Below are 162,930 nucleotides of genomic sequence, written 5' to 3'. Positions count from 1 at the left end.
CGTCGAGCTTGAATACGGCCACGGCRTTGACCAGTTCGCCRGCCTGGGCGTTCAGCGCGCTGGCGGCCGCGGCCATTTCTTCCACCAGGGCGGCGTTTTGCTGGGTGGCCTGGTCCATCTGGGTGACGGCTTCTCCCACTTGGCCTACGCCTGCGCTTTGTTCGCTGCTGGCGGCGCTGATCTCTCCCATGATGTCGGTCACGCGGCGGATGGCGCTGACGACTTCGGTCATGGTGGCTCCTGCCTTGTCCACCAGGGCGGTGCCTTGTTCCACGCGTTCCACGCTGGCGGTGATGAGGGCTTTGATTTCCTTGGCGGCTTCTGCGCTGCGCCCTGCCAGGTTGCGCACTTCTCCGGCCACCACGGCAAAGCCCCGTCCTTGTTCGCCTGCACGGGCGGCTTCCACGGCGGCGTTGAGCGCCAAAATGTTGGTCTGGAAGGCGATGCCGTCGATGACGCTGATGATGTCTGCAATCTTGTTGCTGCTGGCGTTGATGCCTTTCATGGTCTCGACGACTTCGGCTACGACGTCTCCGCCTTGTACGGCTACGGTGCTGGCGCTCACGGCCAGCTGGTTGGCGGCCCGGGCGTTGTCGGCGTTCTGGCGCACGGTGGAGCCCAGTTCTTCCATCGACGCTGCCGTTTCTTCCAGCGCGCTGGCCTGCTGTTCTGTGCGCGCGCTCAGGTCGTTGTTCCCCGAGGCGATCTGCGCACTGGCGGACGCTACCCCTTCGGCGTTGCTGCGCACCAGCGCGCTGGCCTGCTGTTCTGTGCGCGCGCTCAGGTCGTTGTTCCCCGAGGCGATCTGCGCACTGGCGGACGCTACCCCTTCGGCGTTGCTGCGCACGCCTGACACCACACGCGCCAGGTTGGCCCGCATGTCGCCCAGTGCATTCAGCAGCTGGCCCATTTCATCCTTGCCGCCCGAAGGCACCTCAGTCGCCAGGTCACCATCGGCAATCGCGAGGGCGGCCAGCACCGCATGGTGGGCGGGGCGCGTGACGGCGCGGGTGATGGCCACGCCCAGTACCGCAGCCAGGGCCACGCACAGGGCCAGCGTGCCCAGCACCCAGATACGCGCCCCGGTGAACACCCGCTGCGCCTCATCGTTGGCCCGCAGGGCGGCTTCCGAATTGATCTTTTGCAGCTCGCCCAGGGTTTCGGCAACAGCCACAAAGGCCGACTCCGATTCGCCCGAATACAGCATGCCCAACGCATCGGCGGTGAGCTCCATGGTCTCGGCGGTGCTGAAGTCCACGCCTTTGGCAATGTCCGCCAGCTTGTCCTGCAAGACCACATAGGCCGCCTTGCGCGTCTTGTAGGCCTGAAAAACCTCGCGCTCCTTGGGCATGTCGATGAGCGGCTCGTAGATCGCTTCCACACGGGTCAGGTCCTTGTGGCGCTGTGCCACCTGCTCGCCAAAGGCCTTGACCTCGGCCGCACTGCGCGCCGTGACCATGCCCGCCTCGGCACGGCGCATGCGATTGAGGAGCACACGCAATTCGCCCGTTTGCGTGACGCTGGGCAGCAGGTTGGTGGCGATCTCCTCGGCGTTGGCGTGGATGCGGGACATTTGTACCAGCGCAATGGCGCCGAGCAAGGCGGTCAGCAATACCACCACCAGGAAACCCGCCGCCAGCTTCACACCGATGCGCAGATCAGAAATTTTCATGAATCACCTCAAAATACCTCGAAACACCGGGACAGCCGCAGCCGTGTAACCAAATGCAGTCTATCAGCGCCCTCCACCCGGACTCGCCTGGCCTGCCTCACCCCGCACGGGTTCCAACTGCAAAAAAAAGCACGCCATCCATGGCGGATGGCGTGCTTTTAATTTAATAGCAACCGGTGCATGAAGCACCGGCGCCAGAGGCCTATCAGGCTTGCGACTTCTTGTAGCTCTCGATGCCGTCGGTGACTTCCTTCTTGGCGGCGTCGATGCCTTCCCAGCCCAGCACCTTGACCCACTTGCCCTTTTCCAGGTCCTTGTAGTGCTCGAAGAAGTGGGCGATGGCGTTGCGGCGCATGGCGTTCACGTCGTCGATGTTCTTCCAGTGGTCGTACATGGGCAGGATCTTGGAGGTGGGCACGGCAATCACCTTGCCATCCACGCCAGCCTCGTCTTCCATCATCAGAATGCCCAGAGGGCGGCAGGGCACGACCACACCGGGGAACAGCGGGTAAGGCGTGATCACCAGCACATCGACCGGGTCGCCGTCACCCGACAGCGTCTGCGGCACATACCCGTAGTTGGTGGGGTAGTGCATGGCCGTGGTCATGAAACGGTCCACAAAAATGGCGCCCGATTCCTTGTCCACCTCGTACTTGATCGGGTCGGCGTTCATCGGGATCTCGATGACGACGTTGAAGCTGTCAGGGACGTTCTTGCCTGGGGGGACGTTGTTGAGGGACATGTCTTTGGATAGTGGTTTGTTGACGATAACCCGCGAGGCCTTCGGCGCTGATGCAGCGCAACGAAGCGTCGGGATTAACCCTGATTTTAGGCGCACGCCCCTTTCTGCCCGCTTGCAAACCGGCGTTTGCCTGTAAATTGGGCCTGTTGGCCAATCGGCTCCTGCGCGAAACGCATGGGTAGCACGAGGAAGCAACGCAGCGGGGAAGCCACCGATGCGTTGGTCCCCCTCCGTGCAACACACCAAGGAGAATTGAATGGCTGCAGGTTCAGCACTGACATCCCCTCTCATCCTCGCACTCGTTTGCGGGCTCATCGCGGTGGCCTACGGCGTCTGGGCCCGGGGCTGGATTCTTTCCAAAGACCCGGGCAATGCCCGCATGCAGGAGATTGCCGCCGCCATCCAGGCGGGCGCCGCCGCCTACCTGGCCCGCCAGTACAAGACCATTGCCATCGTGGGCGTGGTGCTGGCGGTGCTCATCGGCGTGTTTCTGGACGGCACCACGGCGGTGGGCTTTGTGGTGGGCGCCGTGCTCTCGGGCGCGTGCGGCTTCATCGGTATGAATGTGTCGGTACGCGCCAACGTGCGCACCGCGCAGGCGGCCACCCACGGCATTGGCCCGGCGCTGGATGTGGCGTTTCGGGGCGGTGCCATCACCGGCATGCTGGTGGTGGGGCTGGGCCTGCTGGGTGTCACGGGCTTTTACTGGTTTCTGGCGGGGAACGGCAATCTCACGCCCACCGCCCACCTGGCCACACTGCTCAACCCGCTGATCGGCTTTGCGTTCGGCTCGTCGCTGATCTCGATCTTTGCGCGCCTGGGCGGCGGCATCTTCACCAAGGGTGCAGACGTGGGTGCCGACCTGGTGGGCAAGGTAGAGGCCGGCATCCCGGAAGACGACCCGCGCAACCCGGCCGTGATTGCCGACAACGTGGGCGACAACGTGGGCGACTGCGCGGGCATGGCGGCCGACCTGTTCGAGACCTATGCCGTAACGCTGATCGCCACCATGGTGCTGGGCGCCCTGATGGTAGCCACCGCCCAGGTCAATGCGGTGGTGTACCCGCTGGCGCTGGGGGCCGTGTCCATCGTGGCATCCATCATCGGCTGCTTCTTTGTGAAGGCCTCGCCCGGCATGAAGAACGTGATGCCCGCGCTGTACAAGGGCCTGGCGATTGCCGGGGCGCTGTCGCTGGTGGCGTTCTACTTCGTCACGCTGTGGATCATGCCGGACAACGCCATCACGGCCACGGGCTCCCAGTTGCGGCTGTTTGGTGCCTGCGCCACTGGCCTGGTGCTGACGGCCGCACTGGTCTGGATCACCGAGTTCTACACCGGCACGCAATACGCCCCCGTGCAGCACATTGCCCAGGCATCCACCACCGGCCACGGCACCAACATCATTGCGGGCCTGGGGGTGTCGATGCGCTCCACGGCCTGGCCCGTGGTGTTTGTGTGCACCGCCATCATCGTGGCCTACGGTCTGGCCGGTCTGTATGGCATTGCGGTGGCGGCCACGTCCATGCTGAGCATGGCCGGCATCGTGGTGGCGCTGGATGCGTATGGCCCCATCACCGACAACGCGGGCGGCATTGCCGAAATGGCCGAACTGCCCAGCAGCGTGCGCGACATCACCGACCCGCTGGACGCCGTGGGCAACACCACCAAGGCCGTCACCAAGGGCTACGCCATCGGCTCCGCCGGCCTGGCCGCACTGGTGCTGTTTGCCGACTACACCCACAAGCTCGAAACCTATGGCCGGGCCGTGAGCTTTGATCTGTCGGACCCGATGGTCATCGTGGGCCTGTTCATCGGCGGGCTGATCCCGTACCTGTTCGGCGCCATGGCCATGGAGGCGGTGGGCCGCGCCGCAGGCGCCGTGGTGGTGGAGGTGCGCCGCCAGTTCAGCACCATCAAGGGCATCATGGACGGCACGGGCAAGCCCGAATACGGCAAGGCCGTGGACATGCTCACCACCGCCGCCATCAAGGAAATGGTGATCCCCAGCCTGCTGCCCGTGGTGGTGCCGATTGGGGTGGGCCTGCTGCTGGGCCCCAAGGCACTGGGCGGCCTGCTGATGGGCACCATCGTCACGGGCCTGTTTGTGGCCATCAGCATGTGCACCGGCGGCGGCGCGTGGGACAACGCCAAGAAGTACATCGAAGACGGCCACCACGGCGGCAAGGGCTCCGAGGCGCACAAGGCAGCCGTGACCGGCGACACCGTGGGCGACCCCTACAAGGACACGGCCGGTCCGGCCATCAACCCGCTGATCAAGATCATCAACATCGTGGCGCTGCTCATCGTGCCGCTGGTGGTCAAGTTTCATGGCGGGTAAAGCCTCCGCACCACCGTCAAAAAGGGGCCTTGGGCCCCTTTTTGACGCGTAATATTGCATCCACTACAGCAGCCACCGGTACCCAGTCCCACTGAAGATGGCCTTGACACCCACCGCCCCGACCGGCAGCCCCGCTGCACCCCAGCAGCGCATCGTCCAGATCGCGCTCACCCAGGCCCGGCCTGTGGTGGAGCGCGTCATCGAGACCACGCGCATGTCCCTGCAGTCGCGCCTGGACAGTGCCCGCACCCCCGGCGAGCACCACGCGATGCAGGAGGCACGCCAGCAGTTGATGCGGCTGGCATCGGTGATGGCAGAGCGCTACCCCGACGCACTGCGCAAGTCCCTGGACCAGGACACCGCACAGGGCGACGACAAGCCCACGCGCTCCCTGTTCACCGTGCACTTTGACGACCTCGAACTGATGGACGAGGCGCAGATCAACGACAGTGTGGAGCGCGCCCGCGCGCGGCAGGTGCTGATCTCTGCGGTGGAGGGGCCGTTGGCCGACCTGGACGCACTGGTGTGCGCCGCCCAAGGCCTGCCCAGGGTGCAGCCCGAGCACAACCCGCTGCGGCCCGACGTCTTTTTGCAGGCCCTGCAGTCCGTGGTGTCGCAGATGCAGGTCACGCCCCAAGTGCGCCACGACTGGATGGGGCTGATGGCCCAGGCACTGGGCGCCGAGCTGCGCAGCCTGTACCTGGCGCAAATCGACCAGCTCAAGCAAAGCGGCGTGAAGCCAGTGGGCTATGCCATGCGGCAGGCCACGGGCGAGGTGGTCTATGTGGCTCCCGCCGATGGAGGGGTGTCACCCGGTTTCGCGGCCGACAACGACCTGTCTTCTGCGTCAACCAGCACGAGCGACCCGCTGCTGACGCTGGATCGCCTGCGCCGTCTGCTGCTGGGCGAGTTCAACGAGGCACCCGCGCCTGCCGATGTGCATGCAGTCACCGGCGATAGCCAGGAATCGTTTGCTGACCGGTTTGCGCGCGAGTTCGAGCACGCGGCGGAAGGCCTGCCACCCATCGACCCACCGGCCACGGATTTTGCGATGACGGTGCCTGCAGCGTTTGAGGCGCTGCAAGAGATGAACCAGGTCGGCCAGATGATGGAACGCCTGGGCACACCGCGCGCGTCCGCTGGCAGCGGTGCAGACGGCAACCCTGCAGCCGCGCAGCGGCAGCAGGTACAGGGCCTGGGCCAGGCCTTGAGCATGGAGGTGGTGGCGCTGATGGTGGACAACATCGCACGCGACACCCGGCTGCTGTGGCCGGTGCAGCAGTTCATCCGCGCGCTGGAGCCTGCGCTGATGCAACTGGCGCTGGTCGACCCCCGCTTTTTCAGCCACAAGGAGCATGCCGCGCGCTGCCTGCTGCAGGACATCACCGACCGCAGCCTGGCCTTCAACAGCCCCGAAGCCCCGGGTTTCCAGAGCTTCATGCGGTCGCTCATGCACATTGCCGGCCCGCTGGCCACCGCCACCATCGACAGCGCCGACGACTTTGAGCAAGTGCTGCAGCAGCTGCACGCCAAATGGGCCGAGAAAGACCAGGCGCTCAAGCAGGAGCGCCAGCGCGCGATCGAAGCCCTGCAGCATGCAGAGCAGCGCCATCTGCTGGCCGCGCAGATATCGCGCGAGATCTGGCTGCTGCCAGACATCGGCAAAGTGCCCGACGCCATCTCGCGCTTTCTGCTGGGCCCCTGGGCCCAGGTCATGGCGGAGGCCCGTCTGTCCGTCAAGCCGGGCACGACCGACCCGGGCCGGTACCAGGAACTGGTGGATGCACTGATCTGGAGTGTGCAGCCCGGGCTGACACGTGCGAACACCGGCCAGCTCGCCCGCCTGCTGCCCAAACTGCTGCCCAAACTGCGCGAAGGCCTGGCGTCCATCGACTACCCAGCCGACCGCACGGAGGCGGTGTTTGAGCTGCTGATGCAACTGCACCAGCAGGCCTTCACACCCGGGCCGCGAGTGGCCGCGCCGTCCCCATCACCTGCGGCAGCTCTTGCGGCACCCGGCGCGGAGCCACCACAACCGGCCCCCCTGGACGAGGACGACCCCTGGGTGGCGCCCTCGGAAGCGAGGGAGTCAGGCTACATGGACGTCTCGCAGGCGCCCGAATCCGAAGAGGGCGATGCCGGCGCCGAGGCGGAGCCCAGCGTCGCAGCAGCCCTGTCTTTGCCCCCCGCCACCATCACCGTGGGTACCTGGGTCAACCTGCAGGTCGCCGGCCAGTGGGAGCGCACCCAGCTGTCCTGGATCGGCTCGCATGGCAACCTGTTCCTGTTCACCAGCGCCTCCGGCCGAACGCAGTCCATGACCCTGCGGCTGCTGGACCGGCTGCTGCAGCAAGGTGCCGTCCAGGTACTGGCCGAGCAGACCGTGGTGGACAACGCCCTGGACGCCGTGGCCCAGACGGCCATGCACAACAGCGTGGAAAGCAGGCACTGACGGCAACGTGCCGGATTTCACACACCGACACCTTGGAACTTGTACTTACCGCCTGCACAACAGGAGTGGTCAAACACCGCAGACGGTGATAACCTGTTTCCATCACTCCAAGGCTTTGCAGAATTCAGGGGAATTTGTCAGGGCCTTAGCCCGCTTTGGCGGGCTTTTTTCTGTGCGTCCCGCTTTGGCGGGTTTGGTTGCGGCTGTCCTGCGCCAACAGAAGCGGCAGCAGCGGTTCAGCGAGAAGTCGCCGCAGGCAGCCAGAGCGTCGCACGCATACCGCCCAATCCCGCAGGCTCCAGATCCAGCCGCCCCCCATACAGTGCCGCCAGCTCCTGCACGATGGCCAGGCCCAGCCCTGTACCAGGCACGGTTTCGTCCAGGCGCACGCCGCGTTCCAGCGCTTGCGCGCGTTGTGCGGGATCAATGCCGGGGCCGTCGTCCTCCACCGTGATCACCAGCTGGCGCTGCGCGGCATCCACGCCGAGGGGCAACGCCTGCGCTTGCAGCCGTACCGCAGACCGAGCCCATTTGCAGGCGTTGTCCAGCAAGTTGCCCAGCATTTCCTGCAGGTCCTGCGCCTCACCCGCGAAGAACAGCGGCGCCGGGGACGGATCGGCACTGATGTCCAGCCCCCGGTCTGCATGCACCTTGTTCATGACGCGTACCAGGCCTTCTACCACCGGCTGCAGCGCAGTGCGCTGCCCGGGCAGGTGTGCAGACGCGGCCACCCGCGACCGGGCCAGATGCCAGTCAATGTGCCGACGTGACACCAGCACCTGCTCACGCACCAGAGCCGCCAGCGCCGCACCATCAGCGGGTGGTTGCGCACGGGCCGCGTTCTCCAGCACCGTGAGGGGCGTTTTGAGCGCATGTGCCAGATTGCCCGCCTGCGTGCGCGCGCGCTCCACCACCTCGCCATGGCGGCGCAGCACGGCATTGAAGTCATCGACCAGTGGCTGCACTTCGGCAGGGAAGCTGCCTTGCAATTGCGAAGCCCGAGCCTCTTGCACGTCTTGCACCGCACGCTGCAGCGCCTGCAGGGGTTTGAGCCCTACGGCCACCTGCGCCCAGGCGGCCGCCGCCAGCAACACCAACAGCGCCGCGAGTGACAGCGCCAGCACCCCGGTAAACCGGGCCGTGGCCGCCTGCGTGGCCTGCAGGTCGGCGGCCACAATGAGGCGCCAACGGGCTTCATGCGTGCCTTCGGCGCGCACAGTGCGCTCCAGCACCAGCAAAGGCGCGCCCTGCGGGCCTGCCATCTCATGCACATGCACGGCGCCATCGCCCAACGCATCCACCTGCAGCGCCAGGCTGGTGTCCCACAACGAGCGCGAGCGCAGCACTCCGGCCCGCCCCTGCCCATCGGGTGCCATGGCGTCCACCTGCCAATACAGGCCCGAATAGGGCTTGAGCCAGCGCGGGTCCGACAGCGCCTCGGCGGCAATCACTGGCTGCCCCTGCGCATCAAACTCCAGGCGGGCCGTGAGCTGGTCCAGTTGCAGCTGCAGCGCGGCTTGAAACTGCTGCTGGACATGCTCGCGAAACAACCCGCTCAGCACCAGCCCAGCCAGCACCATGGCCACGGCCACCCCCGCCAGCGTGACGGCCAGCAGCCGCACCCGCAACGACCGGAGCCAGTGCACGGGCGGCGCAGGTAGCGTACCTGGCGCACTCATGGCGGCACCAGGCGGTAGCCCATGCCACGCACGGTTTCGATGCGGGCCGAAGCCTCTGGGGTAGCCGACGAACCTGCAGAGGGCGACATCTTTTTGCGCAAGCGCCCCACAAACACCTCGATGGTGTTCGAGTCCCGGTCAAAGTCCTGCGCGTAGATGTGTTCGGTCAGCTCCGCACGCGAGACCAGCACGCCGGGCCGGTGCATGAGGTAGTCGAGCACCTTGTACTCATGGGCCGTCAGCGTCACCGGCTGGCCCGCGCAGGTCACACGGCCGCTGCGGGTGTCCAGCGACCAGTCTCCGCACTGCAGCACGGCCGATGCCTGCCCGCTGGCGCGGCGGATCAGTGCACGAAGGCGCGCCAGCAGTTCTTCGAGGTGAAAGGGCTTGGTCAGGTAATCATCGGCACCGGCGTCGATACCCGCGACTTTTTCGTGCCAGTTGTCGCGCGCAGTGAGGATCAGCACCGGCATGTTGCGCCCGTCGGCCCGCCAGCGCTTGAGCACCGTGAGCCCGTCCACCACGGGCAGACCCAGGTCCAGCACCACAGCATCCACCGCCTCGGTCTCACCCAGAAACTGCGCATCGCGGCCGTTATCGGCCTCGTCCACGGTGTAGCCCGCGTCTTGCAGCGCGGTGCGCAGCTGCGCGCGCAGTTGCGTGTCGTCTTCTACCAGCAGGATGCGCATGGGGGTGTTGTGGTCGGAGGGGTGTCAGCGATTGTCCCGGCTTCGTGGCTGATCTTCGCGCGATTCTCGAGAACGCACGCCCAGCACCTCGGCGGTGCGCGCATCGAGCTTGACCTTGGTCAACTGTCCGGCAGGCGTCAGCAGCTTGATCTCGTAAATCCAGCGATCGCGCTCCTGCTCCAGCTCCACTTCCAGCACCTGTCCCGGCACCTCGCGCTGCAGGCGCTCCAGCACTGTGGGCAGCGGTAGCACCTGGCCCGCCTGCACAGCCTGCCGCGCCCGATCATGGTCATCCTTGCCGCTGGCCCAGGCAGACGGCACGGCCAGCACAGCAGCGCACAGCACACAGGCCGCCAGGCGCGAGCGCCGGGCAAAGCGGCCTGCAGAAGCGGGGTGAAGGGAGAAAAACATGGCTGCATTGTCCCGCGCGAAATCTGAACGACCGATGAACAGGCCTTTCACGCGCCGTTCAGGCAGGGATTTCAACAATGGCCCCACAAGACACAACCCACAAGGACCCTGGCATGACCTCCCTTCGCACACTGACCTTGGCCGCGCTCTGCGCACTGGCAGCTGCTGGCACGAGCCAAGCCGCCGACACCACAGCCACCCAACAGCTTGCCCACTGGAGCGCGCAGGCCGGCAGCCCCGGCAACGCCGACAAGGGCAAAGTGTTCTTCACCACCCGCCATGGCAGCGAGTGGTCTTGCGCGTCTTGCCACGGCACACCGCCCACCGCGCAGGGCAAACACGCCAGCACCGGCAAGCCGATCGCGCCCCTGGCACCAGCCTTCAACCCCAAGACCCTTACCGACACCGCCAAGGTGGACAAGTGGTTCCGCCGCAACTGCAACGACGTGCTGCGCCGTGAATGCACGGCGGTGGAAAAGGCCGATGTGCTGGCCTACCTCAACGCCCTCAAGCCCTGAGACCGACACCATGAAAAAACCTGCCCCCCTGCGACCTGCAGCCCTGGCCGCCGCTGCTTGCGCGCTGACCCTGCTGTCCCTCACCAGCGCCCACGCAGACAGCGGGCGAGCCATGCCCCGCAATGTGCCCAACGCCTACACGCAGGAATGCGCCTCCTGCCACACCGCCTACCCGCCCGGCCTGCTGCCCGCAGCGTCGTGGAACCGCGTGATGGCGGGCCTCGACAAGCACTACGGCACCGACGCATCGCTGGACGCGGCCACCGTGCGCCAGCTCAACCAGTGGTTGCAGGCCCACGCCGGCACCTACAAGCGCGTGAACGAAGAGCCGCCCGAGGACCGCATGACCCGCTCGGCCTGGTTTGAGCGCAAACACCGAAAGATCGAACCCGCCACCTGGAAGCTCGCCAGCGTGAAAAGCGCCGCCAACTGCGCGGCCTGCCACACGGGCGCAGACCAGGGGCAGTTTGACGAACACAACCTGCGCATGCCGGTAGGGCTGGATGCCCGTTCCCGCCGCGCCTGGAACGACTGAGAGCGGTGAACAGAACTCTTCTGGCGTCGTTGCTGTGTCTTGTCGTACTGACCGTACTGCCTGCGACACAGCGCCTCGCCAGAACCGCTTCGCTGAGCCCTGTTCGCCGCTCTCGATCTGCATTGAATCTGACCTGTATCCGATCAAGGAAAACACGATGAACAACACACCCACCCTCCATCCCGCCGATGCCTCGGCGCAACAGGCCCCCGCCAAGGCTCCCAGCCGCCGGGTGACCGATGCGCCCACGCGCATGTTCCACTGGCTGTTTGCACTGTGCTTTGCGGGTGCCTACGCCACGGCCGATGGCGAACACTGGCGGCTGCTGCACGTCACGCTGGGCTACACCATGGCGGGGCTGCTGGGCTTTCGCTTGCTGTACGGCATCGTCGGGCCGCGCACCTCGGGCCTGGGCCTGCTGTGGCGCAAGCTGGCAGGGGCACCCGCATGGCTGCGAGCCCTGCCCCAGGCCCCATCAGTCACGCAGATCAACTGGCGCCAGGGCCAGAACCTGCTGATGGCGCTGGCCATCGTGTTGCTGCTAGCGCTGGTGGTGCCCCTCACGCTCAGTGGCTACGCTACGTACAACGACTGGGGCGCTGCGCTCGGTGGTAACTGGATGGGCGAAGCGATGGAAGAAGTGCACGAGTTCTTCGGCAACGCCCTGCTGTTTGTGGTGTTGGCCCATATTGCGCTGATTGCTGGCTTGAGCGTGCTGCGCCGCAAGAACCAGGCCCTGCCCATGCTCACCGGCCGGGTGGAGGGCAAGGGCCCAGACCTGGTCCCGAAGAACCGCACCTGGCTCGCCGCCCTGCTGCTGATCGCAACACTGGCCTTTGGCGCCTGGCAGTGGCAGCAGTCGCCCAGCGGCTGGGTGGCCAACGGCACATCCACCGAACGCCAGCGGCACCACGATGACGACTGACGCCCAGCCCCACACCGAAGGAGCCACCCCATGAAAATCTACATGTGTGCCGTTTGCGGCTGGATCTACTACGAGGCCTCCGGCCTGCCCGACCATGGGATCGCGCCCAGCACACTCTGGGCCCATGTGCCCGACGACTGGCGCTGCCCCGAATGCAATGTTGGCAAGGCGGACTTTGTGATGTGCGAAGTGTGACGAAAGAACGCTGGCCGCAGGCCGCTGCGCCGCGTCAGGGCTGCAGACATCGGTGCGCGGTATAACCGTTACACCATTGCATCCTCTGTGCAACGCAGCCTCACGCCCAACATGCCACCTACCGACTCCCCCACCGGCCTCGACCCGGCCCTGGCCGCGCAGCGCCTGCGCGACGAGGGCCCCAATGAACTGGGCATCAGCCAGCGCCGCACTCTGCGCGACATGGCCTGGGACGTGGTCACCGAGCCCATGTTCCTGCTGTTGCTGGGCGCAGGCGCCATTTACCTCGCCATGGGCGATGCGCACGAGGCGCTGATCCTGCTGGGCTTTGTGGTCATCATCATGGCGATCACGGTGCTGCAGGAGCGCCGCACCGACAACGCGCTGAACGCCCTGCGCGACCTCTCCAGCCCCCGCGCGCTGGCATTGCGCGGCGGCACCCTGGTGCGCATTGCAGGCCGCGACGTGGTGCGCGAAGACCTGCTGATGATTGCCGAGGGCGACCGCATCCCGGCCGACGGCACGCTGCTGCAAGCCCACGAGCTGGCCGCCAACGAGTCGATGCTGACCGGCGAGTCCGAGCCCGTGGCCAAACAACCCGCCGACAAGGTGTTTGCGGGCACGCTGGTGGTCAGCGGCCAGGGCCTGTTGCAGGTCACCGCCGTGGGCCGCCACACCGAGCTGGGCCGCATTGGTCAGTCGCTAGACACCATTGCCCTGCAGGCCTCGCCGTTGCGCGAAGAGATGGCGCGGCTCACGCGCAAGCTGGTGGTCATCGGCCTGTCGCTGTGCGCGCTACTGGTGGCCCTGTTCTGGGCGTTGCGGGGCGACTGGCTGCAGGCGGTGCTGGCGGGCATCACGCTGGCCATGGGCGTATTGCCGCAAGAGTTGCCGGTGATCATGATCATCTTCCTGGCCCTGGCCGCGCGGCGGCTGGCGGCGCAGCAGGTGCTGACGCGGCGGCTCAACGCCATCGAGACGCTGGGCCAGACCACCGTGCTGTGCGTGGACAAGACAGGCACCCTCACCCAAAACCGCATGGCGGTGGCAGCGCTCTGCATTGCGGGCAAGGAGCTGGATGTGCAAAACCTGCCGGCTGCGGCGGATGGCAGCGCGCTGCCCGATGCCTTCCACGAACTGCTCGAATACGCTGTTCTGGCCAGCGAGATCGAACCGCACGACCCCATGGAGCAGGCCTTTCACCGCATGGCGGCGGACCATCTGGTGGACACCGAGCACCTGCACCCCGCATGGTCGCTGGCGCGCGAATACGAGCTGTCGCCGCAGCTGCTGGCCATGAGCCACCTGTGGCGCGACGGCATCTCGGCACACGACACGGTGGCCACCAAGGGCGCGCCCGAAGCCGTGGCCGACCTTTGCCACTTGCCCGACGCCGAGCGCGCCGCCGTCAGCGCCCAGGCCGCGCGTCTGGCCGACCGGGGCCTGCGGGTGCTGGGTGTGGCCAAGGCCAGGCACCGCACGCAAGACACCTGGCCCGACGCCCAGCACGACTTTGACTTTGAATGGCTGGGCCTGGTAGCCCTGGCCGACCCGCTGCGCCCCGAGGTACCCCAGGCCGTTGCACAGTGCCGCCAGGCGGGCATTCGCGTGGTGATGATCACCGGCGACCACCCCCGCACCGCACGCGCCATTGCAGCCCAGGCGGGCATCGCCAACGACCGTGTGATTACCGGCGACGAGCTGGCCCACATGCCGCCGCAGGTGCTGGCCGACCAGGTCCGGCAGGTCAGCGTGTTTGCACGCATCAAGCCGCACCAGAAGCTGGCACTGGTCGAAGCCCTCAAGGCCCAGGGCGAGGTGGTGGCCATGACCGGTGACGGCGTGAACGACGCCCCCGCCCTCAAGGCCGCCCACATCGGCATCGCCATGGGCCAGCGCGGCACCGATGTGGCGCGCGAGGCCGCGGCCCTGGTGCTCCTGCACGACGACTTCGCGGCCATCGTGCTGGCGATTCACCGGGGGCGGCAGACCTTTGCCAACCTGCGCCAGGCCATGGTCTACACACTGGCGGTGCACGTGCCCATCATCGGGCTGGCGCTGCTGCCGGTGCTGTTCGGGCTGCCGCTGGTGCTGGCGCCGCTGCACATCGCGTTTCTGGAGCTGGTCATCGACCCCGCCTGCTCCATCGTGTTCGAGGCCGAAAAAGGCGCTGCCGACCTCATGCAGCAGCCGCCCCGCGCGGCCGACGAGCCACTGCTGTCCGCCCGCCACATCCTGCTGAGTGTGCTGCAAGGCAGCGTGGTGACGGCCGCCGTGGTGGGCCTGTACGCCTGGCTGTTGAGCCAGCCCGCACATGCCGCCACCGCCAGCACGGCCGCGTTTGTGGTGCTGGTGGCCGCCAATGCCGCACTCATCCTGCCCAGCCGCAGCAGCAAGACGGGCTGGCGCAGCCTGTGGACAGGCCTCACCCCGGTCAGCCTGTGGGTAGCGGGCGGCACGCTGGCCGCGCTGGCGGCCATCAGCACCGTGCCGTGGCTGGCCAATGCTTTCCGGTTTGTGCCGCTGTCGCCCCTGCACTGGTTCATGGCCTTGCTGGCCGGGCTGCTGCTCACGGTGGTGTTTGCTGCCAACAAGCGGTGGCTGCAGCCCGCGGCACCGGCGCTCCATCCTTCACCCGCCTGACTCTGCCCCACACCATGCCCATCGTCCTGGATTCACTCGACCATGTCGTCCTCACCGTCGCCAGCATCGACAAAACCATTGCGTTTTATGAGCGTGTGCTGGGCATGACCGCGCGGGAGTTCAAGCCCCAGCGGTACGCGCTGCACTTCGGCGCGCAAAAGATCAACCTGCACGAAGTGGGCACGGTGGTGGACCCCAATGTGCGCCACGCGACGGCGGGCTCGGGCGACCTGTGCTTTCTCACCCGGATGCCGCTCGAAGACGTCATCGCCCACCTGCAGGCCGAAGGCATCGCCATCGTGCAAGGCCCGGTGGGCGCAACGGGCGCACGCCATCGGCTGCGCTCGGTCTATATCTACGACCCGGACGACAACCTGATCGAGATTGCCAACGAGGTGTGAGGCGCTCGCTGCGCGGGCAGCAGTAAGCACTACCCCAACAGATTCAAAACTCCGCAGAGATCGCCGCCCGCAACAACGTGGAAGCGGGCTCCACCAGCTCTTGCAGCTGCCCGGCCCGGTCCTGCTCGATGGAGTGCAGCACCATCTCGTTGATGCCCCCCACCACGGCCATGGCCATCATGGGTTGCAGCGGGGCCTTGCGTTTGCGCTCGCCCGGGCGGTTGTTCACCACGTCCAGCATCAGGTCAGCCAGTTGCTGGTTGGCGCGGCGGCGCGCGGCCAGGCCCGTGGGGCCCAGGCCCAGGATGTCGATGAACAAGGTGCGCAGCAGCACGGGGTTGCGCGCCAGCACCCAAAAGTAGGCCGCCATGGCCTGCTCCACCTGGGCCTCCCAGTCACTGTGCGGATCAATGGCAGCGCGCAGCACCGCAATGGCGTTGCCGCTGGCCGCCTCGTACAGTGCGGTCAGGCATTCGGCCTTGTCGGCAAAGTTTTCATAAAAAGTGCGGCGCGACACGCTGGCTTCGCGCACGATGTCGGCAATGGTGGTGTCGGCATAGCCCTTGGCGGCCACGGCGCGCGCCATGCCTTCCAGCAGGCGGGCGCGGTGTTCGGTGCCTGCAGCGGGTGCAGCGGGTGCAGCAGTTGGGGCGGTGACTTCACTCATGGAGGCAGATCGCAAGGCAGAAAATTCAACGAGGTACTTGACAGTACCACAGTGGAGCTGCATCATACAAATCCAATCGGTACTACCAAGTACCAAACCTGTGCACCACCGTGCGCCCCCCCTTGCGCTAGGAGCCTTCTTCATGACCGAACTCGTTGTCCGCCGCCTGCTGATCGACCTGGAGACGCCGTTTGCGCGCCACTGGTGTGGTGGCGACGCGTTTCGCTCGGCGCTGTTCAATGCGCTGTCGATGAGCTTTCCGGTGGGCGAGCAGTTCTTTATCGACGCCGTGCGTGACGGCCACAAGGCCCTGCCCCCTGACCAACAGGCGCAGTTTGCCGACGAGGTGCGCGGCTTTATCGGGCAAGAGGCCACGCACCGCCGCATCCACGCGCTGTTCAACGGCCACCTCGACCAGCAGGGCCTCGCCAACGAATGGGCCCCGCGTGCGCAAGAGCGCATGAAGCTGTTTGCAGGCGCCGGCCCGCGCCATCCGCTGGCCGTGACCGCTGCCAACGAGCACTTCACCGCGCTGCTGGCCGAATGGCTGCTGGCCCACCCCGAGGTGCTGCAGGGCGCCGAGCCACGCCTGGCCACCATGTGGCAATGGCACTGCGCCGAAGAGTCCGAGCACAAGAACACCGCCTTCGACCTCTACCAGGCGCTGGGCGGCAACCATGAGTGGCGCATCACCTGGTTCCGCCGCATCACGGTGGTCTTCCTCGGCGATGTGCTGCGCCAGACGGTACTGAACCTGCGCCGCGATGGCTCGCTGTGGAAATGGAGCACCTGGACCAGCGCCGCACGCACGCTGTTCGGCAAGGGCGGCCTGGTGCGTGAGACCTGGCGCCCCTGGCGCGAATACCTGCGCCCCGACTTTCACCCCAGCCAGCACGGCACCGACCTGTCGGCACGCTGGCTGGCAGAGCACAGCAACGCCTACACCCCCGTGGGTGCGCGCTGACAACCACGACCTGACACCATGACCCATCCCACCACGCCCCGGCACACAAGCCGGGCAGGCGCGGCTTTGCTCTGCCTGTTTGCATCGACCGCCTTGGCCCCCTTGACCCTGCTGCCCCTGCAGGCCCACGCTGGTCCCCTGGCATTTGATGCCGCTCTGCAGCAGCTGCAGCAGCGCTCAGACCAGCTGGCCGCATCGCGCAACGCCGTCGAAAGCGCCGAGCTGCGCCGCGACGCCATGCAGCGCCTGGGCGGCCCGGTGGTCAACCTGAGCGGCGCCGCCTACACCTACAACGCCAACCTGGACGTGGACCTGAACCCACTGAACCGCGCCCTGCCCGGCGTGCTGTCGCAGCTGCCGCCCCAGCTGGCGGGCTCACTGGCCCAGTTGCCCCACCTGCCGTCCAGCTACACGCTCAACCGCAGCAAGAGCGACACCACGGCCTCGGTCTCCGCCATCTGGCCCATCTACATGGGCGGCGCCAGCAATGCCGCTCGGGGCCTGCTGGATGCCCAGGCGCAAGAGGCCCAGGCCGACGCCACCAAAACCAGCCACGAGGCCACCACCTTGCTGGTGCAGCGTTACTTTGGCGCCCAGCTGGCGCAGCGCGCTGCCGTACTGCGCGAATCGGCCCTGGCGACCATCGAACAGCACGACGCTGCCGCGCAGAAGATGCTGGACGCTGGCGTGATTGCACGCGTCGAACGCCTGCAGGCCCGCTCCGCGCTGGAAGAGGCTCGCCGCAATGCCCGCAAGGCCCGCGACGATGCCGAGCTGGCCGCCACGGCGCTGACCCGCACGCTCAAGGCGTCCGACCCCGTCACGCCCACCAGCCCTCTGTTTGTACTGAGCCAGCCGGTCGAGCCCCTGCCCCACTTCATCGACACCGCTTTGGCCCACCACCCGGGCTTGGACAAGGTGGCCGCCAAGAAAGAACAAGCCACGCAACTGCACGCCGCCCAGGAGGCACTGCGCAAGCCCCAGGTGTTCGCGTTTGGCCAGCGCCAGCTCAAGACCGGCCGCGACGCCGACTGGGTGGCCGGGGTGGGCGTGCGCTGGACGCTGTGGGACTCCATCGACCGCAACGCGCTGGCCGAATCGTCCAACCGCCAGATCGAGCAGGCGGAGCGCACTGGCGCACAGGCGCAGAACGACATTGCCCTGCTGGTGGAAAAGCGCTGGCTGGCCCTGGAGCAGGCGCGCCGCGCCTACTTTGCGCTGCAGCCAGGGCTGGAGCTGGCCGACGAAGTGCTGCGCCTGCGCATCTCGGGCCTGAAGGCGGGCACCAGCACCACGCTGGATTTGATCGACGCGCAGGTCAACCAGGCCAAGGCCCAGACCGAACGCGCCCAGGCCGCCCACGACTACGTGAAGGCGCTGGCCGACCTGCTGGAGGCCTGCGGCCTGTCGGAAGACTTTGGCAAATACATGGCGCGCGCTGATGTGGTGCGGGTGGAATGAGTAAAGGTGGAACGAACATGAGCAAGAACAACAGCAAAAAGACAGCCGTGATCGGCACCGTGGCCTTTGTGGCCGTGGCAGGCTTTGTGGGCTTTGGCCTGTGGAAGGCCTCGCAGCCTGCGCCCGAAGTCTTTCAGGGCCAGATCGAAGCGCAAGAGGCCGACATCGCCCCCAAGGTCACCGCGCGCATCGCGCAGATCCTGGTGAAGGAAGGCGACCAGATCGCCGTGGGCGCACCCCTGATCCGCATGGACAGCCCCGAGGTGAAGGCCAAGCTGGCACAAGCCACCGCCGCCCAGGAGGCCGCCCAGGCCGTGGCTGCCAAGGCCGAAAGCGGCGCCCGCCCGCAAGAGGTGGAGATGGCCCGCCTGAACTGGCAACGCGCTGTGGCCGCTGCCGACCTGGCCGAGTCCTCCTTCAAACGCGTGGACGGCTTGGCCCGCGAGGGCCTGGTGGCGGCGCAAAAACGCGACGAGGCCGAGGCCAACTTCAAGGCCTCGCGCGACCAGGCGCTGGCCGCCAAGGCCCAGTACGACCTGGCCCGCGCCGGTGCGCGCAGCGAAGACCGATCCGCCGCCAGCGCCCAGGCGCGCCAGGTGGCGGGCGTGGTAGCCGAGGTGCAAGCGGCCCAGGCCGAGACGGAGCTCAAGAGCCCCGTCGCCGGCGAAGTAGCCAAAGTACTGGCCCGCACCGGCGAGCTGTCGCCCCAGGGCGTGGCCGTGGTCACGGTGGTGGACCTGAAGGACCAGTGGGTGGTGCTGAACGTGCGCGAAGACCGCCTGCAGCGCTTTGCCATCGGCAACGAGTTCGACGCCACCCTGCCCGCGCTGGGCGGAAAAACCGTGAAGTTCAAGGTCTACCACACGGCCGCGCTGCCGGACTTTGCCACCTGGCGCGCCACGCGCGCAGGCCAGGGCTTTGACGCCCGCACGTTTGAAGTGCGCGCGCGCCCGGCGGCCCCCATCGAAGGCGCACGCCCCGGTATGACGGTGCTGGTGCAGTGACATGCGCCTGATGCACAGAGATTTCACCAAAAAGTGCCGGTAGCGCTAGTGCAATATGCGCAAACAGCTATGAATTCAATAGCAAACAGCTTCCACCGCGAGGCCCGCCGCCTGGCGGCCGACCCGTGGGACCTCGCCATGGTCACCTGGGTGCCGCTGCTGGGCGTGGCGCTCTTGTGGTGGATCTTCTCGGCCGGCCTGCCGCGCCACCTGGCGGTGGGCGTGGTGGACGACGACCACTCCAGCCTGTCGCGCCAGCTGGTGCGCATGCTGGACGCCACGCCGGGCGTGCAGATCACCCAGCACTTCACCAACGCGGCCGAGGCCGAACGCGCGCTGCGGGCGGTGGACGTGTACGCCGTGGTCTCCATCCCGCGCGACTTTGCGCGCACCGTGAAGGAAGGCCGCGCCGTGCAGGTCACGCTGCTGCACAACGCGCAGATGTCCACCCACTCGGGCCTGCTACAGCGCGATGTGCGCACGGCCGTGGGCACCTTGTCGGCGGGTATCGAAATGGCCGCACGCAACAAGCGCGGCGAAAGCGCCCAGGCCGTGCACGTGAGCATGGAACCCATCCACACGCAGATGGTGGCGCTGTTCAATGTGTCCAGCAATTACGAGCAGTTTCTGGGTGCTGCGCTGATCCCCGCCCTGCTGCACATCCTGGCCATGACGGCTGGCGCCTGGACGGTGGGCCGCGAACTGCGCGACCGCACGCTGGGCGAATGGCTGGGCGCAGGGGGCTGGGTGCGCACTGCGGGCGCGCTGGCCGGCAAGCTCGCCCTGCCCTGGGTGTCTCTCACGCTGGTGGGCCTGCTGGCGCTGGTGGGCATCACCTGGGGCCGGGGCTGGCACCCGCCGGGCAACCTGTGGTGGGTGGCTGCGGCGCTGGCACTGCTGATGGCGGTGTCGATCGCCGCAGGCGCTGCGCTGGCGGGCATCACGCGGTCGCTGCGCACTGCGCTGTCGGGTGCGGGTTTTTTTGCAGCACCGGCGTTTGCGTTCAGCGGCGTGGCCTTCCCACTCGCGGGCATGCCCAGCAGCGCCCGCGCCTGGGCCGAGGCCATGCCGTTCACACACTACATCCGTCTGCAGATCGAGCAGCTGCAAATGGGAGCGCCCGTGGCCACCAGCGTATCGACCGTCGTGGCGCTGATCCTCGCCACTGCCGTGCTGTGGCTGCTGGGCGCCACCGCACTCACGCTGGCGCACCAGCGCCCCGACACGTGGGGAGGCCGCTGATGAACACGACAACACAACCCGAGCCCGTGGCAACTCCCTCGCAGCGAGGCCTGCTGGGCGCCTGGCTGCACGCGCTGGCCACCATGGTGCGCGACAAGGGCGTGCTGCTGCTGTTGGTGGGCGCGCCTGTGCTCTACGGCTTTTTCTACCCCTGGTTCTATGCCGACGAGGTGCTGACCCGAGTCCCCGTGGCTGTCGTGGACTTGGACCACACCAGCCTGTCGCGCCAGATCACCCGCTTTGCCGACGCCGACCCGCGCATCGAGGTGCATCTGGTCACCGGTAGCGAGCGCGAGGCGCAGGAGGCCCTGTGGCGCGGCGAGATCGAGGGCTATGCGGTGATCCCAGCCGGGCTCAAGCGCAACGTGGTGCGCGGCGAAAACGCCGTGGTCAGCATCGAGGCCAACGGCGCCTACGCGCTGCTGAACAAGGCGGTGCAATACGGCTTTGCGGAAGCCGTCGGCACGGTGTCTGCCGGGGTCGAGATCCGCAAGCTGCAGGCCAGCGGCCAGAGCGCCCCGCAGGCCCGCGCCAGCCGCGCGCCGGTGCAGCTGCAGATGGTGGCGCTGTTCAACCCTACCGAAGGCTACGGCAGCTTTGTGGTGCCCGCCGTGGCGCTGCTCATCCTGCAGCAAACCCTGCTGATGGGCGCTGCGATGCTCACCGGCACCTGGGTCGAAAGCGGCCAGCACCGCGCAAGCGCCACCACCTGGCTGGGCCGACTGCTGGCGCTGTGCACACTGGGCTGGGCCAGTGGCCTCTTCTACTTCGGGTGGATCTTTGTGCTGCACGACTACCCGCGCGGTGGCAACCCGCTGGGCGCGCTGGCGCTGCTGGCCTGCTACATCCCGGCCATCGCGGCACTGGGTGCGCTGCTGGGCCTGTGGTTTGGCAACCGCGAACGCGCGCTGCAGATGCTGCTGTTCACCACACTGCCCATCGCGTTCGTCGCAGGCTTCTCGTGGCCGGTGGAGGCCCTGCCCGAGCCGCTGCAGTGGCTGCGCTGGCTGCTGCCCAGCACCTCGGGCGTGCAGGCGTCGCTGCGGCTCAACCAGTTGGGGGCACCGCTGTCTGCCGCGTTGCCCTACCTGTGTGCGCTGGTGGCGTTAGGGGCAGCGTGCGCAGGGGCTGTGCTGGCCCTTGCGAGGCCTTCAAGTCCCGATGCGCGGCAGTGAACGAGCAGAGCGCAAAAGCAGCGCTTACTGAGGATGGGCGGCAGCCTGTTGCCCGGTACGCAGGCGCACCGGGCCGCTGCGCTCCTCCACCGCCGCCTGCACTTCCTTGCGCAGGCCCAGGGCAAACGCCCATTCGGCCACCACAAACAGGGGGCCCACGATGAGGCCCACAAGGTCATCCACAAAAGCGGGCTTGCGGCCTTCGTAGTAGTGGCCCACGAACTGGATCACCCAGCCCACGGCAAACAGGCCGATGCCCGTGGCCAGCCACACGCCCAGGGTCTGGGCGGCCACCCATTGCCCGCCCACCAGCATGGCCGCCAGCAGCGCGGCCATGGCCAGGCCAAAGCGCATATCAAGGCGGAAGTAGAAGACGCTGGCCGCCAGCGCAGCCAGCAGGGCCGGGCTCACTGGCACCGCGCCCACCATCCAGGTCGGGCGCGACAGCAGGATGGCGACCGCAAACATGATCATGGGCACGCCCACAAAATGGGTGTGGATGTTGCGCGGGTCGCGGTGGTAGTCGGCGTATTGGGAGAGGTGGTCGATCAGGGTTTTCATGGGTGTCTCCGGCATGTGTTTTGCGCAGCATCAATACTCGCTCTGGGGCCGCGCCAGCGTCTGTCGTGCAGACGACAAAACCCCCGCTGCCCTCCAGCCCCGTTCACTCGCATTCCCATGTCCACCGCTTCTGCCTATTTACCCGTCCTCCAGACTGGCCGCTGGTTTGCCCACCTGCCGCCCGACTTTGCCCAGCCGCTGATTGCCATGGCGCAGTTGCGCCATCTGGCAACGGGCGAGGTGCTGTTCCGGCGTGGTGATGCGCCCTGTGGCCTGTATGCGGTGGTGCGCGGCGCGGTCAGCATCTCGGGCACCCGGGGGCGGGCCGATGAGGCGCGTGCGGCACTGCTGATCCGCCTGGAGCCGCCGCACTGGTTTGGCGAGATCTCGGTGTTTGACAACTCGGCCCGCACGCACGATGCGCAGGCCACCGAGCCCACGACCCTGGTGCACATCCCGCACGAACGGCTCCAGCACTGGCTGCAGGCCCACCCGCAGCACTGGCATGCGCTGGCCTTGCTGATGACCGACAAGCTGCGCTCGGCCTTCGTGGCGATGGAAGAGCTGGCGCTGTTGCCCGCCCCGCAGCGCCTGGCACGGCGCCTGGTGATGATGGCAGAGGGCTACGGGCAGTGGACGGCCGAAGGACAGTCGCGGCGGGTGATCGAGATATCGCAGGAGCAGCTGTCGCTGATGCTGGCGATCTCGCGCCAGACCACCAACCAGATCCTCAAGGACCTGGAGTCGCGCCAGCTGGTGCGCGTGCAGCGCGGCGAGGTGGAGATTCTGGACCTGGCCGGCCTGCGGGGCGCTTGCGCCTGATTACTATCAAATCAGTAGCAAACAAGGCATGTTGCACTAGCGCATCGGCGTGTTTCTACACAAATACTAAGCACACATTCCATTTCCGGGCAAAATGACGGCCATGCAACTGAACTACATCGCCAACGCCTCGGTGCCCTCGTCTTCGGGCCGCACGATCCCCGTGATCGACCCGTCCGACGGCCAGCCCTTCGACGAGATCCAGCGCAGCAACGCCGACGACATCGACGCGGCGGTGCATGCAGCCCGCCAGTGCTACAACGCGGTGTGGCAGAAGTTGGCCCCGGTGGAGCGCGGCCGCCTGCTGCAAAAGCTCTCGGCCAAGATCCTGGAGCATGCAGACGAGCTGACGGCGCTGGAGCAGCGCGACTGCGGCAAGCCCACCAAGCAGGCGCGCGCCGACGCCATTGCGCTGGCACGCTACTTCGAGTTCTACGCCGGTGCGTGCGACAAGTTCCACGGCGAGACCATTCCCTACCCCGACGGCTACAGCGTGCTGACCTGGCGCGAGCCCCACGGCGTTACGGGCCATGTGATCCCCTGGAACTATCCTATGCAGATCTTTGGCCGCAGCGTGGGCGGCGCCCTGGCGGCGGGCAATGTGTGCGTGGTCAAGCCGGCCGAAGACGCTTGCCTGTCGCTGATCCGTGTGGCGCAGCTGGCAGCCGAGGTGGGGTTCCCCGCCGGGGCACTCAACATCGTCACCGGCTACGGCCATGAAGTGGGCGACGCGCTGGCGCGCCACCCCGGCATCGACCACATCAGCTTCACCGGCAGCCCCAAGATCGGCACGCTGATCCAGCAGGTGGCGGCCGAGCGCCACTGCCCCGTGACGCTGGAGCTGGGCGGCAAAAGCCCGCAGATCATCTTTGCAGACGCTGACCTGGACGCCGCCATCCCCGTGGTCATCAACGCCATCGTGCAGAACGCCGGGCAGACCTGCTCGGCCGGCTCGCGCGTGCTGATCGACTCGCTGATCTACGAACCGCTGCTGGAGCGCCTGGGCAAGGCGTTTGAAAAGCTGCGCGTGGGCCCCGCTGCCATGGACCTGGACGTGGGCCCGCTGATCCGCCAGACGCAGCAGCAGCGCGTGTGGGACTTCCTGTCGGACGCGCAGGTTGCAGGCATCCCCATGGTGGCCCAGGGCGTGGTGGTGGACGAAGCGCCCGAGACCGGCTACTACCAAGCCCCCACCTTGCTGCGCGATGTGCCCGTGGGCCACCGCTTGGCGCAGGAAGAAGTCTTCGGTCCGGTGCTGTCAGCCATGGCTTTCCAGGACGAAGACCACGCGGTGGAGCTGGCCAACGCCACGCAGTTCGGCCTCGTCGCAGGCATCTGGACACGCGACGGCGCGCGCCAGTTCCGCATGGCCAAGCGGGTGCACAGCGGCCAGGTGTTCATCAACAACTATGGCGCCGCAGGCGGCGTGGAGCTGCCGTTTGGCGGCGTCAAGTCCAGCGGCTATGGGCGCGAAAAGGGCTTTGAGGCGCTGTACGGCTTCACCACTCTGAAGACCGTTGCCATCAAGTACGGTTGAAGAAGCATTGCAGGGTGTCTCGCCCGCGCGCGACGGCGCGGGCTGCCCCCGCTAACCTTGGCTGCTTCTGCACGACGATTTTTTCTCCTCCATGCCCCTGAGTCCCCCCGCCCCCCGCACCCTGAAGCATGTCCGCCGGGTCAACTACCAGGGCTTTGAACGCGACGATGGCCTGTGGGACATCGAAGGCGAGCTGCATGACAGCAAGGCCTACGACGCCACCTCCTTTCGCGACCCCACCAAGCAGCGCCTGGCGGGCGAGGCCATCCACCACATGTGGCTGCGCGTGACCGTGAACCGCCAGCTGGTGGTGCAGGCCATCGACGTGGCCATGGACTCGCACCCGCTCAAGGGCTGCACCGAGGCCCAGGCCGCGCTGCAGCGCATGGTGGGCTGCAGCATGGCGCGCGGCTGGCGCCAGGCCATCCAGAAGCACCTGGGCGGGGTGGCCAGTTGCACCCATTTGCGCGAGCTGCTGTTCAACCTGGCGACAGCGGCCTTCCAGTCGGTGCCTGCAGTGTTTTCGTCTGCCAACCCGGACGAGCCGCCGCGCCACCTGGGCCACTGCACGGGCTGGGACTTCAACGGCAACGGCGTGAAGGAATACTTTCCGCAGTTTTATGGCCGGGAGCCCAAAGCACCCGCGCCACCACCGGCGGCCGCTGCTGAAAATTCAGCCCCATTGGGCTCTGGCGCCTGATAGACAAGCGCTAGTAGCTATCATTTTGACAAATCTCACCCCCCAACCTATCGGAGACCCCTCATGCGCGTGCAGAACAAATCCATCATCGTCACCGGCGCAGGCAACGGCATCGGCGAAGGCATTGCCAAGCGCCTGGCGGCCGAGGGCGGCCAGGTCATCGTGAACGACATCAACGAGGCCGGTGGCCAGCGCGTGGTGGCCGAGATCACCGCCGCTGGCGGCAAAGCCGCCTTCTTCAAGGCCGATGTGACGAATTCCGCCCAGGTAAAGGCGATGGTGGATGAGGCCGTGCGCCTGTACGGCCGCCTGGACGTGGTGGTGAACAACGCGGGCTGGACGCACCGCAACCGCCCCATGCTCGAAGTGAGCGAGGAAGAGTTCGACAAGGTCTATGCCATCAACATGAAGAGCATCTACCTGAGCGCCATCCACGCCGTGCCCGCGCTGCGCCAGGCGGGTGGCGGCAGCATCATCAACATCGCCTCCACCGCCGGGCTGCGCCCCCGCCCGGGCCTGACCTGGTACAACGGCTCCAAGGGCGCCGTCATCATCACCAGCAAGTCCATGGCGGCCGAGCTGGGCCCCGACAACATCCGCGTGAACTGCATCAACCCCGTGTTCAACCCCGACACGGGCCTGGCTGCCGAGTTTGCAGGCGGCCCGGTGGACGAGGCGCGCCGCGCCAAGTTTTTGGCCACCATTCCGCTGGGCCGCTTCTCCACCGCGCTCGATGTGGCCAATGCCGCGCTGTACCTGGCCAGCGACGAAGCGTCGTTCATCAGCGGCGTGTGCATTGAGGTGGATGGCGGGCGCTGCGTGTAAGCAAGCAAGCGCCCCGGGGCGCTGGCAAGCCACCGCCACATCGCGTTGCGCCCCAATCCGCACCAGGGCAGTGCGAATTGATTTGACGGCCTGGGAGCCGCTGCCTATAGTGCCTCCGATGTTTGCGAGCCACGCCCCCGCCACAGCTGCCAGCGCCACCGCGCCGCTGCGCCGTTGCGCGCGCTCGCAGGCCACGCTCCAGGCCGGTGACCGCGCTCTCTGCACCCTTGCTGCAGATTCCTGAGCCCGGCGACACCCCTCCCCTCCGCATTCTTTTCGCGCACCTCCTGTCGCCGGGCCCCACGCCCAGCGCCAGCTTGCGCCTTGGCCACGGCCGGGGCGCGGACGTCAGGAGTGTCCATGCCCCCGTTCCCTTCGGGCGAGATTTCGCTCGCCCCGTGCGCGCCCGCGCACCCACTTGCTGCCCCTGCGCTCCCGCGCGAGGGTTCTGTCGATCAGGCCATCACCCACGCAGCCGCCACCGCCGACATCACCCGCCAGTTCATCCGTGCAAAGCAGCCCTGCGCCGACGGCTACCGCTGGTACCTGCGCCGCCAGGAAGGCGCCAGCAACTACCAGGCGCTGCTGGACGACCTAGTGCGCGAGGGCCGCGTCGAAGACGCTTGCTGGATGCTGGACCAGTTCGGCCCCACCAACGATGTACTGGAGGTGGACCACCTGGAGGCCGACGCGCTGGTGTTTGCCGGCAGCGTGCGCTGCCGGGGCCATGCGGACGTGGAGGGTGTGCTGCGCACCGGCCGCAGCCTGAGCGTGCTGGGCGGCCTGCGGGTGGGCGGTGCACTGCGCGTGGGCGAAGACCTGCGCGTGGCGGGCGCGGTGCGCTGCGAGGGCAGCGCACGGCTGCTGGGCGACGCCCGCGTGGGCTGGTCGCTGACCGTGGCGCAGCGGCTGCAATGCACGGGCAGCCTGCGCGTGGGCGGAGAGCTGGACTGCGGCGCCGCTGCCCACATCGGCGGCCACTGCAGGGTGGCCCGGGATCTGCGGGTGGTGGGCGACCTGGACTGCAGCGGCGGCATCAAGGTGGGTGGCCACCTGCAAGCCAATGCCGCTGTGCAGGCCGCCCGAGGCATGTGGGTAATGGGCGATGTGGACTGCAAGGGCCACCTGCAGGTGGGCTGGGGGGTGCGGGCCGGTGGGCACATTCACGCCGGTGGCGCCATCCGCGCCGGTGAGAGCCTGTGGGCAGGCGAGACCATTGCAGCGGGCGAGGCTTATGGGGTGTATGCAGGCCTGGTCGTGCCACTGCCCGACTGGCCCCACAGCGCCAGGGTGTGCGCCCGCGAACAGCCATCGCGCCTGATCAGCGGCTGCTGGTCTGATGAACAGGGAATCACACCATGACAGACGCCCCCCGCGCTTGCCCACTGCCGAGCAATCGACTGCGCACCGCGCCTTGCATCCCAACCCGGCAAGGTAGCTATGCAGCCCCAGAAGTATTGCGAACAGGCTCTGCGCTGTACCAGCCTTTGGTTGGCCAGCCCAGGCTTCAGCCCAGCACTTCGCGCAGGGCGGCTTCGTACAGGCCGGTGAGCTTGTCCATCACGCTCAGCAAACGCTCGCTGGTGGTCGCCACCGCGTTCAGCCCTGCGTCATCGGCGGGGCGGCGCAGGGCCGATTCAAAGAACAGCCACTGCGAGTCGGCCAACTCCAGCTCGTTGCGGATGGCGGTGGTGGACACCGGCGCCGCCTTCAGCGTCTGCAGCGCCTGGCGGAAATCGGCCGCGTCGGACGCCAGCTGGGCCTGCACCACCTTGGACTCCACCTTGGCTGCATGCAGAAAATAGTTCTTGGCCAGGCGCTGCGACAGCATGCGCTGGCGGCCCGCAAGGTTGACCAGGCGGGCACTGGGGGCCGGGGCCATTTTCTCGATGGACTCGGTCACGGCCTGTGCAATCAGCAGCGTGCGGTCGGCCTGCTCGGAAGCCGCCACCACCAACGCAGTCTGGGTTGCTGGCGCAGCAGTCAGCTGGTTGAGCAATGCAAACTGCTTTTGCACCTCGGCCAGCTGGCGCCCCACATCGGCCGGCCACTGCCCCGACTGCGTGCCCTTGGCCAGCTCGCTGCTGCCCGACAGGGCCATCTTGCGCGCCAGTCCCATCACATCCACGGCAGCGCCAGGCAGCACCTGCAGGTACTGCTGGCAATAGGCCTTGGCCATGCGTTGCGATAGCGCACGGAACCAGCCCGCATAGTTGATGGCCCCCGACAGCCCCATCTGCGCCTGCGCGCTCAGGGCCCAGGTAGGCAGAAGGACGCCCGCCGCGACCCATTGAACAGCCACGCGGCGCTGGCATGGCATGGCATCGGCTGAAAATTCGCGCGTCAACATGGCAATCCCCTTGAAATCGGATGCCCATATTGTTGCGACGCACCATCCAAAGCGCACTGCGCCATGTCAAAGGCAAGCACACCCACGCCGGGGCAAAACTTGACCGCGATCAACTCCGCGTGCAGGGGCATACCCCCTTAGCACAGGCCCATGCGGCAAAATCGCGCCATGGCCGAACGTGTGATTCCTCTGGTGGACCAACGCATCGCCGCTCTGGCGGCGCGGGTGCCCACGCTCCCCGTAGCCCCCACGGGCCAGCTCACCGACACCCGAGGCCGCCCGCTGCGCGACCTGCGCATCAGCGTGACGGACCGCTGCAACTTCCGCTGCAACTACTGCATGCCCAAGGAAGTGTTCGACAAGGACTACCCCTACCTGCCGCATGGCGCACTCCTGAGCTTTGAAGAAATCACGCGGCTGGCGCGGCTCTTTCTGGCGCATGGCGTGCGCAAGATCCGCCTGACGGGCGGCGAGCCCCTGCTGCGCAAGAACCTCGAAGACCTGGTGGCGCAACTGGCCCAGTTGCGCACCGTGGACGGCGTGGCTCCGGACCTCACACTCACCACCAACGGCTCATTGCTCGCACGCAAGGCCCAGGCCCTGAAGGACGCGGGCCTGAACCGCGTGACGGTGAGCTTGGACGGCCTGGACGATGCAGTGTTCCGCCGCATGAACGATGTGGACTTTCCGGTGGCCGATGTGCTGGCCGGCATCGAGGCTGCGCATGCGGCGGGGCTGTCGCACATCAAAGTCAACATGGTGGTCAAACGCGGCACCAACGACCACGAGATCTTGCCCATGGCGCGCCACTTTCGCGGCACCGGCACCACGCTGCGCTTCATCGAATACATGGACGTGGGCGCCACCAACGGCTGGCGCATGGATGAGGTGCTGCCGTCGGCCGAGCTGATCGAACGCCTGCGCGCCGAACTGCCGCTGGTGCAGCTGGACCCAAGCAACCCCGGCGAAACTGCCGAGCGCTGGGGTTATGCCAATGCAGCGGGCCAGCACGACCCTGCGCTGGGCGAGGTGGGCGTGATCAGCAGCGTGACCCAGGCCTTCTGCCACGACTGCAACCGCGCACGCCTGTCCACCGAAGGCAAGCTCTACCTGTGCCTGTTTGCCAGCCAGGGCTACGACCTGCGCACGCTGCTGCGGGGCGGCGCCAGCGACGAGGCGATTGCCTCGGCCATCGCCCCCATCTGGCAGCAACGCACCGACCGCTACTCCGAGCTGCGCAGCAGCCTGCCTGCCGATACGGGCCAGGGCGCGCGCCGCGTCGAGATGAGCTATATCGGCGGATAGCACGTGACACCTCCCCCTGAGTCGCCTTCGGCGCCTTCCCACTCCTCTCGCGCTGAGCGCTGGGAGAGGGACGCAGCCCTCGCTGCATGAGACCCAACCTTTCAAAACATGATTGACACCCAAGACATCACCGGCCTGGTCCTCGCAGGGGGCCGCGGCTCCCGCATGGGCGGGGTGGACAAAGGCCTGCAGAACTTTCGCGGCCTGCCACTGGCCCTGCACACGCTGATGCGGCTGCAGATGCAGACGGGCAACGTGATGGTCAACGCCAACCGCAATCTGGCGGCCTATGAGGCGTTTGGCACGCCGGTGTGGCCCGATGTGCTGAGCGACTACGCCGGGCCCCTGGCGGGCTTTCTGACCGGGCTGGAGCGCTGCGAAACACCTTGGCTGCTGACGGTGCCCTGCGACACGCCGCTGTTTCCGCTGGACCTCGCCCAGCGCCTGGCGGCAGCGGCAGACGCCGAGGGCGCCGACATGGCCATGGCCGCAGCGCCAGAAGACGACGGCCAAGGCCACGTCACCGTGCGCCCGCAGCCGGTGTTCTGCCTGCTGCGCGTGGACCTGCTGGAAAGCCTGGTCGCCTTCACCCAGGCCGGTGGCCGCAAGATCGACGCGTGGACCAGCCAGCACCGCTGCGCCATCGTGCCGTTCGACCAGCCAGGCGACGACCCCCAGGCCTTCTTCAACGCCAATACGCTGGCCGAGCTGCACGCGCTGGAAAGCAGCAGCGCGCCCCAGGCCTGAGCTGCCCCCCCACCTCATGAACGATCGCCCCCCAGTGGACCCAGCGGATGCTGGCGCGGTACACATCCGCCCCCTGGTCGCCGCCGATGCGGTGGCCTACAAGGCCCTGCGCGACGAGGCACTGCGCACGGCGCCGGATGCCTTCACCTCGGACTACGAATCCTCTGTGGGCCGCGATGCCAGCGAGTACGTGGCGCGGTTTGGCGCGCTGGAGTCCGGCCAGTTCTTTCTGGGCGCCTTCGACGCGACGGGCCAGTTGCTCGGCTGCCTGGGTTGCGAGCGCGAACAGCGCACCAAACAGCGCCACTGCGCCGTGGTGGTGGGCATGATGGTGTCACCCGCTGCGCAGCGCCGGGGCGTTGGCCGGAAGCTGGTGGAGGCCTGCGTGCAGGCCGCCAGCCAGGTGCCGGGGCTGACCCAGCTGGTGCTCACCGTCACCGCATCCAACCCGCATGTGGTGCGCCTGTACGAGCAGGCCGGGTTCCGCGCCTGGGGCCTGCTGCCCAACGCCGTCGTGGTGGATGGCGTGGGTTACGACAAGCTGCACATGGTGCGGCAGCTCTCCCACTGAATTCAAGCCAATCCCACCCATGAAAACCATTGCCCAGATAGCCGCCGAGCTGCAAGGCTACGACCCGCAGGCCCTGAGCGCTGCCGATGTGAACCAGTTTCTGGACCGGCTGGTCGAGCCCGTCACCGCTACTGAATCACTGCCGCTGTTCAGCGCGCTGGGCCGCGTGCTGGCGCAGGACGTGATCTCGCCCGTCAGCGTGCCGCCGCACGACAACTCGGCCATGGACGGCTACGCTTTTGCGGGCGCGCAACTGGTGGCAGGGCAGCCGCTCACGCTGCGCGTGGTGGGCACCGCGCTGGCCGGCAAGGCCTGGGCGGGCACGGTGGCAGCGGGCGAATGCGTGAAGATCATGACCGGCGCCATCATGCCCGCCAGGCTGGACACCGTGGTGCCGCAGGAGTTCACCACCGCCACTGCCGGCGGCCACATCACCATCGCTGCCGATGTGCTGCGCGCCGGCGATAACCGCCGCTTCAAGGGCGAGGACATTATGGAAGGCCGCGTGGCCCTGGCCCGTGGCGAGCTGCTGACGCCCGCCGCCCTGGGCCTGGTGGCCAGCCTGGGTCTGCCCACCGTCACGGTGGTCCGCCGACTGCGGGTGGCGTACTTCTCCACCGGCGACGAGATCCTGAGCCTGGGCGAGGCTCCCCGCGAAGGCGCCGTGTACGACAGCAACCGCTACACCGTGTTCGGCCTGCTCACGCGCATGGGCGTGGAGGTGATTGACCTAGGCGTGGTGCGCGACGAGCCCGCGCGGCTCGAAGCCGCCTTCCGCCAAGCGGCCCAGCAGGCCGACGCCATCATCACCAGCGGCGGCGTGAGTGTGGGCGAGGCCGACCACACCCGCACCATGATGAAAAAGCTGGGCGACGTGGCCTTCTGGCGCATCGCCATGCGCCCGGGCCGCCCCATGGCCGTGGGACGCATCGGCAACGCAGAAAATCAAGCCCTTTCGGCCTCAAGCGCTACTACATCAAGCGCCGGCAGCTATCAAAATGATATCAACACACCCACCGGTGGTGCTGTGCTCTTCGGGCTGCCCGGTAATCCGGTGGCGGTGATGGTGACCTTTCTGGCCTTTGTGCGCCCCGCCCTGCTGCGCATGATGGGGTGCACCCGCGCGGCGCCGCCGCTGCTGCGCGCCATCAGCACCGAGCCCATGCGCAAGAAGCCCGGCCGCACCGAATACCAGCGTGGCCTGGTCACCACCGCCGCCGACGGCACGCTGGAGGTGCGCACCACCGGCAACCAGGGCTCCGGCGTGCTCAGCTCCATGGTGCAAGCCAATGGGCTCATCGTGCTGCACCACGGCCAGGGCAACATTGCGGTGGGCGATGCAGTGGATGTGATGGTGTTTGAGGGCGTGATCTGACACGGTAATGCGCCGCCAGCCGGTGCATGGCATCGGCCGCCAAGGTAACCTGAAACCAGCCTCTCGCCCTGTTCACAGACACGAATCACGCCATGCCCTACGCCGCACAACACCTTGCACAACCCCCATCCCGAGACGATGTGGACCGCCTGCCCGGCGCCACAGTGGTCGAGTTCGGCACACCCTGGTGCGGCCACTGCCAGCGCGCACAGCCACTGATCGAAGCCGCCCTGAAGGACCGCGCGGACATTGCCCACGTCAAGGTCGAAGACGGCCCCGGCCAGCGCCTGGGCCGCACGTTCGGTGTGAAGCTCTGGCCCACGCTGGTGTTTCTGAAAGACGGTAAAGAGGTCGCGCGCCTGGTGCGCCCGCAGGGTGGTCCGGAGATCACGCAGGCGCTGCAGGCAACGGTCTGAGGGCCGAGAACAGCGGGCTCAAGGGACGGGTGCCGCGAGGCTGAAAACGCCCTCTGCGCCCCGTCCTGCATCGCCGCCCAGGCAAAGGGCCCTCGAACAGGCTGCGCACGATGCGCAGTGGGCGATGAATTTACCTGCGGCCCAGAGCTTGATCCACGCCCCGGTTGGCCAGCGCGTCGGCCCGCTCGTTGCCCGGGTCGCCCGAATGCCCCTTCACCCAGCGCCATTCGATGCGGTGCCCGCCGGTGCCAACCAGCGCATCCAGCCGCTGCCACAGCTCCACGTTCTTGACCGGCTGCTTGGAGGCCGTGCGCCAGCCCTTGGCCTTCCAGCCGTGAATCCACTCGGTGATGCCTTTGCGCACGTACTCGCTGTCCAGGTACAGCGTCACGGCACAGGGGCGCTTGAGGGCCGACAGCGCCTCGATCACCGCCATCAGCTCCATGCGGTTGTTGGTGGTGCCCAGTTCGCCGCCAAACAGCTCTTTCTCGGTCGCGCCGGAGCGCAACAATACGCCCCACCCGCCGGGGCCGGGATTGCCCTTGCAGGCGCCATCGGTGTAAATCTCTACCTGGTTCAAACTCTGTTCCTGACAATGTGATGGATGGTTGCTATGGCGGGGCATGAAGCCCCATAGCCACCGCAAAAGACTGTGCTCAAGGCTTGTGCCGGGCCGCGGAAGGGGTAGGCCGCGAAGGACTCACGCCCTGCAGGGATGCCCGGTTGGCAATAGGCACAGTGCCTGCAGCGCGCTGGCGGTGGGTGCGCCAGGCGGGCTCCAGCAAACGCATGCCATGCACCCGTTTGACAGCGACCAAGAAGTAAGCGGCACCCAGAATGGGCCACCACTTCTCACCCAGCGGGTCCATCCAGCCAAAACGCTCCAGCCACTGCGCGCTGCGCACCGCTGGACGATAACAGCCAAAACGGGCTGACTCGACCTCGAAATTCAAAAGCCGCAGCCAATCGCGCAGGCGCCGATAGCCAATGAACTCGCCGACATCGGGCAGGTACAGGGTGCCCCGCCCCAGCCGTTGGTACAGGCGCGCGCGGCGCTGCCGCAGGCCCCACAGGCTGGTGGGGTTCAGGCCGCTGATGACCACGCGCCCTTCGGGCACCAGCACCCGCTCCACCTCGCGCAGCGCGGCGTGGGGGTCGATGCTCAGCTCCAGGGTGTGGGGCAACACCAGCAAATCCAGGCTGGCCGCAGGGAAGGGCAAGGCTACGGGCTCGGTGAGCAGGTCCACCGCACGGCGCTGCAGCAGGCCGCCGTCCTCGGTCTCCACAAAGGCGATGGAGCCCTCCACAGCCTCCTGACCCATGGCGAGCCACTGGTGGGGCATGCGGTTGGCGCGCAGGCCGTCCAGCAGCGGCATGCCGAGCTGAAGGCTGTGGTAACCAAAAATGTCGGCCACCGCCTCGTCAAAGCGCGCCTGCTCCCACGCGAGCAGGTAGCGGCCGGGGGGGGAGTCGAACCAGTGGTGCAAACCTATAATTTGATCGCTCATGAACTTGCTACCGCTGTCCGCCTTTACCGACAACTACATCTGGATGCTGCACGACGGCCGCCAGGCCATCGTGGTGGACCCGGGAGAAGCCGCGCCGGTGGAGCAGGCCTTGCACCGCTGGGGCCTGACATTGCAGGCCATTCTAGTCACGCACCACCATGCCGATCATGTCGGTGGAGTCGATGCCCTGCGCGCCGCCACTGGCGCACAGGTGTATGGCCCTGCACGGGAGCGCATCCCCGAGCCGCTGGTGCGGCTGGTGCAGGGCGACACCGTCAATGCGCTGGGGCTGCAGTTCAAGGTCATCGACGTGCCGGGACACACGGCGGGCCATATTGCCTACCACTGCCCCGACATGGACAGCGCGCCCTTGCTGTTCTGTGGCGACACGCTGTTCTCGGGCGGCTGCGGGCGGCTGTTCGAAGGCACGCCCGCGCAGATGCTCGACTCGCTAGACCGATTGGCTGCGCTGCCCGACAGCACCCGGGTGTGCTGCACCCACGAGTACACGCTGTCGAACCTGAAGTTCGCACGCGCTGTGGAACCCGGCAACGCTGCACTGCTCCACTACAGCAGCCAGTGCGAGGCCTTGCGGGCGCAGAACCAGCCTACGCTGCCCTCGCACATGGCGCTGGAGCGAGACATCAACCCCTTTCTGCGCGTGCGGCAGGGCCCGGTGGCGCAAGCCGCCCAGGGTTACGACGCGCAGGTGTCCCTTGACGACGCAGTAGCAGTGCTGGCCGCGCTGCGTCAATGGAAAAACGAGTTCCGATGAAAATTTTGCACATCGCCTGCCTGGCTGGCCTTTTGTGGCTGACAGGCTGCGCCACCACGGGTTCGGTGCCCGACCAGGCGACTGCCAGCGGCACCAGCACCAGCACAAAGAGCCCCGCGTCACCCCACACCCCCGTCATCCCCAACGGCCCGCTCAAACCCATCACCGCCGCGCAAGCCGCGAGCGGCGAGGTGGCTTCGCTGTCGGCCCCTGCCGACCTGTGGGACCGCATCCGCCGGGGCTTTGCCATGCCCGACCTGCAGCACGAGCTGGTGCAGGACCGTGAGCAGTGGTACGCCACGCGCCCCGACTACATGCAGCGCATGACCGAGCGCTCCAGCAAATACCTGTTCCATGTCGTTGAAGAACTGGAGCGCCGGGGCATGCCCACCGAACTGGCGCTGCTGCCCTACATCGAAAGCGCGTTCAACCCGCAGGCGGTATCCAGCGCCAAGGCCGCAGGCATGTGGCAGTTCATGCCCGCCACGGGCAACTATTTCGACCTCAAGCAGAACGCCTTCCGCGACGACCGCCGCGACGTGCTGGCGTCCACCCGCGCAGCGCTGGACTACCTGCAAAAGCTCTACGGCATGTTTGGCGACTGGCACCTGGCCCTGGCTGCCTACAACTGGGGCGAGGGAAGCGTCGGCCGCGCCATCGCCCGCAACCAGAAACTGGGCCTGGGCACCAGCTACACCGACCTCAACATGCCGGCAGAAACCCGCATGTATGTGCCCAAGCTGCAGGCGGTCAAGAACATCGTGGCGAACCCGGATGCGTTCAACACCGAGCTGCCGCTGATCGAAAACCACCCCTACTTCCAGACTGTGGACATCACGCACGACATTGATGTGTCGCTGGTGGCCACACTGGCGGGGATTCGCGAGGAAGATTTTCGGGCGCTCAACCCGTCGTACAAGCGGCCCGTGATCCTGGCCGCTGGCACGCCGCAAATTCTGCTGCCCTGGGACAACGCCAAGGTGTTCCAGCGCAATCTGGAAGCCAAGAGCGAAGGCCAGTACGCAAGCTGGACCGTATGGTCCGTGCCCACCACCATGACGGTGGCCGAGGCCGCACAGCGTGCGGGCATGAGTGAGGCGGATCTGCGCAGTATGAACAACATCCCGCCGCGCATGCTCATCAAGGCGGGCTCAGCGCTGATGGTGCCGCGCTCCACCACCACCCGGCAGGACGTGTCCTCCCACCTGGCAGACAACGGCCAACTGAGCCTCACCCCCGAGATCGTGAATCGCCGTACCACCGTGCGCGCCGGCAAGGGCGACACGGTGGCCAGCATTGCGCGGCGCTACAAGCTGGCAGCAGCCAGCGTGGCGGACTGGAACGACGTGCGGGCCAATGCTGCGTTCAAGGCAGGCCAGCAGATCGTGGTGTACCTGCCGGTGCGCCAGAACCAGGCGCATGCACGCAGCGGCACTGGCAATGCCCGCGCATCAGCCGCCACGGCGGGCAAGCGCCAGGCTCCTGCGCCGACACGGCGCGGCGGCTCGCCCTCCAAGGTCAAGCGCCGCTGACCCACGCCCCTCCAGGCGGCGAGGGCTCCGTAGGTCCGGCCAGTGCCGGTGCAACGCTCAGAAGCGCAGCGTGTGCATGCCCAGCAGCCCCAGGATGCCCATGATGATGAGATAGAGCGCCACGATGGTGCTGAGCAAACGCGGCATGACAAGAATGAGGATGCCCGCAATCAGGGAAACGAGCGGGCCGATGCTGAGGCTCAGCGACATGGTGAATGGTCCTTGAAAAATGGCACAGGGGCGGCGCAGCAAAACCACGGCCAGCGCGGCCTGGGTGATGCATAGAGCATGGTTCAATTGCCGTGCAACGGGCAGGCGCCAGACACTGTAGTCGATGCCAGGGGCCGTTAAGAACGTGTCTACGATCTCGCAGGGAATTGCGGTGCTTGCCTACAGCCAAGCTATTGGCTGCACGCCGCGCCTTGCATTCCCTCCCGCACGGGCCACTGTGAGACCCGGGGAGATCGGAAATGTGTTCTAAGACCTGCCGGCAACCTCGAACCGTCAGACGCTGTACTTCTGGCGGGCCTTGCGCACGAATTCGTTGGTGGAAGTGCGCGCCAGTTCGACCTTGGCCTCGACCAGTTCGGGCAACGCGCGCGACAGCATGCGCAGCGCCGTGGCTGGGCCTTCGTCGGGCATCAGGCCGTTGGTGGAATATGTCTCACGCACTCGGCTGAACGCCGCCAGATAGGTCCCCCGGTCACCCATGAGGTAGGCGGCGGGCACTGCCTTCACGAGGTCTGCCGGGGCTGCCGTCTGCAGCCACTTGAGCGCGTGCACGATGCCGTTGACCAGTGCCTGGGCTTGGGCGGGCTGCTTCTGGATGAATGTCTGAGGCGCATACAGGCAACTGGCGGGCATGGTGCCACCGAACATGTCTTGCGCCGCCTTGAGCGAGCGCAGGTCTCCCACGATGCGGGTGTCCGCCTTTTGCTCCAGCAAAGTCATGATGGGATCGGCATGGCACAGCGCATGCACCTGGCCGGAGCGCAGCGCGTTCATCGCATTGGCGCCCGAGCCCACGCCCACAAAAGTCACCTCCCGCAAAGGCACGCCTGCACGCATCAGCATCAGACTGGCTGCCAAGTGGGTGGACGAGCTCACCGAGGACACGCCCACCTTGCGCCCCGCCAGGTCGCCCAGATCCTTGTACGCCGGTACCGACCGCAGGGACACACCGAGCGCCAGTTGTGGCGCCCGTCCCTGCACCACCAACGCTCGGTAGGCATGACCGCGCGCCTGTGCACGCAACACATGCTCAAACGCACCGGAACAGACATCGGCCGCGCCGTCCTGCACCGCCTGCCAGGCCAATGCTCCCGCTGAATAGTCGCGCACCACCACGTCCAGGCCTTCCAGACGGAAGTACCCCAACGCATCGGCCAGCGCCAGCGGCAGGTGGTACAGAACGCCCTGCCCGCCCACTGCCACCGTCACCCGCCCCAAAGCGGCGCCATCGGTTTGCGCAAGCACCCGGGTCGCAGGTGCCCACACCGCAGCCGCCGACAAGGCGGATACGGCGCCAAAGGCGCGGCGAGTGAGTGGAGGCAGAGACATGGAATCAGGAAAAAAGACAATGCTGCATTGCAACAATCGTGCCTCAGCACTGGCCAAACCGCATCAGGGTGAATCCCTGCGGGTTACTACGTACCGTGATCAACGGCCTCCAGCGGAGGCGTACCGCCAAAGAGGCGGCATACACCCGTCAAGCTCAGCGATAGCCGATGAAAAGGATGGCGATATTGACCAAAAAACCACCGGCCCAGACCGCACTGCGTGCCGTGGGCATGTCGGCCACGTACATCATCACGTAGAAAATACGCAGCAACACATACAGCAGCGCCAACAGGTCCAGCAGCGTCTGCCCTGCGCCCAGCAAGTGCGCGATGATGACCGCGCCGATAAAAAACGGCAGCGCTTCGAAGCTGTTGGCCTGCGCCGCGTTGGCACGCCCGCGCCAGTCGGTCTGCTGCGAGAGCCAGCCGCGCGGGTCGTGGTTGTCAAAACCGCCCTCTTTGCGGGACTTGCCCAAGTTGCCGCTTTTGGCAAGCCAGGCGCAACCGATGGGCAGCAGTGCGGCGAACAGCACGCACCAATAGGCCACGGTAAACCGTGCGACGTGCATGGTGGTATTCATTGTTGAGGCTTTTGAGAGTGCAAGCGCAATAACTACAAGCGCTGGCAGCTATTAAATTGAGAGTATTTTAGCGGCAGATGCTGCCCGGTCTGAGGCCACCAGACGCCTGCGTGTCACCGCCGATCCACCAGCGCATGCGCGATGGTGCCCAGGTCCACGTACTCCAGCTCGCTGCCCACCGGCACTCCCCGCGCAAGTCGCGTCACATGCATCCCCCGGCTCTTGAGTGCCTCGCTGATCACATGGGCCGTGGCTTCGCCCTCGGCATTGAAATTGGTCGCTAGGATCACCTCCTGCACGGTGCCGTCCGTGGCGCGGTCCATCAGCTTGTGCAGGCCGATTTCCTTCGGCCCCACCCCATCGAGCGGACTCAGGCGCCCCATCAGCACGAAGTACAGCCCCTTGAAAGCCCCCGTACGCTCCAGCGCCGACTGATCCGCCGGCGTCTCGACCACACACAGCCGTGTGGCATCGCGATCAGGGTCCAGGCAGGTGCTGCACACCTCGGCCTCGGTGAACGTATGGCAACGCGCACAGTGGTGCACCGTGCCCACCGCCTCCGAAAGCGCCCGCGAAAGCGCCAGCGCCCCTTCGCGGTCATGCTGCAGCAGATGAAACGCCATGCGCTGCGCAGACTTCACCCCCACCCCCGGCAGCCGGCGCAGCGCCTGGATCAGAACGTCGAGGGAGTTGGTGGTGGACATGGACAGGCTGGAGGTAAGGCGCGTGGGTTGGTAAGGCTTGGATGAGTAAGGCTTAAACAGGGCCAACTCAAACGGATGTGAGAAGAAAATGGGATGTGCTCCCCGCCTTCACACCCCACCCTCAAGGGCGTAGCGGGCGGGATCAGCAGCTAGGCGGACGGAGCACAGCCACCGGAACGTACTTGCGGTACGTGAGGATGGCGAGCACCGCCCAACGACGCAGATGGCCCGCTCGGTAGCCAGTATCAGAAAGGGAATTTCATGCCGCCGGGGAGGCCTGGCATCCCTTGCGTCAGCTTGCCCATCTTTTCCGATGAAGTCTCCTCGGCCTTGCGCACTGCGGCATTGAACGCAGCGGCCACCAGGTCTTCCAGCATGTCCTTGTCTTCGGCCAGCAGGCTGGGGTCGATGGTGATGCGCTTGACGTCGTGCTTGCAGGTCATGACCACCTTCACCAGACCCGCGCCCGATTCGCCCTCGACTTCGATGAAGGCCAGTTCATCCTGCGCCTTCTTGAGGTTGTCCTGCATGGCCTGGGCTTGCTTCATGAGGCCAGCGAGTTGTCCTTTGTTGAACATGGTGTTGTTTCCTTTTCAGTTTCTAGTGAATGAGTAACAGAGGTTGTTTGTCCGTCATGCAGGCTTGATGCTGCCCGGCACGATTTTCGCGCCGTAGTCACGCATCAGCGATTGCACGAAGGGGTCGTTGTGCACGATTTCTTCAGCGCGGCGCTGGCGCTCGGCAGCGGCAGCGGCGTTGCGGCGCGCGGGGCTGTCGATGACCACGCCCACCTCGACGCTGATCTGGGTGGCATGGCCTGCAGCCTCCAGGGCCGCACGCAGGCGCTCGCGCGCCGTGGGCTGGTTGAGCGACTCGCGCTCCACGCGCAACAGCCAATGGCCGCCGTCGCGCGCCACCAGCTGCGACTGCAAGGCCAGCTCGCGCACCAGCGCCGTGATGGCCTCGGCAGCCACCAGTTGCTGCACCGTGGCGTACCAGACATCGCCCTCTTCGGTGGGCGTATAGCGGGCGGACACGGGGGTGGGTGCAGACAGCGGAAGCGGCTGCAGCCGCTCGCCGGGCTCGGGCGACTCGCGCACCGGAATTGCTACATATTCAGGAGCATTTGGTGCTTTCGCTGATTGCACTATCCCGGAATTTTGCCCCAATCTCTCGGGTGCACGCACCGGCAACGCCGTGGCAGCGGGCGCAGCGGCAGTGGCCACCGCACCAGGCTCGTCAGACCCTGGCCATGGGGGGGGCTCGGAGTCGTGGAGAGGCTCTGACCGAGGGTCTTCAGCGGCGGCGGGTGCGGGGCCTGCAGCCACGCCTGGAGCCGACGCCGGGGCCGCGGGCGCTGGCACCACAGACAAGGACTGCGGGGCGGCAACCGCCCGAGCCACTGCACGCTCGGGCACTGCCAACATGTCTGCAGCACCTGCTGAGACGGTGCCCGAAGTCGGCGTTTCAGCCCGCGTCAGAGTTTTTTTTTCAGCCGGTTTGCCAACGCTGCCTTCTGGCTTGAAAGCCAGCAGGCGCAGCAGCACCATGGTGAGCGCCGCGTACTCATCGGGCGCCAGGCCCAGCTCGCCGCGCCCATGCAGGCACAGGCTGTAGAGCAACTGCGTTTCGTCAGCAGGCATCAGCGCGGACAGGCGGGCGGTTTCGGCGGCCTCGGGGTCGTCGACATCCACTGCGCCTGCCATCTGCGGTACGGCCTGGAACACGGCCATGCGCTGGAGCACGGCGCTCATTTCTTCAAGCGTGGAAGCGGCCGACAGGCCGTTCATGCGCAGCGTGTCCGAAGTCTCCACCACGGTTTTGCCGTCACCCTGGGCCAGAGCCTCGATGAGCCGAAACACATAGGAACGGTCTACTGCACCCAGCATCTGGCGCACGCCCGCCTCCTGCAACTGGCCGCTGCCAAAGGCAATGGCCTGGTCGGTGAGCGAGAGTGCATCGCGCATGGAGCCCCGCGCGGCTCGCGACAGCAAACGCAGCGCCTGCGGCTCGGCAGGCACGTTCTCGGTCGCCAGCACCTGCGTGAGGTGCGAGAGCACCGTCTCGGGCGCCATGGGGCGCAGGTTGAACTGCAGGCAGCGGCTCAGCACCGTGACCGGCACCTTCTGCGGATCGGTCGTGGCCAGCACAAACTTGAGGTATTCGGGCGGCTCTTCCAGCGTCTTCAGCATGGCGTTGAACGCCGTGTTGGTCAGCATGTGCACTTCGTCGATCATGAAGACCTTGAAGCGCCCTTGCACCGGCTTGTACACGGCCTGCTCCAACAGGCTTTGCACCTCATCCACGCCACGGTTGGAAGCCGCGTCCAGCTCGGTGTAATCCACAAAGCGGCCACTGTCGATGTCTGTGCAGGCCTGGCACACGCCACAGGGCGTAGCGGTGATGCCGCCCGTGCCATCGGCCCCCTGGCAGTTGAGCGACTTGGCCAGGATGCGCGACACGGTGGTCTTGCCCACGCCGCGCGTGCCGGTGAACAGGTAGGCGTGGTGCAAGCGCTGCTGGGTGAGCGCATTCGACAGGGCCTGGACCACATGCTCCTGCCCCACCATTTCGGTGAAATTGCGAGGGCGGTACTTGCGGGCGAGCACGAGGTAAGACATGCGAGCGATTCTACGGGCTGGGCCGTACGCACCTTACGCGGCCCGGGCAAACAAAACACCCATTGGAAAATCGGGACCTTCATCCGACGTACAATCGCCAGTGACGGGCCTCCTCGCATGGTGAAGCGGCCAACCGGGTCAGGTGGGGAACCAAGCAGCCCTAACCGTGGAGTCAGTGCCGGGGGTAAGGCTCGTCAACTTCTTCTTTCTTTTTGCGCGGTCGCGCAAAAACTCCCTCTCTTCAGTATTTCCGCAGCAAGCAGTGGCAGGCCGTATCGGCTTGCGCGAGGCCCTGCTTTCCACGGCGGCTCTAGCGTCAAGCCGATAAGCCACGCAGCCAGCGCAACGCGCCCTCCCCCGCCACCCGGCCGCTGGCCATGCTGGCCGTGAGCAGATAGCCGCCGGTAGGCGCCTCCCAGTCCAGCATTTCCCCTGCGCAGAACACGCCCGGCAACGCCGTGGCCATCAGGTGCGCGTCCAGCGCCTCAAACGCCACGCCGCCCGCCGTGCTGATGGCCTCGTCCAGCGGGCGCGCAGCCACCACGGTAATGGGCAGGGCCTTGATCGCGTGGGCCAGGGCCACGGGGTCGTTCATGCCGTCTTTGCCCAGGTGCTCATACAGAATGCCCGCCTTGATGCCATCCAGGCCCAGACGGCTCTTGAGGTGGCTCGACAGCGAGCGCGAGCCCCGCGGGTGGCGCACTTCCACCAGCACGCGCTCGGGGCTGTGGTCGGGCAACAGGTCGAGGTGGAACGTGGCATGGCCATGGGCTTGCACCTCGTCGCGCAGCAGGTGCGAAGCGGCATAGACCAGGCTGCCCTCCACCCCCGTGGCCGTGACCACAAACTCGCCCCGGCGGCTGAAGCTGCGGCCCTGGCTGTCGGTGAAGCTGAGCACCACGGTCTTGAAGGGCTGGCCCACAAACTTCTCGGAAAAATGCGGCGTCCAGCCCACCGTGGGTGCGGGCGTGCGGCCCAGCAGCTCTTGCAGAAATGCGCGGCGCGTTTCGCCCGCCGGTGCGTCGGCGCGCAGCACATCAAAACCACAGTTGGAGGGGTGCAGCGGCTCAACAGCCACACCCCGCTGCGCCAGCAACGGCACCCAGGCGCCATCCGACCCCAGCCGCGCCCAGCTACCGCCGCCCAGCGCCAGCAGCACCGCCTTGGCGGCCACACGCACCTCGCCTGCGGGTGCGGCCAAGCGCAGAGCCCCGTCCTCGGCCCAGCCCAGCCAGCGGTGGCGCATGCGGAACAGCACCCCTTGCCCGCGCAGGCGCTGCAGCCAGGCGCGCAGCAGCGGCGCGGCTTTCATGTCGGTGGGGAACACACGGCCCGACGTGCCCACGAAGGTCTCCACCCCCAGCCCCTGTGCCCAGGCGCGCAGCTCGGGGCCGCCAAAGGCGCGGACCAGCGGCTCGATCTGCTGCTCGCGCCCGGCATAGCGGCCCACAAAGGGTTCGTGCGGCTCGGAATGCGTGAGATTGAGCCCGCCCTTGCCCGCCAGCAGAAACTTGCGCCCCACGGACGGCATGGCGTCGAACACATGCACGGCCACGCCCGCCTGGGCCAGCACCTCGGCGGCCATCAGGCCCGCCGGGCCGCCGCCGATGACGGCCACTTCGCATTGCAATGCTTCCGCAGACAGGGTGGGCGTATCGGAAGAAGAAAGGGTGTGAGACACGGAAGGGCCTTGCTAAAAAAGGGACGTTGCGCAGGGTATGGTGCCGGCGGACCACTCAGAACAAGGAGCCTTGCGGAGAATCCGCCGGCCCCGTCTGGGCGCGCTGGCCCTCGGGCTGGGCTGCGGCGACCGGCGCAACGGGGGCGAGAGTATGCCCCACGGCCGAAGCCTGGGCGGCGGATGCCCCTTCCGCGCCGTGCGCATCGCCCACCATGACCCAACGCCCGTCACCCGTGAGGAAGGCGGCGTAAACCGCCTCGCCCGGCATCAGCGCCTGTACCGCTTCGCGGTAACGTCGCAACTGTGCCACCAGCGCCTGCTGACGCTGGGGCTGGGCGGCGCTTTTGTAGTCCAGCACCCACCAGCCTGCCGCAGCATCCTCGGCGTGCGCTGCGCGCCGCTGCACCAGCCGGTCGATGCGCAGGCTCTGGCCCTGGTAATGCAGTGGAACCTCGTTGATGGCGGTTTGCACCAGCGCCGGGTCCCACGCCCACGCGCCCTCGCCCGCCAGAATGGCCTGCGCCATGCGGGCGGCCTGCTCGGCGGCGGCGGAGGTGATGTCGTGGTCCGCAGCCAGGCGGGCGAGGCGCACGGCGGGCCAGCCGTGCGCGCGCAGATCGGCCAGCGGGGCACCGGCCACGCCGGCCTGCTCCAACAACTGGTGCATGGCGTCGCCCTGGCGAGACAAGGGGGTCGATTCGGCATCGCCCGGCATGGCCACGGTGGCATCACCTTCGAGCCCTACAGCGGTGTGGACGCGCGCGCTCTGCAGTGCCTCGGGCAACGCTGGCAGGCTGGGGATGGTGAAGGTTTGCGCGGGTGCTGCGGCGTCCACCCCCTGGGGAGGCAAGGCAAGCGCCAGCACATCCACCTCGGTCACCAACGGGGCGAGCCGGTTCCACCAACTGCCTGGGGCCGAGTTACCGGGTTGCACCGACGACAGCGCCAGGCAATGCTTGGCGCGCGTCATGGCCACATAGAGCATGTTCAGCTCCTCGCGGCTGCGGGCCTGCTGCTCGGCGGCCAGCGCGGCTTCTGCGCTGGGCGGCGGATTCGATTCGCTGGCCAGAAAGACGAAGGCCGAGGGCACAGTTTGCTCGCCAGGCCAGTCCACCAGCACGCCCATGGTTTCGGCCTTCTGCGGGCGGGTGTCGGTGTCGAGCAGCAGCACGCAGTCGGCCTCCAGCCCCTTGGCGCCGTGCACTGTCAGCAGGCGAATGGCCTGCGCATCGGCCCGGCCAGGGGCACGCACGCCGCCTTTTTTCATGGCCCGCACAAAGGCATAGGGCGTGAGGTAACGCCCCCCGTCGTGCTGCAGCGATGCCGCCAGCAGTGCGCGCAGATTGGCCTGCACGGACTGACGCTGGGTGACAGGTGCTGCGGCAGCAAAGCGGGCCAGCACATCGCCGTGCTCGTAGATGGCGTGCAGGGCATCATGCGGCGGTAAATTGCCCACCCACTTCTGATATTGGGTCAAAACGGCTCCAAGCGCCTGATTTTCATGCGCCAACAGCTCACTTTTCAATAGCAAATCAAACCAACTGCAACCCGCATGTTCAGGCTGGCGGCGCAGCAACGCCAAGGTCACCAGCGCATCGTCGCCGAGGCCAAACAACGGCGACTTGAGCGCGCGGGCCAACGAGAGGTCGTGCGTGGGCGAGACCAGCGCATCGAGCAGCGCCACCATGTCCTGCACCTCGGGTGCGTCGAACAGGTCGGCTTTTTCGGGCTGCACACAGGGCAGGTGCAGGGCGCGCAGGGCCTCTTGCATGCTGGCCAGGCGGTCGCGCTTGCGGGCCAGCACCAGCACCTCTTTGGGTGGCGTACCGCTGGCAATCTGCGCGGCCACCCAGGCGGCGGCCTGGGTGCATTCGCGCATGCGCTGGGTTTCTTCGGCCTCGTGGCGCGGTTCGGTCAGGCTGTCGCGCCAGGCCAGGGGATCGCGCGCGGCGCCTTGGCTGTCGTCATCCGCATCGACGATGGCGGGCAGGCGCAGCAGCTGGCCTGGGTGTTTGGATTCGGTGGTGTGGTCACGAAAACCGCTGGTCTCGTGCTGCGCCTGGGCTTGGCCCATGACGGCGTTGACGGCGCCAATGACGCCCTGCGCGTTGCGGCGCGTGTGGTCGCAGCTGAGCAGGTCACCGCCCAACCCGTCACGCACAAAGGCCTGCGCGGCAATGAACACCTGCGGCTCGGCGCGGCGAAAGCGGTAGATGCTCTGCTTGGGGTCGCCCACGATGAACACGCTGGGCGCGGCAGAGCCACCACCCGAGCCTACATAGCCCGCCAGCCACGCGTGCAGCGCCTGCCACTGCAGCGGGTTGGTGTCCTGGAACTCATCCACCAGCAGGTGGCGGATGCGGGCGTCCAGCCGCTCCTGCACCCAGCCACTGAGCACCGGGTCGGCCAGCATGACCAAGGCCGTGCGCTCCACATCGTTCATGTCCACCCAGCCGTGCTGCTGCTTGACCGCCACGAATTGCGCAATCAGGCAGCGCGCCAGCCGGGCCATGCGCTGCTGGTGCAGCCAGGCCTCGTGCTGGCGGCGGGCAGTGAGCAGGCGCTGCAGCTCGGGCTCGGCCTCTTGCGCGGCGGGGAACTTCTCCAGGTTCTTCGACAGGCGGTCTTCCTTTGCGACGAACATGGCTTTGCGCAGCATGTCCAGGCGCTGGTTCAGGTCGGCGCAGGCCAGCGCGTCGATGATGGCGTCCGCCGCCTTTTGCGGAGTCTTGTTGGACTCTGCTCCCAGGGCGCTGGCCCAGTTACGCCAACGTTGCTGGGCGGCCTCGGTCTGCAGGGCCTCGGCGGACTCCGTCAGCGCAGCCAGTTCGGGGTACGCCTGCTGGAACGGCGGCACCGAGGCATCGACCACGCCCGCCTCGTCGGCCAGGTCAAACTCCACCCGCTTGGCCAGTGCCGCTGCCAGCGCTTTGTGCGTTTGCGAGCGGCCGTGGCGGGCCACTACGGCCTCGTAGTCGGCACGCAGGCTGGCGCTGTCGGCCACGGTCTGCAGGAACGGCGGCCAGACCTCGCGCACAGCCTCGGCATCGTCTTCCAGCAGCTCAAAGTGCGCGGGCAGTCCTTGCTGCTGCAGCAGCGCCAACGGGGCCGTGCCCAGCAGCGCGGCAAACCAGCTGTGGAAGGTGCGGATCTGCACCGGGCGGCCAGCTTCGAGCAGTTGGCGGTATAAATTTTGTAGCGCCTCGCGCTTTTCCAGTGCGCCCTGGGGGCTGATTCCGCGTGCAATCAGCTCGGCGGTGAGTTCTTCGAGCGGCTTGTGGCTGAACTGCTCCAGCCACTCTTGCAGACGCTGGCGCATTTCGCCCGCGGCTTTTTTGGTGAAGGTGATGGCCAGAATTTCATGCGGCGCACAGCCATCGAGCAGCGCCCGCAGCATGCGCGAGACCAGCATCCAGGTCTTGCCCGCGCCCGCGCAAGCCTCCACCGCCACGCTGCGGGCAGGGTCGCAGGCGATGGCGTAGAAGGCCTCGCGCGAGACGGGGCGGCCGTTGTGTTCGTAGGCGGCCTGGGTGGCGGGGGAATTACTGGCGGTCATGGCGTCTCTGGCGCGGGCAGTGCCTGCTCGGCATCTGCCCAATAGTCTTTGCGGCACAGGCCGCGCACGGCGCAAAAATCGCACACCGAGCCCTCGCCCAGCGCAGGCAGCGGCGCACCGGCGGCGATGCGGGCCATGTCGTGCTGTATGCCTTCGATGAGTACATCGCGCAGGTGCACCACCTCGTCCTGCTCGTGCAGTTGCGTCTCGCCCCTCTCACCCACATTGACATAGGCGGCGCGCAGCGTGTCGTGGTGCAGCAGGGCGGCGTAGAACGGCAACTGGGTGTCTTCTGCGCCACTCTTGATGCGCTGGCGGGTGACGCTGTCGCTCTCGGTCTTGTAGTCGATCACCAGCACCGTAGGCTCGCCGGTACTGGAGACGCCGTCGATGCGGTCGACGGTGCCGATCAGCTCCAGGTCGCCCAGCGGCTGGCGGGCCTTGACCTCGGCCTGGCGGAACATTGCGCCTTGCTGCTCGTGCCCGGCCAGCCACTGCAAATAGCCGTCGCGCAGTTGTGCCCAGCCGGCGGCAAAGGGCAGGAAGTCGCCGTCTTGCAAACGCTGCTCGCGGGTGACGGCCTCGGCGGCGGCGTCCATGCGCACGCGGCGCTCATCCAGACCATCGGTCGGCTCCGCCAGCAAGGCTTCATGAAAATGCTGCAGTACCGCGTGCAGCCAGTTGCCAAAGTCACGCTTGTCCACTGCGGCGTCCAGCTCGTCAGCCTCGCGCAGGCCCAGTTGGCGCTGAGCGAAAAAGCGGTAGGGGCAGTGGCGCAGATCGGAATATGCGGTGGACGACAGCTGCGCCACTGGCAGGGCCTGGCCCACGGGCAGGGGGCGCCGCGTGGGCACTGCGGCCAGTGCGCGTGCCGCGCGTTCATCGACGCCGGGTACGGCGACGCCCTTCAGTTGAAGCGCCAACACCAGGGCACTGGCCAGCAGAGGCTCGCCGCCCTCGTCGCCCGTGCGCCACAGCACATCGACCACTGGGGTACGCAGGGCATAAGCCCAGGCGGCACGCTGCGCGGCTTCCAGCGATTGGCGCGTGGGCAGGCCCCAGGCTTCGCGCTGGGCTTGGGACCAGTCGCCGGTAGGTTCGGGCGCAGCTTGCAAGCGCTTTTCATCGCAGCCCGGCAGCACGGCGGCCGCGAAGGGGCGCCCCAACAATTGGGGCATGGGCAATACAACCACCGGCGCATCGGCAGCCTGTGTGGCCACGTAGCGCCCGGCTTCCAGCACGTCTTTCACCCAGCGGGTGAATTCCGCCAGCGTCATGCGGCGGCCCGCGCGCTCGCCCCAGCCGTCCAGCTCAGCCTGTTGGCCGTCTTGCAAACGCAGTGCAGCCAGTACGCGCATACCGGCGGGATCGGCCTGCAGGCCTTGCCATTGGCCCGCCTGCTCCAACACCGCGCGCAGGGCGGGCAGCCACTGCGCCAGCGGGCGCGCGGTGCGCAGGGTGTCGCGCCAGGCCTCGACGTTGGCCACGGTACGGGCCAGGTGGGGCTGGGCACTCAGATCACGCGCGGCTGCTGCGCTCCAGTGTTGCACCACGCCTTTGCGCAGCCATTGCTCCAGCCGATTCACCTCACTTGGCATCAGCGCAGGCGTGTGCTTGATCCAGTCCAGCACCTCATTGGACGAGGCGTTCCACGCCGCGGCCTGCAGCGCGGCCATGACGCGAGACGCAGCACGCGTGGTCGAGAGAATCCAGCCACTCTCGTCACGCACCAGCACACCACTGCTGTCCAGGTGGGCCAGCACCCGGCGTATCAGCGCCCGGTCCGTGGCCGCCAGGGCCACAGGCACGCGGCCTTGCTCGATGTGGCGCAGCACACAGGCCGCTGCGCGGTGGGCCTCGTCCTCTGCGTCCGTCGCAGCGTGCAAGGCCCACCTCGGCAACGAGCGGTCGTCGTCGATCAGGGCAGGCAACGCGATAAACAAGCCCTGGGGGCCCCAATGCGCCTGCAGGGACCGGGTCAGCGCGTCGGGTTGAAACCCCTCCAGCACCACCAGCGCGTCCACTGCCGCGCGCACGCCGGGCTCGAACAATACATCGGTCGCATGGCGCGACGCCAGCACCCATTCCAGCGCCAGGCGCGCCACCAGGGCTTCGTAATGCAGGGCCGTGCCTTCGTCAGCCTGGGTCAGCAGCTTGCGGGCCTCATCACCCCAGGCCGCACGAAGTGCGGGGGGCACTGCCGCGACCACCGGAGCCAGTTGGGCAGCGGCTTCCTGCAGGGGCGTGGCCAGCATTTCGCGCTGGGCACCCTGCCCCACGCGATCCAGCAGGGCGCGGGCCGTCAAGGTGTCACGGCCCACGTCGCCGGCCAGATCGTCCCCTTGGGGCTCAAAAGACTGCAACTGGTGGGCCCAGTTGCGGGTGGTTTCGAAGCGCGGTGCAAAGCCCTGCGGCACCTGTTGGGCCCAAAGGCGTTGCGCCCAGGGCATCAACTGGGCATAGGGCACCAGTACCACCGTACGCGCCAGATGGGCGCCATGGGCCTTGGCATGTGCGGCCACTTGGGCCAGCGCACGTTGCCACAGGACCGCGCTGGCGGAGGAAAACCCACCAGGCTGATCGCTTTTCGCTATGACTGTCATAGCGTCGCAAGACCCGGCCACACCGGTGAACGTGGGATTGGTTTCTGTCACAATGCCCAGACTTTAAACGTACACCGGTCGCAACCCGCCCAAAATCAAGGAATTCCGCCATGGCCAGCGAACTCATCAAACATGTCTCTGACGCCAGCTTCGAAGCCGACGTGCTCCAACCCGGCTCCGCTGTGCTGGTGGACTACTGGGCCGAGTGGTGCGGCCCCTGCAAGATGATTGCCCCCATCCTGGACGAAGTCGCAGGCACCTACCAGGGCAAGCTGCAGATCGCCAAGATGAACGTGGACGAGAACCGCGAGATCCCCGCCAAGTTCGGCATCCGTGGCATCCCCACCCTCATGCTGTTCAAGGATGGCCAACTGGCTGCCACCAAGGTCGGCGCGATGAGCAAGGCCCAGTTGACCGCCTTCATCGACCAACAACTGGCCTGACCCCCTTCCCCAAGCCCCACGGTAAGAATACCGCTGGGGCTTTTTTGTTGAGCGATAGATCCGCGGGGAAACAACAAGTCGGCAGCCGCGTGAGTCTGCGCCTTGCGCCCCTGAAGCCCCCGCATTTTTTCCTGTCATAATTCCCCCAGATCACCGGGCTGCATGCATTGGCAGCCGGACCAAGATCCCTGGCGAGCCGGACCTGCAAACAGCAGCCCATTCGGCATCAGCCCACCTCCCCCAAGATTCATACCAGCTCCGCCAAGGAGTCAATCCATGCACTTAAACGAACTCAAGGCACTGCATGTGTCTGAAGTCCTGAAGCAGGCCGAAGAACTCGAAATCGAAAACACCGGCCGCATGCGCAAGCAGGAGTTGATGTTTGCCATCATCAAGAAGCGAGCCAAGGCGGGTGAGCAGGTGTTTGCAGACGGCGTGCTGGAAATCCTGCCCGATGGCTTCGGCTTTCTGCGCAGTCCCGACACGAGCTTCACCGCAAGCACGGACGATATCTACATCAGCCCCAGCCAGGTGCGTCGCTTCAACCTGCACACCGGCGACATGATCGAAGGCGAAGTGCGCACGCCCAAGGACGGCGAGCGCTACTTTGCGCTGACCAAGCTCGACAAGGTCAACGACGGCCCACCCGAGCAGAACAAGCACAAGGTGATGTTCGAAAACCTGACACCCCTGTTCCCCAAGGAACAGATGCGCTTGGAACGCGACGTCAAGAGCGAAGAGAACATCACCGGCCGCATCATCGACATCATCGCGCCCATTGGCCGCGGCCAGCGCGCGCTGATCGTCGCGCCGCCCAAGAGCGGCAAGACGGTGATGATGCAGCACATCGCCCACGCGATCACGGCCAACAATCCCGACGTGCACCTGATGGTGCTGCTGGTGGACGAGCGCCCTGAAGAAGTGACCGAAATGCAGCGCACGGTCAAGGGCGAAATCATTGCCTCCACCTTCGACGAGCCTGCCGCCCGCCACGTGCACGTGGCCGAGATGGTGATTGAGCGCGCCAAGCGCTTGGTCGAATTGAAGAAGGACGTGGTGATCCTGCTGGACTCCATCACCCGCCTGGCCCGCGCGTACAACAACGTCGTGCCGTCGAGCGGCAAGGTGCTGTCCGGCGGTGTGGATGCCGCCGCGCTGCAGCGCCCCAAGCGCTTCTTTGGAGCCGCCCGCAAGGTCGAGGAAGGTGGCTCGCTCACCATCATCGCCACCGCGCTGGTGGACACCGGCAGCCGCATGGACGAAGTGATCTTTGAAGAATTCAAGGGCACGGGCAACTGCGAAATCCACCTGAACCGCCGCCTGTACGAAAAGCGTGTGTTCCCCGCCATCGAACTCAACAAGAGCGGCACGCGCCGTGAAGAGCTGCTGCTGACGCCGGAGATCCTGCAGAAGACCCGCATCCTGCGCCAGTTCATGTACAACATGGACGAGATAGAGTCGATGGAACTCATGATCAAGAACATGAAGGCCACCAAGACCAATGTGGACTTCTTCGACATGATGCGAAGGGGTGGGTAAGCCCTCCGGGTCGCCCTCGGCGCCCCCCAAGGGGGACGCCACCCGTGGCCGGCGGAGCCAGTTCCACTGGATGCGCTGGGCTTGGGCTGCGTCGGTTTCTACCGCTGTGATGGGCACGCAGCGACGTTGAGAAAGACGCTCATTTGCCCTGTGCCATAATAGAGGGCTTTTTCTGCGGAAAGTACGCTGGATGTTCCACGGCGCAAAGGTTGCACCGGGTCCAGCACGGCTCCCGCACTTGACAAGGATTGATCATGAAAGAAGGCATTCACCCCAACTACCGCGAAGTCCTGTTCGTGGACCTGTCCAACGGTTTCAAGTTCGTGACCCGCTCATGCGTGAACACCAAGGAAACCGAAACCCACGAAGGCAAGGAATACCCGCTGTTCAAGCTGGATACCTCTTCTGAGTCGCACCCCTTCTACACGGGTACGCAAAAGTCCGTGGACAACATGGGTGGCCGCGTGGAGCGCTTCCGCAACCGTTTCGGCAAGACCGCAGCGAAGTAATTCGCCCCTGCGTTCCCGCCAAAAAGGCAGCCCGGGCAACCGGGCTGCCTTTTTTCATGGGTTTTGCCTTTATTCTCGGTGGCTCCTTCGCCCTGCCGCCCACTGCCGCGTGACTCCACCCACCCCCGCCATCGTTACCCAGAATGCCGTCAGCCCGCTGCCCCGCTGGGCGCTGCTGCTGCTCTGCATTGCCTATGTGATGCCCGGCTTTGTCGGCCGCGACCCCTGGAAGAATGCAGACGTCACCGCCTTTGGCTACATGCTGGAGCTGGCCCAGGGGCGTACCCCTTGGCTCAGCCCGTTGCTCGGCGGCATGCCCCCCGAAACCGAAGGGCTGCTGCCCTACTGGCTGGGGGCCTGGGCCGTGCAGATGGCACCTGCGTGGCTGTCGGTCGAGATGGCGGCCCGCATACCGTTCATTGCCCTCTTGGTCATCACGCTGGTTGCCACCTGGTACGGCGTGTACTACCTGGCCCGCAGCCCCGGAGCCCAGCCGGTAGCGTTCGCGTTTGGCGGCGAGGCCCCTCCTCTGGACTACGCACGCGCCATTGCCGATGGTGCTTTGCTGGCACTGATCGCCTGCCTGGGCCTGGCGCAGCTGTCGCACGAGGTGACAAGCTATCTGGCGCAGCTCAGTTGCACCGCGCTGCTGTTTTTTGCGGTGGCGGCCATGCCGCACCGCGCGGTGGCGCCTGCGGTGGCGCTTATTCTGGGCATGGCAGGGCTCACGTTGTCCGGCGCCCCAGCCCTGACCGCGATGCTGGGCCTGGGCGGCATGGTGCTCACGGTTTTTGCGCCCTCAGGCAACAGCGACCACCGCTGGCGCTGGGCCGCAGCGCTCGCCGCTGCCACTCTAGCGACGGCCGTCTTGGCGCAGGGGCTGGACCTGTGGCGCTGGCGAATTGTGGGTTTTGATGGTGCCGGCAAGGACTGGCTGAGTCTGGCTCGGCTGCTGCTGTGGTTTGGCTGGCCGGCCTGGCCGCTCGCGTTGTGGACCTTGTGGCGCTGGCGGCAGCAAATCTTCAGCCGCCCCGGCCAACGGCATCTACTGCTGCCCCTGTGGTTCACCCTGGTGTCCATTGGCGCCACCATCACCACCCAGCCAGCCGATCGCGCCTTGTTGCTAGGCCTGCCCGCCATGGCCGCACTGGCGGCGTTCGCCTTGCCGACGCTGCGCCGCAGCGTGGGGGCGCTGATTGACTGGTTCACGCTGCTGTTCTTCACGGCGTCGGCCCTGACGATCTGGGTGATCTGGATCGCCATGCAGACCGGCGTACCGGCCAAGCCCGCGGCCAACGTGGCCAGGCTGGCGCCGGGGTTCGCATCCCAGTTCTCGGCGCTGGCGCTGCTGGTGGCTGTGGCTGCCACCCTGGGGTGGTGCGGTCTGGTGTGGTGGCGCGCGTCCCGCAACCGCGCCCCCATCTGGAAGAGCCTGGTGCTACCCGCTGGCGGCGCTGCTCTGGGCTGGCTTTTGCTGATGACCCTGTGGCTGCCCTTGTTGGACTACGCGCGCAGCTACGGCCCGCAGGTGCGCAGTGTGGTGGCGGCCCTGGGTCCAGCGCCAGGGTGCATTCAGACCGTGGGGTTGAACCGTGCCCAGGTGGCGGCCTTGCAGTTCCATGGGCAGTTGTCGCTGCAACGCGCCGGCCTGCAGGATGAATGCCTGTGGATGCTGGTGGACAGCGCCTCCTGGCCCGCGTCGGAGCGCATGGTCCGCGCAGACCTTTGGGTGCTTCGGGCCACCCTGCCACGCCCCACCGACAAGAACGAGAACCTGCTGCTGTTCCATCGCGCAGCCCCGGCACGCTGATGTCGGAGCTGTCCACCATCGCCCGGCACGCTGTGACCGTGCTGGCGGGGCAACTGGCCGTAATGGCGTTCGGGGTGACGGACACCATTGTCGCGGGGCGCTACAGCGAATCGTCGCTGGCAGCGCTGTCGGTGGGTTCTGCGATCTTCATCAGCGTGTATGTCGCGCTCATCGGTGTTTTGCAGGCCTTGCTGCCCGTGTGGGCCGAACTGCGCGGTGCGCAGCAACCCGAGGCCGTGGGGCGGTCGCTGCGGCAAGCCTTGTACCTGTGTGCTGCGGCCTCGGTGCTAGGCATGGCGGTGCTACTGTCACCGGGTGCGCTGCTGCGCTGGACGGAGGTACCGCCTGCGCTCCGCCCCCAGGTCGAAAACTACTTGGCGGTGCTGGCGCTGGCCTTGCCGCCCTCCCTGTTGTTTCGGATCTACAGCACCCTCAACCAGGCCCTGGGCCATCCGCGCCTGGTCACCTGGTTGCAGGTGGGCTCGCTGTTCATCAAGCTGCCGCTGTCGGTGTGGTTCACCTTTGGTGGAGGGGGCCTGCCCGCACTGGGCGTGGTGGGCTGCGCCTGGGCCACGCTGGCCGTCAACTGCAGCATGCTGGCCTTGGCCGTGTGGCTGCTGCGCACGCAGGACATCTACACCCCCCTAGGCTTGTGGCGTCGCATGGAGCCGCCCCACTGGCCCACCATTGCGGGCTTTGCCAGGCTGGGCATTCCGGCGGGCCTGGCCGTGATGGTGGAGGTCACCTCCTTCACCCTGATGGCCTTGTTCATCGCGCGCCAAGGCACCACGTCGGCCGCGGCCCACCAGATTGCCGCCAACATCGCCGCCGTGCTCTACATGGTGCCGCTGTCACTGTCCATTGCCACCAGTGCACGCGTGAGCTACTGGCTGGGCGCACAAGAGCCCCTGCGTGCGCGCCAGGTGGTTTTGATGGGTTTTTCGCTGGCAGCGCTAGTCGGATTTACCTTGGCAGCTATATTATTAATAGCAAGACACCCGATCAGCCAGATTTACACCGACAACGCCAGCGTGGCAGCAGTGGCCGGCGCAGCCCTGGTCTGGGTGGCGGCTTACCACGCTGCCGACGCCGTGCAAACGCTGTGTGTGTTTGTGCTGCGCTGCTATCGCATCACGCTGGCGCCACTGGTGGTGTACTGCGCGCTGCTGTGGGGTGCAGGCCTGGCGGGCGGCTATTGGCTGGCGTATGGTGGTAGCGGGCCCTGGTCGGGCGTGGCGTCTCCCACCCCGTTCTGGGTCGCCAGTGCGGCAGCACTCGCCGTGACCGCCTTGCTGTTTGCCGCCATGCTCTGGCGCGCCATCAGCCCGGCAGGGCAAAGCCACGCAAGCGATTGGCCGGAAAGGTGACTGAAAACACCGAGCCCTTGCCCAGGGTGCTGCTGATGTCCAGCGTGGCGCCATGGCGCTGCAGCACATGCTTGACGATGGCCAGGCCCAGACCTGTGCCCCCGGTCTCGCGCGAACGGCTGCGATCCACCCGGTAAAACCGTTCCGTCAGGCGTGGGATGTGTTCCGGCGCGATACCGGGGCCGGTGTCGTGCACAGAGAACACCGCGCTGCCGTCATCCTTGCGCAGCCACTGCACGTCGATGGAGCCTCCTCCGGGGGTGTAGCGCACAGCGTTGTTGACCAGGTTGGACAGGGCACTTTGCAGCTCCGTCGGCACGCCAGCAATATCGCCCTCGGCCCGCAGTCTATCGGCAGCGGGAAAGTGCATCGCATGCGGACGCTGCTGGTTCTGCGTGAGCAGCACCGACAGGGCCCGCCCCTCCTCTTCACAGCGTTGCAACAGCGACTGCACCGGCGTCCACTCCGCCATGCCAGGCAGCGGACTGCCTTCCAGGCGCGACAGCGTCAGCAGATCCTGCACCACGCTCTGCATGCGCTGCGCCTGCTGCGCCATCATGCCCAGGTAGCGCGACCGCTCCTCGGCACTCAACGGCAGGGTCTGCAGGGTTTCCACAAAACCGGTCAGTACCGTGAGCGGCGTACGGATTTCGTGCGATACATTGGCCACGAAGTCGCGCCGCATGGCGTCGGCCTGCTCCAGCGCCGTGACATCGCGCGACAGCAGCAGCGTGCGTCCATCGCCATACGGGTGCAGGTGCACCGAAATGCGCACGGGCCGTGACGGCGTGCTCAACCGCCCTTCCAGCACGACGTCGCTGGTGAAGTCCTTGGCGGCGAAGTAAGCCGTGAACTCAGGGTTGCGCAGCAAGTTGCCGATGGACTGCATGACGTCGCGCTGCGCGTCAAAGCCAAACTGGTTGGCCGCCATCTGGTTGCACCATTCGATGCGGCCCTGTGCATCCAGCAGCACCACACCGTTGGGGGAGGCCTGCAGGGCGGCCAGGATCTCCTGCAGCCGGTCCTGGCTGTCCCGAATCTGCGCCTCCTGCTTGCGCAGCAGACGCCGCGCACGGTCCGCTGCCTCGCCCCAGATGCCACGCATGGACGGCACCGCTGCCAGGTCGCCGGTACGCAACCAGCGCAGCACCCGCACGCCGCGCAGCACGTCCCAGACAAACCACGCCCAGGCAGCAATGGCGGCCCCCAGCGCGGCGCCCCAGGGCCCGCCTTGCCACCACCCCAGGCCACCACCCGCCAACTGCCACAGCAGGAAAAACGAAATACGCCACAGCATGCGGATTGCAAAGCCTTCTCAGAAACACCAGGGGCGCGACACGCGCGCCCACTGATTCATCACTCCATCGATCGCCACTGGCACTGCCTGTCAGATCTCAGCGGTCTGAGTGGCCTGCAGCACCGCCCACAGGCCAGCGGCAGACCACTGACTCCATCAGGCCGACAGCGGCACCTGCGGCTGCGCCGTGAGCCGGTAGCCCGCGCCACGCACGGTTTCCACCATCACGGACGCCGCGCCCAAGGCCTCGCGCAGGCGCTTCACATGCACGTCCACCGTACGCTCCTCGATGAAGACATGGTCGCCCCACACCTTGTCGAGCAACTGCGATCGGCTGTGCACGCGCTCGGCATGCTTCATCAAGAAATGCAGCAGCTTGAACTCTGTCGGCCCCACCTTCAGGGACTGGCCCTGGAAGGTGACGCGGTAGGTCGCTGCGTCCAGCACCAGTTCACCAATGGTCACGCTGTCGCTCACCTGCTCGGGTGCACGGCGGCGCAGCACGGCGCGGATGCGGGCGAGCAGCTCTTGCGTGGAGAAGGGCTTGGTAATGTAGTCGTCGGCGCCCGCATCCAACCCCGCCACCTTGTCAGGCTCATCACCCCGTGCAGTGAGCATCAGGATGGGGATCGGTTTGGTGCGGCTGTCCGCACGCCACTTGCGCGCCAGCGACAGGCCACTTTGCCCTGGCAGCATCCAGTCCAGCAGGATCACGTCAGGCAGCACGGCATCCAGTTCGCGTTGCGCGCTGTCGCCGTCTTCTGCCCAGAAGGGCTGGAAACCGTTGTGACGCAGGTTGACGGCAATCAGCTCGGCAATCGCGGGTTCGTCCTCAACGATGAGGACACGGGGAAGCTTTCTCATGGTGAATCCAGCGTCCCGTACTTAAAGCACCGCCGACTCGATCTCGTCGAGGGCCGTGTGGCGCACGTCCTTGCCCTTGACCAGATAGATGATGAGTTCGGCCACATTCTTGGAGTGGTCACCAATGCGCTCGATGGCCTTGGCGAGGAACAACAGGTCCAGGCTGGGCGAGATAGTGCGGGGGTCTTCCATCATGTAGGTAATGAGCTTGCGCACAAAGCCGTCGAACTCCTTGTCGATGAGGTCGTCCTCCTTGAGGATGGCCACCGCCGCCTTCACGTCCAGTCGCGCGAACGCATCCAGCGTCTTGCGCAGCTGGCCCGAGGCCAGCTCGGCCGCCACACGCAGATCGCTCGACGGCAGGGAGCGCGGTGCACCCCCCTCAATGATGGAGCGCACCATGCGCGCCATCTTGTTGGCCTCGTCGCCCATGCGCTCCAGGTTGGCCGTGGCCTTGGAGAAGGCCAGCAGCAGGCGCAGGTCGCGCGCCGTGGGCTGCCTGCGGGCGATGATGGAAGACAGCTCCTGATCGATATCGACCTCCATCGCATTGATGCGGGTCTCCATCGAGGCCACCGTCTCCACGGCTTCCAGGCTGAACTGGGACAACGCGTAGACCGCCTGGCGGATCTGCGACTCCACCAGGCCGCCCATTTCCATGACGCGGGCAGAGACGCTGTTGAGTTCGCTGTCGAACTGGGACGAAAGATGTTTATCGGGCATCTGCTGTCTCCTTAGCCGAAACGGCCGGTGATGTAGTCTTCGGTTTCCTTGCGCTCGGGCTTGAAGAAGATCTGCTCGGTGGCACCGAACTCGATCATTTCGCCGAGGTACATGTAGGCGGTGTAGTCGCTGCAGCGGGCGGCCTGCTGCATGTTGTGGGTCACGATGGCGATCGTGTAGTCGTGCTTGAGCTCATCGATCAGCTCTTCGATCTTGGCGGTGGACAACGGGTCCAGCGCCGAGGTGGGCTCGTCCAATAACAGCACCGAGGGCTTCACCGCCACGCTGCGCGCAATGCACAGGCGCTGCTGCTGGCCGCCGGACAGGGACAGCCCGCTCTGGTGCAGCTTGTCCTTCACTTCGGTCCACAGCGCCGCCTTGGACAGCGCCCATTCCACTCGGTCGTCCATCTCGCTCTTGCTCAGCGTCTCATACAGCTTCACACCAAACGCGATGTTGTCGTAGATGGACATGGGGAACGGCGTGGGCTTCTGGAACACCATGCCGATGCGGGCGCGCAGCAGGTTGATGTCCTGCTTGGGGTCCAGGATGTCCTGACCGTAGAAACTGATGGAGCCTTCGGCACGCTGGCCGGGATACAGGCTGTACATGCGGTTGAGCGTGCGCAGCAGCGTGGACTTGCCGCAGCCCGAGGGGCCGATGAAGGCCGTGACCTTGTGCTCGGCAATGTTCAGGCTCACGTTGCGCAGGCCTTGGAACTTGCCGTAGAAGAAGCTCAGGTTACGCAGCTCCAGCGCGTTCTTGCTGGCGTTGGCGGTAGCAGTGGCGTTCATTGTCAAATCCTGGAAATGGAGGCGATCTGGTCGGTGTCTGCAGCGGGGATGGCTGCCGGATCACACGCGGTTCTTTTCGCGCAGGAAGACCCGCGCCACGACGTTGAGAATCAGCACCGACAACGTGATGAGCAGTGCACCGCCCCAGGCCAGGCGCACCCAGTTCTCATAAGGGCTCAGGGCAAACTGGAAGATCACGACCGGCAGGTTGGCCATGGGCGCATTCATGTTGGTGCTGAAGAACTGGTTGTTGAGTGCGGTGAACAGCAGGGGCGCGGTCTCGCCGCTGATGCGGGCAACCGCCAGCAACAGGCCGGTCATCACACCGCTGCGCGCAGCGCGCAAGGTGACCATGGTGGACACCTTCCAGCGCGGTGCACCCAGGGCGAAGGCCGCTTCGCGCAGGCTGCCAGGGACCAGGCGCAGCATGTTCTCGGTGGTGCGCACGACCACGGGCACAGCGATGAGCGACAGCGCCAGGCTGCCAGCCCAGCCCGAAAAGTTGCCCACGGTGGCAACCGCGATGGCATACACAAACAGGCCCAGCACGATGGAGGGTGCCGACAGCATGATGTCTGTCACAAATCGCGTGAGCTCGGCGGTCTTGCTCTGGTCTCCATACTCGGCCAGATACACACCGGCCAGCACACCAATGGGGGTGGACACCAGCACGGTGAAGCCCACCATCAGCAGGCTCCCCACAATGGCGTTGGCCAGGCCACCACCTTCGGAGCCGGGCGCCGGCGTGGACTGTGTGAACATGTTCCAGTCCAGCGCGGCAAAGCCGTTGGACAGCAGCACGCTCAGGATCCAGAGCAGCACGAACAGGCCCAACGCCATGGCACCCAGGGAGAGGGTCAGGCCGATGGCATTGGAGCGCTGGCGCTTTTTGTAGAGTTGTTGATTGAATTCCATGGAGCTTGTCTCGGAGGATGGACTGGGGCTGGAACAGGGCTTACAGGCCCTTGGCTTTCTCGGCACGCAGCAGCATGATCTTGGCGGCGGACAGCACCACAAACGTGATCACAAACAGCAGGAAGCCCAGCGCGAACAGCGTGGACAGATGAAAATCTGCCGCTTCACCAAACTCGTTGGCCAGCGTGGATGCAATGGAGGTTCCGGGCGAGAACAGCGACGTCGGCATGCGGTTGGCATTGCCGATCACGAAGGTGACGGCCATGGTCTCTCCCAACGCTCGGCCCAGGCCCAGCATGACCCCACCAATGACGCCCTTCTGGGTGTATGGCAGCACCACGCGGCGCACCACCTCCCAGGTCGTGCACCCCAGGCCGTAGGCAGACTCGCGCAGGATGGGCGGAACGATCTCGAATACATCGCGCATCACGGCGGCCACAAAGGGCAACACCATGAAAGCCAGCACGATGCCCGCGGCCAAGATGCCAAAGCCGTTGGTACTGCCGCCAAACAGGAAGCCGATCAGCGGCATGGAGCCGAGCAGTTTTTGCACAGGCACCTGAAAATGGTCTGCAAACAGCGGCGCAAACACGAACAGGCCGAACATGCCGTAGATGATGGACGGCACAGCCGCCAGTAATTCCACCGCGGTGCCGAGCGGGCGGCGCAGCCATACGGGGCAGGTTTCGGTCAGGAAAAGCGCAATACCAAACGCGAGCGGCACTGCAATCAGCAGTGCAATGCCCGCGCTGGCAAGGGTGCCAACGATGGCAATTGCTGCACCGAATTCTTCATTGACGATGTCCCATTCAGCGCGCCAGATGAACTGCACGCCGAACTTGTGAAAAGCCGGCCACGCGTAGACGAACAGCGAGACGATGATGCCCAGCAGCGCCGCGAGCACCAGCAGCGACAGACTCTGGGTCAGCCGATGGAAAACGATGTCCTGCAGCCGCTGCCGCTTGGCAATCGACACCATGGACGGTGTGGGGGCGTCCGTCTTCTTGACGGACACGGGTTGCGAACTCATGGTGGTTCCCACGCTCATGTTGACTCCCATCTGGCTTCTGGAGACCCCACAAACCAGTGCCCATCGGCCAGACCAGCCGGCCGATGGGCACTATTCTGGGGCAAACCGCTTTACTTCTTGATTTGCGACCAGACCTTGGAGCGGATCTGTGCCGTCAGGGTGTCAGGCAGCGGAACGTAGTCCAGGTCAGCCGCCATGGTCTTGCCGTTCTTGAAGGCCCAGTCAAAGAACTTCAGAACTTCGGCCGACTGAGCCTTGTCTGCGGGGTCGGCGTACATGAGGATGAAGGATGCTGTGCTCACGGGCCAGCTGGTGGCGCCCTTGGCGTTCACCATCGAAATACCCATGCCAGGCACACTGAACCAGTCAGCGCTGGCAGCCGCCGCGGCAAAGGTGGCGTCGTCAGGGGCCACATACTTGCCATCGGCGTTCTGCAGTTGCAGGAACGTCATGTTGTTCTTCTTGACGTAGGCGTACTCCACATAGCCCAGGGCACCCTTCACACGCGTCACGTTGGCCGCAACACCTTCGTTGCCCTTGCCGCCCACGGAAGACTGAGCAGGCCACTTCACCGCAGCACCCCTGCCCACCGTATCAGCCCACTCCTTGCTGACGGAGCTCAGATAGTCGGTCCAGTTGAAAGTGGTGCCAGAGCCGTCGGCGCGGTGGACGATGGTGATGTTCTGGTCGGGCAGTGTCTTGCCGGGGTTCAAAGCTGCCAGCTTGGCATCGTTCCACTTGGTGATCTTGCCCAGGTACATTTCGGCCAGCACAGGGCCGGTCACACGCAATTCGCCGGGCTTGAAGCCATCCAGATTCACCACAGGCACGGTGCCACCGATGATGGCAGGAAACTGCACCATGCCATCCTTTTCCAGCTCAGCACCGGACAGGGGAGCATCGGTAGCACCAAAAGCCACTGTCTTCGCGCGGATCTGGCGGATACCACCCGAAGAACCGATGGACTGATAGTTCAGACCCACGCCGGTTTCCTTCTTGTAGGCTTCAGCCCACTTGGCATACATCGGGAACGGGAACGTAGCGCCAGCGCCGGTGATGTCCGCCGCAAAGGCATTGCCCACCGCCAGGGAGGCCAATGCGACTGCGACGGTTTTGAGAAATACGCGTTTCATGAGATACCTTTCGGCAGGGGTTAACAGGAACACCACGAACTTTAGGGGGCGATCATGACAATTCAGTGACACAAATCCACCCCCTTTCGATCACTGCCACAAATACGATGACGCGTCTCCTGCGGCTTCACCGTTTTGTCACACAAGCCATTCACACTCCCCCTGCAATACTCCCGACCGCCCGCTGCGGCCCTACCCGGCCAAGCTTGGGTGGTTTCGGCGCATCGCGGTACGATGCCGCACGCAGCTCCCAACTTATCAACAATGCAGAACGGCACACGCCTCGCCGCGGTCGACCTCGGCTCCAATAGTTTTCGTCTGGAGATCGGGCGCTATGAGTTTGGACACGTCCAAAGGGTGGAATACCTGAAGGAAACTGTGCGCCAAGGCAACGGACTCGATGAGGATCGCAACCTTACCCGCGACGCCATGGAGCGCGGCTGGGCCTGTCTGGCGCGCTTTGGCGAGCGCCTGGCGGGTTTTCCCCGCGCGCAGGTGCGTGCTGTGGCGACCCAGACGTTGCGCGAGGCACGCAACCGCGAAGAATTCCTGTCACGCGGTAGTGAGGTACTCGGCTACCCCATCGACGTGGTATCTGGTCCCGAAGAGGCGCGTTTGATCTACCAGGGCGTGGCCCGGTTGCTGCCCCAATCGGACGAGCGTCGCCTGGTGGTGGATATCGGAGGACGGTCCACCGAACTGATCCTGGGTCAGCAATTCACACCCCATGCGGTGGCCTCTTTCCGCGTTGGCAGCGTCGCGTGGTCGCAGCGCTACTTTGCAAATGGGGAGTTCTCTGCCCAGGCGTTCTTGGCTGCTGAGATCGCCGCCAAGGCGGTGCTGGACGAGGCGCTGGAAACCTTTCGCCCCGATGCCTGGGACGTAGCCTATGGGTCGTCGGGTACGGCAGGTGCTGTCGGTGACATTCTGGCCGCTGCCGGGGGGCCACAGGGGCTGATCACCCAGGATGGGCTGAACTGGCTGCACGAGCGTCTGCTGCGCGCGCAAAGTGCAGACCGCCTGCGCCTGGAAGGACTCAAGGAGGAGCGCCGTGCGGTCATTGGCGGTGGCATCAGCGTGCTGCGCGCCATATTTGACCTGCTGGACATCCAGGAAATGCAGGTCGCACAAGGGGCGCTGCGCCAAGGAGCCCTGTACGACCTGCTGGACCGAGAGCAACCCGGCACCGATCTTCGCACCACTACGGTCCAGGGTTTGATGCAACGGTTTGGCGTGGACATGGAGCACGCAGATCGCGTGGCGCGTACCGCCTGCGCATTGTTTGACCAGGCCGCGCCTCTCGGAAGCGAACGTGCCAGCCGCAAGCTGGACTGGGCCGCCCGGCTGCACGAAATTGGCTGCCGCATTTCACACAGCGACTACCACCGCCACGGCGCCTACATTCTCGACAACACCGATGCTGCCGGATTTGCCGTGCCAGAACTGCACCGCCTGGGAGTGCTGGTACAGGGGCAGCGAGGCAAGGTGCGCAAGCTGGGTGTGGAACTGGACGACCCCATTTTTGTGCTGCAGCTGTTGTGTTTGCGCCTGGCGGTGGCCCTGTGCCACGCGCGCCGCGACCCCGATACCAAAGGGCTGTCGCTGCGCCAGGACAGACAGCGGTTTCAGGCCAGCGCCCGCCCCGGCTGGGCCCTGGCGTACCCTCAGTCTGCCCACCTTTTGCGCGAAGAAGTGCAAGCCTGGCAGAAGACGCCTTGGGAGTTGGTCGTGGACATGTCTTGAGCAGACAACATAAACGGTATAAACTGTTTATACCGTTTATCAAATATCTACCATGACCACTGCCAGCACCACCCCCAGCCCCGTTGCCGCACCCGCCGCGCCTGCAGTCGCAACTGCAAAGGCGGCCAAGCCCGCCAAGCCAGCTGCGGCCGTCAAAGCACCCAAAGCAGCAAAAACAGCCGTGGCAGAAAAGACCTCTACCTCCAAGGCCGTTACAGCGCCCAAGCCAGTCAAGGCAGCAGTTGCAACCAAGCCCGGCAAGGCCAACGACGTCAAGGCCAAGAAGCCCAAACTGGTGCGAGACAGCTTCACCATCCCCAAAGATGAGTACGCCGTGCTCGACCTCTTGAAGCAACGCGCCACGACACTGGCCCATCCGGTCAAGAAAAGCGAACTACTGCGTGCAGGGCTCAAGGTTCTGGCAGGGCTTTCAGACAGCGCATTGCGCACCGCATTGCAGGCCGTGCCATCCATCAAGACCGGTCGCCCAAAAGCCGATGCAGCAGAAACCACGCCAGCGGCAGCTGCCAAGACAGCGACCAAAGCCACCGGCAAGACAGGTCGCAAGTGAATCAGGCCCCGAGGCACTACGGGCGTCGAGGTAGAAGCCTCACGGATGCTCAGACACTGGCGGGCGGATCATAGAAACTCCGGCGACTGCACCGCCATCAGCACGGTCTGGCTATGATCCCAACGCTGGCGCTGACGCAGCCACCACACCGAGCCCTTGCGAACCGGGCATTCCGGGGCCTGGAGTTGCAGCAACTGAGCAATGGTCTGGCCCAACATGGGTTGGTGTCCCACCACCAGCACAGCGCCTTTGGCGCGAGGCCATTGCACCAGCTCCAGCAAATCCAGCGGTGTTCCGCCCGGCAATAGTTCTGCGCGCATCTTGAACTTGCGACCCAGCGCCTGGGCCGTTTGTTCGGTACGCCGCGCGGGGCTTGCCACTACCCTCAAGCCTTCTGGCAGCTGGCGATCAAGCCAGGCGGCCATGCGCGCCGCCTGTTTCTCACCGCGGGAGGTGAGCGGGCGGGCAAGATCGTCATGGCCGTCCTCAGCCTCCTCCGCTTCGGCATGACGCCAAAGGATCAAATCCATCATGCAGCCTCTGGCTCCTCACGACCCAGAGGAGGCCGAGGCCCATAGCGCACCATCAACGCGCTCTGGGCGCCATGACCGTCCACAGGATGTGCTGCGCGGTCATAGGTGCCGCCTGCGTTCAAAGTCCAGGCGTCACGGTCGTCACACAGGTAGGCCACCAAGCACTCATCGATGATTTGCTGGCGCAGTGTGGCGTCGGTGACAGGCCACGCCAGTTCCACACGGCGCATCATGTTGCGGTTCATCCAATCGGCGCTTGAGAGATAGAGGTCCTCTTCACCGCCGGCACGAAAGTAAAAAACGCGCGTGTGTTCCAAGAACCGGCCGATCACCGACCGCACGCGGATGTTGTCAGTCACTCCCGGCACCTGCGCGGCCAGCATGCAGGCCCCGCGCACGATCAGATCGATGCGCGCGCCGCGCTGCCCAGCGAGGATCAGTGCCCGCATCAGTCCCTCATCGGTCAAGGCATTCATCTTGGCCACGATCCGTGCATCTTCCCCACGGCTTGCAGCCAGTCCCACACGTTCGATTTTTTCGATCATCCGGCGGTGCAGATGAAACGGTGCAAGCATGAGCTTACGCAGCTTGGGCGGCCGGTTCTGGCTGGCGAGATGGTTGAATACGCCATCCATGTCGGCGGTAGTTTCGTCATCAGCCGTGAGGTAGCTCAGGTCGGTGTACAGCTTGGCCGTGCGCACGTTGTAGTTGCCGGTGGACAGATGGCCGTAACGGCGTAGCTGCCGTCCCTCGCGGCGCGTGACCAGCAGCATCTTGGCATGGGTCTTGAGGCCGACCACGCCATACACCACCTGTGCGCCAATCGACTCCAGCGCCTCAGCCCAGTTGATGTTGGCCTCCTCGTCAAAGCGCGCTTTCAGCTCTACCACCGCCATCACTTCCTTGCCCCGACGCACGGCCTCGCTGAGCAAGTCCATGAGTTCGGAGTCGGCCCCTGTTCGGTAAATGGTCTGCTTGATGACCAGTACCTGGGGGTCGTTCACAGCCTCGCGCAGGAACGCAAGCAACCCATCAAAGCTTTCGAAAGGCTGGTGAATCAGCACATCACGCTGCCGCAATTGCTCCATGATGGACACATTGGGCTGCAGTTGCCGGGGCCATGCAGAGCTCCAGGGCGAGAACAGCAGCGCAGGATCATTCACCAAATCCACCAACTGATTGAGGCGCACCAGGTTCACAGGGCCATGCACACGGTACAAGGCGGCACCAGGCAGATCAAATTGCCCCAGCAAAAAGTCCGACAGGAAGCGTGAACAACCCGCGGAGACCTCCAGCCGCACAGCCTGTCCGTAGTGGCGATGCTGGAGGCCCTGCCGCAAGGCGGTGCGCAGGTTGCGCACGTCCTCTTCATCCAGCGCCAGATCGGAGTGGCGCGTGACACGAAACTGCGAAAACTCCGTCACATCCCGGCCAGGAAAGAGGTCCTCCAGATGCGCCCGCACGATGCTCGACAAGCTGACAAACAATGCCCCTTGAGGCGCCACCTTCTTCGGCATGCGGATCAGGCGGGGCAAGGCACGGGGCACCTTCACGATAGCGATTTCGTTCTCGCGACCAAAGGCATCGCGCCCCTTGAGGCGAACGATAAAGTTCAGCGATTTGTTGGCCACCTGGGGAAACGGATGGGCCGGGTCCAGACCCACCGGAATCAACAACGGGCGGACCTCGCGCACAAAATAGTCGTGCACCCAACGCTTTTGCTCTGGGGACCGCTCGCCGTGCGCCACGATGCGGATCCCGTGCTGCGCGAATGCGGGGACCAAATCCTCGTTGTACAGCGCATATTGCCGCTCCACCAAGTTGTGGACCTGGGCGGAGAGCGCCTCAAACGATGCGGTGGTGTAGAGACCCTTGGTCTCCCCCTTCTTGGCCGCAGTGATGTGCTCCGCCGCACGCACTTCAAAAAATTCATCCAGGTTCGACGACACGATGCACAGGTAGCGCAGCCGCTCCAGCAGTGGGACATCCGTGCGGACAGCCCAGTCGAACACGCGCTCGTTGAAAGCCAGAATGCTGTGATCACGGTCCAGAAACATGTGGAGCGCGCCACCGGGGGAAACAATGCTCGGCACAGAATCATTGTCATGTGACAAGGTGTGCAAAGAGTCTCCGACAGCATCAGGGTGCCCGCGCTGCAGGGAAAGTGAATCAACAGGAGGCACGGGTGGCATGGGTACGCGGGGGCGGCAATTGCAGGATTGCTGCAGTATTTAACGCTCAGATGACAATTGCGTGACAGATTTTGTGACAGACACAAAAACACCTTGTGCGCTGGAGCGAGCCGGCACCAGATACTGCTGAAACAGCCTGGCCGCATGGGCCCAGGTGAACTCCAGGGCTCGGCTACGCGCCTCGGCTCGCGGTGTCGCCAACGCCTGCCGAGTGGCGGCCAATAGGCTGTCATTCAACACACCACCCACAGGCGTTTTGCCCCCCACGCCACCGAGCACCTCGCGGGGACCGTCTTCCGGAAAAGCGGCGACCGGTGTTCCACAAGCCATTGCCTCGAGCATCACCAGCCCAAAGGTCTCCGAGCGGCTTGGAAACACAAATACATCGGCTGACGCGTACACCTGCGCCAGCGCCTCCCGGTCCAGGATGCCAAGCCAGCGCACCTGCGGGTACTTGGCTTTGAGACGCACCTCCAATGGCCCAACGCCGCAAACCACCTTGGTACCAGGCATGTCCAGTCGCAAAAATTCCTCAATGTTCTTTTCGTACGAAATGCGGCCCACGTACAAAGCCACCGGGTGGGCCAACACGCCGGTCAGTGGGCTCTGGCAGACCTCGCCATGAAAGTGAAACGACTGGGTATCCACGCCGTGGGTCCACAAGCGCAACTGGCGAAAGCCCCGCTGTTCCAGCATCTGCAAGACCCCTTGCGTGGGCACCATAACCCCGGACGAGGGGCGGTGAAAATGCCGGAATAGCGCATAACCCCAGCCCAGAGGTACGCGCAGGGCCGCCTGCAAAATCTCTGGAAATCGCGTGTGAAAGGCCGTGGTGAAGGCCAGCCCACGCCGGAGACAGTAACGGCGTCCAGCCCATCCCAACGGCCCTTCAGTGGCCAGGTGGATGGCGTCTGGGCGCATGGCATCCAACTTCTGGGCCAGCAATTTATAGGGCCGTACAGCAAGATCAATGCCCGCGTAGCCTGGGCAAGGGCGCGTGGCAAACTGGCCAGGGTGCAGCACTTGCACGTCATGCCCGGCGTCCTCCAGTTCTCGCACGAGCTCCAGCAATGTCGTGACCACACCATTGACCTGGGGCAACCATGCATCGGTCAACAGAGCGATCTTCATGCAGGCACCTGTGTCGCCTGGCCGGGCGCGGCGGCCACGGGCATCGCAGGCCATTGCAAGAGTTCCAGCCGGCCATCAAGATGCTCGACCAGCGCCGTATGGCTCTCCACCCAGTCGCCATCGTTGCAGTACAAAATGCCGCCAATCTCGCGCATCTCGGCGCGGTGGATATGTCCGCAGACTACACCATCATGACCACGGCGACGGGCCTCTGTAGCCACGGCCACCTCGAAGTCGGTGACGTAGTTGAGCGCCTTTTTCACCTTGCCTTTCAGGTAGGCGGACAGCGACCAATATGGCAGCCCCATGCGCGCCCGGAGGGTGTTCAGATGGCGATTGAGCTTGAGCGTAAATTCATACAGGTTGTCGCCCACATAAGCGAGCCATTTGGCACACTGGATCACGCCATCAAAGTGGTCTCCGTGCGTGACCCACAGGCTGCGCCCATCGGCAGTGGTGTGCACCGCATCGGCCACCACATCAATACCCCCAAAGGAATGCCCCACAAACGCGCGGGCAAACTCGTCGTGGTTACCAGGAACGAACACCACGCGACACCCCTTGCGCGCGCGTCGCAACAGTTTTTGCACCACGTCGTTATGCGCCTGCGGCCAGAACCACCGGCGACGCAATTGCCACCCGTCCACGATGTCACCGACCAGGTACAGATGGTCGCTGGGATGGTGCTTGAGAAAGTCCAGAAGCGCCGCGGCCTGACAACCCGGTGTGCCCAGGTGCAGATCTGAAATGAACACCGCGCGAAACCGCCGCTGACCGACGGGCGATGCATGTGCGTCGGGCTCTGCACCCTGTGGCACCAGGGACTCGTTCAACCAGGGGCCCAGAGCGTCGAACGCTGCGCGCACCGGTCAAGCCCCCAGAAAGTGCTTGCGGTAGCGGGGATGCAAGTCAGCCAGCCGCATCAGCATGGGCAGGTCTGCCGTGTTGAAGTCAGGGTCCCAGGCGGGAGCCCCCAGCACGCGGGCCCCCAGGCGCAAATAGCCCTTGATCAACGCGGGTGGGTCCACGGCGATGGAGCCATCCAGGTGTTCCACGGGCAGCGGCAGGCGCGGCAGCACGTGGTACTCGATGGGTGCCAGATGGGTTTTTCGCACTTGCTGCCAGATGCTCGCAGCCGCGTCGCCGCTGACCACGCCGTTGTGGAGCATGGGGATGCTGGCGCAGCCAATCATCGTGTCGAGTTCATTGCGGACCATGAAATCCGCCAGCGCACTCCACAACGCCATGATCACGCCCCCGTGGCGGTGATCTGGGTGTACGCAGCTGCGACCCAGTTCAACCATGCGGGGGCGGAGCGTGCGCAGGCGCGTCAGGTCAAATTCGGTATCGCTATAGGTTCCACCCACCCGCTTGGCCTGCGCCGGTGTCAGCACCCGGTAAGTCCCAATGACTTGCCGGCTTTGCGCATCGCGTACGAGAAGGTGCTCGCAATAGTCGTCAAAAAGGTCCACGTCGTGGCCAGGAATGGGGGTCGTCAATCGAGCACCCATTTCTGCTGCGAACACCTCAAACCGCAGGCGCTGAGCTTCGCGAACTTCATCCAGATGCCTGGCCCAAGCTACCTCGATAGCGCCACGCGCAGGGACGGACGAATGTGCAGCGCTCGACACAACGCCAGGACGCTGAACAATGCTGGTGCCCGCCGTCTCGGGCGATGTGGACAGCTGCATCAAAGTGGGCAGGTCGTTCATGGGCAACGTCTCCTTCGGTAAGAACGGGCACAGCTGGAATTTCCAACCGGAGCGGGAATCCGCTTTCCTGGCCGCGAGTGTGAAAGCCACGCATGACATGCCCATGTCTGCGACGTGTCAGCGCCATGACACAGTGCCCACCTATCAGGACGAGCGCCCACCGATGGCCTGCATAATTGGTTGAGGAACCTCGTGCCGTGCCTTCACCCACCCTGCCCACCCCCCGCAGCCCCATCGCCGCTTTTGTGGCGATGTTCTTGCTGGCTGCAGCCTGCGCGGGGGCGGTGGTCTGGACGCTGGAGCGCCAGGAACGCGCGCAGCAGCGCACCCAGGCGGCAGATATGGCGGGGGACCATGTTCAGGCCCTGCAACGCGCCATCGAGTTGGCGCTCTCGGCCAACAACACGCTGGTGGCACTGGTGCGTCAAGGTCACGGCAACGTGCGCCAGTTCGAGGAAATCGGTACGCAGATGCTGCCGTTCTATCCGGGTATTGCAGCCATGGGTCTGTCCCCGGGCGGGGTGGTTCAGCAGGTTGTGCCGCGCAAGGGCAACGAAAATTCGATTGGATTTGACCAGCTCAACGACTCCCGCCAAGGCCCCGAATCCGCACGCGCACGTGAATCCGGCCTGCTGACGCTGGCGGGACCGATGGAACTCGTGCAAGGCGGCCTGGGGATCGTGGGGCGCCAACCGGTGTACCTGGAAGATGACCTGGGGCGCCGCAGCTTTTGGGGGTTCACCTACGTCACTATCCGCCTACCCGACGTGCTGGCAATGGCCCGGTTACCCCAGCTCACCGAGCGTGGTTTCCACTATCGCCTGTGGCGTGTTCGCCCGGACAACAAGCTGGAGCAGACGATTGCGGCATCCGATCCTCCGCCTACGAACGACGCCGTGGGGCGATCGCTCACGCTACCGAATGGCGAATGGATGCTGAGCTTGGCCCCGATCAAAGGATGGGGGGCCCCGGGCGTGCTGGCCCTGCGTTGTGCAATAGGCTTGCTGTTTGCCCTTCTGATGGGCTACCTCGCGCGCTTGCTGGTCGAACTGAAGGCGCACGAGCGGGGCCTGGCCACACAGGTGGCGCAGCGCACCTCCGAAATCCAGGCCACGCAGCAGCAGTTGCGCGCCACCATTGACGCGATTCCCGATCCGCTGTTCGAAATCGATCAGGAGGGCCGCTACTGCAGCGTACACAGCCCACGCGCCGAGCTGCTCATGGGGCCTGCCGACCAGCTAATTGGCCGCAATGTCACAGACGTACTGCCCGCCCTGGCCGCACTGACCGTGATGGATGTGCTCCACGAAGCGCAAACCCAAGGCTGGTCTACCGGGCGGCAGATCATGCAAGACCTGCCTGGCCTGGGCCCCACCTGGTTCGAACTGTCTGCCGCACGCAAGGCAGGCTCGGAAGGTGCCAAGCCCCGCTTCATCCTGCTGTGCCGCGACATCTCTGAACGCAAGCGGTCGCAAGAACAATTGCAATTGACGGCCCAGGTCTTCGACCAGAGCGGAGAGGCCATCGTGATTGCCGATGCGGCCCATACCATCGTGCGCATCAATCGCGCCTTCAGCCGCATCACCGGCTACTCGGAGGCCGAGGCGGTGGGTCAGTCGATGCGCCTGCTCACGGTGGCCGAGTCCACCCGCGACTTCAACGCTGACTCGGTGTACACACAACTCACCCGGGAGGGTCACTGGGAGGGTGAGGCATGGGGCCGCCGCAAGGACGGATCAACCTACCCCCAGTGGCTGTCCGTGAGTAGCGTGCGCGACGGCAATGGCAGCACCACCCACTCCATTACGTTGTTCCGCGACATCACGCTGCAGCGCGAGGCACAGGACCGCATCCAGCGCCTCGCGCATTTCGATCCTCTTACCGACCTGCCCAACCGCGCGCTCCTGGCCGAACGCGCCCAGCGCCACATCGCACAGGAGCAGGCGCGGGGCGGGACGCTGGCCCTGCTGTTCCTGGATCTGGATCACTTCAAGAACGTGAACGACTCGCTGGGGCACCGCGTGGGGGATGTCCTGCTGGTGGCAGTGGCCCGCCGGCTCGAGTCCCTGCTGGGCACGCAAGATACCGTGTCACGCCTGGGCGGCGATGAATTCTTGCTGCTACTGCCTGCTGCCTCAGCGGCTCAGGCGGCCGACGCAGCCAACCGGCTGCTGGTTGCCGTGGCACAGCCATTTCAGGTGGAGCCTTACGAACTCACGACCACGCTGTCCGTGGGCATCGCCATGTATCCGGCAGACGGCGATTCGTTCGATACCCTGTACCAGCGCGCCGATGCCGCCATGTACCGCGCCAAGCAAAACGGGCGCAACCGGTTCGGCTTTTTCACCGCCGACCTGGAGGCCCGCACAGCGCGCGCCCTGCAGATCGAAAACGCCCTGCGACGGGCTCTGGAACGCAATCAGTTCGAGCTGCATTACCAACCCCAGGTCTCGCTCACCACGCGCCAGGTAGTCGGCGCCGAAGCGCTGCTGCGCTGGCGCCACCCCGAGCTGGGCATGGTGTCCCCGGCAGAATTCATTCCCGTGGCAGAGAGCAGCGGCATGATCGTCGCGATTGGCGAATGGGTGCTGAACACCGCTGTGCACGATGCCAAGCGCTGGCTGGACCTGCAGCTGCCCTTGCGGGCCGTGTCGGTCAACCTGTCGGCCGTGCAGTTCCGCCATCCGCAGTTACCCGAGATGGTGACGCGCTGCCTGCAGCAGGCCGGGCTGCCTGCGCGCCGGCTGGAACTGGAGCTGACCGAGGGCGCAGCGGTGGACGACCCCGCCGCCGCACTGGCCATGATGGACCAGTTGCATGACCGGGGCGTTCGGCTGTCGATGGACGACTTTGGCACCGGCTACTCGTCATTGAGCTACCTCAAGCGCTTTCAGATCTACAAGCTCAAGATCGACCAATCCTTTGTGAGAGACCTGGACGACGACGCCAACGACCGGGCCATCGTCAGCGCCATCATCCGCATGGCACAAGCACTGGGCATGCAGACCACGGCCGAGGGGGTGGAAACCGATGGCCAACTCGAATTCCTGCGCACTCAGGGATGCGACGAAGGCCAAGGCTACCTGTTCAGTCGTCCCCTGACTGCCGACGCCTTTGAAGCCTATCTGCGGGAACATCTGGGCAGCTGACAAGCTGCGTTGGGCGCCAAGCCCCTACGGAGCAAACGCGCTGAAGAGGAAAACGGGTGATCGAAGTACGGCAGAACATGCGGCGCCGTACTTCGCGCATACCCTCAAACGGTTTGTAAGCTGCCGCTGCTACACTTTGGCACAATTTTTTGAGGCCACCTGGCCCCGCCGCCTGTTCTGGTCTTATGTATTCGCTGTTCAGCACTCCGCCCTTGCAGCGACCCGGAGTGACTCCCGACACCCCCCTGCAACGTACCCTGCGCGAGCAACAGACCCTTCTGGACAGCGCGGGGGTGGGTATCGTGTTTCTGCGCCAGCGCAGCGTGGTGCGTTGCAACCAGCGGTATGCCGAGATTTTTGGCTACGGCAGTCCCGCCCGTTTGGTAGGACTCAACACGGAAGCCTTCTATCCAGACCGCGAAGCCTTCCGTGATCTGGGACGCACGGCCTACCCCGTGCTGGTGCAGGGCCAGTCATTTCGCGTGGAACGCCAGCTGCGCCGTCGTGACGGCACACTCTTTTGGGGCAGCCTCACAGGGCGGCTCATCAACCCGCACGATACCGGGGAAGGCTCGATCTGGATCGTGGATGACATCGACGAGCAAAGGCACGCTCAGGCCGCATTGAACTCTGCGGTGCGCGAAAAGCAGTTGCTCTTCGACAGCGCCATGGTCGGCATCGTGTTCCTGCGGGACCGGCACCTGACCCGCTGCAACAATCACTTTGAGCAGATGCTGGGTTTTGAGCCCGGCGAGCTCATGGGCAGTTCATCGCGCCGCTGGTATGCCAGCGATGCTGCATGGGAAGAAGTGGGCCACCGCTGTTACCCCGCGCTGGCGGGAGGGCAGTCTTACGAGGGCGAAGTGGATCTGTGCCGCAAGGACGGAACCCCTGTGATCTGCGAAGTACGCAGCAAGTGCATCGATCCGGCAGACCCTGCCCAGGGCACCATCTGGATCACCATGGACATTACCGACCGCAAACGCGCCCAGGCGGTGCTGGCTCAGGCCCACGGCGAGTTGGAGCGGCAGGTTCAGGACCGGACCCGCGAACTGCGCGAGACAGTGGAAAACCTGCACCGAGAGATCAATGACCGCAAGGCAGATCAGGAGCGGATCTACTGGCTGGCGCACTACGACGCCTTGACCGGTCTGCCCAACCGGGCACTGCTGGCAGAACGCGCGCAGCAGGCCATCCGCGTGGCCCAGGAGAACCAAACTCCGCTGGCCATCATCTTCCTGGACCTGGACCACTTCAAGCATGTGAATGACTCCCTGGGCCACCGGGTAGGCGACGTGCTGCTGGTCGAGATTGCCAAACGCCTGCGCGCTGTGGTGCGCGACAAGGACACCGTGTCGCGTCTGGGAGGGGATGAGTTCATCCTGCTGCTGCCGGGCGCCGACGCCCGCGGCGTCGCACGGGTCGCCGGCAAGTTGCAGGAGGCATCGCGCCAGCCCTATCAGATCGACCACCACGAACTGACCATGGCCCCCTCAATGGGCATTGCGCTGTTCCCGCAGGACGGACACGACTTCGATACGCTGACCCAATCGGCCGATGTGGCCATGTACCGAGCCAAGCTGGACGGGCGCAACACCTTTCGCTTCTTCACCCCAGAGATGCAGGCCCAGTCCGTACGTGCGTTGCAGCTCGAAAACGCGCTGCGCCGCGCGTTGGAGCGTGAGCAATTGCATCTGCACTACCAACCACAGATGAGCCTTTCAACAGGCTCCGTGCGCAGTGTCGAGGCTCTGCTGCGCTGGCAGCACCCCCAGCTGGGCGCCATCTCACCGGCAGAGTTCATCCCCATCGCTGAAGACAGCGGGCAGATTTTGCAGATCGGTGAGTGGGTGCTGCGTACAGCACTGGCCCAGCTCAAGGCGTGGCGCAGTTGCGGGTTTCCCGAACTTTCAATGGCGGTCAACCTCTCGGCCATCCAGTTTCGCCAGCCCCAGTTGCCAGAGCTGGTGAGCCGGGTGCTGGCGGAATTTGATCTGCCCCCGAATTCGCTGGAACTCGAACTGACGGAAGGCGTGGCCGTGGACGACCCCCATGCAGCTGTGGCCACCATGGACCAACTGCATGCACGGGGGGTTCGGATGTCGATGGACGACTTCGGCACCGGTTATTCATCACTCAGCCAGCTCAAGCGCTTTCAGATCTTCAAGCTCAAGATCGATCAATCGTTCGTGCGCGATCTGGGCAACGACAGCAACGACCGCGCCATCGTCAGCGCCATCATCCGCATGGCGCAGGCGCTGGGCATGCGCACCACGGCTGAGGGGGTAGAAACAGAGGGCCAACTGGCCTTTCTGCACCAGCAAGGGTGTGACGAAGCGCAGGGCTATCACTTCAGCACCCCATTGCCTGCAGAACAGCTGGAACGCTTCATGCGGCAACACACGACAGCGCACTGAACAGCCCGGAGGCCAATCATGGCGCGGCAGAGATCGCTGAGACGCCCCCCAGATCCAGGAATTCAACCCGCGCGGGCGGCATCGGCCAGGCACTGCGCACAAGAGCTGGCCACTTGCGCATCCTGCGCCTCCACCATCACACGCAGCAAGGGCTCGGTGCCGCTGGCACGGATCAGCACCCGGCCCGAGGAACCCAGTTGCTGCTCGACCGCCGCCGTGGCATCGGCCAGCAGACGGTTCGCCTTCCAGTCCTGCCCGGGCGCCAGCCGCACATTGAGCAACACCTGAGGGTACAGCGTGACGCCAGCCAGCAACTGCGCCAGCGTGCTGCCACTGCGCACACAGGCCTGCAGCACCTGCAGGGCGCTCACCAATCCGTCGCCGGTGGTGTGACGGTCCAGCGCAAGCAGGTGGCCCGAGCCCTCCCCTCCCAGCACCCACTGGTGGCGGGCCAGCTCCTCCAGCACATAGCGGTCTCCCACCTTGGCGCGCACAAACTTCACGCCTTTGGCCTGCAGCGCCACCTCCACCGCCATGTTGGTCATGAGGGTGCCCACCACGCCAGGCACGTGCTCGTCCCGGCCCATGCGATCGGCGGCCATCAGGTAAAGCAGCTCGTCGCCGTTGTACAGACGCCCCGTCGCGTCCACGATTTGCAAACGGTCTGCGTCGCCATCGAGCGCAATACCATAGTCGGCACGGTTAGCGCGTACGGCGCGCACCAACGCATCGGGGTGCGTAGCCCCCACCTCGTGGTTGATGTTGAGCCCGTCGGGCGCGCAGCCGATCGAGAGAACCTCTGCCCCCAGCTCGTGGAACACCTTGGGCGCGACCTGATACGCAGCGCCGTGGGCGGCATCCACCACCACCCTCAGCCCCTTGAGCGTCAGGTCCTGGGGAAAGGTGCTCTTGCAAAACTCGATATAACGCCCGGCTGCATCATCAAGCCGCCGGGCCTTGCCCAAGCTGGCAGAGTCGGCCCACACTGGTGGCTCAGCCAGGGCGGTCTCCACCGCCAGTTCCCAGGCGTCCGACAGCTTGGTGCCCTGTGCGCTGAAAAACTTGATGCCGTTGTCGGGGTACGCGTTGTGGCTTGCGCTGATGACCACACCCAGGCTGGCGCGCTGGGCTCGCGTCAGGTAAGCCACCCCGGGCGTTGGCAACGGCCCGAGCAGCACCACATCCACACCTGCGGAGTTGAAGCCAGATTCCAGGGCGCTTTCGAGCATGTAGCCCGAAATGCGAGTGTCCTTGCCGATCAGCACCGTCGGCCGCTCTTCTGTGCGGCGCAATACACGACCTACCGCATGGGCAAGGCGCAGCACAAAATCTGGCGTGATGGGCGGTTGCCCCACGGTGCCACGGATGCCATCGGTTCCAAAGTATTGGCGTGTCATGTTCTAGCGTCTCCTCGTACGGATCTCAGTATGTTGTTATCGACGACGGGGCCTGACGCCCCACCTGCCCAGTTTGACCAGCGGCTGGCGCCCTCAGCCAGATCGCTGCATGGCAGCCCACACCGCCAGCGCCGCCACCGTTTCGTGCACGTCGTGCACACGCACCACCGAGGCGCCCCGCTCGACCGCCAGTACCGCAGCGGCCACGCTGGGCACCATGCGCTGGCCCACCTCCAGCCCGGTCACCGTGCCCAGAGACGACTTGCGCGACCATCCTGCCAGCAGCGGATAGCCGGCCACCAACAGCTCCGACTGCCGGGCCAGCAAGGCGAAGTTCTGCTCCACTGTTTTGCCAAAGCCAATGCCCGCATCCAGCAAGATTCGGGTCTTTTCGACTCCTAGCGCCAGCAGATTATGCGTCTGCAGCTCCAAAAATGATAGCACCTGGGGCACAACATCGCCCTCCATGGGCGCCTGCTGCATGGTCTGAGGGTCGCGGTGCATGTGCATCAGGCAAACACCGCACTGGGGGTGGGCCGCGACCACCGTCACGGCGCCCGGCTGCCGCAAGGCCCAGATGTCATTGACGATGTCTGCACCCAGGTCCAGAACAGCGCGCATCACTTCGGGCTTGTAGGTGTCCACTGAAATCGGAACACCCAGGGTCACCGCCTCGCGCACCAGGGGCACGACACGAGCCAGTTCCTCGTCCAGCGACACGGCAGGGCTGCCCGGCCGCGTGGACTCGCCGCCGATGTCCAGAATATCGGCGCCCTCCTTCAGCAGCTGCTCGCAATGCCGCATCGCAGCAGCCGTGGAGCCATGGTGCCCCCCGTCAGAGAAGGAATCGGGGGTCACGTTGACGATGCCCATGACCTGGGGACGGATCAAATCGATTGCGAAGCGGGAGGTTTGCCAGATCATGTCTCGATCACGTCCATGCGGATTTGCGAAAAGGCGGCCATGCAGCGCCAGTTGCTAGGGTAAAGCGCGACGGCCACCATGAAAAACGGGGCACAAGGCCCCGTTCAAACGGCTGGACCGCGAGCCCGGTCAGGCGGCCGTCGGTGCGGTGTCTGTGGCCACGGCCGGGGTGCCACCGCTGGAATTGTCGCCTCCGGAGGGGGGCGTGCGCGGCGTCCAGTCCTTGGGAGGACGGGGCGCCTTGCCTGCCATGATGTCGTCCAACTGCTCGGTATCAATGGTTTCCCATTCGAGCAAGGCCTTCGCCATGGCATGCATCTTGTCGCTGTTTTCCTCGATCAGGCGACGCGCCAGGTTGTACTGCTCGTCAATGATGCGGCGCACTTCCATGTCCACCTTTTCCATGGTCTGCTCGCTCATGGTGGTGGTTTTAGTGACCGAGCGGCCCAAGAACACTTCACCTTCATTCTCGGCATAGACCATCGGCCCCAAGGCATCGGTCATGCCGTAGCGCGTCACCATGTCGCGGGCAATGTGGGTTGCGCGCTCGAAGTCGTTGCTGGCGCCGGTGGTCATCTGGTTCATGAACACTTCTTCGGCAATGCGCCCACCGAACAGCATGCTGATCTGGTTGAGCATGTATTCGCGGTCATAGCTGTAGCGGTCCTGCGCGGGCAGGCTCATCGTCACGCCCAGGGCGCGGCCACGGGGAATGATGGTGACCTTGTGCACAGGGTCGCACTTGGGCAGCAGCTTACCGATCAAGGCGTGGCCGGACTCGTGGTACGCCGTGTTGCGGCGCTCTTCCTCGGGCATGACCATGCTCTTGCGCTCGGGGCCCATAAGAATCTTGTCCTTGGCCTTCTCAAAATCCTGCATCTCCACCGTGCGCGCATTGCGGCGAGCAGCCATCAGAGCGGCCTCGTTGCACAGGTTGGCCAGATCAGCACCGCTCATGCCAGGCGTGCCACGGGCAATGATGCCGGGGTTGACGTCTTGCCCGACCGGAATCTTGCGCATGTGGACATTCAGGATCTGCTCGCGGCCACGAATGTCGGGCAGCGTCACATACACCTGACGGTCGAAACGGCCGGGGCGCAGCAGAGCGGCATCCAGGATGTCGGGGCGGTTGGTGGCAGCCACCACAATCACGCCCAGGTTGGTTTCGAAACCGTCCATCTCGACCAGCATCTGGTTCAAGGTCTGTTCGCGCTCGTCGTTGCCACCACCCAGGCCCGCACCGCGCTGGCGGCCCACGGCGTCAATTTCATCGATGAAGATGATGCACGGGGCGTTCTTCTTGGCGTTGTCGAACATGTCGCGCACACGGGCTGCGCCCACGCCCACGAACATTTCGACAAAGTCGGAGCCCGAGATGCTAAAGAACGGGACCTTGGCCTCGCCCGCGATGGATTTGGCCAGCAAGGTCTTGCCGGTGCCCGGGGGGCCGACCAGCAGCAAACCACGGGGGATACGGCCGCCGAGCTTCTGGAATTTCTGCGGGTCCTTCAGGAAGTCCACAACTTCCTTGACTTCTTCCTTGGCCTCATCGCAGCCAGCCACGTCCGCGAACGTGACCTGGTTGTTGTTTTCGTCGAGCATGCGCGCCTTGCTCTTGCCGAAGCTGAAGGCACCGCCCTTGCCGCCGCCCTGCATTTGGCGCATGAAGTACACCCACACGCCAATCAGCAACAGCATAGGGCCCCAGCTGACCAGAAGGGTCATGAGCAAGGAGCCTTCTTCGCGGGGCTTCACGTCAAACTTGACGTTGTGGTTCAGCAGGTCACCCACCAAGCCACGATCCAGCACCGAAGCGTTCGTGCGGATCTTGCGGTCATCGGTGGTGACCGCCACAATCTCGCCGCCGCTCAACCCCTCGGGAATGGTGGCGCTCTTGATGCGGTTGTTGCGGACCTCGTCCAGGAACTCGGAATACCCGACGTGGCCTGCGCTGGCGCCGCTGCGGGTGTCAAACTGCTTGAACACCGTGAACAGCACCATGGCGATGACCAGCCAAACGGCAATTTTTGAAAACCACTGATTGTTCAAGCGGGGCTCCAGTTGCAGGGAACAGAAAACGGACACACTGCCGTCATGGCACGCATGTGTGGCCCATTTTAGGTCTTTCAAGCCACGGGGCCAGTTCTATTCCCCCTCACTCCCATGGAATCAGCGCGGGCTTTGCCGCCAAAGTTCACAGATTCTTGACCTGAGGCAAGCCCGCGCCATCCGCCTTTTTGAGCCCCATGCCCACCAGAAAGGTTTCGGACGACTTGTCACGCGAGGCCTTGGGCTTCAAGGGTTTGACCACCTTGAAGGTCTGCTTGAACAAGGTCACCAGATCACTGTAGCCGCTGCCATGGAACAGCTTGACCACGAGTGAACCCTCCGGTTTCAAATGGTTGCACGCAAAATCCACGGCCAACTCCACCAGATGGGCAATCCGCGCCGCGTCGGCCGACTCAATGCCCGACAGGTTGGGCGCCATATCGGATACCACCACATCCACCACCCGGCCGTCGAGCGCCTGCTCCAATCGCTCCAGCACCTCGGGCTCGCGAAAATCGCCATTCAGGTAGGTGACACCCTCTATGGGCTCCATGGGCAGGATGTCCAGCGCAATGATTACCCCATTGAGCTGCCCCGCTGCTGCGCCTGCGGGCGACATGCGCCTGCGCAGGTACTGGCTCCACGCACCAGGCGTGGAGCCCAGATCCACCACGGTGTAGCCCGGCTTAATGAGGCCCAACTGCTCGTCAATCTCCTTGAGCTTGTAGGCGGCGCGGGCACGATAGCCCTCTTTCTGCGCCAATTTGACATAGGTGTCATTCACGTGGTCGTTGAGCCACGCCTTGTTCACCTTCTTGCTCTGGGTTTTGACTTTCATATGGCGGTATTGTCTCTCGACAATCGCTGCAGTGGCTGACCTCCAAGACACGCCGCGCACGGCAGCCGGAGTCACGTCCAGCCGGGCCGCAGACATAATACGGGTATGCCCCAAATTCAATTGACTCCTGCCGAGCGCCGGGAACAACGCGCCAATGCCCACCACCTGGACCCCGTGGTCCTGATCGGCGGCGATGGCCTCACCCCTGCGGTCAAGAAGGAAATCGACGCTGCCCTCAACGCCCATGGTCTCATCAAGGTGCGTGTTTTCAACGATGACCGCGTGGCGCGCGAGCTGATGTACCAGGAGCTGACCGCTGAACTCAATGCCGCGCCTATCCAGCACATCGGCAAGCTGCTGGTGCTGTGGCGGCCACAACCCGTCAAGGAACGCACCGTCGATGAAGATCGCATGCCCGGCCCACGCGACGTCAAGGTACTGAAATACAGCAAGCGGGGTGGTCAGCGCCCAGAGATCAAGCAGTTGCGTGTGCTCGGCAACCAGCGCCTCACCTCGGGCGGCCAGATCAAGCGCGCCAAGCCCAAGCAAAAATCCATCAAGAAGCGCCAGGCAGACTGATGAGCCACGATGCAGGCTCGGCAGCACTTGCAACCGTTGCAGCACCTGCCGACAGGGCGCCGATGCGCCACATTCTCTGCATGAAATGGGGCACGAAATATGGCCCTGAATATGTCAACCGGCTGTATGCCATGGTACGCCGACATCTGAGCGGCGATTTCCGTTTTGTCTGCCTCACCGATGACAGCACCGGCATCCGCAGCGAAGTGCAATGCCTGCCCATTCCCGCACTGGATTTGCCGCCCGGCATTCCCGAGCGGGGCTGGACCAAGCTGGCCACCTTCAGCGCAGACTTGCACGGGCTGCGTGGCACCGCCTTGTTTCTGGACGTGGATGTGGTCATCACTGGCAGCCTGGATGATTTCTTCACCCAGCCCGGTGAATTCCTGATCATCCACGACTACAAGCGTCCGTGGCGCATCACCGGCAACTCGTCGGTATACCGCTTTGAGCTGGGTGCACACCCCGATGTGCTGGCGTATTTTCGTGAGCACTTCGCCGAAATCCGCGCGCAGTTCCGCAACGAGCAGGCCTATCTGTCCGACTTCTTGCACAAGCAGGGCAAATTGCAGTATTGGCCCGCCGCGTGGTGTCCCAGTTTCAAGTACCACGGGATACCGCCCTGGCCCACCAACTATTGGCGCGTGCCGTTCGTACCTGAAGGTGCACGCATCGTGATTTTTCACGGGGAATGCAACCCCCCGGATGCACTGGCTGGGCGGCGCAATCGCCGTTTTCGCTACATCCGCCCTGCTACCTGGGTAGCAGAGCACTGGCACGAATAGACGCGGCGAAGCCAATTGGTCACTGAAAATCGGCGGGGCTACCTGCCCAGCTGCCAGCTGCAATCGACCCGCCGGTGAACCGATCACCTGGGAGTCAATCGCTGTCGGCTGGCTCTTCCACTGTGCTATGGGCTCCAGGTCGCAGTGTTTGCCAGAAGACCGTCAAGGCACAGCCCCATTGCAATGCGTACATCACTGTCCCCACGCTGTGCCACAGACGCAAGTCCTGCCGGGCCACGATGCGGGGCGCCACGCCAAACTGATTGAGCAAAGCCAGCAGCAGACCACCCAAAACGAACAGCATGGCGGCACGCGCCCAGGGATACTGCACCACGGCATGCCTGGGCCTGGACAAGAGCAGTAGCACCACGCAACACACCACAGCCACCCAGGTTTGAGCCGCAAAAAGCCGGGCGGCCATCTGCCCCGCAATAGCGGGGGAAGGCAGATACGCAAACAGCAGGGGCACGACCAAAAAGCCGATGGTGGTCAGGCTGGCCCACCACAAGGCCGCCACCAAAGCGGGAAGCCGCGGGCGCACGCCCAGCCACACAGCAGCCATCACGCCCTCATTGGTAGCTGACCGCCACCACTTCGTAGCGGCGAATGCCGCCGGGGGCTTGCACCTCAGCGGTATCGCCCTCTTCCTTGCCAATCAACGCACGCGCGATGGGGCTGGAGATATTGATCAGGCCCTGCTTGAGATCCGCCTCGTCTTCGCCCACGATCTGGTACTTCACCGTATCACCGGAATCTTCGTCTTCGAGCTCGACCGTGGCACCAAACACCACCTTGCCGCCGCCATCGACCGCACTGGGGTCGATGACCTGGGCCACCGAGAGCTTGCCCTCGATCTCCTGGATGCGGCCTTCGATGAAGCCCTGGCGATCCTTGGCAGCGTCGTAGTCGGCGTTTTCGCTCAGGTCGCCCTGTGCGCGCGCTTCGGCAATGGCCGAGATCACGGCAGGCCGCTCCACGGTCTTGAGTCGGTGCAGCTCTTCCTTGAGCATTTCAGCGCCGCGCTTGGTGATTGGAATGGTGGCCATGCGATTGAGTCTCCACAAGTCAAAACGGTGAAAGTGCGAAGCACTTCCACCGATCGGTCGCCACGCTGCTCCCCGCAAAACGCTGGGGGCGCACATGGCACATCTACAAAAGGAAACCGCCGCACGTTGCCGCGCGGCGGTGTTAGTTCAGCAGCAATTATGCCGTGTTTGCGGCGGCCAAAGCCACCACAAAAACCCGGTCAGGCCGCCAGCTGGGCGTGCAGTTCCTGCACGGAATACACATCGAGCTTGTCCAGGTACTTCATGCCTTCTACGGCCGCCTCCGCACCGAAGATGGTGGTGAAGGTGGTCACGCGTGCCAGCAGCGACGAGGTACGGATCGCGCGCGAATCGGCAATCGCGTTGCGGCGTTCTTCCACCGTGTTGATGACCATGACAATCTCGTTGTTCTTGATCATGTCCACGATGTGCGGACGGCCTTCCGTGACCTTGTTGACCACCACCACGGGAACACCTGCCTCGGCAATGGCGGCGGCCGTACCCTTGGTCGCCACCAGGTCGAAGCCCAGCGCCACCAGCTGGCGGGCGATGTCCACCGCGCGGGGCTTGTCGTTGTTCTTCACGGTGAGGAACACCTTGCCCGAAGTCGGCAGCTTCGTGCCAGCGCCCAGCTGGCTCTTCACGAAGGCTTCGCCAAAGGTCTTGCCCACACCCATGACTTCGCCGGTGGACTTCATCTCGGGGCCGAGGATGGTGTCCACGCCAGGGAACTTGACGAAGGGGAACACCGCTTCCTTGACGCTGAAGTAAGGCGGTGTGACTTCCTTGGTGATGCCCTGCGAAGCCAGCGTCTGGCCCGCCATGCAGCGTGCCGCGACCTTGGCCAGCTGGATGCCGGTGGCCTTGGAGACAAACGGCACCGTGCGCGAGGCGCGGGGGTTCACTTCCAGCACGTAGATGACGTCCTTGCCATCCACTTCCTGGATGGCGAACTGCACGTTCATCAGACCCACCACATTCAGGCCTTCGGCCATGGCAGCCGACTGGCGCTTGAGCTCATCCACCGTGGCTTGCTTGAGGTAGTACGGCGGCAGCGAACAGGCCGAGTCGCCCGAGTGCACACCGGCTTGTTCAATGTGTTCCATCACGCCGCCGATGAAGGTCTTGCCTTCAGGGTCACGCAAGCAGTCCACATCGCACTCGATGGCATCGTTCAGGAAGCGGTCCAGCAGCACGGGCGAGTCGTTGCTCACCTTCACGGCCTCGCGCATGTAGCGCTCCAGGTCGCGCTGTTCGTGGACGATTTCCATCGCACGGCCGCCCAGCACGTAGCTGGGGCGCACCACCAGGGGGTAACCCAGCGTGGTGGCCTTTTCCAGGGCCTCGGCTTCGGTACGTGCGGTGGCATTGGGCGGCTGGCGCAGGCCCAGATCGCCCAGCAGCTTCTGGAAACGCTCGCGGTCTTCGGCCGCGTCGATCATGTCGGGGCTGGTGCCGATGATCGGCACGCCTTCGGCTTCCAGGCCCAGTGCGAGCTTCAAAGGCGTCTGGCCGCCGTACTGCACGATCACGCCGTGTGGCTTTTCCTTGTCCACGATCTCGAGCACGTCTTCCAGCGTCAGCGGCTCAAAGTACAGACGGTCGGACGTGTCGTAGTCGGTCGAAACCGTCTCAGGGTTGCAGTTGACCATGATGGTTTCGTAGCCATCCTCGCGCATGGCGAGTGCAGCATGCACGCAGCAGTAGTCGAACTCGATGCCCTGCCCGATGCGGTTCGGGCCACCGCCCAGCACCATGATCTTTTTCTTGTCCGTGGGCGCGGCTTCGCACTCTTCCTCGTAGGTCGAGTACATGTAGGCCGTGTTCGTCGCAAACTCGGCAGCGCAGGTGTCCACGCGCTTGTAGACCGGGCGCACGTTGAGGGCGCGGCGCGCTTCGCGCACCGACTTCTCGGTGGTCTTGAGCAACTTGGCCAGTCGGCGGTCGGAGAAGCCCTTCTTCTTGAGCGTGCGCAGCGTGTCAGCGTCCAGCGATGCCAATGCAGCGTCACCCTTTTCTGCGGCGATCTTGTCCAGCTCCAGCTCGATCTTCACGATCTCTTCGATCTGCACCAGGAACCACTTGTCGATCTTGGTGAGGTCGTACACCTCGTCCACCGACAGGCCCATGGCAAACGCGTCGCCCACGTACCAGATGCGCTCAGGACCGGGCTCACCCAGTTCTTTTTCGAGCACTTCGCGGTCCTGGGTTTTTTCGTTCATGCCATCCACGCCCACTTCCAGGCCCCGCAGGGCTTTCTGGAAGGATTCCTGGAAGGTGCGGCCCATGGCCATCACCTCACCCACAGACTTCATCTGCGTGGTCAGGCGGCTGTCGGCGGTGGGGAATTTTTCGAACGCAAAACGTGGGATCTTGGTGACCACGTAGTCGATCGAAGGCTCGAACGATGCAGGCGTGGCGCCACCCGTGATTTCGTTCTTCAGCTCATCGAGCGTGTAGCCCACGGCCAGCTTGGCAGCGACCTTGGCAATGGGGAAACCCGTGGCCTTGGACGCCAGTGCCGACGAACGCGACACACGGGGGTTCATCTCGATGACGATCATGCGGCCGTCCTTCGGATTCACCGAGAACTGCACGTTGGAGCCGCCCGTGTCCACGCCGATCTCGCGCAGCACCGCGAGCGACGCGTTGCGCATGATCTGGTATTCCTTGTCGGTCAACGTCTGCGCGGGAGCCACCGTGATCGAGTCACCCGTGTGCACGCCCATCGGGTCCAGGTTCTCGATGGAGCAGATGATGATGCAGTTGTCCGCCTTGTCGCGGACCACTTCCATCTCGTACTCCTTCCAGCCGAGCAGCGACTCTTCGATCAGCAGCTCGTTGGTGGGCGAGGCTTCCAGGCCGCGCTTGCAGATGGTCTCGAACTCTTCAGGGTTGTAGGCAATGCCGCCGCCCGTGCCACCCAGCGTGAAGCTGGGGCGGATCACCGTGGGGAAGCCCACGCTCTTTTGCACCGCCCAGGCTTCGTCCATGCTGTGGGCGATGCCGGAGCGCGCGGAGCCCAGACCGATCTTGGTCATGGCGTCCTTGAACTTCAGGCGGTCTTCGGCCTTGTCGATGGCCTCAGGGGTGGCACCGATCAGCTCGACCTTGTACTTGTCGAGCACGCCGTTGCGCCACAGGTCCAGCGCGCAGTTCAGTGCGGTCTGGCCACCCATGGTGGGCAGGATGGCGTCGGGACGTTCCTTGGCGATGATCTTCTCGACCGTCTGCCAGGTGATGGGCTCGATGTAGGTGACGTCGGCAGTGGCCGGGTCGGTCATGATCGTTGCAGGGTTGCTGTTGATCAGGATGACCTTGTAGCCTTCTTCGCGCAGGGCCTTGCAGGCCTGCACGCCAGAGTAGTCGAACTCGCAGGCCTGGCCGATGATGATCGGGCCGGCGCCGATGATGAGGATCGATTTGAGGTCTGTGCGCTTTGGCATTATTTCTTCTCCATCAGCGCGGTGAAGCGGTCAAACAGGTAGGCGATGTCGTGCGGGCCGGGCGATGCCTCGGGGTGGCCCTGGAAGCAGAACGCAGGCTTGTCGGTGCGCTCCAGCCCTTGCAGCGTGCCGTCGAACAGGCTGATGTGCGTGGGGCGCAGCGTGGCGGGCAGCGAGGCCATGTCCACGGCAAAACCGTGGTTCTGGCTGGTGATGCTCACGCGGCCGTTGTCCAGGTCTTTCACCGGGTGGTTGGCACCGTGGTGGCTGTTGTCCATCTTGAAGGTCTTGGCGCCGCTGGCCAGGGCCATGATCTGGTGGCCCAGGCAGATGCCGAAGGTGGGCACGCCCGCTTCGACGATCTGGCGGGTGGCTTCGATGGCGTAGTCGCAGGGCTCTGGGTCGCCAGGGCCGTTGGACAGGAACACGCCGTCCGGCTTCATGGCCAGCACGTCGGCCGCAGGCGTCTTGGCGGGCACCACGGTGAGCTTGCAGCCACGCTCGGCCAGCATGCGCAGGATGTTTTTCTTGACGCCGAAGTCGTACGCCACCACATGGAAGCGCGGCGCAGCCTGTGTGCCATAGCCTTCACCCAGCTTCCACTCGGTCTGGTCCCAGGTGTAGGTCGCAGGGGTGGTCACCACCTGGGCCAGGTCCAGGCCCTTCATGCTGGGCGCAGCCTTGGCCGCGGCCAGGGCTTCGTCGATGCGCGCCTGCGTGAGGGCCTCACCGGCTGCCAGACCCAGGATGGCGCCGTTCTGCGCACCCTTGTCACGCAGCAGGCGGGTGAGCTTGCGGGTGTCGATGTTGGCAATGGCCACCGTCTTTTCGCGCACGAGGTACTGCGAAAGCGTTTCGGTGGATCGGAAGTTGCTGGCCAGAAGGGGCAGGTCTTTGATGATCAGACCTGCTGCATGGACCTTGTCGGCTTCGATGTCTTCCGCATTGACGCCGTAATTGCCGATGTGCGGATACGTCAGGGTGACGATCTGCTGGCAGTAGCTGGGGTCGGTGAGGATTTCCTGGTAGCCGGTGATGGCGGTGTTGAACACCACTTCACCGACCGTGGTGCCGGTGGCACCGATCGAGTTACCGATAAAGACCGTGCCGTCTGCGAGCGCCAGAATGGCGGGCGGGAAGTTTCCCTTGAGAGACAAAAGCACTGGGTTCTCCGGATGGTTACGGTCGCCCGGCGCCTGCAGACCACTCGCACACTCGAAGCGCGATGGTGCCAATGGCTGCTCTCAGATGGGTTGTTGCTTTGGGTGCGGTCGGGCGACGCTGTTGCGAGAAAAGCTCCCGATTATACCCCTGGTCGCTGACACCTCTGTAATGCACGCCTTGCATAACCCTGATACCAGCATCTATGACCTGCGAGCCCCAAGCTCGCCTTGGACGCCTACAGCACCGCTGCGGGCACAGACAGCGTCAGCGCCCTGCTCCGCTCGCGTGCAGGCAGATGGCCGCAGCCGCAGCCACATTCAGCGACTCCTCGCCACCGGGTTGGGCAATGCGGATGCGCAACGAAGCCCTATCTTCCAGAGCCGCGCTGACACCCTGCCCTTCGTGGCCCATCACCCAGGCGCAGGGCCAGGGCAAGGCGGCGCGATGCAGAAAGTCACCCGCGTGCGAGCTGGTGACGAGCAGCGGCACCTGCAGGGCGGCGAGGTCGTCCAGCGCAAGCCCTTCGATCAGGTCGAGTGCGAAATGCGCCCCCATGCCGGCCCGCAAGACCTTGGGCGACCACAGCGCGGCACTGCCCTTGATGGCGGCCACCTGGCGGAACCCGAACGCCGAAGCGCTGCGCAGGATGGAGCCCACATTGCCCGCGTCCTGCACCCTGTCCAGCACCACGGTGGCGGCATCGGGCCGGAGTAACGCCGGTGCGGGCAGGTCCAGGATGAAGCCCATCGCTGCGGGCGACTCCAGACCGCTCACGTCTGCAAACAGTACATCCGCAAGAACTATGAATTTTGTAGCTGCCTGGGCATATTGCACCTGCGCCTGTGGCCAAAAAGACTCAGAAAACACTGCCACCGATGCCCGCAGCCCCCGCGCCAGCGCGGCGCGGCACAGATGGTCTCCTTCGAGCCAGACACGGCCCTGCTTGCGGTACGCCGTCGTGTCCTGCGCCAAACGGCGCAAATCCTTGACGAAGGCGTTATCGCGGGAATGGATGGCAGTGACGAACGAGGAGGTCATGGCTAATTTTCAGCGCCCGATCAGGATCCGGCGCGCAGGTTCAGGGCCACAGGCGCAAACGAGCGCCGGTGGTGAATGCAGGCACCGTGCTCTCGCAAGGCTGCCATGTGCACGGCCGTGCCGTACCCCTTGTGGCCGGCAAAGCCATATTGAGGAAACTCGTCATGCACCTGCGCGCACCAGCGGTCGCGGTGGACCTTGGCGAGGATGGAGGCCGCCGAGATGGCTGGCACCAGCGCATCGCCCTTGACGATGGCCTCCGCTGGAACGTCCAGCACGGGCAGCCGGTTACCGTCCACCAGCACCATCGCCGGCTTGAGCCGCAGCCCCATGACGGCACGGCGCATGGCCAGCAGCGTGGCTTGCAGGATGTTGAGCTGGTCGATCTCTTCGACACTGGCCTCGGCGATGCTGCAGCACAGGGCCTTGGCGCGGATCTCGTCGTAAAGCTTTTCACGCCGCGCGGCCGTGAGCTTCTTGGAGTCGGCCAAGCCTGCAATCGGGTGCAGATCGTCCAGGATCACAGCCGCTGCCACCACGGGCCCCGCCAGGGGACCACGGCCGGCCTCGTCCACCCCGGCCACCAGGCCGGGCGGATGCCAGGGCAGACAGGCCTGCTCAGGCAGCGGGAGCGAGGATTTTCTGGATCGCATCGGCAGCCAGTTGGGGGGTGTTGCGCAGCAGGCTCTCATGCAGCGCCGTAAAGCGCTGCTCCAGGGCCGCGATTTTCTGGGGCTGCTGGCGCTTCGCGTCCAGCCAGTTCAGCGTTGCCGCGCAGAGTGCTTGGGGCGTCGCGGCGTCTTGGATCAGCTCGGGCACCACAAACTCACGGCACAAGATGTTGGGCAGGCCCACCCAGGGCTGCAGCTGCTTGCGGCGCATGAGCCACCAGCTGAGTGGGTGCATGTGATAGCCGATGACCATGGGCCGCTTGAACAGCGCCGCCTCCAGCGTTGCGGTGCCGCTGGCAATCAAGGTGGCATCACAGGCCGCGAGTACCGTGTGCGACTGGCCTGTGGTGATTTGCAGGGCATCGCCCAGACCACACGCGCGCGCCACCTGCTCGATGCGGTCGCGCAGTGCAGGCACTGCAGGCACTATTAATTTGATAGCCGGTCGCGCCTTAAGCACTAGCGCTGCAGCCTCAAAGAAGGGCCGCGCGATGTACTGGACCTCGGAGGAGCGGCTTCCCGGCAGGACGGCCAGGACTTCGTCCTCATCCTTTAGACCCAACTGTGCGCGCGCGGCAACACGGTCGGGCACCATGGGAATCACGCCCGCCAGCGGGTGGCCCACGTAAGTGGCGGCAATGCCGTGCTGCGCGAGCAGCTCTGGCTCGAAGGGGAAGATGCACAGCACGTGGTCCGCGCTACGGCGAATTTTTTCGACGCGGTCTGCACGCCAGGCCCAGATGGACGGGCACACAAAGTGGACGGTCTTGATGCCGGCAGCGCGCAAATCGGCCTCCAGGCCCAGGTTGAAATCGGGCGCATCCACACCGATGAACACATCCGGGCGATCCTTGAGCAGGCGCTCGCGCAGTTGCTTGCGGATGCCCAGCAACTCGCGCAGCCGGCGCAGCACCTCCATGCTGTAGCCGTGTACCGCCAGTTTTTCGCTAGGCCACCAGGCAGAAAAGCCACGGCGCACCATCTGCGGCCCGCCAATGCCGCTGGATTGCAGCCCCGGCCAATGCGCCTGCATGCCGTCGATCAGCAAGCCCGCCAGCAAGTCGCCCGACGTCTCGCCCGCCACCATGGCGACGCGGGGGAAATCTGCCATCGCCCAGCCCTCAGCGTGTGATGCCGCGCGTGGCGTCGGCCAGGAACCGCTCCATCATCGCGGCATCCTCGCTGGCCTGCGGCGCGGACTGCGCCAACTCTGCAATCGCGGCGCGAGCGGCCTCCAGCGTGAGGCCCTGGCGATAAATCAGCTTGTGCATCTGCTTGACCGCCGCAATGCGCTCGGCCGTGAACCCCCGGCGGCGCAGGCCGACCACGTTATAGCCGCGCACGGACAGCGGATTGCCATCTACGAGCATGAAGGGGGGAACGTCCTGCGACACCGCACTGGCGAACCCCACCATGGCGTGCGCGCCGACTTTGACGAACTGGTGGATGCCGGTGAGCCCGCCCACCGTCACCCAGTCAGCCAGGTGCACATGGCCTGCCAGCGTGGTGTTGTTGGCCAGCGTGGTGTGGTTGCCCACATGGCAATCATGGGCGATGTGGGTGTACGCCATGATCCAGTTGTCATGACCCACGGTGGTAATGCCACCGGCCTGGGGCACACCGAGGTTCAGCGTGCAGAACTCGCGGATGGTGTTGCGGTCTCCAATGACCAGTTCGGTCGGCTCGCCCGCGTATTTCTTGTCCTGCGGGATGGCGCCGATGGAGTTGAACTGGAAGATGTGGTTGTCAGCACCAATCGTGGTGCGCCCGTCGATCACGCAGTGTGCGCCGACCGTGGTGCCTGCACCGATGGACACATGCTCGCCAATGACCGTGTAGGGCCCCACCGAGACCGTAGGGTCCAGGCGGGCACCGTCCGCAACAAGGGCTGTGGGGTGGATATTGCTCACGATCCAACAGGCCTGCGCCGGTCAACCCACAGCGCGCATGGTGCACATGAGTTCGGCCTCGCAGGCCACCTCTTCGCCCACGCTGGCTACACCCTTGAACTTCCAGATACCACCGCGCACGCGGTCGATGGTGATGGTCAGGACCAACTGGTCGCCCGGCTCCACAGGGCGCTTGAAACGCGCGCCATCGATACCGACAAAGTAGTAGATGTTGTTCTCATCAGGCACCTTGCCCATGGCGTCGAATGCCAGCAAGCCCGCGGCTTGGGCCAGCGCTTCCAGGATCAGCACGCCTGGCATCACGGGGCGGCCGGGAAAATGCCCCATGAAATAGGGCTCGTTGAACGTGACGTTCTTGATGGCCTTGATGCGGGTGTTGCTCTCCAACTCGATCACCTTGTCCACCAGCAGAAACGGGTAGCGGTGGGGCAGTTGTTTGAGAATTGCGTGAATATCCATCATCGAGTTGTTCTTCCGTTCATGCTGCCTTGAGGGCCAGCTCCAGCGCCTTGATGCGCTCGCGCAGGCTGTGCAATTGTTTGAGTGTGGCAGCGTTCTTTTCCCAGCGCGCATTGTCGTCGATGGGGAACATGCCGGTGTACTGCCCGGGCTGCTTCAGCGAGCGGGTCACCACCGTGGCGGCCGAAATATGCACGTTGTCGGCCAGTTCCAAGTGTCCCAGCACAATCGCGCCACCGCCCACGGTGCAATGCGCCCCGATGGTGGCACTGCCCGCCACACCCACACACCCGGCCATGGCCGAGTGTTTACCGATGCGCACGTTGTGGCCGATCTGGATCAGGTTGTCTAGCTTCACGCCGTCTTCGATCACCGTGTCCTGCAGCGCACCCCGGTCGATGCAGGTATTGGCCCCGATCTCGACGTCGTCCCCAATGCGCACGGCACCCAGCTGCTCGATCTTGACCCACTGCCCGTGCTCCGGCGCAAAACCGAAACCATCGGCCCCGATCACCACGCCCGCATGGACGATGCAACGCGCGCCGACATGGCAGTCCTCGCCCACGGTGACGCGCGACTTGAGTACGGTATCCGCACCGATGCTTGCGCCTCGCTCGATCACGCACAACGGACCGACGGTAGCCGAGGGATGCACCTGAGCCGCGGGGTCTACCACCGCGCTAGGATGCACACCGGATGGCCGTGCGGGCACATTGCGCTGGCGCCAAAGCTGCGTAGCGCGGGCAAAGTACACATAGGGGTTATCAGCCACGATGCAGGCGCCGCGCGCCAGTGCTGCATCGCGCATGGCAGGTGCCACAATGACACAGGCCGCCCGGGAGGCGGCCAGTTGCTGTTGGTAGCGGGGGTTACTCAGAAAACTGAGGTCACCCGGGCCCGCAACCTCCAGTGGCGCAATGCGGGCGATGGCGGTTTCCCGCGCACCCCCTTCCAGCGAACCACCGAGCGCATCGACAATGTGCCCGAGAAGCAAACTGCTCACGCCCCACCTGTCCTGCGCAGCGGCTTACTTGGCAGCAGCAGCGGCATTCAGGGCCTTGATCACCTTGTCGGTGATGTCGTGCTTGGGATTGATATAGACGGCCTCTTGCAGGATCACGTCGTATTTTTCAGCCTCGGCAACCTGCTTGACCACCTTGTTGGCGCGTTCCAGCACTTGCGACAGCTCTTCGTTCTTGCGGGCGCTCAGGTCTTCCTGGAATTCACGGCGCTTGCGCTGAAAGTCGCGGTCCTGATCCACCAGCTGGCGCTGCCGCGTCGTGCGCTGGCTTTCTGCCATGGTGGGGGCTTCACGCTCAAACTTGTCGCTGGCAGTCTTCAGGGTATTGCCCAGATCCACCAGTTCTTTCTCGCGGCGGGAGAACTCCTGCTCCAGCTTGGCCTGCGCAGCCTTGGCTGTGGTGGCTTCACGGAAGATGCGATCGGTGTTGACGAAACCGGCTTTGAACTCTTGCGCTTGTGCAGGGGCTGCGATGGCAACGGTGCCCAGCAGCAAGGCCACGGAGAGATGGCGAGAAAAGGATTTCATTAGAAAGACGTTCCAATCTGGAATTGCAGTTTCTGGATTCTATCGCCGGCGAACTTGCGCACCGGCTGCGCAAACGCCAAACGCAGGGGACCGAGTGGCGAAATCCAGCTCAGACCCAGGCCCACCGAGGCTCGCATGTCACTGAAGGTAACTTTGTCGTTCTCGCCGTACACATTGCCCACGTCGAGGAACGTGAAGACGCGCAGGGTCCGGTCATTGCCTGCCCCCGGGAACGGAGCAATCAGCTCGGTGTTCAGCGTGAGCTTCTTGGGCCCACCCAGCGACGCACCGGTCACATCACGCGGGCCCAGGGTGCCCTGATCGAAACCGCGCACCGAACCCAGACCGCCGGAGTAGAAATTCTTGAACACCGGGAATGGACGGCCATTCAAGCCCTTGCCGTAACCCGCCTCGCCATTGAAAGCAATGGTGAAGCGCTTATTGAGGGGGATGTATTGCTGGTACTGGTAGTTGGCCCGCACATACCGCGCATCGCCCGCCACGGACCATTCGGAATTGAGGCGCTGGTAGCGGCCGGAGTTGGGCGCCAGAGCGCTGTCCCGGTCGTCACGGGACCAGCCCACGGTCAAAGGAATCGACGTGCTGCTGTAGCCGAACTTGTCGGCATAGAACAGGTAGGTGGCCGGGATGTTCGTGCCGGGCTTGATGCGGGTCTGCTCCAGCCCACCGCCAAAGAACACCGTGTCGGTCTCGCTGAAAGGCACGCCAAAACGCACAGAGGTCCCGGTGGTGACCAGCTGGTAGTTACCCCCTTGGTCTTCATACGGCTTGTCGGTGCGGTAGTACACATCGAGCGTGCGCGAAATGCCCTCGGGCGTGAAGTACGGGTTGGTGGTGCTGAACACCAGCGTGCGCCGGTACTTGCTGGTGTTGACATCAATGCCCAGGTAGTTGCCCGAGCCAAAGATGTTTTCCTGCTTGATACCGAACGAGAGCGACGCCTTTTCGGCACTGGAAAAACCCACACCCAGTTGTAGCGAACCGGTGGGCTTTTCTGCCACGTTGATCACCAGATCAACCTGATCGGGCGAGCCAGCTACTTCCTGCGTTTCCACGTTCACTTCCGTGAAGAAGCCAAGACGGTCCACGCGGTCGCGGGACAGGCGGATCTTGTCGCCGTCGTACCAGGATGCCTCGTACTGGCGGAACTCCCGGCGAATGACTTCGTCGCGCGTGCGGTTGTTGCCACTGACGTTGATGCGGCGCACATAAGCGCGGCGCGCAGGCTCAGCTTGCAGCACAAAGTTGACGCGATTGTTCTCGCGGTCAATTTCGGGCACCGCCTCCACTCGGGCAAATGCAAAGCCAAAACGGGCAAAGTATTCGGAAAACGCTTTGGTGGTTTCCGTCACCTGGTCGGCGTTGTAGGGCTCCCCGGGGCGGATGGTTACCAGCGACTTGAACTCGTCTTCGCGGTCCAGGTAGTTGCCTTCGAGCTTCACGCCCGACACCACATACCGCTCGCCTTCCGTCACATTGACGGCGATGGAGATGTCCTGCTTGTCCGGAGAGATCGCGACCTGCGTGGAGTCCACACGGAACTCCAGGTAACCGCGCTGCAGGTAGTACGAACGCAGCGTCTCCAGGTCAGCGTTGAGCTTGGCACGCGAATAACGGTCGGACTTGGTGTACCAGCTCAGCCAGCCCCCGGTATCCTGGTCGAACAGGCCCTTCAGCGTCGATTCGCTGAACGCCTTGTTGCCGACGATGCGCACTTCCTTGATGCGGGCCGGCTCGCCTTCGGTCACCGTGAAAGTCAGGTTCACACGGTTGCGCTCGATGGGCGTCACCGTGGTCACCACCTCGGCGCCATACAGACTCTTGTTGATGTACTGGCGCTTGAGCTCTTGCTCGGCACGGTCGGTCAGCGCCTTGTCGTAGGGGCGCCCTTCCGTCAGGCCCACTTCGCGCATGGCTTTCTTGAGCGCGTCCTTGTCGAACTCGCGGGCACCGGCAAAGTCCACGTCCGCCACGGTGGGGCGCTCTTCGACCACCACCACCAGCACGTTGCCGCTGGCCTCCAGGCGCACATCCTTGAAGAGACCCAGGCCGAACAGCGCGCGGATCGCGGCTGCACCCTTTTCATCGTTGTAGTCGTCACCTACCCGCAGGGGCATGGACGCGAACACGGTGCCGGGCTCCACACGCTGCAAGCCTTCCACGCGAATGTCCTGCACCTTGAATGGCTCCAGAGCCCATGCCGCATTAGCGGCAAAAATCATGGCTGCAACGGCCGATGCGGTACGCACGCCCAGGCGATTGATGTGTTTTTTCATGAATGAAGCGGGAGCCGCAGTTGCAGGGCAAGCGCGGCAAAAGTGTTAGCCAAAGAGCCGGGTGATATCGTTGAACAGGGCTATGGACATCATGACAAGCAGGACCGCAACGCCTCCACGCTGCAGCCGCTCCATCCATGCGTCCGACACGCCCCTGCCCGTGACACCCTCCCAAAGATAATACATCAGGTGCCCGCCGTCCAAGACAGGCAGCGGCAGCAGGTTCAGCACCCCCAGGCTCACGCTGATCAGGGCCAGAAAGATGAGGTACTGGGTCAGCCCCATGCTGGCCGAGCGGCCGGCGTAATCAGCGATGGTCAAGGGACCGCTGAGGTTCTTGAGCGACGCTTCGCCGATCACCATGCGGCCCATCATGCGCAGGGTGAGCAGTGACACATCCCAGGTCTTGACCACGCCGCCCCACAGCCCTTCCAACACCCCGTAGTCCACGGTAACGAACTCCGGAGCCGCCCCTACATAGGCACCGATGCGTCCTACCGTGCTGCCGGGTTCTGTCACGGCGTCGGGCAGTACGTCCAGCGTCACCACCTGACCGCCGCGCTCGACGTGCCATGGCTGCGCCAGCGGTTCGTTGCCACGCACCGACTGCCTAATCAGCTCGCGCAGCTGCTGTCCATCCACCACGTCGGTTTGCCCCACCTTGAGCACCACGTCGCCCTGGCGCAGACCCGAGCGCTCGGCCGCGCTCTGCGCCATGACCTCACCCAGCACGGGGCGGGTCCAGGGGCCGAGGATGCCCACCTTGCGAAACAGCTGGGCGTCGGCCTCACGGCTGTCGATGCGGGACATGTCTAGCACGACCTCCCGGTGGCCCGCGCCATGGGCGGACTGCACATCCAGGCGCACATTCAACCCCTCCAGCGCACCACGGGTCAGCAGCCAGCGCAGGTCTTCAAACGAACGCACCGGATCCAGATCTTCAGCGCCCAATGCAGCGCGCTCCACCAGTTCACCACCGCGCAAACCAGCACTTTGCGCCACCGAGCCCGCGACCGGGCTTGCCAGAATGGCCCGGGGTTCTTCCACACCGTTCCAATTCACCACCGAATACAGCAGCACTGCCAGCAGCAGATTGGCGATGGGCCCGGCCGCGACGATGGCCGCACGTGAGCGCAGTGGCTGGGTGTTGAAGGCCAGATGCCGCTCCTCTGCAGGGACGGGTGCCTCACGTTCATCCAGCATGCGGACATAGCCCCCCAGAGGGAAAGCGCCCAGCACAAACTCCGTGGGCGATCCTGGGGGTTGCCAGCGCAGCAGCGGTTTACCAAAACCCACCGAAAACCGAAGCACCTTGACCCCACAGGCCACCGCCACGCGGTAGTGCCCGTATTCGTGCACTGCGATCAGAAGACCCAGGGCTACAACGAAGGCAGCAATGGTGAGCAGCATGGATGAATGGTTCCGGGGTTGGGCGACGACGGTCAGGCAGCCAGGCGGCCCGCCACATTTTCTGCCGCATGGCGGGCCTGGTTGTCCAGATCCAGCAACGCGGCGAGCGAATCGGGCTTGGAGGGCGAAACCGCGTCCAAAGTTGCAAGGTTGACTGCATGAATGTGGTCAAAGCGCAGCCGGCCAGACAAAAAGGCGCCCACCGCCACCTCATTCGCCGCATTCAGCACGGCGGTGGTTCCCTCGACTGCCTTCAGGGCCTGCCAGGACAGATGCAGGCCTGGAAAGCGAACGGCGTCCGCATCCTCGAAAGCCAGGGCACTCAGGGATGAGAAGTCCAGTTTGCTGGCACCGCTGGTGATTCGCTCGGGCCAGGACAGGCCGCAGGCAATCGGCACGCGCATGTCGGGAGTGCCCAGCTGCGCCAGGATGGAAGCATCCTTGAACTGCACCATCGAATGGATGATTTGCTGCGGATGAATGACCACCTTGATCTGGTCCGGGTGCAGGTCAAACAGCCAGCGGGCCTCGATGACTTCGAGGGCCTTGTTCATCATCGTGGCCGAATCCACCGAAATCTTGCGCCCCATCGAGAAGTTGGGGTGGGCACAGGCCTGATCGGGGGTGATCTGCGACAGCGTGGACGGATCGCGCTGACGGAACGGGCCGCCCGAAGCCGTGAGGAGGATGCTGTCCACACGATCCGACCAGTTGGCAGGGTCTTCTGGCAGGCACTGAAAGATGGCAGAGTGCTCGCTATCGATCGGCAGCAAGGTGGCGCCCCCGTCGCGCACGGTCTGCATGAACAACCCGCCCCCCACCACCAGGGCCTCCTTGTTGGCCAACAACAAACGCTTGCCCGCACGCGCGGCGGCCAGACAAGGCGCCAGGCCCGCAGCCCCCACGATGGCCGCCATGACGGCACCCACCTCGTCATGGGACGCTATTGTTTCAAGAGCATCTGCCGATTGCAGCACCTCCGTTGGAAGGTCATTTGCTTTCAACTTCTCTGCCAGCAACTGCGCATGGGAAGCACTCGCCATCACGGCGTAACGGGGGCGGAACTGCGCGCACTGAGCCAGCATCAGATCCACCTGCGTCGCAGCGCTGAGGGCGAATACCTCGAAGCGCTCGGGGTGGCGCGCCACCACATCCAGCGTGCTGGTCCCGATGGAGCCGGTGGAGCCGAGAACGGTAAGTCGTTGTTTCATCATGGGGTCGTCAGACTCGTGAGCATCATGGCCAGGGGCAATGTGGGCAACAAGGCGTCCACGCGGTCGAGCACGCCGCCGTGCCCGGGCAGCAGGCCACTGCTGTCCTTGACACCGGCACTGCGCTTGATGAGCGATTCCACCAGGTCACCAGAGACACTCATGGCCACCATGAACAATGCGGCAATCACCAGCAACCACCAGCCCTGTTGCGCCATACGGGTATAGAAACTGGGCACTGCTGCCTGCCAGTGGGCATCGGCCACCACCCACGCAAACGCCATCACCATCACGCCCGCCAGACCACCCCACACGCCTTCCCAGCTCTTGCCGGGGCTGATCGAAGGTGCGAGCTTGCCTTTGGTAAACCGCAACCCGAAAGCGCGCCCGGCAAAGTAGGCAAAGATGTCCGCCACCCACACCAGCAGCAGTACCGACAGCAAAAAGTTGATGCCCACATTGCGGGCCTGCACCACTGCCAGCCACGCCAGCCAGAGGGCAAGCACCCCAGCGACCAGGCGCAACCCTGCCGGAATACGGGGCCAGCCCGGCACCCCAGCCTTGAGTAGCCAAGCCGCCGCAAGGACCCACAGCCCGCCTCCCGCCACCCAGAGGGCGGGCAACGGCCGGTCCACCCAGCCCAACGCCCACGACCCGGTGCACAGGGCCACACACGCCACGCCGACCGCCACAGAGCCCCCCTGGCCAAACCCGCTCAAGCGGCCCCACTCCCAAGCCCCGGCAGCCATGAGGACTAGCACGACCAGCGTGAACGGTACGGTGTTGGCGTAGAAAAGCGCGGGCAGCAGGATGGCCAGAAGAACAAGGGCGGTGATGACGCGCTGTTGAAGCATGGGGAGCTTTCAGAACCTGTTCAGGTTCTCAGCCCGGCATCGGGTCAGGATGCGCGGACAGAATCTGGGCAGAGGTTTTGCCAAAACGGCGCTCGCGACGGCTGAAGGCGCCGATGGCCTCGTCCAATGCGGACTCATCGAAATCGGGCCACAGCCGGTCGCTGAAGAAGAACTCGGAGTATGCCGACTGCCAGAGCAGGAAGTTGCTGATCCGCATCTCGCCCCCGGTGCGAATCACCAGATCAGGGTCGGGCACATGGGCCAGCCCCATCGCGCTGTGCAGACTGGCCTCGGTGATGGGCTCGCCACGGGCAGCCAGTGCAGCTGCGGCCTGCGCAATGTCCCAGCGGCCGCCATAGTTGAAGCAGACATTGAGCACCAGGCGGGTGTTGTCCGCCGTGGCAGCTTCTGCCTGCGCCAGGCCGTCTCGCACCTTGGCCGAAAGGCCGTTCCGCTCGCCCACAAAGTGCAGGCGCACGCCGTCCTTCTTGAGCTGGGGCACTTCGCGCGCCAGCGCCATCGCCAGCAGCTCCATGAGACCAGAAACCTCGTCGGCCGGGCGGTTCCAGTTTTCGGAAGAGAACGCAAACACCGTGAGCACACGCACGCCGCGCTGCACGCAAGCGCGTGCACAGCGACGCAGTGAGTCAACCCCTTGCTTGTGGCCGGCCAGGCGCGGCAGAAACCGGCGCGTGGCCCAGCGGCCGTTGCCATCCATGACGATGGCAATGTGGTGTGGCACCACCGGAGATGCAGCCATGGGAATGTTCAAGCCCTGGGGGCTCAAACCGCCATAATTTCCTGCTCTTTGCCCGCCACCAGCGCATCGATCTCGGCGATGTGCTTGTCGGTGAACTTTTGCACCTCAGTTTCGGCGCGCTTCTGGTCGTCTTCGGACGCCAGCTTGTCCTTGACCAGCTTCTTGACTGATTCGTTGGCATCGCGGCGCAGGTTGCGCACGGCGATCTTGGCGCTCTCGCCTTCGTTACGAGCGAGCTTGGTCATTTCCTTGCGACGCTCTTCACTCATGGGGGGCATGGGCACACGGATCAGGTCGCCCATGGAGGCTGGGTTCAGGCCCAGGTCGCTTTCGCGGATGGCCTTTTCAATCTTGGCGCCCATGCCCTTTTCCCAAGGCTGCACGCTGATGGTGCGCGAGTCGATCAGCGCCACGTTGGCCACTTGGCTCAGAGGCACCAAGGAGCCGTAGTACTCCACCTGCACGGTGTCGAGCAGCGCAGGGTTGGCGCGGCCCGTGCGGATCTTCTGTAGGTTGTTCTTGAACGCTGTGATGGACTGGTCCATCTTGGTTTCAGCAGTCTTCTTGATGTCGGCAATCGTCATGTTTTCTCCTGGGGCCGACCTGCATCCGGTGCAGGTCCATCCATCGTGATCAAGCGTAAACCAGCGTACCCTCGTCCTCACCCATCACCACGCGCTTCAGGGCGCCATGCTTGATGATCGAGAACACCTTCACCGGCAGCTTCTGGTCGCGGCACAGGGCAAAAGCGGTCGCATCCATGATGCCCAGGTTACGGGACATGGCCTCGTCGAAACTCAGCTTGGTGTAGCGCGTGGCCGTAGGGTCCTTCTGGGGGTCGGCAGTATAAACGCCGTCCACCTTGGTAGCCTTGAGTACCAGCTCGGCGCCGATCTCTGCACCGCGCAAGGCTGCGGCGGTGTCGGTGGTGAAGAAGGGATTGCCCGTGCCAGCGGCAAACACGACGACCTTGCCCTCTTCGAGGTACTGCAAGGCCTTGGGGCGCACATAGGGCTCGACCACCTGCTCGATGGCGATAGCGGACATCACGCGGGCCACCAGGCCCTGCTTGTCCATGGCGTCCGCCAGGGCCAGGGCATTCATCACGGTAGCCAACATGCCCATGTAGTCGGCGGTGGCACGGTCCATCCCGACCGAGCCCCCTGCGACGCCACGGAAGATATTGCCCCCACCGATCACCACGGCCACCTGGACACCCAGGCGAGTCACTTCGGCGATCTCCTCGACCATGCGCACGATGGTGGCGCGGTTGATACCGAAGGAATCATCCCCCATCAGCGCCTCACCAGACAGCTTGAGCAAAATGCGCTTGTGGGCTGGTGCGGCGTGGGACATGGGAAATTTCTCCAGTAAGTGGTGCGAGGCTTGGGTGGGGTGGTTACTAAAGGGAACGATCAGGCAGCAGCCTTGGCAGCAGCCACTTGGGCAGCCACTTCAGCAGCAAAGTCGTCCACCTTCTTCTCAATGCCTTCGCCCACCACGTACAGGGTGAAGCCCTTCACGTTGGTGTTGGCAGCCTTGAGCATCTGGGCCACGGTTTGCTTGCCGTCGGCAGCCTTCACGAAGACCTGGTCGGCCAGCGAGACTTCCTTGAGGTACTTCTGCACAGCGCCGTCGATGCGCTTGGCCGTGATTTCGGCGCTTTGTGCGGGCTTGCCAGCGGCCACGAGTTCCTTGTTGGCTTCGTCGGCCTTGCCTTCGGCGACCGAACGCTCCTTGGCGATCAGTTCGGCAGGCACGTCAGCGCTGGTCAGGGCCACAGGCTTCATGGCGGCCACGTGCATGGCAACGTCCTTGGCGGCGGTAGCATCACCGTCGAACTCGACGACCACACCGATGCGCGAACCGTGCAGGTAAGCAGCCAGGTTCGAGCCGCTGAAGCGCTTGAAGCGGCGGAACGACATGTTCTCACCGATCTTGCCGATCAGGCCCTTGCGCACGTCTTCCAGCGTGGGGCCGAAGCTGTCTTGCTCGTAGGGCAGCGCACCCAGAGCTTCTACCGTGGCGGGGTTGTGCAGAGCCACCAGCTTGGCAGCCGCGTTGGCCATGGCGATGAAGCTGTCGTTCTTGGAGACGAAGTCGGTTTCGCTGTTGACTTCGACCAGAGCACCGGTAGTGCCGTCGATGTAGTTGGCGACCACGCCTTCAGCCGTGACGCGCGATGCGGCCTTGCCAGCCTTGGTGCCCAGCTTGACGCGCAGCAGCTCTTCCGCCTTGGCCATGTCGCCGTCGGCTTCGGTCAGCGCCTTCTTGCATTCCATCATGGGAGCGTCGGTCTTGCCACGCAGTTCGGCAACCATGCTTGCGGTAATTGCAGCCATCTTTGTTCCTTCAGTGTTCAGTTCAGTCAGTTCAGAGTCGGGCTAAAAAAAAGGGGGCTCACCAGGGGCCCCGCTTTTGTTCGCGACGGATCGCGCAGCCGGGCTATCAGGCAGCGGCTTCTTGCACTTCCACGAATTCATCGGAGCTCTCTGCGGTAGCAGCCTTCACGACTTCGTTCACTCGATGATCGCGTCAGCGATGCCACGGGCGTACAGCGTCACGGCCTTGGCCGAGTCATCGTTACCGGGGATTACGTAGTCAATCCCTTCGGGCGAATGGTTGGTATCGACCACGCCGATCAGCGGGATGCCCAGCTTCTTGGCTTCGGCCACGGCGATCTTGTGGAAGCCCACGTCGATGATGAAGATGGCGTCGGGCAGAGCAGCCATGTCCTGGATGCCGCCGATGTCCTTTTCGAGCTTTTCGATTTCGCGGGAGAACGTCAGTTGCTCCTTCTTGCTCAGGCTTTCGAGGCCAGCTTCTTGCTGGGCCTTCATGTCCTTCAGGCGCTTGATCGAAGTCTTCACGGTCTTGAAGTTCGTCAGCATGCCGCCCAACCAGCGCTGGTCCACGAAGGGCACGCCAGCGCGTTGCGCTTCGGTGGCCAGGATTTCACGGGCTTGGCGCTTCGTGCCGACCATCAGGATCGTGCCGCGGTTGGCAGCCAGTTGCTTGGCGAACTTTTGGGCTTCCTGGAACAGTGGCAGCGACTTTTCCAGGTTGATGATGTGAATCTTGTTGCGATGGCCGAAGATGTAGGGGGCCATCTTGGGGTTCCAGAAGCGGGTTTGGTGACCGAAGTGGACACCGGCTTCCAGCATTTCGCGCATGGTAACGGACATAAAAATACTCCAAAGGTTAGGTCTAAAATCAGCCCCAATATTTGCAGTGCCGTGATCCTCACGAACACCGCAACACCTTGACAGGGCTGCTTTGCGATTGGTCTTGCCGCAGCGGCCACGCGGGTTGTGCAAACTTTGCACCACTGCGCTACTGCTCCCAGCAAAACCCAAAGATTCTAGCACACCCATGCTTCCTGACCTGATCGCCACCCGTGAGCAACTGCGGGACGGCGCCACCACCGCGCCCGCCGAGCTGGAGCGCTGTATCGACGCCGCCCAGGCTGCCTCCAACGCCCACAGCTTTGTCCGCACGCTGTTTGATGAAGCACGCACCACGGCGGTGCAGCCGGGTGTGGCCCAGCTGCCTCTTGCCGGACTGGCTGTGTCGGTGAAGGACTTGTTTGACATCGCCGGGCAACCAACCCCGGCGGGCTCCACCGCGCTGGCTGACGCTCCCTCAGCCGCCGAGGACTGCCCGGCCGTGGCCCGCCTGCGCGCAGCGGGTGCCAGCCTGATCGGCCGCACCAATATGGTGGAGTTCGCTTTCTCCGGCGTGGGCGTCAATCCCCACTACGGTACGCCCGCTGCCTGGGACGCCCGTTTCGGCGCCCTGCCCGGCGCGCCGCGTGTGCCCGGCGGGTCGTCGTCCGGCGCTGGGGTGTCGGTGGCCACCGGCGCGGCGTTCATCGGGCTGGGGTCGGACACCGGAGGGTCCATCCGCATTCCCGCAGCGCTCAATGGCATTGTGGGTTTCAAGAACACGGCCCGCCTGGTGCCTACGGCCGGCGCCGTGCCGCTGTCCACCACCCTGGACACTGCCTGCGCCATGACACGCACCGTGCGCGACGCCATCGTGGCGCACGAGGTGCTGGCCGCCCGACGCGTGACGCGCAGTCTGGCGCCGCTGTCGCAATACCGGTTGGCCGTGCCATCCACCCTCTTCCTCGACGGGCTGGACGCCCCCGTGGCGCGCGCCTTTGAACGCAGTGTGGAAGCCTTGCGCCAGGCGGGCGCCCAGATCGACACCATCGCCCTGCCCGCTGTGCTGGAGCAGCCCGCCTACGGTTTCGCCGCCCCCGAAGCCTACGCATGGCACCGCGCGCTGCTGCAGCGCGCAGGCGACCGCTACGACCCCCGGGTGCGCATGCGCATCGAAAAAGGCGCCACGCTGATGGCCTGGGAATACATCGACCTGCTGCAGGCGCGCCAGCAATGGATCGCCCGCATGCTCGCCGACATGGAGCCGTACGACGCCCTGCTGTCCCCCACCGTGCCCATCGTGGCGCCGCTGTTGGCCGATGTCGCCCCTGCAGATGGCGTGGACAAGGCCCAGGACGCAGCCCGCGACGCCGAGTTCTTCCGTGTCAACAACCTGCTGCTGCGCAACACCAGCGTGGTCAACCTGTTGGACGGCTGCGCGCTGTCGCTGCCCTGCCATGTGCAAGGGGAACTCCCGGTCGGGCTGATGGTCTGGCACGGGGCGCTCAGGGATGACACGGTGCTCAACATCAGCCTGCAAATCGAGCAAACACTACAAAAATAATAGCTACCAGCGCATGATTCACTAGCGCAGGAGCCAAAAACGCCCAAATTCATGAAGATTGCCATCGTGGGCGCCGGCATTGTCGGCGTCACCACCGCGTACGAACTGGCCAGCGACGGCCATGAAGTCACGGTGTTTGAACAACGCAGCGCGGCCGCCGAGGAGGCCAGCTTTGCCACCGCCGGGCTCCTGGCGCCCCACCTGCTCAGCCCCTGGGCGCTGCCGGGCTTCGGCCAGCCGCTGCGGCTGATGGGCGCACAGGCCACCCTGCGCGTGGCAGGCGGCCTGACCCGTGCCAACTGGGCCTGGCTGCGGCGCTGGCGCAGCACGGCGCGCAGCGACAGCGCCCCGGCCGCCGCTGTCGAGCGCCTGGCGCAATACAGTCAGGCGCGCCTGCAGACCATTGCCAGCCAGCACGAGCTGGACTTTGAAGCCAGCGACGGCCGCCTGGTGCTGCTGCGCACTGAAGAAGACCGCACCCGCCTGCAGCCCGCGCTGCAAGTGCTGCGCGACAGCGGCGTGGCCCTGCGCGAGATCGACGCCGATGCGGCACGCCTGATCGAGCCCGGCCTGTCGCCCGAGGCGCCGCTGGCGGGCGCCATCCACCTGCCCGATGCGCGCGCGGGCAACTGCCGCCTGTTCGCCCAGCTGCTGCGCCAGGGCATCCAGGGAGCGGGCGTGCAGTTTGTGTTCAACACCCGGGTGGAGCGCGTCGGCACCAGCCCCACGGGCGTGGCGCTGCAGGGAGAGGCCGACCTGCGCCGCTTTGATGCCGTGGTGCTGTGCGCGGGCATGGCCTCGGCCACGCTGCTGCCCGCACTGGGCCTGGGCCTGCCCATGGCGGCTGTGTACGGCTACTCCGTGAGCGCTCCGCTTCGCGAATCCACCCACGCCCCGCGCGCTAGCGTGGTGGATGCGGGCCAGCAAATCTCCATCACCCGCTTGGGCCAGCGCGTGCGCATTGCGGGCGGCGCTGAACTGGCGGGGGCCGATGCCGAGCACCACGCCCCCACGCTGCAGCGCCTGTACCGCACGCTCAACGACTGGTTCCCCGGCGGCGCCCAGCTGTCATCCAACCTGCAGATCTGGCGCGGCGCCCGCACCATGCTGCCCGACGGAGCCCCGGTGGTGGGCGCCAGCGGCGTGCCGGGCCTGTGGCTCAACACCGGCCACGGCGCAGGCGGCTGGGCCCTGGCCTGCGGCAGTGCCCGGGCGCTGGCCGACCTGATCGCGCAACGCGAACCCGAGGTGTCGCTGGACGGGCTGGGCATGCGGCGGTTCTGACCCCGCCTGGGATATTTTCAAAGCGGGAAGCGGCGGCGCACAATGGCAGGCGCCTGCCGTTTGCAGTGACCCTGCCCTCGCCCCATGCACCGCATCACCCCCCACCAGCCCCATCCCCTGTTCAACACGGCCGCCACACGCCGCCTGGAAAAAGCGGCCGCGGCCGCCCTGCCCCCACACACCCTCATGCAACGCGCCGGCCTGGCCGTCGCGCAACTGGCCCAGGCGTTGGCACCCCACGCGCGCACCGTGTGGATTACGTGCGGCCCTGGCAACAACGGGGGTGACGGGCTGGAGGCTGCCATGCACTTGCAACGCAGTGGCCGCAAAGTGGTAGTGACCTGGCTGGGCCAGCCCGATAAGGCCCCGGCCGACGCCAGAGCTTCCTGGCAGCGCGCACGGAATGCAGGCGTGGCCTGGGCAGACACCGCACCCGACGACCTGGATACCAACGACCTGTGCATCGATGCGCTGCTGGGCATTGGCGCTTCGTCGTCACCCCACAGCCCTGCACGCCCGCCCGATGCCCGACTCCTGGCCTGTCTGCAAGCCCTGCACCACAGCTCGGCCCCCGTGCTGGCCGTGGACCTGCCCAGCGGGCTGGATGCGGACACCGGCCAATTTGCCGCAGGCCTGACGCCCGACAGCCAAACCCACCAGCCCTACCATCTGCACCACCACGCGCCCCCGCCACGCCACACGCTGAGCCTGCTCACCCTCAAGCCCGGCCTGTTCACCGCCGCCGGGCGGGACGCAGCAGGCCATGTCTGGCTGGATGATCTGGGCGTAGAACCCGGGCATGAGCCGCCCAACGCCTGGCTCTCCGGCCCCGCCCTGCCCGCCCCCCGCGCCCATGCCAGCCACAAGGGCAGTTATGGCGATGTCGCCGTGGTGGGTGGCGAGGGTTTGGCAGCACGCGGTATGGGCATGGCGGGCGCCGCCTTGCTAGCCGCATCAGCCGCTCTGCACAGCGGTGCGGGCCGGGTGCTTGTGGCCCTGCTGGACGATGGGCACCTGCAACTGGACCTGCAGCAGCCCGAGCTGATGTTGCGCCACTTCGACGCACTGGCACTGGAACAGCTCACCGTCGTCTGCGGCTGTGGCGGTGGCCAGGCCATCGCTCGCGTGCTGCCCGATGTCATCACCCGCGCAGCCCGCCTGGTGCTGGATGCCGACGCGCTCAACACCATCGCCACCCAGGCCGCACTGCACGCGCTGGTGGTGGCACGCGGTCAGCACGGGCAATCGACGGTGCTCACACCGCACCCGCTGGAGGCAGCCCGCCTGCTGGGCCTGACCACCGCCGAAGTCCAGGCCGACCGGCTGGATGCAGCGCAACAACTTGCTGACCAATTCAATTGCGTGGCCGTGCTCAAGGGCTCGGGCACCGTGATCGCCGCACCCGACCGCGTCCCGGCCATCAACCCCACAGGCAATGCGCGGCTGGCCACGGCGGGTACGGGCGATGTGCTGGCGGGCATGGTGGGCGCGCACTTGGCCGCTGGCGCCAGCGCGTTGCGCGCGGCGAGCGAAGCCGCGTACCAGCACGGCCAGACGGCCGACGCGTGGCCCGCAGGGCAAGCCCTGACCGCGAGTGCACTGGCGCGGCGTGTGGCCGCTGGCTGAACCTTAGGCCAGCAAGGTCACTTGCTTGAGCGGCTTGAGCACACTCGACGGCGTCATGCCAAAGGTCTGCCGGAACATGCGGCTGAAGTGGGCCGAATCAGAAAACTCGCCGTGCAACGCCGCATCGGTCAGACGCGGACTCACGGCCAGCCCGGCCATCGCCAGCCGCACCTGAGACCAGACCCGATAGCTACGCAAGCTCACCCCCATCTCGGCGCGAAACAGGTGATTGAAACGCGACGCTGAAAGCTGGACGCCCGAGGCCAGGTCACCCCGTTCCAGCCGCCCCGCCTGCGGATGGCGCAGCGCATGCAGGCTGCGCGCCACCCGTGGGTCCAGTGGCGCAACCTCGCGGTCCAGCGGGCAACGCAGCAAGGCAGGTAGATCGAAGTGGTGCAGATAGCCCTCTATGGCACTGCGCGAACCCACAGGGGCTGCAACATCCAGCACCACGCCACCCTCTTGCCCGAACAGCCCTCGCAGGCCGCGCGCCTCGGGTGCATCGGGCTCCAGGTACACCAGGGCGACTACCTCGCCAAGGGGGTCAAACACGTGCTCCACGCCGGCATCGACCAACGCGCTGTGGCAGGTCTCCACACGCCCAGGCCCCCAGTGCACCGCGAACCGGCCCGAGAGCCCCATCAGCAGCACCGGCGACGCATGGCAGTGCCAGCCGGTGGCCGGGATCTCTCCGACGTAGAGTGCCCGGTCAGCGCCCAGAGTCAGCGTGTTGCGTGCCGGCATAGCCCAAACCTGCAAGTTTTTTCTCCGCGATCTCCTTAGCCTTGCCTCTCTCGCCATGGGCCGCGCAGGTCTTGTAGCAACGGTCCCCTGGCATGCACACCGCCACCTTCCTGGAGAACGCTTCTTGAAACGCACCGCCATTTCTTTTGCAACGGCACTGGTACTGGGCACGACGAGCGTTTACTACGGGGCGCCTTCGCTGTTCAAAGAGCCCTTGCTCAGCGCCAACCGGTATCTGTCGGGCATGGAAGAAAAAACCATCGACGCGGCGATGCACACCATCCACTACCTTGACAACGGCACGCCACGAAACCCTGCGCCGAGCCAAGGTAGCGGCGCGCCCATCGTTCTGCTGCACGGCATTTTTGCGGAGAAGGACCATTGGGTGGATTTTGCGCGCCCGCTCACCGGCCAGTACCGGGTGATTGCCCCAGATATTCCGGGTTTTGGCGAGAGCACGCGGCGGGACGACCAGGCCTACGACTACGCCGCTCACATCACGCGCCTGGCCGCGTTTCTGGACGCACTCGGCCTGGCGCAAGTGCATCTGGCGGGCAACTCGATGGGCGGCACGATCGCGGCGCTCTTTGCCCTGCAGTACCCCGAGCGCGTGGCCAGCGTGGCCTTTATCGGCGCACCCCACGGCATCCGCTCGTCCCAGCCCAGCCCCATGGACCGCCTCATCGACGCCGGGCAACGACCACTGGTGGCGCACGATGCCGCAGCCTTCGGCGCCATGATGGATCTGGTGTTTGAAAAGCGCCCCTACCTGCCCTACCCCATCCTGCACGCGTCCGAGCAGGACGCGCTGCGCAACGCTGCGTCCAACACCCGCCTGTGGGACGCGCAGCTGAAAGACCGCTACCTGCTGGACCAGCACCTGGTCCGCCTGCAGCAACACCTCACCCTCGTCCTGTGGGGCGACAGTGACCGCGTGTTCGACCGATCAGGCCTGCAGACGGTGCAGCAGCGGTTGCCGCAGGCGCAGATCGCAGGGCTGCCGGGCATCGGCCACCTGCCCATGATGGAAGCCCCCACCGAAACGGCCCAACGGTATGCGCGCTTTCTAGACCAGGCGGGGTCCCCCTAGAGCCTGTTCCAGGCCTTTTGGTGATCGCATTGGAGTGCGCTGGAGGTGAGTGGATGCTTTGAATGCGCTGCATGGGCTCATGCCCATGCAAGCAGATGGGTCGTCAAGCACGCAATTATCAATAAAAATAGCCGCTAGTGCACGTTGTATATACACCAGCAGCTATCAAATAAGGAGCACATTGGGCGACGGACTGCAAGCCCGCCAGCCCGGCACCGTCAGCCCCTGCGTGGCTTGCGCGCCTTGCCTTTGCTGGATTTGCCCGCCACCGCCTTCTTGACCGATGCTTTGAGCGACTGAATGGGCGAACGCGCGGCTCGCTCGCGGGTCAGACCAGCCTGCTCGGTGGCCGACGGGCCCGCGCCCTTCTCGGGCTTGCGCCCCCCAGAACGCCCTCCGGCCTTGCGGGCGCCAGAGCCCTCGGCCCCTGCTCCCTTGTCCTTGAGCGCGCGGCCCAGCAGCTCTTCGCCCTCGCGCACCAGGCGGAAGTCGATCTTGCGGCCGTCCAAATCGACGCGGCTCACCTGCACCCGCACCCGCGCGCCGATGGCATAGCGGATGCCAGTGCGCTCGCCACGCAGCTCCTGGCGCGCCTCGTCGAACTTGAAGTATTCGCCACCCAGCTCGGTGATGTGCACCAGGCCTTCGACGTACATGGCATCCAGCGTGACGAAGATGCCGAAGCTCGTCGCGGCACTGACCACGCCGCTGTACTCCTCGCCCAGGTGCTCACGCATGTACTTGCACTTGAGCCAGGCTTCCACGTCGCGGCTGGCCTCATCGGCGCGGCGTTCGTTGGCGCTGCAGTGCAGGCCGGCAGCCTCCCAGGCCTGGGTATCGCGGCTCGGAGGTTTCACATCCTTGCGCGGCTTGGTGCCAGGGGCGGCCACGCGCGCCGCCAGGCGCTTGGCAAGCTTGGCATGGGCTTCGCCGGGCGTTGGCAAGGTGGGCAGCGCGTACTTCGTCTTGCCCAGAATGGCCTTGATGACCCGGTGCACCAGCAGGTCGGGGTAACGCCGGATCGGGCTGGTGAAGTGCGTGTAAGCCTCGAACGCCAGGCCAAAGTGGCCGCTGTTGACGGGCGTGTAGATGGCCTGCTGCATGGACCGCAGCAGCATGGTATGGATCTGCTGGGCGTCGGGTCGCTCCTTGGTCGCCTCGGCAATCGCCTGGAACTCGGCGGGCTTGGGGTCGTCACCAATCGTCATGCCCACGGCCATGGCCTTGAGGTAGTTACGCAGGATCTCCTGCTTCTCGGGCGTGGGGCCTTCGTGCACGCGGAACAGGCCGGGCTGGCCACCCTGCGCGATGAAGTCGGCACTGCACACGTTGGCAGCCAGCATGGCCTCTTCAATGAGCTTGTGCGCATCGTTGCGGGTGCGGGGCACGATCTTTTCGATGCGACCGTTCTCATCGCAGACGATCTGCGTCTCGGTGGTCTCAAAGTCCACGGCGCCGCGCGCCTGGCGCGCCACCAGCAGCGCACGGTACACGTCGTGCAGGTTGAGCAGGTCCTTGACGCGGTCCTTGCGCTTGCTGGCCTCGGGGCCGCGCGTGTTGGCCAGGATGGCCGCGACCTCGGTGTACGTAAAGCGCGCGTGGCTGAACATCACGGCCGGGTAGAACTGATAGGCGTGCACCTCGCCCTTGGCGGTGACCAGCATGTCGCAGACCATGCACAGGCGCTCCACCTCGGGGTTGAGCGAGCACAGGCCGTTGGACAGCTTCTCGGGCAGCATGGGGATCACGCGGCGCGGGAAGTAGACGCTGGTGGCGCGGTCGTAGGCGTCGATGTCGATGGCGCTGCCGGTCTCCACATAGTGGCTCACGTCCGCAATCGCCACCAGCAGGCGCCAGCCCTTGCTGCGGCCGACCTTGGCGGGCTCGCAGTACACGGCGTCGTCGAAGTCGCGGGCGTCCTCGCCGTCGATGGTGACCAGGGGCACGTCGGTCAGGTCCACGCGGCGCTTCTTGTCCTGAGCGCGCACCTTGTCAGGCAACTCTTTAGCTTGCGCCAGGCACTCGGCAGAGAATTCGTGCGGCACGCCGTACTTGCGCACCGCGATCTCGATCTCCATGCCGGGGTCGTCCACCTCGCCCAGCACTTCGGTGATGCGGCCCACAGGCTGGCCGAACAGTGCTGGGGGTTCTGTCAGTTCAACCACCACGACCTGCCCCGGCTTCGCGGCGCCTGTCGCGCCCTTGGGGATCAGCACATCCTGGCCATAGCGCTTGTCTTCGGGGGCCACAAGCCACACGCCGCTTTCCTGCAGCAGTCGGCCAATGATGGGCTGGGGTGGACGCTCGATGATTTCCACAACGCGCCCTTCGGGGCGGCCACGGCGGTCCTGCCGCACGATGCGCACGCGCACGCGATCCTTGTGCAGCACGGCGCGCATTTCGTTGGGGGGGATATAGATGTCGCCTTCGCCATCGTCGCGGATGACGAAACCGTGTCCATCACGGTGCCCTTGCACGCTGCCTTCGATCTCTTGCGACAAATGTGTTGCCGGTTGCGTGCCGGGGGTGGTTTTTTTGTTATACAATCTTAGTCTTTCCTGAAATGCCCAGGTGGCGGAATTGGTAGACGCACTAGTTTCAGGTACTAGCGAGTAACATCGTGGAGGTTCGAGTCCTCTCCTGGGCACCAAGTTTAACGAGAACCAGTGATGGTTTTCAAAATATCGAAGCCGCTGTAGCAACAGCGGCTTTTTTAATTGTCGATGCACATGGCATCGCTTGCCGACGGCTTCTTATTTGGCCTCTTTGAAGCGCTCGGCATATTTTTTTGAAAACTTTCCGGAAGCCCTAATTTCTTGTCCTATAATTCGAGGCTGATCTGAAAGCCCAGGTGGCGGAATTGGTAGACGCACTAGTTTCAGGTACTAGCGAGTAACATCGTGGAGGTTCGAGTCCTCTCCTGGGCACCAAACACATAAAAAGCCGTTGCAACTGCAACGGCTTTTTTGTTTTCGGCCCGCCAAAGAAAAAAAACGAAACCGCCAGCAGCGATCTCGTCTTGTGTGCAGCGCCACGAGCACACGCACCTGCATGCGCGTGCCCACCACCCTTCGGTTACTTGCGCAGCAGCGTCTTCAGCACATTCTGCAAACGGCGCGCGTTCGCAGCATCGTTGGTGCTCGCCAGCACGCGCGCCACATCCTGACCCCAGGTCTGGGCAGGTGCTGGGTCATTGCGACGCGTGAGCAACTGCAGCTGCAGCATGCGCCGCGCGGAGATGTGCTCCGCAGGCGTTGGAGCCTCAGCCGCCATTTCGAGGCGCAGCAGCGCTTCACCTGCATCCCCCTTGGGCGCAGCCGACAGCGCTTGTGTCCAGGCACTGCGCACCGATGGCGTGACGCCCGAGCCCAGGTCCTGCGTACCGGGCACCAGCGCTGCATCGCGCTTCTCCCACGCCGTCAACAACTGGGTCAGGGCTTCACCATGGGCCTGTGCGGCCAGCTTCTTCAGTGCCAGCTGCGCGTGCTCCATGGCCTCGCGCTGAGCGCGGAACGCCGTGTCGCCCAGACGAGGGCCCCGGTCCTCGAACGCCGGGCGATCACCAAAACGGCCACCCCGGTCGGCGCGATCACCCATGCGACCCTCCGCGCGGGGGCCACGGGCACCGTCGCGGTCGCCAGGACGACCATCGCGGCGGTCGCCAGGGCGCGCACCACGGCCAGGGGCCACCGGAGCGTCTTTCTTCATGCCAGGGCGGTCGTCCCCACGCACAGCGACAACAGGTCGCGCGGCAGGCTTGGGGACCGCAGGTGCTGGCGCAGGCGCAGGGGCAGCAACGTCGCCCCCTTCCGCCGCATCTGCAGCCCCATCAGCCCCGCTTGCGGTAGCGGCCGGACCGGCATTCGCCTGCGCTTCTGCGTGTGACTGGGCATCTTTGTTGGCCGTGGCAACGGCTTCCGCCGCCTGGGCCTGACCGCGCAATGCGGCTTCCAGCGCCTGCATGGCGGCACGGATCTGCTGCGCATCACCAGTGGCGTTGGCAGCCTCCAGGGCCTTGGATGCGTCCAGAACCACGCGGTCCCGCGCACTCAGCTCAGTGACAGCGCGATCACGATCCGCCGACTTGCGGTTGAACGCCTCGTCAATGGGCTTGCGGAAAGCGTCCCACAGCTTTTGCTCGTGCTTGCGGTCCAGCGGCACAGTCTGTGCCTCAGCCTGCCAGCGCTGCTGCAGCGCCTTGACGGCATCGATGCGCAGCGACGGCGCAGCGCCCAGTGCGGTGGCCTCGTCGATCATCGCGTGGCGACGCGCCAGGCTTTCCTTTTGCGCTGCCTCCAGTGGCGCTGCGGCCAGGGCAATGGCCTGCTTCCACAACGGCTGCAGTTCGGCAAAGATTTTTTCACCCACATGGCCGCCCTCGCGCCAGCGGTCGCCAAACTGGTACAGCGCGCGGTTGATGGCCTTCCAGTCGCCAGATGCAGCGTGCTCTTGCGCCCAGGCCTTGACCTCTTCGATCAACGCCAGGCGCTGGGCCTTGTGCTCGGCCGCTTCAGCGCGGATCTTGTCCAGCCAGGTCTCGACCACCTTGTGCGCCGCGTTGCAGGCTTCGTCAAATTTCTTCCACAGTGCATGGTTGGGCGCGCCCCCCTGGTCCGCCTGCTTCCACTGGTCTCGCAGATTGCGCAAGGTCTCCTGCATCTTGCGGCCACCCAGGGCTTGACCCTCGGGGCGGCTAAGCAAAGCCTCAGCCTTGGCCACCAGGTCTTCGCGCACCTGGTCTGCGCTCCAGCGCTGCCAGCCTTCCAGCTCACCCGCAGCCACCAGGGCCGTGTGCACCTGCTGCTCCAGAGCGTTGTCAATGTGTTTGCCATGGATCTTGAGCACGGCACGCAGTGCGGCCGCGGCGCCGGCGCTGGCCTTGCCGTGACCTTCGGCGGTTTCTTTTTCAAGGGTTGCCAACGCATCACGCACCAGTTGGTGGGCCTTTTCGATCACCTCTGGCGACACCTTGGGCTTGGCAACACGCGCTGGCTTGCTGGCGGCGGCAGACGCCGCAGCAGCGGCCGCAGCCTCCGTGGGCAGACCACGTGCGGCGCGCAATTCGTCTGCCCACACCGGCACGGGTGGCAGCGGCGCTTGGACGTCCTCGGCGGCGGCGACGGCCTGTGCGAGCGCGGGCTGAAAAGCCTCCCACACCACCAAAAGCTGTGTACGCGAAGCATCCAGCAGCGGCGGGAAACGCGCCTCCACACTCGCCCAGCTCGCGTCACCTGTCAGCTCCTGGGCCTGCTCCTGCCAACGTGCCACATCAGCACGTAGCAGCTCCAGCGCGGCCTGCGCATCGCGCCAGGGCTTGGTGGAAAGCACCTCGATGCGCTGAGCCAGCAGCACGGCGGCCTCGCGCTGCACCTGAACGCGGTGTTGCAGGTCTTCGATCACCTTGACCCGGTCCGCGACCTGCACCTTGAGCAGTGACAGCGGCTCGCGCGACAGCGGCGCACCGGCCTTCGCGGCATCACGCTGCCAGGCCAGGGCATCTGCAATATTGAGCTTGGGGGCCGCTAGCAGGGCCTGGGCCTTGTCCGCCCATTCCGCGGCAATGGCTTCCTGCCCCTTGGCACGGCGGATTTCGTCCAGGCGCTCGCGCACGGCGCGGGCTGCGCCCTTGTCACGTCCGCTCAGCTCCTTGAACACCTCCTGCAATTGCTCGGGGGCTGGCTGCGTGGCCAGCCAGTCGCGGATGCGAGAGGCGCGCTCACCCGACGTGGCGGCAGAAAAAGCGCCGCCGGTCAGCGCATCGAGCGGGTGCGGCTCGTGGGTTTTGGCCGGGGCCGGATTCACTTCAGGTGCGTCGGACATTTTGCTGCGGGAAAAAAATGGAAACATGGATCCAATGGATAACGAAGGCGTCCCAAGCGCAGGGCCTGGGGCCATGCCCGAGCGACCGCACCATGCGCACGCGAGGGCAACAAGGGAGCTATTTTCACCGGATTGGGCCACCAGGCTGCCACAGGGTGCTGCATCAACACCCACAGGTGATCTGGCACAAGGCCCTGCGAGGCAGACGGCCCCGGAAATCAACCTTTGCCAGGGCGCGCCCGACACTCCGGGCGATGGGTCGCCGCTCTAGGGAACAGCCCCCATTATCTATATATAAGACCGTGCCGCCCACCCGCCCCCCGGGCGGCACGAATAAGAAAGCCCGACGAGCAGTGCCTGAGGGGCCTGCCCGCCGGGCTTGACGGCTGACACAACGGTCTTTGCCATCGGTCGCAATGCGGAGATAAAGGTCCGCACGGCGAGGAGGCAAGGTATTGCCTCCAGGGGTTGCCATGGAAGCGGCATCTGCTGCACCTTGGCACTGAATGCCCTCGGAGGGAGACTTCGCTTCGTCTGGCGATGCCTGAAATCTACAGGCGCCTCCACCTTATCAAACTCGCCTCGCCAACTCAAATCGGATTCTCAATGGCAGCAGAACGCCCGATTGAATTTGACATCTTGATGTCCGCCACCCGTCGGTCGTCCGTAGCGCAAAACCATACCTTCAGGCCCAAAAACTGTGATTTTTTACATATTTTTCATAATTTTTATGTCTAAAAAAATCACTTGTTAGTATTGACTATGCATTTAGTGAGCTTCTAGAATCCGCCAGCCCTAAAAACAGGGCTAGTACAAACCCCAATCGCTGCCGAACCCGGCTAAGTCAATCCAGGCGCCAAGCACTCCACAGACGTGCAGCCCGGACTTGATGGCGTACCAATCCAGGCGATCTGCCAGCAAAGCCCAGTCCACCGCGACTGCACCGCTTGACTGACCCGCCTCAGAAAGGAAGAGCTATGACAGCGTCAAGAAAAATAGTCTCCGGCGTGCGAACTTTCGCGGCCGACGTGACCGAAGGTTTTCTTGAAATCACCCACAACAGCTTTGCCCTCATCGGCTTGGCCGTTGCCTTTGTCGTGATTGCGCTCACGGCACGGCCCGATCTGCGCCAGGCTGGCGAAGAGCAACTGATGAACTGGCTGCAAGCCCGCCAAGTGGAAATGCTGGGCATGCCCATCGAACCCGAAGCCAGCGAGCGCGCGACGGCTGTGAACCCCAAAGACCTGCCCAAGGAGCAGGCTGCCGTGGCCTTCTGGCTCAGCAAGAAATACCGCGTGGCTCCCGAGCCCCTGAGCGCTCTGGTGGCCGAGGCCTATGAGATTGGCACCCGGGCCAAGATCGACCCCACCCTGATCCTGGCCATCATGGCCATCGAGTCCAGCTTCAACCCGTTTGCCGAAAGCGCAGTGGGCGCCCAAGGGCTGATGCAGGTGATGACCCGCGTGCACACCGACAAGTACCAGAACTTTGGCGGCCACTTTGCCGCCTTCGACCCGGTCAGCAACCTGCGGGTCGGTGTGAAGGTGCTGCAAGAGTGCATCGCCCGTGCCGGCTCGCTGGAAGGTGGCCTGCGCTTTTATGTGGGCGCCGGCAACATGGCCGACGATGGCGGCTACGCCGCCAAGGTGATGGCGGAGCATTTCCGCCTGCGCCAGGTGGCCGGTGGCCGCGCAGTGCCCTTCAATCCTCCGCCCTCTTTGTCTACCCAAGCTCCGGTGCAAAGCATCCCTGCAGTGGCGCCCCGCACCACGCCTTCCGTGGGAACCAGCGACAAGGTCGCACTGTTGACGCCTGGCCTCTGAAAAGTAGGCAATCCGGCCCCCAGGCAAGGGCCATTGCGCCAAGCGGTTGGGATGCGCGCCATCGGTGCCGTGTCGGCTACACTACCGGGGTACGCGACTGGCGATAGGCGCTGCATTCAGCCACTGAATGCAGCCGCTGACGTGGAAACCAGCAAGAACCTACTTCTTGTGAACCACTGGGAAGCGTGCCGCAGGGGGCCTGCCCCATGCGTTCAGCCGTTCGCCTGGGCAGCCCTTGTTTCAAGGGACACAAGTTCATAGGACTGCCAATCATGTACGACCGCAAAATTCTTGTCGAACAAACCGACCCCGAGCTGTTTGCCGCCATCCAGGCCGAGAACGCCCGCCAAGAGCACCACATCGAGCTGATCGCCAGCGAAAACTACGCCTCTCCCGCCGTGATGTGGGCGCAAGGCACCCAGCTGACCAACAAGTACGCCGAAGGCTACCCCGGCAAGCGCTATTACGGTGGCTGCGAGCATGTGGACGTGGCCGAGCAACTGGCCATCGACCGCGTCAAGCAGATCTTCGGCGCAGAAGCCGCCAACGTGCAGCCGCACTGCGGCGCATCCGCCAACGAAGCCGTGTTCCTGGCCTTCCTCAAGCCCGGCGACACGATCATGGGCATGAGCCTGGCCGAAGGTGGCCACCTGACGCACGGCATGCCGCTGAACATGTCGGGCAAGTGGTTCAACGTGGTGTCCTACGGCCTCGATGCCAACGAAGCCATCGACTACGAAGCGATGGAAAAGAAGGCCCACGAAACCAAGCCCAAGCTCATCATCGCCGGCGCCTCGGCCTACAGCCTGCACATCGACTTCGCACGCTTTGCCAAGGTGGCCAAGGACGTGGGCGCGATCTTCATGGTGGACATGGCCCACTACGCCGGCCTGATCGCCGCCGGTGTGTACCCCAACCCCGTGCCCCACGCCGACGTGGTCACCTCCACCACGCACAAGAGCCTGCGCGGCCCGCGCGGCGGCATCATCCTGATGAAGGCACAGCACGAGAAGGCCATCAACAGCGCCATCTTCCCTGGTCTGCAGGGCGGCCCGCTGATGCACGTGATCGCCGCCAAGGCCGTGGCCTTCAAGGAAGCACTTCAGCCCGAGTTCAAGACCTACCAGGAACAGGTGGCCAAGAACGCCAAGGTGGTGGCCGAGACGCTGACTGCACGCGGCCTGCGCATCGTGAGCGGTGGCACCCAAAGCCACGTGATGCTGGTGGACCTGCGCGCCAAGGGCATTACCGGCAAGGAAGCCGAGGCCGTGCTGGGCGCCGCCCACATGACCATCAACAAGAACGCGATCCCCAACGACCCTGAAAAGCCGATGGTGACCAGCGGCGTGCGCATTGGCACCCCCGCCATGACCACGCGCGGCTTCAAGGAAGAAGAAGCCCGCATCACGGCCAACCTGATCGCCGACGTGCTGGACAACCCCCGCGACGAAGCCAACATCGCCGCCGTGCGCGCCAAGGTCAACGCCCTGACCGCGCGTTTCCCGGTCTACCGCTAAGCAAGCCGGTTCTCTGCGCCCATGAAGTGCCCCTTCTGCAGCCACCTCGAAACGCAAGTCGTTGAAACGCGGGTGTCTGAGGATGGGGTCTTCATCCGCCGCCGCCGCCAGTGCGGCGCGTGCGACAAGCGCTTCACTACCTACGAGCGGCCGGAAGTGAACTTTCCGGCCATCGTCAAGAAGGACGGCCGGCGCATTGAATACGACCGCAGCAAGCTGCTGGGCTCGTTCAACTTGGCATTGCGCAAGCGGCCCGTGAGCACCGACCAGATCGACAGCGCCATTGAGCGCATCGAAGAGAAACTGCTCAACCTGGGGCAGCGTGAAGTGATCTCCAGCCGCATCGGCGAGCTGGTGATGCGCGAGCTCAAGAAGCTCGACAAGGTGGCCTACATCCGCTTTGCCAGCGTGTACCGCAGCTTTGAAGACATCGACGACTTCCGTGCCATGGTCGATGAAGTGCGCAAGTAGCGCACGCACGCTGGGCCAGCCCTTGCGGTAACGCCTGCCGTTTCCCGTCCTGAGCCCCACGCGGCTACTTGGTCTGCTCGATGCAGCCCTGTAGCTACCGGCACATTTTGCAAATTCCCGGCTTCGGCCTTGGCCCTAGAGCATGTCGCACAAGCTACTTTGCGAATGCTATTAATTTCATAGCTATCACGACATGATGCACTAGCGCTTCAGGCGGTTTTTGCATCAAAACGGCTCTACCACACGCCTGCAAGCACCACGAAGGTGCCTGACAATGCGCGCGGTGAAAACCCGTCATTTCCTGCAGCTGGTGCTGCTGTCTGCCCTGTGGGGCGCTTCCTTTCTTTTCATTCGCGTTGCCAGTCCGGTGCTGGGCCCCAATGTGATGGCCGCGCTGCGCATTGGCCTGGCCACGCTCACGCTGATGGGCATCATGCGCTGGGCGGGTGAGCCTTGGCCCTGGCGCCACTGGCGCGAGCTGCTGGGGCTGGGCACGCTGACGGTAGCAGCGCCTTTTCTGCTGTACGCCTGGGCGGCCCTGCACCTGCCAGCGGGCTACAGCTCGCTGCTGAACACCATGGCCGTGCCGTTTGGCGTGATTGCCGCCGCGTGGATGAAGGAAGACACGCTGAGCGCACGCAAATGGGCCGGCTGCCTCTGCGGCTTTGCTGGGGTGGCGCTGATCGTGCAGCTGGGGCCAGTGGAGCCAACGCCCGCGCTGCTGACTGCTGCTGCAGCCTGCGTGACGGCTTCGGCCTGCTACGGCACCTCCACCACCTGGATGAAGCGTGCGACTCAGCGCATGTCACCGCTGTCGATCGCAGCAGGCATCCATGCAGCAGCACTGGTTCTGTTGCTACCGGGCGCTGCATGGACCTTGCCTGCCGCGCGCTTCACTCCAGAAGCGCTGGCCGCCGTGGCCGTGATGGGCGTCGTGACCTCGGGGCTGGCGTATTGGCTCAACCTGCGGGTTCTCAAGCATGTCTCACCCGTAGCCGCCATGAGCTCCGCTTTCATGATCCCGCTGTTTGGTGTGGCCTGGGGCCATGTCTTTCTGGGTGAGGCCCTGGGGCCGGGCATGCTCTGGGGCGGCGCGCTGGTGCTGGTGGCGACCGGGCTGGTCACCGGCTTCAACCCGCTGCAATGGCTGGGTGCGTTGCGCCGCACAGCCGACTAGCCTCTCCGAGCGAGGGCGCCCGGTTGGCGCGCCTCAGCGCGAGGCAGGCGCAACGCGGGTAATGCGGTTGGTAGCGGGCGGTGCCACTGGGCTCTGCAGCCGGAAGTACGCCTCCAGCGCATCCAGGTCCAGCTCGCCCACGCGCCGGTCCTGGCCTTGCGTCAGCACCGTGAAGTTGTCACCACCGCTGTCCAGAAAGCTGCTCATCACCACGCGCACTGACTGCGTATCGGTCACCGGCACACCGTTCAGCACCATGTGGCTGATGCGCGCCCCGGCGGGCTGGCTCAGGTCGTACCGGTAGCTGAAGCCGCTGGACACCGACAGCACCCGGGGCCGCTGCACCGTGTTGCCGCCGCTGGCGAACTGCTGCTCCAGCACGGCGCGGATCTGCGCGCCCGTGAAGGTCTTGATCACCAGCTGGTTGCCGAAGGGCTGCACCGCATACAGCTGGCCGTAACGCACCAGCCCTTGTTCATCCGGCACCAGGTCCGCACGCAGGCCGCCAGGGTTCATGAACGACAACTGCGCGCCACCGTCTTCGGGCGCCCGCGTGGCCAACAGTTGGGCGTCTGCCACCAAATTGCCCAACACGCTCTCTAGCGCCGTGTTGGGCTGACGGCGCATAGCCCCCTGGGCTTGGCCCACCGGGCGCTGGGCCAGCGGAATGGCGGCGGCGCGGTAGGTGTCGATGATCTTCTGCACGCCAGGGTCCGCAGGGAACGTCGGCACGGCAGTGGTCAGCGGCACCAGTCCCTGGGCGCCCGTGAAGGCCTCGCCCTGCACCACCACATTGCGCGCCGTCTTACTCACCACGCGGCGGGTCTGGGTGTCCACGCGCAGCTGGATGTCGGTGAGCAGCGTGCCGTACTGGCCCGCGCTGGTCAGCAGGAAGGGCTTGGCCGGGTTCACACGGCTGTAGTCGCACACATAGGCCTGGTGCGTGTGGCCCGAGACCACCACATCGACGGCCGGGTCCAGCCGCTCCAGGATGGGCACGATATCGCCCGACAGGCCCGCGCAGCTGGTCTCCTGCACGCCCGCTGTGGTGCCGCCACCTTCGTGGATGGCCACCACGATCACATCGGCGCCCTGGGCCTTGAGCTGGGGAATCAGCGCATTGGCCGTGGCCGCTTCGTCCTCAAACCGCAGCCCGGCCACGCCCGACGGGCTGACCATGGTGGGTGTGGCCTGCAGCGTGAGGCCGATGAACCCCATGGTGATGGTGACACCGTCTTCGGTGAACCGCTTGAGCCCCGTGGCGGGCAGCAGGGTGCGGCCGTCCTCGCGCACCGTGTTGGCGGCCAGCAGGCCAAATCGGGCGCCCTCAAAAGGCTTGCTAATGCGGCAGGGCTCGCGCGAGGTGAATTTCTCGCAGCCGCCGTTCTGCAGCCGCAACAGTTCGCGCCAGCCCCGGTCGAACTCGTGGTTGCCGACCGCATTGAAGTCGATCTGCATGCGATTGACCGCTTCGATCGTGGGCTCGTCCAGGAACAGCGACGACACCAGCGGCGAGGCACCCACCATATCGCCCGCTGACACCACCGCATGGTGCGGCGACTGGGCCTTGAGGGCTGCCATGGCGCTGGCGAAGTAAGCCATGCCCCCGGCAGGTGCCAGCACGGGGCCTGTGGGCCCTTGCACCCGGTGCGCCATGTGGGGTGGCTCCAGGTTGCCATGCAGGTCGTTGAAGCCGATGAGGGTGATGTCGATGTGGGCCGGCGCGCTGCCCGCTGCAGGGGCGGTGGGCGCCATGCTGCTGCAGCCAGCCAGCCACAGCGGCACCGCCAAGGCGGCCAACGCCCGGCGACGGAAGGCCCGGAACAAGCGGTTGCTCATACAGAGGGACCGCCCCTGGGACGGTGGGAGTTGGTGTTACAGAAACGAGGCCTGGATCGGCGGCACGGGCGGCACCACATCGCCGCACTGGGCACGGTGGCGCAGCGCGTGCTCCATCACCACCAGCGCCAGCAGCGCTTCGGCAATCGGCGCGGCGCGGATGCCCACGCAAGGGTCGTGGCGGCCCTTGGTGATCACCTCGGTGCTCTTGCCGTGGATGTCGATGGACTCGCGCGGGCTGATAATGGAACTGGTGGGCTTGATGGCGATGCTCACCTCCAGATCCTGCCCGGTGCTGATGCCGCCCAGCACGCCGCCGGCGTTGTTGGTGCGGAAGCCCTGGGGCGTCATCGAGTCACCGTGCATGGTGCCCCGGTGGGCCACGCTGGCAAAGCCCGCGCCAATCTCCACGCCCTTCACGGCATTCAAACCCATCATGGCGTGGGCAATGTCGGCGTCGAGCTTGTCATACAGCGGCTCGCCCAGGCCCACCGGCACGCCCGTGGCCTGCACCCGGATGCGGGCACCGCACGAGTCACCGGCCTTGCGCAGGGCGTCCATGTAATCCTCGTACTGCTGCACGTCGGCCACGGGGGCGAAGAAGGGGTTGCTCTGCACATGGTCCCAGCTCTCGAACGGGATGGGCAGCTCGCCCAGCTGCGTCATGCAGGCGCGGAACTCGGCGCCATATTGCTGCGCCAGCCACTTCTTGGCCACGGCACCTGCAGCCACCGTAGGCGCCGTCAGGCGGGCGGAAGACCGGCCGCCGCCGCGCGGGTCGCGGATGCCGTACTTGTGCCAGTAGGTGTAGTCGGCATGGCCGGGGCGGAAGCTCTCGGCGATGTTGCTGTAGTCCTTGCTGCGCTGGTCGGTGTTGCGGATCAGCAAGGCAATGGGGGTGCCAGTGGTCTTGCCCTCGTACACCCCGGAGAGGATCTCCACCGCATCGGGCTCGTTGCGCTGCGTGACGTGGCGGCTGGTGCCAGGGCGGCGCCGGTCCAGGTCGGCCTGGATGTCGGCTTCAGCGAGAGGCATGCCGGGCGGGCAGCCGTCGATCACGCAGCCAATGGCTGGGCCGTGGGATTCACCGAAGTTGGTGACAGCGAATAGGGTACCGATGGTGTTGCCGCTCATGGGGCGGGATTATTCCAGACGCGCAGCATTCAGGACGCATCGGCCGCGCCTTTCTCCAATTGGCGAACGCCCGCACGAACGATATAGTGAATCCGAGAGCAAGATGGGAGGCCACCCTTGATCCAAGCTTTCGCAGCATCGCTGCACGCAAAACGGCTTCTGGCCCGCGCGCTGGTGGCCTTGGGTGCGCTGGCGGCCTCCGCACACGCCAACGCCCCTCTGGACATACGCATTGCCCTGGTGATAGGCAACTCAGCGTATTCCGGGTCCGCAGCCCTCGCCAATCCCGCCAACGATGCAAAGGCGATGTCGGAGCAACTGCGTACACTGGGTTTCCAGGTGCTGGAATTGCGTGATGGATCGCGCAGCCAAATGACCGAGGCCATTGACGATGTGCGCAAGCGCCTCCAGGGCAAGGGCGGCGTGGGCATGCTGTATTACGCGGGCCACGGAGTCCAGATTGACTGGCGCAACTACATGGTGCCCGTCGACGCACGTCCCAGAAGCCAGACCGAGGTCGTGGCTCAGGCGGTCGATGTGGACTCGGTGATCAACGCTTTCAAGCAAGCCGGCAATCGCGTCAATATCCTGGTCCTCGATGCCTGCCGCAACAATCCCTTTGAGGGTACGGCGTCCGTCAAGGGGCTGGCGCAGCTCGATGCCGTGCCCGGCACTTTTCTCGCCTATGCCACCGCGCCCGGCAACATCGCCGAGGATGGGGAAGGCAGCAACGGTCTGTACACCACCTATCTGCTGCAAGAGCTGGCCAAGCCCACCGCGCGCATTGAGGACGTCTTCAAGCGCGTGCGACTTCAGGTACGGCAGAAGAGCCGGGGCAACCAGATTCCCTGGGAAAGCACCAGCCTGGAAGACGATTTTGTGTTCAACGACGGCCGGGGCGTGGGCACAGCGGTTGCCGCCGCCCCCACGCCCAAACCGCCGCCACAAGAGCGCGACGAGATGTTTGTCCGCGAGAAAGCGCAATGGGACCGCATCAAGCACTCCCGCGATCCCGACGATTTTTACGCCTTTTTGCAGGCCTACCCCAACGGAATGGTCAGCGAAGCGGCCCAAAGCAGGCTGGACCAGATCTCCAAACCCCAGGTCACCCCAACCCCCTTACAGGGGCGCCATTCCACGCAGCGCAACCCGAGGGTGGGCGACGAGATCGGGTACATCTACCGCGACTACCTCACGGGACTGGAAACACGTCGGGAGACGCTGCGCGTCACAGCCATCAAAGATGGCTTTGTCGAGATCAACAACGGCCAGCAAATTGTGACTCTGGCCGGCGGCACTGTGCGCAACGACATGGGCATTGAATTCGACCCACCCCTTCAAACCCTGCCCGCCGATGAGTTTCAGATCGGCAAGCGGTGGACCAGCCGTTCACAGCAAACAATGCCCAAATCACTCCCGACGCCGACCGGCGGCGTGGGATGGATAGAGCAGGAGATGAAGGTGACTGCGTACGAACAAATAACCGTACTCGCCGGCACCATGAACGCCTACCGCGTTGAAGCCAGCCTGCGCACGTACAGAGGTCTGTCGGGCAAGATCACCTATTGGGTGAACAACGGAGGACTCATCGTCAAATATGTCCGCCAAGCCAAAATCAGCTTCCCTAACGGAGTGACCAGGGACAGCAGTTGGACACGCGAAGTGGTACGCATCCACAAGCCCCGGTGAGTCGGGTGCGCCCCCTCTGAAAACATACTTCCCATCGGGGCTCAGGAGTACGACGACTTCTCTGTGCACTTTCAAACCGGCCGGAGGCCACGCGCCTTGCACACGCCCATCACGCCTGCGCCACGCAGCCCTCGTCAGCACAAAAAAGCACATGCTGGACACATCGTGCTTGGCAGGCCCATGTGCGCTTGCTAGCATCCACCATCGATTTCTGGGACATTCATGCCCGCCTTAGCGCCGCCCTCTCCGGGTCCAACACTGCCGCCCCGCACTTCTGCACCCGCCCCCGTGGCTGACGCGCCGCTGCGACGGGCGCTGGACGCCAGTGACAACGCCATCGTGTTGACCAACCATGCCAAACGCGTGGTGTATGTAAACCAAGGCTTTTCGCGGCTGTTTGGCCACCAGCCCGCTGAGGTACTGGGCAAGCTCCTGAGCGAGGTGCTGCTCGGTCCGCACTCGAACCCCGATCTGCTGGAGAGCATCCGCTCCAACGTGCTGGCATACGGCCAGTTCCGTACCGACACGCTCCTGTACAGCAAGACAGGACAGCCGCGCTGGGTGTCGCTGGTGATCAACGCGTCCGATGAGGACACCGGGGGCCCGGGGGGCACCATCTCGATCCTGACCGACATCACGCTCACCAAGATGCACGAGGTGCTGCAGACGCGGGTGCTCGAAGGCATGGTCAATGAACTGCCCTTGCCCGACCTGATGGCGCTGGTATGCCGCGAGGTCGAACGCATTGCCCCCGAGGTCACCGCCACCATCCTGGCGGTGGATGCCCAGGGCCGAGTGCATCCGCTGGCAGCGCCCAGCCTGCCAGCTGACATCAGTCGCGCGTTGGACGGGCTGGCCATTGGCCCTACGGCAGGGTCATGTGGCACCGCAGCGTTCCGCAACGAGCCCGTGGTGGTCACCGACATGGCGACGGACCCGCTCTGGGCCGACTACTGGGAACTGTTTGCACCGAGCGGAATGCGCGCCTGCTGGTCCAGCCCGATCCGGGACCACCGGGGTCAGCCGATTGGCACCTTTGCGTTCTATTTCCGCGAGCCACGCGCACCCGATGCATTGCACCGGCGCCTTGTCGATGTGTGCCTGCACTTGTGCGCCTTGGCCATCGAGCGCGACAGCACGCACCAGCGCATCCACCAGTTGGCGTTTTTTGACGTACTCACGGGCTTGCCCAACCGCGCCCTCTTTCGCACCAGCGCAGAGCGCACCTTGACCGACCTGCGCCGGGGCAACCACACAGGCGCCCTGCTGTTCCTGGACCTCGACCGGTTCAAGCAGGTCAACGACACCCAAGGGCACGCAGCCGGCGATGCGCTGCTGAGCGCAGTGGCCCAGCGCCTGACGCAGGGCCTGCGTGCCCGTGACCTGATCGCACGCCTGTCGGGCGACGAATTTGTGTTGCTGCTGTCCGAGTGCACCACCGAACAGGCGGTGCAAAGCGCCCACCGCGTACTGCACGATATTGCCCAGCCGCTGGACATCCTGGGGCAGACCCATGTGCCCCACGCGAGCCTCGGCATTGCGATGTTTCCGAACGATGGCGACACCATCGACACCCTGCTGCGCCATGCCGACCAGGCCATGCACCAGGCCAAGAGCGACCATCGCCACAGCCTGCAGCTGTTCAGCGCCGAGATGAATCGGCACGCCCAGGAGCGCGCCTCGCTGGAACGCGCGCTGCAGCACGCGCTGGCCGAGCGCAGCCTGACGCTGCACTACCAGCCGCAGGTACTCAGCAGCTCACCCGGCACCTTGCACGGTGTGGAGGCGCTGGCGCGCTGGAATCACCCCGAGTGGGGCATGGTGCCGCCGTCGCAGTTCATCCCCGTCGCCGAAGACGCCGGGCTGATCCATGAGCTGACCCTGTGGCTGCTGGACGAAGCCTGCAGGCAGCTGGCGGCCTGGCGTGCTGCAGGCCACGACGTGCCCTGTGTGGCCGTCAACCTGTCGGGCCGCAGCTTTCACCGGCCGGAGTTTGCGCAAGAGATCGGCGATGCACTGCAACGCCATGGCCTGCGCACCAGCGACGTGCTGCTGGAGATCACGGAGAGCGTGATGATGGATGCGCGGCCGGTCACGCTGCAGAACATCGAAGCGCTGCACCAGCAGGGCTTCAAGCTGTCGCTGGATGACTTTGGCACCGGCTACTCCAGCCTGAGCTATCTGCACCGCTTGCCCATCAGCGAGCTCAAGCTAGACATGGCCTTTGTGCAGGACCTCACCACCAGCGCCACGGCGCGCGCCCTCACAGTGTCGGTGCTGAGCATTGCCCACAGCCTGGGCATGGTGGTGGTGGCCGAGGGGGTGGAGACCACCGGCCAGCAGCAGTGGCTGCAGGCCCATGGCTGCCCGGTGATGCAGGGCTACCTGTTCGGCAAGCCGCTACCACCCGATGAGATTGAGGCCTGGCTATGCGCCCAGGCGCCGAGCCCTTACCGCTGACCCAGCTCCGGCCCCGGGTGGGTAGCACAAGCGCAGTGCGCGCCCGGTAAACGGTCTCAAGTGCTCAAGGGCGGGGTTCTTCTTCGGGCCAGTCGCGGATGTAGGCCTTGAGCATCTTGTTCTCGAAGTTCTGGCTGTCCACCACGGCCTTGGCCACGTCATAGAAGCTGATCACGCCCATGAGCATGCGACGGTCCATCACGGGCATGTAGCGCGCGTGGCGGTCCAGCATCATGCGGCGCACTTCGTCCATGTCGGTTTCGAGCGTGCAGGTCAGGGGCGCATCGTCCATGGCCGTGCGCACCAGCATCGTGCCCACGCTGCCGCCGTTCTTGACCAGCGCCTGGATCACTTCGCGGAAGGTGAGCATGCCCACCAGATCGCCATGCTCCATCACCACCAGCGAGCCGATGTCGCGCTCGGCCATCAGGCTCACGGCACCCGCCAGCGGCTCGTCCGGCGATGCGGTGTACAGGGTGTTGCCTTTGACGCGAAGGATGTCGCTGACTTTCATGGTGCGGAGTCTCCGGGGGATCGGGAAGAATCGGAAAGAGTAGGTGTGGGCCCGCAGCGACCAGCACATCCGCTGGGGCTGCCCAGGTGCTGCAGGCTGTTTGTCAGCAAATATAGCCCACAATGCCCGCCTGCAATGACAACATGGGAGACACACAGATGCCCGGTTACTCCGACCCCGGCTTTGACACGCTGGCGCTGCACGCAGGCGCCAGCCCCGACCCCGCCACCGGCGCGCGCGCCGTGCCCATCCACCTGACCACCTCGTTCGTCTTTGAATCGAGCGACCACGCAGCGTCCCTCTTCAACCTGGAGCGCGGCGGCCACGTGTACAGCCGCATCAGCAACCCGACCAACGCGGTGCTCGAACAGCGCGTGGCCGCGCTCGAAGGCGGTGTGGGCGCCATTGCCACCGCCAGCGGGCAGGCCGCACTGCACCTGGCCGTGGCCACGCTGATGGGCGCGGGCAGCCACATCGTGGCGAGCACGGCGCTGTATGGCGGCTCGCAGAACCTGCTGCACTACACGCTCAGCCGCTTCGGTATCGAGACCACGTTCGTGAAGCCCGGCGACATCGACGGCTGGCGCGCTGCGGTGCGCCCCAACACCAAGCTGTTCTTTGGCGAGACCGTGGGGAACCCCGGCCTGGATGTGCTGGACATCCCCACCATCTCCTCCATCGCGCACGAGGCGGGCGTGCCGCTGCTGGTGGACTCCACCCTCACCTCGCCCTGGCTCATCAAACCGTTTGAACATGGCGCGGACCTGGTCTACCACTCGGCCACCAAGTTCCTCTCGGGCCACGGCACCGTCGTGGGCGGCATCGTGGTGGATGGCGGCAGCTTTGACTGGGACGGGCCAAAGTCGGCCGGCAAGTTTGCCGAGCTGACCCAGCCCTACGACGGCTTTCACAACATGGTGTTCACCGAAGAGAGCACCGTGGGCGCCTTTTTGCTGCGCGCGCGGCGCGAGGGCCTGCGCGACTTTGGCGCCTGCATGAGCCCACACACGGCCTGGCTCATCCTGCAAGGCATCGAGACCCTGCCGCTGCGCATGGCGCAGCACATGCGCAACACCGAGAAGGTGGTCGAATTTCTGGCCGCGCAGCCGTTCGTGTCTCGCGTGGGCCACCCCATGCTGGAGTCTCACCCCAGCCACGCCTTGGCGCAAAAGCTGCTGCCGCGTGGCGCGGGCTCGGTGTTCAGTTTTGACCTCAAAGGCAACCGCGAGCAGGGCAAGAAGTTCATCGAAACCCTCAAGGTCTTCAGCCATCTGGCCAATGTGGGCGACTGCCGCAGCCTGGTGATCCACCCGGCCAGCACCACGCACTTCCGCATGAGCGACGAGGCGCTGGCGGGCGCGGGCATCAGCCAGGGCACGATCCGCCTGTCCATCGGCCTCGAAGATGCCGACGACCTCATCGACGACCTGAAACGCGCGCTGAAAGCCGCCGAGAAAGCAGGGGCCTGACCATGCACATCCAAGTCAACGGCGCTGCCATCTACTGCTACACCGGTGGCAAAGCGTTTGACGCCGCCAAACCCACGGTGGTGTTCATTCACGGTGTCCTCAACGACCACAGCGTGTGGGCCCTGCAAAGCCGCTACATGGCCAACCACGGCTGGAACGTGCTGGCCATCGACCTGCCCGGCCACTGCCGCAGTGGCGGCGATGCGCCCGCCACGGTGGAGCAAGGCGCGGACTTCATCGGCGCTCTGCTGGACGCTGCGGGCGTGCAGCGCGCGGCACTGGTGGGCCACAGCTGGGGATCGCTCATTGCCATGGAAGCCGCCGCGCGGCTGAAGGACCGCATCAGCCATCTGGTGCTGGTGGGCACCGCCTTCCCGATGAAGGTGTCGCCCGCACTCATCGAGGCCTCGCAGACCGATCCTGAAAAGGCGATGCGCATGGTCAATGTGTTCTCACGCAGCACCTTGTCTGCGCCCCCGTCGGCCCTGGGCCCGGGCACCTGGGTGTTTGGCGCAGGCATGGCGCTGGGCCGCAAGGTGCTGCGCAGCAACCCGGCCGTCAACGTTTTCCACCGGGGTTTTGTCGCCTGTGACAGCTATGCGGGCGGCGAGGCGGCCATGGCGGCGCTCACTTGCCCGGTGCTGTTTGCACTGGGCAGCCAAGACCAGATGACAGCACCCAAAGCCGCCCAGGGCCTCGTCAAGGCCGCCCAGGCGGCTGGCAAGCAGGTGCAAATCGCCCACCTGCCCGTGGGCCACAACCAGATGACCGAGGCGCCGGAAGAAACACTGGCCGCCATCCGCGACTTCCTGGCCCGGTGAGCCCCAAAGCCCCGGCGCGCTGACAGCCCGCCGGGGTTTCAATAGCCAGTTCAAGGTGGCAGACCCGTTGGCGACAGCACACCCGCACTGCCCCGCTGGTGCGCGCTGGCGCTGCGGCGTATAACGCGGGCAGAGCCCCAACGCCGCCCGGAGACAACGCCATGACCACCCAGACTGTCACCCAGCAACCCGCGCCCGCCACCGACCCTCGGGCCTTCAAAAGCTTCGCGGACTTCTACCCCTTCTACCTGAGTGAGCACAGCAACCGCACGTGCCGCCGCCTGCACTTTGTGGGGTCCACGCTCACCCTGGTCTGCCTGGCCATGCTGGTGGCCACGGGCAAGCCGCAGTACCTGCTGTACGGCCTGCTCTGCGGCTACGGCTTTGCCTGGGTGGGGCACTTCGGCTTTGAGAAGAACAAGCCCGCCAGCTTCAAGCGCCCGCTCTACAGCTTCATGGGCGACTGGGTGATGTACAAGGACATCTGGGCGGGTAAAGTGCCCCTGTGAGCTGATTTGAAGCCCCTGAGGCCGTAAGCGCTAGTGCAGCATGCCTGAGTAGCTATTATTTATATAGCAATTGATCGCTACCCCAGGATAGCCATCCGCCCCGGTCAACCCGCCTGCAGCACATCGGCCATGCGCAAGGTGTCGAGCTTGGCGTTGGCCCACAGCGGCCCCAGGCTGTCCACCCGCTGCAGCAGCAGGCGCTGCACCAGGGGTGCGAGCACGGTGCTTTCCGGGTCGGCCAGCAGCACGTAGCGGGACTCGGGCACGTCGGCAGCGCTCACAGCGGCATCGTTCACCTGCCCCACCCAGTCCAGCGCAGTCAGCGCCTCCAGCACGGGTTCCAGCTGCAGCACATCCACCCGCAGCAACTGGGCCAGCTGGCTGGGGCGCAGACCCTTGATGGGATGCGGACGCGCCCGGTGCAGCGCCTGCAGCACCTCCACCGCCAACTGAAATGTCCACCCCGCCACCGTGCCGCGCCGCGCCACGCCCGCGAGCAGGCTGGGCAGGTAGGCGGTGACCACGGCCCCCAGCAACACGATGACCCAGGCCACATAGATCCACACCAGCAAGATGGGCAGCGTGGCAAACGCGCCGTACACCACCGAATAGGTGGGCACCTTGCCCAGGTACAGCGCCAGCACCTTCTTGGCGAGCTCGATGCACACCGCCACGAACAGACCACCCGTCCAGGCATGGCGCCACTTCACCGGCGTGTTGGGCACGTAGTGGTACAGCGCCGCCATGCCACCGGCCAGCGACACGAACTGGATCGAATCGAACAGCAGCTGCACCCCATCGGGCAGGCGCTTGACCAACCCGCCCGAGGCCGACATCACATACGACGTGAGCGCCAGGCTCGCGCCCAGCAACAGCGGGCCCAGCGTGATGGCCGCCCAGTAGATCAGCACCCGCTGCCCCAGCGGACGCAGGCGCTGCACGCGCCAGATGTCGTTGAGGGTGCGGTCGATGGTCAGGATCAACGCCAGCGCCGTGGCCAGCAGGATGCTGAACCCCGCCACCCCCAGGCTGCTGGCCTTGGCGGCAAACTGCGTGAGGTAGCCCAGCACCTGGCGCGAGATGCTGTCGGGCACCAGGCTGCTGACCAGCCAGCCCTGCAGCGCGTCCTGCAGCTTGCCGAAGATGGGGAACGCGGTGAACACCGCCAGCGCCACGGTGAAAAACGGCACCAGCGCCAGGATGGTGGTGAAGGTGAGGCTGCTGGCCGTGAGCCCCAGGTGGTCCTCGCGGAAGCGCTCACGCAGCGTCTGGGCCGTGGTCTTCCAGGGGAAGTGCGACAGCTCGGTCATCAGCGCCTCGATGCGCGATGCGACTGTCTGTAGGGAAAAAGGCATGGCCGATATGATGCCACCCCAATGACTGCATCCCCCGCCATCCCTCTCCCTCCGTCCGACAACGGTGTTGCCGCCACCCGCTGGCTTGCCGCTGGCAGCCTGCTCGCCCTGATTGTTCTGTGCCTGTCCTGGGAGCTGGTGCTGGCCCCGGTCAGGCCTGGCGGCTCGTGGCTGGCCATCAAGGCGCTGCCACTGTGTATCCCGCTGGCGGGCATCCTGAAGAACCGCATGTACACCTACCGCTGGGTCAGCCTGGTGATCTGGCTGTATTTCACCGAAGGCGTGGTGCGCGGCTGGGGCGACAAGCCGCCATCGCAATGGTTGGCCTGGGGGGAAGTGGCCTTGTGCCTCGTGCTGTTCACCGCCTGCACGCTGCATGTGCGCGTGCGCCAGCGCAACGCCAAGGCCGCCGCCGCTGCTGCGGCAGACACCAGCACAGCGGCACCCGCCCCCTGATGCCCCTCGCGCAGTCCCCTGCCACCCGATCAACCCACTGAACACGCCGATTCATCCATGACCACCTTGCTCGACACCCTGCGCACCATCGTCGGCCCCGCCCACGTGCTCAACGAAGGCGACCTCACCGCCTGGGAACAGGACTGGCGCCGCCGCGTGCGCGGCAAGGCCCTGGCCGTGGTGCGTCCTGCCAACACGCAAGAGGTGGCCGCCGTGGTCAAGGCTTGTGCAGCAGCGGGCACCGCCATCGTTCCGCAGGGCGGCAACACCGGCCTGGCCGTGGGCTCGACGCCCGATGACAGCGGCACGCAGATCGTGCTGAGCCTCACGCGCATGAACGCCGTGCGCAGCGTGGACACCGACAACCTGACCATGACCGTGGAAGCGGGCTGCATCCTGCAGAACCTGCAGGACGAGGCCGAGAAGGCTGGCGTGCTCTTCCCCCTGAGCCTCGCGGCCGAAGGCAGCTGCACTATTGGCGGCAACCTGGGCACCAACGCCGGCGGCACGCAGGTGGTGCGCTACGGCAATGCGCGCGACCTGTGCCTGGGCCTCGAAGTGGTCACGCCGCAGGGCGAGGTGTGGGACGGCCTCAAGGGCCTGCGCAAGGACAACACCGGTTATGACCTGCGCGACCTGTTCATCGGCAGCGAAGGCACGCTGGGCATCATCACCGCCGCGACGATGAAGCTCTACCCCCAGCCCGCCGCAAACCTCACCGCCTGGGCCGCCGTGCCATCAATGGAACACGCTGTGGCTTTGCTGGGTCTGGCACACAAGCAGCTGGGCGCGGGCCTCACGGGCTTTGAAGTGATGGGCCAGTTTGCGCTGAGCCTGGTGGGCAAACACATGCCGCAGCTGCGCGTGCCCTTCCTGGGCGACGACAACGCGCCCTGGTGCGTGCTGCTCGAAAACTCCGACAGCGAATCCGAAGAACACGCCCGCGCACGATTCGAGTCGTTGCTGGAGACCGCGTTTGAAATGGGCTGCGTGATCGACGCCGTGGTGGCCGAGAACCTCACGCAGGCCCACCAGCTGTGGCACATCCGCGAGAGCATTCCGCTGGCCCAGGCCGAAGAGGGCCTGAACATCAAGCACGACATCTCGGTGCAGATCTCGCGCATCCCCGCCTTCGTGGCGCACACCGATGCGGTGCTGCAGCGCGAGATCCCGGGCGTGCGCTTGGTCAACTTCGGCCACCTGGGCGACGGCAACCTGCATTACAACGTGCAGGCACCGGCAGAAGGCGACCCCAAGGCCTTCCTGCGCGAGCACGAGGACCATGTGAATCATCTGGTGTACGAGGCCGTGGCCGAGTTCGGCGGCTCGTTCTCGGCCGAGCATGGCATTGGCGAACTCAAGGCCGACAAGCTGGCCAAGTACAAGTCGCCCGTGGCCCTGGGCATGATGCGCGCCATCAAACAGGCGCTGGACCCGCAGGGCATCATGAACCCGAAGCGCGTGCTGCAGTAAACCCACAGAAAGCTGACCCATGACCGCTGCCGTCACCGTGCGCCCGGCTCAACCCGAAGACTACGCTGCCTGGCGCCCGCTCTGGGACGGCTACAACGCGTTCTACGGCCGTTTTGGTGCCACTGCGCTCCCGGAGCACATCACGCAAGCCACCTGGCAGCGCTTTCATGACGCGGCAGAGCCCATGTTCTGCCTGGTGGCTCAAGACGATGCCAGCGGGGAGCTGTTGGGCCTCACGCACTATGTGTTTCACCGCAGCATGACGCGCATCGAACCCGTGTGCTACCTGAGCGACCTCTTCACCCGCGAGGCCGCACGCGGCCGGGGCGTGGGGCGGGCGCTGATCGAAGCGGTGTACGGCGCAGCGCGCGCCGCCAAGTCGTCGCGCGTGTACTGGCAAACGCACGAGACCAACGCCGCCGGGCGCCAGCTGTACGACAAGCTGGCCAAGCACCATGGCTTCATCGTGTACGCCAAAGAAATCTGAACGCCATCCCGAGGATCTGCGATGACCCTGCCCGACCTGTACCGCGCTGTTGCCGAACACACCGGCACCTTCACCTGCGAGCGCATCAACAAGCCGCAGGAAACCAAAACGGTGAACTTCCAGCACCACATCCAGCCTCCCGCCGCGCTGGATGCAGCCCTGCCGGACGTGGGTCAGCTCCCCGCTTTCTACGCCACGTTCGGCTGCGTGCTGCTGTACCACGATGCCGACTCAGGCGATGCCGCCCGCTACATCGCACCGCCCGCCGAATGGGCCGAGCTGCAAGAGGGGTTTGAGGGCTGGACGGAACATCTGAGTGACGAAGAACGCGAAGAGATCCTGCCCGACTGGATCGCGCACTGCCAGGTGATTGGCGAGACCCCCCATTCGGGCAACTACATCCTGATGGCCACCGATGGCGAGTGCGCCGGACAGGTGTTCGAGTTTGACCACGACGGTTTTGAGTTCACCCACGCGGCTGACGACCTCGTGGACTATGTGCAACGCCTGCTGCACCTCGGCAGCCCCACGCTGGCCAACATCGCCTCGCACATGCGCTTCATCGACAAGAACACGGGAGCGCAGTGGTGGATTCTGGAAATGAACGACAACCAGGGCCACCAGGTGCGTACCGACGTGTGAGGTGCGGCGGGGCGGGAGCACCCATCGCTATAAAAGTGAGAGCTTCCAGCGCATATATATCAGGCGCTACAAGCCATTTCGACTAAAAAACTCACACCCTCGCTGGACTGGATGGGCGACGCCACTGCAGACAAGGTGACCTCACAACACCTTGCGCATGGGCTGCGCCTGCAGCCCGGCCCACGTTTGCACGCCGCCATGCGGCACATAGCCATGGCGGCGGTAAAAGTGCTCTGCCGTGCGCGTGCTCTCCAGGTCCAGAGTTGTGAGCCCCACTTCGCGCGCATGGGTCTCGACGTGCTGCAGCAGGGCCCGCCCCACCCCTTGGTGCAAGGCCTCCGGCACCACGTAGCACAACGCCAGCGTGGTCCGTGCCCGCAGCGCAAAGCCCACCATCGTGTCGCCCCGGTATGCGCCCCACGCCACAGCACCCGGCGCGGCCATCCACGCAGCCAGGTTCTCGGGCGTCTTGTTGGCCAGCCAAGTTGTCAGGATGGTGGCGTCATTGGCATGGTCGAGCACACAGCAGTGGGTGATGGACTGGCGGATGACACCGCACGCATCGGCGGCATGCACTGCTGCCGCCACGCGGACAGTGATCGTTGGCGGCGAGGCAGGGGCGGCGGCATGGTGCATGCGCCATTCTGCCGCCAGAGCGGCCTACCGCTCGCTGGGTGGGTTGGATCGAGCCCTTTGCGTGGTTGCCTCCCATCCCGGGGGCACGCAGCCCTGCTCCATCACGCACAGGCTGGCGCTGGCCAGCGCATGGCGCAGCGCCTGCTGGCAGGCACCGGCTGTCAGACCGCCCACGAACTGCGCAAAACTGGCAACCCCGGCGGCCTGCGACTGCCGCAGCAAATGCGCCAGCAGCCCGGCCAGAAAGCTGTCGCCCGCGCCCACGGTGTCCACCACCTGTAGCGGCTGGGCCTCTTTGGCAAAACACTGCGCGCCGCCGCGGTGCAGCAGCCAGGCGCCTTCCGCGCCCAGCGTCAGCGCCAGCAGGTGGGCCTGCGGGTTGGCGGCGAGCAGGTGCTGCGCACGGGCCAAGGCATCCACACCAGGCACGGCCAGATGCTCCAGGTCTTCGTCGCTGGCCTTGATGATGTGGGCGTGGGCCAGCGCGGCGTGCACCGTGGTGCGGTAAGCCGCAAGGTCGGGCATGACGGAGGGGCGCAGGTTGGCATCGACCACCACGCAGCGGCCTGCGGCGCGCTGGGCGGCCAGCCACGGCAGGTAGATGGCGGTGTCGCGCGCGTCGAGTGCCAGGGCGCCGGTGCAGACCAGCTGCAGCGCGGGCAAGGCGGCGCAGCTACCGCCCAGGCCTGCTTCAGACACCGCACGGTCTGCCACGCCTTCGCGGTAGAAGGCGTAATCGGGGTGGCCGTGTGCATCGAGGTTGACCACGGCCAGGGACGTGACTTGCTGCACAGGCTCGGGCTGGGCCAGCACCACGCCATCGGCCACCAACTGCGCCGCCAGTTCGCGGCCAAAACGGTCGCGCGACAAGGGGTTGAGGTACTGCGTGCCCACACCTTGCCGGGCCAGCGCGCGGCACAGGTTGTAGAGCGCACCGCCCAGGCACGGCAGGTAGCTGCCATCAGCGCGGCGGATGAGGTCGATGAGGGCCTCGCCGGCAATGGCGGCGTGAATGGGCGCGGCGGCGGTAGAAGTGTTGGGGGCTGAAGTCATGGTGGCTTGGGAGGCAGCAGGTCAGAACTGCGATTGCAGCGCGGGGTACAGGGCGACAAAGCGGGCATAGCGTTCGGCCAGCAGGGCTTGTTGCGCAGGCTGCGGTATGAAGGTGGCGTCAGCGGGCAGGGGCTGGCACCAGTGGGCTTCGTCACCCCCGCAGGCCATGGCCGCCAGGCGCGCGGCGCCCAGGGCGGCGGCGGCGTGCGCGCCCTGCGGGCGTTGCAGTTGTGTGCATAAGGCGCTGGCCAGCAACTGCGCCCAGGGGTTGCTGCGGGCACCGCCACCGACCAAGGCCAGGGCCGCTTCACCCCGACTGGCAGCACCGCCCTGCCCAGCCCCTGCAGCGCGCATTGCGTTGAGGCCATCGAGCAGGCCAAAGCCCACACCTTCCATCACGGCATAGGCCAGGTCCGCCGCTTCGTGCTCAGCGCGCAGGCCCATGAAGACTCCGGTGGCAGCCGCGTTGTTGTGTGGCGTGCGCTCGCCACTCAGGTAAGGCAAAAACAGCGGCGCCTGCGCCTGGCGGGTGGTGCTGAGGGTGCCGACAGCGTCCGACAGTTGTGCCTCCTCGCTGCGCCCCGTAAGCCGGGTGACCCAGCCAAACGCACTGGCCGCGCTGAGCATGACCGACATATGGTGCCAGCGCTGCGGCAGCGCGTGGGCAAAGGCATGCACGGCACGCTCGGTGGCGGGCGCAAAGGCATCCGTCACGCGAAAGACCACGCCCGAGGTGCCCAGCGACACAAAACCTTGACCGGCTGTACGGGCGCCCACACCCACCGCACTGGCGGCGTTGTCGCCCGCGCCCGCAGCCACGACGACGCTGTCACCGAGCCCCCAGCGGCGTGCCACATCGCTGCGCAGCATGCCCGTGGGCGCACTGCCCTCGGCCAGCGCGGGCATGTGCGTCACATCCAGTCCGCAGGCCTGCAGCATGGTCGGGCTCCAGGCGCGGGCCTGCACGTCCAGCCACAGCGTGCCTGATGCGTCAGACATGTCGCTCACGGCATCGCCGGTGAGCTGCAGGCGCAGCCAGTCCTTGGGCAGCAACACGGTGCGGATCTGGTCAAACACGGCGGGCTCATGTTTGCGCAGCCACAGGAGCTTGGGCGCGGTGAAGCCGGGCATGGCGAGGTTGCCGGTGATCTGGCGCGAGGTGGGCACTGCGGCCTCCAGCTGCGCACATTCGGCGCTGGCGCGGCCATCGTTCCACAAGATGGCCGGGCGCAGCACCTGGCCCTGCGCGCCCAGCACCACGGCGCCATGCATGTGGCCCGAGAGGCCGATGCCCCGCACCTGTGCCCACGCAGCGGGTGCCTGCGCGCGCAGCTGCGCCACGGCAGCCTCCACCGCCGCCCACCAGTCGGCCGGGTGCTGCTCGCTCCAGGTGGGCTGGGGGCGGTGCTGGGGCACGGCGGCATCGGCCGTGGCGACCACGGCTTGCGCGTCGTCCAGCAACAGGAGCTTGACACCCGAGGTGCCTAAATCGATTCCGAGGTACATGGGTATTGAACAGATATCAGTGGTTCAAAGTGAAAGCCGTAGCCCCGCGCTTTGCGTCTGGAGGGCTGCATGCCGAAGGGCGCAACAAGGGATACGTTGCTGCAAGGACGTACCGCCCCTTCTCGGCGAGCGGATCGGCCCTTGGCTCAGGAGGTCTTTCCGAACCTTCCGGCGCCTTGCTTGCGGAATTCACTCGGCGTCATGCCCTTGATGTCCAGAAAGCGGCGGTTGAAGTTGGCCATGTTGTTGAAGCCCACGTCATAGGCAATGTGCGTGATGTAACGCTCGGTCTCCATCAGCAGCTGGCAGGCGCGGTTCACGCGCACCAGGTTCACAAAGTCGGTGAAGGTGTTGCCCGTGGCGCGCCGGAAAAAGCGCGAGAAGCGGCTCTCTGTCATGCCCAGCTCCTGCGCCAGATCGGCGGCTGCCAGCGGTTCAGCCAGGTGGTCGGTGATGCGACTCACGATGGCATTGATCTGGTCGAGCTGGGCGTCGTTGTCTTCGCTTTGCAGCTGCGTGCTCGACAGCAGGCGAAAGTCGGTGCAACGGGCCAGGTCGCTCAGAAACTCGCAAAACGCGCCGAACCGAGCGAGCCCCTGGCGCGCCTTGATGCGGTGCCAGTGCTCCTGCGCCTGCGCCTCCATGCCAAAGAACTCGATGCCATGGCGCGCACGTTCCAGCAGCGGCAGCACCTCGCGCAGCTCAGGGATGCTCTCGCTGCTGGCCACCAGCGGGGCGTGCGAGAACTGGATCACCAGGTCGCGCAGCGGCACGCCGCCTTCGGGCAAATCCATGCTGATCCAGTTGTGCGGCAGGCGCGGGCCCGTCAGCACCAGATGGCCGGGCTGGAACTGCCCGATCCAGTCCCCCACGAACACCTTGCCCGAGGTGGCGGTGATCAGGTGCAGCTCGTACTCGTCGTGGTAGTGCCAGCGCGCCAGCGGCGTGGGAAAGCCATGCGACAGACAGCGGATGAAGCCGGCCGTATCCGGCGACTCGTAGCCCAGTGCGGGCGAGCGCACATAGTCGTGCTCCAGCTCAGGCTTGGTCTGGCGCGGGGCGATGGGCGTTTTGACGGTCATGGCGGTGATGGACGGAAATTACACCAGCATCAGGGACTTGCGCGATCAGCCACAAAGGCCTGCACGCGGGCATAGGCTTTGCGCAGCGCGTCCACCAACTCGGGGCGGCTGGCCATCTCGCCCCACAGGGTCGTGTCGGCGGCGTAGGCAACCACGGGGTCGGCCGCGTCGCAGATGGCGTGAGCCACGACGGGGTCCATGGCCTGGTCCTGATAGGCGTAGGGGATCTGCCCCACGTGCCAGCGCTGCAGGTAGGCCAGGAACAGCGCGGGCAGCAGGGCCACGCTATCGAACGAGCCGCCACGGGCCAGATTGTCGCGGATGGTGGGCGCAATCATGCCGGGGATCTTGGAGAACGCGTCCATGGCCACGCGCTGGTTCGTGTCGGCAATGGCAGGGTTGCCGAAGCGGTCCAGCACCACGTCGCGGTAGGCCTGCAGGTCGATGGGGCACGGCAGCAACACGGGGATCGCATCGTCGGTCACGTAGTCGTAGGCCATCTGGCGGATGGCCGCATCGTGCGTGCCTTCGTGGATGTACTGGTAGCCCACCAGCGTGCCCGCCCAGGCAATGCAGCTGTGCGTGGCATTGAGCAGGCGGATCTTGGCCTCTTCATGCGCCTGCACCGATTGCACCATCTCGACGCCGACCTTTTCCCACGCGGGCCGGCCGGCGATGAAGTCGTCTTCGATGACCCACTGGATGAAGCTCTCGCCCATGAGCGCGGCCTTGTCGTCCCAGCCTGTGGCAGCCCTCACCCGCTCGCCCACATCGGGCGTGGGGCGTGGCGTGATGCGGTCCACCATGGCGTTGGGACTCGTGGTGTTCTGCTCCACCCAGGCTTTCAACTGCGCATCGCCCAACGCGTCGATGAACTGCAGCAGCCCGCTGCGCGAGCGCTCGCCGTTGTGCCGCAGGTTGTCGCAGTTCATCAGCGTGACGGGGCCCGCACCAGCCGCCATGCGCGCGCGCAGGATGCTGACGAGGCCGCCGTAAATGGTGTGGCCCGCCTGCCCGGCCTTGACTGCCGCGAGGTCGACGCGCAGGTCGGCAAAGGTGGCCCAGTCGAGCTGGTTTTGCGCGTCGAGGTAGTAGCCTGCCTCTGTCACCGTGAAGCTGATGATGCGCGTGGCAGCATCAGCACCCATGGCAATCAGCGGGGCCAGATCGTCCTGGTAAGGGATCACGCGCTGGATGGACTCGATGACGGTGTAACTGCGCTCACCCTGGGGCGTGACGGTCTCCAGCGTGTAGCGGCCGCCCTGCGCCTGCAGGGCGGCGATGGTGTCGGCCATGTCGGGGCGCAGATTGCCGCCCGCGATGGCCCAGTCCGTGTCACCTTGCTGGCGCAGCTGGTGAACGTAGACGGCCTGGTGGGCACGGTGAAAGGAGCCCAGGCCCAGATGCAGGATGAAATTCATGGTGCGTGAAAACGGGGTTCTAAAGATCAAAATTCGTGGGCATCATCACGACGTCGCGAATCGTCATGCCGCGCGAGCGGGTGAGCATGAACAGCACCACCTCGGCGACTTCGGCGGCCTCGATCAGGCTGCCGCTGGCCTTGGACTCAGCCAGCTTTTCCGCAGGCCAGTCGGCCAACAGCGAGGTGATGACCGGGCCCGGCGAGATGGAACCCACGCGGATGCCGTGCTTGAACACCTGGCGGCGCACGGTCTGCACAAAGCAGTTGACGGCCCACTTTGACGATGCATAGACGGGCTCCCATGGCGTGGGGAAATGCGCGGCCAGCGAGCTGGTGACAATGATGTCCCCCGTGCCGCGCTCGATCATGTGGGGCAGCACGTTGTGCACGTTCTTCATCACCACGTTGACATTGAGCTGCAGCATGCGGTCGATGGCGTCAGGGTCTGCATCGACCAGATCGCCGCCCACATACAGCCCCGCGTTGGCATGGAAGATGTCGAGCGGACCGGCGATGCTCAGCGTGCGCTGCAGCAGGCTGGCGCACTGCTTGGCATCCAGCAGATCGAGCACCAGCGGCGAAGCGCGTTCGCCAATGGCCGCGCAGGCCTTGGCCAGCGCAGCCTCGTCGCGGTCGATCAGCACCACGCGTGCGCCCGCATTGGCCATGGCCTGGGCGCTGGCAAAACCGATGCCAGAAGCCGCGCCAGTGATGGCCGCCACCTTGGCTTGGAGTGGGTATTGGAGGCTCATGACCGTCATGCAGCCTGGCGGGCCACCACACAGCCTTGGGGGTCGAACCAGTGGGCTTGCGAGGCGTCGATGTCCAGGCTCACGGCATCGCCCGCGCGCAGGCCTGTGCGGTCGTTCTGGCGGGCCACAAACTGCGCTCCGCCGGGGGTGCTCACGTAGATCAGGGTTTCGGCGCCCAGCGCTTCCACCAAGTCCACCTGGCCTGTCACGGGCGTAGCGCCGGTGTTGCGCACGGTGATGTTCTCAGGTCGCAGGCCGATGGCGCCGCCCTCAGCCCCTGCAGGTGCCTGCTGTTGCACGGGCGGTGGCAGCTGCGGCAAGGGCACCACGTTCATCTGCGGCGTGCCAATGAACTGGGCCACGAACTGGTTGGCGGGCCGGTCGTACAGCTCCAGCGGCGTGCCCACCTGCTCGATGATGCCGTCGCGCAGCACCACCACGCGGTCGGCCAGCGTCATGGCCTCAACCTGGTCGTGCGTCACATAGATGGTGGTGGCGCCCAGGTCGCGGTGCAGCTTGGCTATCTCCACCCGCGTCTGGCCGCGCAGCGCTGCGTCGAGGTTGGACAGCGGCTCGTCGAACAGGAACACCTTGGGCGCGCGCACGATGGCGCGACCGATGGCCACGCGCTGGCGCTGACCGCCCGACAGCTCCTTGGGCGTGCGCTGCAGGTACTGCGTGAGGTTGAGGATGCGCGCAGCGTTCTGCACCTTCTCGTCGATCACCTGCTTGTCCACCTTGGCCAGCTTGAGCGCAAAGCTCATGTTCTCGTAGACGCTCATGTGCGGATACAGCGCGTAGCTCTGGAACACCATGGCGAGGTCGCGCTTGCTGGAGGGCTGGTCGGTGATGTCGCGGCCGTCCAGCATCAGCGTGCCGCCGTCGATATTTTCGAGCCCCGCGATCAGCCGCAGCAGCGTGGACTTGCCGCAGCCCGAGGGGCCGACGAAGACGATGAACTCGCCCTTCTGGATGGAGAGGTCGATGCCCTTGATGGCGCGGTGTTCGCCAAAGAATTTCTCGATGCCGCGCAGTTGAAGGTAGGCCATGGAATCGGGTTCCTGAATGCTTGAAAACTGGGGAGATGAACGCTGCGCTTTACTTGACCGCGCCGAACGTGAGACCTTGGACGAGCTGCTTCTGGCTGAACCAGCCAAACACCACGATGGGCGCAATGGCCATCAGCGATGCCGCAGACAACTTGGCCCAGAACAGTCCTTCGGGGCTGGAGTACGAGGCGATCAGCGTGGCCAGCGTGCCGGCCTTGGCGGCGCTCAGGTTCAGGCTCCAGAAGGCCTCGTTCCATGACAGCACCAGGCACAAGAGGCCGGTGGATGCGAGCCCGCCCATGCCCAGCGGCAGCAGCACCAGGCGCACCTCTTGCCACAGCGTGGCACCGTCCATGCGCGCGGCCTCCAAAATCTCGCGCGGGATGTCCTTGAAGTGCGAGTACAGCATCCAGACCATGATGGGCAGGTTGGACAGCGCGAACACGATGATGAGCGCAAGCTGTGTGTCGAGCAGGTGGCTCTTTTGTGCCAGCACGTAGATGGGCACCAGCGCGCCCACGGCGGGCATCATCTTGGTGGAGAGCATCCACATCAGGATGTCCTTGGTGTACTTGCCCTTGAAGAAGGCCATGGCATACGCGGCAGGCGCGGCCAGCATGAGCCCCACCAGGGTGGAGAGCACGCTGGTGATGACCGAGTTCTTGGCGTACAGCAGGTAGTCGCTGCGCTCTTGCACCTCGTGGAAGTTTTCGAGCGTGGGCGCGAAGACGAACAGTGGCGGCACGGCAATGGCCTGCAGCTCGGTCTTGAACGCGGTGAGAAACAGCCAGGCCAGCGGAAACACCAGCAGCAGGGCCACGGCCCATGCCGCAGCGGTACGCAGGGCCAACATGCCGAGCGGAAATTGGGAACGGCGTCGTGCGGTCATAAAAATGCGAGCCTTACTTGTCGAGGTTCTTGCCGACCATGCGGATGAGGAACACGGCCGCAATATTGGCCAGCACCACCGCAAACAGCGCACCGGCCGAGGCCACGCCCGCGTCAAAGTTGAGCAGCGCCTGCTTGAAGATCAAAAAGGTGACGTTGGTACTTGCATCGCCCGGCCCGCCACCCGTGGTGGTGTAGATCTCGGCAAAGATGCTGAGCAAGAAGATGAGTTCGATCATCACCACCACGGCTACCGAGCGCGCGAGGTGCGGCACGTACAGGTAGCGCAGCTGCTGCAGGTAGTTGGCGCCGTCCATGCGCGAGGCTTCGAGCTGCTCGTGGTTCATGCTCTGCAACGAGGTCATGAAGATCAGCGTGGCAAAGGGCAGCCATTGCCATGACACCATCACGATGACGGAGAACAGCGGGTAATCGGTGAGCCAATCGACCGGCTGCGCGCCAAAGAACATCCACACCTGCGCGAGCACGCCGTAGATGGGGTTCATCATCATGTTCTTCCACATCAGCGCGTTCACCGTGGGCATGACGAAGAAAGGCGAGATCAGCAGCACTCGCACAATGCCCCGACCCGCGAAGGGCTCGTTGATCAGCAGCGCAATCGCAATGCCAAACACCACCGTGATGAGGATCACGCTGCCCAGCAGCAGCAGCGTGTTGACCACCGCCGTGCCAAACGAAGGGTCGGTGACGAAATACTCAAAGTTCTCCAGCCCGGCAAAACCGGTCTGGTCCGGCTGCATCAGGTTGTAGCGGATGAGCGAGAAGTAGATCGTCATCACCAGCGGCACGATCATCCACAGGAAGAGCGTGGCCATGGCCGGCGTGAGCAGCAGGCGGGGGAGCAGGCGGCGGTTCATGGAAGCCTCAGAAAAAAGTCCAGCAGATATAGGCGTTCAGTCTGCGTCGCGAGCGGGCCGAGGCGGGGTCGCTGTACCGCAACCGTACTCCCGTACGGCGAGGAACACCGGCTCCGGATCGGCCCGCGCAGTGGCCGAATGAATGCCTATTTGTAGTAGCCGGCCTTTTTCATCTCGCGGTCAGCCGACACCTGGCTGGCCTTCAACGCCGCGTCCACCGTCGTCTTGCCTGCCAGCGCGGAACTCATCTGCTGCCCCACGGCGATGCCGATGGCCTGGAACTCGGGAATGGCCGCGAACTGCACACCCACGTACGGGCTCTTGGGCAAGGTCGAATCGGTCGGGTTGGCCGAGTCGATGGCAACCTTCTCGGCCGCTGCAAAGCGCGCGGCCTTCTGGAACTCCGGCGAGGCATACGTGCTCTTGCGCGTGCCGGTAGGCACGTTGGCCCACCCGTTGGTCTTGGCGACCAGCTGGATGTAGTCCTTGCTGGTGGACCAGGTGATGAACTTCTGCGCCGCGTCTACCTTTTTAGAGCCTGCGGGGATAGCCAGATTCCACGACCACAGCCAGTTGGCGCCCTTGGGCGTGTTCATGGTGGGCGCCTGGGCAAAGGCCATCTGGTCAGCCACCTTGGACTGCTTGGGGTCGCTCACAAACGACGCCGCGATGGTCGCGTCGATCCACATGCCGCATTTGCCGGAGTTGGTCAGCGCCAGAATTTCGTTGAAGCTGTTGGCCGACGAGCCGGGGGGACCGTAGTTCTTGAGCAGGTCCACGTAGAAGGTGATCGCATCCTTCCAGGGCTTGGATTCGAGCTGCGGCTTCCACTGCATGTCAAACCACTGGCCACCAAAGGTGTTGACCAGCGTGGTCAAAAAGGCCATGTTGTCGCCCCAGCCCGGCTTGCCGCGCAGGCAGATGCCATACACCCCGTTCTTGGGATCGTGGATCTTGGCGGCCAGGTCCTTGATCTGTGGCCAGGTGGGGCGCTCGGGCACCTGCACGCCGGCCTTGTCGGCCAGGTCCTTGCGGTACATCAGCATCGAGCTTTCGCCGTAGAAGGGCGCGGCAAACAGCTTGCCGTCCACCGACAGACCGTTGCGCATGGCGGGCAGCAGGTCATCCACGTCATAGGCGGCGTCGGTCTTGAGCTCCTGCAGCCAGCCCTTCTTGCCCCAGATGGGCGCCTCGTACATGCCGATGGTCATCACGTCGAACTGGCCGCCCTTGGTGGCGATGTCGGTCGTCACGCGCTGGCGCAGCACGCCCTCTTCCAGCGTCACCCACTTGAGCTTGATGTCGGGGTTGGCCTGCTCGAAGTTCTTGCTGAGCTTCTGCATCTCGATCATGTGGCCGTTGTTCACGGTAGCAATCACGAGTTCGGTCTGCGCGTGCGCAGCGGCGCCGCACAGCGATGCCGCGAGGGTAGCAGCGGCCAGAGCCAGGCGGGTGTGTGGACGGGTGGAACGGGGCATCGGAACGTCTCCTGCGTAGTTGGTATGGATCTGCCATTCAACGCCAGTCGGATTGCGGCATTGATGGACTGAACGATACCGATGCTCAGATGCTCAGTTGATACTTTGAAAAGCCATACACATACTAAATTTCGCCAGAATCTCAGGATTTATACCTAGATCCATCAATTGGGTATCTGCATTGCGGCCCCGGGACGCCTGCCCTGACTCTGAGGTGCGCAGCGCAAATTCCGCACAGAGGCGTACTTCGTACGCGCCCACTGTTTCCAAAACTGGAACAGTCAGTTTGCGACTGCGTAGTTTTTCTCCGCAGACCATCGGCGTACAGTTCAACCCATCGATGAGCCGAACCCGCAAGGCGACTCACCGAACCCGGTTCAGGAATGGTTTTTGACCCGGCTTTTTTGAGACGCTTTTTAACTTCAAGGATTTTCATCATGAACAACACCGCACGTTTCCTCTCCATCGCTGCTGTCGCTGCTTTCGCATCTTTTGGTGCCCAGGCTGACGAAGCCGATGCTTCGCAATTCGCGACCCAATTCCAAACCAACCGCACCCGCGCTGAAGTGCAAGCCGAAGCCGCTACCGTGGCTCAAACACGCAGCATCGAACCCGCTGGTTCGCGTGTGGTGACTTACAAGTCCACGGCTGACCGCGCTGCGGTGCGTGCCCAGGCTGCTGAAGCCGTGCGCACCGGCAAGATCCCATCGGGCGAAATCAGCGCGATGTAAGAACGCAGAGCTGGACCCCGGACTCAAAAAGGGCTCCCACATGGGAGCCCTTTTTGCGTGGGCAACCGGCTCAGGCCACCAGTGTCTTGAACATCACATGGGCATCGACATAGCCCAGCGTGTGGTGCCTGAAGGCCCCGGGCAACGTGCCCACGATCGCAAAGCCCAGGTGCTGCCACAGCCGTACGGCGCGCACATTGCTGGCCACCACCAGGTTGAACTGCATGGCCCGAAAGCCCATGGCCACAGCCTGCTGCTGGGAGTGCTCGCACATCAACGAGGCCACGCCGTGCCCCTGCGCAGCCGGTGACACCACATAACCGCAGTTGCACACATGGGCGCCCAGCCCAGGCTGATTCGGCTTGATGAAGTAGGTGCCCAGAATCTCCCCGCCCGCACCGAGGGCGACAAAGGTTGCTGCAGGCAGCTCTACCCAGGCTTTGTGGATCTCGGCCTCGCTGCTATCGGGGGCAAAGGCATACGTGTCTCCCGCCTGGAAGGTGGTGCGCAGGATGGGCCATACGGCGGGCCAGTCGGCAGCCTGGAGGGGGCGGACGGTGACGGAAGTGGCAGAAGTTGTCATTGCTAAGACGGACGATGGAGGGTAAGCCCCGCATTCTCCCGCTCCGCATAAAATCCGGCGTCGGCAACGACCACCCCTTGATGGCGGCGCCCCACCCTGAGTGATCCATCCCATGACCCAGCCTTCTGCCGCCCCGGCAGCCCCTGCCTTGCCCACCCGCCCCGTGCGCTCCCAGTACGAAGACTTCATGCGTCACGTGTTCACCCACGGCGTGGACAAGTCGGACCGCACCGGCACCGGCACTAAGAGTGTGTTCGGCCACCAGATGCGGTTTGACCTGAAGGAAGGCTTTCCGCTGGTGACGACCAAGAAGGTGCACCTCAAGTCCATCATCCAGGAACTGCTGTGGTTCCTGACTGGCTCCAGCAACAACAACTGGCTGAAGGAGCGCGGCGTGACCATCTGGGACGAATGGGCACGCGAGGACGGCGACCTGGGCCCCGTGTACGGCGTGCAGTGGCGCAGCTGGCCCACGCCGGACGGCGGCCACATCGACCAGATCAGCGACGTCATCAAGACATTAAAAACCAACCCCGACTCGCGCCGCATCATCGTCAGCGCCTGGAACGTGGCCGAGCTGCACAAGATGGCGCTGATGCCCTGCCACGCGTTCTTCCAGTTCTACGTGGCCCCGGCGCAAGCGCCCGGCGGTCGCGGCACGCTGAGCTGCCAGCTGTACCAGCGCAGCGCCGACATCTTTCTGGGCGTGCCCTTCAACATCGCCAGCTACGCGCTGCTGACCCACATGGTGGCCCAGCAATGCGACCTGGATGTGGGCGATTTCATCTGGACGGGCGGCGACTGCCACATCTACACCAACCACCACGAACAGGTGCAGACGCAACTCGCGCGCACGCCCTACCCCTACCCCGTGCTGAACATCAAGCGCAAGCCGGACAGCATCTTCGACTACGAGTACGAAGACTTTGAGGTGCTGGACTACCAGTGCCACCCGGCCATCAAGGCGCCCGTGGCGGTCTGATCACCGCCCCGGTGCGCCAGCTGCACCTGCCCTGCCTTCCCCCATAACCAATACAACGAGTTTCTATCCATGTCTTCCGGCGGATTCCACGTACACGGCCCCCACGACCACGCGGTCGAACATGCCACCCACGGCCACGATGCCGCGCACCACGGCGCGGACCATGGCGGCGGCTCATCCACCAACAAGATTGCCATGTTCACGGCCATCGTGGCGACGGTGGGCGCCATCTTTGCCTACATGGGCGGCGCCACGCAGGCCAATGCGGGCCTGATGAAGAACGACGCAGCCATCAAGAAGACCGAGGCCTCCAACCAGTGGAATTACTTCCAGTCCAAAAGCACCAAACAAAGCCTGGCCGAGCTGGCGCGTGACCTGACCCCGGCCGAGACCGAAAAGGCCAAGTACCAGGGCAAGGTCGACCGTTACGAAAAGGAAAAGAACGAGATCAAGGCCGTGGCCGAGAAGCTCGAAGCCGACGCTCACGCCTTCGACCAGCAAAGCGAAGCCCAGATGCACCAGCACCACCGCTGGGCCCAGGCCACCACCGCGCTGCAGGTGGCGATTGCCCTGGCCGCCATTGCGCTGCTGACCAAGAAGAAGTGGCTGGAATACGGCATGTACGGCGTGGCCGCCGTGGGCCTGGGTGTGGGCGCGCTGGCGTTCCTGCACATCTGATCCCCTCCCCACTCACCGAGCGAGCCCCATGCCCCTGCACCTCATCTACGCCCGCGCGGCCAACGGCGTCATCGGCAAGGACAACCGCCTGCCCTGGCACATCCCCGAGGACATGGCTCACTTCAAGCAGCTGACGCAGGGCTGCCCGGTGGTCATGGGCCGCAAGACCTGGGACTCGCTGCCCCCGCGCTTTCGCCCCCTGCCCGGCCGCACCAACATCGTGGTGACGCGCCAGGCCGACTGGCAGGCCGAGGGTGCCCACCGCGCTGGCAGCCTGGCCGAGGCCCTGGCGCTGTGCGACGTGGGCAAGACCGTGTGGATCATCGGTGGCGCGCAGATCTATGCCGAGGCCCTGCCCCTGGCGGACTGCGTGGAGGTGACGGAGATTGCGCAAGACTTTGACGGCGATGCCTATGCCCCCGTGCTGGGCCCAGAATGGGTAGAAACTGCCCGCGAGCACCACGTCAGCACCAACGGACTGCCGTTCAGCTTTGTGACCCGTGTGCGCCGCAGCTGACCCCGCAGCCCCTTCCCTTATTTACTCATATTTTGATAGCTGACAGCGCATGATCCACTAGCGCTACCGGCCAAATACCATGCAAATTGCCACCTGGAACGTGAACTCCCTGTCGGTGCGCCTGCCCCAGGTGCTGGCCTGGCTGGCCGCCAACCCGGTCGACGCCCTGTGCCTGCAGGAGCTCAAGCTCACCGACGACAAGTTTCCGCACGACGCGCTGAAAGAGGCGGGCTACGAAGCCGTTGCCTTCGGCCAGAAGACCTACAACGGCGTGGCCATCCTGAGCCGCCACCCGTTGCGCGACGTGGTGCGCAACATCCCTGACTTTGGCGACGAGCAGGCCCGCGTCATTGCCGCCACGCTGGACACGCCCGCAGGCCCGCTGCGCCTACTCAACGGCTACTTCGTCAACGGCCAGGAGCCGGGCTCGGAAAAGTTTGCCTACAAAATGCGCTGGCTGCAGGCCCTGCAGGACATGGTGCGCGCCGAGATGGCGGCCCACCCGCGCCTGGTGCTGGTGGGCGACTTCAATGTGGCGCCTGAAGACCGCGACTCGTACGACCCCGAAGGCCTGCGCGAAACCATCCACCACACGACCGAAGAGCGCAACCACTTCCAGGCGCTGCTGGCGCTGGGGTTGACCGATGCCTTCCGCATGTTCGACCAGCCTGAGAAGAGCTACTCGTGGTGGGACTACCGCATGCTGGGCTTCCAGAAAAACCGGGGCCTGCGCATCGATCACATCCTGGTGAGCGAAGCGCTCAAGCCCACAGTGACGGCCTGTGTGGTGGACCGCGCCCCACGCAAGAACCCGCAGCCGAGCGACCACGCGCCGGTGGTGGTCACGATGAGCGCCTGATACACACCCCGGGGCACAAGGGCTCCCATGTGGCGACGCCCGTACGTGGCATGAAAAAAGGCTGCCAGAGGTTTGCTCTGGCAGCCTTTTTCAATGCGTGAGCCCACTGGCCAAACACCTGCCCCTCCAAGGCGCCAGTGGGCAGGCGGGGCCACCGTCCGCGCTTATGGACGGGTGGAGAACCCGTTGCGCAACGCACGCACCTCGTCGTGGTTGCGCTGGGCGCCCTGCGCTTGGCGCTCGACCAATGCGCGTACATCGGCGGGCAGCGTCGCCTTCAGCGCCTTGCGGTAGCGGGCCACGGCGGCATCTTCGCCACGCTCGCATTCTTCCAGCACCGCCTTGTCGTCCTGCGTGGACAGCGCCGTCTTCACCGACACCCAGCCCCGGTGCAGCGCACCGGCCACGGTGCCACCTTGCGCAGGCTCGCCATTCAGGCGGCGGATCTCATGCTCCAGCTCCATCGCCGCAGCGGCACATTCGCGCGAGTGGCGCTGGAAGATGCCTTTGAGCTGGCCCGAATCGGCATGCTCGGCGCAGGCATGGAAGCCATACTCGCCATCGCGTGCCGACTCCAGCAAGTCGTTGAGCACGTCCACCACGTCCTCGGTGTCAATCACGTCCATCGCGCGGTCGTTGGCGTGCGCACGGCGGCTCGCTGCGCGGTCCCACGCAGCTTGCGTTGCAGGGCGTACATCGGTCCAGGCCAGGCCGTCACTGCCATGGCGCGCGCGCCAGTCGTCCGCCAAGCGGGGCTCGATGGCGTCAAAGCTGCCCTCGTAACGCCCCACCGACGACCAACCCAACTCATACGCGGGGCGGTATTGGTCGTAGGTGCGGCCACCCACATAGTAGGGTTCGCGGTGGTAGGTATCGCGCCAGTAGGCGTCTTCCTCGGTGGGGTTGACCCCCTCGGCGGCGGCCTTGCCGGCCAAGCCGCCAGCCACCGCACCCGCCACGCCACCAATGGCGGCGCCGACCGGGCCACCAAAAGCACCTGCAGCGGCTCCGGCCGCGGCGCCACCCAGGGCGGCACCGACACCCGTTCCGACGGGGTGAGCACCTGGCTCGTTGGTCAAAGGGTCACGGTTGGCATCGTTGAAATCCGACATAGAAACATCTCCGGTTGGTTGACAGTGACTTCATTGTTGAAGCCACCTCCGGAGTGCCGGGTCGGCCCAGGGAGGGCCTGCATGTAGGACACGGCCCGCCGCGCGGCGACTGGCCGGTCGCCCGATAGGGCCAAAATTGAAAGCCGCTCCCGGGTGCAGGAGCGGCCTTGGATTGCTATATTTTCAATAGCTATTAGTGCATATTTAACGGCCACTTTGGGCCATTTTTATGCACTTTATGCTTCATCCGGTGCGTCCAGCCCCAGCTCCTGGATCTTGCGGGTGATGGTGTTGCGCCCGATGCCCAGGCGTTGCGCGGCCTCCATGCGGCGCCCGTGGGTGGCCACCAGGGCCGTACGGATCAGGCGCGACTCAAAGCGCCGCGTGAGGGCGTCCCATACCTCGGGCTGGCCCCCAGCGAGCAGTTTTTGCGCTTCGGTTTCCAGGGCCTGCTCCCAACTGTGGGCCGTAGCCACGGGGGCTCCAACAGCGTCGGCCGACCAGGACGGAACGGCAGCAGGCGCAGACACCGGTACAGGAGCAGACACCGGCGCTGCGGGGTGCAGACCCCCCACCAACTCGGGTGCTGGCTGCGCTACCGGCGCAACGGATGCCAGCGGGGCCACCGGCATGGATGTCACCGTGGCCGCAGCGGGCTCAGCGCCCGCCGTTGCGCGCACGGGCGGCTGGTACACCGGGGCTTCCAGTACCTCGGGCGGCAAGTCCTGCAGCGAGATCACCTGCGCGGGCGCCATCACCGTGAGCCAGTGGCAGATGTTCTCCAGCTGGCGCACGTTGCCAGGGAAGGCAAACTGCTCCAGCCGCGCAAGCGCCGAGTCTGCAATGCGCTTGGGCTCCACGCCCAGCTGCCGCGCGCTCTGCTGCAAGAAGTGGCGCGTGAGCATGGGTACGTCCTCGTGCCGCTCGCGCAGCGCGGGCAAGCGCAGGCGGATCACGTTGAGGCGGTGGAACAAGTCCTCGCGAAAACCCCCTTCCTTGACCCGGTGCTCCAGGTTCTGGTGGGTGGCAGCGATCACGCGAACATGGGCTTTGACGGCCGCGTGGCCACCCACGCGGTAGAACTGCCCATCGGACAACACGCGCAACAGGCGCGTCTGCAGGTCAAACGGCATGTCGCCGATTTCGTCGAGGAACAGCGTGCCGCCCTCGGCCTGCTCGAAGCGGCCGCGCCGCTGCGTCTGCGCGCCGGTGAAGGCGCCGCGCTCGTGGCCGAAGAGTTCGCTCTCCAGCAGGTCCTTGGGAATAGCGGCGGTGTTGATGGCCACAAAGGGGCCGTCTGCCACGGGCGAGTGCTTGTGCAGCGCACGCGCCACCAGCTCCTTGCCCGAGCCCGACTCGCCGGTGATGAGCACCGTGACCTGGCTTTGCGACAGCCGCCCAATGGCGCGGAACACGTCCTGCATGGCGGGCGCCTGGCCCAGCATCTCGGGGGTCGCGGTCTGGCGCTCTTCGGTGACTTCTTCGCGCTGGCTTTCTTCGACCGCGCGGCGGATCAGCTCCACCGCCTTGGGCAGGTCAAACGGCTTGGGCAGGTATTCGAACGCGCCGCGCTGAAAGGCCGACACCGCACTGTCGAGGTCGGAGTACGCCGTCATGATGATGACGGGCAGGCCGGGCTGCAGTTCGCGCACCTTCTCCAGCAGTTGCAAGCCCGAGCCCCCGGGCATGCGGATGTCGCTCACCAGGACCTGGGGGCCCTGGCGGGCGGGGTCGCCCGCAGTGACATCGGCCAGTGCGTCCAGCACTTCGCGCGGGTGCGTGAAGCTGCGGGTGGGCAGATTCTCGCGGGCCAGCGCCTTTTCCAGGACGAAGCGGATCGAGGGGTCGTCATCTACTATCCAGATCGGCTTCATATATTTTTCTTACCTTCCCTGTGGTTGCGTGTCAGGGACCGTCGTGCGCTTCAAGGCAGCGGGATCAGGATGCGGAAGTCGGTGCGACCCGGTACGCTGTCGCATTCGATCAACCCGTGGTGTCGCTGCACGAAGGTTTGCGCCAACGTCAGCCCCAGCCCTGATCCGCCGTCCCGACCCGACACCAAGGGGTAAAAAATCCGCTCCTTGATGGCATCGGGTACGCCCGGTCCGTTGTCGATGACATGCAATTCCAGTGCCAGCCGGTAGCGTTGCCGGCCGAACGTGACCTGGCGGGCCACACGCGTGCGTAGTGTGATCACGGCATCCCCCTTGGCGATGCGCTCTGACAGCGCCTGGGCCCCGTTTTGCACAATGTTCAGCACCGCCTGAATGAGCTGCGCACGATCCCCCCGGAACTCGGGGATGGAGGTGTCGTAGTCGCGCTGCACCTTGAGGCCCTGCGGGTATTCGACCAACACCAGCGAACGCACACGCTCGCACACCTCATGGATGTTCACATCGCCCACCAGATGCGGGTGGCGATGCGGCGCAAGCAGCCGGTCCACCAGGCTTTGCAGGCGGTCGGCCTCGTGGATGATGACCTGGGTGTATTCAGTGAGCTCGCGGTTGTCGAGCTCCATCTCCAGCAGTTGCGCGGCGCCCCGGATGCCGCCCAGCGGGTTCTTGATCTCGTGGGCCAGGTTGCGGATCAGCTCCTTGTTGGCCTGGGCCTGGTCGCGCAGGCGCTCTTCGCGGTCCTGGCGGGCCTGCTGCTCCAGCGGCCAAAGCTCCACCAATATTTCGCCCACCTGCTCGGCATCGGCCACGTTGACATGCACGGGCACCGGGTCCTGGTGCAGGCGCTTCAGGCTGGCCTCGTAGCGCAGTGCAGCGAAGTCCTTGCCCCGGGCGCCCGCCAGGGCGGTCTGCAGCAGCGCAGGGTCGGTGAAGAAGGTGGAGAAGTCCGCCCCCTCCAGGGTGCGGCGCGACAGGCCGAGCGTGTTCTCCAAAGCGGCGTTGGCAAACTGCACGGCGCCATCGTCAGCACGCAGCACGGCCACCAGGGTGGACATCAGGTCCAGGGAATGGAAACGCCCGGTGTCAGTGCCGGGCAATTCGGGGGAGGAAGGGGCACTCACACGCTATCGCCGTCGTCAGTTGGTGGGCGCCGCAGGCGCTGGCAGGCGGGCAATCTCGCGCTTGATGCCTGCGATGTCGCTCTCGCTGCGGGCCACACTGGCCTTGAGCTCGGCCGTGCGTTCGGTGTAGCGCTGGGGATTGCGCAGGTCCAGCGCATTGCGCTCGGGGGCGCCGTTGTTGTATTCCTTGAGCAGCTCGGCATGGCGTGCTTCGGCCTTGCGCAGCTCGGACTCCAGGATGGCGCGCGCATCCGAATCGCGGGACTTCTGCTCGTTGTTGCTGACGCGGGGTGCGTTGGCGGGCGAGGTCGCAGACGAAGAGGCTGCTGCACCACTGCCACCGGCGGCGGCTGCGGCAGACGCCGGGCGGGTGCCCTGCACCACCGTGACGTTGCCGCCCTCGACCAGCTTGCAGCCACGCTCCTTGGCCTGCTGCGCGTTGTTGGTGTATTCGTTGCCGCAGCGGTAGATGCGGTCTTGCGCCAGGGCCACGGGGACGGAGCCGGCGATGAGAAGCAGGGTGATGAGCGTTTTTTTCATTCGGTTTCCTCGCACGGACATGCAGGGGTCGGGGGAGTATCCCCCAATCACCCTACATCTCCAATCCAACAAAGGCAGACCCTTGGAAGGCTGTGTATACGGATGCAACACCTGGCACCTTGGTTCCGCCGCACGCATTCGACGCCAGCGCCATCTTCGCCCGCCCATGAAAAAAGGCGGCTTGCGCCGCCTTTTCTTGAGCAATGGTCTGCAGGCAGACGATTACAGCGAGTAGTACATGTCGTACTCGACAGGATGCACGGCCATGCGGAAGCGGGTCACTTCGTTCATCTTCAGATCGATGTAGGCGTCGATCATGCTGTCGGTGAACACACCACCCTTGGTCAGGAACGCTCGGTCCTTGTCCAGGTGCTCCAGGGCCTGGTCCAGGCTGTGGCACACGGTAGGCACCAGCTTGTCTTCTTCTGGAGGCAGGTGGTACAGGTCCTTCGTGGCGGCTTCGCCAGGATGGATCTTGTTTTCCACGCCGTCCAGACCCGCCATCAGCAGGGCGGCAAAGCCCAGGTAGGGGTTCATCAGTGGATCGGGGAAGCGGGCTTCCACGCGACGGCCCTTCGGGTTGGCCACGTAAGGAATGCGGATCGAGGCCGAGCGGTTCTTGGCCGAGTAGGCCAGCTTCACCGGGGCTTCGAAGTGAGGCACCAGGCGCTTGTAGCTGTTGGTGCCTGGGTTGGTGATGGCGTTCAGGGCACGGGCGTGCTTGATGATGCCGCCGATGTAGTACAGCGCGAAGTCCGACAGACCGGCATAGCCGTCGCCAGCGAACAGGTTCTTGCCGTCCTTCCAGACGGACTGGTGCACGTGCATGCCGGAGCCGTTGTCGCCGTGGTAGGGCTTGGGCATGAACGTGGCGGTCTTGCCGTAGGCATTGGCCACGTTGTGGATCACGTACTTTTGCAGGATGGTCCAGTCAGCGCGCTCCACCAGGGTGCTGAAACGGGTGCCGATTTCATTCTGGCCAGCGCCCGCCACTTCGTGGTGGAACACTTCGACCGGGATGCCCAGGGATTCGAGGATCAGGGACATCTCGGCGCGCATGTCTTGCGTGCTGTCGACGGGGGGCACGGGGAAGTAGCCGCCCTTGACGGTGGGACGGTGACCACGGTTGCCACCTTCGAGCTTGGCGCCAGTGTTCCAGGGAGCTTCGTACTCTTCGATTTCGTAGAAGGTGTGGTTGGGCTCGGTGCTCCAACGCACGCCGTCGAAGATGAAGAATTCTGGCTCGGGACCGAAGTAGGCGGTGTCGCCCAGGCCGGAGGCCTTCAGGTAGGCTTCAGCGCGCTTTGCGATGGAGCGGGGGTCGCGGTCGTAGGCCTTGCCGTCGGTGGGCTCGATCACGTCGCAGGTCAGGATCAGCGTCGTTTCTTCGAAGAAAGGATCGATGTTGGCCGTGCTCGGATCGGGGATCAGCTGCATGTCGGAGGCTTCGATGCCCTTCCAACCGGCAATCGACGAACCATCAAAGGCATGGCCCGAAGTGAACTTGTCTTCGTCGAAGTGAGAGACGGGCACCGTGGTGTGCTGTTGTTTGCCACGGGTATCGGTGAAACGGAAGTCAACGAACTTGACTTCGTTCTCCTTCACCATCTTCATCACGTCTGCAACGGTCTTGGCCATCAGGTTCTCCTGGATAAAGCGCTTGTTGAAAAAAGAGTTTGCGAGATAAAAGCAGTTTGCGTGCCAGCCGAGTGCAGCGCCGCACTATGAAGGAGCGCTACCCGCGACAGGTCGGCATGGCAGGTGCCCAAAAGCACCAACACGGTGCAATTCATTCATCGAATCTGAACTTCACAGATTGCGCACCAATTCGGGGCCGCAATTTGCACCAAATTTGTGCAATCCAGTTTTCAATGCCTGCCATGCCGCAGGCACCGAGGACGCGGGGCCTTTGACGCCCAGTTCGATGTGCCGCCCGTATTGTGGATGATCTACGCTGGGCAAACTGAACACCCGCACATCCGGGTGCGATTTTTCAATCTGCTCCATGAGGGGGGTCAACGCCGCCTCCATGGCGCCATAAACCACCACCGACTGCTCGGTCTGTGGCGCACGGTTGAAATGGGCCGCGTAGCGCTGTTCCAGCACCCACTCGATCATGGGCCAGGCCATGACAGGAAAGCCCGGGACGAAGTGCACAGCCCCACCCCCTGCCCCTTCGCAGCTGAAGCCAGGAATCTTGTTGTAGGGATTGGGAATGATGCGCGCACCCACCGGGAACATGCCCATGTTGAGACGGTGCACGTTGTCAGACCGGTCGGGCTCATAGGGCACGCCCTGTTCGCGCGCCACGTCCTGCATGCGCTCACGGATCAGGGCCTCGGCCTCGGGGTGCAGGGCCAGCTCCTTGCCCAGGGCACGCGCAGCACATTGCCGCGTGTGATCGTCGGGTGTCGCGCCGATGCCGCCGCACGAGAACACCACATCGGCCGAAGCAAACGCCCGCTGCAACGTGGCAGTGATGCGGTCCGGGTTGTCGCCCACGTAGTCGGCGTAGGCCAGAGAAAGGCCACGCGCCGACAGAAGCTCAATCACCTTGGGCATGTGCTTGTCGGCCCGCTTGCCTGAAAGGATCTCGTCGCCCACGATGATGAGGCCAAAGGTAGGGGTCATGGTGTCTTGTCTCCTGGCAGGGGAATGGCGGGGGATGGCAGCGCAGGCGCGGGCTCTGCCGCCGTATCCAAGGGCGTAGCTTCTGCGGGATGCGGCATTGCATCGGCCACCGGGGAGAACGCCGTCTTCGGCGCCATTGCGGTCCGCTCGGCCCGCAAGCGCTGCAGCGCGGCCAGCCCATAGTGCGTGAACCACAGCGACGAAAATGCGAACACCAGGGTGTAGATCCAGATCGCCAAGGGCACCAGCACAAAAAAAGCAGCCGCAAACACCACCCCCGACGCCCACACAATGCTGGGCGCAGCGCCCAGATAACCCGTCACAACCCCAATGCCCAGCAGGCTGCTGCGATGGCGACGGAATATCTCCTGGCGCTCTTCCTTGCTGGCATGATCGGCCAACGCATCAAACACCATCACCCGGTAGGTCAGCCACCCCCAGATCAGGGGCGGCAGGATGAGCACCAGCGGCGGCACCAGCCAGAGGGGGACAGACACTGCCAGCGCCACCAGCGCCAGCACCGTGGACCCTATCGACCAGGCCACACTCGCAATGAAGGACCCGCCCTTCTTGCGCTCCAGATCGGGAAAGCGCCGCGCGGCGACCAAGGCCACCAATGTGGGGGTCATGAGCACTGCCACCGCAAGCAGCGATACCACCACCAGTACCGGCGCCACGGCCAGCACCACCATCAGCGGCGCCATCACGGCAGTCACGTCACCCAAACCCCAGCCCTGAAGCCAGCTCCAGACGCTGGCCAGCAGCGTGGACGCATCCAGCAAAGCGCGCATCCCCTGCACTGCTGCATCCCAATAGAAATGGCCCAGGCCCAGCGCCAAGGCGACCATCAACAGCAAGGGCAGCAGCGACAGCGCAATCACGCGGGGCCGCAGGCAGTAGGCGGCGGCACGCCAGAAAGAATCAAGCAGAAGTCCCATGGCGGGAAGCATACAGGGAGCGCCTGCCGGGCTGCTCAGGCCTTGCCCAGCAACCGCAGTACGCCCCGCCATTGCTGGGACCAGAACCCACTGCCGTAGTCGCGCAAGCGGCCATCGGCACCTGGCTCGACCTGGTCGCGCACACCGGTGGGGTCAAAACGCTTCTCGAAGTTGGCCGTGCCCATCAACATGTCCCACCAGGGCAGGAGCACCCCAAAGTTGTGACCACCGAGCACCACACGCGGCGGCGCGGATGGCATGCCTCCAGCAGCGTCAGCCGGTGGCTTGACCGTTTCATGGCCAATGCCGATGCTGTGATGCCGCCGGTGAAAGCGGGGGCTGATCCAGAGCCGCTCTCCCACCTGGCCGAACCACAGTCGCACGTTGGCATGCTGAAAGCTCTCGCTGAGCTGCGCGATGGCCACGATGGCAATGAACTGCCCGGGCGCCACGCCAATCAGCTGCGCCACCGTCACCAGAATCACATCGCGCAGCAGGTCGTCGAGCAGGTGGTTGCGGTTGTCGCTCCACATCGTCATCTGCCGCTGCGCATGGTGCAGCGAATGCAGGCGCCACCACCACTCAAAATGGTGCTGACCCCGGTGGATCCAGTAGTCCACAAAATCGAACACCACCAGATACATCAGCAGACTGACCCAGGGTATGTCCGTCACGCCCGGCCAGACGCCGTCGAGCTGGAAGGTACTGACACCGGCCACGCGCAGGGTTCCAAACATCGAGTCCGCCAGCGCATCGACCGTGAAAAACAGCACCAGTCGGAACAGACCCAACCGGTGGATCAAGGTGTACAGGATGTCGGTGCGAATGGTGGCCCTGTCGGTGATGGGCTCCACCGGCCACAAGCGCTGCAAGGGACCAATGACGGCCACGATGACCACCAACTGCAGCAACCCCACCAGCAGCCAGCCCGAGGCCTCGTAGCCGCTTTCCAGCAGACTGGCCAGCCCGGTGGTGAACATCAGCGGCTGCAGCACGCTCTCAAAAAGCCATTGCTGCAGACTGTCAAATACACTGCCTAGCCATCCCATCTTGTTGCGCTCCCTGGCACCCTGTTATTCAGTTAAAAGCCTCAGCGCTGCACTGCAACGGCGAGCGTTACGGAAACCGTCGTGGCTGCCCATGCTAGCGAACGTGGGCCACAGCAGCCGCATAGTCGGGATGATCGCGCAGCGTGCGAAAGCAAAAGCCCCGCTGCTTCAGCCCCTCGATCAAAGGCTCGAGTACAGCCGGCGCCCACGCGTCCTTGCGCGACCAGATCCCCAGATGCGCTAGCAGGATGTCGCCACTGCGCACATCGCGCAGCGCCTTGTTCAGCAGCATCGCGTTGCTGGCTGTTTCACTGGGCAGCTCATCCCCCAGGAATCCTGCTGGGGACCAACCCACATGCGCGTAGCCGCACTTCCGTGCGCTGGAAATCAGCTGCGCAGAGGTCCTGCCGCCCGGTGCTCGGAACAGGGGCAAAGGTGTCTTGCCCGTAATGGCCTTCAAGCGATCAGAGGCGCGGGTGATTTCTTCGCAGTATTCAGACGCCGACATCTCAAAGCTCTGGCCCTCGCGCACGCCCGCCGAAGGGCGAACCCGAAAGGCCGGATGCTGGACAGTACCCGCGTCGGCGCGCCAGTAGGTGTGGTTCCAAGTGTGGGAGGCAAACTCGTGCCCTTCTGCAGCACGTGCACGCCACCATGGCGCCCAGTGGTCTCCCAGGCTTCCATCCCCTTCTTTGGTGCGCTCGTTCGCTGCAAAGAAGGTCACCTGAACCTGCTGACGCTTCAGTACCTGAGCCACCAGAGGCGCGACCTCCATATGGCCGGTATCAAATGTCAGGTACAGGGGCTTTTTGCAGTCATTTTGCGCAGTAGCGCCAGTGAAACATACGCAGCTAGCTATTAATACAATAGCATTCCTGAGCGTAGCCCTTGCGGTCTGATGAGCGCGAACCGACATACCCTTCGCCCGCCTGTGACACGCTCAACGCGGCGCGTGCTGCAGAGTCCATACGCCGTGGGGTGACTTGCCCACATTGACTTGGCGCACCACCTTCTTCGCTTGTGTGTCCACCACCGAGAGCTTCCGTGCCCAGCGCGAGCTGACGTAGATGTAACGGCCATCTGCCGAAACATCCATGCAGTCGGGTCCGCCGGGGACTGGGTAGGATTCGACGATCTGCAGGGTGCCCATGTCGATCTTGCTGATGGAGTTGGCGACGCGGTTACTGACGTACAAATGCCGCCCATCACCCGCGGCCCTGAAGGCATGCGCCCCATTGCCTGTCTTGATCCGCTTGATGCTGGCCGCGTCACGCCCGGAGATATCAAACACTTCTACGCTGTCCCCGCCCGTCAGGCCCACAAACAGGTGCTTGCCATCCGGGCTGCCATACACATCGGCGGGCATGGGGCCGGTTTTGACGCGCCATTTGATGGTCTGGGTGGCGATGTCAATGGCCACCAGCTCATCACTGTCCTGCATGGTTGAATAGACCGTGGCGCTGCGACTGTCGATCCACAAATGGCTAGGCGTGCGCGAAGTAGCCACCCGCTGCACCAGCGTCAAGTCCTTGCCATCCCATCGGTAAAAATCCACATGGTTCAGGCGATTGGCCGCCGTGATGAACCACTTCATGTCGGGACTGAAGCGCAGGTGGTAGGGGTCCACAATGCCACGCACCGTACGCTGCACCTCGGCAGTACGGGGGTCCACAAAAGTCAGCGTGTCGCCCAGCGCGTTGGCCACGATGATCGACTTCTCATCGGGCGTCAGATAAAGGTGATGTGGCTCTTTGCCCGTGGGGATGCGGGCGGTTTCGGTCCAGGTCACAGGGTCAATGACGCTGACATTGGCCTCCAGCGAATTAAGCACAAAAAGAGGCGGAGCGCCCGCCGCCAAGCCAGCGACGCAATACCACCAGCCACCAAGGGCTACAACGCAGGTGCGAGCAATCGAGAAAATCTTCACAAAACCACTTTCAATACAGCTTTGGAGTGTAGCGCTGCGCCCGACCAGGCCTTGCGCGACAACACGTAACATCAGGGTGATAGTTCACTCTTTGATCAATGTCATATCCGCACTTGCGCAGCCGAAGATGTACTGGTCCAACCAAGGAATGCTGCCTGTCCGTGTCGTACGCCCTATCACAGGGTCTCTAGTCAAGCCGTCGGCGGTAAGAAGCATGTTGCCTTCACTTGGCTTGCAACATCCCATGCCCATGATCGTTGCCAGGGCATGTTCAATCGTTGCTATTCAAGAGCGCAAGATCTGCTGCATTCAGCCATCGCCACTGCCCGGGCGCCAGATCGGCAGGCAAATCCATGCCTCCAATGCGAGAGCGGTGAAGCCCCTCCACCCGATTGCCGACCGCGGCAATCATCCGTTTGACCTGGTGGTACTTGCCCTCGGTCAAAGTCATGTCCAACCGGTGAGAGTCCACACTGACGCAGTGTGCCGCACGAACCGGCTTGGGGTCATCATCCAGCACGACCCCTGACAACAACTTTGAGATCTGCGCGTCGTCCACCGGGTGTTTCGTCGTGACCTGGTAGACCTTGGGCACATGCTTCTTGGGCGAGCTCAAGCGGTGAATGAACTGCCCGTCGTCACTGAGGAGCAGCATGCCCGTCGTGTCCTGATCAAGCCGCCCCACAGCCTGCACTCCCTGTACGGCACTCTTTGTGGGCCGCTGACGCAGCGGCGGAGGCAACAAGGTGTAGATGCTGGGGTAGGTGGACGGTTTCTGGGAGCATTCCGTCCCGGCAGGCTTGTGAAGCAGCACGTACGCCTTGGCCTGAAAAGGCCAATCCACACCTTGCACGCGCAACTGCAGCCCTTCTGGCTCGAAGTCAGCCGTAGCATCGGTACAAAGAACGAGCTCAGACGAAGTCGATGACGCTACGCCCACCAAAACCCATCCTTGCTGGATCAGGCCCGCACAGACACGACGCGTACCGAAGCCTTGAGAATACAGAATATCTTGTAGTTGCATGGTGAATGTTCGCATCAGGGCGCGCGGGTCGGTGTCTTATTGTGACTTTCCAAAGCAAAAAACCCCAGTCCTTTAGAGACTGGGGTTTTCTGGGCTGTAAGAGCCTGACGATGACCTACTTTCACACGGGAACCCGCACTATCATCGACGGGAACCCGCACTATCATCG

At 65.0% G+C, this 162,930-nt stretch carries 141 protein-coding genes, 2 tRNA genes, 1 other RNA gene, 1 pseudogene and 1 riboswitch; of the genes and pseudogenes, 61 read left to right on the top strand and 84 right to left on the bottom strand.

Annotated features, from left to right (window positions below; translation table 11 throughout):
* Nucleotides 1–1,672 (bottom strand): methyl-accepting chemotaxis protein (locus tag ASD94_RS02385; protein WP_056638061.1); only part of this gene is annotated, 1,672 nt, incomplete at its 3' end.
* Nucleotides 1,673–1,877: 205 nt separating this feature from the next.
* Entirely contained in the window at nucleotides 1,878–2,414 is a 537-nt protein-coding gene (ppa, locus tag ASD94_RS02380) for an inorganic diphosphatase (protein ID WP_056638058.1), read from the bottom strand.
* 256 nt (nucleotides 2,415–2,670) lie between these two features.
* On the opposite strand from ppa, the gene ASD94_RS02375 reads away from it, so the two are divergent.
* Nucleotides 2,671–4,752, top strand: a complete 2,082-nt coding sequence (locus ASD94_RS02375) for a sodium-translocating pyrophosphatase (protein ID WP_056638055.1) — start codon at nucleotides 2,671–2,673, stop codon at nucleotides 4,750–4,752.
* A 97-nt stretch (nucleotides 4,753–4,849) separates the two neighbouring features.
* Nucleotides 4,850–7,204 (top strand): DUF1631 family protein, encoded by a 2,355-nt coding sequence (locus tag ASD94_RS02370; RefSeq protein WP_056638052.1) that lies wholly within the window; start codon nucleotides 4,850–4,852, stop codon nucleotides 7,202–7,204.
* A gap of 236 nt (nucleotides 7,205–7,440) precedes the next feature.
* On the opposite strand, the gene ASD94_RS02365 is transcribed toward ASD94_RS02370, so the two are convergent.
* From ASD94_RS02365 to ASD94_RS02355, 3 genes are read right to left on the bottom strand one after another with little or no spacing between them, the layout of a single operon-like run.
* Nucleotides 7,441–8,883, bottom strand: a complete 1,443-nt coding sequence (locus tag ASD94_RS02365; protein ID WP_056638049.1) for a sensor histidine kinase — start codon at nucleotides 8,881–8,883, stop codon at nucleotides 7,441–7,443.
* On the bottom strand, nucleotides 8,880–9,572 hold the full coding sequence (locus ASD94_RS02360) for a response regulator transcription factor (protein WP_056638046.1): 693 nt from the start codon (nucleotides 9,570–9,572) through the stop codon (nucleotides 8,880–8,882). The genes ASD94_RS02365 and ASD94_RS02360 overlap by 4 nt, the downstream gene beginning before the upstream one ends.
* Before the next feature lie 24 nt (nucleotides 9,573–9,596).
* Nucleotides 9,597–9,983, bottom strand: a complete 387-nt coding sequence (locus ASD94_RS02355) for a PepSY domain-containing protein (protein WP_056638106.1) — start codon at nucleotides 9,981–9,983, stop codon at nucleotides 9,597–9,599.
* Nucleotides 9,984–10,096: 113 nt separating this feature from the next.
* Between ASD94_RS02355 and ASD94_RS02350 the strand changes: the two genes are divergently transcribed.
* The 6 genes from ASD94_RS02350 to ASD94_RS02325 all read left to right on the top strand — a co-directional run bounded on the left by ASD94_RS02350 (nucleotide 10,097) and on the right by ASD94_RS02325 (nucleotide 15,200).
* Entirely contained in the window at nucleotides 10,097–10,501 is a 405-nt protein-coding gene (locus ASD94_RS02350) for a DUF1924 domain-containing protein (protein WP_056638043.1), read from the top strand.
* Nucleotides 10,502–10,511: 10 nt separating this feature from the next.
* A complete protein-coding gene (locus ASD94_RS02345; RefSeq protein ID WP_056638040.1) occupies nucleotides 10,512–11,036 on the top strand; it encodes a diheme cytochrome c in 525 nt (174 codons plus the stop codon).
* 157 nt (nucleotides 11,037–11,193) lie between these two features.
* Nucleotides 11,194–11,961 carry a cytochrome b/b6 domain-containing protein gene (locus tag ASD94_RS02340; protein ID WP_056638037.1) on the top strand — a complete coding sequence of 256 codons (768 nt, stop codon included), beginning with the start codon at nucleotides 11,194–11,196 and terminating at the stop codon, nucleotides 11,959–11,961.
* 30 nt (nucleotides 11,962–11,991) lie between these two features.
* Complete coding sequence (locus ASD94_RS02335) at nucleotides 11,992–12,156, top strand: rubredoxin (RefSeq protein WP_056638034.1); 165 nt, start codon at nucleotides 11,992–11,994, stop codon at nucleotides 12,154–12,156.
* Between the two features lie 111 nt (nucleotides 12,157–12,267).
* Nucleotides 12,268–14,799 carry a cation-translocating P-type ATPase gene (locus tag ASD94_RS02330; protein ID WP_056638104.1) on the top strand — a complete coding sequence of 844 codons (2,532 nt, stop codon included), beginning with the start codon at nucleotides 12,268–12,270 and terminating at the stop codon, nucleotides 14,797–14,799.
* A 14-nt stretch (nucleotides 14,800–14,813) separates the two neighbouring features.
* Nucleotides 14,814–15,200, top strand: a complete 387-nt coding sequence (locus ASD94_RS02325; protein ID WP_056638101.1) for a VOC family protein — start codon at nucleotides 14,814–14,816, stop codon at nucleotides 15,198–15,200.
* 43 nt (nucleotides 15,201–15,243) lie between these two features.
* On the opposite strand, the gene ASD94_RS02320 is transcribed toward ASD94_RS02325, so the two are convergent.
* Complete coding sequence (locus tag ASD94_RS02320) at nucleotides 15,244–15,867, bottom strand: TetR/AcrR family transcriptional regulator (RefSeq protein ID WP_056638031.1); 624 nt, start codon at nucleotides 15,865–15,867, stop codon at nucleotides 15,244–15,246.
* 142 nt (nucleotides 15,868–16,009) lie between these two features.
* Between ASD94_RS02320 and ASD94_RS02315 the strand changes: the two genes are divergently transcribed.
* The 5 genes from ASD94_RS02315 (at nucleotide 16,010) to ASD94_RS02295 (ending at nucleotide 21,713) form a co-directional block, all read left to right on the top strand.
* Entirely contained in the window at nucleotides 16,010–16,831 is an 822-nt protein-coding gene (locus tag ASD94_RS02315; RefSeq protein WP_056638028.1) for a metal-dependent hydrolase, read from the top strand.
* 18 nt (nucleotides 16,832–16,849) lie between these two features.
* Nucleotides 16,850–18,292: a TolC family protein gene (locus ASD94_RS02310; RefSeq protein ID WP_235510550.1), complete on the top strand. Its 1,443-nt coding sequence runs from the start codon at nucleotides 16,850–16,852 to the stop codon at nucleotides 18,290–18,292.
* A gap of 17 nt (nucleotides 18,293–18,309) precedes the next feature.
* Nucleotides 18,310–19,296 carry an HlyD family secretion protein gene (locus ASD94_RS02305; protein ID WP_056638025.1) on the top strand — a complete coding sequence of 329 codons (987 nt, stop codon included), beginning with the start codon at nucleotides 18,310–18,312 and terminating at the stop codon, nucleotides 19,294–19,296.
* A gap of 69 nt (nucleotides 19,297–19,365) precedes the next feature.
* On the top strand, nucleotides 19,366–20,538 hold the full coding sequence (locus ASD94_RS02300; RefSeq protein WP_056638023.1) for an ABC transporter permease: 1,173 nt from the start codon (nucleotides 19,366–19,368) through the stop codon (nucleotides 20,536–20,538).
* A complete protein-coding gene (locus ASD94_RS02295) occupies nucleotides 20,538–21,713 on the top strand; it encodes an ABC transporter permease (protein WP_156391318.1) in 1,176 nt (391 codons plus the stop codon). Before ASD94_RS02300 ends, ASD94_RS02295 begins: the two co-directional genes overlap by 1 nt.
* Nucleotides 21,714–21,737: 24 nt before the next feature.
* On the opposite strand, the gene ASD94_RS02290 is transcribed toward ASD94_RS02295, so the two are convergent.
* Nucleotides 21,738–22,274 carry a DUF962 domain-containing protein gene (locus ASD94_RS02290; protein ID WP_056638020.1) on the bottom strand — a complete coding sequence of 179 codons (537 nt, stop codon included), beginning with the start codon at nucleotides 22,272–22,274 and terminating at the stop codon, nucleotides 21,738–21,740.
* Nucleotides 22,275–22,391: 117 nt separating this feature from the next.
* On the opposite strand from ASD94_RS02290, the gene ASD94_RS02285 reads away from it, so the two are divergent.
* The 5 genes from ASD94_RS02285 (at nucleotide 22,392) to ASD94_RS02265 (ending at nucleotide 27,520) form a co-directional block, all read left to right on the top strand.
* On the top strand, nucleotides 22,392–23,096 hold the full coding sequence (locus ASD94_RS02285) for a Crp/Fnr family transcriptional regulator (protein WP_056638017.1): 705 nt from the start codon (nucleotides 22,392–22,394) through the stop codon (nucleotides 23,094–23,096).
* Between the two features lie 103 nt (nucleotides 23,097–23,199).
* Nucleotides 23,200–24,633, top strand: coding sequence for an aldehyde dehydrogenase family protein (locus ASD94_RS02280; protein ID WP_056638094.1), 1,434 nt, complete (start codon nucleotides 23,200–23,202; stop codon nucleotides 24,631–24,633).
* Nucleotides 24,634–24,724: 91 nt separating this feature from the next.
* Nucleotides 24,725–25,333 (top strand): DUF2889 domain-containing protein, encoded by a 609-nt coding sequence (locus ASD94_RS02275; RefSeq protein WP_056638014.1) that lies wholly within the window; start codon nucleotides 24,725–24,727, stop codon nucleotides 25,331–25,333.
* A gap of 63 nt (nucleotides 25,334–25,396) precedes the next feature.
* On the top strand, nucleotides 25,397–26,158 hold the full coding sequence (locus tag ASD94_RS02270) for an SDR family oxidoreductase (protein WP_056638011.1): 762 nt from the start codon (nucleotides 25,397–25,399) through the stop codon (nucleotides 26,156–26,158).
* Between the two features lie 360 nt (nucleotides 26,159–26,518).
* A complete protein-coding gene (locus ASD94_RS02265) occupies nucleotides 26,519–27,520 on the top strand; it encodes a hypothetical protein (protein WP_082576718.1) in 1,002 nt (333 codons plus the stop codon).
* Between the two features lie 145 nt (nucleotides 27,521–27,665).
* Here ASD94_RS02265 and ASD94_RS02260 read toward each other — a convergent pair whose 3' ends face one another.
* Nucleotides 27,666–28,508 carry a type IV pili methyl-accepting chemotaxis transducer N-terminal domain-containing protein gene (locus ASD94_RS02260; protein WP_056638008.1) on the bottom strand — a complete coding sequence of 281 codons (843 nt, stop codon included), beginning with the start codon at nucleotides 28,506–28,508 and terminating at the stop codon, nucleotides 27,666–27,668.
* A gap of 168 nt (nucleotides 28,509–28,676) precedes the next feature.
* On the opposite strand from ASD94_RS02260, the gene moaA reads away from it, so the two are divergent.
* From moaA to ASD94_RS02235, 5 genes are all read left to right on the top strand, one after another.
* The gene (gene moaA / locus ASD94_RS02255; protein ID WP_056638088.1) at nucleotides 28,677–29,813 is read left to right on the top strand and encodes a GTP 3',8-cyclase MoaA; all 1,137 of its coding nucleotides are present in this window, start codon (nucleotides 28,677–28,679) and stop codon (nucleotides 29,811–29,813) included.
* Between the two features lie 108 nt (nucleotides 29,814–29,921).
* Nucleotides 29,922–30,560: a molybdenum cofactor guanylyltransferase MobA gene (mobA, locus tag ASD94_RS02250; protein WP_056638005.1), complete on the top strand. Its 639-nt coding sequence runs from the start codon at nucleotides 29,922–29,924 to the stop codon at nucleotides 30,558–30,560.
* 16 nt (nucleotides 30,561–30,576) lie between these two features.
* Entirely contained in the window at nucleotides 30,577–31,131 is a 555-nt protein-coding gene (locus ASD94_RS02245) for a GNAT family N-acetyltransferase (protein ID WP_056638002.1), read from the top strand.
* Nucleotides 31,132–31,150: 19 nt separating this feature from the next.
* Complete coding sequence (gene glp / locus ASD94_RS02240; RefSeq protein WP_056637999.1) at nucleotides 31,151–32,506, top strand: gephyrin-like molybdotransferase Glp; 1,356 nt, start codon at nucleotides 31,151–31,153, stop codon at nucleotides 32,504–32,506.
* A gap of 92 nt (nucleotides 32,507–32,598) precedes the next feature.
* Nucleotides 32,599–32,922, top strand: a complete 324-nt coding sequence (locus tag ASD94_RS02235) for a thioredoxin family protein (RefSeq protein ID WP_056637996.1) — start codon at nucleotides 32,599–32,601, stop codon at nucleotides 32,920–32,922.
* 130 nt (nucleotides 32,923–33,052) lie between these two features.
* Here the strand turns inward: ASD94_RS02235 and rnhA are convergent, their stop codons facing one another.
* Together rnhA and ASD94_RS02225 are read right to left on the bottom strand one after the other, a co-directional pair.
* Nucleotides 33,053–33,502, bottom strand: coding sequence for a ribonuclease HI (gene rnhA / locus ASD94_RS02230; protein WP_056637993.1), 450 nt, complete (start codon nucleotides 33,500–33,502; stop codon nucleotides 33,053–33,055).
* Between the two features lie 76 nt (nucleotides 33,503–33,578).
* Complete coding sequence (locus ASD94_RS02225) at nucleotides 33,579–34,430, bottom strand: class I SAM-dependent methyltransferase (RefSeq protein ID WP_056637990.1); 852 nt, start codon at nucleotides 34,428–34,430, stop codon at nucleotides 33,579–33,581.
* Between ASD94_RS02225 and gloB the strand changes: the two genes are divergently transcribed.
* Nucleotides 34,429–35,205, top strand: coding sequence for a hydroxyacylglutathione hydrolase (gene gloB / locus ASD94_RS02220; protein ID WP_056637987.1), 777 nt, complete (start codon nucleotides 34,429–34,431; stop codon nucleotides 35,203–35,205). The two genes, ASD94_RS02225 and gloB, sit on opposite strands and share 2 nt — an antisense overlap.
* A complete protein-coding gene (locus ASD94_RS02215; RefSeq protein WP_056637983.1) occupies nucleotides 35,202–36,737 on the top strand; it encodes a transglycosylase SLT domain-containing protein in 1,536 nt (511 codons plus the stop codon). The genes gloB and ASD94_RS02215 overlap by 4 nt, the downstream gene beginning before the upstream one ends.
* Nucleotides 36,738–36,794: 57 nt before the next feature.
* Here ASD94_RS02215 and ASD94_RS22995 read toward each other — a convergent pair whose 3' ends face one another.
* The 6 genes from ASD94_RS22995 to dnaX form a co-directional block, all read right to left on the bottom strand.
* The gene (locus ASD94_RS22995) at nucleotides 36,795–36,947 is read right to left on the bottom strand and encodes a DUF3096 domain-containing protein (protein WP_015013605.1); all 153 of its coding nucleotides are present in this window, start codon (nucleotides 36,945–36,947) and stop codon (nucleotides 36,795–36,797) included.
* A 294-nt stretch (nucleotides 36,948–37,241) separates the two neighbouring features.
* Nucleotides 37,242–38,297, bottom strand: a complete 1,056-nt coding sequence (locus tag ASD94_RS02205) for an ABC transporter substrate-binding protein (protein WP_082576717.1) — start codon at nucleotides 38,295–38,297, stop codon at nucleotides 37,242–37,244.
* A gap of 154 nt (nucleotides 38,298–38,451) precedes the next feature.
* Nucleotides 38,452–38,877, bottom strand: coding sequence for an MAPEG family protein (locus ASD94_RS02200; RefSeq protein ID WP_056637977.1), 426 nt, complete (start codon nucleotides 38,875–38,877; stop codon nucleotides 38,452–38,454).
* Between the two features lie 113 nt (nucleotides 38,878–38,990).
* Complete coding sequence (gene recR, locus ASD94_RS02195) at nucleotides 38,991–39,581, bottom strand: recombination mediator RecR (RefSeq protein WP_056638083.1); 591 nt, start codon at nucleotides 39,579–39,581, stop codon at nucleotides 38,991–38,993.
* A gap of 245 nt (nucleotides 39,582–39,826) precedes the next feature.
* The gene (locus tag ASD94_RS02190) at nucleotides 39,827–40,159 is read right to left on the bottom strand and encodes a YbaB/EbfC family nucleoid-associated protein (protein WP_055398201.1); all 333 of its coding nucleotides are present in this window, start codon (nucleotides 40,157–40,159) and stop codon (nucleotides 39,827–39,829) included.
* 54 nt (nucleotides 40,160–40,213) lie between these two features.
* Nucleotides 40,214–42,202 (bottom strand): DNA polymerase III subunit gamma/tau, encoded by a 1,989-nt coding sequence (gene dnaX / locus ASD94_RS02185; protein WP_056637974.1) that lies wholly within the window; start codon nucleotides 42,200–42,202, stop codon nucleotides 40,214–40,216.
* Between the two features lie 102 nt (nucleotides 42,203–42,304).
* Here dnaX and ffs point away from each other — a divergent pair.
* Nucleotides 42,305–42,401, top strand: an RNA gene (ffs, locus tag ASD94_RS22990) — signal recognition particle sRNA small type.
* A 117-nt stretch (nucleotides 42,402–42,518) separates the two neighbouring features.
* Here ffs and ASD94_RS02180 read toward each other — a convergent pair.
* The 3 genes from ASD94_RS02180 to ASD94_RS02170 are packed head-to-tail and all read right to left on the bottom strand — an operon-like array spanning nucleotide 42,519 to nucleotide 50,042.
* Nucleotides 42,519–43,883 (bottom strand): TIGR03862 family flavoprotein, encoded by a 1,365-nt coding sequence (locus tag ASD94_RS02180; RefSeq protein ID WP_056637971.1) that lies wholly within the window; start codon nucleotides 43,881–43,883, stop codon nucleotides 42,519–42,521.
* 55 nt (nucleotides 43,884–43,938) lie between these two features.
* Nucleotides 43,939–47,439: an exodeoxyribonuclease V subunit beta gene (locus tag ASD94_RS02175; protein ID WP_056637968.1), complete on the bottom strand. Its 3,501-nt coding sequence runs from the start codon at nucleotides 47,437–47,439 to the stop codon at nucleotides 43,939–43,941.
* A complete protein-coding gene (locus ASD94_RS02170; protein WP_056637965.1) occupies nucleotides 47,436–50,042 on the bottom strand; it encodes a PD-(D/E)XK nuclease family protein in 2,607 nt (868 codons plus the stop codon). The genes ASD94_RS02175 and ASD94_RS02170 overlap by 4 nt, the downstream gene beginning before the upstream one ends.
* A 110-nt stretch (nucleotides 50,043–50,152) precedes the next feature.
* Between ASD94_RS02170 and trxA the strand changes: the two genes are divergently transcribed.
* The 5 genes from trxA (at nucleotide 50,153) to ASD94_RS02145 (ending at nucleotide 55,710) form a co-directional block, all read left to right on the top strand.
* Nucleotides 50,153–50,485, top strand: coding sequence for a thioredoxin TrxA (gene trxA / locus ASD94_RS02165; RefSeq protein ID WP_008906761.1), 333 nt, complete (start codon nucleotides 50,153–50,155; stop codon nucleotides 50,483–50,485).
* A gap of 276 nt (nucleotides 50,486–50,761) precedes the next feature.
* Nucleotides 50,762–52,024 (top strand): transcription termination factor Rho, encoded by a 1,263-nt coding sequence (rho, locus tag ASD94_RS02160; RefSeq protein ID WP_056637962.1) that lies wholly within the window; start codon nucleotides 50,762–50,764, stop codon nucleotides 52,022–52,024.
* A 254-nt stretch (nucleotides 52,025–52,278) separates the two neighbouring features.
* The gene (locus ASD94_RS02155) at nucleotides 52,279–52,533 is read left to right on the top strand and encodes a type B 50S ribosomal protein L31 (protein ID WP_015013594.1); all 255 of its coding nucleotides are present in this window, start codon (nucleotides 52,279–52,281) and stop codon (nucleotides 52,531–52,533) included.
* Between the two features lie 109 nt (nucleotides 52,534–52,642).
* Nucleotides 52,643–54,343 (top strand): hypothetical protein, encoded by a 1,701-nt coding sequence (locus ASD94_RS02150; protein WP_056637959.1) that lies wholly within the window; start codon nucleotides 52,643–52,645, stop codon nucleotides 54,341–54,343.
* Nucleotides 54,343–55,710, top strand: a complete 1,368-nt coding sequence (locus ASD94_RS02145; protein WP_056637956.1) for an MATE family efflux transporter — start codon at nucleotides 54,343–54,345, stop codon at nucleotides 55,708–55,710. The genes ASD94_RS02150 and ASD94_RS02145 overlap by 1 nt, the downstream gene beginning before the upstream one ends.
* Here the strand turns inward: ASD94_RS02145 and phoR are convergent.
* The 7 genes from phoR to pstS form a co-directional block, all read right to left on the bottom strand.
* Complete coding sequence (gene phoR / locus ASD94_RS02140; RefSeq protein ID WP_056637953.1) at nucleotides 55,664–57,007, bottom strand: phosphate regulon sensor histidine kinase PhoR; 1,344 nt, start codon at nucleotides 57,005–57,007, stop codon at nucleotides 55,664–55,666. The genes ASD94_RS02145 and phoR overlap by 47 nt on opposite strands.
* Before the next feature lie 156 nt (nucleotides 57,008–57,163).
* On the bottom strand, nucleotides 57,164–57,871 hold the full coding sequence (phoB, locus tag ASD94_RS02135) for a phosphate regulon transcriptional regulator PhoB (protein ID WP_056637950.1): 708 nt from the start codon (nucleotides 57,869–57,871) through the stop codon (nucleotides 57,164–57,166).
* A 21-nt stretch (nucleotides 57,872–57,892) separates the two neighbouring features.
* Complete coding sequence (gene phoU, locus ASD94_RS02130; RefSeq protein WP_056637947.1) at nucleotides 57,893–58,594, bottom strand: phosphate signaling complex protein PhoU; 702 nt, start codon at nucleotides 58,592–58,594, stop codon at nucleotides 57,893–57,895.
* Nucleotides 58,595–58,605: 11 nt separating this feature from the next.
* Complete coding sequence (gene pstB, locus ASD94_RS02125) at nucleotides 58,606–59,388, bottom strand: phosphate ABC transporter ATP-binding protein PstB (RefSeq protein ID WP_056637944.1); 783 nt, start codon at nucleotides 59,386–59,388, stop codon at nucleotides 58,606–58,608.
* 60 nt (nucleotides 59,389–59,448) lie between these two features.
* Nucleotides 59,449–60,303, bottom strand: a complete 855-nt coding sequence (gene pstA, locus ASD94_RS02120) for a phosphate ABC transporter permease PstA (protein WP_056637940.1) — start codon at nucleotides 60,301–60,303, stop codon at nucleotides 59,449–59,451.
* A 40-nt stretch (nucleotides 60,304–60,343) separates the two neighbouring features.
* Nucleotides 60,344–61,333, bottom strand: a complete 990-nt coding sequence (gene pstC, locus ASD94_RS02115) for a phosphate ABC transporter permease subunit PstC (RefSeq protein WP_369818016.1) — start codon at nucleotides 61,331–61,333, stop codon at nucleotides 60,344–60,346.
* A gap of 110 nt (nucleotides 61,334–61,443) precedes the next feature.
* The gene (gene pstS / locus ASD94_RS02110; protein WP_056637934.1) at nucleotides 61,444–62,466 is read right to left on the bottom strand and encodes a phosphate ABC transporter substrate-binding protein PstS; all 1,023 of its coding nucleotides are present in this window, start codon (nucleotides 62,464–62,466) and stop codon (nucleotides 61,444–61,446) included.
* Between the two features lie 264 nt (nucleotides 62,467–62,730).
* Between pstS and ASD94_RS02105 the strand changes: the two genes are divergently transcribed.
* Together ASD94_RS02105 and ASD94_RS02100 are read left to right on the top strand one after the other, a co-directional pair.
* Complete coding sequence (locus tag ASD94_RS02105) at nucleotides 62,731–64,209, top strand: Ppx/GppA phosphatase family protein (RefSeq protein ID WP_056637931.1); 1,479 nt, start codon at nucleotides 62,731–62,733, stop codon at nucleotides 64,207–64,209.
* 52 nt (nucleotides 64,210–64,261) lie between these two features.
* Complete coding sequence (locus ASD94_RS02100) at nucleotides 64,262–64,780, top strand: hypothetical protein (RefSeq protein ID WP_200954175.1); 519 nt, start codon at nucleotides 64,262–64,264, stop codon at nucleotides 64,778–64,780.
* 68 nt (nucleotides 64,781–64,848) lie between these two features.
* On the opposite strand, the gene ASD94_RS02095 is transcribed toward ASD94_RS02100, so the two are convergent.
* The 5 genes from ASD94_RS02095 to ASD94_RS02075 all read right to left on the bottom strand — a co-directional run bounded on the left by ASD94_RS02095 (nucleotide 64,849) and on the right by ASD94_RS02075 (nucleotide 70,348).
* Nucleotides 64,849–65,313: a histidine phosphatase family protein gene (locus ASD94_RS02095; RefSeq protein ID WP_056637926.1), complete on the bottom strand. Its 465-nt coding sequence runs from the start codon at nucleotides 65,311–65,313 to the stop codon at nucleotides 64,849–64,851.
* Nucleotides 65,310–67,370: a polyphosphate kinase 1 gene (gene ppk1 / locus ASD94_RS02090; RefSeq protein ID WP_108625826.1), complete on the bottom strand. Its 2,061-nt coding sequence runs from the start codon at nucleotides 67,368–67,370 to the stop codon at nucleotides 65,310–65,312. The genes ASD94_RS02095 and ppk1 overlap by 4 nt, the downstream gene beginning before the upstream one ends.
* Nucleotides 67,371–67,544: 174 nt before the next feature.
* Nucleotides 67,545–68,636: a glycosyltransferase family 1 protein gene (locus ASD94_RS02085; protein WP_056638080.1), complete on the bottom strand. Its 1,092-nt coding sequence runs from the start codon at nucleotides 68,634–68,636 to the stop codon at nucleotides 67,545–67,547.
* Nucleotides 68,633–69,502 (bottom strand): UDP-2,3-diacylglucosamine diphosphatase, encoded by an 870-nt coding sequence (locus ASD94_RS02080; protein WP_056637920.1) that lies wholly within the window; start codon nucleotides 69,500–69,502, stop codon nucleotides 68,633–68,635. Before ASD94_RS02080 ends, ASD94_RS02085 begins: the two co-directional genes overlap by 4 nt.
* 3 nt (nucleotides 69,503–69,505) lie before the next feature.
* Nucleotides 69,506–70,348 (bottom strand): GNAT family N-acetyltransferase, encoded by an 843-nt coding sequence (locus tag ASD94_RS02075; RefSeq protein WP_056637917.1) that lies wholly within the window; start codon nucleotides 70,346–70,348, stop codon nucleotides 69,506–69,508.
* A 251-nt stretch (nucleotides 70,349–70,599) separates the two neighbouring features.
* Between ASD94_RS02075 and ASD94_RS02065 the strand changes: the two genes are divergently transcribed.
* Both ASD94_RS02065 and ASD94_RS02060 read left to right on the top strand, forming a co-directional pair.
* Nucleotides 70,600–73,497 (top strand): EAL domain-containing protein, encoded by a 2,898-nt coding sequence (locus ASD94_RS02065; protein WP_056638077.1) that lies wholly within the window; start codon nucleotides 70,600–70,602, stop codon nucleotides 73,495–73,497.
* 185 nt (nucleotides 73,498–73,682) lie between these two features.
* Complete coding sequence (locus ASD94_RS02060; protein ID WP_056637912.1) at nucleotides 73,683–75,914, top strand: bifunctional diguanylate cyclase/phosphodiesterase; 2,232 nt, start codon at nucleotides 73,683–73,685, stop codon at nucleotides 75,912–75,914.
* A gap of 62 nt (nucleotides 75,915–75,976) precedes the next feature.
* Here ASD94_RS02060 and glmM read toward each other — a convergent pair whose 3' ends face one another.
* The 4 genes from glmM to ASD94_RS02040 form a co-directional block, all read right to left on the bottom strand.
* Nucleotides 75,977–77,311 carry a phosphoglucosamine mutase gene (gene glmM, locus ASD94_RS02055; RefSeq protein ID WP_056637909.1) on the bottom strand — a complete coding sequence of 445 codons (1,335 nt, stop codon included), beginning with the start codon at nucleotides 77,309–77,311 and terminating at the stop codon, nucleotides 75,977–75,979.
* Nucleotides 77,312–77,404: 93 nt separating this feature from the next.
* Nucleotides 77,405–78,235, bottom strand: coding sequence for a dihydropteroate synthase (gene folP, locus ASD94_RS02050; RefSeq protein ID WP_056637906.1), 831 nt, complete (start codon nucleotides 78,233–78,235; stop codon nucleotides 77,405–77,407).
* 129 nt (nucleotides 78,236–78,364) lie between these two features.
* On the bottom strand, nucleotides 78,365–80,284 hold the full coding sequence (gene ftsH, locus ASD94_RS02045) for an ATP-dependent zinc metalloprotease FtsH (RefSeq protein ID WP_056637903.1): 1,920 nt from the start codon (nucleotides 80,282–80,284) through the stop codon (nucleotides 78,365–78,367).
* Between the two features lie 145 nt (nucleotides 80,285–80,429).
* On the bottom strand, nucleotides 80,430–81,122 hold the full coding sequence (locus ASD94_RS02040; protein WP_056637900.1) for an RlmE family RNA methyltransferase: 693 nt from the start codon (nucleotides 81,120–81,122) through the stop codon (nucleotides 80,430–80,432).
* Between the two features lie 105 nt (nucleotides 81,123–81,227).
* Here ASD94_RS02040 and ASD94_RS02035 point away from each other — a divergent pair, with 105 nt between their 5' ends.
* Nucleotides 81,228–81,701, top strand: a complete 474-nt coding sequence (locus ASD94_RS02035) for a YhbY family RNA-binding protein (protein ID WP_056637897.1) — start codon at nucleotides 81,228–81,230, stop codon at nucleotides 81,699–81,701.
* Entirely contained in the window at nucleotides 81,701–82,486 is a 786-nt protein-coding gene (locus ASD94_RS02030) for a hypothetical protein (RefSeq protein ID WP_056637894.1), read from the top strand. Before ASD94_RS02035 ends, ASD94_RS02030 begins: the two co-directional genes overlap by 1 nt.
* A gap of 94 nt (nucleotides 82,487–82,580) precedes the next feature.
* Here the strand turns inward: ASD94_RS02030 and ASD94_RS02025 are convergent, their stop codons facing one another.
* From ASD94_RS02025 to rpsB, 20 genes and pseudogenes are all read right to left on the bottom strand, one after another.
* On the bottom strand, nucleotides 82,581–83,048 hold the full coding sequence (locus tag ASD94_RS02025) for a DUF4149 domain-containing protein (protein ID WP_056637891.1): 468 nt from the start codon (nucleotides 83,046–83,048) through the stop codon (nucleotides 82,581–82,583).
* A gap of 7 nt (nucleotides 83,049–83,055) precedes the next feature.
* Nucleotides 83,056–83,532: a transcription elongation factor GreA gene (gene greA, locus ASD94_RS02020; protein ID WP_056637888.1), complete on the bottom strand. Its 477-nt coding sequence runs from the start codon at nucleotides 83,530–83,532 to the stop codon at nucleotides 83,056–83,058.
* A gap of 200 nt (nucleotides 83,533–83,732) precedes the next feature.
* Entirely contained in the window at nucleotides 83,733–86,978 is a 3,246-nt protein-coding gene (gene carB / locus ASD94_RS02015) for a carbamoyl-phosphate synthase large subunit (RefSeq protein ID WP_056637884.1), read from the bottom strand.
* Nucleotides 86,978–88,141, bottom strand: coding sequence for a glutamine-hydrolyzing carbamoyl-phosphate synthase small subunit (gene carA / locus ASD94_RS02010; protein ID WP_056637881.1), 1,164 nt, complete (start codon nucleotides 88,139–88,141; stop codon nucleotides 86,978–86,980). The genes carB and carA overlap by 1 nt, the downstream gene beginning before the upstream one ends.
* A gap of 265 nt (nucleotides 88,142–88,406) precedes the next feature.
* The gene (locus ASD94_RS02005) at nucleotides 88,407–89,180 is read right to left on the bottom strand and encodes an RNA methyltransferase (RefSeq protein WP_056637878.1); all 774 of its coding nucleotides are present in this window, start codon (nucleotides 89,178–89,180) and stop codon (nucleotides 88,407–88,409) included.
* A 20-nt stretch (nucleotides 89,181–89,200) separates the two neighbouring features.
* A complete protein-coding gene (gene rnhB, locus ASD94_RS02000; RefSeq protein ID WP_056637876.1) occupies nucleotides 89,201–89,833 on the bottom strand; it encodes a ribonuclease HII in 633 nt (210 codons plus the stop codon).
* Nucleotides 89,799–90,962, bottom strand: coding sequence for a lipid-A-disaccharide synthase (gene lpxB / locus ASD94_RS01995; protein ID WP_056637873.1), 1,164 nt, complete (start codon nucleotides 90,960–90,962; stop codon nucleotides 89,799–89,801). The genes rnhB and lpxB overlap by 35 nt, the downstream gene beginning before the upstream one ends.
* Nucleotides 90,963–90,972: 10 nt before the next feature.
* Nucleotides 90,973–91,761: an acyl-ACP--UDP-N-acetylglucosamine O-acyltransferase gene (gene lpxA / locus ASD94_RS01990; RefSeq protein WP_056637870.1), complete on the bottom strand. Its 789-nt coding sequence runs from the start codon at nucleotides 91,759–91,761 to the stop codon at nucleotides 90,973–90,975.
* A 21-nt stretch (nucleotides 91,762–91,782) separates the two neighbouring features.
* Entirely contained in the window at nucleotides 91,783–92,223 is a 441-nt protein-coding gene (gene fabZ, locus ASD94_RS01985; RefSeq protein ID WP_015013562.1) for a 3-hydroxyacyl-ACP dehydratase FabZ, read from the bottom strand.
* A gap of 16 nt (nucleotides 92,224–92,239) precedes the next feature.
* Nucleotides 92,240–93,223, bottom strand: coding sequence for a UDP-3-O-(3-hydroxymyristoyl)glucosamine N-acyltransferase (lpxD, locus tag ASD94_RS01980; RefSeq protein ID WP_056637867.1), 984 nt, complete (start codon nucleotides 93,221–93,223; stop codon nucleotides 92,240–92,242).
* Between the two features lie 24 nt (nucleotides 93,224–93,247).
* Nucleotides 93,248–93,769, bottom strand: coding sequence for an OmpH family outer membrane protein (locus ASD94_RS01975; protein ID WP_056637864.1), 522 nt, complete (start codon nucleotides 93,767–93,769; stop codon nucleotides 93,248–93,250).
* Entirely contained in the window at nucleotides 93,769–96,066 is a 2,298-nt protein-coding gene (gene bamA / locus ASD94_RS01970; protein ID WP_056637859.1) for an outer membrane protein assembly factor BamA, read from the bottom strand. Before bamA ends, ASD94_RS01975 begins: the two co-directional genes overlap by 1 nt.
* A gap of 45 nt (nucleotides 96,067–96,111) precedes the next feature.
* Nucleotides 96,112–97,476 carry an RIP metalloprotease RseP gene (gene rseP / locus ASD94_RS01965; protein WP_056637856.1) on the bottom strand — a complete coding sequence of 455 codons (1,365 nt, stop codon included), beginning with the start codon at nucleotides 97,474–97,476 and terminating at the stop codon, nucleotides 96,112–96,114.
* Between the two features lie 32 nt (nucleotides 97,477–97,508).
* Entirely contained in the window at nucleotides 97,509–98,687 is a 1,179-nt protein-coding gene (gene ispC / locus ASD94_RS01960) for a 1-deoxy-D-xylulose-5-phosphate reductoisomerase (protein ID WP_056637853.1), read from the bottom strand.
* The gene (locus tag ASD94_RS01955; protein WP_056637850.1) at nucleotides 98,687–99,541 is read right to left on the bottom strand and encodes a phosphatidate cytidylyltransferase; all 855 of its coding nucleotides are present in this window, start codon (nucleotides 99,539–99,541) and stop codon (nucleotides 98,687–98,689) included. Before ASD94_RS01955 ends, ispC begins: the two co-directional genes overlap by 1 nt.
* A gap of 28 nt (nucleotides 99,542–99,569) precedes the next feature.
* Nucleotides 99,570–100,301, bottom strand: a complete 732-nt coding sequence (gene uppS / locus ASD94_RS01950) for a polyprenyl diphosphate synthase (RefSeq protein ID WP_056637847.1) — start codon at nucleotides 100,299–100,301, stop codon at nucleotides 99,570–99,572.
* 23 nt (nucleotides 100,302–100,324) lie between these two features.
* Complete coding sequence (frr, locus tag ASD94_RS01945; RefSeq protein ID WP_056637844.1) at nucleotides 100,325–100,885, bottom strand: ribosome recycling factor; 561 nt, start codon at nucleotides 100,883–100,885, stop codon at nucleotides 100,325–100,327.
* 49 nt (nucleotides 100,886–100,934) lie between these two features.
* Nucleotides 100,935–101,657 carry a UMP kinase gene (gene pyrH / locus ASD94_RS01940; protein WP_015013553.1) on the bottom strand — a complete coding sequence of 241 codons (723 nt, stop codon included), beginning with the start codon at nucleotides 101,655–101,657 and terminating at the stop codon, nucleotides 100,935–100,937.
* A gap of 59 nt (nucleotides 101,658–101,716) precedes the next feature.
* Nucleotides 101,717–102,643 carry a translation elongation factor Ts gene (gene tsf / locus ASD94_RS01935; protein ID WP_056637841.1) on the bottom strand — a complete coding sequence of 309 codons (927 nt, stop codon included), beginning with the start codon at nucleotides 102,641–102,643 and terminating at the stop codon, nucleotides 101,717–101,719.
* 106 nt (nucleotides 102,644–102,749) lie between these two features.
* Nucleotides 102,750–103,486: pseudogene (gene rpsB, locus ASD94_RS01930) on the bottom strand (30S ribosomal protein S2).
* A gap of 187 nt (nucleotides 103,487–103,673) precedes the next feature.
* On the opposite strand from rpsB, the gene ASD94_RS01925 reads away from it, so the two are divergent.
* The 3 genes from ASD94_RS01925 (at nucleotide 103,674) to ASD94_RS01915 (ending at nucleotide 107,939) form a co-directional block, all read left to right on the top strand.
* Entirely contained in the window at nucleotides 103,674–105,029 is a 1,356-nt protein-coding gene (locus ASD94_RS01925) for an amidase (protein ID WP_056637836.1), read from the top strand.
* A 51-nt stretch (nucleotides 105,030–105,080) separates the two neighbouring features.
* Nucleotides 105,081–106,313, top strand: a complete 1,233-nt coding sequence (locus ASD94_RS01920) for an FAD-dependent oxidoreductase (protein WP_056637833.1) — start codon at nucleotides 105,081–105,083, stop codon at nucleotides 106,311–106,313.
* Nucleotides 106,314–106,397: 84 nt separating this feature from the next.
* Nucleotides 106,398–107,939, top strand: coding sequence for a bifunctional ADP-dependent NAD(P)H-hydrate dehydratase/NAD(P)H-hydrate epimerase (locus ASD94_RS01915; RefSeq protein WP_056637830.1), 1,542 nt, complete (start codon nucleotides 106,398–106,400; stop codon nucleotides 107,937–107,939).
* Nucleotides 107,940–107,942: 3 nt separating this feature from the next.
* Here ASD94_RS01915 and ASD94_RS01910 read toward each other — a convergent pair whose 3' ends face one another.
* Nucleotides 107,943–108,683 (bottom strand): AraC family transcriptional regulator, encoded by a 741-nt coding sequence (locus tag ASD94_RS01910; protein ID WP_056637825.1) that lies wholly within the window; start codon nucleotides 108,681–108,683, stop codon nucleotides 107,943–107,945.
* Between the two features lie 124 nt (nucleotides 108,684–108,807).
* On the opposite strand from ASD94_RS01910, the gene ASD94_RS01905 reads away from it, so the two are divergent.
* On the top strand, nucleotides 108,808–109,773 hold the full coding sequence (locus tag ASD94_RS01905) for an alpha/beta fold hydrolase (RefSeq protein WP_056637821.1): 966 nt from the start codon (nucleotides 108,808–108,810) through the stop codon (nucleotides 109,771–109,773).
* 218 nt (nucleotides 109,774–109,991) lie between these two features.
* On the opposite strand, the gene rnr is transcribed toward ASD94_RS01905, so the two are convergent.
* The gene (rnr, locus tag ASD94_RS01900) at nucleotides 109,992–112,319 is read right to left on the bottom strand and encodes a ribonuclease R (protein ID WP_056637818.1); all 2,328 of its coding nucleotides are present in this window, start codon (nucleotides 112,317–112,319) and stop codon (nucleotides 109,992–109,994) included.
* Nucleotides 112,320–112,338: 19 nt separating this feature from the next.
* On the opposite strand from rnr, the gene ASD94_RS01895 reads away from it, so the two are divergent.
* Together ASD94_RS01895 and ASD94_RS01890 are read left to right on the top strand one after the other, a co-directional pair.
* A tRNA-Leu gene (locus tag ASD94_RS01895) sits at nucleotides 112,339–112,423 on the top strand.
* Nucleotides 112,424–112,618: 195 nt separating this feature from the next.
* Nucleotides 112,619–112,703: transfer RNA gene (locus tag ASD94_RS01890), tRNA-Leu, on the top strand.
* Nucleotides 112,704–112,848: 145 nt separating this feature from the next.
* Here ASD94_RS01890 and ASD94_RS01885 read toward each other — a convergent pair.
* Nucleotides 112,849–115,620 carry a DUF349 domain-containing protein gene (locus ASD94_RS01885; protein WP_056637815.1) on the bottom strand — a complete coding sequence of 924 codons (2,772 nt, stop codon included), beginning with the start codon at nucleotides 115,618–115,620 and terminating at the stop codon, nucleotides 112,849–112,851.
* Nucleotides 115,621–116,570: 950 nt separating this feature from the next.
* On the opposite strand from ASD94_RS01885, the gene ASD94_RS01880 reads away from it, so the two are divergent.
* The 4 genes from ASD94_RS01880 (at nucleotide 116,571) to ASD94_RS01865 (ending at nucleotide 120,581) form a co-directional block, all read left to right on the top strand.
* Nucleotides 116,571–117,416, top strand: coding sequence for a lytic transglycosylase domain-containing protein (locus tag ASD94_RS01880; RefSeq protein ID WP_056637811.1), 846 nt, complete (start codon nucleotides 116,571–116,573; stop codon nucleotides 117,414–117,416).
* 83 nt (nucleotides 117,417–117,499) lie between these two features.
* Nucleotides 117,500–117,653: riboswitch (ZMP/ZTP riboswitch) on the top strand.
* A gap of 35 nt (nucleotides 117,654–117,688) precedes the next feature.
* Nucleotides 117,689–118,933 carry a serine hydroxymethyltransferase gene (gene glyA, locus ASD94_RS01875; protein ID WP_056637808.1) on the top strand — a complete coding sequence of 415 codons (1,245 nt, stop codon included), beginning with the start codon at nucleotides 117,689–117,691 and terminating at the stop codon, nucleotides 118,931–118,933.
* A 21-nt stretch (nucleotides 118,934–118,954) separates the two neighbouring features.
* Entirely contained in the window at nucleotides 118,955–119,404 is a 450-nt protein-coding gene (gene nrdR / locus ASD94_RS01870; protein WP_015013541.1) for a transcriptional regulator NrdR, read from the top strand.
* Between the two features lie 274 nt (nucleotides 119,405–119,678).
* The gene (locus tag ASD94_RS01865) at nucleotides 119,679–120,581 is read left to right on the top strand and encodes a DMT family transporter (protein WP_056637803.1); all 903 of its coding nucleotides are present in this window, start codon (nucleotides 119,679–119,681) and stop codon (nucleotides 120,579–120,581) included.
* A 33-nt stretch (nucleotides 120,582–120,614) separates the two neighbouring features.
* Here ASD94_RS01865 and ASD94_RS01860 read toward each other — a convergent pair whose 3' ends face one another.
* Both ASD94_RS01860 and aroC read right to left on the bottom strand, forming a co-directional pair.
* Nucleotides 120,615–122,420, bottom strand: a complete 1,806-nt coding sequence (locus tag ASD94_RS01860; RefSeq protein ID WP_056637800.1) for a bifunctional UDP-sugar hydrolase/5'-nucleotidase — start codon at nucleotides 122,418–122,420, stop codon at nucleotides 120,615–120,617.
* Nucleotides 122,421–122,456: 36 nt separating this feature from the next.
* Nucleotides 122,457–123,554 (bottom strand): chorismate synthase, encoded by a 1,098-nt coding sequence (gene aroC / locus ASD94_RS01855; protein ID WP_056637797.1) that lies wholly within the window; start codon nucleotides 123,552–123,554, stop codon nucleotides 122,457–122,459.
* A gap of 117 nt (nucleotides 123,555–123,671) precedes the next feature.
* Here aroC and ASD94_RS01850 point away from each other — a divergent pair, with 117 nt between their 5' ends.
* On the top strand, nucleotides 123,672–125,243 hold the full coding sequence (locus tag ASD94_RS01850; protein ID WP_056637794.1) for a caspase family protein: 1,572 nt from the start codon (nucleotides 123,672–123,674) through the stop codon (nucleotides 125,241–125,243).
* A 288-nt stretch (nucleotides 125,244–125,531) separates the two neighbouring features.
* Entirely contained in the window at nucleotides 125,532–127,703 is a 2,172-nt protein-coding gene (locus ASD94_RS01845) for an EAL domain-containing protein (protein WP_235510548.1), read from the top strand.
* A gap of 64 nt (nucleotides 127,704–127,767) precedes the next feature.
* Here the strand turns inward: ASD94_RS01845 and ASD94_RS01840 are convergent, their stop codons facing one another.
* Nucleotides 127,768–128,217 carry a CBS domain-containing protein gene (locus ASD94_RS01840; protein ID WP_056637791.1) on the bottom strand — a complete coding sequence of 150 codons (450 nt, stop codon included), beginning with the start codon at nucleotides 128,215–128,217 and terminating at the stop codon, nucleotides 127,768–127,770.
* Between the two features lie 158 nt (nucleotides 128,218–128,375).
* Here ASD94_RS01840 and ASD94_RS01835 point away from each other — a divergent pair, with 158 nt between their 5' ends.
* The 3 genes from ASD94_RS01835 to ASD94_RS01825 all read left to right on the top strand — a co-directional run bounded on the left by ASD94_RS01835 (nucleotide 128,376) and on the right by ASD94_RS01825 (nucleotide 131,016).
* Entirely contained in the window at nucleotides 128,376–129,686 is a 1,311-nt protein-coding gene (locus ASD94_RS01835) for an O-acetylhomoserine aminocarboxypropyltransferase (protein WP_056638072.1), read from the top strand.
* Nucleotides 129,687–129,688: 2 nt separating this feature from the next.
* Nucleotides 129,689–130,507: an alpha/beta fold hydrolase gene (locus tag ASD94_RS01830; protein WP_056637789.1), complete on the top strand. Its 819-nt coding sequence runs from the start codon at nucleotides 129,689–129,691 to the stop codon at nucleotides 130,505–130,507.
* A 161-nt stretch (nucleotides 130,508–130,668) separates the two neighbouring features.
* On the top strand, nucleotides 130,669–131,016 hold the full coding sequence (locus ASD94_RS01825; protein ID WP_056637786.1) for a DUF962 domain-containing protein: 348 nt from the start codon (nucleotides 130,669–130,671) through the stop codon (nucleotides 131,014–131,016).
* Nucleotides 131,017–131,120: 104 nt separating this feature from the next.
* Here the strand turns inward: ASD94_RS01825 and ASD94_RS01820 are convergent, their stop codons facing one another.
* Nucleotides 131,121–132,371, bottom strand: coding sequence for a YihY family inner membrane protein (locus ASD94_RS01820; protein ID WP_056637783.1), 1,251 nt, complete (start codon nucleotides 132,369–132,371; stop codon nucleotides 131,121–131,123).
* Nucleotides 132,372–132,392: 21 nt separating this feature from the next.
* Here ASD94_RS01820 and ASD94_RS01815 point away from each other — a divergent pair, with 21 nt between their 5' ends.
* Genes ASD94_RS01815 through ASD94_RS01800 form a run of 4 tightly spaced genes read left to right on the top strand, consistent with a single transcriptional unit; the run spans nucleotide 132,393 to nucleotide 135,429 of the window.
* Nucleotides 132,393–132,827: a DUF2069 domain-containing protein gene (locus ASD94_RS01815; RefSeq protein WP_056637780.1), complete on the top strand. Its 435-nt coding sequence runs from the start codon at nucleotides 132,393–132,395 to the stop codon at nucleotides 132,825–132,827.
* Nucleotides 132,828–132,884: 57 nt separating this feature from the next.
* The gene (locus tag ASD94_RS01810; protein ID WP_056637777.1) at nucleotides 132,885–134,300 is read left to right on the top strand and encodes an FAD-binding oxidoreductase; all 1,416 of its coding nucleotides are present in this window, start codon (nucleotides 132,885–132,887) and stop codon (nucleotides 134,298–134,300) included.
* Nucleotides 134,301–134,319: 19 nt separating this feature from the next.
* Entirely contained in the window at nucleotides 134,320–134,787 is a 468-nt protein-coding gene (locus ASD94_RS01805; protein WP_056637774.1) for a GNAT family N-acetyltransferase, read from the top strand.
* 21 nt (nucleotides 134,788–134,808) lie between these two features.
* Nucleotides 134,809–135,429 (top strand): SMI1/KNR4 family protein, encoded by a 621-nt coding sequence (locus tag ASD94_RS01800; RefSeq protein ID WP_056637771.1) that lies wholly within the window; start codon nucleotides 134,809–134,811, stop codon nucleotides 135,427–135,429.
* Between the two features lie 141 nt (nucleotides 135,430–135,570).
* Here the strand turns inward: ASD94_RS01800 and ASD94_RS01795 are convergent, their stop codons facing one another.
* The 10 genes from ASD94_RS01795 to ASD94_RS01750 form a co-directional block, all read right to left on the bottom strand.
* Entirely contained in the window at nucleotides 135,571–136,065 is a 495-nt protein-coding gene (locus ASD94_RS01795) for a GNAT family N-acetyltransferase (RefSeq protein ID WP_056637768.1), read from the bottom strand.
* A 24-nt stretch (nucleotides 136,066–136,089) separates the two neighbouring features.
* The gene (locus ASD94_RS01790) at nucleotides 136,090–137,118 is read right to left on the bottom strand and encodes a PfkB family carbohydrate kinase (RefSeq protein ID WP_056637766.1); all 1,029 of its coding nucleotides are present in this window, start codon (nucleotides 137,116–137,118) and stop codon (nucleotides 136,090–136,092) included.
* Nucleotides 137,119–137,139: 21 nt separating this feature from the next.
* Entirely contained in the window at nucleotides 137,140–138,624 is a 1,485-nt protein-coding gene (xylB, locus tag ASD94_RS01785; RefSeq protein WP_056637762.1) for a xylulokinase, read from the bottom strand.
* Nucleotides 138,625–138,770: 146 nt separating this feature from the next.
* A complete protein-coding gene (locus ASD94_RS01780) occupies nucleotides 138,771–139,706 on the bottom strand; it encodes an AraC family transcriptional regulator (RefSeq protein ID WP_056637757.1) in 936 nt (311 codons plus the stop codon).
* A 29-nt stretch (nucleotides 139,707–139,735) separates the two neighbouring features.
* On the bottom strand, nucleotides 139,736–141,127 hold the full coding sequence (gene dalD / locus ASD94_RS01775) for a D-arabinitol 4-dehydrogenase (RefSeq protein WP_056637753.1): 1,392 nt from the start codon (nucleotides 141,125–141,127) through the stop codon (nucleotides 139,736–139,738).
* Between the two features lie 19 nt (nucleotides 141,128–141,146).
* Nucleotides 141,147–141,881, bottom strand: a complete 735-nt coding sequence (locus ASD94_RS01770) for an SDR family oxidoreductase (RefSeq protein ID WP_056638068.1) — start codon at nucleotides 141,879–141,881, stop codon at nucleotides 141,147–141,149.
* Between the two features lie 5 nt (nucleotides 141,882–141,886).
* A complete protein-coding gene (locus ASD94_RS01765) occupies nucleotides 141,887–142,930 on the bottom strand; it encodes an ABC transporter ATP-binding protein (protein ID WP_056637750.1) in 1,044 nt (347 codons plus the stop codon).
* Between the two features lie 49 nt (nucleotides 142,931–142,979).
* Entirely contained in the window at nucleotides 142,980–143,819 is an 840-nt protein-coding gene (locus ASD94_RS01760; RefSeq protein WP_056637747.1) for a carbohydrate ABC transporter permease, read from the bottom strand.
* Nucleotides 143,820–143,832: 13 nt separating this feature from the next.
* A complete protein-coding gene (locus tag ASD94_RS01755) occupies nucleotides 143,833–144,696 on the bottom strand; it encodes a carbohydrate ABC transporter permease (RefSeq protein ID WP_056637744.1) in 864 nt (287 codons plus the stop codon).
* 146 nt (nucleotides 144,697–144,842) lie between these two features.
* On the bottom strand, nucleotides 144,843–146,174 hold the full coding sequence (locus ASD94_RS01750; protein ID WP_056637740.1) for a sugar ABC transporter substrate-binding protein: 1,332 nt from the start codon (nucleotides 146,172–146,174) through the stop codon (nucleotides 144,843–144,845).
* A gap of 437 nt (nucleotides 146,175–146,611) precedes the next feature.
* Here ASD94_RS01750 and ASD94_RS01745 point away from each other — a divergent pair, with 437 nt between their 5' ends.
* The gene (locus tag ASD94_RS01745) at nucleotides 146,612–146,905 is read left to right on the top strand and encodes a hypothetical protein (RefSeq protein ID WP_056637737.1); all 294 of its coding nucleotides are present in this window, start codon (nucleotides 146,612–146,614) and stop codon (nucleotides 146,903–146,905) included.
* A 70-nt stretch (nucleotides 146,906–146,975) separates the two neighbouring features.
* On the opposite strand, the gene ASD94_RS01740 is transcribed toward ASD94_RS01745, so the two are convergent.
* Complete coding sequence (locus ASD94_RS01740) at nucleotides 146,976–147,488, bottom strand: GNAT family N-acetyltransferase (RefSeq protein ID WP_056637734.1); 513 nt, start codon at nucleotides 147,486–147,488, stop codon at nucleotides 146,976–146,978.
* A 112-nt stretch (nucleotides 147,489–147,600) separates the two neighbouring features.
* Between ASD94_RS01740 and ASD94_RS01735 the strand changes: the two genes are divergently transcribed.
* From ASD94_RS01735 to xth, 4 genes are all read left to right on the top strand, one after another.
* The gene (locus ASD94_RS01735; RefSeq protein ID WP_056637731.1) at nucleotides 147,601–148,470 is read left to right on the top strand and encodes a thymidylate synthase; all 870 of its coding nucleotides are present in this window, start codon (nucleotides 147,601–147,603) and stop codon (nucleotides 148,468–148,470) included.
* Between the two features lie 69 nt (nucleotides 148,471–148,539).
* Nucleotides 148,540–149,148, top strand: a complete 609-nt coding sequence (locus ASD94_RS01730) for a DUF4337 domain-containing protein (protein WP_056637728.1) — start codon at nucleotides 148,540–148,542, stop codon at nucleotides 149,146–149,148.
* Nucleotides 149,149–149,176: 28 nt separating this feature from the next.
* Nucleotides 149,177–149,665, top strand: coding sequence for a dihydrofolate reductase (locus ASD94_RS01725; protein WP_056637725.1), 489 nt, complete (start codon nucleotides 149,177–149,179; stop codon nucleotides 149,663–149,665).
* Between the two features lie 79 nt (nucleotides 149,666–149,744).
* Nucleotides 149,745–150,524, top strand: coding sequence for an exodeoxyribonuclease III (gene xth, locus ASD94_RS01720; RefSeq protein WP_056637722.1), 780 nt, complete (start codon nucleotides 149,745–149,747; stop codon nucleotides 150,522–150,524).
* Between the two features lie 164 nt (nucleotides 150,525–150,688).
* On the opposite strand, the gene ASD94_RS01715 is transcribed toward xth, so the two are convergent.
* The 11 genes from ASD94_RS01715 to ASD94_RS01665 all read right to left on the bottom strand — a co-directional run bounded on the left by ASD94_RS01715 (nucleotide 150,689) and on the right by ASD94_RS01665 (nucleotide 162,761).
* Complete coding sequence (locus ASD94_RS01715) at nucleotides 150,689–151,636, bottom strand: PA2169 family four-helix-bundle protein (RefSeq protein ID WP_056637719.1); 948 nt, start codon at nucleotides 151,634–151,636, stop codon at nucleotides 150,689–150,691.
* A 236-nt stretch (nucleotides 151,637–151,872) separates the two neighbouring features.
* Complete coding sequence (gene ntrC / locus ASD94_RS01710) at nucleotides 151,873–153,510, bottom strand: nitrogen regulation protein NR(I) (protein ID WP_056637716.1); 1,638 nt, start codon at nucleotides 153,508–153,510, stop codon at nucleotides 151,873–151,875.
* Between the two features lie 50 nt (nucleotides 153,511–153,560).
* A complete protein-coding gene (glnL, locus tag ASD94_RS01705; RefSeq protein WP_056637712.1) occupies nucleotides 153,561–154,586 on the bottom strand; it encodes a nitrogen regulation protein NR(II) in 1,026 nt (341 codons plus the stop codon).
* A gap of 81 nt (nucleotides 154,587–154,667) precedes the next feature.
* The gene (locus ASD94_RS01700) at nucleotides 154,668–155,192 is read right to left on the bottom strand and encodes a hypothetical protein (RefSeq protein ID WP_056637707.1); all 525 of its coding nucleotides are present in this window, start codon (nucleotides 155,190–155,192) and stop codon (nucleotides 154,668–154,670) included.
* Nucleotides 155,193–155,414: 222 nt separating this feature from the next.
* Complete coding sequence (glnA, locus tag ASD94_RS01695; protein WP_056637704.1) at nucleotides 155,415–156,830, bottom strand: type I glutamate--ammonia ligase; 1,416 nt, start codon at nucleotides 156,828–156,830, stop codon at nucleotides 155,415–155,417.
* A gap of 171 nt (nucleotides 156,831–157,001) precedes the next feature.
* Nucleotides 157,002–157,823, bottom strand: a complete 822-nt coding sequence (locus tag ASD94_RS01690) for a molybdopterin-binding protein (RefSeq protein ID WP_056637701.1) — start codon at nucleotides 157,821–157,823, stop codon at nucleotides 157,002–157,004.
* A complete protein-coding gene (locus ASD94_RS01685) occupies nucleotides 157,820–158,761 on the bottom strand; it encodes an EI24 domain-containing protein (RefSeq protein WP_082576719.1) in 942 nt (313 codons plus the stop codon). The genes ASD94_RS01690 and ASD94_RS01685 overlap by 4 nt, the downstream gene beginning before the upstream one ends.
* 35 nt (nucleotides 158,762–158,796) lie before the next feature.
* Nucleotides 158,797–159,810 (bottom strand): sterol desaturase family protein, encoded by a 1,014-nt coding sequence (locus ASD94_RS01680; protein WP_056637695.1) that lies wholly within the window; start codon nucleotides 159,808–159,810, stop codon nucleotides 158,797–158,799.
* A gap of 94 nt (nucleotides 159,811–159,904) precedes the next feature.
* Nucleotides 159,905–160,726, bottom strand: coding sequence for a polysaccharide deacetylase family protein (locus ASD94_RS01675; protein WP_082576713.1), 822 nt, complete (start codon nucleotides 160,724–160,726; stop codon nucleotides 159,905–159,907).
* A gap of 24 nt (nucleotides 160,727–160,750) precedes the next feature.
* On the bottom strand, nucleotides 160,751–161,737 hold the full coding sequence (locus ASD94_RS01670) for a YncE family protein (RefSeq protein ID WP_056637691.1): 987 nt from the start codon (nucleotides 161,735–161,737) through the stop codon (nucleotides 160,751–160,753).
* Between the two features lie 271 nt (nucleotides 161,738–162,008).
* Complete coding sequence (locus ASD94_RS01665) at nucleotides 162,009–162,761, bottom strand: 16S rRNA pseudouridine(516) synthase (protein ID WP_056638065.1); 753 nt, start codon at nucleotides 162,759–162,761, stop codon at nucleotides 162,009–162,011.
* Nucleotides 162,762–162,930: the final 169 nt, after the last annotated feature.

Source organism: Acidovorax sp. Root70 (assembly GCF_001428225.1).
Taxonomy (GTDB): Bacteria; Pseudomonadota; Gammaproteobacteria; order Burkholderiales; family Burkholderiaceae_C; genus Acidovorax.
The sequence above is the reverse complement of the archived record's forward strand: the minus strand, read 5'-3'. Positions and strand labels throughout refer to the sequence as shown.

Coding starts and splice junctions, on each gene's coding strand:
- glyA (WP_056637808.1), top strand. CDS start 117,689: ATGTACGACCGCAAAATTCTTGTCGAACAAACCGACCCCGAGCTGTTT.
- pstC (WP_369818016.1), bottom strand. CDS start 61,333: ATGAGTTCGCAACCCGTGTCCGTCAAGAAGACGGACGCCCCCACACCG.
- ASD94_RS01915 (WP_056637830.1), top strand. CDS start 106,398: ATGCACCGCATCACCCCCCACCAGCCCCATCCCCTGTTCAACACGGCC.
- ASD94_RS01920 (WP_056637833.1), top strand. CDS start 105,081: ATGAAGATTGCCATCGTGGGCGCCGGCATTGTCGGCGTCACCACCGCG.
- ASD94_RS02005 (WP_056637878.1), bottom strand. CDS start 89,180: ATGACCTCCTCGTTCGTCACTGCCATCCATTCCCGCGATAACGCCTTC.
- trxA (WP_008906761.1), top strand. CDS start 50,153: ATGGCCAGCGAACTCATCAAACATGTCTCTGACGCCAGCTTCGAAGCC.
- ASD94_RS02295 (WP_156391318.1), top strand. CDS start 20,538: ATGAACACGACAACACAACCCGAGCCCGTGGCAACTCCCTCGCAGCGA.
- ASD94_RS02095 (WP_056637926.1), bottom strand. CDS start 65,313: ATGATGGATTTGATCCTTTGGCGTCATGCCGAAGCGGAGGAGGCTGAG.
- rnhB (WP_056637876.1), bottom strand. CDS start 89,833: ATGCGATCCAGAAAATCCTCGCTCCCGCTGCCTGAGCAGGCCTGTCTG.
- ASD94_RS01700 (WP_056637707.1), bottom strand. CDS start 155,192: ATGAAAAAAACGCTCATCACCCTGCTTCTCATCGCCGGCTCCGTCCCC.
- ASD94_RS02285 (WP_056638017.1), top strand. CDS start 22,392: ATGTCCACCGCTTCTGCCTATTTACCCGTCCTCCAGACTGGCCGCTGG.
- ASD94_RS02060 (WP_056637912.1), top strand. CDS start 73,683: ATGTATTCGCTGTTCAGCACTCCGCCCTTGCAGCGACCCGGAGTGACT.
- ASD94_RS02375 (WP_056638055.1), top strand. CDS start 2,671: ATGGCTGCAGGTTCAGCACTGACATCCCCTCTCATCCTCGCACTCGTT.
- ASD94_RS01840 (WP_056637791.1), bottom strand. CDS start 128,217: ATGAAAGTCAGCGACATCCTTCGCGTCAAAGGCAACACCCTGTACACC.
- ASD94_RS01750 (WP_056637740.1), bottom strand. CDS start 146,174: ATGCCCCGTTCCACCCGTCCACACACCCGCCTGGCTCTGGCCGCTGCT.
- ASD94_RS02345 (WP_056638040.1), top strand. CDS start 10,512: ATGAAAAAACCTGCCCCCCTGCGACCTGCAGCCCTGGCCGCCGCTGCT.
- ASD94_RS01770 (WP_056638068.1), bottom strand. CDS start 141,881: ATGAGCCTCCAATACCCACTCCAAGCCAAGGTGGCGGCCATCACTGGC.
- ASD94_RS02085 (WP_056638080.1), bottom strand. CDS start 68,636: ATGAAGATCGCTCTGTTGACCGATGCATGGTTGCCCCAGGTCAATGGT.
- moaA (WP_056638088.1), top strand. CDS start 28,677: ATGGCCGAACGTGTGATTCCTCTGGTGGACCAACGCATCGCCGCTCTG.
- ASD94_RS01790 (WP_056637766.1), bottom strand. CDS start 137,118: ATGACTTCAGCCCCCAACACTTCTACCGCCGCCGCGCCCATTCACGCC.
- ASD94_RS02265 (WP_082576718.1), top strand. CDS start 26,519: ATGCCCCCGTTCCCTTCGGGCGAGATTTCGCTCGCCCCGTGCGCGCCC.
- phoU (WP_056637947.1), bottom strand. CDS start 58,594: ATGCCCGATAAACATCTTTCGTCCCAGTTCGACAGCGAACTCAACAGC.
- ASD94_RS01725 (WP_056637725.1), top strand. CDS start 149,177: ATGCCCCTGCACCTCATCTACGCCCGCGCGGCCAACGGCGTCATCGGC.
- ASD94_RS02310 (WP_235510550.1), top strand. CDS start 16,850: ATGACCCATCCCACCACGCCCCGGCACACAAGCCGGGCAGGCGCGGCT.
- ispC (WP_056637853.1), bottom strand. CDS start 98,687: ATGAAACAACGACTTACCGTTCTCGGCTCCACCGGCTCCATCGGGACC.
- ASD94_RS01730 (WP_056637728.1), top strand. CDS start 148,540: ATGTCTTCCGGCGGATTCCACGTACACGGCCCCCACGACCACGCGGTC.
- ASD94_RS01975 (WP_056637864.1), bottom strand. CDS start 93,769: ATGAAATCCTTTTCTCGCCATCTCTCCGTGGCCTTGCTGCTGGGCACC.
- ASD94_RS01665 (WP_056638065.1), bottom strand. CDS start 162,761: ATGCAACTACAAGATATTCTGTATTCTCAAGGCTTCGGTACGCGTCGT.
- ASD94_RS02025 (WP_056637891.1), bottom strand. CDS start 83,048: ATGGCTGCTGTGTGGCTGGGCGTGCGCCCGCGGCTTCCCGCTTTGGTG.
- glnA (WP_056637704.1), bottom strand. CDS start 156,830: ATGGCCAAGACCGTTGCAGACGTGATGAAGATGGTGAAGGAGAACGAA.
- ASD94_RS01675 (WP_082576713.1), bottom strand. CDS start 160,726: ATGTCGGTTCGCGCTCATCAGACCGCAAGGGCTACGCTCAGGAATGCT.
- ASD94_RS01820 (WP_056637783.1), bottom strand. CDS start 132,371: ATGCCTTTTTCCCTACAGACAGTCGCATCGCGCATCGAGGCGCTGATG.
- dnaX (WP_056637974.1), bottom strand. CDS start 42,202: ATGTCTTACCTCGTGCTCGCCCGCAAGTACCGCCCTCGCAATTTCACC.
- ppk1 (WP_108625826.1), bottom strand. CDS start 67,370: ATGTTTCTGGACCGTGATCACAGCATTCTGGCTTTCAACGAGCGCGTG.
- tsf (WP_056637841.1), bottom strand. CDS start 102,643: ATGGCTGCAATTACCGCAAGCATGGTTGCCGAACTGCGTGGCAAGACC.
- ASD94_RS02035 (WP_056637897.1), top strand. CDS start 81,228: ATGCCCCAAATTCAATTGACTCCTGCCGAGCGCCGGGAACAACGCGCC.
- ASD94_RS02330 (WP_056638104.1), top strand. CDS start 12,268: ATGCCACCTACCGACTCCCCCACCGGCCTCGACCCGGCCCTGGCCGCG.
- ASD94_RS02365 (WP_056638049.1), bottom strand. CDS start 8,883: ATGAGTGCGCCAGGTACGCTACCTGCGCCGCCCGTGCACTGGCTCCGG.
- ASD94_RS02320 (WP_056638031.1), bottom strand. CDS start 15,867: ATGAGTGAAGTCACCGCCCCAACTGCTGCACCCGCTGCACCCGCTGCA.
- ASD94_RS02260 (WP_056638008.1), bottom strand. CDS start 28,508: ATGTTGACGCGCGAATTTTCAGCCGATGCCATGCCATGCCAGCGCCGC.
- ASD94_RS02245 (WP_056638002.1), top strand. CDS start 30,577: ATGAACGATCGCCCCCCAGTGGACCCAGCGGATGCTGGCGCGGTACAC.
- ASD94_RS01955 (WP_056637850.1), bottom strand. CDS start 99,541: ATGCTTCAACAGCGCGTCATCACCGCCCTTGTTCTTCTGGCCATCCTG.
- ASD94_RS22995 (WP_015013605.1), bottom strand. CDS start 36,947: ATGTCGCTGAGCCTCAGCATCGGCCCGCTCGTTTCCCTGATTGCGGGC.
- xth (WP_056637722.1), top strand. CDS start 149,745: ATGCAAATTGCCACCTGGAACGTGAACTCCCTGTCGGTGCGCCTGCCC.
- ASD94_RS01825 (WP_056637786.1), top strand. CDS start 130,669: ATGACCACCCAGACTGTCACCCAGCAACCCGCGCCCGCCACCGACCCT.
- ASD94_RS02030 (WP_056637894.1), top strand. CDS start 81,701: ATGAGCCACGATGCAGGCTCGGCAGCACTTGCAACCGTTGCAGCACCT.
- ASD94_RS02290 (WP_056638020.1), bottom strand. CDS start 22,274: ATGAAAACCCTGATCGACCACCTCTCCCAATACGCCGACTACCACCGC.
- ASD94_RS01885 (WP_056637815.1), bottom strand. CDS start 115,620: ATGTTTCCATTTTTTTCCCGCAGCAAAATGTCCGACGCACCTGAAGTG.
- pyrH (WP_015013553.1), bottom strand. CDS start 101,657: ATGTCCCACGCCGCACCAGCCCACAAGCGCATTTTGCTCAAGCTGTCT.
- ASD94_RS02040 (WP_056637900.1), bottom strand. CDS start 81,122: ATGAAAGTCAAAACCCAGAGCAAGAAGGTGAACAAGGCGTGGCTCAAC.
- ASD94_RS01805 (WP_056637774.1), top strand. CDS start 134,320: ATGACCGCTGCCGTCACCGTGCGCCCGGCTCAACCCGAAGACTACGCT.
- gloB (WP_056637987.1), top strand. CDS start 34,429: ATGAACTTGCTACCGCTGTCCGCCTTTACCGACAACTACATCTGGATG.
- ASD94_RS01860 (WP_056637800.1), bottom strand. CDS start 122,420: ATGAGCAACCGCTTGTTCCGGGCCTTCCGTCGCCGGGCGTTGGCCGCC.
- ASD94_RS02200 (WP_056637977.1), bottom strand. CDS start 38,877: ATGAATACCACCATGCACGTCGCACGGTTTACCGTGGCCTATTGGTGC.
- ASD94_RS02170 (WP_056637965.1), bottom strand. CDS start 50,042: ATGACAGTCATAGCGAAAAGCGATCAGCCTGGTGGGTTTTCCTCCGCC.
- carB (WP_056637884.1), bottom strand. CDS start 86,978: ATGCCAAAGCGCACAGACCTCAAATCGATCCTCATCATCGGCGCCGGC.
- ASD94_RS02275 (WP_056638014.1), top strand. CDS start 24,725: ATGCCCCTGAGTCCCCCCGCCCCCCGCACCCTGAAGCATGTCCGCCGG.
- ASD94_RS01735 (WP_056637731.1), top strand. CDS start 147,601: ATGACCCAGCCTTCTGCCGCCCCGGCAGCCCCTGCCTTGCCCACCCGC.
- mobA (WP_056638005.1), top strand. CDS start 29,922: ATGATTGACACCCAAGACATCACCGGCCTGGTCCTCGCAGGGGGCCGC.
- dalD (WP_056637753.1), bottom strand. CDS start 141,127: ATGAATTTCATCCTGCATCTGGGCCTGGGCTCCTTTCACCGTGCCCAC.
- ASD94_RS01830 (WP_056637789.1), top strand. CDS start 129,689: ATGCACATCCAAGTCAACGGCGCTGCCATCTACTGCTACACCGGTGGC.
- ASD94_RS02075 (WP_056637917.1), bottom strand. CDS start 70,348: ATGAACGACCTGCCCACTTTGATGCAGCTGTCCACATCGCCCGAGACG.
- ASD94_RS01780 (WP_056637757.1), bottom strand. CDS start 139,706: ATGACCGTCAAAACGCCCATCGCCCCGCGCCAGACCAAGCCTGAGCTG.
- ASD94_RS02105 (WP_056637931.1), top strand. CDS start 62,731: ATGCAGAACGGCACACGCCTCGCCGCGGTCGACCTCGGCTCCAATAGT.
- lpxB (WP_056637873.1), bottom strand. CDS start 90,962: ATGGCAGATTTCCCCCGCGTCGCCATGGTGGCGGGCGAGACGTCGGGC.
- ASD94_RS02350 (WP_056638043.1), top strand. CDS start 10,097: ATGACCTCCCTTCGCACACTGACCTTGGCCGCGCTCTGCGCACTGGCA.
- ASD94_RS02235 (WP_056637996.1), top strand. CDS start 32,599: ATGCCCTACGCCGCACAACACCTTGCACAACCCCCATCCCGAGACGAT.
- fabZ (WP_015013562.1), bottom strand. CDS start 92,223: ATGATGGATATTCACGCAATTCTCAAACAACTGCCCCACCGCTACCCG.
- glp (WP_056637999.1), top strand. CDS start 31,151: ATGAAAACCATTGCCCAGATAGCCGCCGAGCTGCAAGGCTACGACCCG.
- ntrC (WP_056637716.1), bottom strand. CDS start 153,510: ATGAAGCCGATCTGGATAGTAGATGACGACCCCTCGATCCGCTTCGTC.
- pstS (WP_056637934.1), bottom strand. CDS start 62,466: ATGAAACGCGTATTTCTCAAAACCGTCGCAGTCGCATTGGCCTCCCTG.
- ASD94_RS01685 (WP_082576719.1), bottom strand. CDS start 158,761: ATGGGACTTCTGCTTGATTCTTTCTGGCGTGCCGCCGCCTACTGCCTG.
- recR (WP_056638083.1), bottom strand. CDS start 39,581: ATGTCCACCACCAACTCCCTCGACGTTCTGATCCAGGCGCTGCGCCGG.
- ASD94_RS01835 (WP_056638072.1), top strand. CDS start 128,376: ATGCCCGGTTACTCCGACCCCGGCTTTGACACGCTGGCGCTGCACGCA.
- ASD94_RS02215 (WP_056637983.1), top strand. CDS start 35,202: ATGAAAATTTTGCACATCGCCTGCCTGGCTGGCCTTTTGTGGCTGACA.
- ASD94_RS01925 (WP_056637836.1), top strand. CDS start 103,674: ATGCTTCCTGACCTGATCGCCACCCGTGAGCAACTGCGGGACGGCGCC.
- rho (WP_056637962.1), top strand. CDS start 50,762: ATGCACTTAAACGAACTCAAGGCACTGCATGTGTCTGAAGTCCTGAAG.
- ASD94_RS01715 (WP_056637719.1), bottom strand. CDS start 151,636: ATGTCGGATTTCAACGATGCCAACCGTGACCCTTTGACCAACGAGCCA.
- ASD94_RS01765 (WP_056637750.1), bottom strand. CDS start 142,930: ATGGCCTACCTTCAACTGCGCGGCATCGAGAAATTCTTTGGCGAACAC.
- ASD94_RS02335 (WP_056638034.1), top strand. CDS start 11,992: ATGAAAATCTACATGTGTGCCGTTTGCGGCTGGATCTACTACGAGGCC.
- ASD94_RS01690 (WP_056637701.1), bottom strand. CDS start 157,823: ATGACCCCTACCTTTGGCCTCATCATCGTGGGCGACGAGATCCTTTCA.
- ASD94_RS01745 (WP_056637737.1), top strand. CDS start 146,612: ATGAACAACACCGCACGTTTCCTCTCCATCGCTGCTGTCGCTGCTTTC.
- ASD94_RS02305 (WP_056638025.1), top strand. CDS start 18,310: ATGAGCAAGAACAACAGCAAAAAGACAGCCGTGATCGGCACCGTGGCC.
- ASD94_RS02225 (WP_056637990.1), bottom strand. CDS start 34,430: ATGAGCGATCAAATTATAGGTTTGCACCACTGGTTCGACTCCCCCCCC.
- ASD94_RS02190 (WP_055398201.1), bottom strand. CDS start 40,159: ATGTTCAACAAAGGACAACTCGCTGGCCTCATGAAGCAAGCCCAGGCC.
- ASD94_RS01910 (WP_056637825.1), bottom strand. CDS start 108,683: ATGCCGGCACGCAACACGCTGACTCTGGGCGCTGACCGGGCACTCTAC.
- greA (WP_056637888.1), bottom strand. CDS start 83,532: ATGGCCACCATTCCAATCACCAAGCGCGGCGCTGAAATGCTCAAGGAA.
- ASD94_RS01815 (WP_056637780.1), top strand. CDS start 132,393: ATGACTGCATCCCCCGCCATCCCTCTCCCTCCGTCCGACAACGGTGTT.
- ASD94_RS01810 (WP_056637777.1), top strand. CDS start 132,885: ATGACCACCTTGCTCGACACCCTGCGCACCATCGTCGGCCCCGCCCAC.
- ASD94_RS02370 (WP_056638052.1), top strand. CDS start 4,850: ATGGCCTTGACACCCACCGCCCCGACCGGCAGCCCCGCTGCACCCCAG.
- ASD94_RS02205 (WP_082576717.1), bottom strand. CDS start 38,297: ATGTCTCTGCCTCCACTCACTCGCCGCGCCTTTGGCGCCGTATCCGCC.
- ASD94_RS02315 (WP_056638028.1), top strand. CDS start 16,010: ATGACCGAACTCGTTGTCCGCCGCCTGCTGATCGACCTGGAGACGCCG.
- ASD94_RS02325 (WP_056638101.1), top strand. CDS start 14,814: ATGCCCATCGTCCTGGATTCACTCGACCATGTCGTCCTCACCGTCGCC.
- ASD94_RS02300 (WP_056638023.1), top strand. CDS start 19,366: ATGAATTCAATAGCAAACAGCTTCCACCGCGAGGCCCGCCGCCTGGCG.
- xylB (WP_056637762.1), bottom strand. CDS start 138,624: ATGTACCTCGGAATCGATTTAGGCACCTCGGGTGTCAAGCTCCTGTTG.
- folP (WP_056637906.1), bottom strand. CDS start 78,235: ATGATCTGGCAAACCTCCCGCTTCGCAATCGATTTGATCCGTCCCCAG.
- ASD94_RS02175 (WP_056637968.1), bottom strand. CDS start 47,439: ATGACCGCCAGTAATTCCCCCGCCACCCAGGCCGCCTACGAACACAAC.
- ASD94_RS02100 (WP_200954175.1), top strand. CDS start 64,262: ATGACCACTGCCAGCACCACCCCCAGCCCCGTTGCCGCACCCGCCGCG.
- pstA (WP_056637940.1), bottom strand. CDS start 60,303: ATGGAATTCAATCAACAACTCTACAAAAAGCGCCAGCGCTCCAATGCC.
- ASD94_RS01755 (WP_056637744.1), bottom strand. CDS start 144,696: ATGAACCGCCGCCTGCTCCCCCGCCTGCTGCTCACGCCGGCCATGGCC.
- ASD94_RS02280 (WP_056638094.1), top strand. CDS start 23,200: ATGCAACTGAACTACATCGCCAACGCCTCGGTGCCCTCGTCTTCGGGC.
- glnL (WP_056637712.1), bottom strand. CDS start 154,586: ATGTCCACCCTGGTGGCCGTGCTGCGTGCTGACGATGGCGCCGTGCAG.
- ASD94_RS02145 (WP_056637956.1), top strand. CDS start 54,343: ATGTCGGAGCTGTCCACCATCGCCCGGCACGCTGTGACCGTGCTGGCG.
- ASD94_RS02270 (WP_056638011.1), top strand. CDS start 25,397: ATGCGCGTGCAGAACAAATCCATCATCGTCACCGGCGCAGGCAACGGC.
- rseP (WP_056637856.1), bottom strand. CDS start 97,476: ATGCTGCTCACCATTGCTGCCTTCGTTGTAGCCCTGGGTCTTCTGATC.
- phoR (WP_056637953.1), bottom strand. CDS start 57,007: ATGCTGTGGCGTATTTCGTTTTTCCTGCTGTGGCAGTTGGCGGGTGGT.
- glmM (WP_056637909.1), bottom strand. CDS start 77,311: ATGACACGCCAATACTTTGGAACCGATGGCATCCGTGGCACCGTGGGG.
- ASD94_RS02340 (WP_056638037.1), top strand. CDS start 11,194: ATGAACAACACACCCACCCTCCATCCCGCCGATGCCTCGGCGCAACAG.
- ASD94_RS02065 (WP_056638077.1), top strand. CDS start 70,600: ATGTTCTTGCTGGCTGCAGCCTGCGCGGGGGCGGTGGTCTGGACGCTG.
- ASD94_RS01800 (WP_056637771.1), top strand. CDS start 134,809: ATGACCCTGCCCGACCTGTACCGCGCTGTTGCCGAACACACCGGCACC.
- pstB (WP_056637944.1), bottom strand. CDS start 59,388: ATGAACGCCACTGCTACCGCCAACGCCAGCAAGAACGCGCTGGAGCTG.
- frr (WP_056637844.1), bottom strand. CDS start 100,885: ATGACGATTGCCGACATCAAGAAGACTGCTGAAACCAAGATGGACCAG.
- ASD94_RS02360 (WP_056638046.1), bottom strand. CDS start 9,572: ATGCGCATCCTGCTGGTAGAAGACGACACGCAACTGCGCGCGCAGCTG.
- phoB (WP_056637950.1), bottom strand. CDS start 57,871: ATGAGAAAGCTTCCCCGTGTCCTCATCGTTGAGGACGAACCCGCGATT.
- uppS (WP_056637847.1), bottom strand. CDS start 100,301: ATGGCTGCATCTCCGGTGGTGCCACACCACATTGCCATCGTCATGGAT.
- aroC (WP_056637797.1), bottom strand. CDS start 123,554: ATGAGCGGCAACACCATCGGTACCCTATTCGCTGTCACCAACTTCGGT.
- bamA (WP_056637859.1), bottom strand. CDS start 96,066: ATGAAAAAACACATCAATCGCCTGGGCGTGCGTACCGCATCGGCCGTT.
- ASD94_RS01880 (WP_056637811.1), top strand. CDS start 116,571: ATGACAGCGTCAAGAAAAATAGTCTCCGGCGTGCGAACTTTCGCGGCC.
- nrdR (WP_015013541.1), top strand. CDS start 118,955: ATGAAGTGCCCCTTCTGCAGCCACCTCGAAACGCAAGTCGTTGAAACG.
- ASD94_RS01680 (WP_056637695.1), bottom strand. CDS start 159,810: ATGGGATGGCTAGGCAGTGTATTTGACAGTCTGCAGCAATGGCTTTTT.
- ASD94_RS01865 (WP_056637803.1), top strand. CDS start 119,679: ATGCGCGCGGTGAAAACCCGTCATTTCCTGCAGCTGGTGCTGCTGTCT.
- ASD94_RS02155 (WP_015013594.1), top strand. CDS start 52,279: ATGAAAGAAGGCATTCACCCCAACTACCGCGAAGTCCTGTTCGTGGAC.
- ppa (WP_056638058.1), bottom strand. CDS start 2,414: ATGTCCCTCAACAACGTCCCCCCAGGCAAGAACGTCCCTGACAGCTTC.
- ASD94_RS01740 (WP_056637734.1), bottom strand. CDS start 147,488: ATGACAACTTCTGCCACTTCCGTCACCGTCCGCCCCCTCCAGGCTGCC.
- ASD94_RS01795 (WP_056637768.1), bottom strand. CDS start 136,065: ATGCACCATGCCGCCGCCCCTGCCTCGCCGCCAACGATCACTGTCCGC.
- ASD94_RS02355 (WP_056638106.1), bottom strand. CDS start 9,983: ATGTTTTTCTCCCTTCACCCCGCTTCTGCAGGCCGCTTTGCCCGGCGC.
- ASD94_RS01760 (WP_056637747.1), bottom strand. CDS start 143,819: ATGACCGCACGACGCCGTTCCCAATTTCCGCTCGGCATGTTGGCCCTG.